Origin of the sequence: Rhodococcus sp. USK10, assembly GCF_019378875.1 — a bacterium.
GTDB classification, from domain to species: Bacteria; Actinomycetota; Actinomycetes; order Mycobacteriales; family Mycobacteriaceae; genus Rhodococcus_F; species Rhodococcus_F pseudokoreensis.
The window spans coordinates 2,317,156-2,547,841 of record NZ_CP076048.1 but is presented as its reverse complement, the minus strand read 5'-3'; the positions used below and the strand labels follow the sequence as shown (position 1 = coordinate 2,547,841).

Below are 230,686 nucleotides of genomic sequence, written 5' to 3'. Positions count from 1 at the left end.
CCAGGGGCCGCGCGCCAACGGCATGCCCGAATTGCACAAGCTCACACCGGTACTCGGTGTTCTGCAGGACCAGGGCCGCAAGGTCGCGCTCGTCACCGACGGCCGGATGTCCGGCGCGTCCGGGAAGGTGCCCGCGGCCATCCACCTCACCCCCGAGGCGGCCGCGGACGGACCGCTCGCGCGGGTGCGTGACGGCGACGTCCTCACCGTCGACGCGGTGACCGGATCCGTGAACGTGCACCTGAGCGACGAAGAACTGGCCGCCCGCCCGGCGACCGGTCGTGCGCCGGGCGCCGACGAATGGGTCGGCACGGGCCGCGAACTCTTCGCCGGCCTGCGTGCCGCCGTCGGACCGGCGACCCAGGGCGCCAGCGTTTTCCACCCCCAACCCGTCTAAGGAGTATTCAGTGACGAACAGCCCCTCCCTCCTCGACCGCGTCCCGGTCATCCCCGTCGTCGTCGTCGACGACCTCGGCGACGCGGTGCCGGTGGCCCGCGCGCTGGTGGCCGGCGGCATCCCGATGATCGAACTGACCCTGCGGACTCCGTGTGCCCTCGACGCCATCAAGGCGATCGCGACCGAGGTGCCGGAGATCTGCGTCGGCGCGGGCACGATCGTGGAACCGGTGCAGGCTGCGCAGGCGGCCGAAGCGGGAGCGCAGTTCCTGGTCTCGCCGGGTAGCACCGAAACCCTGCTGAAGGCGATGACGGACACCGAACTGCCGCACCTCCCGGGCGCGGCGACCGTCTCCGAGGTGCTGTTCCTGCTCGAGCACGGCTACCGCGAACTCAAGTTCTTCCCCGCCGAGGCGTCGGGCGGCGCGAAGTTCCTCGGCTCGATCCACTCACCCGTTCCGGCGGCCCGATTCTGTCCCACCGGCGGTATCTCCACGTCGAACGTCGGCGACTACCTGTCGCTGCCCAACGTCGGCTGCGTCGGCGGATCCTGGCTCACGCCCGCCGACGCCGTGAAGCAGCAGGACTGGGACCGGATCAGCGGACTCGCACGTGAGGCGGCGGCACTCGCCCGGTAGCGCGTGAAACGGCGCGGTACGGTGAATCGTGCGCGACAGTGACAACGGTGATTCCCAGCGGCCGGGTTCTCAGTCCTCGCTGAAATCCGCCAACCAGCACCGTGTGGTCCGCGCGCTCCAGACGTCGGGTGAGCTCACCCAGGCGGAGATCGCGCGTCGCACCGGATTGGCCCCCGCCACCGTGTCCAACATGGTCAAGGAATTGACCGCGGCCGGGATGGTCGCCGTGCCGGGCGGCGACCACCCCGGTCAGCGCGGCCGGGCGGTGCGGCTCACTCGCCGGATGGGCCTCGCGGTCGGGATCGACTTCGGGCACCGCCATCTCACCGTCGCCGTCGCCGACATGGCACACCAGGTGCTCGCCGAGGAACGCGTCGAACTCGGTGCGGGTCACCGCGCGGAGGACGGCGTGGTGCAGGCCGGCGCCCTTCTCGACGCGGCCCTCGACCGACTCGGCTGCGACCGCACGTCCGTCCTCGCGGTCGGCATGGGTCTGCCCGCACCGCTCGAGACCGACACCGGCGAGGTCGGCGGCCCGTCCATCCTCCCCGGCTGGGTCGGTGTCGACGCGGCCGCCATCGCGTCGGAGTATCTCGGCACCGCCGTGCACGTCGACAACGACGCGAACCTCGGTGTGCTCGCCGAACACATGTGGGGAGCGGGCCGCGGCACCACCGACCTCGCCTACATCAAACTGTCCGACGGTGTGGGTGCCGGCCTCGTCCTCGACGGCCGGCTGTACCGCGGAAGAGGCGGCACCGCAGGCGAAATCGGCCACCTGACCCTCGACGAGTTCGGGCAGGTGTGCCGCTGCGGCAACCGCGGCTGCCTCGAGACCCTCGTCGCCTCGCACGTCGTGATCGGGCTGCTCGCCCCGAGCCGCGGTCCAGATCTGAGCATCGCCGACATCGTCGCGATGGCCGAGCGCGGCGACGCCGCCTGCATCCGGGTGCTCGCGGACACGGGGCGCCACGTCGGCGTCGCGGCAGCGAGCCTGTGCAATCTCGTCAATCCCGAACGACTCGTCATCGGCGGCGAACTCGCACTGGCCGGCGAACTGCTCCTCGGGCCGATGCGTGAGGTCGTCGGCCGCTACGCGGTGCCCAGCGCGGTCCGCTCCCTGGACATCCGCGTCGCCGAACTCGGCCCCCGCGCTCAGGTGCTCGGCGCCGTCGCCCTGGGTCTGCGATCCGCGCTTCCCGCCTGACTGTTCGCCGCTGAATTCTCGCTCCGCGTCAGGGGGCGAGGTCTGAGTTCTTCGCGCACCACGTGTTCATTGGTGAATACAAATCGGACAAACGCGTCTTCGTATGTTCATGTCTTGACGATTCGTGGTTTCGTTGCCTACTGTGTTCCACACCACAACGACTGCGCACTCTGCGCAGGCCTCGGCCCGATCCGAGTCTCGATCACCCCTTGCTCACGAGGAGTCCCATGACTGAAAACGTCCTGTTGCCCGGCGCGGAATCGCCCGGCGACACCGCAGAGGGCACTTCGGTTCCCGTCCGGATCGCGGTCGTCGCCGCACTCGGCGGCCTACTGTTCGGCTACGACAGCGCAGTGATCAACGGCGCCGTGTCGGCGATCGAGGGCAAGTTCCAGGTCGAGTCCGCACTCCTCGGATTCGCGATCGCCTCGGCACTGCTCGGTGCCGCGGCGGGAGCGATGCTGGCCGGGCGGATCGCCGACCGGTACGGACGCCTCGTCACCATGCGGGCGGCTGCGGTGATGTTCCTGCTGAGCGCCATCGGCACCGGATTCGCGGCCAACGTCGAGATACTCGTGACGTTCCGGATCGTCGGCGGCATCGGTGTGGGTCTGGCCTCGGTCATCGCACCCGCCTACATCGCCGAGATCTCGCCCGCCCGGGTGCGTGGACGTCTCGGATCGCTGCAGCAACTCGCGATCGTCACCGGCATCTTCGTCTCGCTCCTGGTCGACTACGCCCTCGCCGCGCTCGCCGGCGGATCGCAGGAAGAACTGTGGTTCGGGCTCGAGGCCTGGCGGTGGATGTTCCTCGCGATGTGTGTGCCCGCGCTGGCCTACGGTCTGCTGTCGCTGACGATTCCCGAATCCCCCCGCTACCTGATCGCTCAGGGACGCATCGCCGAGGCCCGCGGCATCCTCGCGGTTCTGCTCGGCGAGAAGGGCCTCGACCTCAAGATCGAGAGCATCCGTTCGACGCTGGCCCGCGAGACGCAGCCGTCGATCCGCGATCTGAAGGGCTCCGCGTTCGGCCTGATGCCGATCGTGTGGATCGGTATCGGACTCTCGGTTTTCCAGCAGTTCGTCGGCATCAACGTGATCTTCTACTACTCGAGCGTCCTGTGGCAGGCCGTCGGCTTCGACGAGGGCAGCTCCCTGAAGATCACGGTCATCACGTCCGTGGTCAACATCGCCACCACCCTCATCGCCATCGCCTACATCGACCGGGTGGGCCGTCGGCCGTTGCTCATCATCGGCTCCGCCGGCATGGCCGTGACGCTCGCGACCATGGCGTTCATCTTCGGAACCGCCTCCACGACCGTCGTGAACGGTGTCACGACGCCGCAGCTGACCGGGCTGCAGGGCCCGATCGCGCTGGTCGCCGCCAACCTCTTCGTGGTCGCGTTCGGAATGTCGTGGGGCCCGGTCGTGTGGGTTCTGCTCGGCGAGGCGTTCCCCAACCGCATCCGCGCCGCCGCCCTGTCACTCGCCGCGGGCGCGCAGTGGGCGGCGAACTGGCTGATCACCGTGACGTTCCCGTCCATGAAGGACTTCTCGCTCGGAATCTCCTACGGCTTCTACGCCGTCTGCGCGGTGCTGTCGCTCGTCTTCGTGCTGCGCTGGGTCAAGGAGACGAAGGGCGTGGAACTCGAAGCCATGCACTCCGATTCGGTCGTGTAGACCTTTCCGCGCTACGACGTCGACACCTGCGAGGATCTCACTCGCGGGTGTCTTCGTCGTCCTTCATCTGCTCGACGGCGGTCGCGGATTCGCTGACGATCGCGCGCATGGCCGCCTCCGCCGCGTCGGCGTCGCCCATCTGGATGGACGACGCCACCACGCCGTGCAGCCGGATCGCTTCGGTCTCCGCGACGTGCGGCATCAGTGAGTGCCGGGTGCGGCCCTCCAGTACCTCCACGACGATCTGCGACATCGCACGCAGCAGGGGATTTCCCGACGCGGTCAGCAGGGTGCGGTGAAAGTCGGAATCGTGGGCCAGGTACGCGTCCGTGTCCGCCGCACGGGACGTCGACGACATTCCGATGACGGCCGCCGTCAGTGCCCCGCATTGTTCCGGCGTCGCCCGTGTCGCCGCGAGACGCGCGGCGAGCGGTTCGATACCCGACCGCAGTTCGCTCAGGCTCGACAGCTGTTCGAACCGCTGCGGTCCGGCGAGTTTCCAGCGAATCACGCTCGGGTCCAGTGAATTCCAGTGCTCCTCGCCGAGGACCGTGATCCCGACGCGGCGACGGACGGCCAGGAGTCCGAGGGATTCGAGAACCCGGACCACCTCGCGGACGACGGTGCGGGAGACGGAGTACTGGGTGACCACGTCGTCGGCGGAGATGCGGGTGCCGGGTGCCAGGACGCCGGCCACGATGTCGCCGCCGAGCCGGTCGAGCACCGTTTCGTGCAATTGCCGGTACTCGGCGCCCTCTGCGTTGGTCATCCGCCGATGGTCCCACGCTTGCACCCGCTGAACACACGTTGGCGCGCGACCGGACTTCTAAGTAGTACTTATTTGGACTACGCCTTGAAATCATATGGTTTATGAGGCAGAGTGACCTGAGTCACGAACAACGGTCATTCCAACACCGATCTCCCTGGAGCAACAGAATGAGTACCGCGTCACTACTCGCAGCGGCCGACAGCGCCGGCACCGACGCGCAGCTGATCACGGCTGCCGTCGTCGGCGTCGCCGTCATCATCGCGCTGATCACCTGGCTCAAACTCCATCCGTTCCTCGCGCTGTCGATCGGCGCCGTCGGCGTCGGCATCGGCGCAGGTCTCGGTGCCACGGACTCGGTGAAATCGTTCGTCGAGGGCTTCGGCGCCACGATGGGCAGCGTCGGAATCCTGATCGGATTCGGTGCCATGTTCGGCAAGCTGCTCGCCGATTCGGGTGGCGCCGACCGCGTCGTGGACACCCTCGTCGGGCGTGCGGGACCGCGGACGCTGCCCTGGATGATGGCACTGGTCGGCGCGGTGATCGGCCTGCCGATGTTCTTCGAGATCGGCCTCGTGCTGCTGATGCCGGTCATCATTCTCGTCGCGCGCCGTTCGGGGCTGTCGCTGATGCGCATCGCGATCCCCACCCTCGCCGGTCTGTCGGCGATGCACGGTCTCGTTCCGCCGCACCCCGGGCCGCTGGTCGCGGTCGCGGCGCTCAATGCGAACCTCGGACTCACGCTCGCGCTCGGCGTCGTCGTCGCGATTCCCACCGTCATCGTCGCCGGACCGCTGTTCAGCAAGCTGGCCGCCCGCTGGGTGGACGTGCCCGTCCCCGAGCTCTACGTGACCGTCGAAGACAGGGAAGGCGCGGAGGTCGCCGCCGAGCGTCGCCGCCCCAGCTTCGCGGCCACCCTGTCCGCCATCCTGCTCCCGGTCGTCCTGATGCTGGGCAAGGCGATTGCCGACGTCGCCGCCGCCGACTCGGACTCGCCCGCGAAGGCACTGCTCGACTTCCTCGGAACGCCGGTCGTGGCGCTCGGACTCGCGGTGCTCGCCGGAATGCTGCTCCTCGGCCGGGGCGGCGGCATGGACCGCAACGCCATCGCGGCCTCGCTGGAGAGCTCGCTGCCCCCGATCGCCGGAATCCTCCTGATCGTCGGTGCGGGCGGCGGATTCAAGCAGGTCTTGATCGACACCGGCATCGCCGACGTGATCGCCGAAGCAATCAAGGGCAGTGCCCTTCCGGTCCTGTTCCTCGCCTGGCTCGTGGCCGTCCTGATCCGGGTCGCCACCGGATCGGCCACCGTCGCGACCGTCACCGCGTCCGGCATCCTCGCGCCCGTCGCCGCCGAGCTGACGTCCACGCACGTCTCGCTGATGGTGCTCGCGATCGGCTCCGGCTCGCTGTTCCTGTCGCACGTCAACGACGCGGGATTCTGGCTGGTGAAGGAATACCTCGGCGTCACGGTGGTGCAGAACCTGAAGACGTGGACGGTGATGGAGTGCATCATCTCCGTCACCGGTCTGGCCGGTGTCCTCGCGCTCAGCGTGTTCATCTAAAGGGGGTCGAGAATGTCGAGTGAGGTTGGTGAGATGCACGTGAGTACGCGCGAACCGGTAGGACGCACGCCGCAGACCGCGGATCCCGTCCTGGTGTTGATGGGCGTGTCCGGGTCCGGGAAGTCGACGGTCGCGGGAATCATCGCCGGCGCGATGGGCTGGGACCTGCAGGAGGGCGACGCCCTGCATCCTCCCGCGAATGTCGCGAAGATGGCGTCGGGGCAGCCGCTGACCGACGAGGACCGCTGGCCGTGGCTCGATCTCGTCGCGGGATGGATCCGGGACCACACGGACAACGGTCTTCCCGGGGTCATCACCTGCTCCGCGCTCAAGCGCAGCTACCGCGACGTCCTGCGTGGCGACAACGTCGTGTTCGTGCATCTCGCCGGGTCGCGCGCGCAGATCGGGGAACGGCTGACCGCCCGGCTGGACCACTTCATGCCCCCGTCGTTGCTGGACACGCAGATCTCGACGCTCGAGCCGATCGAACCCGACGAGGACGCCATCGTGGTGGACGTGGGCGGATCGCCGACACAGGTGGCGACGGAGATCATCGCTCGGCTGGAGCAGCGGCTCGGCCGGTGAACTTCCGGTAATCGGACGGAAATTCAGTCGAAGTCGCTCGGTAACGTGCGGCTTCGACTTACCGTGGCGTGAGGTCTCGGGGGATGTGGGTGCGTTTCTCCCTGGATCGCCCTAGGGTGTCCAGTTGGCTGGACAAGCGTCCGATACAACGGAGGGCAGTATGCGAACGCGAGGATCGATCGTGTGGCACTGGGATGTCAGTCGACGGGCGCGCATGACGTTCTGGTTTGCCAGGGCTTTCGTCAAACCGCTGTTCACGATATGGCCGACGACGGACCGCGGCATCGAACTGCTGGCGGCCCTCGACGAACTCATCGACCGGCTACCCAAGCCGAAGGGGCTCGACATCGTGGCGATCTCGCTCGGCGGGGTGCCGTGCGAGAAGATCACCCATCCGCGACCCGCCGTCACCTCGATGGACGGCGCCACCATCCTCTACTTCCACGGCGGCGGATTCGTGTTCTGCGGGCTCGCCACCCACCGGGCGCTGTGCGGTCTGCTCGCCGCGCGGTCGGGTGCGCCCGTCGTCTCGGTCGAGTACCGGCAGCTTCCCAAGGGGGCGATCGGGGCGTCGCTGGTGGACGCCATGACCGCCTACACCGAGGTGCTGAAGGTGTGCGACGACCCCACCCGGGTGATCGTCGCGGGGGACTCGGCGGGCGGGTACCTCGCGATGAAGGTCGCCGAAGTCGCCGCGCTGCGGGGCATCACCCGGCCGGCGGCCGTCATCGGATACTCCCCGCTGCTCAACCTCGACCTCGAGGATCACGACCCCGATTTCATGAAGCGCGACGCGTACCTGCCGATGTCGCAGGTGGCCAAGCTGAAGGACCGTTGGCTGGCCGGGCCCGACCAGATTCCGGGTGCCCAGTCGCCGGTGAACGCGGATCCCGCACTGTTCCCGCCGGTCTTCCTCACCGCCGCCGAATACGAGATCATGCGGCCCGACGTCGAGATCCTCACCGACCGGTTCGACCGAGAGGGCCGGCAGATCGAGACCCACATCTGGAGTGGGCAGATCCACGCGTTCCCGGTGATCGGCAAGGTGCTGCGGGAAAGCCGCACGATCATCGGTCTCACGGTCGACTTCGCGTCCCGCGCACTCACGGAGTCGAAGCGGCACTCGGCCTGAGTTACGCGGGGTTGAGCACCCTGCGCAGCAGCGGTGACACCGTGATCAGCAGTCCCAGCAGCGCGACTCCCGTGACGAGCACGAGGCCGGAGTGGAACTGGTGGAACCCGGCGCCGCTGATGCCGGTGGCGGTGTGCGAGCCCGCGGTGACGAGCGCGGTGGTCAGCGCCAGCACGAGCGCGGCACCGACCTGTGCGGACGTCTGCACGAGCCCCGACGCCAACCCCTGCTCGGAGTCGTCGACACCCGACGTGGCCTGGGCCATGATCGACGTGAAGCCCAGTGCGAAACCGACGCCTAGCAGCACCACGCTCGGCAGGATCGCGATCGTGTAGTTCGGCTGATCGCTCCCTGCGAAAAGGAACCACAGGTAGCCGAGGCTCAGCGACGTGAGTGCCGCGATGATCATCCGGGCGGTGCCGAACGCGTCGATCAGACGGCCCACGAACGGCGACCCGAAGGCCACGATGATGCCCGCGGGGAGGAGACCCAGCGCCATCTCCAGCGGTGACCATCCGAGCACCGACTGCAGGAAGATCGTCATCATGAACTGGAAGCTCAGGTAGGAGCCGAACAGGGCGACGATGCTGAGATTCGCCCGCACGATCGAGCCGACCCGCAGAATGCTCAGCCGCACGAGCGGGTGCGCGACCCGGTTCTCCACGACGAAGAACGACGCCAGCAGGGCGGCGGCCAGTGCGAACGAGCCCAGCGTGAGCGGATCGGCCCAGCCGCGGGCCGGCGCCGACACGACGGTGTAGACGGCGAGCAGCATGCCCGACACCAGCGTCGTGGCTCCGACGATGTCGTGGCCACCGGTGTCGGCGGCACGGTCGCGGGGGATCAGGACGGTGCCTGCGACCAGGGCGAGCACCGCGAACGGTACCGGCATCAGGAACGTCCAGCGCCACCCGGCACTGGTCAGCAGTCCGCCCAGGATCAGGCCGGACGAATAGCCGCTGGCTCCGAAGACGGAGAAGATCGACAGCGCCCGGTTGCGGGCGGGCCCCTCCTTGAACGTGGTGGTGAGGATCGACATCGCGGTCGGTGCAGTGAACGCGGCCGCGAGTCCCTTCACGAAGCGGCTCGCGATGAGCAGCGTGCCGTTGTCGACGAGTCCGCCGACCAGGGACGCGATCGCGAACACGGTCAGCGCGATCAGGAAGACGCGGCGGCGTCCGAGGAGATCGGCGGTGCGTCCGCCCAGTAGCAGCAGACCGCCGAAGCCGAGGACGTATCCGTTGATGATCCATTGCAGCGAGGTGGTCGACAGCCCCAGTTCGGTTCCGATGGAGGGCAGCGCAACACCCACCATCGAGACGTCGAGACCGTCGAGGAACATCACGAGGCACAGCACGGCGAGGACGCCCCAGAGGCGGGGAGTCCAGGCTTGGTCGGTCGACGGGGCGGTGGTGGCGCCCGGCGAGGTGGCGAGGTCCGGGGTGGCGTCGCTGATAGTCACAGGGAGAATATAGATGCACGTGCAATCAATGCGCAAGCACTAATTTCGTTTGCATTTAATTCGCTTGCACGTTTTTCGTCTGCGCGCTAGGGTGCGGATCATGAGCTCAGAAGCGGACCTGCGCGACACGTGGCGGCTGCTCGCGAGCCGATACAACTCGATTGCGTGCGAGTTGGATCGTGAGATGCAACACGCGCACGGGCTGAGCATGAGTGACTTCGAGACACTCGACCGACTGATGGACGCCACCTGCGACCGACCACGGATGCAGGACCTGGCGGCCGAGATGTACCTCAGTCCCAGCGCGCTGTCCCGGAGCGTGGCCCGGCTGGAGAAGGCGGGCCTGGTCGCCAGAGCGCTGTGCGAGGCGGACCGGCGGGGCGTCTTCGTCGACGTCACCGACGCCGGCCGCAAGGTGCACGCCGACGCCAGTAAGATTCAGCTGGGTGTACTCACCGAAAAGCTTTCGGAAGCAACCTGATTCGTCACGTCAACGAGGTGGGTGTCGCGTAGTCGTCGGACGGGAACTCGCCGTCGACGACGGCGGTCACCACCGTGTTCTCGAGCGTGATCGCCCCGCCGTGATTGTCCAGGAACGCGGTGTCCGCGGCGTCGCGCCCCGTCGCGATCCGCAGCAGCGCCGAACGCGGGGCCAGCCGGGTGGCGTCGACCACCCGCCACTGGGAATCGACGAACGCCTCGACGACGGCGTGGAAGTCCATCGGATCGCAGCCCGGCGCATACACCGCCGCCAGTCGCGCCGGAATGGTGACGGCCCGCAGCAGCGCCACCGTGAGGTGGGCGAAGTCACGGCATACCCCGGCCCCGGACAGCATCGTGTCGACGGCACTGTCGGTGGATCTGCTCGACCTCGCCTGATACAGCAGCCGCGACCCCACCCATGTGGTGATGTCCTGCAGCAGTTCCGGGTGCGGCTTGGACAGGTTGAACTCCCCGCCCGTGAAGCCGAAGAACTTGTCCGCCTCGGCATACCGGCTCGGGCGCAGATACTTCGACAGGTCGTAGTCGGTGACCGGAGGCGAATCGGCCTTACCCACAACCGAAGCCGCGTACTCGACGTGCAGCGAGCCGCGTGGGCTGTCCAGCAGGTGGACGCGAGTACCGTGCTCCGCCACTATCTCTCGTGCCTCGACCGGGCTACCGTCGAGAGTGAACTTCAGCGACTCCGACAGCTCCGAACCGGGCGTCCGGGCCACCGCGATCTTGAATTCGAGACTGGTGGCGTCGGTGACCTCGATGTCCAGGGTGGCGGTGACGTGACGTTTCATCCGCCCATCCTGGCATCCCGCGTCCGGGGGTGCAGAATCCCCCGGCGGAGTCAGGCCTGAACGCGTGGCCGCAGCCACTCGACGAGATCGTCGAGTACCTCCTCGTTCTCCGGTTCGTTGAACACCTCGTGGAACAGGTTTTCGTAGATCTCCACCGTGAGATCCTCCGAACCCGCGTACTCCGCGATGAGTTCCGTGCCGTGCACGCTCGCGAGCCCGTCGTCCCGCCCGTGCTGCAGCAGCAGGGGAACCTTCAACGACGGCAGGCGCTCCGGCAAATGCTCGGCAGCGAGAATCATTCCGCGCGCAATCCCCGCAGGCACCTTCCCGTGGTGGACGAGGGGATCCTCCTCGTAGGCCGCCACGACCGCCGGATCGCGGGACACCAGCTTCGCGTCGAGCGACTCGACGGGCACGCCGGGGAGGAAGCGGCCCACCAGCTTGCCGATCTCGACCACCACGCGCGGTGTCCCGCTCGTCACGTCGACCGCGGGCCCGGACAACATGAGGGCCTTCAGATCCTGCTGGTGGTCGAGGGCGTACGTCAGTGCGATGGAACCGCCCATGCTGTGCCCGAGGAGGAACCGGTCGGTGCCCGGCCAGTCCGTCGACGCGATGCCGAACAGCTGGTGCAGGTCGTCGGTGAATTCGCGCCAGTCCTTCAGGTGAACCCGTTTGCCGCCCGACCGCCCGTGTCCGCGGTGGTCGGGTGCGTAGATCGCCAGGTCGAGTTCGCCGAGTCGCTCGATCACGTGGTCGTAGCGCCGGGCGTGCTCGCCGAAGCCGTGGCACAGCACCAGCACGCCGCGCGGGCGCCGCTCGGGAAGCCACACGTCGTAGACGATGGGAATTCCGCCGACGCCGGCGAAGGACGATTCTCGATGCTGCATGATGCCCCTTCGTGGTCCGAATTCGACGACTCAGATCATTGCACGGTGAGGTACCCTGACAAGCGGAAAATTAGGGGATCGGTCCCTTCGACAACAGGTCGATCACGGCTCGGGAGGTGCGTCGCCGCAGCCATCCACGCGGCCCGTCCTCGCCGAGCGCGGCGCGGGCGGCGTTCAGGCCCGACACCCCGTGCACACCGCCACCCGGGTGCGCCGAGGCGCTGCCCAGGTAGAGGCCCTGAACCGGGGTTTCCGAGCGGGAGATGCCCGGCCCCGGCCGGAAGACCAACTGCTGATGGAGTTGCGCCGTCCCTCCGTTGACGGCGCCGCCTACCAGATTCGCGTCGGCTGCCTCGAGATCCGACGGGCGCTGGACGACACGCCCGACGACCCGATCCGCGAACCCCGGTGCGTGTTCCTCGAGGACGTCGTCGACCCGCGCCGCCAGCAGGTCGGCAGACGCGTTGTCGGTGACGTCGCGCGGTAGATGCGTGTACGCCCAGGCGCTTTCGGTGCCCTCCGGTGACCTGCTGGGATCGGCGGTCGTCATCTGCCCGAACAACAGGAACGGGCGGGCCGGGACGGTGCGGGTGGTCAGGTCGGCCATCCAGCGGACGAGGCCGTTGTCGTCGGCGCCCAGGTGAACGGTCCCCGCACCGCTCAGGCTGGGCGAACGCCACGGAATCTTCTGCGACAAGGCGTAATTGACCTTCAGTACCGGCGTGTCCCACTCGAAATGCTCGAGGTCGGCGCGCACCCGGGCGGGAACGGCATGGCCCGGGAGCAGCGACCCGTACAGCGCGGGCGCCGAGACGTCGGCGATCACCGCCCGGCGTGCCGCGTAGCGGACACCCGACTCCGTCCGCACGCCGACGGCGCGACCGGACCGAACATCGATCCCCGTCACCGCGTCGCCGTAGTGGAAATGCGCGCCCGCGTGCTCGGCCCGGCGTACCATCGCGGCCGACAACTCGCCGGCGCCGCCCACCGGGACCGGGTACCCGCCGTCCTGGGCGAGCATCGTCAGGATGTACCCCATGACGCCGCTGCCCGGTGCGTCCGGAGGGGTGTCGGCGTGCATCGCGTTGCCCAGCAACAGCAGTCGTGCCGCCTCGCCGCGGAACAGTTCGTGCGCCATCCGCCGCGCAGGCAGGAGCAGGAATCGGGCCACCCGCAGCGACTCGGCGGTGCCCAGCCTGCGCAGCAGTGCGCTCGGACCACGCACCGGCGGGAACGGGCTGAACAGGGTGCTCAGCAGCGGTTCCTTGATGTGATGCCACTGCTCGACCAGCGCCGTCCACGCGACGCCGTCGCCGGGTTGCCTGCGTTCGAGGTCGGCGGCCGTGTCGGCCGGGTCGGGATGAATCACCGGCGCGTCCTCGTCGGCGGCCGAGCGGGCGTGCCCGACCGCGTGCGGCGCATGACTCCACCGCAGCCCGTGCGACTCGAGGTCCAGCCCGCGAATTGCGGGGGACACGGTCGACAGGGGATAGAACGCGCTGAACAGGTCCGACGTGAAACCGGGAACGAGTTCGGCCGACTTCACCGCGCCGCCGGGCGTCGGCTGCGCCTCCACGACCGCGACGTCCCAGCCTGCATCGGCGAGCGTCGCGGCCGCGACGAGCCCGTTGGGACCGGATCCGATGATCACTGCGTCGACGTTGCTCACCCGACCAGGCTGTCAGAAAAGCCAGCGCTCCGCTCGATGCTCAGAGGGACGACGGTGTGAATGTCACCGGCAGATGCTTCAGCCCGTTGATGAAGTTGGAGCGCAGCCGCTGGGCCGGCGCCGTCTGTTCCATGTCGGGCATCCGACGCAGAATCTCACTCAGCATCACCTTCATCTCGGCGCGAGCGAGGTTGGCGCCGAGACAGAAATGGTGACCGCCGCCGCCGAACGCGATGTGCTGCGAGTAGTGGCCGGTGGGCCGGTCGATGTCGAACGTGTACGGATCGTCGAACACCGCCTCGTCACGGTTCCCCGACATGTGCCAGATGACCACCCGGTCGCCCTCGGAGATCTCGACGTCGTGCAGCACCGTGTCCCTGGTCGCGGTCCGGCGGAACTGCATGACCGGTGTGGCCCACCGCAACCCCTCCTCGATCAGGGCGTCGAGCTTCGACGGATCCTCGAGGACCTTCCGGAGCTCCTCGGGATGTTCCATCAGCGCCAGCTGGGTGTGCGAGATGGCGTTGCGGGTGGTCTCGTTCCCGGCGACCGCGAGCAGCATGAAGAACATGTTGAAATCGAGTTCGCCGAGCTTCTCGCCGTGCACGTCGGCCTGGATGAGAGCGGTCGCGATGTCGTCGCGCGGGTGCCGCTTGCGGTCCTCGAACATCTCCAGGCTGTAGGCGAACATCTGGCCGGCCGCCGCGCGCTCCTGACCTTCCTCGAGGTGGAATTCGGGATCGGACGAGCCGATCATCTGATTCGTCAGGTCGAAGATGAGCTTGCGGTCCTCCTGGGGCACGCCGAGGAAATCGGCGATCGCCTGCAGCGGCAGTTCGGACGCGACGTCGACGACGAAGTCGCACTCGCCGCGCTCGATCACCGCGTCGACGATGCTCGTGGCGCGCTGCGCCAGAATGTCGTGCAGCTGTCCGATACGGCGGGGCGTGAAGCCCTTGCTGACGATCTTCCGCAGCGCCGTGTGGTCCGGTGGGTCCATGTTCAGCATCATCAACTGCTGGCCCGCCAGGTCGTCGGGGGCCAGATCGTCGATGTAGGTGGCGCCCCGCCACGACGAATACGTCTCGGCGTCCCGGTTCACCGTCACGATGTCCGCATGCCGGGTGACGCACCAGAAGGGGTCGCCGCGCTCGTCGAGGTGCCGGTAGACCGGGGCCTTGCGCCGCAACGTGGCGAACATCTCGTGGGGCACGCCCTGCACGAAGGTGTCCGGGTTGTAGAGATCGACGTCGGCGAGCTGCACGGTCCCTCCTGAGGCCTCACGTACGAGAATACGTTCTAGTCCTGGAGGATGTGGGGACAACGAAAACGGCCCCGGAGAATTGAATCTCCGGAGCCGTTTCCATTTGGTAGCGGGGACAGGATTTGAACCTGCGACCTCTGGGTTATGAGCCCAGCGAGCTACCGAGCTGCTCCACCCCGCGTTGCATTGACAACACTACACCCTTCCCGGAGTGCTCTTGACCAACCCCGGGGAGGGCTAGGTCACATCAGCCGGAACTGGACCATTTCGATGGCGTTCTCGATCGCCTCGGACACCTCCCGGAGGCGCTCGTCCGCGCCCGCCGCAGCGAGAATCTGCAGGCGGTCGGCGTCGCCCATCGGAATGTAGGTGGCGATCTCGTACAGCCTCGTGCCGAGCGACCCGCGGAACCCGCCGATGACCGGAACGTCGGGCGGGACGTTCCCCGTCTCCGTCGCGAGACGGCGGAGGAGGCCGTACAGGAATTCGAGTCTCTCGATCAGCGACGGGAATTCGTAATCCGCCGTCTGGGTGCCGGTGTTCTCATCCGGCCACACATCCACCTCGGCGATCGGATACGGATTGTCCGGCAACCACTTCGACACCTTGATGCGTTCCTCGGTGCGGCAGAACAACTCGTACCGGCCGTCGCCGATCGACGCGTGGGACTCGATCCGCGCGATCGTGCCCACATCGTGGCGCACGTCGCCGCCACCCACCTCGTTGCCGCGAGCAATGAGGACCACCCCGAATCGCGGACCGTCCGGTGCGTCCAGGCAGTCACGGACCAGTTCCTGGTAGCGAGGTTCGAAGACGTGGAGGGGGAGCTGCTGACCGGGCAGCATCGTCGAGCCCAGCGGGAACATGGGGAGCAGAGTCATCAGGGGATTCTCAATCGGGGTACGGGCGTCGCCGGCAACGGGTCGACGCGATCGATCTCGTCCGTCAGGTGTTCCGACCACGTCAGGAGGCCGGAGATGTCGAGGCCGTGTGGCGCCTCCACCTCGTAATGCCGGATCCGGTCGTGGCCCTGGCGCAGCAGTGACCGCGCACCGGTCTTGTTGCCCCGCATCAGGTGCGTGAGACCCACCGCGAGCTGCGCGAGCCCCTGCCACAGTTCCCGCTCGTCCTCGGGGGCAATCTTCCACGTTCCCTCCAGGATTTCGTGGGCGTGGAACGGCATGCCGTGGTCGAGTAGCCGCTGAGCCTCGGTGATCGCCTCGTCGGGCGGTAACCGCAGGTCGTCGGGGATACGCGGCACACCCTCGGCGTCGTGAGGCAGGGGCCGGCCGAGTTCGTCGCGGGGGCGTGCGTTGAGGGGCTTGCCCGTCCCGTCCCTGTCCCGATCGGTCATGGGACAAGGGTAACGCTCAGCCGCGGGTCGGCGAAGGGTTCGCAGAGGTGTTGGCAAGGGCCGCGGCCACGCGTTTCGACAGCTCGTCGCGAACTACCCGGACCGTCGCCGACCGCAGGTGGACGCGGTCGTCCTGGTGATAGAGGTAGCGGCCATCCGATTCCACATCGATCCACGTCAGTTCGCCCAGAACCGGCTCGTCGAGCCCGCTGCGCGCACCGCGGATGCAGATGTACCCGATCCCGGTCCGTGGTCGGCCGACGATCCCGCGCAGCCGAGTGCCGTCGGAGGCTCGGGCATTCTGCAGGACGGAAGTGCCGGTGCCTCGGTTCTGGACGTCGTCGGGGTGCGCGGTCAGCGACGGAGTTCGTCCGGGAGCGCAGTCGGGCAGGTCGTCCAGAAGTCGGTCGGTGAACCCGTCGACGCTCTCCGCGCCCGCGTCGATCCGGATGTCGCCGCGGCCCGGTTCGCTGCGGAGTTGTTCGGCGACGACGGCGACTCGGCCACGGATGCTGCCCCTCCGCCGGATCCCGGAGTGGAGTTCGGGGGAGGGGGCGAGCACCGTGACGGACACTTGCGGGTTCCGGAGCGCCTGGATCGCCGCGACCAGTTTCGGTTCGTCGAGCGCGGACCGCCACTGCTCCAGTTCGCGTTGCTGGATCGCATACTGGTCTTCCGTTGCCGCGGCGGACCGGTACTTCAACGGGTACGGCATCCGGTCGAGATCGGTTGCCTCCCAGAGGCACATGAATTGGGCTGACGTCAGCCGCCAGTTCATGCGCCGATCACCGGCGGTGCCACGGGGTCGAGTTTGCCGATCAGTTCGTTGCCGTTGTCGACGGTGATGAGATAGCTCGGGGTCTGATGCTCCGTGTCGCCCTCGCCGTGTCCGCCTGGCCGGCCGGGCGCACCCATCATGCCGGGTGCCATACCCATCCCGGGGCGACTCATGCTCGGCTTCACCGGTGTCGCCGCTGCGGCAGCGGCAGCCGCCCCGGCTCCCGCTGCGGCACCACCCGACGGGATCGGGCCACCCGGAACGACACCGCCCGAGTTGGACTCGGAGTCACGTTTGTCGTTCTTCCGGCGCGTGCTCGATGCCGAACCCCCGACGCCCGATCCGGAGGCACCGGACCTCCCACTACCGCCGATTCCGCCATAACCCGCGCCGCCCGCGCCGCTGCCCTGAGGGCCCGCACCAGCAGCGTTCTGCGCATTCGCAGCCGCAGTCTGTGCGGCCGAACCGGATCCGGCGTTGGCACCGGCTCCCTGATTTGCGGCCTGATTTGCAGCGGCCTCGGCATTCGCTGCAGACGTGGTCGCGGCATCATCCCCCGCGGACTCCGCGTCCCCAGGGGTCTCGCCATTCACAGACGCATCGCCATTCCCCGACGCGGTGGAGGTATTGCTGTCGGATGCGCTCCAAGAACCGGGGCCGCCCGAGGTGGGCGCAGCGAGATTCGGATCGACGTAACCGGGCACGCCGCTGAGCGAATGCGGTGCCGGGAGGACAGGAACGTTCGTACCCACGTCCTGATAGTTCGGGACATAGATGTTCTGCAGCTTACGAATGGCCTCTTCCCTCGCCGCATCCCGCGCTGCTTCCTGAGCTTCGGCGGCCGTGGGCGTCAGGGGGAGAAGGCTGAGGGGTTGTTCCGACGTCGGCGCGGGGATGCTGTTCTTCACATCCTGCGCAGCACTACTGAGAATGTCGAGCTTCACGCCAATCGCCTGCACGCCCGAGGTCAACTGGTCACTCGCGCCCGCAAGGGTATCTGTTGCCGCGAGCGCCGCGTCGGCGGCTGCGCCCTCCCACTTTTCGGCAATGGTGTTCTTCAGAAGTGCGAACCCGAAGCCAATGGGCAGAGATCCGACGATCGCGTGGCAAGCCTGAGCGAGATCCCCGATGACACTCGGGTCCATGTCCTGCGTCTTCGCATAGATCTCCGAATGCTGCCAGCCCTCGAAACTCTCCATCGTCGTGATGTACGGAGGATCGATGTCCTCTGACCCGAGTTGCTGCGCGGACCGCTGCAGCTTCGTGCGGTGCTGATCGCCGGCGCCGTTCGGCAGTACTGCATCGGAAAGGGGAGCGAGCGGGTCCTTCGGTGCCATCGGTCAGTCCCCCTTCGGAATGAACGGCTCGATGATTCGGGCGGTGTCCTCGAGTCCAGCGCACCACTCGGATTCGGGCGCATGCTGGCCATTTCCCTGAAACACGCTGCGCGTGAATCCGAGAATGCCGTAGGACGTTTCGATGGTCAGGTCACACGCGTCAGTCACACCAGGGTCAAAGATCAAGATCGCGCGACGACCGTTGATTTCGATGGATGTCGAGTGAAGCTTCTTTTTTTCTTGCTCCTCCGCGAAGCTGATGTTCCCGGATAGAACGTTCATTACGTACCGGCGCTGGGGCGTGTCATACCCGCAACCGAGGAAGGTGTAGGAATCGGGCGTGAAGTCCGCGTTTGCTTCACTCAACGGATCGTAGCCAGCTTCGACTAGCGCAGAATCAGGGATGTCAAGACATGGATCGAAGGCCACCTGCGGGCGGTCCGATTTGTCGACATGTCTTGGAACTCTGGAGGTGGGTGTGGCCACGGATTCAGGGTCCGGTTGATTGGCCTTCTCTGTGCTGCAACCGGCGAGTAGAGCCAGTGAAACGGCGGCCAAGACCATTTTGCTGAGCTTCACTGCTCAATCTCTCCTTGGATTCCGGCCAGTGCTCGCCCGATAGCGCTGTCGCTCTCTGCAAACGCGTCGCCCCCGGCCTGGAAAGTGTCCCGCATGGTCTCGATAACGAGGCGAAACTGATTCAGCCGCTCTCTGACGGAACCGGAGCCATCGCCGCCGTTGAACTTTTTGTCATACCGGCCTTGGAGTTCCTGCGCTGAATCGAATCCGCCGAAGCCGGAGACATATCGCAGGTGGTCGGCGTTCTTGATCGCCTGATCCATCTGCTCGATCATCGTGTTGCAGATGCCCACGCATCGTTCGATTGCGTCATCTTCCAGACGCAGTGTTTTGCTCATTCCCATTCCCCCAGTGCTCGACAGGACCCCCTCGGCCGCGTGCGGAGATGCTACCGCACGGGTGTGTTACTCGGTCTAGTGCGCAGCACTGCAATGTTCAGGCTGCGTTGAGGAATTCGATGAGGATGCGTTCGACTGGTGAGTCGGTCTCAACTTCGCGGAATGGCAATGGTTTCGGTAGTGGTGGTGCCGTCGATCGGTACCGGTGTCCGGTGGGGGTGTAGACCTCGATCTGGTGCAGTCCTCCGGGCCGCTGGCGAGGGGTGGCGTTCCATCCCGCACCCTGTTTGGCGTAGTTGCAGGCTGCACACAGACCGGCGCCGTTGTGCGCGGTGGTCGGACCCTCGGATGCGCGGGGTCGGATGTGGTCGTGGTGCCGGATCGGGGCATCGCACCAGGGTGTCCGGCAGGTTCGATCGCGTAGATCGATGAGCCTCGCCAACCCGGCGGGGAAGCAACGGGCCTGGGACTCGGTCGCGGTCAGCGCTCCCGACTGCGGGTTGGCATAGAGACGGCGCAGGTTCACCCGCGTCGCATTCCCGGTGTCCGGATCGATCGCGGCCTGGACTGCCTCGGAAATCCAGTGCCCCGCCAGTTCGGCGGGAACGGGACCGTATCCCTGCACGTAGGCGGGTTCGGATCCTCTGTCGAGGAGGGAACGGTCGGAGATCACCAGGTTCACGGTGATCGGAGGTGTCGTCGCCGTGTGGTGCGTCCCGGTGATTCGGGACACGAGAAGGTCGGCCATGATCTGCGACCGCGTGCGTTCGTCGCCGGCAGCGAGAATCGAATCGGCGTCACGTGCGAGGGTGGCGTGCACTGCTACGCCTTCCGCGACCGGCAGCAGGGCGCTGACGTAGGCCATGGTGTCCGGGGCGGGACGGGAGGTCACCCGCCGATCCGACACGGCTTTGCGTGCCCGTCGCACCACGGCCTCGGCGTCGACTTCCACGGCGGCCGCGCGAACTTTCGCGCACACCGCCTGGTCGCCGAGCCCGTCCAACGTTGCCGGGTCGCCGCACAGCAGGTAGTCGAGTGCTGTGCGATCTTCCCGGGTCAGGCATGCCGTTTCGCGGACGAGGATTGTCGCTCGCCACTCGCTGAGTAACCCTCGTTCGAGCAGGGTCAAGGTGCAGGGCATCTCGTGGGCGAGAGCGGTCGCCATGCCGAGGTGGCGACCGCCGCGAAATGGTGAGTCCCGTCGTGCCAGCGCAACCTGGTTGGCGATGCCGCGCCCGCGCTGCGGCAGCGGCACATTGCGGTTCGCTCGTTCGGCTCGGATGGAGGCGTCGAGGTCTGCGGTAACCCGGGCCTGCACGCCGGCGCATGCGGCCTTCACTTCTTCCAACGCGCGGAGTACATCGATGCGCGTCGCATCGTCGATATCCCGATCGAGTTTCGGCAACTCGGCCAGAAACGCGATTACCGCCCCTGCATCCACCCCGACCCCCACGACTGTCGAATCCCCCGAATCGAACGTATGTTCTATCTTAGCTCGATCCGAGGTCGCTGGCAATACCCAAGGCAACCCCTCGGGCACTGCCTACGCTGCCCCGACCAGCCGCATCGCGAGGCCGGCGTAGAGGTCCGCGACGGCTTCCGGTTCGGTGTAGGCGCCTGCGGGAAACCAGCGGCAGATGTCGACGCACAGTGACATGAGGGCGAGTGTGACGCCTTCGCCGTCGGGGACGGTGAATTCGCCGGATGCCGCGCCGGCGTCGACGACGGAGCGGACGATGTGGGTGATGTCGCGGCGGAGTTTGACCACGTCGCGGTAGTGCTCCGGCGTGAGGGCGTTGAGTTCGTACTGTACGACGCGGGCCTGCGCGTGGTGGGTGGCCTGCCAGCTGGCGAACGCGCCGATCAGTGCCTGCAGTCTCGTCGACGGCGTCTCGTCGGGTAGGTCGGCGTTCCGCACGATGTCGAGTGCGCCGGTGTGGCCTTCGTAACTGATCGCGAAGAGCAGTTCTTCCTTGGAGCGGTAGTGCGGGTACATCGCGGCCGGGCTCATGTCGAGGCGGGCGGCGATCTCGCGAGTGGTGGTGCCGCCGTATCCGCTGGTGGCGAAGGCGTCGACGGCTGCGGCGCGGATGCGGGCGGCAGCCTTGGACGGGCTGATCACCTGGCTGGGTGATTCGCTCATGTCTGTCTCCATCCTCGGCTGCGCGGCTGTTGACAATACCGCGTCACACATTCAGTATAAGCAAGCGCTTAGAAAATAAGCAGACGCTTACATGCTCGAAGCGTGAACCAGTCAAAGCTCGACATCCAGAAGGAGCGGTCATGCGACGCACCCTGTACGGCCCCGATCACGAGGCATTCCGCGAATCGGTCCGGGAGTTCGTGAACCGCAACCTGCTGCCGGTGGCAGACAAGCTCATCGCGCAGCGCTTCATCGACCGCGAGATCTGGCTCGAAGCGGGCCGCAACGGCTTCCTCGGCCTCGAGGTCCCCGAGGCGTACGGCGGAAGCGAGGCCGGCGACTACCGGTTCAATGCAGTCCTCGGAGAGGAACTCGCACGCGCAAGCGCCGCAGTGTCGTCGAGCTTCGGAATTCACGCCGACGTCGTCGCGCCCTACCTCGTGCAGCTCACGACCGAGGAGCAGAAGCAGCGCTGGCTGCCCAAGTTCTGCACCGGTGAGCTGCTCACCGCGATCGGCATGACCGAGCCCTCCGGTGGTTCCGACCTCGCCTCGCTCAAGACCACCGCGGTCAAGGACGGCGACGACTGGATCATCAACGGTTCCAAGACGTTCATCACCAACGGCTACAACGCCGACCTGGTGATCGTCGCCGCCCGCACCAGCCCCGAGAAGAAGTCCAAGGGCATCACCCTGTTCGCCGTCGAGACGGGCATGGAGGGCTTCGAGCGCGGCCGCAAGCTCGACAAGGTCGGCCAGCACGAGTCCGACACCGCCGAGCTGTTCTTCGAGAACGTGCGCGTACCGTCGACGAACATCATCGGCGAGATCGACCGCGGATTCATCCACATGATGGAGATGCTGCCGCAGGAGCGTGTCGGCGCCGCCGTCTCGAACATCGCGCACGCCGCGCCGATTCTCGAGGAGACGATCCAGTACGCCAAGGACCGCAAGGCATTCGGGCAGCCCATCGGCTCGCTGCAGTGGAACAAGTTCCTTCTCGCCGACCTCGTCACCCGCGTCGAGGTCACCCAGGCCTACGTCGACAACTGCGTCGCCGCACACGCCGACGGCGAGCTGACAGCAGTGGACGCCGCGAAGGCCAAGTGGTGGACTGCTCAGGTGCAGAACGAGGTCCTCGACCACTGCGTGCAGCTGCACGGTGGCTACGGGTTCATGACCGAATACCGTGCCGCGCGTGCGTGGATGGATGCCCGTGTCACCAAGATCTGGGCGGGTTCGAACGAGATCATGAAGGAACTGATCGGCCGCGACCTCGGCCTCTGAGTCCGCACCCCGACAGCCCGACGACAAAGGAGTCGCTTCGTATGTCCGTTCTCGACAAGTTCAGCTTGACCGATCGGGTGGTCGTCGTGACCGGTGCGTCGTCGGGCCTCGGGGTGGCGTTCGCGCAGGCGGCGGCGGAGGCCGGTGCCGACGTGGTGCTGGCTGCGCGCCGCACCGACCGTTTGGAGAAGACCGCCGAACTGGTACGGGCGGCCGGACGTGAGGCGATGTGCGTCGCGACGGACATCGCCGACCCGGCGCAGGCGCAGAACATGATCGACGCGGCGATGGAGAAGTTCGGCCGCGTGGACGTTCTCGTCAACAACGCGGGCGTCGGTACGGCTGTCCCCGCGACGAGGGAGACACCGGAGCAGTTCCGGCAGGTCGTCGACATCAACCTGAACGGCTCCTACTGGGCGGCGCAGGCGGCGGGCCGGGTCATGAAGCCGGGCAGCGCGATCGTGAACATCGCGAGCGTGCTGGGCCTCACGACCGCGGGACTTCCGCAGGCCGCGTATGCCGCGAGCAAGGCCGGGGTCATCGGTCTGACCCGCGACCTCGCGCAGCAGTGGGGCGCTCGCAAGGGCATCCGGGTGAACGCGATCGCCCCCGGGTTCTTCGAGTCGGAGATGACGGACCAGTATCAGGACGGGTACCTCGAATCGATGAAATCGCGTCTGGTTCTCGGTCGCCTCGGTGATCCGGAGGAGCTGGCCGCGACCGTGGTCTGGCTCGCGTCGGACGCCGCGGCGTACGTCACCGGTCAGACGATCGCGGTGGACGGTGGCATCACGATCACCTGAGCGCCGGGTTGGGCGGGGCTGCGGTGCTGGCGTATAAGTAGGAAATGACCACGCGCACCGTCCATGAAGAGTGGGACGATCAGCCCGCCCCGTCGATGGCGGCCACCGATCTGCTGCGGGAGCCTCCGGCGACCCCTCGCGGTGCACGCACGCGCGCGGCGTTGGTGGCGGCCGCGCGGACGGTGTTCGAGCGGTCCGGGTACCTCGACGCCAGGCTCACCGACATCACGAAGGAAGCGAACTGCTCGACGGGGTCGTTCTACACGTACTTCGACAACAAGGAGCAGGTCTTCGCCGCCGTCCTCGAGGTCGCGCAGGAAGACATGATGCACCCGGGCATGAAGCGGGTGCAGGACACCGACGACCCCTATGCGGTACTGGAGGCGAGCAACCGCGCCTACCTGGAGGCTTACCGTCGGAACGCCAAGCTGATGGGGTTGCTGGAGCAGGTGGCTCACATCGATCCGGCGTTCGCGGACCTGCGGCGTCAGCGGGCCGACGCGTTCATCGCGCGCAACGCGCGGGGCATCGCGGAGTTGCAGGCGCGGGGCATCGCCGACAAGGAACTGGACCCGATGCTGGCGTCGCGGGCGTTGTCGGGGATGGTCAGCCGGCTGGCGTACAACGTGTTCGTGGCCAGCGTGAACGGGACCGACGGCACTCCTGTCGACTTCGACGACGTCGTGTTCACGACGACGCGGATCTGGGCGAACGGACTGAGGTTCCCCGAGCGGAGCTGAGCTCTCGCCGGCGGCGTGAGCGTGTGGGACACTTCGGTCCAGAAAACTGAATCCGACACCGGGTTCAAGTGATTTCTGTGGAAGACTGGGGCCACGTCCGTGTCCCCCCGAGGGAGGAATCTCGTGCAGGTTGCGCAGAAGGTCGCCGTCGTCACCGGTGGCGGCGGTGGAATCGGCAGTGCACTCGCGGAGCGGCTCGCCGCCGAGGGTGCCAAGGTCGTCGTCACCGACCTCGATGGCACCGGGCTGGAAGCGATCGTCCGGAGAATCGACGCCGACCATCCCGGCGCCGCCCTGGCAGTGCAGGCCGACGCGTCCGACGACGCTCAGATCGCGTCGGTCATCGACGCCGCGGAGCAGGCCTTCGGTCCCGTCGACCTCTACTTCGCCAATGCGGGTGTCGCGGCAGGCGACCAACTCGAACCCGACGACGCCGTGTGGGACCTCGCCCTCGACGTGAATGTCCGGGCGCACATCCGAGCCGCCCGCCGCCTCGTTCCCGGCTGGATCGAGCGCGGGGAGGGGTACTTCGTCAGCACGGCATCGGCCGCCGGGCTGCTCACACAGATCGGTTCCGCCCCCTACTCGGTGACCAAGCACGCCGCCGTCGGATTCGCCGAGTGGCTGTCGGTCACCTACGGCGACAAAGGCGTCCGTGTCAGCTGCCTGTGCCCGATGGGCGTCAACACCAAACTGCTCACCGACGACGCCGCTCTGTCGGCCACCGCCGCACGCGCCGTCACCACCGCGGGTTCCGTGCTCGAGCCGTCCGAGGTGGCCGAATGCGTGCTCGCCGCAATGGAAGCCGAACAATTCCTGATCCTTCCGCACCCCGAGGTGCTGGAAATGTACCGGCACAAGGGCGCCGACTACGACCGATGGATCCGGGGCATGCGCCGCTATCAGGTGACGCTCCTGGCCCAGCCGTCCTGACCCTACCGAGAAGCGAACTGCGCGAATACCGTACGAAGACCGAGAACAACCAGCATGGAGGAAACAAGTGAGCCAGGAACGTAGAACCGCCATCGTCACCGGGTCGGCCAGGGGCATCGGCGCCGCCGTCGCGAAGCGGCTGGCGAGCGACGGGTACGCCGTCGCCGTGCTCGACCTCGACGAGGCCGCGTGTGCCGGCACCGTCGACGCGATCAAGGCCGCGGGCGGCGAAGCCCTGGCCGTGGGCGCGAACGTCGCCGACGAGGCGTCCGTCGCCGCGGCCGTCGAACGGGTGGCGACCGAACTCGGGGCCCCGACGATCCTGATCAACAACGCCGGAATCACCCGCGACAACCTGCTGTTCAAGATGACCGTCGACGACTGGGACGCCGTGATGAACGTGCACCTGCGTGGCGCGTTCCTGATGTCGCGGGCCGTGCAGAAGCACATGGTGGACGCCAAGTTCGGCCGCATCGTGAACCTGTCGAGCACGTCCGCGCTCGGCAACCGCGGCCAGGTCAACTACTCGGCAGCGAAGGCAGGCATGCAGGGCTTCACCAAGACCCTGGCGTTCGAACTCGGCAAGTTCGGGGTCACCGCCAACGCGATCGCCCCCGGATTCATCGAGACCGAGATGACCGCCGCGACGGCCGAGCGGGTGGGTGTCGGTTTCGAGGACTTCAAGAAGGCGGCGGCGTCGCAGATCCCCGTCAATCGCGTCGGGCAGCCCGACGACATCGCGCACACCGCGTCGTTCTTCGTCAGCGAGGGCGCCGGATTCGTGTCGGGTCAGGTCGTCTACGTCGCCGGTGGACCGAAGGACTGATCGATGAAGGCGTGGCGTGTACACGAACTGGGTCAGCCGCGGGACGTCCTGACGTTCGAGGACATCCCCGACCTCGAGCCGAAGGCCGGGGAGTTGCTGGTCAAGGTGCTCTCCGCGGCCGCCAACTTCCCGGATGTGCTGTTGTGCCGCGGTGAGTACCAGATCAAGCCGCCGCTTCCGTTCACTCCCGGCGTGGAGCTGTGCGGCGAGGTGGTCGAGCTGGGAGAAGGTGTCACCGGGTTCGCGGTCGGCGACCGGGTGATCGGCATGCCGAGCCTGCCGAACGGCGGATTCGCGGAGCTGGCCGTCATGTCGGCGGCCACCGCGTTCCCCGCCCCGGAGGCCCTCGACGACGCCGAAGCGTCGGCACTGTCGATCGGGTATCAGACGGGATGGTTTGCGCTGCACCGCAGGACGCAGATCCGGCCCGGCGAAACCCTGCTCGTGCAGGCCGCGGCAGGTGGCGTGGGCAGCGCGGCCGTGCAACTGGGCAAGGCGGCGGGTGCCAAGGTGATCGGTGTCGTCGGCGGGCCCGAGAAGGCGGCCTACACGCGGGAACTCGGTGCCGACCTCGTCATCGACCGGCACAGCGAGGACTTCGTCCAGGCCGTTAAGGACTTCACGGACGGCCGCGGTGCGGACGTCGTGTTCGATCCGGTGGGCGGCGACTCCTACACGAAGTCGACCAAGTGCATCGCGTTCGAGGGACGCATCATCGTGATCGGGTTCGCGAGTGGCACCATCCCGTCACCCGGGTTGAACCATGCGCTGATCAAGAATTACTCGATCATCGGGCTGCACTGGGGTCTGTACAACGCCTACGACCCCGCCGCCATCCGGGAGTGTCACGACGAGCTGACGAGGATGGCCGCGGCAGGCGAGATCAAACCGATGATCAGCGAGCGGCTCGGGCTCACCGATGTCGCGGACGGCATCGGACGCCTCGGCGACGGGACGACGGTCGGACGGCTGGCGTTCCTGCCCGGACGCTAGCGAGCGCGCTTCGCGTACAACTCCTCGAGGTTCTGCCGCAGGGTGGCCTCGGTGTTCTTCACGGCCGTTTCGACGAACGGTTCGACGATGAGACCGAGGGCCTTGCCGGTGAGACCGCCGGGGAGTTTGTACGCGAAGTCCACGCTGATTTCGGTCTTGTCCTTACCGTGCGCGGTGAACTCCCAGGTGGAGGAGTTGGCGGCGCCGTCGAGCGACGCCAGGGTGATGACCCGGTCCTGCACCCACTCGGTGACCTCGAGACGGGACCGCAGGGTGCTCGGGCCGATGTGGATCGCGGCGTCGAATGTCGACTCCAGCCCCTGGTCGAATTCGCCGATCGGACGGAACTCCGAGACTCCGAACATCCAGTCGGGGACCGTCCGGTAGTCGTCGATGTACGCGAAGGCCACGTGGAGGGGGACGGCTGCGATCGCGGAGTGACGGACATGGATCATCGGGTGGTCCCTGGCTCTCTGTCGGAGAAGGCTGTCGATCTGGGCGACCTCGTTCGACTCTAGCGGAAGTTTCCTAGATAGCTGTGGCTTCGGTGCGATTAGTGCTGGTGGGAGCTGGTTTTGGTGTGGTCGGGGTGTATTACCTAAGTCGGTGGTGGCCGGTCATCGGGTGGGTGCGTAGCGGTCGATGCCGAACAGCCGGGCCAGTTGTTCGGCGGTGTCGCTGTGGTCGGTGAGCATTCGTTGGGCGCGGGGGCGACCTTTGGTGCCGTCGTGGTAGAGCAGCACTGTTTCCTCGATGCCAGCCAGCTCGGCGAGCAACTCACGCACCGACAGATGCAGTCCGGCATCGGCGGCCTCGCGGCGCATCAGGTGGGCGACGGTCAGGGCCAGGACGCTGTAGAAGACATGAACGCGGATCTTCTGGTCGGTCCAGTGGTGCATCGGGGAGAACGAAATCACCTGGGGGTCTTTGAGTTGCCGGAACCCGGACTCGATGTCGGACTGGGATCGGTAGGCGGCGATCACGCGGGCGACCGGCCAGTCGGTGCGGTTGGTGAACAGGATCCGCTTGCCGAACATCCGGTCCTCGAGTTGTCGGCGGGCGTGGCGGTCGGTGCGGTACCGCAACCGCAGCTCCGCCGCGGTGGTGCCGGTGAGAGTGACGGTGAGCACCTCGGCGACCCACCGCGGCGCGCAGATCTGCTCGATCTCGCGCTCCACGGCCGCCCGGTCGCGGCGGGTGCGCCCGCGGGCCAGGCGCACCTGCAGGGCGCCGAGCCGGTCGCGGGCCTTGTCGAGGGTCTGGTCGAATCCGCGGGACTGGGCGGCGTGCAGCGACGCCGAGTGGGTCACAATCGCCCGCCGCCGGACCCCGAGGGCGTCGACCTCGGTGTCGTAGGCGCGCATCCCGGGCAGTCGGGGATCGTCGACCCGGTGGTAGGCGTCAGCGGGCACGGTCAGCAGGGCCGGGTGATCCGAGGGCGGCAGGGAGCCGACGAACCCGATCCGCGCCGCCTCGATGTGGGCGTGGTTCGCGGCCGAGTTCTGCCCGGCGTCGTAGACGATCGTGGCCCCCTCGATGCCGGCGGCGACGCTGCGGTAGCGGTCGACGAGATCGTCGATCACCCCGGGGAACTGGGTCACGTCGGGGCGATCGCCGGGGTAAGGGTGCGAGAGCAGCGGGATACCGCCGTCGGAGGTGATCACCAACGCCAACCCGACCAGGCGCAGGTCGACGCGTTTTTGTTTCGCCTTGCCCCGCTGCGCGATCGGGGCGGCCTCGTTACCGGAGTCGATGTAGGTGGCGAAATTCGTCATGTCCAGCACCAACGCGGTCAGGTCGAGACCGAACTCGGTGACCATCCGCGCCGACAACGCTCCCTCGATCCGCGCCAGATCGTCGCCGTCGAGACGGTCCATCGCCGACCAGAACTTGCGGTGATCGAGGGACCCGGCCGGCAGTGGGCACCACCGCGGTGCGGCGGTGGAATCCCACCAGGACGCGAACGCCGCCTTCGAGCACGGGGCGACGATCCGGTTCAGCGTGGCCAGCGCAATATAGGTGCCCACCGATACCGCCGCATCCGAGCGGCGCGGAGCCACCCCATCGATCGCCTCGGCCACGCCGAGACGTTCAAGCACCGACCACACCGCGGCGACATCCCCGAACTTCTTGTGTGCACTGCGCACCGGCGCACCCGCTTGCGCGCCGGCGAGTTTCGCCGTCACCTCCTCCGCGCTGCCCAGGTACTGTTGCGAGACGATGCGCGGTTTACCCTCGACCCGGGCGGACTCGACCAGGTAGTAGTACGTCTTCCCTCCCTGCCGTTTCCCCACGATCGAAGCCATATATAGGTAATACACTCTCCGGTCGCGTTTGCCCAGCTCAACACGCACGACGCGACACGAAAACTCGGCTACCTAGGAAACTCACGCTAGTCAACTCCCGCGACCACGGCAGGGGACCGGCGGGTACCTGTTCTACCGTAGGACCCATGACGGTAGAGGGCGCCCAGCGCAGCAGTTCCTGGCGTGAGTACACCGACCAGGGGTTGTCGAAGGTTCTGGCCGCGGCGCTGGCGGCGTTCGTCGAGAAGGGGTACGACGGCGCGTCGATCCGTGAGATCGCCTCACGTGCGGGGCTCTCGGTCCCCGGTCTCTATCACCATTACCCCTCCAAGCAGGCGTTGCTGGTGGGCCTGACGAACGTCGTGATGCGGGATCTCCTCGATCGCAGTCGCGCGGCGGTGTCCGAGGCGGGCCCGACACCGGGGGAGCGGTTCGACGCGGTCATCGAGTCGTTGCTGCGGTTCCACATGTACCGCCGCGAGCAAGCCTTCGTCGCGTCCCGTGAGACGCGGAGCATGGAACCGGAGAGCAGGCAGGCGTACATCGCGCTGCGCGACGAGCAGCAGGAGATGCTCGACGACATCGTCCGGGACGGGGTGGCGGCCGGGCATTTCCGGACACCGTTCCCGGAGGATGCGAGCCGCGCCGTGGTCACGATGTGCGTTGCGGTGTCCACCTGGTACCGCGAGGACGGGCCGTTGTCGCCCGACGAACTGGTCGAGCGGTACCTGGCGATCGCGAGGAGCGCCGTCGGCGCATCCGGCTGAGGCTTGACCCAGTTCCGAACCTGTGGGATTCTCGGGAACGACTTCGACCGAGCGAGTGATCGGTCGGTACCGGAGTCGCCGTACTGACTGGAGGTAGTTGTGGCGATCGATCTGTCCTATGCACCCGAGGTGACCGCACTCGTCGAGAAGACCGAGGCGTTCATCCGCGAAGTCGTGCTGCCCATCGAGGACGAGCACGGCGGCGACATCACCGCCGCCGGTGGCGACACCCTGCGCGTGCAGATGCAGAAGGCGGCCAAGGACGCCGGAGTCTTCGCCCCGCACGCACCCGTCGAGTACGGCGGTCAGGGCCTGAACATGACCGACCGCGCGCCCGTCTTCGAGGCCGCCGGCTACTCCCTGTTCGGCCCGACGGCACTGAACATCGCCGCACCCGACGAGGGCAACGTCCACATGCTCGCGCACATCGCGAGCGCCGAGCAGAAGGAGCGGTTCCTCGCTCCGTTGGCGCACGGCGACGTGCGGTCGGCGTTCGCCATGACGGAGCCGTCGCCCGGAGCCGGCTCCGACCCGTCGGCGCTGACCACGCGCGCCGAGAAGGTGCCGGGCGGGTGGAAGATCAACGGCCACAAGTACTTCATCACCGGAGCCGACGGCGCCGGATTCTTCATCATTTTCGCCCGGACGTCCGGTGTGCCCGGCGACCGCGGCGGCGCCACGATGTTCCTCACGCCGGCCGACGCCGAGGGGCTGACGGTGGGGCGTCACATCGATACCCTCGATCGGGCGATGATCGGTGGGCACTGCGAGGTGTTCTTCGAGGATCTGTTCGTTCCGGACAGCGGGGTCCTCGGCGAGGTGGACCAGGGATTCGCCTACGCCCAGGTCCGGCTCGGGCCCGCCCGGATGACGCACGTCATGCGCTGGCTGGGCGCCGCGCGCCGCGGCCACGACGTCGCCGTGGCGCACGTCGCGCAGCGTGACGGTTTCGGCGGCAAGCTGGGTGATCTCGGCATGGTCCAGAAGATGATCGCGGACAACGAGATCGACATCGCCGCCACCCGGGCGTTGCTGACGCGGGCCTGCTGGGAACTCGACCAGGGCGGCCACGCGAGCAACTCGACGTCCATCGCGAAGACCTACGCGGCGGAGGCGATCTTCCGGATCGTCGACAACTCCGTGCAGATGTGCGGCGGTCTCGGCGTGTCCGGCGACCTGCCGCTCGCCCGGCTGTCCCGTGAGGTGCGGCCGTTCCGGGTGTACGACGGCCCGTCCGAGGTGCACCGCTGGGCCATCGCCAAGCGCGTGGTGGGTGCCGCGAAGAAGGCCGCGCGGGAGGCCGGCGCATGACCGAACACCGCGGCCTCGATCTCGTTGCCCTGCAGAAGTTCCTGTCCGATTCGAATGTCCCTCTGAATGGCGAGTTGCGGGCCGACCTGATCTCGGGCGGCAAGTCCAACCTCACGTATGCCATTCACGACGACTCCTCGCGGTGGGTGCTGCGAAGGCCGCCCACCGCGGGGCTCACACCCTCGGCGCACGACGTGGCCCGCGAGTTCCGCATCACCTCGGCGCTGCAGGGCACCGACGTGCCGGTCGCCGCGACCGTCGCGCTGTGCGAGGACGACAGCGTCATGGGCGCGTCGTTCACCGTGGTCGAACACGTGACGGGCCAGGTGATCCGGACCAAATCGGACCTCGATGCGCTGTCCGACGCGGACATCGACTCGTGCACCGACGAACTGGTCCGCGTGCTCGGCGCGTTGCACAACGTCGACTACGACGCCGTCGGCCTGGGCGAACTCGGCCGCCCGGACGGCTACGTGGCCCGGCAGGTGAAGCTGTGGGCGAGTCAGTGGGCGAGGGTCAGGACATCGGATTCCGCCGACGTCGACCGCCTCCATGCCGCGCTGGCCGAGTCGATTCCGCAGCAGTCGGAGTCGTCGATCGTGCACGGCGACTACCGCATCGACAACACGATCCTCGCGCCCGGTGACGTGAGCACCGTGGCGGCCGTCGTGGACTGGGAACTCTCGACCCTCGGTGACCCGCTCACCGACGTCGCTCTGATGTGCGTCTACCGGCATCCGGCTCTCGACCTGGTGCTCGGCGAACCGGCGGCGTGGACGAGTCCGCGACTGCCGTCGGCCGACGATCTCGCGCAGCGCTACACCGTGGCGTCGGGGCGTGAACTGGTGCACTGGAACTTCTACCTGGCGCTCGCGAACTTCAAGCTCGCCGTCATCGCCGAGGGCATCAACCACCGCTACCGGGCAGGCGCCACCGTCGGTGACGGTTTCGACAAGGCAGGCGACGCGGTGCCCGAATTCATCGCAGCGGGCCTGCGCGCCCTGAAAGGACAGACCGTATGAGCCGCAGCGCACTGATTACCGGCGCCTCGCGTGGCATCGGACTCGGCATCGCCACCCGCCTCGCGGAGCAGGGGTACGGGCTGACGATCACGGCCCGCGACCGGGAGCGGCTCGAATCGGTGGCCGCCGACCTGCGGACCGCGGGCGCGAAGGACGTCGTCGTGGTCGCGGCGGACCTCGCCGACGAGGAGTCGGCGGGACGGGTCGTCGAGGCGCACGCCGACGCCTTCGGTTCGCTGAACGCACTGGTACTCAATGCCGGGGTGGGCACCGCCGGCGCCATCGGCGAATTCCCGATGCGCCGATTCGACAAGAGCCTGGGCGTCAACCTGCGGGCGCCGTTCAGCCTGTTGCAGCAGTCGCTGCCGCTGCTCCGGACGGGTGCGGCGGAGAACCCGGGACGCGGATCCAAGGTCGTCGCCCTGGCATCGATCACCGGTGTGTACGCCGAGGCAGGGCTCGCCGTCTACGGGGCGACCAAGGCCGCGCTGATCTCGCTCACCGAGACGCTGAACGTGGAGGAGTCGGGCAACGGGATCTCCGCGACCGCACTCGCCCCGGCGTACGTCGACACCGACATGGCCGCGTGGACGCACGACACGATTCCACCCGAGACGATGATCGAGGTGAACGACATCGTCGAACTCGTCGACGCCGTGCTGCGGCTGTCCTCACGCGCGGTGGTCCCGAAGATCGTCGTCGGACGGGCCGGAACGGACGGGTACCGCGCCTAGTCCTCGTCCTCCTGCGCCTCGCCGCGCTTGCGGAAGAACTTGAACCCGGGGACGCCCTGGATCGCCTGACGCACCCCCTGGACCTCCTCGAGGAGCTGGTGGATCTCCGGCGACACGGTGTCGAGGGTCGCCAGGATCGGCAGGAGCCCCTCCATGCGCATCGTCAGTTCGGGCAGGTGGTCCACCAACCCGATCGCGGCGTGAATCTCCTCCTCGGTGAGGTCGTCGACGAACCGCTGCGCGAGTGGGGCGGCCTTCGTCGCGAGCGGCTCGTACAGGTCGATCAGGGTCTGCGCCGACGCGGACGTGGTCCCCGCCGTGGCGACGACGGTGGCCGCCGCTTCCGCAACCGCGTTCGCCCGTGTCACCGCGATCTCGGCGCCGTCGCTGATCGCCTCGATGCGGGCGATCAGCACCTCGACCTGGTCCAGGAGGACGCCGATCCGGCCGGGAAGGGAGACGACGAGTTCAGCGGTGTCCGCCGACCACCGGGCGATTCCGGTGACGGTACGCACCAGGTCGCGGGTGCCGAGTTGTACGAGAGACATCGGCCCATCCTGCCTGATGCATTCCGCACCTCACGTTTCGGTCGTGGCAGACGTCTACCTTTCAGAGGCCCGTACACCTGGAAGGATTGGCACCGTGAATGCCGACCGAGCAGCACACACTGTCATCGATTCGCCGATCGGCCCCCTGACGCTGGTGAGCGTCGGCGGGGTGCTGAGCGGCATCTACATGGTCGAACACCGGCACCAGCCGAATCCCGCGACGTTCGGGGACCGCGACACCGCAGGGTTCGACGAGGCAACCACTCAGCTCGCCGAATACTTCGACGGACGGCGCACCGATTTCACCGTTCCGCTCGCCGCGCGGGGCACCCCGTTCCAGAAACGGGTGTGGGACGCACTGCGCACCATCCCGTACGGCGACACGTGGACGTATGGTCAGCTGGCCGATTCCCTCGGCACCCCGACTGCGGTGCGCGCGGTGGCGGCGGCGAACGGCAGGAATCCGATCAGCATCATCATTCCCTGTCACCGGGTGATCGGGAGCAACGGCAGCTTGACGGGGTATGCGGGCGGTCTCGACCGCAAACGGTTCCTGCTCGAACGCGAAGCGGAACGGGCGGGGCTCCGGCTGAGCCGATGACCCTGAAGCCGTTCGAAGACGTCGTGGCCGAGCACGGCCCGACGGTCCTGCGGGTCTGCCGGGCCGTCGTCGGTCCGGTGGACGCCGAGGACGCCTGGTCGGAGACGTTCATCGCCGCGATGCGTGCGTACCCCGACCTGAGTCCCGACAGCAACGTCGAGGCGTGGCTGGTGACGATCGCGCACCGGAAGGCGCTCGACCACATCCGTGCCCGCGACCGGCGGCCCGTCCCCACCGACGAACTGCCGGAGCAGACCACCGACCGCGGACTTCCCGGCGGCCACGACCCGGAGTTGTGGAAGGCGGTCGGCGCCCTGCCGATGAAGCAGCGGGCGGCGGTGGCGTACCACTACCTCGCCGGGCTGCCGTACACCGAGATCGCGGTGATCCTGGGCAACTCCCCGGCCGCGTCGCGGCGGGCGGCCGCGGACGGCGTTGCGGCGCTACGCAAGACCCTCTCGATCTCTGTGAGTGGAGACATCACATGAACATGCCCGACATCGTCTACTCCCTGTACCCGCTGGACTCCCCGGTGGAGCAGAAACTGCGTGAGCGTCTCGCCGTCGCCGCCGCCGAAGCCGGGCTCCTCGACGTCGCGTACCGGACACTCGACACCCCGGTCGGTTCGCTGCTGCTCGCCGCCACCGATCGCGGGCTGGTGCGGGTCGCCTTCCCCAGCCAGGATCACGATGCCGTGCTGCAGACCCTCGCCGAGCAGATCAGTCCCCGGATCCTGCGCGCACCGGCCCGGCTCGACCGGGTCGCCCACGAGATCGACGAGTACTTTCTCGGCAGGCGCACGAGCTTCGACGTTCCGCTGGACTTCCGGCTGTCCAAGGGATTCCGGCTCGAGGTGCTGCGCCACCTCCCCGACATCGACTACGGGCACACCGCCAGTTACGCCGCGGTCGCGGTCGCCGCGGGCAGTCCGAAAGCGGTGCGCGCGGTCGGCACCGCGTGCGCGCTCAATCCGCTGCCCGTCGTGGTGCCCTGCCACCGGGTGGTCCGCAGCGACGGCAGCATGGGCCAGTACGCCGGTGGCCCGGAGGCCAAATCGATTCTGCTGACCCTGGAGGCCGCGGCATGAGCACCGTGACGCAACGCGTGAACGCTCTGGATTGGCCGACACTGCACGCCGAGACCGACGCCGCGGGATGCGCGCAATCGGAGCAGATCCTGACCGCCGAGGAATGCGGGCAGATCGCGGACATGTACGAGGAGGTCGAGCGTTTCCGGTCCACCGTCGACATGGCCCGGCACCGCTTCGGCTCGGGACAGTACCGGTACTTCGACTATCCGCTACCGGAGGTCGTGGCCGAACTCCGCGCCGCGTTCTACCCGAAACTGCTTCCCGTGGCTCGGGACTGGGCGGTCAAGCTGAGGCAGCCGTCGCCCTGGCCGGACACCCTGGACGAATGGCTGGACCTGTGCCACGACGCCGGACAGAAGAGGGCCACGCCGATCCTGCTCAATTACCGCGCGAACGACTGGAACGCCCTGCACCGCGACCTCTACGGCGACCTGGTGTTCCCGTTGCAGGTGGTGATCGGACTCGACCGTCCGGGGGTGGATCACGAGGGCGGCGAGTTCATGCTGGTGGAGCAGCGGCCCCGCGCCCAGTCGCGAGGCACGGTGACGACGCTGCAGCAGGGTCACGCGCTGATCTTCACCACCCGGGACCGTCCCGTACGTTCGACCCACGGTTGGTCGACGGGACCGGTACGGCACGGCGTCAGCACCATCAGACGCGGCACCCGCCGGACCCTCGGCCTGGTCCTGCACGACGCGGAGTGACCGTGATGTCCGCCTTGATACCCCGACCCCGGACCGTGGTCGCGCCCGGCGCCGTCCACGTCCCCGACTGGCTCACGCCGGAGGAGCAGCGCCACCTGGTGGCCGAATGCCGGGGATGGGCCACCGCCCCGGTCCCGATGCGGGCCGCGCAACTGCCGACCGGACACCGCATGTCGGTGCAGACGGTGTGCCTCGGCTGGCACTGGAAGCCGTATTCCTACTCGCGGACCGCCGACGACGCGGGCGGTGGGCGTGTCGCGCCGGTGCCCGACTGGCTGGTCGAACTCGGCCGACGGGCGGTCGGCGACGCGTATGGGGAGCCCGCCGCCGGGTACACACCCGATGCCGCGCTGATCAACTTCTACGACGACGCCGCGAAGATGGGCATGCACCAGGACAAGGAGGAACGATCCGACGCGCCCGTGGTGTCGTTGAGCATCGGCGACACGTGCACGTTCCGGTTCGGGAACACCACCACCCGCACCAAGCCGTACACCGACGTCGAACTGCTTTCCGGCGACCTGTTCGTGTTCGGCGGCGAGTCCCGCTTCGCGTATCACGGAGTGCCGAAAGTATTTCCCGGCACGAGTGATCCGGACTGCGGGCTGACCACGGGCCGACTGAACATCACGCTGCGGATGACGGGTCTCGAGGACACATGAGAGTGCGATTGCCGTATCGGGGTCCGTTCACCCATGGACCGCTGTGGGGTGCGCTCCGCGCGCACACCGTGGCCGGGCTCGAGCGACACGATTCCGACGGAACCCACACCCGGGTGGTCGAGGGACCGCACGGGCCTGCGCTGGTGTCCGTTCTCGTGCGACCCGCCGACGGGTATGTCGAGGCGCACCTGACACCGGCGGACCCGGACGACGTCGAGGCGCTGACCGCCACGATCCGGCGCTGGCTCGACCTCGATGCGGATCCGCTGCCGATCGACGCCGCGTTGAGCCGCCACCCGCAGCTTGCTCCGCTGGTGGCGCAGCGGCCGGGACTGCGGCGCCTGGGCAGCGTGGACGGGTTCGAGACGGCGGTCCTGACCGTTCTCGGCCAACAGGTTTCGCTGGCCGCCGCCCGGACGTTCGGCAGCCGCCTCGTGGCCGCGTACGGCCGACCCGTCCACGACGGCTTCTTCGCGTTCCCCGCACCGCAGACGCTGGCGGCGCTCGCACCCGAACAGTTCCGCTCGACCCTCGGTCTCACCGGGGCCCGGGCCAGGACGGTGCTCGCACTCGCCGAGGCCGCGTCGAACGGACTGCGCCTCGGCGCGGACACCGACCCGGCCGAGTTCCGGGCCGGTCTGATCGCGCTGCCCGGCATCGGTCCGTGGACGGCGGACTATCTGACGGTGCGGGTACTGGGCGACCCGGACGCGTTTTCACCCGACGACCTCGTTCTCAAACGCGCGCTGGGGGTCAAGACCGGCAGGAAAGCAGCGGAACTCGCCGAGGCGTGGCGGCCGTGGCGGGCCTACGCATTGTTCCACCTGTGGACGGACGAAGCGTATTAGTCCTTGGCTTTCGCCAACGCCGACGGCCACCAGATCTTCTTGCCGATGTCGTGGGAGAGCGCCGGGACGAGGATGCTGCGCACGATGATCGTGTCGAGCAGCACGCCGAACGCGACCGCGAAGCCGACCTCGGCGAGGAACACCAGCGGCAGCACTCCCAGCACCGCGAACGTCGCGGCGAGCACCACACCGGCCGACGTGATGACCCCACCGGTCACCGCCAGTCCGCGCAGCACACCGGATTTGGTGCCGTGTTCCTCGGTTTCCTCGCGGACCCGCGTCATCAGGAAGATGTTGTAGTCGATGCCGAGGGCCACCAGGAACACGAACGCGAACAGCGGGAACGCGGGATCCGCGTTCGCGAAATGGAAGACGTGGGTGAAGAAGAGCCCGCACACCCCGAGCGTCGCCGCGAACGACAAGACCACGGTCGCGATGAGGATGATCGGGGTGAGCAGCGCGCGGAGCAGGAGGGACAGCACGACGAAGATGACGACGAGAACGATCGGAATGATCAGGTTCCGGTCGTGCACCGACGCCGTCTGCACGTCGAGAGTGGTTGCCGTGCTGCCGCCGACGAGTGCATCGGCGCCGGGCACGGCGTGTGCCGCGTCCCGCAGCCGTTTCACCGTCTCGAGAGCTTCCGGCGAATCGTACGAGTCGGCGAGGGTCACGTTGACGACCATCCGACCGTCGATCGGTGCGGCGGTGAGAAAGTCGGGTGCGCACCCCTGCCCGGCCGCCGAAGCCACCGCCGCCGGGTTCGACTTGACGAGGGCGGACAGCTTCTCGACATCGACCTGCGGGCACACCGCGCCGGGATCCGTCGACACACCCTCCAAGCCGCTCACGGCCGCGATGACGGCGTCCGTCTGATCGGCGTTGGTAACGATGACGGCGGGCGCGCCTGCGCCCGGATCGAACTTGGAGTCGTACAACTCCTGGCCGACGACGGCGTCGGGCCGGTTGGTGAAGTTCTCCGAAGACGACAGCCCGTCCGTCTTCAGACTGCCGATGCCCACCAGGAACAGCACGGCGAGCAGCACCGTCGTGCCGATCCAGAGGGAACGGTCCTTGCTTCCGACCTGGGCGGCGATCTTGCCCCACAGGCCGTGCGTGGTGAGGTCGGCGGCGTGATCCACCTTGGGTTTCCGCGGCCAGAACACCCACCGCCCCGCCGCGGACAGTGCCACCGGCAGGAACGTCATCATCACGAGATAGGTGCACGCGATGCCGATCGCGGCGACCGGGCCGAGGCTCTTGTTGGAGTTCAATTCGGAGAACGTCAGGCACAGCAGACCGAGGATGACGGTGACCGCCGACGCCGTGATGGCGGGAGCGGATTCCTTCCAGGCCTTGATCATGGCGTCGAACCGGCTGGGATAGAAGTGCAGTTCTTCCCGATAGCGGGAGATCAGGAGCAGCGCATAGTCGGTGCCCGCGCCGATCACGAGAACGAACAGGATGCCCTGACTCTGCCCGGTGAGCGTGAGCACGTCGGCCTTCGCGAGGAAGTAGATGACCATCGACGCCAGACCGAGCGCGAGCAGCGCCGAGAACAGCGGGAAGAACCACAGCACCGGCGAGCGGTACACCACCAGCAGGATCAGGACCACCACGAGCAGCGCGGCCCCCAGCAGGGCGCCGTCGAGACCGGCGAACGCGTCGATGAACGCCACCAGCAGGCCGCCGGGACCGGCGGGGAGCACCTCGAGTCCGGTGGCCGCGTCCTTCGCGGCGGTGAGGACGTTCTCCTCGGTGGCGGCGAGCACGTCGCCGGCGACCGCCGTGCCGTCTTCCTTCGCGACGAGGGGTACGAAGATCGACGCCGTGGTGCCGTCCTCCGAGAACTGCGGCTGGGACATGCCTTCGGCGTCGACGCCGTCGACAGCCGCGATGGCGTCATGGGCCTGCGCGACGGCGGCCTTGTCCTGGTCGGTGAGCGGTGCGTCGCCGTGGAACAGCACGAAACCGGGGATGGTTTCGACGGTGAGGAACTTGGACGCTTCGTTGGTGACGATCGTCGATTCGGCGGAACTCGACAGGTAGGCGGCGTTGTCGTTCTTCTGGACCTCGGTGAGCTTCCCCTGGAACGTCCCCCCGAATCCGCCCGCGAAGAACGCGACGATCGCGATGGCCACGATGGTGAACGCGGGCCAGCGAAATCTGCGCGACTTCTCGCCGCTCGTGCTCGAGTCCGTCGAATCCAACTTCGTCATGGGTTCTCCTTCGCCGCCCCCGCCAGCAGTGCGTCCCAGTACACCATGCCGGGCGCACCCGCGACACCGGAAACCTGCGTGGGTCAGGCCTCGTCGGAGGTTTCCGCGTAGCAGTCCCGCACCGCCACATCCATGGGAAATCGCACCCGCGTCTCGCCGAACAGCAACCGGGTGGCTACGTCGACCGCGCCCAGCACGTGCCGCGTCGCGGACTCCGGGTCCCGGGTGTGCACCATCACCTCGTCGTGCTGGAAGAAGACCAGTTCGCTGTCCGGTTCGTCGGCGAGGCGGCGTCGCAGATCGGCGAGTACGCACAGCGCCCACTCGGATGCCGTGGCCTGCACCACGAAGTTTCGGGTGAACCGGCCGCGGGAACGCGCGTCGCCGTGCGACCAGAAGTCGGGGGACGGCGGTGGGCAGGCCCGGCCGAGCCACGAGTGCACGACCTCGCCGCGTTCACCGGCGCGGGCCGCCCTCTCGACGTATTCGACGGCGACGGGAAAGCGGGTGCGCAGCAGGGTGAGCAGGGAACGCGCCTCGCCGGCGGTGGCGCCGTACAGCACACCGAGGATCGCGACCTTGGCCTTGCCGCGGTCGCCGTCGAACGTCTCCGCCGCGACCGGTGCGTACAGGTCGTCGGCGCCCGCAGCGGCGACCATGCGGGTGTCACCCGACATGGCGGCCAGGATGCGCGGTTCGAGTTGGCCGGCGTCGGCGATGACGAACGTATGGCCCGGGTCGGCGATCACGCTCGACCGCAGCGGTTTCGGAATCTGCAGTGCGCCGCCGCCGCGGCTCGCCCAGCGGCCGGACACCACGCCGCCGGGGACGTAGACCGGGCGGAACCGGTCGTCGCGGACCCAGCTCTCCAGCCACTGCCAGCCGTTCGTGCTGAACAGCTTGGACAGGTCCCGATGGTGCAGGAGCAGCGGGACGGCAGGGTGATCGACGTCGCGCAGCAGGTGTTTGCGGGTCGACGCCAGTTCTATGCCCTCCCGGCGAAAGGCGTCGACGACCTCGACGTGGGACGCCGGGTTGATGCGACGGCCGAACGCCGCCCCGATCTCCACGGTGACGTCCTGGATGCGCTGCGGCGGGTCGTACCCGGCGGGCCGGGGCCCGAGCGTCGTCTCGAGGAACGCGCGGTGGGCGGCGGTGGAGAACGGCAGACCGTCGAAACTCATCTCCGCGGCGGCCAGCGCTCCCGCGGATTCGGCGGCCACCAGCAGGTCGAGTTTCGCATCGTCGCCGATCGTCTTCCGCTGCTCCGCGAAGTCGGCGACCACCTGCGCCGGATCCGTGGCGGGTGCGGTGTCGAACAGGCCGGGGCGTTCGTCGACGGGTTCGTCGGCCGGCGGCGCCGGAACGCCGTCGCGCATGCTGAGGACGGCATGGGCGAGCGCGAGGTCGTGGCAGCGCCGCACCCGCACCCCGGCCCGCAGCAGCGCCGGATAGACGGTGGCGGTGCTCGTCCACACCCAGCGGGGGTGTTCGGCTGCTTCGATGTCGCGGACCGCGGCCACGGCGTCGGAGTGCCGACGCGGCGACTCGACCGGAACTCCCGCGGGATCGGTGCGAACGGTCGTCGCGCCACCCTCGGCGCCGGGAACCATGACCACTCTCACGGGCCCAGTCTGCTCTGCGCCACCGACAGGCGATAATCCGCCGGCGAACGGGGGTGAATCCGCAGGTCGGCACTACACTGAAACGCAGACGCTTCTGCCGGAAGGAGGGGCATCCGATGGCAACCATCGAAGAGTTCGAGCAGACGGTGACCGACAAGGTGATCGCCGGACTGCACGACCGATTCGCCGACTACGAGCGCCGCGGAGTCGGACTCACCGAACTCGGCGACCCCGATCGGTTCGTCGAGCGGATCCTGGCGGCGGTGCCCGCCCCGCATCCCTGGTACGAACAGTTCGGCACGGCCTGGTCGTCCGCGCCCGCGTGACTCACGCCCCGGCCCTGTCCACGTCGGGGTCGGGTTGGGTCTGTGCCCTGTGGCGGCGGTGCAGGCCCTTGCGGTCGTAGAACCGGGTGATGACGGCACCGAAGACGAGTCCGATGAGCAGGCCGGCCAGGGTCATCCACACGGCGTGGATGAGGCCGGCGTCGCCGGAGGCGCCGAAGAACATGATGGCGCGCACCCCGATGTAGATCTGGTGCATCGGTTCGAACTCGCCGAGCCAGCTGTACAGCCGCGGCGCCGCCTCCAGCGGGATCGTGCCCCCGGACGAGGGGAGCGCCAGGACGACGAAGACCATCAGGTTGATGAGCAGGCCCAGGTTCCCGAACGCGGCCATCACCGACATCGCCGTGATCCCGACGGCGGCGATCGCGAACGCGCCGTACTCCCACAGCGCGAGCGGATCGGTGATCGGAAGCCCGAGGGCGGAGCTGATCCACAGGTACAGCCCGGACACGATCATCGCCAGCAGTACCATCACCGCCCACTTGATCAGCAGGGTGTTGAAACGGGAGATCGGGACCGCCTCGTTGTGCAGGTACAGCGGCCCGACCTCGGTCGGGGTGAATCCGAGCATGCCGTCGATCAGCGTGCTCGCGATGGTCGCACCGGTGAATCCGGCCAGGACGATCAGCAGCGCGTAGTAGAACGCAGCCAGCCCGAAACCGGTGCCGTCCGGCAGCGGGTTGTGCGCCACGATCCGCACGTCGATGGGGTCGTCGAGCACCAGCCGGCTGGCCCCCGACAGCTGGAGGTCGGGGGCCGTCGCCTGGAGTTGCTGCGTCACCTGGGTGGTGAGCTGCTCGCCCATCGACTGGTTGGCCTTGTCCATCGCCATCTCGCCGATGTTCTGGACGAGGTTCGCACTGATCGTGCCGGCGCGGGGGTTCGTGTAGATGGTGATCACGGGTCGCTCGACGTCCCCGGGGATCACGCTCGCCTGGGCGAGGATGAAGGTGCGCTTCGTGAAGTCGCTCGGGATGACGATCGCACCGTAGATCTCGCCGTTGTCCAGTGCGGACTGGGCCTGCGCGATCCCGATCTGCCGCAGTTCGATCTTGTTCGGATCGACGCCCTCGAGAAGACCCGCGGCGATCTGGTTGCCGAAGTTCTGCTGCTGCGGCGGATCGGAGTTGGGCAGGGTGTCGCCCTCGTCCTGGTTGACGAGGGCGATGGGGAAGTGGTTGAGATGCTTGGGGGGATTGAGCATGCCGCCCATGTACAGCGCGGCGAGCAGGGACATGACGACGGAGACGAGAAGTACGGGGGCTATCCAGAACCGTGGTGTCCGCAGCACGCTCATCTTGCCGGTATCGCTGGTTTCGTGTGCCATGGCCCCTCGCGTCCTCCCGTGTCCGTGTCGCTCCCCGGATCGACCAGCCGGATCAAGAGTAGGCGGTGGGGCCGCTCAGTGCGCCGAAGTGACCTCGAACCAGGCGTCGAGCGTCGGCTCTCCGACGAGGTCGACGAGATCGACCTGGACGCCGTCCGCCCGCCAGCGTTCGACCAGCGCCATCACGCGCACGGAGTCCATCCCCTCGTCGAGGAGGTTCGCGTCGTCGTCGATGTCGGAGACCGGGACGTCGAGGACGTCGGCGACGTCGGCCCGGATTCGGTCGCGGGTCGGAACTGTGCTGGGGGCGGAACTCACTGTCATCCTCCGGTTCGTCGGCCGGACCACGGCGCGTTGAGCCGCTTCGGCCGCATGGGGTAGGTTGCTGGGTTAGTGAAGCCTAAGCATAGTTGCTCTCCGCGCGAACGGCGAAACGGAGAGCTGTTGCAACCGAATGTGAATGGATGACAATGGCTGGATTATCGCGATACGCAATCGACTTGACGCCTCTCCGGACGAGTCGCGAGTTCCGATACATCTTCATCGCCCGCACGATCTCCATCTTCGGTCTGGGTCTGCTGCTGGTGGCCGTGCCACTGCAGGTGTACGACATGACGAATTCCACACTGGCAGTGGGCGCGGCGAGCATCGTCGTGGGCTCGTCGGTGTTCGTCGGCACCCTGTTCGGCGGCGTGATCGCCGACCGGTACGACCGCAGGCCGGTCATCTCGCTCGCCCGGGCCGCCGCGGGTGTGGCGTTCGCGATCCTCGCGGTCAACGCGTTCCTCCCCACACCGCAGTTGTGGATCATCTACCTGTGCGGCGTGATCGAGGGCCTCGCGGGCGGCATCTCCGCGACCGCACTGATGGCGGTGATCCCGTCGCTGCTGCCCAAGGACAAGATGGCCGCCGCCGGCGCCCTGATGACCGTGATGGCCGATCTCGGGACTGTCGCGTCGCCCGCCATCGGCGGTGTGATCATCGCCGCGACGTCCGTGGGCACCAACTACGTTCTCGCCGCGGTGTCGTCGGGGATCACCGCGTACTGCATCGCCAGGCTGCCGTCGCTGCCGCCGCCGGTCAAGAACACCGAAAGTCCGCTGCGGTCGATCGCCAGCGGTTTCACTTACGCCGCCAAGGACTCCGTGGTCGGCGGAACGCTGCTGGTCGGCTTCTGCGCGATGATGCTGACCGGCTGGAACGTGCTGCTGCCCGCCTACGCGAGCCAGGTGTTGCACGCCGGACCGGCCGCCACCGGGCTTCTCTACAGCGCTCCCGCCGTCGGCGCCCTCACCGGGTCGCTCACGAGCGGCTGGACGGGAACCGCGCGGCGCGGTGGCCTGATGGTGTTCCTCGCGGCGATGATCGCGTCGGCGGGGCTGATCGGCGTCGGCGCGGTCCCGATGATCGCGGTCACGTTCCTCGGTCTCGCCGCACACGGTTTCGGGCGTGTGCTCGGCGATATCCTCCGGTACGCGGTCATCCAGACCGAGACCCCCGAGGAGTACCGCGGACGCGTCGCGGGTGTGTGGGGCGCCCAGATCTCCACCGGCTCGGCGGCCGGAGCGCTCGTCGCGGGCGCCGTCGGCGCCGCGGTGGGCCCGCGGGAGGCGTTCCTCCTCTACGGGGCCGGCGGCATCGTGGTGCTGGCGGTTCTCGCGGTGGCCTTGAAGGGACTGCGCACCTACAGCAGTGCCGCTGCCGAAGAGGACGACCTCTCGGCAGCGGCACAGTGACGCTGTCAGGCGGGAACTAGCTGGCCTGAGCGTTGTTCGCGGCCTGCGACAGCTGCGGGAGCAGCTTGTCGAGCAGCCACGGCACGCTGAGCACGTTCGGCGAGCTCGACGCGAACACCAGCGGCGGATCGGTCAGACCCACGTAGGCGTTGTCGCGCACGGCCTTCACCCCGGCGAACAGCGGGTTCGACTGGACCTCGTTCTGCAGTTCGGGCGAGAGGTACCAGGCGAGCAGCACATCCGGGTTGTACGTCGGCAGCAGTTCCATGCTGACCGGGGCGGCGAACTTGGTCTGGTCACTGCTCTCGCGCAACTTCTGGGCGAGCGGGTCGACCGTGAAACCGAGGCTTGCCAGCATCTTCAGGCGAGGGTCGGTGTCGAAGTAGAAGTTGTACGATCCCGGCTCGGTGCCGCTGCCGAAGGCCACCGTCTTGCCGGCGAACTCGGGGTGCTGCGACTTCGCCTGCGCCAGGGTGTCCTGCGTCTGCGTCACAAGCGCCTCGGCCTGTGCCGACCGGCCGAGGGCCTTGCCAACGGTGGTTATCTGGTCTTCCCAGCTGGTCGCCCAGCGACGCTCCGGGTACGCCACGGTGGGGGCGATCGCCGACAGCTTGTCGAACTGCTCCTGGTTCACACCGGAGTGCACGGCCAGGATCACGTCGGGGGCGAGTGCCGCGATCTGCTCGTACGGCATCTCCTTGCTCGACGCCGTCAGCAACGCGGGTTCCGCGTTCGGGTCGAGCTCTTCGAGCTTCGCGCGCGACCACGGCAGCAGGCCGTCGTCGGTTCCGGTGTCCGACTTCATGTTCTGCACGGCCACGGGCACGACGCCGAGCGACAGTGCCGCGTCCTCGCTGCCCCAGCCGATCGTGACGACGCGCTCCGGTGCCTCCGGGATCTCGGCGGTGCCGAGCGCCGACGGAATCGACACGGGGAAGGCCGACGCGTCGGCCTGTCCGGTGGCGGATCCCGCCGCGTCGGTGGAGTCGGTCGTCGACTCGCTGCAGGCACCCGCGAACAGCGCGGTTGCCGCCATCATCACGATTCCGGCTCTACGCCAGTATCTTCCGGACGTTTTCATCGATCTCCCTGTTCTTTGTTGATGGGGTTCGTGTGCGAGCCGAACGAGGCGAGTGCCTCGTTCACGGCGGAGCCGACTTCGCCGATCCAACGCGGCTGAGTCATGTCCTTGTGCTCGCAGTCGAGGTCGTGGTTGACGATGGTGCCGGTCAGGTAGGGCCGCCACAGGTCGTACGTCGCCGCGGTCGCTGGATTCCTGGCCGCGGTGAAGAAGAGCATGTCGGAGTCCACGACGATCTGTGAGGGTTCGGATTCGAGACGCACGGCGTTCGCGAAGTTGTCGATCATCGCGGCCGGGGTGTGCTCGTTGATCCCGGCGAGGGCACTGCCCTCGCCGCGCAGGATGTCGATCACCTGCTGCCGGTCGAGTCCGTCCGCGAGGAGCGGTTCGGGGTCGTAGCCGACCATGTACAGCAGCGCGGCGAGCGCGTCCTGCTCCGTCGGCATCGACGCCCACGCGTCCGACGGGAAGGAGTCGAGCATGATGAGCATGCCGAGTTCCTCGCCCTGGTTCTGCAGTGCGCCCGCGATGGCGTGCGCGACGACGCCGCCCAGCGACCATCCGAGGAGGTGGTACGGGCCCGTCGGCTGCACGGTTCGCATGTGCTCGATGTATTCGGCGGCCATGTCCTCGAGCGTTTCCGGCGGCCGCTTGGACGTCGACAGGTTGGACGCCTGCACGCCGTACAGCGGGTAGTCGTCGTCGATGTGCCGCAGCAGGCCCGAATAGCCCCAGCTGATCCCGCCGGCGGGGTGGAAGCAGAACACCGGCGGCTTCGACCCCTCGGTGCGGAACGGAAGCAGCACGGCGAGTGCGTCGGCGTCGTGATCGTCGTCGAGGCGCCCGGCCAATTGGGCCACGGTCGGCGCCGCGAACAGCGACGCCACCGTCGCGGTGACGGACAGGCGCTTCGAGATCGCGCTCATCAAACCGGCCGCCATCAGCGAGTGGCCACCGAGGTCGAAGAAGCTGTCGTCGATGCCGACCCGCTCGATGCCGAGGGCCTCCGCGAACAACTGGCACAGAACCTCTTCGCGCGCCGTGCGCGGCCCCCGCTCGGACACCTGCAGCGACAGGTGCGGAACGGGGAGCGACGACTGGTCGAGCTTGCCGTTGGGGAGGGTGGGGAACTCGTCGACCGCGATGAACGCGGCCGGGATCATGTAGTCCGGCAACCGGCTGGCGGCGCGGCGGTGCAAGTGGTCGGGGTCGATCCGGCCGCCCGGCACCGACGTGGCGTACGCGACCAGCCGCTGATCGCCCGGCCGGTCCTCGCGGACCACGACGACGATGTGCTCGACGTCCGGGTCACCGGACAGCACGGCCTCGATCTCGTTGAGTTCGATGCGGAATCCGCGCACCTTGACCTGCGAGTCGGCGCGGCCGGTGAAGTAGATCTGACCGTCCCGGCCCCACCACACCACGTCCGACGTCCGGTACATGCGACTGCCCGGATCCGCGAACGGGTCGGCGACGAACCGCTCCGCCGTCTTGGGGCTCTGGTTGCGGTATCCGCGGGTGACGCTGTCGCCCGCGAGATACAGCTCGCCGGACACGCCCGGCGGCACCGGCCGCAGCGCGTGGTCCAGGACGTACGCATGCTTGCCCGGGTCGACGACGCCGATGGGGACGGGACCTTCGTGTCCCGGTTCGACGAGGGCCAGGGTGGCGTTGACCGTGCACTCGGTGGGTCCGTACGCGTTGAACAGCCGGCGGCCGGGTGCGTACCGCTCGATCAGTTGCGGGGTGAGCTTCTCGGCCCCGAGCATCAGGTCGACGCCGTCCGGGATGGGATGCTCCGGCGGGAACGCGGCGGCGAAAGACGGTGGCACACCGACGAAGTTCACGTCGTGTTCGTTGATGACCCGGGCGAGCGGCTCGCCGGGGATGCGGTCGGCGTCCGTCGCGACCACCAGCGTCCCGCCCGAGAGCACCCCCCACATGATCTGCCAGAACGCGAGGTCGAAGCTGATGGACGAGAAGTGCAGCGCCCGCGTGCGGTGGTCCATGCCGATCACGTCCGACTGCAGCGACAGCAGGTCCGCGATACCGAGGTGCGGGACGACGACGCCCTTGGGAACCCCCGTCGACCCGGAGGTGTAGATGAGGTACGCGGCGTCGTCGAGTTGCAGTGGCCTGCTGCGGTCGGCGTCCGTGGGGGTGGTGACAGGTTGGGTGTCGAGCAGCGTCTGCAGGTACGGATCGTCCAGGTCGAGAACGGGCACGTCGGTGCCGAGCGGACTCCGGTCGGGCACACCGACGGATGAGGTGAGGATCGCGACCGGGGCGCCGTCGGCGAGCATGTGCGCGATCCGGTCGGCCGGGTACGTCGGGTCGACGGGAAGATATGCGGCACCGCTCTTCAGCACGGCGAGAACACTGATGATCAGCTCGGCGGATCGGTCGAGGGCGAGCGCGACCACGTCGCCGGGGCCTGCGCCCCGCGAGATCAGCAGGTGGGCAATCCGGTTAGCGCGTTCGTCCAGCTGCCGGTAGGTGAGCGAAACGGCGGGCCGCACGCTGGATCCGACGGCGAGGGCCTCGGCGTCGGGGGTGCGGGCCACCTGCTCCGAGAAGTACTCGTCGAACGTGCGGGCGGGAATGGAGTGCTCCGAGTGCGACCATTCGCCGAGCACCCGCTCCCGCTCCTGCGGGGTCAGGATGTCGAGCAAACCGATCCGCTGCTCGTGATTCGCGACGAGGCGCTCGATCACCACGGCGAGTCGGTCGGCGAGGGATTCGACCGTTGCGGCATCGAAGAGTTCGGTGGAGTACTCGAACGTCACGTCGACCCCGCCGCTGTCCGGACCTTCCTGGAAGCGCAGCGCCAGATCGAATTTCGCGGACGTCGCGTCGAGCATCCGCACGGCCGCGGTCGTTCCGTCGAATTGCTCCGCCGCGGCGTCCTGCTTCCAGTGCGAGAGCATCACCTGGAACAGGGGGTGGCGGGCCGACGACCGTGGGGGATTGACCAGTTCCACGATGCGGTTGAACGGCACGTCGGCGTGGTCGACGGCGTCGAGGTCGACGGCCCGGACCCGGTCCAGCAGTTCGTCGAACGTCGGGTCGCCCGAGACGTCGGTCCGCAGGACCACCGTGTTGATGAAGCAGCCCACCATCGCGTCGAGGTCGGGGTGACTGCGACCGGCGACGGGCACACCGAGAGCGATGTCCTCACCGGCCCCCAGCCTTTCGAGGAGTACGGCCACGGCGGCATGGACGATCATGAAGAAGCTCGCACGCCGCTCGGCGGCGAGCGCATCGACGGCCGCGTGCAGCGACGGCGACAGCGTGCGGTGCACGCTCGCGCCGCGATTGGTCGGCAGGGCAGGTCTCGGGCGGTCGGTGCGCCAGCCCAGTTCGAGCGGCAGCCCGGCGAGTTGCTCACGCCAGTAGTCGAGCTGGCCGGTCAGCAACGGGGTCGCGTCGTCCGGCCCCGCGCCGATGCGTTCGCGCTGCCACACGGCGACGTCCGGGTACTGCAACGGCAGCGGCGTGAACTCCGGTGCCCGCCCTGCGCGGCGGGCGTTGTACGCGAACGCGAGATCGTCCAGCAGCTTCGCCTGCGACCATTCGTCGCCGATGATGTGGTGCATCAACAGGACCAGCGTGTGCTGCGGCTCGTACAGCACCGCGCGCAGCGGCGGCTGGTCGGTGAGTCCGAGCCCCACCGTCGTCATCGCCGCGATGTGCCCCTCGATGTTGCCGACGTTGTCGACGCGCTCGAGCCGGACGTTCGCGTGTGCCGCAGGAAGCACGACCTGGTGGGGCATCGAATCGACGAGGGGGAACACCGTCCGCAACGACTGATGCCGGGTCGCGACGTCCGCGAGCGCCGCGGACAGCGCATCCGGTTCGAGGCCGTCCCCGAAATCGACCGCCAGTGCCAGCAGGTACGTTCCGCCGCCGGCCGCGCTGTCGAGGAACCACAGGCGTTCCTGCGCGGGGGACAACGGCACCGGGGTGCCCTCGGGGAGGTCCCGCGGGGACGGCCTGCCGGCCTGCACCCGCTCGCCGGCGTCCTCCAGTTGCGCGGCGACGGCGGCCACGGTCGGGTTCTCGAAGACCGTCGCGACCCGCAGCGGCACACCGAGTTCCGCGGTGATCGCCGACACGAGAGCGGCGGCGAGGAGAGAGTTCCCGCCCAGCGCGAAGAAGTCGTCGTGGACGCCGACCTGCTCGGCGCCGAGGATCGAGGTGAACAGCGGGAGGATCCGAGCCTCGGTGCCGGTGCGGGGTGTGTCGCCGGACTGTCCGAGCCACCGGGGGGCGGGCAGCGCGTCCTTGTCGACCTTGCCGTTGTGGGTCAACGGCAACCGGTCGAGCATCACCAGCGCGGACGGCGTCATGTACCCCGGCAGCGAGCGGACGAGGTGCGCCCGCACGTCCTCCTCGACCGTGTCGGGCGCGCTACCCGGACGGGGAACGACGTACCCGACGATCCGCTGGTCGCCGCCGGCCTGCTCGTGCACTGTCGCCACCGCCGCCTGCACGTCGGGAACCGCGGTCATCGCGGCGGTGATCTCGCCGAGTTCGACACGGTAACCACGCAATTGGATCTGGTCATCGATCCGGCCGTGGTAGTGGAGGGTGCCGGTCGCGTCGTACCGGGCGAGGTCGCCGGTCCGGTACATACGCGTCCCGCTCGGCGCGAACGGGTCGGCGACGAACCGCGCCGACGTCAGGTCGGGACGCCCGAGGTAGCCGGGGGACAGTCCGGGCCCGGAGACGTAGATTTCGCCGGTGATGCCGGGCGGCACCGGGCGCAGTCCCGGCCCGAGCACGTACGTGCACAGGTCGCCGAGCGGCGCCCCGATGTCCACGACGTCGGCGCCGGTGACCTTCGTGGCGGTGACGTGGACGGTGGTCTCGGTGATGCCGTACATGTTGATCAGGGTCGTTTCCGCACCCGGACCCGAGGCGGTGAACCAGGCGCGCAGGACGGCCGGATCGAGGGCCTCACCGCCGAACACGACGTACCGCAGCCGCAGCCGGTCGAACGAGTCCGCGCGGACGAGAGCGTCGACGAGATGCCCGAACGCGGACGGCGTCTGGTTCAGGACGGTGACACCCTCGTCGACGAGAAGGGCGGCGAGGTCGGCCGGTGACGTGAGGGTGGTCTCGTCGACCGTGACGAGGCGGCCGCCGTGCAGCAGTGCGCCCCAGATCTCCCACACGGAGAAATCGAACGCATACGAATGCAGCAGCGGCCAGCAGTCGTCCTCGGCGAACGTGAACCATTCCCGGGACACCTCGAACAGGCGCATCACGTTGCGGTGCGGAATCGGAACGCCCTTGGGTACACCGGTGGATCCGGACGTGTAGATGATGTACGCGATGTCGTCGGCGCGCACCGGGTTTTCGAGTTCCCCGACGCCGGATTGCGGCGCGCCCTCCTCGACGCGGGGGAGGTCGCCGAGCAGATCGGCGGATCCGATTCCCAGCGTCGGCTGCGCGTCCCGCAGGATGAACCGGGCCCGCTCGGCCGGGGAGGACGGATCGATCGGCAGGTAGGTCGCGCCGCTGCGGAGAATCGCGAGGACGGCGACGATCAGATCGGTGCCGCGGGGGAGGCTGACGGCCACGACCGTGCCGCGTCCGGCACCGGCCGACCTCAGCCGGCGCGCCAGGGCGGCGCTGCGCTCCGAGAGTTCCCGGTATGTCAGGTCGTTCACCGCGACCCGGTCCGGGTGGGTGCGCACCTGCGCGAGGAAGGCGGAGACGATGCTGTCGGGAAGTGCCGCTGCCGTGCCGGTCCGGTCGAGTCCGGCCGCCGACCGCCACAAGTGCAGTTCGTCCGGGGCGCAGACGTCCACGACCGCGACGGGTTCCGTTGCCACGGAGATGCTTCGGAGGTAGTGCGCGAAGCGGTGTGCGTGGTTCCGGATCTCGACGTCCGTGTAGACCTCGGGGTTTCCGGCCCATTCGAGCGTGAGTTCGTCGCCGGCGCCGGAGACGGAGATCACCACGTCCTCCACCGGACCGGTGGCCAGTTGGTGCACCGACCCGGAGGTGGGGCCGAAAGCGATTCTGGCGGCGAACGGTTTGACGTTCACCACCGCTCCGCCGGTGACGCGGCTCCCGGCGTCCCGGACGCGCTGGAACGGCCGGGTGTCGGACAGAGCTGCGGCCACCCGGCCGGTCACGTCGGCGAACGTCGACCTTGTGTCGAGGGGAATGCGGAGCAGCACGATGTTCGTGGCCGTCACGGGCGACGCCAGCTCGATTCCGTTGCGGGCCAGCACCGGAATGCGGAGCGTCACCTCCTCGGCTCCCGTGTGGGTGCCCAGGTACGCGGCGGCGGCCGCGTACACCGCCTCCGCCCACGTGGTCGCCTGCGCGGTGGCGGCGGCGCGCAGGCTCTGCGCGACGTCGGGGTCGATCGGGATCGTGCACCGATGGGGATCGGGGGCAGGCCGGCGCACCGTGTCGCTGAATCCGACCGGACGCGATGCGGCAGGCGGCGCGCTGTCGGGGGCCGCGGCGTCGAACTCCTGTGCCGCCCGGACGTGCTCGCGCAGCGGCGGGAACTTGGCCGGTCGGGGTTCGGTGCCCGCGAGCCGGGCCGCGTACAGCGCCGCCGCACGGCGGGTGAGCAGCGAATACCCGTAGGCGTCCAGCAAAGCGTGCGGGGCGCGGAGATACCAGATCGCACCGGATTCGGCCGTGATGAGTGCCGTGCGCACGAGGGGAGTGGTGTCGAAGTCGAGTGGCCGGCGCACGTCCTCGCGCATCCACTCCAGGGCCGCTGCCCGGTCGAGATCGAGGCGCTCGAGTTCGGGTGCGTGATGTCGATCGTGCACCTGGATCACGTCGGCAGAATCGGCGTCTGCTTCGCCCTCGAATCGGACCGAGAGGACCTCGGCCTCCTCGATCACCGTGCGTATCGCCGCGGCGAGAGCGTCGAGGTCGACGGGGGCCGCGACCTCCACGTATTCGGCTGTCGTGAACGCCGACCGGGTCGGGTCCAGATGGTGCCCGGCCCACAGTTCGCGCTGGGCGGCGGTCAAGCTGACGTCGGTGTCCGCCCCGGTCTGCAGGGTGGACGGCGACGATATCGAAAGGGACATCTAACAGGCGCTCCTGATGCTGTCGTCGTGCGGGCGTGCTCGGGCATGCAGCTACTCGACGTGTCAGGTTAGCCTAACCACATACCGAGTGGTGGGGTCAGCCGACTTCGAGCGGGGAGAGTGCGGTGACCAGCGCATCCGTGGTGGTCACCGAGCCGCAGCGTTTTGCCGCGTACGTGAGCGCCATGAGGTGCTCGTCACGGCTGAAATCCGCAGTCGCGTCGGAAACCAGGAACGGCTGGACGTCCGACATGAACGCCTCGGCGGCACTCAACATGCAGCCCATGTGCGTGTACACGCCCGTCACGATCAGCTGGTCGCGGCCGTGGTGGCCGAGCAACTGCCGGAGGTCGGTGCGCTGGAAGGCCGAATACCGCCATTTGGTCACCTGGATGTCGTCGTCGCGGGGAGCGAGCGGCTCGACCACCTCGGTGTCGCGACCCGAGGTCAGTCCCGGACCCCAGAAGTCGGCGAGGATGCCGCGACGTGACGGATGCTGGTCGCCCGGCTGCATCGTGTAGATCACGGGAATCCCGGCTTCCGAGCAGAGTTCGCGAATCCGGACCATGTTGGCCATCGCGGTCGACATCGGCTCCGCGCGCACGTCGTACGCGTCGATGAAGTAGTTCTGCATGTCGTGGACCAGCAGTGCGGAGCGCCGGGGGTCGAGGCGCCAGGACACCTTCGATTCGGGGACCTCCTGGATCTCCGGAATCGTGTAGGTCGAAATGGGCGGGATGGCCATATGGTTCCTCACTGTCGGTTCTGTCGACTTCTGGGCGTATGCCGCGCGAATCGCGGTGAACGACAGCGCTCCGCCCCGCCGCTCGCGCGTTCGGTTAGGCTAGCCTTTGCTACCTGGCTTCTGCAATCGCCACGTGTGCGGGTCTGAGGCGCACAGTAAGGTGACTGACCGGTGGGGGCCGGGCGTTGGCCTCCCGCGCCGGAGCCGCCGACCAGGAGAGACCGTTGACCAAGCTGCTGTTGCTGCTGCTGATCGTTGTCGTGATCGTGGGCATCGTGCTGATCCTGCGAAATCGGGCCGGGAAGAACAAAGCTCCTGCTGCCAGGGTCGATCCGCTCGCCGACTACCCGGAGGTCTACGACCCGTACAAGATCGGAGTCGGCGACATCATCACGTACGCCGGAATCGATCACGTCGTGCGCGGAACCATCACCCTCGACGAAGAGGGATACATCTGGCACGAACACCTCCTCGACGGGTCGACCGGTCAGCGGTGGCTCACCGTCGAGAACGACGAGGGCAGCCTCGACATGACGCTGTGGATGCGCCGCGAGGGCACCGGCCTCGAACCGGGCGGTGACGTGATCCTCGACGACAGGGTGCACCGGCAGATCGAGCGCGGCACCGCCTCGTTCACGGCGGAAGGCACCACCGGGACCGCACCCCAGGGCATCGTCGACTACGCCGACTACGCGACCGCCGACAAGACCGGCCTGCTGTCCTTCGAACGCTGGGCACGGACGCAGTCGTGGGAGGTCTCCACGGGCCGCGCCGTCACCCGGGGCGAACTCACCGTGATCCATTCCGGTCCGCCGCAGTGACGCTGCACGTCCTCGACATCGAATCCCGGGATGTGACGGCCGAGGCGCTCGGTCTCGTCGTGAACGCCGAAACCCCGCTTCCGCTGGCCGAACTCACCATCACCTACGGTGACGAGCGGGTGACCCTCGGCGTGCTCGGGGCGTCGCACGCGGTGACGGCGTCCGCGGCGGGCAGCATGATCACCGAGCAGGTGTCGTGCGACGCGATCCAGGCAGGCGGCAGACCGTTGCCGGTGTCCGACAGCGCGGGCGGGTACCGATTCGACTCCACCACCGACACCGTCGACCGCGCCCACCTCGAGCAGACCGCCGACTGGCTGCGGCGGCAGGCCACCGAGGTGGAGGGGTGGATCTGCGGGGCGTTCCCCGGAGACCACACCGCACTGACCGCGCTCACGGCGACGCGTGAGCATTCCGGCGGATGGGCCTGGCAGACCTGGCATCTGTATCCGCTAGATAAGGGTGGGGTGATCGTGAAGACACGAAGCAGGTGGCTGCCGTGAGCAGGTTAGGGACACGGGTGCGGCTCGCCCCGATGCTGCTCCTGGTGCTGGCCGCGACCGCGTGCGGCGGCGGGGTGCGTGACTACATCGCCGACACGTACGCGCTGCAGAACACCGCGGGCGACGCGAAGACGTACACGTCGAAAGACCCGGTGGGCACCACCGTCTCGTCGATCGTCGCCGAAGAGCCGCCTGCGGCCCGGAAGGCGGACGGCGGCAGCGAATACCTGCGCTACGACGACGACATCGTCACGGTCAGCGCCGCGCCGGGCGGCGGCAGCCTCGTGCGCGTCGAAGACATCGACGGACGCTACCGAAGCGGCGGGTACGCCTATCTGGGGTCCGGTTTCAACCCCGGCTCACCGGCGGGCGGTGCCAGCGGCAGCGGCGGATCCGGCAGCGCGAAATGACAGAGACCACTCGACTCGGGAGAAGCGCGTGAACACCACCTACACGGCGGCGGCAACGGAAATCGGCAGCGTCGACGTCGGACTGCTCGCCGTCGGCATGCTCGGCACCCTGGCGTACTTCGTCATCGGCATCGCCGTCCTCGGCGTCGGCTTCGCCGTCCTCGACCTCGCCACTCCCGGCAATCTCCGGCACCAGGTGTACGTCGACAAGAACCCTAACGCGGCAATCCTGCTGGCCTCGAACCACCTCGCCCTCGCCGTCGTCGTGGTCACCGCGATCCTCACCAGTTCCGACGGATTCGCACAGGGACTCGCCGACTCCGCGGTCTACGGCCTCTTCGGCGTGTTGCTGCAGGTCATCGCGCTGCGTCTCATGAACGTGCTGCTGCCGGGGCAACTCGTCGGACTGGTCGGGAACCCGCAGATGTGTGGTGCTGCCTGGGCGGTCGGTGCGAGCCTCTTCGCCATCGGCCTCGTGAACGCCGCCGCACTCACCTGATCGACGTGACCACCACAGCGGCAGAGCCGAATTCCTCCACCACCCGCGCTCTCGGCGGGCGGGCCAGGGCGTTCCTGCTCGCCGCCGTGGCCGCGTGCGCGGCCTGCGGGTTGATCTACGAACTGGCCCTGCTGACGCTGTCGGTCAGCCTGACCGGCGGCGGGATCACCCAGACGTCGCTGATCGTCGCGGGTTTCGTGGCCGCACTCGGGGTCGGCGCCCTCGCCGCCAAACCGCTGCTCTCCACGGCCGCCGCGTCGTTCGTGGTCGTCGAGATCGTCCTCGGACTCGTCGGCGGATTCAGCGCGGTGACCCTGTACGTGACATTCACGTTCTTCGGTTCCAGCGCAATCGTTCTGGTGCTCGCCACCGCGCTGATCGGTGTACTCGTCGGCGCCGAGGTGCCGCTGCTGATGACGCTGCTGCAGTCGGGCCGCAACGACACCGACGCCGAGAGCACCGGAAAGGTGCTGGCGAACCTCAACGCCGCCGACTACGCAGGCGCCCTGGTCGGTGGCCTGCTCTGGCCGTTCGTCCTGCTGCCCGTCGCCGGGATGATCCGCGGCGCTGCCATCACCGGCATCATCAACCTCGCCGCCGCCGCCATCGTGGCGCTGATCCTGCTGCGCTGGCAGTTGAGCTTGCGCACACGGCTCCTCGCCGTCGTGGCGTTGCTCGTCGCCGCCGCCTGCATCGCGGTGCTGCTGGTGCGCGCCGACGGCATCGAGACCACGTCCCGGCAACGCCTCTACACCGATCCCGTCGTCGCCGCGGAAAGGTCGCAGTACCAGGAGATCGTCGTCACCGAGCGTGGGGGAGACGTGCGGCTCTTCCTCGACGGCGACCTCCAGTTCTCCAGCGTCGACGAACACCGGTACACCGAATCGCTGGTGTACCCCGCGATGGCCGACGACCCCAAACGGGTACTGATCCTCGGCGGCGGCGACGGACTCGCCGCCCGAGAGGTCCTGCGACTGCCCGGCGTCGAGGACATCGTGCAGGTGGAACTCGACCCGGCGGTCATCGAACTCGCGAACACGCGACTGTCCGGGCTGAACCAGGGTGCGCTGCAGGACCCGCGCGTGCACGTGGTCCTCGACGACGCGTTCCGGTGGCTCCGCGACGCACCCGACTCGGGATTCGACGCCGTCATCGTCGACCTCCCCGACCCGGACACCCCGGCGCTCGGCCGCCTGTACTCCACCGAGTTCTACGGTCTCGCCGCCGCCGCCCTCAACCCCGGCGGCCTGATGGTCGTGCAGTCGGGCAGCCCCTATTCGACGCCCGACGCGTTCTGGCGCACCACGTCGACCGTCGCGTCGGCGGGTCTGGCCGTCACGCCGTACCACGTGCTGGTGCCCAGCTTCGGGGACTGGGGGTACGTCCTCGCCCGCCGCGGTCCCGAACCGCCGGCACTGCGCCTGCCCCGCGACGTCCCCGAACTCCGCTTCCTCGACGAATCGACCCTCGCCGCGTCCGCGATCTTCCCGCGCGACCGTCCCCGCCGCGAACTCGAGCCCTCGACCCTCGACCGGCCGCGCATCGTCGACGACATGCGGAAGGGCTATGAGCGCTGACGCGCCCGTGAGTACTTATTAACCGCCCGCGGTAGTTGTCAACCTGTCTGAGACAGGTTCTGGTTGATGTTGATGCCTGTCGGTTGTGGCGGGTGTGGTGCCAGGGGTCGGCCGCGGAACCGTTCGGGGTGTTCGGCCCAGATCTGGTCCAGCCGGTGCTGTCGGCGGCGGTGTTCCTCGGTGTCGAGGCCGAGGAACACCGATGCGGGGGTGTGCCGGCCCAGGGCACTGTGCCGGTGTTCGAGCGCGTAGCGGGTCATGAACGTCTCGGTCCATCGCCGCGCGTGGTCGATGTCGTCGAACCGAAGCGGGCACGACAAGTCGTACTTGATGGTCTTGAACAGCGACTCGGAGAACGGGTTGTCATCGCTGACCCTCGGTCGTGAGTAGGTCCGGCACGCGCCCGCCTCGTCGAGGGCGGCGATCAGGGCATGTGAGCGCATCGACGGACCATTGTCGGCATGCACCACCTCGGGCACCCCGAACGCCTCGAACGCCTCGGCGAACATCTGCACCGCCAACTCGGGAACCTCGGCGTACTCGATCCGCCAGGCCACCGGGAACCGCGAGAACACGTCCATCACCAGGTACAGCAGATACCTGTCCTGCTTGCGGGGACCGTGCAACATCGTGATGTCCCACGACCACAACTGCCCGGCCCGACCGGCCCGGGCGACCGGTGCCCGGCGGGCCGCGGCCGTGGCCCGCCGGGTGCGGCGACGGTCCCCGGTCAAGTTCTGCGCACGCGCCACCCGGTAGAACGTCGACTCCGAACACGCGACGAACCCGGCGTCGAAAGAACGCCAATACACCTGCACCACAGACAGATCCGTGTTCTCCTCGGCCAGGATCAACTCGACGATCCGGGCGCGCTCGTCGTCGGACAACGCGGCGGGCTGCCGCCGCTGAACGTGCGGGACCGGCTCGGTGACCGGAACGTAGTGCCGGTAACCGCGGGTGCGCCGGTAGTAACTCGACCGCGGCACACCGAGCAGGGCGCACGCCGCGGTGACCGGCATCGCCGCGTCCCGGACCAACACCCCGACGGTGTCGATCAGGACAGCTTCTCTCGCTCGAGCCACTGCGCGTACTCGTTCGCGCTCATCAACGCCGGTGGGATCGCAGATGGGTCCTCGTTCGAGCGCTTGGTGATCCCCTGCAAGAGCCTCGAACGCTTTTCCCAGGATCTCCTGGGCGGTCTCCGCCTGTTCCACCTGGGCCTTGAGCCGTGTGTTCTCCCGGCGCAGCCGCGCCAGCTCGGCCCGATCCCGACTGTCCATCCAATTCCTCGACTTCTCTGCCGCGGCGACCATCGCCTGCGTGTATTGTCCGCTCTCCCGCGCGCGAAGCCACGCAGTGACGTGGTTCTTGCTCAGGTTCAACTCACGCAGCAGGCGCGTCTTGGCGCCGTGCTCGGTGCACTCGTCCCACCGGCGCAGCACCTCGATCCGGAACGCGATCGGAAACGAACGCCTACCCGTCGGACCACGCCCGATCGGAAAGCTGTCGATGTCGGTCACAGGGAACTCCGCTCCCCACGCTGACTGCCAGGTGTCTCACGACCATGCTGACAGCCAGCGCCCGACGTTAACAAGTACTCACGGGTGCGTCAGCGCAACTAGTTCATGGATATACTAAATGCGGTGGTGGCGGGCGCCGGGCCCGCCGCCGGCTCGCGATAGGGTTCCCCCATGACCGATGACGTAGCGCCGGTGCCTGTCGAGGTGCCCGACAGCCTCGACTTCTGGTCGTTCATCGAACTGGCGAACAGGCGTCTGAGCACCGAATACGGTTCGACGCACGAACTCGCCACGCAGGTGCTCCTGACGTTGAACCGTGCGTCGAACGTGGTGACGTACGACCTGGAGTCGTCGATCCACCGACCGCGCGGGCTGTCGTGGTCGGCGTTCCGGTTGATGTTCGTGACGTGGCTGGCGGGTCCGGTCGAGTCGAAGACCGCCGCCAAGCTCACCGGCATGAGCCGGGCCGCCGTGTCGAATCTTACGAAAACGCTGGTCAGTGGCGGTCTGATGGAGCGGTCCCCGGACGAGCGGGACGGCCGGTCGGTCCAGTTGTCGCTCACGGAGAAGGGTCGCAGCGAGATCGGCGAGATCTACCGCGAGCAGAACGAGCGCGAACACGCGTGGGCGAGTGTCCTCACCGAGCCGGAGCAGCGCATTCTCGTCATGCTGCTCGACAAGCTGATCACCAATCGCAGCCAGTTCGACGTCCGCGGCCGCAACTGACCCCGGTGTGCCTCCCGGAAAAACCTGTGCTTGCCATCACGCCCCCAATTTAGTTAATGTGTTTACTACTACGGACACGCACTTCTAGGGAGGCCGGTCATGGCGTTCTATCGGCACGTGGGCAACATTCCGCCCAAGCGGCACACGCAGCACCGTGACGACAACGGTCGGCTCTACTTCGAGGAGTTGATGGGCGAAGAGGGCTTCTCCTCCGACTCCTCGCTGCTCTACCACCGCCACATCCCGTCGGCGATCGTCGACGCCACGGTGTGGGAGCTGCCCGACCAGAGCACCACCCCCAATCACCCGCTCAAGCCGCGTCACCTGAAGTTGCACGACCTCTTCCCGGAGACGGTCTGGGCCGACACGGATGTGGTCACCGGACGCCGGCTGATCCTCGGCAACGCCGACGTCCGCATCTCCTACGTGGTCGCGGCCAAGGAGTCGCCGCTGTACCGCAACGCGATCGGCGACGAGATGGTGTACGTCGAATCCGGTGCCGCCACTGTCGAAACCGTGTTCGGTGCGCTCGAGGCGAAGCAGGGCGACTACGTCCTGATTCCGATGTCGACCACGCACCGATGGATTCCACAGGGCCCGGAACCGTTGCGCGCCTATGCGATGGAGGCCAACAGTCACATCGTCCCGCCGAAGCGCTACCTGTCCCGGTTCGGCCAGCTGCTCGAGAACGCGCCCTACTGCGAGCGCGACCTGCACGGGCCCTCCGACACACTGCAGTCCGAGGGCACGGACGTCGAGGTGCTCGTCAAGCACCGGACGTCGCACGGCATCGTCGGCACGCGAATGGTGTACCCGCAGCACCCCTTCGATGTCGTGGGCTGGGACGGGTGCCTGTACCCGTACACGTTCAACATCTCCGACTACGAACCCATCACCGGGCGCGTGCATCAGCCGCCGCCGGCGCATCAGGCGTTCGAGGGCAACAACTTCGTCATCTGCAACTTCGTACCCCGCAAGGTCGACTACCACCCGCTGTCGATTCCGGTGCCGTACTACCACTCGAACGTCGATTCCGACGAGATCATGTTCTACTGCGGCGGAGACTACGAGGCGCGCAAGGGTTCCGGCATCGGTCAGGGTTCCATCTCGATCCACCCGGGCGGCCATGCGCACGGACCGCAGCCGGGCGCATACGAACGCAGCATCGGCGCCGAGTTCTTCGACGAACTGGCCGTCATGGTCGACACGTTCCGTCCGCTCGAACTCGGCGAGGGCGCACTGGCCTGCGAGGACTCGGGCTACGCCTGGACCTGGGCAGGTCGGGGGCCGAAGCAGTGATCCCCGCGCTCTTCTCCGGTCTCTGCGACGACGCCGCGCTGTTTCCGCCCGGAAACGCGCCGCTCCCCGACGCTCTGCCCGCGCACACCAGGCATCTGTCGGCACCGTACGGGGATCTCGTCGGCCCCTTCGTTTTCCCCGCCGCCCGGCTGGACGAACTGACCGCCGGCGCGATCGAGTTGAGCCTGACGCTGCCCGGTGGCCCGGCCACTCTCGAACCCGCACTGGACCGCCTCGCGCAGATCGACGGTGCCAAGGCTGTCGCACTCGAGATCGCGGCGCCCGCCGAGCAGACGGCCGCGGAGTTCTTCGCCGCACTGGACGCCGCGGCAGACCTGATGTCCGGCTGTGAGGTGTTCGTCGAGGTTCCGCGCGGCGAGCGCCGGGCCGACTTCCTCGCCGCACTCGTCGGCGGCCCGTTCGCGGCGAAGTTCCGCACGGGAGGCGTTGTCGCCGAGGCCTACCCGGACGAGAGCGAACTCGCATCCGCTGTGCGCGCCGCCGTGACGACGGGTGTCCCGTTCAAGGCCACGGCGGGACTGCACCACGCCGTGCGCAACACCGATCCGCACACCGGCTTCGAGCAGCACGGTTTCCTCAACGCGCTTCTCGCCACCCGGCACGCACTCGACGGCGCCGACGCCGACCGGGTGGCCGCGACCCTCGCGGAGCGTGACGGCACCCGGATCGCCCGCGAGCTGGGCGACCTCCCCGCCGACGTCGTCGGCGCCGTCCGCACCGCCTTCCGGTCCTTCGGCACGTGCAGCATCCTCGAGCCCCTCGAAGATCTCGTCGCACTGCACCTCGTGCCGTCGTCCGCCCTCGCCCCCGCCGATGAACACGCTTCCGCCGATGAAGGAGCCCACGCATGACCGTCCTCGACATTCCCGCCGATTCACTGTTCGGGCTGGAGAACCTGCCGTACGGCGTGTTCTCGACCGCGGACTCGGCCCCCCGGGTCGGTGTGCGGGTGGGAGATTCCGTGGTGGATCTCGCCGCCACCCTGGGTGACGACGTCTTCGCGCAGCCCACCCTCAACGCGTTCATGGCACAGGGGCCGGCCCGCTGGAGCGAGGTTCGCCGGCAGATCACCGAACTCGTCCAGGGCGACGTCGCCGACACGGCCGTGTTCGCGGTCGAGAACGTGACGATGCACCTGCCGGTGGCCGTCGCGGACTACGTCGACTTCTACGCGTCCGAGAATCACGCCACCAACCTCGGACGGTTGTTCCGCCCCGACTCCGAGCCGCTGATGCCCAACTGGAAGCACCTGCCGGTCGGGTACCACGGGCGGTCGAGCACCGTCATCGTGTCGGGCGTCGACGTGGTCCGGCCGTGCGGGCAGCGCAAGGCCCCGAATCAGGACGCCCCCGACTTCGGGCCGTCCCGCCGCCTCGACATCGAGGCCGAGATGGGCTTCCTCGTCGGCGTCCCGACGAAGCTGGGGGAGACCATCACCCCGGATCGGTTCGCGGACCATGTGTTCGGCGCGGTCGTGGTGAACGACTGGTCCGCCCGCGACATCCAGGCCTGGGAGTACGTGCCGCTCGGCCCGTTCCTCGGGAAGAGCTTCGCGACGTCAATCTCCCCGTGGGTGGTGCCGCTGGCGGCTCTCGAGGCGGCCCGCATCGACACCCCGATCCAGGATCCGCAGCCGCTGCCGTACCTGCGCGGCGAGGAGAAGTGGGGTCTGGACATCGACCTGGCCGTCGAATGGAACGGGCACGTCGTCTCGCGGCCGCCGTACGCGCAGATGTACTGGTCGCCGGCGCAGATGCTCGCGCACACCACGGTCAACGGTGCCACGGCCAGCACGGGTGATCTGTTCGCGTCGGGCACCATCTCGGGACCCGAGAAGGACCAGCGTGGTGCGTTCATCGAACTGACGTGGGGTGGGCAGGATCCGGTCGTCGTGGGGGACGAGAAGCGCACGTTCCTCGAGGACGGCGACGAGATCGCCATCTCCGCCACCGCGCCGGGCCCCAACGGCACCCGCATCGGCTTCGGTGAGGTGCGGGCCCGCATTGCTCCCCCTGTGAGTACTTCTTAACCGCGGGCGGTTAGGAAGTACTCACGGGTGGTAGGCAGTAGTCATGACCGAGAACTTCGTCGAGACCACTGCCCAGAACTTCGTCGAGACCACTGCCTTGCCGGACACCGGCGTCGCGTTCCTCACCCTGAACCGCCCCGACCAGCGCAATCCGCTGTCGTCCGAGGCCATGCGAGATGTCACCGCTGCGCTTCGGAAACTGGGCGACGACGACACCACCCGCGTCGTCGTCATCAGGGCTGCGGGACCGGTGTTCTCCGCGGGTCACGACCTGAAGGAGATGATCGGCCGCACCCTGGAGGACGAGCAGGCCATCTTCGACACATGCGTCGAGATGATGCAGGCCGTGCAGGACATTCCGCAGCCGGTCATCGCCTCCGTGCAGGGCGCGGCGGTTGCGGCGGGCTGTCAGCTCGCGGCGTCGTGTGACCTGGTGGTGGCGTCGTCGAACGCCGTGTTCGGGACGCCGGGAGTGAAGATCGGCCTGTTCTGCTCGACCCCGATGGTGGCGCTCAGCCGCGCGATCGGACGCAAGCGTGCACTGCAGATGCTGCTGACAGGCGAGACGATCGATGCCGAGACCGCGGCCGACTGGGGTCTGGTGAACCTGGTGGTCGCGCCGGAGGAACTCGACGCACAGACCCGGGCGCTCGCCGCGAAAATCACGAAGGCCAGCCCGCTCACCGTGAAGATCGGCAAGCAGGCGTTCTACCGCCAGATCGACCTGCCCCAGGACGAGGCGTACCGGGCGATGGCCGAGACGATGGCCACCAACGCCGTCACCTGCGACGCCCAGGAAGGCATGCAGGCGTTCGTCGAGAAGCGCACCCCGCAGTGGCAGGGAAAATAGCCCTCCACGACTGGCCCTGCGTGCATTGCGTGGTGTCGCGAACCGGCGAAAGATCAGGGGTGCAGTGGCTGCGGCCGCGGGCCGTCGGCGCCCGCCGACGGTGGACCGCGGCAGGCCGGCCACCGAGAATGTTCTCACTGCGGGGCGACTGTCCCGCGGGAGGTGACATCGATGTTCATTCAGATCATTCAAGGAAAGGTGTCGGACGAGGCCGGCCTCGTCCGGTGCATGGATCGCTGGACCGAGGACATCCGGCCGGGGGCGACGGGCTTCCTCGGATGCACCCAGGGATTGTGCGACGACGGAACGTTCATCGCACTGGCGCGATTCGAATCCGCCGAAGCGGCCCGGCTCAACAGTGAGCGTCCCGAGCAGGGCGCCTGGTGGGCGGAGACCGAGCGGTGCTTCGACGGCCCGGTGTCCTTCATGGACTGCCCCGAGGTGGCCGAGTGGATGGGCGGCGGTTCGGACGACGCGACGTTCGTGCAGGTCATGGAGGGCCACACGACGGACCCGCACCGGATGCGGGAGTTGCTGGACGAGTCCGCCGACCGGGTGCACGAACTGCGACCGGAGATCCTCGGTGGGACGTTGTGCACGTACGGCGACGGCGGGTACGTCGAGGCGGTGTACTTCACATCCGAAGCGGAGGCCCGTTCCCACGAGAAGTTGGAGATACCGGACGACCTGAGGTCGTTGTTCGAGGAGGAGGGCCGGCTGACTGACGACGTGACGTACTACGACATGCATTCGCCGATGCTGGTGTCGGCTGGGAGGTAGCGAACCTCTGGCGAGGTAGTTGGACGTCCTATAACCTTCGTGCATGAGTCTGGATGCGCGCACCGATACCGTCGACGGAGTGCTGCGGCGCTCGGCCGCCAAGTTCCCCGACCGCAGGGCGCTGACGTTCGAGGACCGCACGTGGACGTACCGGGAACTCGACGACGGGGTCAGCCGCGCTGCCGCCTACCTGCAGTCGCTGGGACTGTCGGCCGGTGAGCGCGTCGCCGCGTACGGCACCAACTCGGACGCGTACACGATCGGGTTCCTGGCTTGCGCGCGTGCGGGTCTCGTGCACGTCCCCGTCAACTATGCGCTGAAGGGCGAGGAGCTGACCTACCTGGTATCGCAGTCCGGGAGCGCCGCCGTGCTGGTCGATCCGGCGCTGCGGGGCACCCTCGACTCGATCCGGGACGGGCTGGACCTGCGGCACGTGGTGCCGCTGCGCGACGCCGAGGATTCCCTGCTCGCCCACTCCGGCTCCGGCGACGTGCCCGCCGTGGCCGCGCCGGTCGCGTCCACCGACCTGGCGCAGCTGCTGTACACGTCGGGGACGACGTCGAAGCCGAAGGGCGCCATGATGACTCACGGCGGGCTCGTGCACGAGTACGTCTCCTCCGTGATCGCCCTCGCGCTGAGCGAGGGGGACAATCCGCTGATCTGCATGCCGCTGTACCACTCGGCGGGCATGCACGTGTTCATGCTGCCGTACCTGTCGGTGGGCGCCTCGGTGAATCTGATGCAGACCCCCGATATTCCGGAGATCCTGCGGCGCATCGAAGCCGATCGCATCGGCTCGCTGTTCCTGGCCCCGACCGTGTGGGTGCCGCTCGCCGGACATCCCGACCTCGAGACCCGCGACCTGTCGTCGCTGAAGAAGGCGCAATACGGTGCGTCGATCATGCCGGTGACGGTGCTGAACCGGCTGCGCGAACGCTACCCCGACCTCGGCTTCTACAACTGCTTCGGGCAGTCCGAGATCGGGCCGCTCGCCACGGTGCTGCAGCCCGCGGAGCACGAGGCGCGGCCGTCGTCGTGCGGCAAGGCCGTGTTCTTCGTCGAGACGCGGGTGGTGGATCCGGACGGCAACGACGTTCCGGACGGCACGCCCGGCGAGGTGCTCTACCGTTCGCCCCAGCTGTGCCTGGGGTACTGGGACAACCCCGACGCCACCGCGGACGCGTTCCGCGACGGCTGGTTCCACTCGGGCGATCTGGTGACTCGGGACCCGGAGGGGTACATCACCGTCGTCGACCGCATCAAGGACGTCATCAACACCGGCGGCATCCTGGTGGCGTCGCGGGAGGTCGAGGACGCCGTCTACACGCACCCGGACGTCGCCGAGGTGGCCGTCATCGGGACGCCGGACGAGAAGTGGATCGAGGCGATCACCGCGGTTGTGGTGCTGCGGGAGGACGCGTCCGGCGTGACGCCCGACGGGTTGATCGCCCACGTCAAGGAGCGCATAGCGCCGTTCAAGGTGCCCAAGCAGGTGGTGTTCGTGGACGAGTTGCCCCGCAATCAGAGCGGAAAGCTGCTCAAACGCGAACTGCGCGCCAAGCTCTGACTACTTCAGTGTCGACGCCCGCTCGACCAGTTCGACCGGGAGCTTCACCGATTCGACGTCGTTGCCCGCGATGATCGACAGGAGATGACGTACACCCGTCGCGCCGATGAGGCGGGCGGGTGACCGGACGGTGGTCAGCGGCACCGGCAGCTGGGCGACCACCGGAATGTCGTTGTAGCCGACGAGCGCGAGGTCGTCGGGGATGCGCAGTCCGAGGTCGCGGGCGACGCCGAGGACGCCGATCGCGATGGTGTCGCTGACGGTGAAGATCGCCTCGGGGCGCGAATCCGACTCCAGAAGGACGGTGGCCGCGGCGACACCGCCGGACACGTCGAAGTCGGAGCGGACGACGCGGTCCGGCCCGAGTTCGATGCCGTTCTCGGCCAGCGCGTCCCGGAATCCGGCGAGCCGGTCGCGGGAGGTGCTCGCGTGGTCGGGGCCGGCGATGGCGGCGATCTCGGTGAACCCGCGGTCGAGGAGGTGGCGTCCGGCGAGGTAGCCGCCCCGGTGGTCGTCGCCGGACACGAACGGCAGACCGACGTCGGCGTGCCGGTTGAGTTGCAGCATCGGCAGCGATCCCACCGACAGCGAGTCGACGAATTCGCGGCCGGGGCTGTGCAGGCTGCTGAGCAGGAGGCCGTCGACCTGCCTGCTGACGAGGAATTCGATGGCGCGGCGCTGGGCGTCGAGGTCGTCGGGTGGGCTCGACAGCAGCACCGAGTAGCCGGCCTGCGTGGCCGTCTCCTCGATGCCCTGGAACATGGTCGCGACCACCCCGTCGGTGAGTCGCGGCATGACGACGCCGAGGGTGGTGGTCTTGCGGGTCCGCAGGCTCGCGGCCCACAGGTTGGGCTGGTAGCCGAGTTCGACCGCCACCTCGCGCACCCGCAGTGCGGCCTCGGACCAGCCGTCGGCGGGTTCGGGTTGCCGGAGCACCCGGGACGCCGTCGACACGTGGACGCCGGCGCGTTCGGCGATCTCGCGGAGGGTCGGCGGACGCCCGGAGGTGCGTGTCGGGCGGTCCGGCAGGTTCACGGGCAATCCTCGCGGTCGGGGTCGGGGACCCGGCAGGCCGCGTGGTTGACGTCCGCCGGAACGCGACTTAGTCTACGTGACGAAATCGTTCGTGCAATCGTTCTCGCGAACGTTTGCACAGCAGCCACACCGGCCCCGTGGAGGAACACATGTCCGACTCGCAGACCCTGTCCCAGCTGTTCGCCCTCGACTCGCTGCTCGACACCGAGGAGATCGCGATCCGCGACACCGTGCGCCGATTCGCGGACGAGAAGATCCGGCCCCACATCGGCGAATGGTTCGAGGCGGCCGCGCTGCCCGTGCGCGAGCTCGCGGAAGGGCTGGGCGAACTCGGTGTGCTCGGCATGCACCTCGACGGCTACGGCTGCGCCGGCATGAGCGCCACCGCCTACGGCCTGGCCTGCCTGGAACTCGAGGCCGTCGACTCCGGAATCCGCAGCCTCGTGTCCGTGCAGGGCTCGCTGGCCATGTTCGCGATCCATAACTACGGCAGCGAGGACCAGAAGCAGGAATGGCTGCCCCGCATGGCCGCGGGCAAGGCGATCGGCTGCTTCGGTCTGACCGAACCCGACTTCGGTTCCAACCCCGCGGGCATGCGCACCAACGCCAAGCGGGACGGTGACGACTGGATCCTCAACGGCACCAAGATGTGGATCACCAACGGATCCGTCGCCGACGTCGCGGTCGTGTGGGCGCGCACCGACGACGGCATCCGCGGATTCGTCGTGCCCACCGACACCCCCGGGTTCTCGGCGCCCGAGATCAAGCACAAGATGTCGCTGCGCGCGTCCGTCACCTCGGAACTCGTGCTCGAGGACGTCCGGCTGCCCGAATCCGCGATGCTGCCCGAGGCCAAGGGACTGTCGGGCCCGCTGGGCTGCCTCAACGAGGCCCGCTTCGGCATCATCTTCGGTGCGATGGGCGCGGCCCGCGACTGCCTCGAGTCCGCGATCTCCTACGCGCAGGACCGTCAGGTGTTCGACAAGTCGCTCGCCGCCTACCAGATCACGCAGGTGAAGATCGCCGACATGGCCCTCGAGGTCGGCAAGGGGCACCTCCTCGCCTACCACCTCGGACGTCTGAAGGATCGCGGCGAGGCACGCCCCGAGCAGGTCAGCACGGGCAAGCTGAACAACGTCCGCGAGGCCATCGCCATCGCCCGCGAGTGCCGGACCATCCTCGGCGCCAACGGAATCACCTTGGAATACCCCGTGATCCGGCACGCCAACAACCTCGAGTCGGTGCTGACCTACGAGGGAACGTCCGAGGTGCACCAGCTGGTGATCGGCCGCGCGCTGACGGGCGAGGCAGCGTTCCGGTGACTGCTTCGCTGGAGGGCCTGCTGATCGCCGACTTCGGGCGGGTGCTCGCCGGGCCGTACGCCACGATGCTGCTCGCCGATCTCGGCGCCGAGGTCGTGAAGATCGAGCGTGCCGGCGTCGGCGACGACACGCGGCAGTGGGGTCCGCCGTGGGTGGGCGACGAGTCCACCTACTTCCAATCCGTCAACCGCAACAAGCGGTCCTTCGCCTGGGACCTACGCGACCCCGTCGACCTGGAACAGGCACGGGAACTGGCCGCCCGGGCCGACGTGGTGGTGGAGAACTTCCTGCCCGGCACCATGGACCGGCTCGGGCTCGGCTACGACGCCGTACGGGAGATCAATCCCGACGTCGTCTACTGCTCCGTGACCGGGTTCGGCGGCCAGAACAACCTCCCCGGATACGACCTGCTCATCCAGGCCGTCGGCGGGTTGATGAGCATCACCGGTCCGGAACCCGGCGTTCCGACGAAGGTCGGGGTGGCGGTCGTCGACGTCATCACCGGGCTGCACGCCGCGGTCGGGATCCTGGCGGCGCTGCGGCACCGCGACCGGAGCGGGGAGGGGCAGCGCGTCGAGGTGAACCTGCTGTCGTCGCTGCTGTCCGCGCTCGCGAACCAGACGTCGGGGTATGTGGGCGCCGGTGTCGTCCCGCAGGCGATGGGCAACCGGCACCCCAGCATCGCGCCGTACGAGGTGTTCCGGACCGGCGACCGTCCGCTGGTGCTGGCGGTGGGGAACAACCGGCAGTTCGCCTCTCTCGTCGAGGTTCTCGGTGTGCCCGAACTCGCCGACGACGAGCGGTACGCGACCAACACGCAACGGGTGGCGCACCGCGAGCAACTGGTCCGGGACATCACCGACGCGCTGTCCGCGGACTCCGCGGACGTGTGGTTCGAGAAGCTGACCGAGCAGGGTGTCCCGTGCGGGCCGCTCAACGACATCGCCGACGCGGTGGCGCTCGCCGAGCGGCTCGGGCTGAACCCGGTGGTCGAGATCGACGATCCGCGCAGGGACCGGCCGGTGCGGCAGGTGGCGAACCCGATCCGGCTCAGCGCCACCCCGGCGAGCTATCGCAGCGCCCCGCCGCGGCTCGGCGAGGACACCCCAGCCGTGAGTACTTGTTAACCGCCCGCGGTTGATAAGTACTCACGGGGGCTCTTTCCTAAGGGAGTGTTAGGAAGGCTCCGCGGCCCTTCCGTATCGATGTGACGTGACCCACTGTGGTGTGAACGCAGAGATCCAGGGCATCGAGAGGAGTCCCGCGTGAGCACCACATCGACGGGTGAGCGCCGAGTCATCGGCAATGTTTTGAAGGGTTCGGTCGGCAACCTGATCGAATGGTACGACTGGTACGTCTACGCGGCGTTCAGCGTGTACTTCGCGAAGGAGTTCTTCCCCGAGGGCGACACCACCGCGCAGCTGCTGTCCACGGCAGCCGTTTTCGCGGTCGGGTTCCTCATGCGGCCGATCGGCGGCTGGATCATGGGCCGGTACGCGGACCGCCGCGGTCGCCGGTCGGCGCTCACCCTGTCGGTGACGGTGATGGCGGCGGGTTCGCTCGTCATCGCCGTCACGCCGTCGTACGCGAGCATCGGGATCGTGGCGCCGGTGCTGCTGGTGATCGCCCGGATGCTGCAGGGACTGTCGGTCGGCGGCGAGTACGCCACCAGCGCCACGTACCTGGCCGAGGTCGCCTCGCCGGGCAGACGCGGGTTCTACTCCAGCTTCCAGTACGTCACGCTCGTCGCCGGGCAGCTGATCGCACTGGGTGTGCAGATCGTCCTGCAGCTGACACTGCCGGCGGAGGCCATGCAGTCGTGGGGCTGGCGGATCCCGTTCCTGATCGGCGCCGCCGGTGCCGTCGCGGTGATGTGGCTCCGTCGCACGATGGACGAGTCGGAGGCGTTCACCGACGAGGTGGAGGCCAAGCGTGACGCAGACACCTCGGACGGTGGGCCGAAGGAAGGTTCGCTCCGGATGCTGCTGCAGTACCCCCGCGAGTGCCTGCTGGTCTGCGCCCTGACGCTGGGTGGGTGCGTGGCGTTCTACACGTACACCACGTACATGCAGAAGTACATGATCAACACGTCCGGCATCTCCAAGGACACGGTGGCGTGGATCAACTTCGCGGCCCTGCTGGTGTTCATCGTGTTGCAGCCGATCGGCGGCGCACTGTCCGACCGCATCGGCCGCCGGAAGCTGCTCATCTTCTTCGGCGTGGGCGGAACCGTCCTGACCGTGCCGCTGATGACCGTGCTCGGGACCACGACGAACCCGCTGGTCGCGTTCGCGCTGATGATGCTGGGACTGATCGTCGTCACCGGATACACGTCGGTGAACGCGATCGTGAAGACCGAGCTGTTCCCGACCAAGGTCCGTGCGCTCGGCGTCGGGTTGCCGTACGCCCTCACGTTGGCGATCTTCGGCGGAACCGTCGAGACCGTCGCCCTCGCCCTGAAGCGGGCAGGCCACGAATCGCTATTCTTCTACTACGTGACCGGGTGTATCGCCATCTCGCTCGTCGTCTACGTCTTCATGCGTGAGACTTCGAACGGTTCGCCCCTCGACCGGCCGGCCAGCCGGGAGGACACCCCGGACGACGACGTCGAGCTGGTCGACTCGCGGAGCTGATCGAAGGGAAGTGACGTGCAGATCGCGGTGGTCGAGGACGACGACGGAGTCGGCGACGCACTCGTGGAGGCGCTGGGAACCCACGGCCACGAGGCGGTGCGCATGCGCCGCGGCTCCGATCTCCTTCTCGGCCATCGCGGTATGGACGCGGTGATCCTCGACCTCGGTCTCCCCGACGCGGACGGCCTGCAGGTGCTCCGGCAGCTGCGGGCCGTCAGCGACGTTCCGGTGGTGATCCTCACGGCCCGCGACGACGAACGGTCGGTGGTGCGGGGACTGCGCGGCGGGGCGGACGACTACCTCGTCAAACCGGCGCGGCTCGCGGAACTGCTGGCGCGGCTCGACGTGGTGACCCAGCGCCGCCGCGCGACCGGACCTTCGGCCGGGCAGACGGTCACCGAGGGCGATGTGGTGGTCGATCTTTCGGCGCGTGAGGTGGAGGTCGGCGGGGCTCTGGTTGCGTTGACGGCCAAGGAGTTCGAGCTGCTCGAGGTGCTCGTCGCCCGCCCCGGCGCCGCGGTGAGCCGTCAGCAGTTGATGGACGCCGTGTGGGGCGACGCGTACGTGGCCATCTCCCGCACCCTCGACGTGCACATGACCGGGCTGCGCGCGAAACTGGGCCGCCCCGGCCTCATCTCGACCATCCGCGGGTACGGCTACCGCTGGGGCACCTGACGTGCGCCGCCGGGTGCTCGCCGTCCTGCTGGTGTTCGCGGCCGTCGCGGTGGTGGCCTTCGCCGTCCCCCTTGCGCTGGCCACCAGCGCCGGGCGGACTCAGGCCCTGCGGCTGAGCCGGGAGGCGGACGCGACGCATTTCGCGAGCCTCGCCGGGCAGACCCAGGCCCCCGGAAGCACCACGCTGCTGCGCGAGGAGGTGGCCCGCTACCACGAGTTGTACGGCGAGGGCGTCCTCATCGTCGACGCTCGGGCCAACGTCCGCGCCGGGGCGGGACTGTCCCCGGACGACTCCGACGTCGCCGCGGCGATCACGGCGGGACTGCGCAACCAGAAGCAGGGGATCAGCGGTTCGCTGACCCCGTGGTCGGCGAACCGGGTGCTGTCGGCCGTGCCCGTCGGCACCGGGGCACAGGTGGACGGCGCCGTCGTGCTGGACGTGTCCACCCGCGCCGCCCGGGAATCCATCCGGACGTCGTGGCTGGTGATCGTCGCGGGGGCGCTCGGCGCGCTGGCAGCGGTCACGGCCGTCGCGATCGCGCTGTCCCGGTGGACGGTTCGCCCGCTCGGGGCGCTCACCGCCAGGGTCGGCGCCCTGGCCGAGGCGGTCCCGTCGCCGCGCCCGCGGGCGGGTCGCACCGCCGAGAGGCCCTCCGGCCGGTACAGCGGACCGCCGGAGGTACAGGAACTCGCGAAGGCGTTCGACACCATGTCGGGCGCCGTCCAGGCGTCGGGTCAGGCGCAGCGTCAGCTGATCGCCGACACCGCCCATCAGCTCCGAAACCCGCTCGCGGCCCTGCACATCCGGCTCGATTCCCTCGGCCCGCACGTCGCCGAGGCCGGCGCCGAAACCTACCGCCGGACGGGGATGGAGGTCGATCGGCTCGGCGGAATTCTCGACGGGCTGCTGGCGCTCGCCGTCGCCGAATCACCCGCCGACGCCGGCGAGGACGAGTCCGCGCCCGGCGGCTGCGACATCGGTGCCGTCCTCGCGGACCGTGCCGACGCCTGGACGGAGGCCCTCGGGGAATCGGGAATGACCCTCGCGTTCCGGCCACCGGCCGAGCCGCTGGTCGCCGACTTCCGGGACAGTCACCTGTCCCAGGTCCTGGACGTCCTGCTCAGCAACGCGCACGCGTACGCCGGCCGCGGTTCGACAGTCCGGATCGACACGGGACGGTCCGCCGCCGGAATCGAGATCCGGGTCAGCGACGACGGGGTCGGGGTGAGCGAGGACGAGATCGGCAAACTGTCTGCGCGGTTCTTCCGCGGGTCCGGGGCGGCGCAGCAGGGCACCGGCCTCGGACTGTCCATCGCGACCGCACTGGTCGAGGGCGCCGGTGGGGCTCTGGCGGTCGTCGCGGAACGGCCACACGGGCTCCGGGTGACGCTGGCACTCCCGGCGGTGGCACCGTGATCACGCGACGAACACTGCTGCGCGGCGTCCTCGCCGCGGGCGCGACCGCGGCCACGGGTGCGGTTCTCGCCGCGTGCTCGGACAGCGGTACCGCTCCGCTGCGGCTCGCCGCGGGTGAGGAGGGCGGATTCTTCTGGGAGTTCGCCCAGTTGACGGCCGCGGCCGCGGAACGTGCCGCACTGCCGGTGCGGATCGTCCCGGTCCGGACCGCGGGGTCGATGGAGAATCTGGCGGCGCTGGCGTCCGGGGACGCGGAACTGGCATTGAGCCTCGCCGATGCCGCCGTGTCGGCGATGGAGGCCGGCGCCGCGTTCACCGCCCTCGGCAAGGTGTACGAGAACTACATGCAGCTCGCGGTGCGCGCCGATTCCGGGATCGCGGGCACCGCGCAGCTGCGGGGTGCCCGAATCAGTCTGGGCGCCACAGGCTCCGGAGCGGAACTGACGGGCGAGCGCATCCTCGACGTCCTGGGCCTGGCGGGCCCGGGAGACGTGACGCGACTGCACCTGTCGATGACCGACGCGGGGCAGGCCCTGCGGGACGGCACCGTCGACGCGGTGCTGTGGGCGGGCGGGGTGCCGACGCCGTCGTTCGCGGATCTCGGGATCCCGCTGCGACTGCTCGACCTGTCCGCCGAACTGGAGCTACTGCGGGTGCGGTTCGGCCCGCGCTACGAGCCGGTGCTGATTCCGCCCGGCACGTACGGACAGCAGACGTCGGTCGCGACGATCGGTCTCGCGAACCTGCTTCTCGCCGACCCGGCCGTGTCCGACGACGCCGCGGGCGCGATCGTCGAGGTGCTCATCGACCACGCGGCGGAACTGGTGCCGGATCAGGCGACCGGCAGCCAGTTCCTGGACCGGCAGTCGTTGATCGTCACCGCCGGCGTGCCGCTGCATCCCGGAGCGGCCGCGGCGTACCGCAGGCACCACGGCTGACCGGGGTCTACTGCACCCGGGCGACGACGAAGATGCGCCGGAACGGGAAGAACGTGCTCCCGTCCGGTCGCCGGGGATACGCCTCGTCGAGGAGCGGGACGAGTTCGTCGCGGAAGCGGTCCCAGTCCGGCGCCGAGAGGGCATCCTTGACCGGTCGGAGCGCCGTCCCGGTGATCCATTCCAGCACCGGGTTCTCCCCGGTCAGCTGCTGGACGTACGTGGTCTCCCAGGCGTCGACGACGCACCCGGCGTCCGCGAGCAGTCCCGCGTACCCGACGGGATCGTCGACGACGTTCTCCGCCCGGAACGGCACGTCCGTCAACCACCGGGACCACCGCTCGGCCCCGGCGAGGTCCCGGACGATCGCGTGCGAGGGCGCGTCGAAGTTGCCGGGAACCTGCACCGCGATCCACGCCCCCGACGGCAGCTGTGCCGGCCAGCGGCGCAGCAACTCCCGGTGCTCGGGCACCCATTGCAGGGCGGCGTTGGAGACGACGACGTCGGTGTCGGGCTGCGGCGTCCAGTCGCGCACGTCCAGCCGGGCGGCGTCGAGGCCGCGGTCACGCGCGGCCCGGACCATCTCGGGCGAGCTGTCGGACGCCTCCAGGACGGCGTCCGGCCACCGCTGGGCGAGGCTGACGGTCAGGTTTCCCGGGCCGCAGCCGAGGTCGACGACGCGGCGGGGTGACCGCGTGTCGACACGCGACAGCAACTCGTAGAACGGGCGCCCCCGATGGTCCGCGAAGGCGAGGTACTTGTCCGGATCCCAGATGTCGTCCACGCCTTCAAACAGTACGCCCATACTGTTGGTGTGTGGGGTCAGAGGCCGAGATCCTTCGCGATGATCGTCTTCATGACCTCGCTCGTCCCGCCGTAGATGCGCGACACCCGGGTGTCCGCGTACAGGCGCGCGATGGGGTATTCGAGGATGTAGCCGTACCCGCCGTGCAGTTGCAGGCACTTGTCGATGACCCGGCCCGCAGCCTCGGTGCAGAACAGTTTCGCCTTCGCGGCGTCGGCGACCGTCAGTTCGCCCGCGTCGTGCAGTTCGAGTGCGCGGTCGGCCATCAGCTGGATCGCCTCGACCTCGGTGGCGCACTCGGCGAGCACGAACTTGGTGTTCTGGAACGCCGCGACGGGCTTGCCGAACACCTTGCGTTCCTTGACGTACGCGATCGCGTGCTGCAACGCCGCCGCCGCGGTCGCCGACCCGCCGAGCGCGATGGACAGACGTTCCTGCGCGAGGTTGTGGGTGAGGTAGCTGAAACCGGCCCCCTCCTCGCCGAGGCGGTCCGCCACCGGCACCTGCACGTCGGTGAAGGACAGTTCGGCGGTGTCCGACGCCTTCAGGCCGATCTTCTCGATCTTGCGGCCCACCGCGAAACCCTCGGACGCGGTGTCGACGACGAGAATGGTGAGACCGGCCCGGCGGTCCTCGGGAGTGCTGGGCGCGGTGCGGCACACCACGAGGATCCGGTCGGCGAGCGCGCCACCGGTGATGAACGTCTTCGCGCCGTTGAGGACGTAGTGCGACCCGTCCGCCGACAGCTTCGCCGACGTCGCGATGTTCGCGAGGTCGGAACCGGTGCCCGGTTCGGTCATCGCGATCGCGAACATGATGTCGCCGGACGCGAATCCGGGGAGCCACCGCTGCTTCTGCTCGTCACTGGCGTACTCGAGCAGGTACGGCAGAATCAGGTTGGTGTGCACGGAATAGCTGCCGAACGTGACGCCGGCGGCCGCCGTCTCCTCGCCGACCACCGCGGCGAACTTGAAACTCTTCTCCCCGCCGCCGCCGAACTCCTCCGGCACCTGGATCCCGAGCACGCCGAGTTCGCCGAGCCGGCGGTAGAAGTCGCGAGGCGGATGCCCTTCGCCCTCCCAGTCGTGGTGGACGGGCGCGACTTCCTTGGCGATGAAGTCGCGGATCGTCTTCCGGAACGCGTCGTGATCTTCGTTGAACACCGTACGCTGCACGGGTTGTCTCCTTCGGATTACAGTGCGTAACTGCGCAGTACGCCCTTGCTGATGATCATCTTCTGAATCTCGCTTGTGCCCTCGCCGATGAGGAGGAACGGTGCCTCGCGCATCAGACGCTCGATCTCGTACTCCTTCGAGTAGCCGTAGCCGCCGTGGATGCGGAAACTGGCCTGGGTCACCTCCGAGCAGTACTCGCTGGTGAGGTACTTGGCCATGCCCGCGGCAACGTCGTTGCGTTCCCCGGAGTCCTTCAAGCGGGCCGCGTTCACCATCATCAGATGCGCGGCTTCCACTTTCGTCGCCATCTCGGCGAGGCTGAACGCGACCGCCTGGTGTTCGGCGATCGGTTTGCCGAACGTGCTGCGTTGCTGCGCGTACCGGGCGGCGAGCTCGAACGCCCGGATCGCGACCCCGCACGCGCGGGCGGAGACGTTGACCCGGCCGACCTCGACGCCGTCCATCATCTGCGAGAACCCGCGGCCCGGGGTTCCGCCGAGGACGTCGCCGGCACAAGCGCGGTAGTTGTCGAACAGCAACTCGGTGGTGTCGATGCCCTTGTAGCCCATCTTGTCGATCTTCCCCGGGATGGTGAGGCCTGGGCGGACCTCACCGAAACCGGCGGGCTTCTCGATCAGGAACGTGGTCAGGTTGTCGTGCGGCTTGGCGGCGCCCTCCTCGGTGCGCACCAGTGCGGCGACGAGCGTCGAGCTGCCGCCGTTGGTGAGCCACATTTTCTGGCCGTTGATCACGTAGTTGCCGTCGGCGTCGCGCTTGGCCTTGGTGCGGATCGCGGCGACGTCGGAACCCAGCTCGGGCTCGGACATCGAGAACGCGCCGCGCACCTCACCGGTCGCCATCCGCGGCAGGTAGTGGTTTTTCTGGGCGTCGGTGCCGTGCTGACGGATCATGTACGCGACGATGAAGTGGGTGTTGATCACACCCGACACGCTCATCCAGCCGCGGGCGAGTTCCTCGACGCACAGCGCGTACGTGAGCAGGGACTCGCCCAGGCCGCCGTACTCCTCGGGGATCATCAGCCCGAACAGGCCCATGTCGCGCATCTTGTCGACGATGGCCTGGGGGTAGGTGTCGGAGTGTTCGAGTTCCTGTGCGGCCGGGATGATGTCGCGATCGACGAAAGTGCGCACGGTGTCGACGATCTCGGTCTGGAATTCGGTCAGACCGAGGGTGTGGGCGAGGCGGCTCATGGTTTCAGAATGCCCGATCTGCGGGTGCCCTTCTAGAGGTGTTCGGGCTATCTGTCGGATAGCGCAGTCCAATGCACCCGCACGTCGGCGACCCATAGGCTGACGTAGCCGGTGCCTTCGCCGAGTACGTATTGATCGACGGCTTCCCGGTCCGTTCAATGAATCGAGACACTGTGACCCACGCCACGACATACTCCGAAGGGATCACCACGTGACCCGCTCCTCTGCCACCCTCGACCGGGCCGTCGCCATCGGTTCCGAGTCCCGCAGCCGCGCTTGGGGCCTGACCGCGCTCCTCGTGCTGCTCTACGTCGTCAACTACGCCGACAAGGCCGTCCTCGGCATCATCGCCCAGCCCCTCGCCCACGAACTGGGGCTGAGCGCCTCGCAGATCGGGCTGGTGGGCAGCCTCTTCTTTCTGACCTTCACCGTCGGCGGCTTCTTCGCCGGTGCGCTGAACCGCTGGATGTCGCTCCGGTGGGCGCTGCTGCTGCTCGCGATCGCCTGGTCCGTCGCGATTCTTCCGCTCGTGGTCGTCGCGAGTTTCGCGGTGCTCCTGGTCAGCCGCCTGCTGCTCGGGCTCGCGGAAGGTCCGAGTTCCGCTCTGCTCCACACGGGGGCGTACTCGTGGCACGCCCCCGCCAAGCGCGGACTGCCGAGCGCCCTGCTCGCCGGCGCCGCATCGATCGCGAAGATTGCCGTCGCGCCTGCTCTCGCATTCGTGACCGTCACGTTCGGATGGCGCTACGCGCTGGTCGCACTGGCCGCCATCGGAGTTCTGTGGTGCGTCGTCTGGCTCACCGTCTGGAGCGAGGGCCCGTACATCCGCAGCGGGAAGGGTGCCGATTCCGCGGTTGCCGGTGACGCCGGTGAACCGGCGGTGCCGTGGGGTCGCATCTTCCGGACCCGCACGTTCATCAGTGGCGCGCTTCTCGTCATGAGCGTGTACGCCCTGGTCGCCGTGGTTCTGACGTGGCTGCCGTCGTACTTCGAGGTGGGTCTCGGGTACAGCCGCCTGCAGGCCGGCTCCATGTTCGCGTTCCCGAGCATCGCCGGGCTGATCCTGATGCTGCTGTCGTCCGTCATCGGCGACCGCCTGCTCGCACGCGGCTCGACGTCCCGCGTGGTCCGCGTCGTCGTCCCCGCCGTCGGGGTGCTGATCTGCGGTGCGATCCTGCTGGCCCTCCCGTCCATCACCGCCCCCGCGGTGGCCGTCCTCGTCGTCTCCGTCGGCTACGGCTTCGCCGCGTCGGTGTTCCCGCTGCTCAACGCGGCGATCTCGGAGATCTGCCCGCCCCGCCAAACCGCGGGTACCCTGGGCGTCTTCCTCGCCGTCATGGCGATCGGCGGCCTCGTCGCCCCCTACGCGACGGGTCTGATCGTCGACGCGGCCGCCTCGCCCGCCGAGGGGTACGCCACCGCGTTCCAGGCCCTCGGACTCGTCGCCGCCGTGTGCGCCGTCGGGGCGCTGCTCTTCGCGAACCCCGAGCGCGACAAGAAGCTGGTCCGGGGCGACGCTGCGGACATAGGCACGAACTAACGCTGCGATCGGCCGAAAGTCGTTGTGCTGACGACTTCGCCCGTGATTGATTCGAGTCACCCCCTCAGATCGAAGGAACACACCATGCGCGATGCAGTGATCGTCGACGCCGTCCGCACGCCCATCGGGCGGCGTGGCGGTTCCCTGTCCGGAATCCACCCCGCAAATCTGTCGGCGCACGTCCTCGAGGCCCTCGCGGCGCGCACCGGACTCTCCCCGGATCAGGTCGGCGACGTCGTCTGGGGCTGCGTCAGCCAGGTGGGGGAGCAGGCGGGCAATGTCGCCCGCACCGCCGTGCTCGCCGCCGGCTGGCCCGAATCGGTGCCGGGCACCACCCTCACCCGGGCGTGCGGATCGAGCCAGCAGGCCGTGAGCTTCGCCGCCGCCACCGTCATCGCAGGCCACGAGGACATCGTCGTCGCCGGTGGTGTGGAGTCGATGAGCCGGGTTCCCATGGGCAGCGCCAGCACGAACGGCGAACACTTCCCGGCGGCCGTCCTCGACCGGTACGGCGTCGGCGGGTTCAGTCAGGGCACCGGCGCCGAGATGATGGCCGAGAAGTGGGGGCTGTCTCGTCAGGCGCTCGACGAGTACGCGCTGCGATCGCACGCACTCGCGGCCGACGCCGCGGACCGGGGCGCATTCGACGGGCAACTCGCACCGCTCTCCGACGTCCTCGCCGGCGACGAGGGGATCCGCCGCGGCGGCACCCTCGAATCGCTCGGCAAGCTGAAGACCGTCTTCAAGGAGGACGGCGTGATCCACGCCGGCAACTCCTCGCAGATCTCCGACGGCGCCGGTGCGCTGCTCGTCACGACGAGCGAGAAGGCCGCCCAACTGGGCCTGACCCCGATGGCCCGCATCCACACGTGCGCCGTCGCGGGCGACGACCCGGTGATCATGCTGACCGGACCCATCGCCGCGACGGAGAAGGCACTGTCCCGCTCGGGACTGAAGATCGACGACATCGGCGCCTTCGAGGTGAACGAGGCGTTCGCTCCCGTCCCGATGGCGTGGCAGGCGGAGACCGGCGCGGCGAAGGACCGGCTCAATCCGCTCGGCGGCGCCATCGCGGTCGGGCACCCGCTCGGCGGATCCGGGGCGATCCTCATGACCAGGCTCGTCCACCACATGCGGGACAACGGCATTCGGTACGGACTGCAGACGATGTGTGAGGCGGGTGGCCTCGCCAACGCCACCATTCTCGAACTTCTCTGATCCGGCAACATCTTTCGAAGGGAACACACGCACGATGGAACTCAAGGGAATCTCGACCGCGGTCACGGGCGGCGCGTCCGGTCTCGGGCTGGCGACGGGCCGCCGGCTCGTCGACGCGGGCGCCCAGGTCACCCTCATCGACCTGCCGAACTCCGACGGCGAGGCGGCGGCGAAGGAATTGGGCAGCGCCGCCCGGTTCGCCCCCGCCGACGTGACCGATTCCGAGCAGTTCGCGGCCGCACTCGACGTCGCCGACGAGCGCGGCGGACTGCGCGGCCTCGTGCACTGCGCCGGTGCCGGACGCCGCATGCGCATCCTCGACTCCGACGGCAAGGCAGGCTCCGTCGAGGACTTCGAATTCGTGATCCGGCTCAACCTCGTCGGCTCGTTCAACGCCCTGCGTCTCGGGGCGGAGCGGATGGCGCGGCAGGAGGAGATCGACGGCGAGCGCGGCGCGGTCGTGCTGACGGCGTCCGTCGCCGCATTCGAAGGCCAGATCGGCCAGATCAACTACACCGCGTCGAAGGCCGGCATCGTGGGCATGACGGTCACCGCGGCCCGCGACCTCGCCAGCCGTAACATCCGGGTGTGCACCATCGCCCCGGGGATCATGGACACCCCGCTCCTCGCACGGCTGCGCGACGACGTGCGGGCGTCGCTGGAGAAGTCGGTGCCGAACCCGTCGCGTCTGGGCAAGCCGAGCGAGTTCGGGCAGCTCGCCTGCCAGATCCTCGAGAACGGTTACCTCAACGGCGAGACCATCCGCCTGGACGGCGCCATCCGCATGGCACCTCGCTGACGAACTAAGGACCCAACGTGAATTCTGCTGCACCGGTATTGCATTACCCCGAACTGACGTTGGCGGCGTTCCCGTCGAGCATGGCATTCCTCTACGGCGACCGGCCCGCGGTGGTCGACGGCGACGCCGTGTGCACCTACCGCGAACTCGACGAGCGGTCGGGAGCGTTCGCCGCCGCGCTGCGGGATGCGGGGGTGACCGAGCGCGACGTGGTGCTCCTGCACCTCGGCAACTGCATCGAGTTCGTCGTGGCCTACTACGGTGCACTGCGGGCCGGCGCGACCGTCACCCTGGTCAACCCGCTGCAGCCCGGCCCCGGACTGCGCTCGCAGATCCTCGACACCGCTGCGGTCGCCGCCGTCACCCAGCCCGGGCAACTGGACACCCTCACCGAGGCGGCGAGCGGTACCACCGTCCGCACCATCGTGGTGGCCGGCCTTCCGGCGGGCGTCGGTCGCGGCCAGTTCGGGTTCGAGGAATTCGTCCGCGGGTACGCCACCGCACCGTTCACCCCGGCGGTGTCCGGGGACGACGTCGCCCACCTCGCCTACACCGGTGGCACCACCGGGTTGTCCAAGGGCGTGCGGGTACTGCACCGCAACGTTCTCGCCAACGTCACTCAGATGATCGCGTGGCGGGCGGGCCACGAGGTGCGGGCGACCGCCGACGGCGGAATCGAACTGCGTCCCATCGAGAGTCTCGGCGACCGCGGTGTGGTGCCTGGCGCCGGCGCGACCGTCGTCGTGTCGCCGCTATTCCACGCGCACGCGCTGATCAACATGTCGTTCCTGCTGCTGTGCGGGGCGACGCAGGTGTTCGCCGGACGCTTCGAGCCCGGGCGGATGCTGGAGTTGATCGAGACGCACCGCGCCACGTACATCACCGGGAGCCCGGCGATGTGGCACGCGGTCGCCACGGATCCCGACGCCGCGACCCGGGACACCGATTCGGTGCGGGTGGTCTCCTCGGGTGCCGCACCGATCGATCACGTGACCCTCGAGGCGCTGGGCCGCGCGTTCCCGTCGGCGAGCGTGGTCGAGGGGTACGGGCTGACGGAGGGAACCTGCCTGGTCGCCTCCGCACCGCTGACCGGCTCCGTCGCCTACAAACTCGGCAGCGTGGGGTTGCCGGTCTTCGACACCGAGGTGCAGATCCGAGCCCAGGACGATTCCGGTGCCGTACTGGACGCCGGCGGCCGCGGCAAGCTGTGGGTCCGGGGGCCGCAGGTCACGGACGGCTACCTGAACCATCCGGAGATCACGGCGCAGCAGTTCGTCGACGGCTGGCTCGACACCGGCGACATCGCCTACCTCGACGAGGACGGGTACCTGTTCATCTGCGACCGCACCAAGGACATGCTGATCTACAAGGGCTACAACGTGTATCCGCGCGAGCTCGAGGAGATCCTCGTCTCGCACCCGGACGTGTCCTCCGCCGCCGTCGTCGGCCGGGAGGCGGGCAGCGTCGGCCAGGAGCCGGTGGCGTTCGTGGTGCCGATGCCCGGCGCGACGATCGACGGGGATGCGGTGTCCGCGTTCGTCGCCGAGCGGGTGCTGCCGTACAAGAAGGTACGCGACGTGGTGGTGGTCGAGCAGCTGCCGACCTCGGCGGCCGGAAAGATCCTCAAGACGAAGCTGCGCGAGCAACTCGCGACCGCGGCGACGTAGCTCCCGCTGGGTGGACGCATCTCTGTGACGCGCTCCCTTCGTCCCCTACCGTCCTGGTAGCGGGAAGGAGGGAGCGCTGATGGTTTCGGCCGAGCCGATCGTGTACGTCGTCGACGAGATGGTGGTGACGCCCGGTCGGGCGCGCGCGTTTCTCGCCGCTTACCTGGAACGCTATGCACCCGGCGCGATTGCGCGTGGCCTGACATTGGACCGCGTGCTCGTCTCCCCGCCGGTGTGGCTCGAGGACCAGTCCAACACCGTCAGTGTCAGCTGGACCGTGCGCGGCGCTAGCGCCTGGTGGCACCAGAGTCTTCTGGCACGCCACGATGCGGACGTGCTGCGCTGGTGGGAGGACGCCGACGAGCTTCTCACCACCCGGCGTCGCACCATCTCCTGCTCGCCCGCGGACGTAGAGGTCGCGGCCGATGTTTAAGGTCACCAAGCTCATTCACTTCGTCGCCGAGTCCGACGACTCCGCCGCTGCGTCGCTGGCCGGCAGTCTGCGCGACGTCGCGACTCCCCGGGCCCGGCGTGTTCTCGTGGCACCGACCCTGCCCGGGGGCATCAACGGCGGCGACGTGATCGCGCACCTGCACTTCGACGGCGAATCCGACTGGCGCGCACTCGAACCCGACATCACCGCACTGCTGTCCGCGCCCGAGATCGGACACGTCGACAGCGTCGGCTACACGGGTGTGCCCACTCCCGGTCCGCGTGCCCTCGAACCGGCCGTGTACCGTACGCTCCTCGTCTCCGTCGGAAGTTCGGCCGACCCGGCAGTGGTGCAGCAGTTCGAATCCGAGACGCGGGCGATGCCGGACTACATCCGCACCATCGGGACGTCGCAGCTGAGCCGGGTGCACGAATCGGCCGGTTCCGCGCGGTGGACCCACGTCTGGGAGCAGGAGTACGCCGACCTCGACGGACTGTCCGGGCCGTACATGACGCACCCCTACCACTGGGCGCACATCGACCGGTGGTTCGATCCCGAACGCGGGCCGCGGATCGTCACCCGACTCTGCCACAGCTTCTGTGCGATCGACGGCGCGATCATCTGACTACGACGGTTGCGGCACCTGCCATTCGCCGCTGAACGCGGGGGGACGCTTTTCCACGAAGGCGCGCAATGCGGCCGGTGCGTCGGTCGCGAAGTTGACCGCCTGCGAACGGGCCTCGTTCTCGAGTGCGTCCCGCAGCGACGACGTCGTGCCGTCCTCGATCAGTCGCGCCGACTGCATGACGGCCACGGTCGGCGATTGCGTGAGCCCGGCGGCGAACCGGGCGACCGTGGCGTCCAGTTCTTCCGGTTCGACGAGTTCGCTGACCAGTCCCAGCGCGTCCGCCTGCTCGGCGTCGATCATCTCGGCGAGCATGACCAAGCGTTTTGCGCGGTGCAGTCCCACCATGCGCGGCAGGAGCCAGGAGCCGCCGAAGTCCACGGACAGGCCGCGTTTGGCGAAGATCTGGCTGAACTGCGCGTCGCGCGAGGCGATGAGCAGGTCGCACAGCAGCGCCAGGTTCCAGCCCGCTCCGACGGCGTAACCGCGCACCTTCGCGATCAGTGGCTTGGGGAACTCCGCGACCGCCAGCGCCGTCGCATTGATCTGCCTCATCCGGGTCAGTGGGTGCATCGGGGCGCGCTTGTCGAGGTCTGCGCCGGTGCAGAAGTCGCTGCCCGCACCGGTGAGGACCACGACGCGGGTGGCGTCGTCGAGGGCGAGTTCGGCGAGTGCGTCGCGCAAGGCGATCCACGAGTCGAGGGTCATCGCATTACGCCGCGTGGGCCGGTTCAGCGTGATCGTCGCGACCGCGCCGTCCCGGCTGATCAGGACGTCGGATTCTGCGGTTGCGGCCCCTGCGGTGGAGGGGAGGGATTCGATGCTCATGCGCGGCTCCAGACGTGGGCGCGGTTCTCGGCGACGCCCCGGGTGGCCGGCGCCGTGCCGCTCCCCGCCAGTCGATCACCGGAGACGTTCCGCCGCAAGGTCGTTCTGGGACACGCAGGATGAGGCGAAACCTATGAACCGTGTTCAGTGTTCGAGGTGTGCGCCCGCACCAGTTCGACGAACGCGTGCCCGACGGGGGAGAGCATGTCGGGGTCGAACGCGATCCCGAACGTGCGGGCGAACGTCGGCTCCGCCCGGCGGACCACGGCGCGGTCCTGGGCCGCCTCCGCGATCGACCGTTCCAGCAGGGTTCCGCCGATCCCGGCGAGTACCAGGGGAAGCCGCGCCTCGCGGTGATCGGACAGCGCCGCGAGGTGCGGTCGTGCCCCGGCGTGACGGATCGATTCCTCGATCTCGTCCGCGACGGAGTGGCCGCGGGGAACGAACACCATCGGGACGTCGGGGAGGTCGGCGAGCGGAACGGGGCCCTCCGGCAGGTCGGTGCCCGGCGGGTACACGAGCCAGTACTCCTGTTCGCCGAGTTCGAGGACGTCCAGCCGGGCGTCGTCGAGCGGGAGATGGGCCACCACGAATTCGCAGTGCCCGTCCTCGATCAGCGAGCCTGCCTGGGCCTCGTCTTTCAATTCACCCAAGCGCACCAGCACATTCGGGTGGGTCCGCCGGAATTCGGTGACGAGGTCGACGAGGGGACCGATCGCCAGCGCCGGAAACGCCATGACGTCGAGGCGGCCGGCGAGTGCCCCGTCGGAGGTGGCGAGGAGGTCTTCGACGGCGGTGACGTCGCGCAGGATCTGCCTGCTCGGCCCGACCAGGCTGCGGCCTGCGGCGCTGAGCACCATGCCGCGGCCGATGCGGTGGAACAGTTGCACACCCAGTTCCCGCTCGAGCCCGCGCAGTGCCTGCGAGATGGTGGGTTGTGCGACGCCGAGCGACGCGGCGGCCCCGTTGATGCCTTCGTGTTCCACAACGGCGAGAAAGTACTCGACCTGACGCAACTCCATGCGGTCAGTTCCCCTCTCGAGTGCCCGTGGCCTGGGTGGCCTGCGCGATCGAGACGAACGCCGAGGCCGCCGGCGATCCCGGGCCGGACCGTTGGACGAGGCCGACCGGGCGGGTCAGTTTCGGCGTCATCGACCGGATCGCGACCCCGCGCAACTGTTCCTCGGCGACCAGGCGGGGCAGGACCGTGGCCCCCGCGCCGCGCATCACCAGTTCCCACGTGGCGCCCGGGTGGGTGCAGTCGACGACCACGTTCGCGGGATCACCCACCAGTTCCGTGATCAGGGCCGCGTCGCTCTTGTCCCCGAGATCCTGGATCAGGGGAATGTCCCGCACTGCCGAGCGGGGCACCGGATCGGGGAGCGTGTCGGCGAGGGCGTCCGGCAGGGCCAGTACCAGTTCCTGATCGCCGATGGGGACGGAGTGCAGCGCACTGTGGTCGACGGACAAATCGATCACCCCGAGTTCGGCCTCGCCGCGGCGCAGGGCACCGAGAACGCCGGTGGGGCCGTCGGCGTCGATGACGCGGACCGTCACCCGGGGGTACTGCTCACGGAACCGGCGCACCAGGTCGACGATCGGATCGATCGAGAACGCCGCGTACGTGACGACGTCGACGCGGCCGGATACGAGTTCGCGCACCGCAGCGACCTTGGCCTTGGCCCGCTCGACGTCGGCGAGGATGCGCCGGGCGGCGACGTCGAGCGTGCGGCCGTCCTCGGTCAGCTCGAGACGTCGCCCGGTGCGGTCGAACAGGGTGACACCGAGGCGCCGTTCGAGTGTGCGGATCGCCTGCGAAAGGGACGGTTGCGAGATGTAGAGGGACTGCGCGGCCCTGGTGATCCCGCCGTGATCGACTACCGCGACGAAGTAGGTGACGAGATGCAGGTCCACGCCGTCATCGTACGGAAGCTGTGACGCGGGCCGTGCCGGTCATGCGGCTATCGGCCACGCCACACCGGCGGGCGCTTCTCCGCGAACGCACGCGCACCCTCCTGGGCGTCCTCGGAGGCGAACACCGGATCGAGGAAGCGGCGTTGCCCGGCGAACGCGTCGGGGTCGGTGTAGGCGGCCGACATCGCGACGACCTGTTTGGTGGCCCGGACGGCGAGGGGACCGTTGGCGGCGACCCGGGCCGCGAGTTCGCGGGCGGTGTCGAGCGCCTGACCGGGCTCGGTGAGCCGGTTGACGAGTCCGTGCGCGTGCGCGACCTCGGCGGTGAGGGGATCGCCGGTGATCGCCATCTCCATCGCGATCGGATACGGCAGCACCTTCGGCAGCCGCAGTAGACCGCCCGCTGCGGCGGCGAGGCCCCGCTTGACCTCGGGGATGCCGAACTTGGCGTCGCGGGCCGCGACGATCAGGTCGGCCGACAGCGCCAACTCGCAGCCGCCGGCGAGCGCCCACCCTTCGACGGCGGCGATCAGCGGCTTCGTCGGCGGGGCCTCGGTGAGTCCGCCGAATCCGCGGCCGGGCAGCGACGGCCGCTCGCCGCGGCTGAACGCCTTCAGGTCCATGCCCGCGCAGAACGTACCCCCGGCGCCGGTGAGGATCGCGATCGTCAGATCGGGCCGCGCCTCGAATTCGTCGATCGCGGCGGCGAGCGCCTTCGCGACCTCCAGGTCGACGGCGTTCTTCGCCTCCGGGCGGTTCAGGGTGATGACGGCGACGCCGTCGGCGAATTCGGTGAGAACCACACTCATGGGGTGACTTCCTTACGGGAGGTAGGGGTCCAGCGTTCGGGGTGGCCGCCGAGCGAGCGGATGCTTCCGCGGTCGGCGAGAACGAGCAGGTGGGCGTGAGTTTCGCGGACCGCGAGGCGGAGCAGGCGGTCGGACATGGTGTCGAACGGACGCGACCACGAAATGTGTTGCGAGATCTCCCACGCCGTCGATTCGGGGCGCACGCTCAGAGCAGCGACGATCTCGGCGAAGCGTTCCTCGTGATGACCCATCAGCTGCCGGGCGCGGTCGGCGATCCCCCGGAACCGGTACTCGTGCGCGGGCAGCACCTCGCCGTCGGGCATCGTGGTGGTGGCGTGCAGCGACAGCAGATACCGGTGCAGCGGATTTTCCAGTTCGCCGGGGACCGTGGAGATGTTGGGACTGATGCGGGGGAGCATATGGTCGCCGCTGAACATGAGGCCATGGGTGCCGTCGACGAACGTCAGATGACCGGGCGTGTGCCCCGGTGTCCAGACCGCCCGCAGATCCCAGCCGGGCAGGTCCAGGGGATTGCCGTCGCCGAGTACGACGTCCATGGATTCGCCCGGCCCGAGCCGGACGAGGTCGACGCGGGCCGCCGCGAGGATGCCGGTGGGTGCCCCCAATTGGGCGAGTTGGGTGTTCCACGTGTGTTCGTCGGCTGCGGTGTCCGCCGGCGAATGGTGGCCGAGCAGTGCGGCATCCGCGCCGTGCATCGCGAGCGCGGCCCCGCTGACCGCCCGCAGCCGGGGTGCGAGACCGAAATGGTCGGGATGCAGGTGGGTGACGGCGGCGTACCGGACGTCGGTGACGTGGTGGCCGGTCTGCGCGATCCCGTCGACGAGCGCCCGCCACGACTCCTCGGAATCCCAGCCGACGTCGATCAGCGCGAGACCGTCGGGGATCGCGAGTGCGTAGATCAGGACGTACCGCAACGGGTTTCGCGGCATAGGAACCGGGATCGACCACAATCCGGGGCGCACCTGCTCGACGGGTGGCAGCACGCCGCGGGCCCAGGCCTCACGCTGGACGGTACCGACGTCTTCGGTGACGATCACGACGACACCTCCGTGTCGCGGAGTTCCTCGCGCAGGGCGCGTTTGAGGACCTTGCCGCTCGCTCCGCGCGGAAGTTCGGCGACGTAGACGATCTCGCGCGGCTTCTTGTACGACGCGAGCCGGGCGGCGGTGAAGTCGATCAGGTCCTGCTCGTCCGGTGCGTCCGACGGATCGGCGAGCCGGACGACCGCCGTCACGGTTTCGCCCCAGGTCCGGTGCGGTACACCGACCACCGCGACTTCGCCCACCGCCGGGTGTTCGGCGAGCACCGTTTCGACCTCGATCGGGTACACGTTCTCGCCGCCGGTGATGATCATGTCCTTCACCCGGTCGGTGACGAACAGATAGCCCTCCGCGTCGAGGTGCCCGGCGTCGCCGGTGCGCAGGAAACCGTCCTGGGTGAGCAGGTTCGCCGTCTCGTCGGGTCGTTTCCAATAGCCCGCGACGTTGTTGCGTGAGCGGCACACGATTTCCCCGGATTCGCCCACCGGGAGCCGGGCGCCGGTCAGCACGTCCCGGATCTCGACCTCGACACCGGGCATGGGCATGCCCGCGGACCGCAGCAGATGCGCGCGGTCCCCGGACGGGTCGTGGTCCCGGGCGGCGAGGGCGGTGATCGAGCCCGTCGTCTCCGTCATGCCGTAGCGCTGCACGAATCCGCAGCCGAGGCGATCGATCGCCCGCCGGAGCAGTGTGGTGGTGATCGGCGCCGAACCGTACGCGACCAGCTCGAGGCTCGACACGTCGTAGCGTTCGAGGCCGGGCACGTCGAGGAGCATCTGAATGGTCGAGGGAACCAGGAACGCGTGGGTGATGCGGTGCCGTTCGATCAGTTCGGCGACCTGCCGGGCATCGAACGCGCCGAGCAACACCACGTGGACGCCCGCGGACAGGCACGTGCTCAGCCAGCCGGCGCCCGCGATGTGGAACAGCGGCAAGGCGTCGAGTGCCACCGAGTCGGGTTTCCAGTGGTAGATCAGCAGGCCGTCGGGTTCGTTGTGCAGGTTGCGATGTGTCGCGACCACACCCTTCGGACGCCCGGTCGTGCCCGAGGTGTAGAGCTGCAGCACCTCGGCGGCGGGGTCGTCCCCGAGCCCCGGGTCGGTGGCGGTGCCCGACGTGACCAGCCGTTCCCACGTCCAGACGCCCGGCGGAAGGGTGTCGCCGTCGGCCGCATCGACGACCACCACGACCACGTGCGGGAGTGCGTCGCGAACGGCGTCGGCGGTGGCTGCGAATTCGGATTCGACGATCAGTACCTCGAGCCCGGCGTCGACCGCGACCGCGGCGGCTTCGGCGGCGGGGAGCCGCCAGTTGAGCGGGACGAACACGAGCCCCGACTTGGCGGCGGCCACGAACGTCTCGACGCCCTCGGTGCGCATCCGGAGCAGTGCCCCGACCCGGCCGCCCCGGGATGTCAACGTGGACAGCGCTGTTGTGATCCGGTTGGTCCGCCAGTCGAGCTCCGCGTACGTCAGTGTGGTGTCACCGCACGTCACAGCGGGTGCTCCGGGCCGCTCCGCGGCATGGTGCCGCACGCGCTGGGGGAGATGCAGACCGCTCACATCAGGCTCCTCGATGAGTCGTCGACGCCGCCGGGGGACCGGGTGACGTGTGGTGCCAGTCGACCACCGGTGTGAGTGCGGAAACAAAGTCACAGAGCCGAACGGACAGTGAGGAATCGCCTATGGATGCGCGGCCGGGCGGTGTGGCGGCGTTTGTAGACTGGCGTGATGGCCGCCACCCCCGCCCTGAACCCCGAGGACGTTCGGCGTGCGGCGGCGGCACTGCACACCCCCGACATCGACGGCTGGGCAAACCGGTTCGAACTGCTCTCGGACGGCAACCGCCTCCGGCTGCTGCTGTGCCTGCACCACGCCCCCGACATCTGCGTCGGCGACCTGGCGGCGGCCCTCGACATGACCGGGACCGCCGTCTCGCACGCGCTGCGGCTGCTCCGCAACCAGGGGTGGGTGTCGGCGACGCGGGACGGCCGTTCGATGCGGTACCGGCTCACCGACGACACCGTGCACGACCTGCTGCACACCATCGGGGCCACGCATTATCACAATCACACGGGAGCCGAAGAAGAAAGGTGAATCCCGACATGGAGAACGACCCCGGACTGCTGCCGCTCGACGGCATCACCGTCGTGGCACTCGAGCAGGCCGTGGCCGCTCCGCTCGCCACCCGCCATCTCGCGGACATGGGCGCGCGGGTCATCAAGATCGAACGCGTGGGGGAGGGCGACTTCGCCCGCAACTACGACGACGCGGTGTTCGGGCAGGCCTCGCATTTCGTGTGGCTGAACCGGTCGAAGGAATCGATCGGCGTCGACCTGAAGTCCGAGGTCGGGCGGGACACCGTCGCCCAGCTGATCGCGAAGGCCGACGTCTTCATCCAGAATCTCGCACCCGACGCCGCCGACCGCCTCGGGTTCGGCGCCGACGCACTGCGCGCCGGGCATCCGGAACTGATCGTCGTGAACATGTCGGGCTACGGCTCGGCCGGGCCGCGGCGCGAACGCAAGGCGTACGACATGCTGGTCCAGGCGGAAACGGGGATGATATCGGTGACCGGCACCCCGGACACCGCGACCAAGACGGGTGTCCCGGTCTCCGACATCGCGGCGGGAATGTATGCGATGACGTCGGTCCTCGGTGCCCTGTTCCGGCGGCAGCGCACCGGTGTGGGAGCGCGGATCGACGTGTCGATGTTCGACGCGACCGCGGAGTGGCTGGGCCATCCGATGTACATGAAGATGTACGCCGACAAGCAGATCCCGCGCGTCGGGCTCGGGCACGCGGCGATCGTCCCGTACGACTCGTATCCCACCCTGGACGGGCAGATCCTCATCGGCGTCCAGAACGACCGCGGCTGGCGGCAACTGGTGACGGACGTGTTCAAACGACCCGACCTCGCCGACCATCCCCGGTTCGCGACCAACATGCTGCGGGTGCAGCACCGGGCGGAGGTGGACGCGCTGGTGGCCGAGGAGACGCAACGTTTCACCAGCGCCGCCCTCGACCAGGCGCTCGCGGACTCCGGGATCCCGGCGGCCGAACTCAACGACCTGGGCGGGCTGATCGAGCATCCGCAACTCGAGCGGCGCGACCGCTGGCGTGACGTCGGGACCGAGGCCGGCCCGATCCGGGCGATGCTGCCGCCGATGACGTTCTCCGACGTGGAGATGCGGATGGGGGACGTGCCCGCGCTCGGCGCGCACACCGATCTGATTCTCGGCGAGCTGGGCTGGTCGGCGGAGGACATCGCGAACCGGCGCGCAGAGGGTGTCGTCGGCTGACCCCAGCAGATCAGTTAGCGCACTAACTGGTCATGCATCAACCAGTCGTGGGCGGACACGCCGCAGCCCCGGCCCGAGTGAGGCCGGGGCTGCAGCCCGCTCTTCGCTCAGGGTGTGGCGAAGAACTTCTCTACGGCAGGCTGGGCATTGGGGTTGCCCACACCGATACCGATGACGGCGCCGGCGATGGTGCCGACCACGGTGCCGACGATGCAGCCTGCGATGAAGTTGGGGAAGATCGACACGCACCCGATGGCCATGCCCACGTTGGAACCGATCGCCATGCCCTGCAGGCCCGCGTTGTTCCAGCCGGTATTGATCTCGTTGGTCATTGTGTCGAAGGCGTCCTGCTTGGTCTCGTTCTCCGGGAAGAACTGCTCGGCCACCTGGCTGCTACCGCCGTCGGCGGCCGGAGTCATGAGCGGCTGCGACCAGTCGATTCCCTGCGGTGCCGGATCGGCGTACGCCGTTCCCGCCCCGACGGCCATCGCGGACACGACGAATATGGACAATGCCAGAGTTCTCAAGAGTTTCATGGAAATTCCCACCATGTCGTAGGACGAACACGATCCCCACCTGAGTGCACCGAACATCGTTGTGCGTGGACCATATTCGCTGGAAAACCGGAACGGCTACATGCATATGTGGGTGCGCGGTGATGCTCCCCGTGTGCGAACTAACCCATAGTCCTCCCGAAATCGTCGCTCGAGGTCGGAACGGAAGCCCTGCTACAGGGTTCCGAGGAATTCGTAAACCGCCGGTGTCGCAGCGGGGTTCGCGTTGCTGATCCCGGTGACGGCGCCGATCGCCGCGCCTACCGCGGCACCGGGGAGACACCCGCCGAGGATGAGGAAGATGCACCCGGCGACGAATCCGATGCCTGCGCCGATCGCGGTCGCGGTCCCGCCGCCGTTCACCCAGCCGATCTCGAGCTGCGTCATCATGTTGGCGTATGCGGAATCCCTGTCGACCGGGGTGAGCGCGAGTGTTCCCGCGACGGGGGTCGTCGTGGGTGTCAGGCTCAGGAACCGGCCGCCGTCGGTGACGAGCGGATCGATCGCGAACTGCACACCGGCGATCGAGTAGCGCAGTGGGATCGTGCCCACCGGAGTTCCCGAATCGTTGACGATGTCGACGGCGGCGGCCGTCCGCGACAGCGTGAAGTGTCCAGCGTCGAGTGCAGTGCCGACCGATCGGCCGTCGGCACTGAGACTGGTGTGCGAGATGACGGCCTGGTCGGCGGGAGTGGGGGCGGCGTACGCGGTACCCATTCCGACGCACAGGGTGGCGATCAGCAGCGCTGCGGGCGCTGTCACTCTATGCAGTTTCATGGTGTTTCCCATGCGTAGTAGCGGATGACAAACGACAAATCTGGTTCGACCTGGCGCTTCACAGTTGCCCCGACCGGCGAAAGCGTCCGTAACCTGCCTACTGCAGACATCTTCCCCCTTCGGACGCCCCAGTTTTCGGCCTTTCCGCAAAATACGTACGTATCGGGGTGCCGGTGCGAGGATTACACCGTCAGCCGGTAGAACCGGAAGAACCCGAAATCCTCGATGGGCAGGACGTCCATGGTGCCGAAACCGGCGGACTCGGCGTAACCGCGCAATGTGCTCGGGCGCATGACCGTTCCGGTGCCCACGCTCGGAGTGTGGTTCATGCCGTCGGGCAGGCACACGGTGAGACTGAAGCCGTACATCAGCCGCTCGACGTCGCTTCCCGGCGCGGAGAATTCGTCGTCGACGGCCTCGTCCATCACGATCACCGCACCGCCGGGGGCCAGCGCCCTGCGGACCGCGGCCAGCACCTCGACCGGAGCGGGCATGTCGTGGATGCACTCGAACGCGAAGGCCGCGGTGCAACTGCCCTCGGGGATTCCCGCGGCATCCGATTCGGTGATCGTGATCCGATCGCTGACATCCGGTCGTTCGCGCACGTTGGACCTCGCGAGTTCGACGGTCGCGGTGTCGATGTCGTAGCCGTGGAGCGTGGCGTCCGGGTAGGCGCGCGCGAGTGCGATCGTCGACCAGGCGCCGCCGCATCCGACGTCGGCGATGGTGGCGCCGGGCGCCCGCAGCAGCGCGTCCACCTCGGGGACCGATGCCAGCGCACCGGGAAGAACCTGCTCGTACCACGGCCGATTCATATCGGCCTGCGACTCACGGGCATCCGCGCCGTACTGGGACCACCCCACCCCGCCGCCGGTGCGATACGCCTCCAGCAGCGCGGGCATCTGCGTGGTCGCGGCGACGAAGATCCGCGCGAGCGGTGCCAGATAGTTGAGACTCTGCTCGTCGGTGAGCACTTCGGCGGCGCCGGCCGGGAGCGTGAACTTCGGCGGCGTCGCAGCGTCCACCGTGAGCAGTCCCGACACGGCCTGCTGCTCGAGCCACTCGCGCGCGTATCGCGGATGAGTGGACGTGCGTTCGGCCAGTTCGTCCGCGGTCGCCGGGCCCTCCGACGCGAGACTGCGGTACCAGCCGAGGCGGTCTCCCAGATGGACGGCCAGCAGGTCGATGGCCCCGAGCGACGCGTCGAAAATGCGCTGGGACACCGTCGCAGCGTCGGCTTCGGGTGTGGACATCGCTGACCTCCGGTCGGAGTGCGGGCGAAGCTTCGTCACCCCATCGTGGGCTACCCGGTCGGCGGTGTCACGGATCGTTCGCCGGGCGAATGAGGCCCGGTCGCGGGAAGCCGGAAACCCCACGGCAACTCGAGGCGATGGCGGGCGAGCAACGCGGGGTCGCCGAGCACGTCCAGGATCGGACCGTCGGCCACCAGGCGCCCCTCGTCGAGGATCACGGCGCGCGTGCACAACTGGGCGGCGTACGGGAGGTCGTGCGTGACGAGCAGGTGCGTGGTGTCGATACCCAGCAGAACCTCGGCCAATTCGCGCCGGGCGACGGGGTCGAGATTGCTCGACGGCTCGTCCAGCACGAGGACGTTCGGGGCGCACGCGAGGACGGTCGCCAGCGCGACCCGGCGGCGCTGGCCCACCGACAGGTGCGCGGGGTTGCGGCCGGAATGCGCCGTCATGTCCACGGCCGCCAGCGCGTCGCGCACCCGCTCGTCGAGCGTGGTCCCGGTGACCCCGAAATTGACCGGACCGAACGCGACGTCCTGCGCGACGGTGGGCATGAACAACTGGTCGTCGGGGTCCTGGAAGACGATCCCGACCCGCCGCCGGACCTCGCGCAACGTGTCCCGCGACGCCCCCCGCGACAGCGCCAGCCCGCCGACCGTGACGCTGCCTTCGGTGGCCGTCAGTATGCCGTTGAGGTGCAGCATCAGTGTGGTTTTGCCGGCCCCGTTCGGACCGAGGACGGCCACCCGCTCGCCGGCTTCCACCGTCAGGTCGATCCGGTGCAGCGCGGCCCGGCCGTCCGGATACGCGAACGAGACGCCCTCGAGGTGCACGGCCGGGGTCATCGGAGCACCCACGTCGTGAGACAGATCCCGACCGCGCACACCGCGGGCACGAGCCCAGCCCGCCACGCCGCAGCGGTCGCCGGGGGCGCCCCGATCGTGGGAACCGAACCCGTGAACCCGCGCGACAGCATCGCCAGGTGAACGCGCTCGCCGCGCTCGTACGAACGCACGAACAATCCGCCGACGCCACGGGCGGTGGCGCCGATCTGCCGGAACGTCCGGGGGTCGTCGCCGCGGGACAGCCGGGCGGTGCGCATCCGCTCGACCTCGGCGGTGAGCAGGTCGAGGTAGCGCAGCATCAGAACGACGATCGTGGTGAGCATCGCGGGCACGCGCAGTCGCGCCAGACCCGAGGGCAGGTCGCGGGCCGGCGTCGTCGCTGCGAGCGTCAACGAGACGAGGACACCGAGAGTGCCCTTCACGAGAATGCCCCACGCCGCGTAGAGGCCCGCGACGGACAGTGACAGTCCGGCGACGGTGACGCGGGCGCCGCCCTCGGCGAACGGCAGCAGCACCGCGAGCGTCACGAACGGCAACTCGATCAGCATCCTCGGCCCGATCCACGTGAGCGCGATGCCGGCGATCCGCCAGATCACGATCAGGACGGCGAGATACCCGGCGAACGCCCAGAACGCTTCGCGTGGCGTCGCGACCACCGCGAAGACGAAGACCACGGCGCAGACGATCTTGACCTCGGCCGGCAGTCGGTGCAGGGGGGAAGCGCCGTCGAGGTAGAGCGGATGGGCGTGACCGGCTCCCACGGTCAGGGGCTCGTTCGGTTGCGCCGCGCGCGGGACAGCAGCCAGAACAGGCCACCCGCGACGACGAACGTGGCGGTCGCGCCGATCACGCCCGCGACCCCGGTGAGATGCGCCCGGCCGCCCACCGTGTAGTCGGCCAGCGGCGAGTCCGACAAGTGATGCGCGGACGCGTTCCGGGCGATGCAGTCACCCACGAGCGCCTCCCCGGTATCGGTCTCCACGGTCTCGCACCCGCGCGTCGTCGCGGCATCGAGACCGTCCGGACTGGGGCTGGCGAGGTAGGAGACCGCACCGGCGACGAGCAGCGCCACCAGCGCGAAGCCGATGAGGAAGCGGCGGAGGGAGATCACGCGCGCACCTCCACACGCCGGGGCGCCGTCCGCAGCAGGTACACGAGATCGGGGCGCGCCTTCGCGACGGCCGTCACCGTGACCGCCGTGATGAGGCCCTCGCCGATGCCGATCAGCACGTGTGCCCCGAGCATGTAGGCGGCCACCGCGCCCAGCGAGGTCGAATCCCCGGACGTGGCGTGTCCGCCGATCGCGTACTCGAGCACGAAGCCCATCGACGCCGCCACCGTTCCGCACAAGGCCGCAGCGAACGAAATCCCGCCGAGGACGCGGAATCGCAGTCGTTCCTGCCGCACGACGAGCGGACGCAACGCCACCGCGACGCCGTATCCGACGACCACCCCGATGATCGCCATGTTGGTGATGTTCGCCCCCAGTGCTGTCAGCCCACCGTCGGCGAACAGCAGGGCCTGCACGATCAGCACGATCGAGATGCAGAGCATGCCGGTGTACGGGCCGACCAGGATGGCGGCGAGCGCGCCGCCGAGGAGGTGGCCGCTCACACCGGGAAGGATCGGGAAGTTGACCATCTGGACCGCGAAGATGAATGCCGCGACGAGACCGGCCATCGGCGCGGTGCGTTCGTCGAGTTCCGAGCGCGCGCGCCACGCGGCGATCGACAGTCCCAGCGCGGCGACGACGACGAACAGCAGGGAGGTCGGTGCGTTGATCAGGCCGTCGCTCATGTGCATTGCCACGGATTCCACGGCGTCTCCTCCGGCCGGCAGCTGATCCTTCGAAGTCTAGTTGTTCGTATGAACACTTGAACAGGTGTTCACAGGTAACGGAATGCCGGTAGGTGGAGTGTGCGAATGAGGTTCAGTGCCAGCTGTGGTCGACGAGCGTCGTGCGGGGCCCGAACTTGGGTTTGACGGCCTGCCCGCTCACCTCGAGCAGTCGCACGGCGCGCTGGCGGTGCGGCTGCAGCGGGGCCAGATACTCCACCATCCCGGCGTCGTCGAGGGGCTTCCCGAGCAGCGACCACCCGACCATCGCGGCCAGGTGATAGTCGCCGACCGACAGGGCATCGGGATCGCCGAGCGCGCGCTGCGACACCTCGGCCGCCGTCCAGATCCCGACGCCGGGAATGGACATCAGCCGGCGATTCGCCTCCTCGCGGGGGAGGTCGACGATCTTCTCGAGCCGGTCGGCGACCTGCGCGCAGCGGACGATCGTGCGGGATCGGCCTGGGTCGACGTTGGCCCGGTGGAATTCCCACGACGGCACCCGCCGCCACACGTCCGCGGTCGGCGGCAGCCGCATCCCGTCCGGGGCCGGACCGGGAGCAGGCGCGCCGAACTTCCACACGAGATGCCGCCACGACGCGAACGCGGCGATGCCGTGCACCCGCTGCTCGAGGATCGCGGGCACGAGCGCCTCCAGCACCCGGTCCGTCCGGCCGAGGCGCAGGTGCGGGAAACGCCGGTGCGCCTCGACGAGGATCGGATGGTCGGGGGCGAAGTCGGCGCACTCGTCGTGTTCGCCGACGAGGCGGCCCAGTCCCGCGGCCAGCTCGTGGGCGCCCGCGCCCCACGCCTGGCAGCGCACCGAGTGCCGGTCGATCTGGGTGAGGCGGTAAGTGACCGGACCCGACTTCTGCACCGACGTCCGCCAGATCGCGCCGTCGGCCGTCCGCCGGTGGCAGGGGTCGCCCTTCCCGCGCTGCAGCGGCTGCAACGACATGGCGACGTCCAGGGGACGCCGCGCGGTCACGGTGGTCTCGACCACCTCCAGCGAAGCCGTCATCAAATGAAGCGTATCCACTGTGAAGGCGACCGCTACCGGCGGCTGTCGGAGCGCGCACGTAAAGTCCCAGCCATGATCATCGTGAGTACCGACGGATCCTGCCTCCGCAACCCCGGTGGGGCGATCGGCTGGGCATGGGTCAATCACGAGGGTCCCAGCCAATCGGGTGGCGAACCCTCCGGGACCAACCAGATCGCCGAGCTGCGGGCGCTGCTCGAAGCGATCACCGCGCATCCCGGCGCCGATCCGCTGCTGATCGAATCCGACTCCCAGTACGCCATCAAGTGCGCGTCGGAATGGCTGCCCGGGTGGAAACGCAAGGGCTGGAAGACGGCGGGCGGCGCTCCCGTCAAGAACCTCGGGCTGGTGCAGTCCATCGACCGGGCCATCTCCGAACGCCCCGGGCCGGTCCGTTTCCGCTGGGTCCGCGGCCACGTCGGCAACCACTACAACGAGATGGCCGACGTCCTCGCCGGCGAGGCGGCCCGTGCCGTCGCATCCGGCGCGGTCGCACCGGCGCCGGTCGCTGCGCCGGCCCCGGCCCCTGCCGCTGCACCGGCGCCTGTCGCGCCGGCACCCGAGCCCGAGGACGCGTTCACGCTGTTCTGAGTCGGCCCCGTTCCGATCCGCCGGGGTCCGTGATCCGGCACTGCGTCGAGGAGAAGAGAGTTGTCCGAGGATCTGCGGGTGCAGGAGTTCTGGCGTGCGCTGGGGCTGCCCGGCATCATCGACGTCCACACCCACTTCATGCCCGCGAACGTGATGGAGAAGGTGTGGGGTTACTTCGACGCCGTCGGTCCTCTCACCGGACGTGAGTGGCCCATCCACTACCGGCACGAGGAAGACGTCCGCGTCGAGCACCTCCGCGGGTTCGGTGTCCGCCGGTTCACGTCGATGATCTACCCGCACAAGCCGGAGATGGCCGCGTGGCTGAACCAGTGGTCGGCCGAATTCGCCGAGCAGACCCCCGACTGTCTGCGGACGTCCACGTTCTACCCGGAGGAGTCCGCGGGCGCGTACGTCGCGGAGGCGATCGAGTCGGGCACGCGCGTGTTCAAGTCCCACATCCAGGTGGGCGACTACTCGCCGAACGATCCGCTCCTCGACCCAGTGTGGGGCGTGCTGCAGGAGGCGGGTGTCCCCGTGGTCATCCATTGCGGGTCGGGGCCGGCGCCCGGCACCCACACCGGCCCGGGCCCGATCGCCGAGTTGCTGTCGCGGTACCCGCGCCTGCACCTGATCATCGCTCACATGGGGCTGCCGGAGTACCGGGAATTCCTGGACCTGGCCGATCAGTACTCCACCGTGTATCTAGACACCACGATGACGTTCACGGACTACACCGAAGCAGCCACGCCGTTTCCGCGCGACCAGGTGCACCGGCTTGCGGAACTGCAGGAACGAATCGTGTTCGGCAGCGACTTCCCCAACATCCCGTACCCCTACCTCGACGCGCTCGAGGGTCTCACCCGCTTCGACCTCGGCGAGCCGTGGCTGCGGGCGGTGTGCCACGACAACGCGGCGCGCCTCTTCGCGATCGACTGACACCGTCGTGCGGTGCCGCGGCTATCGGGTTCCGCGTCACCGTCATTCGCCGTCCGACCAGTCACTGCGGCTCTCGCCGGGGCGCAGGGTGCCGAATGTCCACTCGAAACCTTCGAGGTCGAGGACCCGGCAGCGGTAGTTGCCCCATTCGGTGTTCGCGGGCGCCCAGACCGAGGTGGCGCCGGCCTCGAGGGCGGTGGCATACACCTCGTCGACTTCGCCGTCGGTGCCGACGCTGAGATAGGTACCATGACCGACGGTCTCGCCTCGCAGCGCCGGCCGGTCGTAGTCGCCGTCGTCGCTGAAGACCATGATGGCGGCGTCGCCCCTGCGCAATTCGGAGTGCATGATCCCGCCGTCGTCGCCGGGGAACTCGAGGGTGGTCTCGAAACCGAAGGCACGTTCCAGCCACCGCAGAGCGGCCGGGGCGTCGCGGTAGGCGAAGTAGGAGTGCAGGGCGGCCGGGCGGTTCTCAGTGTTGGTCATGCGGCGACGATACGAACAATCGAGGTCAGCCACGGTCCGCAAATATGCGCTACCGCGAAATGTCGGTCGGCGCCGGCTGATGGCCGTATCCACCAGAGCGGCCCAGCCATGACCGCTGACCTGGTCGTCGTCGCCGTCCCAGCTGAACTCCACGACGGTGCGGTCGCCGCGTTCGATGGTCCGGCAGTCCATCCAGCCGCGGACGGTGATGAAGCCGAACCGGCCGGTCCCGTCGCCCGCGATGGCCGTGAACCCTGCTTCGCGCACGGTCAACGTTGCGAAGAGTGCGCTGATCGCTCAGCGCGAATCGTGCGGACTCGCTGAACCAATAGGCCGATCAAGACGCGTGGTACGCGTGGTGCAACTTCGAGGAGCAACCACCGGTACTCGAGAATTCGCTGCTCGAGGGGGGTGCGATCGAGAATGCGTTGCAGAGCGGCTTCCAGTTCGGCGTCGTGGATTCCCCGGGCGCGCATCGCGTCGAGGTTCTCCTTCGCGAAGGGGAAAGCACCCGACGTGACGTGCATGCGGCTCATTCGTTCGGTCGGGATCGTGTGGGGAAGTGTCCTACATTTCTCCAGCCCGCCGGCGATGTAAAGGTTGATCATTGTGCGGATGCACTTTTCGCACTTCCCGCAGTTGTAGTCGCCGTCCCAGTTCAAATTGCACACGCGCAGGTGGCGCATCGCCAGATCGCTGTCCTTGATGGCCGCGGCCTTGTCGACCCGGTTCGCCTGCGTGCCGTCCTGAACGATCTGGAGATTCTCGCTCGACCACAGCGGATCGAGATCCGGATGACTCCCGTGCGGGGTCATGTTGCCCGAGTCGTACGATCCCGACGCGGCCACGATCACCTTGCGCAGGTGGGGTGAAAGAAGGAGCGCCACATGCGCGAGCGCAGCGCCATGTGCGGTGCTACCCCAGTTGTTTCCGTGTCTCGCGTGGAGAAGCTGGAGGTCGGTACGAATCTCGATCAGCTCTACGCCCATCTCGGCAGCAACTTCGCGCGCACCTGCCGATATTTGCTCGTACGGTTCCGGGCGACGAGGATCGATGTCGAATCCGTGCACCAGGATGAGGTGTGTGATCTCGGCTCGATTCTTCAGAACGGAGTAGAAGGCGTCGAGGCCGCCACTGAAGAAGCATCCGACGCCGCCGCCCTCATGGTCCCTCGTCGACATGACGGGCGCGTCGACGCTCGGGGTGTGGAGTTGCGGGTACCACGAGTGCAGTAGGTCACGTGCCTGTTCGGCACCGGACAGTGCGGCAGGATCGACCGGGGCGTCGAGTTCCAAGTCCTGCTCGGTCGTCATCGCCACCACGACTCCCGGGGGCAGCCATGGCGTTCCGCTCCGATCCAGGCAAACGTTGGCAGATGTCTGCACGGTGAATTTCTTGCCATCGATGGAGAACACCGATTTGACGACGTTCACCCCGACGGGGTCGATGGATGCCTGCACTGCCATGCCTTGATCCCTCTCTTCACGGTGATGATGCCAGGCACGCGCGTGCCCGGTCGTCACACCACCGAATCCCGATTCCACCATCTCCGTCGAAGTGTGCCGTACCGGCTGAACCTTCCCGAACGTGACCCACGCAGTAACGCCGCTCGGATGTATTCAGGTAGATCGAGCTCCGGCGCGGATCGGACAGTGGCCGCACACGGTACAGGCTATGTCGACCACTGGGTCCACGGGTTGGCAATTACAGCAATGGTTTTGAGTGGCGATGTCGCGTACCTCCAAACCAACCCCGCGCTCGCGCAGTTACGCGTTCGAGGGTGGTCAGGTGGGCGCAGTTCATCGACCTGACGGTCCGAGTCCAATTTCGAAGGGGTAGTCCGACAATCAAGTTCGCGAGATCGTCCGGTAACCGACCTCAGGTACTGGAGGTCCGTGAATTCCCGCACGCGTCCCCGTCCGGCTGAAATCGAGGACGATGGGGATGGCACGTCGATTTTCGATGCTCGGTATGGTGAATCAGTTCGAATCAGTAACTGTGCCAACTTCCGAGAGACCACCGAGTAGGAAATTAGGCGCGTAGCGGTGTATTTCGAGGCGTAACACGTCGCTGCCGCACGGCGCCAGACCGAAGGGCCGCTCCACCATGCCTGTTGAAAGTAAGTCCGGTTTTGTTCTGATCGCCGATCGTCGGTTGCATTACTGCACTGCCGGAGATGGATCGGTGTCGGTGTTCTTCGAGGCTGGGATGGGGAAGAGTCGATCGACCTGGTCGCTTGTTCAACCGCTGGTTGCCGAGTTTGCACACACCATCGTGTACGACCGCGCGGGGCACGGACTCAGCGACCCGGACGAGACCGGACGCGATTTCGATCGGATACTCGACGATCATCTGGCCGTCCTCGACGCCACCGTCGACCGCCCCTGCGTCGTTGTGGGACACAGCTACGGCGGCCCGGTGGTACGCGTGGCGGCGAACCGTCGACCGGGCACGATCAAGGCCGTCGCTCTCGTCGACGAAGTGTCGGAGATCTGCAAACCCGAGCGGATGATGGCAGCCATGCGGGGTGCTTCGGTGCTGTACGGTTCGCAGGTGATTCTGGCGCGGTTGAAACTTCTTCGCCCGCTGCTGGGGAAGTCCTACTACCGCTTCTTGCAGGGTGCGGCGCTGGAGGAGGCGATCGACGAAGGATCGACGATGAACTCCGTCCGCGCGGCGTGGGCCGAGTGGCGCGCCTTCCGTGAAAGTTTCACTTCGCTTCACGACAGTGGACCTCATATACCCGACGTCTCACTGACCACGATTTCGTCGAACAGGATCCCACCCGAGAAGGATCGCGATCGCGATTTCCTCAGCGCCGCGCACCGCCGAACCGCGGAACTCTCCCCGTCCGGACGGCACGTCTATTCAGAGAACCGTAATCACTACATACCTCTGGTCGAACCCAATCTCGTCGCGCAGGAGATTCGGGACTTGGTCAGGCAGGTGGGCGCCGCCGCGGGGCCCGGTGCCTAGTGACGCCGGCTTCCTGCGTCCCCGATCCCACTCCGATGGTTGCTCGGCCGACGACGACACGGTGCGGTAACTTGCGAGAGTCACACAGAGCTGAACGAGGAACGCGAATGCATACCGATATTGAGGTGCGGCAATGGAACTGAAGGCTTCGGTGTCGGTTGACGACACGTACCGCTCGACTGCGGAACTGGTGATCGACGGCGAATCGTTCACCGTGTGGACCGAATCCGACGTGGCCGTCGACGTCACCGGCACCCCGTGGCTGCCCACACTTCGTGTGACAGCGATGCGGAAAGGGTTGCAGCTCGCAATCACCCCGGCCGTCGACCACACCGCGTTGGAGGGCAGCCTGGCTGCCCAAGACGTGCTCCTCGACTGGTTCCCCGAGATGCTTCAGCGCACCTCCACGCAGGCCGAGACCGTGGCACCCAGCCCGGCGGAGCAGGACCGTAGAGGGGTCGGGTGCTTCTTCTCCGGCGGCGTGGATTCCTTCTACACCGCACTGAAGAATCTCGATGAGATCACGCACCTGATCATCATCCACGGACTGGATATCAGCCTCGACAACCAGGTGCTGTGGGAGGAGGCGGTCGATCGGGCTCGAACGATGGCGGCCGAACTCGGAAAAGAACTGATCGAGGTCCGATCCAACGTTCGCCTCCTCCACGCCAAGCACGGACCGCACTGGCAGAGTCAGGCACACGGCGCCTTCCTCGCCCACGTTTCGCTACTGTTGGCTCCTCACCTGCGCAAGGTCTACATTCCGGCATCCGACGACGAATCCCGGCTCGCCCCGCTCGGGACGCATCCCGACCTCGATCCGCTGTGGTCGAGCAGTGATGTCGAGATCGTGCACGACGGCATCGAAGCGGACCGTGTTGCCAAACTGGCCCGCATCAAGGAGTCCGCGGTCGCCATGAATCACCTACGGGTGTGCTGGTGGAATCTGGCGAGCAAATACAACTGTGGCAGATGCGAGAAGTGCCTACGGACGATGATCGGACTCCATATCGTGGGTGCATCCGAACAGTGCACGAGCCTGCCCCGGGAGATCCCGTCGAGGGCGGTCCGCCGCATGTACCTGAACGCCGCCGGGGAGGGCGGTGAGCTGTTCGCTCGCGAGAACCTCGAGCGGCTGGCGGAACTCGGCGAAACCGATACCGAACTCGTCCGTTCCCTGAACTATGCGATCAACCGCAACAAGTTTCAGGAATTCCTCGTGACCGCTCGTTTCTACGTCATCGACGTGGGATTCGGGCTGGTGCGATACCAGGCACGAAAACTCTTCGGCAGCAACCGGCCCGCCAAGACGACGGCTTCATGAGTCCGGCGATCGCGGGCTGAGCCGTCATCTGACGGTGCTGTGATGGCGGCATTTTCGTAGCCGGGAGCATCATCGCGGGACGGGCCCTGGGCGCCCCGGCGGACACACCCTTCGAACAGTTCTGTGTCGAGGTCTCCTCGACACACGTCGTAGACGGGAAGCTCGTCCTCGTCCTCGGCTCGGTCGGCGCGCATGCCCCCTCGCCGGGGGCCAGGGTGTGCCTGATGCCGAGGTCGCCGACCCCGCAGGCGGGAAGATCCTGACGATACTCGGGAGTGGGAGAAGCTCCCCGATGGCGACGACGATTGACAGCGGGCTGACGTCTGCATTCGCTCCGGACTAGGATCGGCAACTCTGCCGGACCTGAGCGAGCCTGGTGCCCTCGGCAGGATTCGAACCTGCGACCTACCCTTTAGGAGAGGGTTGCTCTATCCCCTGAGCTACGAAGGCGCGGTGCACGCGCGGGGCGCACACCGAGGTGAGTGTAGCGGGAATGGTGGTGCGCTCGCGATGGGGAGGGCATGGTTGTCGCAGATGTTCTGGAAGTGACGACGGAACGGGAGACGTACATGTCCGAGATCGACTTGACCGACCTCGCTGCGCGGCACGACGGTTCGCTGAACTTGCACGGCTATCTTGCGAGGCCGTCGGGTGAGGGTCCGTGGCCGGGGGTGGTGATGGTGCACGAGGCGTTCGGCTTGGACGACGTGATGAAGCGTCAGGCGGACAGGCTGGCGTCGGCGGGGTTTCTGACCCTGGCGCCGGATCTGTTCAGTGCGGGCGGTGCGCGACGCTGCCTGGTGTCGACGATGCGGGCGATGCTCTCGGGGAAGGGCCGGGCGTACGGGGACATCGAGGCGGCACGTCAGTGGCTGTCCGGGTCTTCGGACTGCACGGGGAAGATCGGGATCATCGGGTTCTGCATGGGCGGCGGGTTCGCGCTGATGACGCTGCGCACCGGGTTCGACGCGGCGGCCCCGAACTACGGGGTCCTACCGCGTGACCTGGACGCGGCGGTGGCGGGAGCGTGCCCGGTGGTCGCCAGTTACGGCGGGAAGGACTTCGCCCTGCCGAAGGCGGCAGCCAAGTTGGAGTCGGCGCTGACCCGGGCCGGTGTGGTCCACGATGTGAAGGAGTATCCGACGGCCGGCCATACGTTCCTGAACGACGCACTGGCCGGACCCAAGGTGATGCGTCCCCTGATGAAGGTCACGGGGATGGTGCCCGACCCGGAAGCCGCCGCCGACGCGTGGACGAGGATCGACGGTTTCTTCGGGGAGCACCTGGGTTGATCCGTGAGTCTTTCGGCGCAGACCCGGTCCTCGAGGTCCGGGATAGCTGATCCGGTTGTGTCGGACTGTGTGGCTAGTGTCTGGGTCATGGCGGGGAGATCGCCTCGGCGATGCCGCTGAACGTGCGGGTGTGGACGTGCCGATGCGGCGCGCCGTCCACGATCGGGATGTGAATGCGGCAAGGAATATTTTGGCCGTCGGACTGGCGGTGGCAGCCTGCGGAGACGGTGTGAGACCACCTCGCACCTAAGGTGCGGGGCGGCAACTGTCGGTGAAACAGGAACCTCGGGACGCGAGTCCCGCGGGGAATCTCGGTCGTTCACGGCCGAGAGGACGTCAACAGTGGATGTACTGGCGGGTGGCGTGCCGGTAGTCGAGTCCGCACGCCAGGACGACCTGGCCGAGGCTGAGGTACCCCTCGATGCTCGTGGCCTTCGCGAACTTGCCGTCGGCCCGTACCGAGACCGTGACGCTGGACGCGACCGAATCGACCCGAGCGAGTTCGTACTCGTCGACGCCGCCGGCGGCCTGAGTCACACAGGTGACAGCGCCCTGGGCGTACGCGATCTCGATCAGGTCCTCGATCATGTGCAGGCTCCTCGCCTCGAAGTAGTGAACTGAGGTTAGCCTTAGCTACTCGGTCTATGTCAAGTCCCCGGCGTAACGTGACCCACGCTTTCGGACGGTGACAGCAAGGACTGAGAAGGGTTGCAGGTGTTCCATGGCTGACCGCACTTCCTCGACGGACTCGATCGGATCGGGCGGCGACCCGGGGACGGGAGCGGGCGGCGAACCGCATCTCTCCCGGCAGCTCGCCAACCGGCACATCCAGCTGATCGCGATCGGCGGAGCAATCGGCACGGGCCTGTTCATGGGGTCCGGGAAGACGATCTCGCTGGCCGGACCGTCGGTGATCTTCGTCTACATGATCATCGGCTTCATGCTGTTCTTCGTGATGCGGGCGATGGGGGAGCTACTGCTGTCCAACCTGCACTACAAGTCGTTCTCCGACTTCACGGCAGACCTGCTCGGCCCCTGGGCCGGGTTCTTCACGGGGTGGACGTACTGGTTCTGCTGGATCGTCACGGGGATCGCCGACATCATCGCGATCTCCGGTTACGTGCGGTACTGGTGGCCCGACCTCCAGTTGTGGATCCCGGCGCTGGTCGCCATCGCGGCCCTCCTGCTGCTGAATCTGCCGACCGTGCGGGCGTTCGGCGAGACCGAGTTCTGGTTCGCGCTGATCAAGATCATCGCCATCCTCAGCCTCATCGTCGTCGGACTCGTGATGGTGTTCACGCACTTCACGTCGCCGAACGGCTCGGAGGCCGGATTCGACAACCTGTGGAACGACGGCGGCATGTTCCCGACCGGCGCGATGGGTTTCGTGGCCGGATTCCAGATCGCGGTGTTCGCGTTCGTCGGCATCGAACTCGTCGGCACCACGGCGGCCGAGGCGAAGGATCCGGAGAAGAACCTGCCGAAGGCCATCAACTCCATCCCGATCCGCATCCTGCTGTTCTATGTGGTGTCGCTGATCGTGATCATCTCGGTCACACCGTGGCGTGAGGTCGTCCCCGGGGTGAGCCCCTTCACGGCGATGTTCACGCTCGCCGGTCTGGGGATCGCGGCGGGAGTCATCCAGTTCGTGGTTCTGACGTCTGCGGCGTCCTCGGCCAACTCGGGGATCTATTCGACGTCCCGGATGGTCTACGGCCTCGCGCAGGAAGGTGACGCACCGGCCAGGCTCGGCAGGCTCAGTTCCCGCAAGGTTCCGGCCAACGCGCTGATGTTCTCGTGTGCCTTCCTGCTGTCGGCGATCGCGCTGCTGTTCTCCGGCGACTCGGTCATCGAGGCATTCACGACTGTGACGACAATCTCATCGGTGCTCTTCATCTTCGTGTGGACGATGATCCTGGCCAGTTACATCGTGTACCGGAAGCGCCGCCCCGAACTGCACGAGGCGTCGAAGTTCAAGATGCCCGGCGGGGTCGTGATGTGCTGGGTCGTGCTGGCGTTCTTCGTCTTTCTCATCTGGGCTCTGACCCAGGAGGACGACACCCTCGAGGCGCTACTCGTCACCCCGGTATGGTTCATCGTGCTCGGTGTCGCGTGGGCGGTGATTCGCCGGCGTGCCCCGCACCGCGCTCGGTACGCCGCCTTCAAGGCGGAACTCGAGGACCGCCGAACATAAACGTTCGGTAACGGTGGCGCGGACCTATACCGTTTTGTTACATTCGTCGCCAGACAGAGGAGCCCACCCCGGATGGGGAGAGCTGCAATCCGACGACTGACGAGGTATTAACTGTGGGTTCCCACCACCGGGCGAACGGGTCTTCCGTTCGCTTCGAGATCGATCCGGACGCGGCGCGCGGGCGCCATCGCAACCAGCAGGCCGGAGCGGGTGTGGGCATCAAGGCCGCGACTGTCGCGGCCGCCACCGGAGCCATCGTTGTCGGTGCAGCCCAGCTGGGTGCCGGAAACGCCGCCGCGGCTCCCGTCGACTCACACGAGACGAGCGGCACACAGACCCTGCCGGGCCTGCCGTTCGAGATCCCGGCCGGAGTCCTCCCCGCCGGATTCGAACTGCCCGCAGACCTCGGCACCGCCGCCCAGAATCTCGGCGGCCCGGACCTCGGCGCCCAGGCTCAGCAGTGGCTGTCGTCCGTCAACCCGGTCAAGCCCCACACGGTTCAGCCGGTGTCGGGCAAGCTGACCTCCGATTTCGGTTCCCGATGGGGAGCCCACCACGGCGGCATCGACATCGCCGCGCCCATCGGCACCTCGGTTCTCGCGGCCGCCGACGGCCAGGTCATCGACGCCGGTGCGGCGTCCGGCTTCGGACTGTGGGTGCGTCTGCTGCACGACGACGGCACCGTCACCGTCTACGGACACGTCAACGACTACACCGTGAGCGTGGGGCAGCGCGTCACCGCAGGGCAGGAAATCGCCCACGTCGGCAACCGCGGCCAGTCCACCGGACCGCACCTGCACTTCGAGGTGCACGACGCGAGCGGAAACAAGATCGATCCCGGGCGCTGGCTGCAGGAGCGCGGCGTGTCCGTCACCTGGGGCAACGCGGGCGCCAACGCGTAAGGGCCTACTCGGGCTCGAGATCGTCGTCGTTGCGGAACACGAGTGGTCCGCTGTCGAGGGCGATCGCCCAGCGGCGTGACACGGCCCAGTCCCGGCCGTACGAATCGTTGCTGATGTCCTGGACGCCGGCGAAATCGTCGACGATGACGCCGGCCTCCAGGGGCCACTTCTTCTCGGCCAGTTCGTGATCGGCCGAGTGCCGCGTTTTCACGCGCGTGCCCACGGAGAACTCTGGTTTCTTCTTGGAGTCGGTATCAGGCGTCATCTCCGGTCCTTCCGCTCACCAGCGTCTGGTTCGAGGTTAGCCCGCCATCCCTCATTCGCGCGGGCTGAACGGATATGCTCCCCCGTGAGCGCAGTTCGACGCGCAGTTGGGGAGTGGTATGGGTCGCGAAGTGACGTCTCGGACATTCACCCGAGAAGACCGGCGCCTGTTCCGGCAGAAGGTGCTCATGTGCGTCGACGCGCTCGAGCGGATGCTGCGGGAGGGAGCGTTCGCCGACGACGTCGACCCGCCGCGGCCCATGCTGGGCATGGAGATCGAGTTCAATCTCGTCCACGCCGACATGACACCCGCGATGTCGAATCTCGCGGTCCTCGAGTCGATCGACGACGACGCCGTGTTCCAGACCGAGCTCGGCCAGTTCAACGTCGAGATGAACGTCCGCCCGGGTCCGCTGAACGGTGAGGGGACGTTCGAGCTCGAACGGACCCTGCGGGCGTCGCTGCACGTCGCCGATGCCCGGATCCACGGGCACGACGCCCAGCTGGTGATGGTCGGCATGCTGCCGACGCTGGAACTCGAGCATCTCGGCCGCGAGTGGATCACGGCGAACCCCCGCTACGAGCAGCTCAACGACCAGATCTTCGCCGCGCGCGGAGAGGACATCGAACTCGACCTCGAGGGCGTGCCGCTCGAGGGGCGGGCCGCCGAAAAGCTGAAGGTCGACGCCAATTCGGTGCTCCCGGAGGCTGCGTGCACGTCGCTGCAGTTGCATCTGCGCGTCGCGCCGGACGAATTCGCCGCCCACTGGAACGCCGCGCAGTGCCTGGCCGGTGCCCAGGTGGCGCTGGCGGCGAACGCGCCGTTCATGGCGGGTAAGGCGTTGTGGCACGAGTCCCGTATCCCGATCTTCGCGCAGGCCACCGATACGCGTCCGCTGGAGTTGAAGAACCAGGGTGTGCGGCCCCGCGTGTGGTTCGGCGAGCGGTGGATCACGTCGGTGTTCGACCTGTTCGAGGAGAACTCCCGGTACTTCCCGGCGTTGCTGCCGGAGGTGTCGGACGTCGACCCGTCGGCCGAACTCGACGTGGGCCGGGTGCCGGACCTCAACGAATTGCAGATGCACAACGGCACCATCTACCGGTGGAACCGCCCGGTGTACGACAGCGACGACGGCAAGCCGCACCTGCGGATCGAGAACCGGGTGCTGCCCGCGGGCCCGACGGTGCTCGACACGATGGCGAACGCCGCGTTCTACTACGGTGCGCTGCGCGGGCTCGTCGAATCGGATCGGCCGGTCTGGTCGCGGATGTCGTTCAACGCGGCCGAGGAGAACCTGCACGCCGGCGCGAAGTTCGGTATGGACGCCGAGTTGTACTGGCCCGGTGTCGGGTTCGCGGGCGCCGACGAACTCGTCCTGCGGCGGCTGCTGCCGATCGCAGACGAGGGGCTCGCCGCGTTCGGGTTGTCGGCAAAGGCCCGTGACCGTTACCTCAGCGTCATCGAAGGCCGGTGCGTCACCCGGCAGACGGGGGCGTCGTGGCAGCGTGCGCAGGTGGTCCGGCACGAGAACGCCGGGCTGAGCCGCCGGGAAGCCCTGGCCGCGATGTTGCGTCAGTACGTGGAGAACATGCGTGAGGGCAGCCCCGTCCACACCTGGCCGGTGTGAACGGCGCCGCGCCCGCTCTCACACGGTGGCCGACCAGCTGTCGGGTCCGAACACCTCGTAGTGGATGTTCTCGGCGGGCACATCCTTGGCGAGTAGTGCTTCGCGAATTCCGAGCATGAACGGCAGCGGGCCGCACAGGTAGGCGCGGGTGCCGGGCGCGATCGTGACCTCGCCGAGGTCGGCCCGTCCCTCTCGCAGACCACCCTCGGGACGTCGGGTGCCCAGGTCCTCGTACCAGCGGTGCATCACCGCGAACGGCAGGCGTTCCACCAGTTCGGTGAGCTCCGCGCGGTGCGCGTGACTGCTGGCGGACCGGTCGGCGTGGAGCACCGAGATCGGGCGGCTGTCGTCGGTGTCGGCGAGGTGGCTGAGCATCCCGATCATCGGGGTGCACCCGATGCCCGCGGACACCAGGAGCAGCGGTGCGTCGTCGTCCTGCAGGACGAGATCGCCGAACGGCGTCGACACCGTCAGGGCGTCGTCTTCGAAGACGTTGTGGTACAGGAAGTTCGACACCTCACCGGCGCGTTTCACCGAGATCCTCCAGTCGCCGCGCGACGGGGCCGAGGACAAGCTGTACTGGCGGATCTGGCGTGCGCCGTCCGGCAGGCGAACTGCGACGGAGAGGTACTGCCCCGGAGCGAACGACGGAAGCGGTGAGCCGTCGACGGAGGTGAGCACGAATGACACCGTGTCCGCGGACTCGTGCCTGCGCTCGCGGACCCGCACGTCGCGCCACACGTCACCGGCGGCCACATCTGCCGAGGCGTACAGGCCGGCCTCCATCGCGATCAGGGTCTCCGCCATCAGCCAGTACACCTCGTCCCAGGCGGCCGCGACCTCGGGAGTGACGGCGTCGCCGAGGACCTCGACGATGGCCGCGAACAGGTGCGTGTGCACGATCGCGTACTGCGACGGTTCGATCCCCAGCGACGCGTGCTTGTTGGCGATCCGCGACAGGATGAGGTCGACGCGCGCCTGGTCGGGCTCGAGTTGGAGGGCGGCGAATGCGGCGATGGCCCCGGCGAGCGCCTTCTGCTGTTCGCCCTGCTTCTGGTTCCCACGGTTGAACAGGTCTCGTTCGAGTTCGGGATGGGCGTCGAACATCTTGCGGTAGAACAGCGTCGTGATGTCCGAGATCGCGGCGCCGACCACGGGCAGGGTGGCGCGGATGACGTCCGTCGAGGTGGGCGAGAGCATGTCATTCTCCGATCGTTCGAGAAAACTGAGAAGTAGTGGCGGCCACCCGCGGGAGAGCGAGCAGCACGGTTGCGGTGGGCGTCCGGGTGAGGTCTTCGACGGTGAGGCCGTCCAGCGACTCGAAGAACGCGTTCTGCGCGCGCCGGAGCGCCGACCGCAGCAGGCACCCCGATCGCAGCGGGCACGGCTGGGCGCCGTCGCAGTCGACGACCTCCCCGTCGCCTTCGAGTCGGCGGGCGAGCCAGCCGACGGACGCGGTACGCCCGAGTTCGGTGATGGCCAGACCGCCGGCACGTCCGCGGCGTGCGTCGACGATGCCGAGTTCACCGAGTCGGGTGATCACCTTGGCGGCGTGGGTGTACGACACCGACAGTTCCTCGGCGATCGCCCGGCTACCCGGCCGTTCGCCCTCCCCGGCCACGGCCAGTCGCATGACCACCCGCAGTCCGAGGTCGGTGAACTGTGTGAGTTGCATGACCCGAACGTACTTTAATTCTCATCTCAAATACCAAATTTGTGACGGACATCGCTCGGGATCGGATCGTCCGAAAGAGGCCGTGGCACAGTCGTATTCGAGCAAGACATACGACTCCACTTTTCATCATCGCCCAATCCGGCCGCTGCGGCTACGGCCGGAGAGCCCGAATCGGTGGGGACTTAAGTCCCATATCGAAAGGTGAAGGGCGGCAGACGCGAAAAGCAGGCCGGGGATAGTGTGAAGCCATGAGCACACGGGACCGCAACAGCGTCGTCGTCGGTGTCGACGGATCGGACAGCTCGAAGTCCGCTGTCCGGATGGCTGCCGAACTCGCCACCGAACGTGGCCTGAACCTGAAGATCATCCACGCGCTCGACTTCGCCCCGTACGGGTTCGGCGGCCCGTACATGGATTCGGGCGGCGTGTACGAGTGGGTGGAGGCGAGCGGTAAGGCGATTCTCGCCGAGGCGCAGGAGCAGGCGTTCGCGGTCAATCCCATCATCGAGGTCTGCACCGAACTGTCGATCGGAAGCAGCGCCCAGTGGCTCGTCGACCTGTCCGAGAACGCCCGGATCGTGGTGGTCGGCGCGTCCGGGTCCGGGGCGGCGGCCACCGCGCTGCTCGGGAACACGGCGATCAACGTCACCAGCCACGCACACTGCCCGGTCGTCGTGGTCCGCGGCGACGCCCACGCAGGCGGGCCCGTCGTGGTCGGTGTCGACGGCAGCGCCACCAGTGAGCGGGCGATCTCGGTGGCCTTCCAGGAGGCGTCGATGCGGAATGCACCGCTGGTGGCCGTCCACGTGTGGAGCGACCTCGGATCGAAGGCGTTCGAGGACCCGCGGGCCGCGGCCCTGGTTCCGCAGGGACTCGAGGAGGACGAACGCGCCGTCCTCGCCGAAAGCCTCGCCGGCTGGCAGGAGAAATACCCCGACGTGCGGGTCACCCGCGAGGTGTACATCGACAACCCGCGGGCACGGTTGCTCGACTGGTCGAAGAAGGCGCAACTGCTGGTCGTCGGCAGCCGGGGGCGCGGAGGATTCAAGGGGATGCTGCTCGGTTCGACCAGCAACAGCCTGGTCGGCGGGGCACAGTGCCCGGTAGTCGTCGTGAGGCCTGCACGCCCCTGAGGCGATTACGCGCAGTAGTGTTCTGGATCGAAGCAGGAACAGGTTGCAGGAACGCCAGGATTGGGGAACGACGTGCGCATAGGTATGGGCTTGAACTACAGCGGCGGTTTCGCCGAGACGGTCGACGAGGTCGCCGACCTGGAGAAAGCCGGGCTCGACATCGCGTTCGTGCCCGAGGCCTACTCGTTCGACGCGGTGAGCCAGATCGGCTACCTCGCCGCCAAGACCACCACCCTGGAACTCGCTTCGGGCATCTTCCAGATCTACACCCGCACGCCGAGCCTGACGGCGATGACGGCCGCCGGCCTCGACTTCGTGTCGGACGGACGCTTCGTGATGGGGCTCGGCGCGTCCGGCCCGCAGGTGATCGAGGGTTTCCACGGCGTCAAATACGACGCCCCGCTCGGCCGCACCCGCGAGGTCGTCGAGATCTGCCGCAAGGTGTGGCGCCGCGAGAAGATCGAGTTCCAGGGCAAGTACTACCAGATTCCGCTGCCCGCCGAGAAGGGCACCGGGCTGGGCAAGCCGCTGAAGATCATCAACCACCCTGTGCGTGATCGCATCCCGATCGTCATCGCCTCGCTCGGACCGAAGAACGTGGAGTTGACCGCCGAGATCGCCGAAGGCTGGGAACCCATCTTCTACCACCCGGAGAAGGCCGCGAGCGTGTGGGGCGAGCCGCTGGCCAAGGGCAAGGCGAAGCGCGACCCGAGCCTCGGCGACCTGCAGGTCTTCGCGTCGCCCGCCCTCGCCATCGGCGACGACGTCGACCACATGCTCGACTGGGTCCGCCCCGGTCTGGCCCTGTACATCGGCGGCATGGGCGCGAAGGGCAAGAACTTCTACAACGACCTCGCGGTCCGGTACGGCTACGAGAAGGAAGCCGAGACCATCCAGGACCTCTACCTGTCGGGCAAGAAGGACGAGGCCGCCGCCGCGGTGCCGGACGACCTGGTGCGGGCCGTGTCGCTGATCGGTCCGGAGAGCTATGTCGCGGAGCGGGTGGCCGCGTTCGCCGAGTCCGGGGTCACCACGCTCACCGTCACACCGCTCGCCGCGGATCGTGCGGGCCGTGTCGCGTTGGTCGAGAAGCTCCGCAAGATCTGCGGGTAGCACCGCACACCTCAGCAGTGCACAGCCGGAAGAATCAGGAAAGGTGACCATGACCGGAATCAAGCCGATCGTCGTGGGTGTGGACGGATCCGAGTCGGCGTCGGCCGCCGTGGCGTGGGCCGCTCGGGCCGCCGCCGCACTGTCGCTCCCGCTGCATATCGTGACAGTGGTCCACATTCCTGCCTTCTATTACACCGAGCCGTATCTGGCCGAGAGCTTCAAGGAAGAACTCGAGGACACGGCGAAGGCCCGGCTGGGCAGTGCGCGGGTGCACGCCAAGCAGACGGTGGACGAGCCGATCGACATCACCACCGAACAGTTCGAGGCCAAGGTGAGTCAGACCCTCATCGAACTGTCCGCGAACGCGCACATGGTGGTGCTCGGCTCGCGCGGGCACGGTGAGTTCACCGGCCTGCTGATCGGTTCCACGACGTCCGCGGTCGCCGCGCACGGCCACTGCCCGCTGGTGGTCGTGCGGGGGCGCACCATGGACGGGCAGCCGCCGACCGAGGGGCCGATCGTGGTCGGTGTCGACGGTTCGGAAAGCAGCAGAGCCGCGTTGGAAGTGGCGTTCGAGCAGGCTGCCGCGCGGGGTGCGAGCCTGGTCGCGGTCAACGTGTGGAGCGATGTGAGTGTGCAGCCGTCGCTCGGCGCGAGCCCGGACGACCCGCTGTGGAGCAGCATCCAGACGGGCGAGGAAGTGGTGCTCTCGGAGCGTCTCGCCGGGTACCAGGAGCGGTATCCGGACGTGACGGTCGAACGCGTCGTCGCGCGCGACCGCCCGGTGCGCGTGCTCAGCGAATTCGCCGAGAAGGCGCAACTGATCGTCGTGGGCAGCCGCGGCCGCGGTGGTTTCACGGGAATGCTGCTGGGCTCCACCAGCAACGCGTTGCTCCACACCGCGGACTGCCCGGTGATGATCGTCCGGCCGGAGAGCTAGCGCGCTCCGTCAGTAGCTTGGAGGTGCACACATGACCACGCGGGTGTTCCTCGTCGACGACCACGAGATCGTGCGACGAGGCTTGGTCGATCTACTGGGCAGCGCGCCCGACCTCGAGGTGGTCGGGGAGGCCGCGTCGGTCGGTGAGGCGATGGCGCGGATTCCGGGCAGCGGCGCCGACGTCGCCGTGCTCGACGTCCGGTTGCCGGACGGCAACGGTGTCGAACTGTGCCGGGACCTGCGTGCCGCGCTGCCCGAACTGCGGTGCCTGATGCTGACGTCGTACTCCGACGACGAGGCGCTGTTCGACGCCATCATGGCCGGGGCGTCCGGATTCGTCCTCAAACAGATCCTCGGCACCGACCTGGTGGCGGCCGTGCGGACGGTGGGGGAGGGCGGTTCGCTGCTCGACAGCAGGGCGACGTCGGCGCTGATGAACCGGATCAGGTCGGCCCGCCGGGACGACCCGCTGACGCAACTGTCCGAGCAGGAACGTGCCGTGTTCGACTTGATCGGCGAGGGGCTCACCAATCGGGAGATCGCCGAGCGGCTCTTCCTCGCCGAGAAGACGATCAAGAACTACGTGTCGAGGCTGTTGTCGAAACTGGGGATGCAACGGCGCACGCAGGCGGCGGTGCTGGCCGCCGAGTTACGCAAACAGCGCTGAAAGCTCCGTCACGTCAACGGGACCCGCCAGGTGACGACGGTTCCTCCACCCCCGGAATCGACGGTGCAGGTGCCGCCGCAGTGCTCGGCGCGCCGATCGAGGTTGTCCAGTCCGCTGCGCCGGGCGCCGTCCGCGATCCCGATGCCGTCGTCCGCGACGGTGACGACGAGGTCGTCCCCGGCGGCCACCGAGATGTCGATGGTGGTGGCCCGCGCGTGCCGCAGCGCATTGCTCAGGGCCTCGCGCAACACCGCCTCCGCGTGCGGGTGGATGCGGCTGGGTACGAGAGTGTCGATGGCGCCGGTGAACTGGACGTTCGGCGCGACCGGCGAATGGGAGGTCAGGTCGCCGATCACGTCGAGCAGGCGGCGGCGCAGACTGGTCGCCGACGCGATACCGGTGGCCTGCAGATCGAAGATGGTGGTGCGGATCTCGCGCACCGTCCGATCGAGTTGCTCGACCGCGGTCGCGACGATGGAGCGCACGCCGTCCGGAACGTCCCCGACCGCGTGAGTGCTCTGCAGGCTCATGCCGGTGGCGAACAATCGCTGAATCACGTTGTCGTGCAGGTCACGCGCGATCCGGTCGCGGTCGGCGAGCACCGACAGCAGGCGTTGCTTGCTCTGCTGGTCGGCGAACTCCACCGCGACGGCAGCGAGGTCGGCCACCGATTCGAGGCGGGCCACCTCGTCCGGATCCCACGGAGCGGTGCCCCGCGCCGTGACGACCAGAACCCCGCCGACCCCCGACGCCGTCGACAGTGGCAGCACCGCGGCGCGGCCCGCCTCGGTGGAGAACGGTGCGAGACCGTCGATGCCCGTCAGCAGTGCGGGGGTGCGGGAGCGCAGCACTTCGGCGAACGGCTCGGCCTGGGTGGCGGTTCGGAAGGTGGTGCGCAGCGGCCGCACCGCGGTGTCCGCCCCGACCACCGCGCCCTCGCCGAGCGTGACGACGATGAAGACCTCGTCACCGCTGGACAGTTCGCGTACCTCTGCGGCGAGGGTGTGCAGCGTTTCGTCGAGTGATCCGCCGACCATCAGCCGGGAGGTGATCGCCGCGACGGCCGTCAACCACCGCTCCCGCGTCCGCGATTCCTCGAACAGCCGGGCATTCTCCACGGCCACGCCGGCCGAAGTGGCGAGCGCGCGCAGAATGACCTCGTCCTCGTCGGTGAACTCGGGTCCGCTGAGTTTCTCGGTCAGGTAGATGCTCCCGAAAACATTGCCCCGCATCATGATCGGCATGCCCAGGAAGCTCTTCATCGGTGGATGGTTGGGCGGGAAGCCGAGCGACCCCGGATGATCGGCCAGGTTGGAGAGGCGCACCGGGCGGGGGTCGTGGACCAGCAGTCCCAGCAGCCCGCGGCCCTCGGGCAGGTGGCCCATGCGCGCACGCTCTTCCGGCGTGATGCCCTCGTAGACGAACTCCGAGAGCCCGCCGTCCGGGGCGTGAACACCGAGTGCGCCGTAGCGGGCGCCGAGCAGGGACGTGGCCGAATTGACGATGCGCTGCAGGGTGGAATCCAGCTCGAGCCCCGACCCCACGACCAGGACCGCCTCGAACAGGCGCTGCAGACTCCGACGAGTGGGGATCACGTCGGCGAGCCCCTCCCGGAACTCGCTGATCCTCGCCTCGTGCCCACCATCCGCTCCCATGTCAGCAGCATAGGTCTGGGGGAGACGTAACACCGCCAACCACGGCGTCGATAAGAGCTCGAGTGTTTACTCATCCGAACTAATGCTTACCCATTGACGCGACGAGGGAGAAGAAGAATGAATCGACGGCACTTCGCACGACGGGTCGCGGCAGGTCTGACCGCAGCAGGGGCAGCGACGATGATGTTCACCGGTGTCGTGTCGGCGCAGCCCGCAGATTCCGCTTCCGTCGTCGACCCGGCGACCGCGATCGCGAAGCTGCGCACCGTGGCCGCCGGAAACCCCGAGGCTGAGGCCGCCATCGAGCGACTTGCCGCATCCCCGACCGACACGGCGGCGACGAACATCGCCCTGCCGGGCCAGATCTTCCAGGTCCCCGCGTACTCCGACACCGGCCAGGGCGGTCCCGTCCTCGGACAGCTGTACGGCGCGGGTGTGGCGACCAACATGAGCAACCAGTTCCGCTTCGGCTTCTTCGGCGGACCGGGCGTCATCGCCAACGACCAGGCCGGCGCCGAACTCGACGTCGTGTACTACAGCTTCGCGACCGGTGCCAGCGGCATCGTCAAGCTGGACCAGAACAACGTCGCGGTTCCCACGGTCGTGTCCACGGCCCCGGTCGCCGGGCTCGGCAGCGGCCTGGTCGTCGCGGCCGTGTACGGCTCGCTGAACCACCAGGTGGGGCCGAACGTCGTCAAGAGCACGATCTGGTGGCCCACCCTGGGCACCGTGCTCGCCTGACCCATCGAGAACTCAGGTGGCAGGTTCGGCCCCCGGCCGGGCCTGCCACCACTCCGTCCAGCGCTGTTCGAGTTCGGCCCACTCCTCGTCGTCCAGGTCGTAGGCCGCGAGGAGGATCTGCGCACCGCCGTTCGGGCGGGCCGAATTGACGGGCTGCTCGCCGAACTGCAGCAGTCCCGGGCCGAGGTCGTCGACGCTCACCGCGGTCTGGTGCTCGCCGACGAAACACACCACGCCGTGCAGCAGATCGCCCGTCTCCGCGACCGCGGTGAAATGATCGCCCACCTTCATATCTGCGAGCTTGTCGAGGCCGAGCAGGTGTCGCGCCGAATCTCCGTCCGCGACCGGGCCTTCGAGGAACAGTGTGCGACGCTCGTCGAGTCCGTGCCGTTCGATGCCGAACTTGAGGAACTGCAGGAACGTCGTCCAGCCCTCGGTGACGTCGTCGTACCAGTCGTCCGCGGCGGGATCGGCGTCCCGGGGCGGCCGGGTGATCCGCACCAGGGTGGTGCCGTCGTGCTCGTGGAGGCTGAACCGGTCGGCGCCGCCCAGGGCGAGGGTGAAGGCCTCGGAGTCCTCCGTCACGTCGTCGCCGAAGTAGATTTCCCTGATCTCGTCGTCCAGGCCCTCGATATCCCAGCCGTGCCAGCGCCGCAGCAACTCCGGGTCGCGTAGGGCAGGCCACACGACCGACGGCGCCGCAGCCACCGATACCTCGATCACGGGCGGGGTTTCCGTCATGCGCTCTCCTGCGTCTCCGCTGTTGCCGGTCCGACCTGCACCGCCGACCGGAAGAGATGCACCACCATGACGACGAACGTCACGCACCACACGGTGAATGCACACCACAGTTCGGCACTACCGACCATACCCACGAGCGGAACGTGGTCCGCCCGGCCCAGGTAGATGCCGGCGACCGCGTACATGCCGAGGGGGAAGACGATGCTCCATACGGCGGCGTCGTAGCGCAGCGGCACCTTGTTGGTGATGTGGCGCCACCATCCGGCGGCCGCCAGGACCGGGATCAGCCAGGTCGCGAACGCCCAGAACACCACCGCGAATCCGCCGATGAGCCCACGCGTGGCGTTCACCATCGGCGCGTCCTCCATCTCGACGATGCGGGCGCCGGCGAGGACGGTGATCGCACATGCACCCATCGACACCCAGAACGGCGCGGTGAGGTCCTGCGGCCGCAGCGGATACAGCAACATCCGTGCGGCGACGAAGATCCCCGCCGCGCCGTACAGGCACACCCCGATCGACCAGGAGAAGACGGCGACCACGGCCAGGAACCGGCGGGCGCTGTCGGAGACCGGTTCGAGGGTCGCGGCGGCCACAGCCACCGACTGGGCGGCGACCACCCAGATGAACCAGGTTCCGTTGGCGCGCGCCACCACCGGACGTTCCGACGTGCCCAGGACGGCGGTCCACGGGACGACGTAACCGAGCACGATCCAGGTCAGCCCGGCGACGGTGAGCAGCACCGCGGTGGCGGCGTGGTGGCCGTCCATCGCAAGGCGCACGCCGAACACGTCGGTCCCGGCGATGAACGTGAAGAAACCGAATCCGCGGCTCGCGTCGGTCAGGTCGCCGACGACCTCACCGCGGTACGCCACGATCCGCCAGACCGTGAGCGCCACCAGCGTCACGTACGCCGTGCCGCAGACGATCAGCAGCAGAACCGAGAGCAGGTCGAAACCGCTCAGTTTCATACCCACCGAGATGATGCCGCTGGCCATGACGATCGCGAAATAGGCCGGGTTCAGACTCCGAACGGAATCGGCGAACCGATCGCGCACGACCGTCACATGGCGACGGTGAGCAGGAACGCGACGTCCTCGATGGCCTCGACGCTGTGCCGGTCCGTCGGGAGGACCAGCAGGTCGCCGGTGGAACCCTTCCACGAGTCCTCGCCGGCCACGAGGTTCAGTTTGCCGCTGAGAATGAACAGGGTGGCCTCGCCCGGGCTCTCGTGTTCGGCCATCTTCTGACCCGCGGCCAGGGCGATGACGGTCTGCCTGAGGCTGCGCCGATGGCCGCCGTACACGGTCTGCGAACTGCGGCCGCTGGACGTCCCGCCCGCCAACTTCAGTTGCTGACGGGCAAGGGCGGTCAGTGACTTCTTGTCCATGAGGTGAGTATGAACCACTGCGCGCACCGTCACCCGTCGAATGGGGTAACGGTGCGGTGGCAAACAGGTGGCCGGTCAGCGCTTGGTGTAGGTGATCCAGCGGTACCGGGTGCCGTTCTTCGCCGACGTGAGCCACTCACCGGTGTCCTGCGGGTGCCAGGACTCGTCGATCGCGGGTGCCCAGGCGTCGCCGTCGATCGTCACGTCGATCTCGGAGACCAGCAGCTGTGTAGCGAACGGCATTGCCGCCGTGTAGATCTGACCGCCGCCGATGACGCAGACGTCCTCGTCGGTGAGCGCGAGCGCCGAGGCGATGCCGTCGGCGGCCTCCGCTCCTTCCGCAGCCCAGTCGGGCTGACGGCTGATCACGATGTTGCGCCGGCCCGGTAGGGGCCGGAATCGTGGGGGCAGCGAGTCCCACGTCCTGCGGCCCATGATCACGGGGTGGCCCTGCGTCACCTTCTTGAAGTACGCCATGTCCTCGGGGACGTGCCACGGGATCGTGTTGTCGCGGCCGATGACGCCGCCGGCACCCTGCGCCCAGACCAGCTTGACCTGCCGGGCCGCCACTAGACGGCCACCGGCGCCTTGATGGCCGGATGGTGCCGGTAGTCGACGATCTCCACGTCCTCGAACGTGTAGTCGAAGATCGAATCCCGCCGGTTCAGTTTCAGCGTCGGATACGGCAACGGCTCCCGGCTCAACTGCTCGGTGACCTGGTCGACGTGGTTGTCGTAGATGTGGCAGTCGCCACCGGTCCAGATGAAGTCGCCCGGTTCGAGCCCGGCCTGCTGCGCCACCATGTGGGTGAGCAGCGCGTAGCTCGCGATGTTGAACGGCACGCCGAGGAACATGTCGGCGCTGCGCTGGTACAGCTGGCACGACAGCTTGCCGTCCGCGACGTAGAACTGGAAGAACGCGTGGCACGGCGCCAGCGCCATCTGCGGGATGTCGCCGACGTTCCACGCCGACACGATGATGCGACGCGAATCCGGGTTCGACTTCAGCGTCTCGATGGTCTGGCTGATCTGGTCGATGTGCTCGCCCGACGGGGTCGGCCAGCTGCGCCACTGCACGCCGTACACCGGGCCCAGTTCGCCGTCCGCGTCCGCCCACTCGTCCCAGATCGTGACGCCGTTGTCCTGGAGCCACTTCACGTTGGAATCGCCGCGCAGGAACCACAGCAGTTCGTAGACGATCGACTTGAGGTGCACCTTCTTCGTGGTGATCAGCGGGAACCCGTCCGCGAGGTTCCAGCGCATCTGATGACCGAAGACGCTCTTCGTGCCGGTCCCGGTGCGGTCGGCCTTCGGGGTGCCCGTGTCCATGACGAGTCGGAGCAGGTCTTCGTACGGGGTCGGCACAGATGTCACGGTACGAGCATAGGCGGCTCCGCCACCCGTGCGCCTTTCCGGTAGCTGGAGCAACCAGAAAGGCGCACGAGCGTTAGCCTGCCCGCATGCGTGAACTCTTCGTGATCGGCATCGGCGCCGGCGACCCCGACCAGGTGACCGTCCAGGCGATCAAGGCGATGAACAAGGCGGACGTGTTCTTCGTCATCGGCAAGGGCGACGAGAAGCAGGACCTCGTCGATCTCCGCACCGGCATCCTCGAGGAACACGTCACCGGTCCGTACCGCGTCGTGGACATCGTCGATCCGCCGCGCAACCGCACGCCGTCCGACTACGAGGGTGTCGTCGACGACTGGCACGAGCGCCGGGCGGCGCTGTTCGAGGCCGAGTTCGCGTCGGAGCCGGGCGTCGGGGCGATCCTCGTGTGGGGCGACCCGTCGCTCTACGACAGCACGCTGCGGATCGTCGAGCGGGTGCTCGCCCGCGGCAACGTGTCGTTCGACTACTCGGTGATCCCGGGCGTGACCAGCGTGCAGTCGCTGGCCGCCCAGCATCGGATCGTGCTCAACCGGATCGGCGAACCCGTCCATGTCACCACCGGGCGCCGTCTCGCCGAGGGTCTGCCCGACGGCGTCGACAACGCGGTGGTCATGCTCGACGCCCACTGCACGTTCACGCAGGTCCCCGGCGACGACGTCCAGATCTGGTGGGGCGCCTACCTGGGCACCCCCGACGAGGTGCTGATCTCCGGTCGTCTGCGGGACGTCGAGGACGAGATCCAGCGGGTGCGCGCCGAACTGCGCGAACGCAAGGGCTGGATCATGGACACCTACCTCCTCCGCAGGTGAGTGGGAAAGTGCGGAGGAGCACACTTTCTCGCTCACATGCCGTTAGCCTGGGGACATGCCCGAGCTGCCCGAGGTGGAGGCGTTAGCCGAGTTCCTGCGTGAACACGCCGTGGGAGCGGTCGTCGGCCGGGTGGACGTGGCGGCCCTGAGCGTGCTGAAGACGTTCGACCCCCCGATCACCGCCCTGCAGGGCCGCGACGTCACGGGTGCCGCCCGGTTCGGCAAGCACCTCGCACTCGACTGCTCCGGGTTGTGGCTCGTCACCCACCTGTCGCGTGGGGGCTGGTTGCGCTGGACCGACAATCCGTCGGCGGCGCCGCCGAAACCGGGGAAGGGGCCGCTGGCGCTGCGGGTGCACTTCTTCACCCCGGAGGGGGCGACGCCGGCGTTCGACCTGACCGAGGCGGGCACGAAGAAGCGGCTCGCGGTGTGGCTCGTGCACGACCCTCGGGAGGTGGAGGGGATAGCCCGGCTCGGGCCCGACGCCCTCGCCGTCACCGAACCCGAGTTCGCGGCACTGCTGTCCACCACGTCGGCGCGGATCAAGAACGCGCTCGTCGACCAGTCGCTGCTCGCCGGCGTCGGCAACGCCTACTCCGACGAAATCCTGCACACCGCAAAGATTTCCCCCTTCGCGACGTCGCGCACCCTGCCGGAAGACCAGGTGCACGTGCTGTACGACGCGATGCGGTCCGTGCTCACCGACGCCGTCGACAGGTCGCTCGGCCAGGACGCGGCGCGGCTGAAGGGGGAGAAGCGATCCGGGATGCGCGTCCACGCCCGGACCGGACTGCCCTGCCCCGTCTGCGGTGACACCGTCCGGGAAGTGTCGTTCGCGGAGAAGTCTTTTCAGTACTGCGCGACGTGTCAGACCGGAGGTAAGGTGCTCGCCGACCGCCGGATGTCGCGGCTGCTGAAGTAGGCGCGGGCGTACACGCGTGCCCGCATATAGTTGTGACCATGCGTGAACAGGCACCCGGACGGTTCGGTACCCCTCTGACGGCAGGCGCGACCCGCGTCATGCTGCTCGGGTCGGGTGAGCTGGGCAAGGAAGTGATCATCGCCCTCCAGCGGCTGGGGGTCGAGGTGATCGCCGTCGACCGCTACGACAACGCGCCGGGCCACCAGGTGGCGCACCGTGCGCACACCATCGACATGAGCGACCCGGACGCGCTGTTGCGGCTCGTCGACGCCGAAAAGCCGCACTTCGTGGTGCCCGAGATCGAGGCCATCGCCACCGATGCGCTGGCCACGGTCGAGGAGCGCGGCGCCGCGGTCGTGGTGCCCACCGCGCGGGCGACGCAGCTGACCATGAACCGTGAGGGAATCCGGCGCCTCGCCGCGGAGGAACTGGGCCTGCCCACGTCGCCGTACGAGTTCGCCGAATCGCTCGACGAGGTCCGGGCGGCCACCGGACGCATCGGCTTTCCCTGCGTGATCAAGCCGGTGATGTCGTCGTCCGGGAAGGGGCAGTCCACGGTGCGCGCCGCCGACGACGTCGAGAAGGCCTGGGACTACGCGCTCGCGGGCGGCCGCGTCAATTACGGCCGCGTCATCGTGGAGGGGTTCGTCGACTTCGACTACGAGATCACCCAACTCACCGTCCGGGCGATCGGCGCTGACGGCGAGGTGGGCACGTTCTTCTGCGAGCCGATCGGGCACCTGCAGGATTCGGGTGACTACGTGGAGTCGTGGCAGCCGCAACCGATGAGCGAGGCGGCGCTGGCCCGGTCGCGTGAGGTGGCGGAGAAGGTGACGTCGGCGCTGGGCGGCCGCGGGATCTTCGGGGTGGAACTGTTCGTGAAGGGCGACGACGTGTACTTCTCGGAGGTCAGCCCCCGCCCGCACGACACGGGACTGGTCACCCTTCGGACGCAACGACTCTCGGAGTTCGAACTACATGCCCGTGCGATCCTCGGACTGCCCGTCGACACCACCCTCACGACACCCGGTGCGTCCGCGGTGATCTACGGAAAACTCGATGCCGCCGGGATCGGCTTCGCGGGTGTCGCCGACGCGATGGCCGTCCCCGAGACCGACCTGCGGCTGTTCGGCAAGCCGGAGAGCTTCGCGCGGAGGCGGATGGGCGTCGCCGTGTCCACGGGGCCGGACGTCGAGACCGCGCGCAGCCGCGCGCGGGAGGCGGCGTCCCGCGTCGAGCCCGTCGCGTGAGTCCGGGCGCAGAAGTTCTTGTCGGCCTGGCCATCGTGGTCGGGCTCGTCGGGATCGTCATCCCGATCCTGCCCGGAACGATCCTCATCTTCGCGGCAATCCTGTTGTGGGCCATCATGACCGGCGGTGCGACGGCGTGGACGGTGTTCGCAGTCGCCACGGTGTTCCTGGTGATCAGCGGCGTCGTCAAATACACCTGGCCCGGCAAGCGGATGCGCACCGCCGGCGTCCCCAACGTGTCGCTGATCGTCGGTGGACTGCTCGGGATCGTCGGGTTCTTCGTCGTTCCCGTGGTGGGATTGTTCCTCGGGTTCATCGCGGGAACGTATGTCGCCGAGCTGTACCGGTTGCGTGCCCACAACCGGGCGTGGGCGTCGACGTGGCACGCCTGCAAGGCCGTCGGACTGTCGATGCTGATCGAGCTGCTCGGCGCCCTGCTCGCCTCGGGGGTGTGGCTGACCGCGGTGGTCGCGACGTAGGTCGCCCGAAATCGTCGCCGGGGGTATCCAGGAGCGACCTCCACCTGCGATGATGAAACGCGGATGTTGATCTTCCCGGCTAGCGGAGGAATGCGCCGTGAACAAGAAGACGACCTGGATCCTGGCCCCGCTCGCTGCCGCGACCCTCGCACTGAGTGGCTGCGGCAACGACTCGTCCGACTCGTCCGCGCCGAGCGCCACCAGCGCCGCGGAGGCCACGAGCAGCGGCGAAGCGGCGCCCGCGTCGAACATGATGGAGAAGATTCCGTCACCCTTCGTGATGACCCCGCAGATGGACCCGACGTATGTCGGGTCGGTCGACGGGACCGACGCGTACATCGCGCTGGCCAGGTCGGGCGACGAGATGGTCGCCTTCCTGTGCGACGGCGACGAGATGTGGACGTGGATGACCGGCACGATGGACGGCGACAAGGCGTCGATGTCGTCGCCGGACGGAGCAACGCTCACCGCGTCGATGAGCGACGGCACCGTGACGGGGCAGGTCAGCGCGCCGGGCATGCCCGACAAGGCGTTCACGGCCAAACCGGTCGGCGCGGAGGACGGGCTGTTCCGGGCTACCACCAACCACGACGGCACCGACTACACCCTCGGCTGGATCATGACCCCCGACGGCGTCCGCGGGCTCGAACGTCAGGCCAACGGCTCGACCACCGGTGGCATCGCCGTCGACCGGAACGAAGACCAGATGGACGATCGGCAGCGGGAGCGGCGCGCTGAACGACGCGAACAGCTGGACTGCGATCAGATGCAGAACTACAACACGTGGCTGGTGGCGCAACCGCAGACGCCGCCGGTGGCCGAGATGGTGTCGATGAACAGCGTGCAGATGGAAGGCTGTTGACACGGGGCGTGCGTGTTAGCAGCGTCCGTCCGGAGTGTCGCAGCGGTACCACGCACGCGCGTTGCCGCCCATGACCTTGTCGAAGTCGTCGCCGACCGCGTCCGCGACGATGTCGATGTCGCTGTCCTGGAACACTCTTCGGGAGCGGCTGCCCGGTAGGTCGGTGCCGAACATCAGCGCCTCGGGGTTGACGGCGTGAATCTTGCGCAACACGTCGCCGACGTTCTCGATGGTGGTCCGCCCGAACCCGGTGGCCTTCACCCGGACTCCCCGGTCGACGAGATCGAGGAGGTACGGCAGGCCCCGCGTCGACATCCCCAGGTGGTCGATGCACACGGCGGGCAGCTTCGCGAACACCGGCTCGAGCGACAGCAGCAGCGTGGCGTCCACATAGAATTCGGCGTGCCAGCCGGCCAGCTCGTACGCCCGCAGGGCCTGCTTGGTGAGGAGCTTCACGTCGGTCGCGCTGCGCCGAAGATTGAACCGGACGGCCCGGACCCCGGCGCGGTCGAGTTCGAGGATGCTCTCGTCGGTGGCGTCGAGTTCCATCTGGGTGACGCCCACCCAGCTGGGGCCGAGTTCGGTGAGCGCGGCTTTCAGGTAATTCTGATCGGTGCCCTGGTACGAGGCCGTGACGACGGCGCCGCCGTCCACGCCGAAGCCTTCCGTGCGGGCCCGGTAGTCGGCGACGGTGAACGGCTCCGGAAGGTAGCCGTGGTTCTCGACCACCGGGAACCGGGGATCGATGATGTGAACGTGGGCGTCAAACACGACTCATATCCTGCCTTGTGCGGGCGACGGGCCGGGAGGTCGCGTCGGCATCCGGACACGCGTGGTCCGAGACGACGGAAGGGAACCTCCCGCGGGAGGTTCCCTTCGCACCGAATCGGAAGATCAGGCCTTGTCGGGCTCGCTGGCCTTGAGCATGTCCTCACGCTCGACGACCTTGATCCGCTCGCGGCCCTCGGGCTCGCCCAGGCTGCGCTCGTGCGCGTCGAGGCGGTACCAGCCCTGCCAGGTGGTGTAGGGGACCTGCTTGCCCTCGAGGAACTCGATGATTGCGTCCTCGCCCGGGTTCGCGGGCTCGGGGAAGCCGGTCCGGTCCTCGAGCAGGTTCGCGACGGTCTCGTTCGCGTCGCCCTTGGTGTGGCCGATCAGACCGACCGGGCCGCGCTTGATCCAGCCGGTGACGTAGGTGGCCGGCATGAACCGGGCGTTGCCCTCGGCGGTGTCGTCGGAGATGACGCGTCCGGCCTCGTTCGGGACCGTGCCCGCCTGCTCGTCGAACGGCAGCTTCGCGATGTTCTGCGACAGGTAACCCACGGCGCGGTACACGGCCTGGACGTCCCAGTCGTTGAACTTGCCGGTGCCCTTGACGTTGCCGGTGCCGTCGAGCTGGGTGCGCTCGGTGCGCAGACCGACGACCTTGCCGTCCTCGCCGAGCACCTCGGTGGGCGATTCGAAGAAGTGCAGGAACAGCTTGTGCGGGCGGTTGCCCACGTCGCGGATGGCCCAGTCCTGCAGGGTGTTGGCGACCATGTCGACCTGCTTGGAGTTGCGGCGCGCCTGCTCGGAGCCCTCGTCGTAGTCGATGTCCTCGGGATCGACGATGACCTCGATCGTCGGCGAGTGATCGAGTTCACGCAGCTCGAGGGGGGTGAACTTGGCCTGTGCAGGTCCGCGGCGGCCGAACACGTGGACCTCGACGGCCTTGTTGCCCTTGAGTCCCTCGTAGACGTTGGCGGGGATCTCCGTCGGCAGCAGTTCGTCGCCGGTCTTGGCGAGGACGCGCGCGATGTCGAGGGCGACGTTGCCGACACCGAGGACGGCGACCTTCTCGGCCTCGAGGGGCCAGGTGCGCGGGACGTCGGGGTGACCGTCGTACCAGGAGACGAAGTCGGCGGCACCGTAGCTGCCGTCGAGTTCGATGCCCGGGATGTTGAGGGCGCGGTCGGCGTTGGCGCCGGTGGAGAAGATCACCGCGTCGTAGAAGCTGTGCAGGTCTTCGAGGGTGATGTCGCTGCCGTAGTCGATGTTGCCCAGCAGGCGGACCGACGGCTTGTCGAGCACCTTGTGCAGGGCGGTGATGATGCCCTTGATGCGCGGGTGGTCGGGGGCGACGCCGTACCGGATCAGACCGAAGGGGGCAGGCATCCGCTCGAAGAGGTCGATGCTGATCCCGCCGTCAGACGCGGCATCGGATTTCATGAGTGCGTCGGCTGCGTAGATACCGGCGGGGCCGGCACCCACGATTGCAACGCGCAACGGACGTGTCTGATCAGTCATCTGGAGCGAACTACCTTCTGAAGGGCGGACAACGAAACCTCAGCTTAAATTAAGCCCAGCCTAATCGGGTGGCCGAGGTGCAGCAGACAGGGCAAAGCCCATTCTCGGGACTCACGCCTGTAGAGGGTAGTCGCCTCCGCGTTGGGGGGTCACAAACACGATTTGTAGGGGCAGCTCTATACACTCGTGGCCAGCCGAGATCGAAGGGAAGTCATGTCCGGTTCGAGCGAATCGCCTCAGCACGACGCGGGAGGCGCGGAAGATCCGGTGGATCCCCGGCGCATCACGGCGGTGCCGTTCATCGCCGCCGTCACCGTCATCGTCGTCATCCTCGTCGCCATCGTGGTGTCCAGCATGCTGTCGCCCGCCGACGAGAACGTCACGGAAGCGGATCGCATCAACCGTTCGGTCGCGGACTTCATCCAGGCCCACAACCACGACGACGCCGATCTGCAGAAGACGCTGGTCTGCCCGACGTGGTCCGACGACCGGTCGGTGCTGCGGGGCCGGGAAGGCGAGGTCACGCTGCAGGGCGTCGAGTCGTCCGAGGTCAACGGCGACCGCGCCCGGGCGGAGGTCCGGGTCAGCGCCGACGACGGCAAGGGCGAGACGACCGATACATGGCAATTGACGCGGGACGGCGACACATGGGTCGTCTGCAACTGACCGTTGCCCGGAAGGGCGCACAGAACAGGGTTGTGAAAAGCTGACATGGTGAGTTACGCAGGCGACATAACGCCGGAGCATGCCTGGGAGCTGCTCCGCGACAATCCCGACGCTGTGCTGGTGGACGTGCGGACGGACGCCGAGTGGAAATACGTCGGAGTCCCCGACACGACCTCCCTCGGGCGGAAGACCGTGCTGATCGAATGGGTCAGCTACCCGACGGGCAGTCGTAACGACAACTTCGTGGACCAGCTGAAGGAGGCCGGGATCGCGGGCGGCGAGAGTGCCCCGGTGATCTTCCTGTGTCGTTCCGGCCAGCGGTCCATCGGTGCGGCGGAAGCCGCGACAGCGGCGGGCATCGGCCCGTCGTACAACGTGCTCGACGGTTTCGAAGGCGGCCTGGACGCCGACGGTCATCGTGGGGCGGTCGGCTGGCGGGCTCTGGGCCTGCCGTGGAGGCAGTGGTGAGTGCAATTCCTCGAGGCGGCGCGTTTCAGAAGGCGCTGCCGGACGACATCGGCCAGGGCACGATCAGCGTGCGCGGAGGAACCCTCCGTTCCGGCTTCGAAGAGACGTCCGAAGCGATCTTCCTGAACTCCGGGTTCGTGTTCGAGAGCGCGGGAGCGGCCGAGGCGTCGTTCACCGGCGACATCGACCACTTCGTCTACTCCCGGTACGGCAACCCCACCGTGAAGATGTTCGAGGAGCGGCTGCGCCTGATCGAGGGCGCGGAGGCCTGCTTCGCCACCGCCAGCGGAATGTCCGCGGTGTTCACCGCCCTCGGTGCGCTGCTGAAGGCGGGCGACCGCCTCGTCGCGGCGCGCAGCCTGTTCGGCTCCTGCTTCGTGGTGTGCAACGAGATCCTGCCCCGCTGGGGCGTGGAGACGGTGTTCGTCGACGGTGAAGACCTCGACCAGTGGGAGAAGGCTCTGTCCGAGCCGACCACCGCGGTGTTCTTCGAGACGCCGTCGAACCCCATGCAGACACTCGTGGACGTGCCCCGGGTGGCGGAACTCGCGCACGCCGCCGGCGCCAAGGTCGTGCTCGACAACGTGTTCGCGACCCCGCTGCTGCAGCGCAGCCTGGAACTGGGCGCCGACATCGTCGTCTACTCCGGCACCAAGCACATCGACGGTCAGGGCCGCGTGCTCGGCGGGGCGATCCTCGGGCCGAAGGACTACATCGAGGGTCCCGTCCAGAACCTCATGCGCCACACCGGGCCGGCACTGAGCCCGTTCAACGCGTGGACGCTCCTCAAGGGGCTCGAGACGATGCCGATCCGCGTGCGGCACTCCGTCGGCTCGGCACTGGAGATCGCCCAGTTCCTCGAGGGCCACTCCGCCGTCGACTGGGTCAAGTACCCGTATCTCGAGTCGCACCCCCAGTACGACCTCGCCAAGCGGCAGATGAGCGGCGGCGGCACCGTCGTCACCTTCGCACTGAACGCGTCCGAGAGCGACGCGAAGAAGCGGGCATTCGAACTCCTCGACGGCCTACGACTGGTCAACATCTCCAACAACCTCGGCGACTCCAAGTCCCTCATCACGCATCCCGCCACCACCACCCACCGGGCCATGGGTCCGGAAGGCCGTGCGGCAGTGGGCATCACCGACGGCGTCGTCCGGCTGTCCGTCGGACTCGAAGACACCGCCGACCTCCTGACCGACCTGGAGCAGGCACTGGGATAGGCCCGGAGGGCCTAGAGGTCGAGGCTCGTGGCCTGCGCGACCGCGTGGAGGCGCTCGGCGGTCGCGGCGTCCTGGGTGTCGTACCGGCGGGCGCACTCGACGAGTGTCGCGGACATTTCGGCGAGGGTGCGCTGCAACGACTCCCGCCTGCCGTCCAGGTAGGACGTGAACCGGGCGAACCCGGCGCCGGCCGCCTCCGGCCACGCCGCCCCCGAGTCGGCGACGGCAACGTCGATGGGGTTCAGCCGCGAGAGTGCTTCGTCGAACAGGGCGTCGAGCTGACCGGCCGCTGCGCGCAGGGTACCGGTGTCGACGTGGGTGGAACCGCTCATTTTCGATCCTTCGTGTCGGTCGAGACGAGATCGGACTCCCGCGGACGCGATCGATCCGCTAGGGTACGGGCATTATGCATCCTGGGGGGGATCGTGAATCTGAGGGACATAGCCCAGTGGGACGTCCGCGCGCTGCAGACCGTGCAACGGTCGCTGTCCGAGCGGGCGGCGACCATCGCGTTCGTGCAGGACGGTCTCGCCGACATCGGCCGGTTACCGACATGGCAGGACGACGCCGCGGACGCCGCACGTCGGCGGTTCCGGACCGCCGCCGATGATCTGAGCAGGGAGTCGGCTGCGGTCGCCGTCGTCGAATCGTTGGCCCGCGAGTTGTTCGACGCGGTCACGCACCTGCAGACCGAACTCGACGGCGTCCGGGACACTGCTGTCGCCCACGGTATGGCCCTGTCGGACAACGGTGACGTTGCGGACGCGGTCGACATCCCGGACGCGGCGGGGCGCGAGGAACTCCGCGCCGAACTGGGTGCCGCGGCCCGGGCGTTGATCCTGCAGGCGGAGGACCTCGTCGCCGACGCGGCGGCCGTCCTGACGCGGGCCGCGGACGGCGCTGTCGAACCCGGTGAGGTGGGTCGAGGACTGTCCGCCCCGGCGCCTCCGCCGGACGGCTCCCCGCTGGCCAACCGCGAGTACTGGGACGCCCTGCCCGCAGCCCAGCGGCGGGAGGTGATCGAATTGCATCCCGACTGGGTGGGCAATCGCGACGGCATTCCGTCCGCGGTGCGGCACGAGGCGAACGTGAGCCGATTCGCCGACGAGCGGTCGCGGTGGGAGCTGGAACGGGACCGTCTCCGGGAGAGGCTGGACCACAACGTGTTCGGTGGCGCATTCACCGACGACGATGCGCGGCTGTGGTACGCCGAGCAGAAGCTGCGCGACCTCGACGACCTCGAGTCGCTCGTCCGCGACCACCCGGACGGCAGGCTGATGTTGCTGGACCTGCAGTCGGGTGAACGGACGATGGCCGCCTTCGCGCTCGGCGACCCGGACACCGCCGATCACATCTCCGTCACCACCCCGGGTATCGACACCACTGTCGGCTCCCTCGCCGGAATGACCGACGAGGCGTCGGCGCTGAAGGCGGAAATCGAACGGCAGCTGGACCTTTCCGGCCGAACCGACGACACGGTGTCGACGATCGCGTGGCTCGGGTATCAGCCGCCGACCACCACCGGTCCGGGCAATTACGACGTCCCGTTCCTCGACCAGAACGTCGGGCGCGGATGGCTCCTCGACGCGTGGCAGTCCGACCGCGCGACCGCGGGAGCCCCGAAGCTTGCCTCGTTCTACGAGGGCCTCGACGTCGCCTCGCAGACGCCGGATCCGCACATCACCGCCCTCGGACATTCGTATGGTTCGTACACCCAGGGCCTGGCCCTGCAGGACGCGGGACCGCGGCTGCCTGTGGACGACGCCGTGTTCTACGGTTCGCCCGGCTTCGATGCGAACGACGAATCGGACCTCGGGCTGGCACCCGGCCACGGGTTCGTGATGCGCGCGCACGACGACCCGATCACCCTGGCGGACGGGTTCGGCCGGCTCGGACCCGATCCGGTGCAGACCGACCTCGAGCAACTGTCGGTGCGTGAGGCGACGACCCCCGACGGTGTCCGGCGGGAAGATGCGAACGGGCACAGCGAATATCCACGGCCGAGCGACAACGGCGAACTTCGGGCGTCCGGCTACAACATGGCCGTGATCGCGGCGGGTCTGCCGGAACTGGCGCTCCGGTGACGATCCGGTGGGTGACGAGAACGTTCGCCGTGATCGGCGCGGCGATCCTGACGAGCGGATGTGGTGGCGTGACGGACAACCCGTACAACTTCGGCGACGAGGAGATCGCGGCGGCGGCGGAGAGCCTGAGCGGAAGGCCGACGCTAGCCGTCACCGAGCGACACGTCACCGATGCGCTGGTGCGGATCAGTGAAGCCGTCGGCGCGATCGCTCCGGATGTCCGGTGGCGGTGGCATCGTGAACGCAGGCAGGGCGGCGGATGCCCCGGACCGTATGCCTACACGGAGGGGCAGTCCGTCACCACGCGAGCGCTACTGTCCGACAACCCGATCCGCGACGCCGACTGGCCCGCGGTGCTGGCGGCCGCCCACGCGGTCGCCGCCGACGCCGGGATGGATCGGCTCGACGTCCACGTCGACGAGCCCGGACGTCACGATGTGACGTTCGCCGGCGAAGACGGGAACCGGATCACGTTTGGGACGTACAAGGCAGCCTCCCTCCGGGGCATCACTGGCTGCCGCCACCCGTGAGTACTTGTTAACGTCGGGCGCTGGCTGTCAGCATGGTCGTGAGACACCTGGCAGTCAGCGTGGGGAGCGGAGTTCCCTGTGACCGACATCGACAGCTTTCCGATCGGGCGTGGTCCGACGGGTAGGCGTTCGTTTCCGATCGCGTTCCGGATCGAGGTGCTGCGCCGGTGGGACGAGTGCACCGAGCACGGCGCCAAGACGCGCCTGCTGCGTGAGTTGAACCTGAGCAAGAACCACGTCACTGCGTGGCTTCGCGCGCGGGAGAGCGGACAATACACGCAGGCGATGGTCGCCGCGGCAGAGAAGTCGAGGAATTGGATGGACAGTCGGGATCGGGCCGAGCTGGCGCGGCTGCGCCGGGAGAACACACGGCTCAAGGCCCAGGTGGAACAGGCGGAGACCGCCCAGGAGATCCTGGGAAAAGCGTTCGAGTTCTTGCAGGGGATCACCAAGCGCTCGAACGAGGACCCATCTGCGATCCCACCGGCGTTGATGAGCGCGAACGAGTACGCGCAGTGGCTCGAGCGAGAGAAGCTGTCCTGATCGACACCGTCGGGGTGTTGGTCCGGGACGCGGCGATGCCGGTCACCGCGGCGTGCGCCCTGCTCGGTGTGCCGCGGTCGAGTTACTACCGGCGCACCCGCGGTTACCGGCACTACGTTCCGGTCACCGAGCCGGTCCCGCACGTTCAGCGGCGGCAGCCCGCCGCGTTGTCCGACGACGAGCGCGCCCGGATCGTCGAGTTGATCCTGGCCGAGGAGAACACGGATCTGTCTGTGGTGCAGGTGTATTGGCGTTCTTTCGACGCCGGGTTCGTCGCGTGTTCGGAGTCGACGTTCTACCGGGTGGCGCGTGCGCAGAACTTGACCGGGGACCGTCGCCGCACCCGGCGGGCCACGGCCGCGGCCCGCCGGGCACCGGTCGCCCGGGCCGGTCGGGCCGGGCAGTTGTGGTCGTGGGACATCACGATGTTGCACGGTCCCCGCAAGCAGGACAGGTATCTGCTGTACCTGGTGATGGACGTGTTCTCGCGGTTCCCGGTGGCCTGGCGGATCGAGTACGCCGAGGTTCCCGAGTTGGCGGTGCAGATGTTCGCCGAGGCGTTCGAGGCGTTCGGGGTGCCCGAGGTGGTGCATGCCGACAATGGTCCGTCGATGCGCTCACATGCCCTGATCGCCGCCCTCGACGAGGCGGGCGCGTGCCGGACCTACTCACGACCGAGGGTCAGCGATGACAACCCGTTCTCCGAGTCGCTGTTCAAGACCATCAAGTACGACTTGTCGTGCCCGCTTCGGTTCGACGACATCGACCACGCGCGGCGATGGACCGAGACGTTCATGACCCGCTACGCGCTCGAACACCGGCACAGTGCCCTGGGCCGGCACACCCCCGCATCGGTGTTCCTCGGCCTCGACACCGAGGAACACCGCCGCCGACAGCACCGGCTGGACCAGATCTGGGCCGAACACCCCGAACGGTTCCGCGGCCGACCCCTGGCACCACACCCGCCACAACCGACAGGCATCAACATCAACCAGAACCTGTCTCAGACAGGTTGACAACTACCGCGGGCGGTTAAGAAGTACTCACGGGCGGCGGAGCCGCATCGCCGAACGGATCCGACGTGCGGCCGACCAGGTCGGCGACCGATTTGAGCACCGCGGTGGGGCGGTAGGGGAACAGTTCCACCGAATCCCGCGTCGAGATTCCGGTGAGGACGAGGATGGTCTGCAGCCCGGCCTCGAGTCCGCAGACGATGTCGGTGTCCATGCGGTCACCGATCATCAGCGTGTTCGCGGAATGTGCGCCGATGGCCCGCAGCGCCGAGCGCATCATCAGGGCGTTCGGCTTGCCCACGTAGTACGGGTCGCGGCCGGTGGCCCGGCTGATCAGTGCCGCAACGGATCCTGTGGCCGGCAGGGAACCCTCGCGCGACGGCCCGGTGGGGTCCGGGTTGGTGGCGATGAAACGAGCGCCTCTCTCCACCAGTCGAATTGCGGTGGTGATGGCCTCGAAGGAGTACGTGCGGGTCTCGCCGAGGACCACGTAGTCGGGATCGTTCTCGGTGAGGACGTATCCGATGTCGTGCAGTGCGGTGGTGAGCCCGGATTCGCCGACGACGTATGCGCTGCCGCCGGGGCGCTGGTTCGCCAGGAACGTCGCGGTGGCCAGGGCGGACGTCCAGATCGATTCCTCGGGAATGTCCAGGCCGGTGCGGAGCAGCCGGGCGCGGAGATCGCGCGGAGTCCTGATGGAATTGTTGGTCAGGACGATGAACGGGGTACCGGACTCCCGGAGTTCGGCCAGGAACAGGTCGGCGCCGGGGACCAGATGTTCTTCGTGGACGAGAACGCCGTCCATGTCCATGAGATAGGTCCAGCCCGGGTGCTCTACTTCGTTGCTCACCGACTCAGTATGGGGGAGCGGGAGGGTGCATGCGTGACTATGCGAGCAGCCGGAACAGGCCGATGAGACCGACGACGACGATGGTTCCCCGCAGTGCGGTGGGGGACAGGCGGCGGCCGTAGCGGGCGCCGAGGACGCCGCCGATCAGCGAGCCCACCGCGATGAGGCCGGCGGCTGCCCAGCTGATCCGGTCGAAGGCCACGAGGGTGTACGCGGTCGCGGCGACGACGTTGACGATGAGCGACAGCAGATTCTTCGCGCCGTTCATCCGTTGCAGGCTCTCCGGCAGGATCGCGCCCATCACACCCATCAGCAGAATGCCCTGCGCAGCGGTGAAGTATCCGCCGTACACGCCGACGGCGAACGTGCCGACGGTCAGCAGGGTGAGTCGCGCCGTGCTCAGGCCCGCCTCGTGGCTGCCACGCTGCTTCGCCCAGGCCTGGATCTTCGGCTGCAGCACCACCAGGATCAGGGCGAGGATCAGCAGCACCGGGACGACGAGTTCGAACACCGTTTCGGGGAGGTGCAGCAGCAGCCACGAGCCGAGAATCGCACCGCACAGGGACGCCGGGATCTGCCACCGCAGCCGCGGCCCCTGCCCGGCCAGCTCCCGCCGGTACCCCCACGTGCCGGATACGCCACCGGCGACCAAGCCGATCGCGTTCGACATCGTGGCGGTCACCGGAGGGAACCCGAAAGCCACCAGGGTGGGGAAGGTGATGAGCGTGCCGCTGCCGACGATGGCGTTGATCGCGCCCGCGCCGACGCCGGCTACCAGGATCGCGATGACTTCGAGTGGTGTCACCGAGGCGACGTTACAAGGGCCTCGGACGGCCCGGCAGCCGGGTCACACGACCGCGAAGAAACAGGGCTGCGCGTCCATTGAACCGCATGGATCGCCGCCTGTCAGCACTTCTGCGCACGGTGATTCTTGCATCCGCGCGACGCCATTTCCCCTGTGTTGCAGGGAAATACCCCGTGTTGACGACGTCCGGGAATGCGGCTAGTGTTCGCTTCAACCATCCAGAGCGACCGAGAGACCTGGCTCGTTGACGTCGCAGCAACCCTTCCGAATTTTTCGGGTGCGGGTGCTACCGCCGGGATCGATGGAAGGCAGCACATGAACTACCCCGCGCGCCCTGCGTGGCGCAGACGGCACATCGACCTGTGCCGTACCACCTCCTGCCACTGTTGACGAGGTCTCACCGCACGCTCACCGGGTAAAAACGCCAGGTGAGCGCCTGACGCGCGCCCGCATCCCGCGGAAGACGCGCCCTCTTCCCCGTCCTGTCTCCAGGTGAAAGGCCGCCTCAGTGATGTCTGTTCTCAGTGGTGAGCGAGCGTGAGCGCCCCCGTCCGGGCGCGTTCGGCCGCGCCCCTCGATTCCGAACCGTCCGGCAATGGTGACCGGCCCGCGGACGCCGCGCTGGAGGTCGCACGGCGGTGGCACCCGTGGCGGTGGGTGGTCAGCGCCGCCGTGCTGGTGCTGCTCGCCCAGTTCGTCCACGGCCTCGCCACCAACCCGGGGTGGGACTGGGCGACGTTCGCCAAGTACTTCACCGCCGGGTCCGTGCTGCAGGCGCTGTGGATGACGGTGAAGCTGACACTTTGGGGGACGGTCCTCGGATTCGCGCTCGGTGTGGTGCTGGCGGTCAGCCGACTGTCGCACAACCCGGTGCTGCAGGTGATCGCCTGGGTATACATCTGGGCGTTCCGGTCGATCCCGCTGATCGTGCAACTCCTGTTCTGGTTCAACATCACGTACCTGTATCAGACTCTGTCGCTGGGTATTCCGTTCGGACCGGGCTTCTTCACGTTCGAGGTCAACGGCGTCATCAGCGGCTTCACCGCCGCCGTCATCGGTCTGGCGCTGCACCAGGCCGCGTACTCCGCGGAGATCATCCGCTCCGGCATCATCTCGGTGGACCACGGGCAGATCGAGGCGGCGCAGTCGCTGGGCATTCCGCGTCGTCGCCAGTTCTTCAAGATCGTTCTGCCCCAGGCGATGCGCGGCATCCTGCCGAACGCCGCGAACGAGGTGATCAGCCTGTTCAAGGGCACGTCGATCGTGTCGACCATGGCGATCGCGGAACTGTTCTACCAGGTTCAGGTGATCTTCGGCCGCAATGGTCGCGTCGTGCCCCTGCTGATGGTCGCGACCATCTGGTACATCATCCTGACCACGCTGTTGTCGATCGGTCAGTACTACGTCGAGCGGCACTACGCGCGCGGATCGGCTCGGGCGCTGCCCCCGACTCCGTGGCAGAAGGTCACCCGGAAATTCGCCGAGATCCGCGACGCCGGCGTCTCCGTACCGAGAGGGGCCACGAAATGACCACCGACACCCAGCAGGCGGAGTTCGCGGTGGAGGTCCGCGGAGTCCACAAGTCCTTCGGCGCACTCGAAGTCCTCCAGGGTGTGGACCTGCTGGTCCGCAAGGGTGAGGTGACGGTGATCCTGGGCCCGTCGGGTTCCGGCAAGTCCACGCTGCTCCGCACGCTCAACCACCTGGAGAAGGTCGACCGGGGCACTGTCCGGATCGACGGCGACCTCATCGGCTACCGGCGCAAGGGCAACAAACTCCACGAACTGCGGGAACGCGACATCCTGAGGCAGCGGTCCCGGATCGGATTCGTGTTCCAGAACTTCAACCTGTTCCCCCACCTCACGGTGCTGGAGAACGTGGTCGAGGCACCGGTGTCGGCGCAGGGCCGCGACCGGGCCGAGGTCGAGGCCGAGGCGATCGCTCTGCTGGAACGGGTCGGCGTGGGTGACAAGGCCCACGAGTACCCGCGGCAACTGTCCGGCGGCCAGCAGCAGCGGGTCGCGATCGCCCGGGCTCTCGCGTTGCGCCCGGCCGTGATCCTGTTCGACGAGCCCACGTCGGCGCTCGACCCCGAACTGGTCGGTGAGGTCCTCGCCGTCATCAAACAACTGGCACGCGACGGCGCCACCCTCGTCATCGTCACCCACGAGGTGGGTTTCGCGCGGGAGGTCGCCGACACGGCCGTCTTCATGGACGGCGGCGTCGTCGTGGAGCAGGGCCCGCCCTCGCAGGTCATCGACGACCCGCAGCACGACCGCACCAAAGCTTTCCTCTCCCGAGTTCTCTGACCTCCACACTCCGGTGTGGATCCCCGAAAGGCGCACATGTCCACCGCACGGTTCCGTAAGACGATTCTGGCCTCGGCCCTCACCACCGTCGCGCTCCTCGCCGCCGCGTGCGGTGGCGGCGACGTCGAGGACGAGGGGGCGGGGCCGACCTCCGCCGCCGGCTACAACCTCACCGCGGATCAGAATCGCGTCACCACCGACGAGGTCGAATCGATCGCGGCGAAGGTTCCCCAGCAGATCCGCGACCGCGGCACGCTCATCGTGACGGGCAGCGCCGGTTCTGCCCCGCCGCTGCGGTTCTACGCCGACGACGACAAGACGCTCATCGGCACGGAGACGGACTTCGCGTACCTGATCGGCGACGTTCTCGGTCTGAAGGTCGACCTCCAGGCGGCGGACTGGGCGCAGAACTTCGTCCGGATCGACTCGGGGGAGGCTGACGCCTTCATCTCCAACGTCACCGTCACCGAGGAGCGGAAGGAGAAGTACGACTTCTCGACCTACCGCCTCGACACGGTCGCGTTCGAGACGAAGAAGGACAGCGGAATCCAGATCAAGGAACCCAAGGATGTCGCGGGCCTGAAGGTTGCCGTCTCCTCTGGCACCAATCAGGAAGCGCTGCTGGTGAAGTGGAGCGAGCAGAACGTCGCGGCCGGACTCGAGCCCACCGACATCACGTACTACCAGAACACCACCGACTACTACCTGCCGCTCGCGTCGGGGCGGATCGACGCCTACTTCGGGCCCAACCCATCCTCGTCGTTCCACGTGGCACAGGCCGGGGAGACCGAGATCGCCGGAACGTTCTCCGGGGCGGGCGACGCACTCCAGGGTGAGATCGCCGTGCTCACCAAGAAGGACAACGGTCTGATCACCGCAGTCAACGAAGCCATCAACCATGTCATCGAGAACGGCACGTACGCACAGGTCCTCGACCGTTGGAACATCGCGAACGAGGCCGTGAACACGTCGGTCGTCAACCCGCCCGGGCTCCCGAAGACCAGCTGACAAGGAGGAACCGTGAGCGAGAGGACCGACCCCGTGCAGACCGTGTTCGTCGATCAGACCGATCCACTGGCCGCGCCGCTGCTCGAAGAACTGGCGACCGAATACAGCACTCGGTACGGGCGCTCCCGGGACCAGATGTACGAGGACCTCAGCACCTATCCGGCAGAGGAGTTCGCCGCACCGGGGGGCGCGCTGCTCGTCGTGGTCGAGGACGGGACGTCGGTGGCGGGCGGGGCCTTCCGCCGCTACGACGACTCGACCGCGGAACTCAAGCGGATCTGGACCTCGTCCTCGCACCGCAGACGCGGACTCGGCCGCATCGTGCTGCGGGAACTCGAGGCCGAGATCGTCCGGGCCGGTTACTCGCGCATCTTCCTCACCACCGGGCCGCGGCAGCCCGAGGCGGTGGCCCTGTACCTGGCCGCGGGGTACACGGCGCTGTTCGATCGCTCACTCCCACCGCAGGACGTCGGAATCCACGGGTTCGAGAAGCTCCTGCACACCGCCCTGCCTTCCGACTGCGCCGCAAAGGAGTACGAGTCCGTATGAAGTTTCTGCTGATGAGCCTGATCACTCACCAACCGGATCCGGTGACCGGGGAGGAGATCGGCACCGCGGCCAGGCTGCGGGAGGTCGTGGACTCCGCCGTCCTCGCCGAGCAACTGGGGTACGACGGTTTCGCGGTGGGCGAGCGCCACGAACATCCCTTCCTCTCCTCCTCGCCGCCCGTGGTGCTCAGCGCCATCGCGGCGCGGACCAGCACCCTGCAATTGTGGACCGCGGTGACCACGCTGAGCCTGCTCGACCCGGTCCGTGCATTCGAGGACTACTCGACGCTCGACAACCTGTCGGGTGGCCGGCTGCAGCTCATCATCGGCAAGGGAAACGGCACCGCGCAGGCACAGCTGTTCCACGTCACACGAGACGACCAGTGGGACCGCAACCGCGAAGGGTACGAGCTGTTCCGGCAGTTGTGGGAGAGCGAGGACGTCACCTGGGAAGGCGCGTTCCGGCCGTCGCTCGAGCACGCCGTCGCCCTGCCCCGACCGCTGCAGCCGCGGATCCGGATCTGGCACGGCAGTGCGACGAGCAAGGAGTCGGTGGATCTCGCGGCCCGCTACGGTGATCCGATCTTCTCCGCGAACGTGACGTACCCCATCGACTCCTACGCCGAACTCGTCCGGCACTACCGGGAACGGTGGACCCATTACGGCCACGATCCCGCCGACGCCCTCGTCGGCGCCGGGACCGCCGGGTTCTACGTCACACCGAACTCGCAGGACGCACTCGACGTGTGGCGCCCGATTCACGCCGCCCGGCTCGACTTCGCCCGCCGGGCAGGACTTCCGGTGGTGTTCGAGACCCTCGAGGACTTCGTCGACCGCAGTTCCGCGCTGATCGGCAGCCCGCAGCAGGTGATCGACAAGGTGCAGCGTTACCACGAGCAGTTCGGCCACGAGGTGATCCACCTGAGCGCCGACCGCGTCGGCAGCGACAAGCAGCACCGCGAGAGCCTCGAGCTGTTCCAGGCCGAGGTGGCGCCCGCGCTGCGCGAGACCATTCCGAGCCGCCCTCTCGCGGCCGACACAGAGGAGCGACAGGCATGAGCCTGCATCTGGGCATCGAACTCGACGGCGAGGGAACGCATCCCGAGGCGTGGCGGCGCGCCGCACACTCACCCGACCGGTTGCTGACCGGGCGAACGGTGGCGGACCGGGTCGCGGCAGCAGAGAACGCCGGTTTCACATTCGCGTCCTTCGACGATTCGCTGCTGCCACCCGGCGCCGACGGTGCACCCGTCGGCCGTATCGACGCCGTGAACCGCGCCGCGTTCGTGGCCGCGACCACCAGCACGATCGGCCTCGTACCGGTGGTCGGCACCACCTACGCCGAGCCGTTTCACACGTCGTCCCAACTCGCGACGCTCGACTACGCGTCGCGGGGCCGCGGCGGCTGGATCGCCGCACGCGACGCCGACCCGCGGGTCGCGGGGGCACTGGGCCGGACCGAGGTCACCGCACCCGCCGACCTCGCGCGGGAGGAGCGGGACGCGATCGCCGTGGTCCGGGACCTGTGGGATTCCTGGGAGGACGACGCGGTGATCCGCGACTATGCCACCGGCCGTTTCGTCGACCGCGACCGGCTGCACTACATCGACTTCCAGGGTGATGCCTACTCGGTGAAGGGTCCGGCGATCGTCCCGCGACCGCCGCAGGGGCAACTGGTGGTGTTCGGATTCGACGGGCAGACCGATCCGTCCGAGGTCGACGTGGTGCTGGTGTCCGGGGCGACAGCCGGTGACATAGCCGACGCGGCCGCACGGGCGAAGGACTCCGGGGCGACGTTGGTGTTCGCCGAACTCGACGTGGCGCTCGGCGCAGGCACTCCCGCCCCGTCGAGCGGACGGCTCTCGTTCGCCGGCGAGGCCACCGGACTGGTGGAACTGCTGCGCACACTGGATTCGCACGTCGACGGTGTGCGCCTGCATCCCGCCGTGGTCGACGAGGACCTTCCGGTGTTGGCGCGGTACGTGATCCCGGCGCTCCTGCGCGCCGGTGTCGCGCACCGTCCCGTTCCCGGTTCGACTCTGCGCAGCACGCTCGGCCTCGACCGCCCCGTCAACCGATTCCGGGCCGAGCGCCTCGAAGAATCCTCTCGCTGAAAGGTTGTGGAGATCATGACCGACAACTCGTACGCCCGACCCGGTGCCCAGGTGCATTTCGGTGTCTTCTTCCACGGCGTCAACCACACGACGATCTGGTCCGATCCGACCAGCGGATCGCAGATCGACTTCGAAACGTTCCGGCGGGTGGCACACACCGCCGAGCGGGGCCTGTTCGATGCCTTCTTCCTGGGTGAGGGTCTGCGCCTGCGGGAACAGGAAGGCAAGATCCTCGATCTCGACATCGTGGGCAGGCCGGACGCGATCACCCAGCTGTCGGCGCTGGCCGGCATCACCCGGCGCATCGGGCTGGTGGCCACCCAGAACACCACCTACAACGAACCGGCCGACCTCGCCCGGCGACTGTCCGGGCTGGACCTGCTGTCCGGCGGACGCGCCGGCTGGAACGCCGTCACCACGGACAACGCGTGGACCGGGGAGAACTTCCGGCGCGGCGGCTTCCTCGATCACGCCGACCGGTACGAACGGGCCGGGCAGTTCCTGGGCGTCGCCCGGGCGATCTGGGACGCGTGGGCCGACGGCGCCGTCGCGACGAGCACCGAGGCGCCGTCCTGGGCCACCGCGGGCAGTGTGGAGGACGTGTCGCGGCGCACGTCGCAGTTCGACGTCACGATCACCCCCACCCTGCCGCGCAGCGCCCAGGGCCATCCCGTCATCTTCCAGGCCGGCGACTCACCGGCAGGCAGGGACTTCGCGGCCACGCACGCCGACGTCATCTTCTCCCGGCACGGAACCCATTTCGACGAAGCGCTCGCTTTCGCCGACGACATCCGGGCGAGACTGCGCCGCGCGGGGCGCCCCGAGGACGACGTCAAGATTCTGCCGGGCACCCAGATCGTGCTCGCGGAGAACGCGTCCGAGGTGGAGGACAAGGTCCGCTGGGTCCGCGAAGGCCAGTACACCGGGCAGACGGCGCTGTCGCTGGTCGGGCAGGTGTGGGGCCGCGATCTTTCCGATCGCGACCCGGACGGTCCACTGCCCGACTTCGATCCGGTGCCCGCACCGATCTCCGTCACCCGCGGGGCCGCCCGCGACGGCAAGGACCCGCTCGCCATCGCCCGCGAGTGGCGGGCCCTGGCGGAGGCGCAGAACCTGTCGCTGCGGCAGGTCGCGATCGCGACGACTCAGCGGTCCGGTTTCGCGGGTACCCCCGGGCAGGTCGCCGACGAACTCACCCGGTGGGTGCGCAGTGGCGCGACCGACGGATTCAATGTTTCGCCCTATCTGGTGCCCACCGGGCTCGACGAGATCGTCGACCTGCTCGTGCCCGAACTGCAGGAGCGCGGTTCGTACCGAACGGAATACGAAGGCTCCACCCTGCGTGAGCATCTCGGTCTGCGCCCGCCGCTGTCGCGACGGGAACTCCCGCCCCGGCAGGCAGTCGGGTAGCGGGGGGCCGTGTGGCGCGACGACCGGCGATCTCTTACACTCGGTAACGACCATCCAGAGCGACCGAGAGACCTGGCTCGTTGACGTCGCAGCAACCCCCCGCCCTGCGGGTGCGGGTGCTACCGCCGGGATCGATGGAGGAACGATGTTGACCGAAGGCTTCGTGAGCGCCTGGGGGCGTCTGCACGTCGATCTCTGCCGGCTGTCCACCTCGATCTGTCACAGCTGACCTGACACCCCGGGACCTTTCCGGGGTTCCTGCTCTACACACCGCATCCGCGTCGGATCCGGTGTCCCTCGCCTTTCTGTGCGCGTGAGCGCTGCCCACTCGACGGGTAGCGCGCACGGCACTTCTTCGAGATCACGGAGTTCTCGGTGCCATCAGTGCCTTTGTCCTCGTCCCACCGCGGCCGCATCGCGGCAGGTATCGGCGCCGCCGCCGTGCTGGCCACGGCGCTCACCGCCTGCGGTGGCGGCTCCAGCAGTTCCTCCGCGGACGCGGGCCCGCCCCAGCCCGGCGGCACCCTCCGCTACGGCCTGTCCCAGGCACCCACGTGCGCCGACCCCGCGCAGTCGGGCACCAACCAGACGATCTACGTGGCCCGGCAGGTGGTGGACTCGCTCACCGACCAGGACCCGGAGACGGGCGAACTGAAGCCGTGGCTGGCCGAGAGCTGGGACACCGACGCCGACGCGTCCTCCTTCACGTTCCACCTGAAGGAGGGGGTGACGTTCAGTGACGGAACACCTTTCACCGCGGAGTCGGTGAAGAAGAACCTCGACGCCATCGTGAACACCCTCACCGGGGCCAAGGCCGCACTGGGCGCCAGCTACCTCACCGGGTACACGGGCACCACCGTCATCGACCCGCAGACCGCACAGGTCGACTTCGCCGCACCCAACGCGCAGTTCCTCCAGGCGTCGTCCACCCCGCAGCTCGGCATCCTGTCCGACGCGTCCGTCGCGAAGTCCGCCGAAGAGCGGTGCACCGGCAACATCTCGGGTACCGGGCCGTTCACGTACGCCGACTACCAGCAGGACAAGTCGGTCACCCTCGCCAAGCGCGCCGGATACAACTGGGGTTCCGACGTGTTCGGCCACGACGGCGAGGCCTACCTCGACACCATCGAGTTCACCGTCGTCCCCGAATCCGGTGTCCGCACCGGCAGCCTGTCCTCGGGACAGCTGGACGCGATCAGCGACGCGCTGCCGCAGGACGCCCCGCAGATCGAAGGAGCGGGCGGACAGGTGCTCACCACGTCGAATCCCGGAACTCCGTTCGGCTTCCAGCCCAACGTGACCCGCGGACCGCTGGTGGACCCCGCCGTGCGCAGCGCTCTGGTCCCGGCGATCAACCGGCAGGAACTGGTCGACACCGTGCTCGGCCCCAACTTCAAGCCGGCCACCAGCACCCTGGCCAGCCGCACCCCGGGCTACGTGGCACTGCCGGACGTGACGTACGACCCGGAGAAGGCGAAGTCGATCCTGGATCAGGCGGGCTGGGTGCCCGGCGCCGACGGCATCCGCGAGAAGGGTGGTCAGAAGCTCGCCTTCCCCGTGCTGTTCAGCTCCGTGTTCGCCGGCAACCAGGCCATCCTCGAACTGGTGCAGCAGCAGCTCAGAGCGGTGGGAGTGGACCTGCAACTCGACCTCGTGTCGACCCCGGAAGCCACCGCCCGCCAGAATTCCAAGGATTTCGACGCCACCTACTACAACAGCACTCGCGCCGACGGTGACATCCTGCGCACCCAGTTCGGACTCGAAGGCCGCAACCTGAACAGCCGCGGCCCGATTCCCGCGCTCGACGACGTGCTGGCGAAGCAGCTCGCCACCACCGATCCCGCCGCGCGGAGCGCGCTCGTCGCCGACGCCCAGCAGCAGGTCCTCGACAACGGCCTGTGGATCCCCACGGTGGAGTTGTCGCAGGCGATCGGCGCGGGCCCGAACGTGCAGGACCTGAAGTTCGAGGCCTCGGCCCGGCTCCAGTTCTTCGACACCTGGATCAGCGGACGCTGAGCCATGATTCGCTACCTCGGACTCCGCGTGCTGCAGGCGATCGCCGTCCTGTGGGCGACGTTCACCGTGTCGTTCGCCGTGCTGTTCCTCCTGCCGTCCGACCCGGTGAGCATCGCCGTCGACTCGGCGTCCACCGGAACGACGGTCGACGCGGCCGCCGTCGCGGAACTGCAGGCGCGGTACGGGCTCGACCAGCCGGTGTGGGTGCAGTACTGGAACTCCCTGAGCCACGCCGTCCGCGGTGACTTCGGGTACTCGATCGCCACCGGGCAATCGGTCACCGAGGCCATCGGCAACGCGGTGCCCAGCACACTCGCGCTGGCGTCCACGGCGCTGATTTTCGCCGTCGTGTTCGGGGCGGGGGTCGCATTCCTCGCCACCTACACGCGGGTCCACTGGGTGCGGAACCTGCTGTTCTCCCTGCCCCCGCTCGGTGTCGCGGTGCCGACGTTCTGGGTGGGTCTGATCCTGCTGCAACTGTTCTCGTTCCGGCTGAAGGCGTTCCCGGCGTTCGGCGACCAGGGGGTCGCGACGCTGGTGCTGCCCGCGGTCACACTCGCGCTCCCGACCGGGGCCGTGATCGCCCAGGTGCTCGCGGCGAGTCTGCAGACCACGTGGCGGCAGCCGTTCATCGAGGCCGCGCGGGCGAAGGGGGCGTCCCGCTGGCAGATCCAGACCCGGCACGCGCTGCGCCTGTCGAGCATTCCCGCGTTCACCATCGCCGGTGTGCTCGTCGGCAATCTGCTCGCCGGATCGGTCGTCGTCGAGACGGTGTTCTCCCGCGCCGGGGTGGGGCGGCTCACCCAGACTTCCGTGATGGCCCAGGACATTCCGGTGGTCCAGGGCATCGTGGTGCTGAGCTCCCTCGTCTACGTCCTCGTCAATCTCGCCGTCGATCTGCTTTACCCGCTGATCGACCCCAGGATCGTCGAGGGCAGGCGGAGTTCCGAGCGCAGCGACACCGTCGAGCGGGAAGAGGAGAAGGTTCATGTCTGACATCCTCACCAGAGAACTGATCGAGGAGGCCGAGGGTTTCGGCCCTCCGCCGGTCGAAACGCCTCCGACAGTCGCGCCCCGTCCGCACGGTCGCGGACGCCGCGTCGCGGCGTGGTGGCGTCGCAACCTCGTGCTCGTCGCCTCGGCGGCGGTGCTCCTCGGAGCGGTCGGATTCGCGGTGGAACCGTCGGTGTTCGCGAGCGGTGACCCGCTGGTCGGGGTGCCCGCGCAGAAACTGCAGGCGCCGAGTGCCGCGCACTGGTTCGGTACCGACAACATCGGCCGCGACGTCTACACCCGGGTGGTGCACGGAGCCGGATTGTCGCTGACCGCAACGCTGCTGGCAGTAGGCATCGCACTGGTGGCCGGCTCGCTGATCGGACTGCTGTCCGGCGCCCTCGGCGGCACACTGGACGCCGTCCTGATGCGGATCGTCGACGTCCTCCTGTCGATCCCCGCGCTGCTGCTGTCGCTGGCGCTGGTGACCGCACTGGGATTCGGCACGGTCAACGTCGCGATCGCGGTGGGAGTGTCGCTGATCGCGAACTTCGCGCGCGTGATGCGGTCGGAGGTGCTGCGGGTGCGGCGGTCGCTGTACGTCGAGGCCGCGTTCGCGTCGGGTGTCCGCTGGCACACGGTTCTGCGCCGCCACGTGCTGCGGAACTCCTACGCGCCCGTCTTCGCCCTGGCTGCGGTCGAGTTCGGCATGGCGGTCCTCGCGGTGTCTTCGCTGAGCTTCCTCGGATTCGGCGCGGTGCCGCCCACCCCGGAATGGGGCTCGCTGATCTCCGAGGGACGGAACTACCTCGCCACCGCGTGGTGGATGACAACCCTGCCCGGACTGGTGATCGTGGCCGTCGTGCTGTCGGCGCACCGGCTCGGGCATGCACTCGAACAGAGAGAAGTGCGATGAGCGCGAACGACACTCCGCTGCTGCAGGTCTCCGGACTGCGGGTGGCGTACGGAAGCGCCGGCGAACCCGTCGTGGCTGTCAAGGGCGTCGACCTCACGGTCTCGCGCGGTGAGGTGGTGGCCGTGGTCGGCGAGTCCGGCTCCGGGAAATCCACCACGGCGCACGCCATTCTCGGACTGCTCAGCGGATCCGGGCGGGCCGTCGCCGGCACCGTCACGTTCGACGGTGAGCGACTCGACACCAAGTCGGAACGCGCACTCGAACGGGTCCGCGGCGCCCGGATCGGGCTGGTTCCGCAGGATCCGACGACGTCGCTCAACCCCGTCCTGCGCGTCGGCGCCCAGGTGGCGGAGGTGCTCCGGATCCACGGTCTCGCCGACCGGCGGACGGCAGGCATCGAGGCGGTACGCATTCTCGCCGAGGCCGGGATCGACGAACCCGAGGTGCGGGCGCGGCAGTACCCGCAGGACCTGTCCGGCGGGCAACGGCAACGTGTCCTGATCGGGATCGCGCTGGCGTGCAGTCCCGAACTCGTGATCGCCGACGAACCGACCAGCGCCCTCGACGTCACCGTGCAGCGCCGGATCCTCGATCATCTCGACGCGCGGATCGCCGAATCCGGCACCGCGGTCCTGCTGATCACGCACGACCTGGGTGTCGCGGCCGACCGGGCCGACCGGATCGTGGTGATGAGCCAGGGCGAGGTGGTGGAAGCCGGCCCCACCCGTCAGATCCTCGAGAACCCACAGCACGAATACACCCGCACCCTGCTGGCCGCGGCGCCGAGCCTGTCGGTGGGACAGGAACGCGCCCGCGGTGAGGAGTCGGGCAGCGCCGGCCCCGACGTCCTGCTGCGCGTGTCCGGGGCGTCCAGGACGTTCCGGATCGACCGGCGCACGTCCATCGACGCCGTCCGGGACGTGTCGTTCGAGGTTCCCCGCGGGCGCACCCTGTCGCTGGTGGGGGAGTCCGGGTCGGGCAAGTCCACGGTGGCCCGGATCGCGATCCGGTTGGAGTCGCCCACCGCGGGCCGCGTCGAGTTCGACGGCCGGGACATCACCGCCCTGCGCGGCGGCGCGCTGCGGGCCCTGCGCCGGCGGGTGCAGATCGTGTACCAGAACCCGTACGCCTCCCTCGATCCCAAACTGGCGATCGCGGACATCGTCGCGGAACCGCTCGGTGCGTTCGGTGTCGGAACCCGGGCGGAGCGGGCCGCGCGGGTGGCCGAACTGCTCGAACAGGTGGCGTTGCCGCGTACCTACCTCGAACGCCGGCCGGCCGAACTGTCCGGCGGGCAACGACAGCGGGTCGCGATCGCCCGCGCGCTCGCTCTGCGCCCCGAACTCGTGGTGCTGGACGAACCGGTGTCGGCCCTGGACGTCTCGGTGCAGGCGCAGATCCTCGGACTGCTCGAGAGTCTGCAGCAGGACCTCGGGCTGAGTTACCTCTTCATCTCGCACGACCTCGCCGTGGTCCGGCAGATCAGCGACACGGTCGCGGTGATGCGGTCCGGCCGCATCGTCGAATCGGGCACCGCGGCCGACATATTCGACAACCCGCGCCACGACTACACCCGGCAGCTGCTCGACGCCATCCCGGGACGGTCCGTCGGGCGCCCCCGTTCTGCACAGCTGGAGGAATCGATTCATGCCTGAGGCACACCGTCCCCTCGTCGCCGTCGATCTGTACGGCACCGGAATTCATCCGCAGTCCTGGCGTCGCCAGGACTCGCGCGCCGAGGACCTCTTCACCGCCGCCTACTGGACCGGACTGATCGGACAGGCCGACTCGGCCGGAGTGGACCTCGCGTTCGTCGGCGATTCCTTCGCGATCGCCACCACCGGACATGCCGATCAGCGTGGGCAACTGGACGCCGTGGCGATCACCGCCCGGGCCGTCGCGTCCACCGAGCGCATCGGCCTCGTCCCCACGGTGACCGTCACGCACACCGAACCGTTCCACGTGTCCAAGGCGATCGCCAGCCTCGACCACGCGTCCGGCGGTCGCGCCGGGTGGCAGGTGGACGTGTCCCCCGGTCAAATCCAGGCGGATCTGTTCGGGCGCAAGGACGCGCAGGACGCCGAGAATCTGTGGGCGGAGGCGGCCGACGCGATCGAGGTGGTCGGCCTGCTGTGGGACAGCTGGGAGGACGATGCCGAGATCCGCGACGTGGCCACCGGCCGTTTCATCGACCGGGACAAGCTGCACTACGTCGATTTCGAGGGCGACCACTTCTCCGTGAAGGGTCCGTCGATCACGCCGCGGTCGCCGCAGGGACAGTCGCTGATCGTGATCGCTGCGCGGGACGAGTACTCCACCCGGGTCGCCGCCGCCCGCGCCGACGTGATCCGCATCGCCGCGCCCACCGTGGACGCGGCGCGCGACGTCGCGGCCCGGGTGCGGCGTGCTGCGGCCGAGGCCGGTCGCGACCCCGCGACGCTGCGGATCCTGCTCGACGTCGAGGTGGTGATCGCCGAGACCGCCGACGCCGCCGAGCGTGATCTCGCGCAACTCGATAACTGGTCCGGAGCCCGGTACGAGCCGGCGTCGGTTCTCTACCGCGGCGACGCGCCGGGAGTGGCCCGGCTGATCACGGATGTGGCGGCCACCGGGGACGTCGACGGCGTCACCCTGCGGCCGCTGGCGCTGCCGTCGGGCCTGGACGCGATCACCGGGGACGTCCTGCCCCTGCTGGGCTCGGGCGACCCGGCCCCGGGCGGCGGACTGCTCCGGGAACGACTCGGCTTCACCCGTCCCGCCAACCGCTTCGCCGGACAGGACTGACATCATGAGCAACCAGCGCAAGCAGATTCACCTCGCCGCACACTTCCCCGGCGTCAACAACACCACCGTGTGGAGCGACCTCGAATCGAAGAGCCAGATCGACTTCGCGTCGTTCGTGCACCTCGCGGAAACGGCCGAACGCGGCCTGTTCGACTTCTTCTTCCTCGCGGAGGGCCTGCGCCTGCGTGAGCACCGCGGCCGGATCCACGACCTCGACGTGGTGGGCCGCCCCGACACGTTGACGGTGCTCGGCGCACTCGCCGGCGCGACCACCCATCTGGGCCTGGCCGGGACGATCAATACCACGTTCAACGAACCGTACGAGCTGGCACGGCAATTCGCCTCACTCGACCACCTGTCCGACGGCCGGGCCGCCTGGAACATGGTGACGTCCTCGGACGCGTTCACGGGGGAGAACTTCCGGCGCGGAGGATATCTCGACAAGGCCGACCGCTACGTCCGCGCCGGCGAAGTGATCCAGGGCGCCCGAAAGTTCTGGGACAGCTGGGATCGGGACGCACTGCAGATCGACCGCACCCGGGGAGTGTTCGCCCCGGACCAGTCGATCCGCGAGGTCACGCACTCCGGCGCACAGTTCGACATCCGGGGACGCTTCACCGTTCCCCGGAGCCCACAGGGGCACCCGGTGCTGCTGCAGGCCGGCGATTCCGACGAGGGCCGTGAATTCGGCGCCGCCCAGGCCGACGCGATCTTCACCATCCACGGATCGCTCGAGGACGGCCGGAAGTTCTACTCGGACGTCAAGGGCAGGCTCGCGAAGTACGGGCGCAGCCACGACGACCTCAAGGTGCTGCCCGCCGCGACGTTCGTGCTGGGCGACTCCGCGGCGGACGCGGCCGAACGCGCCGACCACATCCGGCATCAGCAGGTGGGACCGCAGACCGCGATCGCGTTCCTCGAACAGGTCTGGGGGCGTGATCTTTCCGGGTACGACCCGGACGGACCGCTACCGGACGTCGAACCAGCGGAAGACTCGACCATCACCCGCGGCCGGGTCCGCCACGCGAAGGACCCGCGCGAGATCGCGGGCCAGTGGCGGGCGATGGCGGAAGCCGAGAAACTGAGCATCCGGGAACTGATCATCGCCGTCACCACCCGCCAGCAGTTCGTCGGAACCCCCACCCAGGTGGCCGAGGAGATCGACCGCTACGTCCAGGCCGACGCGTGCGACGGCTTCATCCTGGTACCGCACCTCACCCCGGCCGGGCTGGACGAGTTCGTCGAGAAGGTGGTCCCGGAGTTGCAGAACCGCGGCAGTTTCCGCTCCGAGTACTCGGGAACGACCCTGCGCAGCCATCTCGGACTGCGCCATCCGCATCATCAGACAGAAGGAGTTCGGGCATCATGACCGCAGTCACCGAAGACGCGACATTCGAGCAGGGCTGGCAGGACTGGCATTCGGCGCGCGAGGACTACTTCCGCGAACCGCTGGGCTGGCTGAGCCTCACGGCGCTGCACTGGCTCGTCGAGACCGACACCACGTTCCCCGACCTGCCCGGCAAGTGGCGGGCCGACGCGGACGGCCTGATCGTCACGGCCCCGGCCGACGCCGGTCTCGAGATCGACGGCGAGACGGTCGACGGCACGGCGACGCTCGCACCGCAGGAGGGCGCCCCCGGCCTGCTCGTACGCCACGGCAATCGCACCGTCGAGGTGATCCGCCGGACCGGCGACGTCGCCCTGCGGATCCACGACCCCGAGGCCGCCACCCTCGCCGCGTTCACCGGCATCCCGGCGTTCCTCCCGGCACGGCAGTGGGCGGTGCCCGCAACGTTCACGCCGTTCCCGCAGTCCCGCGTCGTGACGACGGGTGCCGTCGTCGAAGGGCTCGAGCACCACCACACGGCACTGGGGTCGCTCGCCTTCGAGTACGACGGCGCCGCACACGAACTCGTCGCGTTCGCAGGCAAGGACGGTGGGCTGCAGGTGCTGTTCACCGATGCCACCAGCGGGGTCACCACGTACCCCGCGGCACGGTCACTGGCCGTCGACGTCCCCGCCGCGGACGGCAGGGTGACCCTCGACTTCAACCGGGCATCCAACCTGCCGTGCGCGTTCACCGACTACGCCACCTGCCCGGTCGCGCCCGCCGAGAACCGGCTGACGCTCGCGGTCGAGGCCGGCGAGAAGAACCCGCGGTAGGCATGACCGACAAGCAGGTCGTGCTCGGGGCGGCGGCGCCCGCGGGCCGGATGGATTTCGCCGTCCTCGCGGACGCCGCCCGCACCGCGGAACGGGGACGGTTCGACTTCTTCCTCGCCGACGGCGTCATCGCGGCGAACGCGCTGGCCGGATGCACGGACGCGGTGGGGCTCGCGGCGACGCTGGACACGACCTCCGCCGAACCGTTCGACGTGGCCCGCCGGTTCGCCTCGCTCGATCACCTGTCCGGCGGCAGGGCGGCGTGGAACACCGTGGCCCCTGCCGGCGGGCGGGCCGGCGAGTTCGTCGGCACCGCCCGCACCCTGTGGGATTCCTGGGCCGAGGGCGTCGTGACCCTCGACCGCGGCGCGGGGCGGTTCGTGTCGGATCCCACCGCGGGCGCGTTCTATCACCGGGGCAGGCACTTCGACATCGGGGGACGCTTCACCGTCCCCCGCAGCCCGCAGGCGCAACCGGTGGTGATCGTGTCCGGCGACGGCCCGGAAGCCCGGGATCTCGCCGCCCGGCACGGCGACGTGATCATCGCTCCGCTGGGCACGTTCGAGTCCGCTCGCGCCGCCTACACCGACGTCGCGCGCCGGACGGTCGACGCAGGCAGGCCCGCCGGTGCGGTGAAGGTCCTGTTCAGTGCGACGTTCGCGGGCACCCCCGCATCCGTCGCGGACCGGATCGTCCGGTGGGTCCGCGAGGACGCCGCGGACGGGTTCGTCCTGCCCTCCCTTCCCACCCCGGTCGGACTCGACCCGTTCGTCGACACGGTGGTGCCGTTGCTGCAGGACCGTGGTGTTCTGCGCACCGACTACACCACCGCCACGCTGCGGCAGCACCTCGGACTCGGTGCCCCGCCCAGCCATCGTGCCGTCAATCCCCGCTCTCTCCAGAAAGTGCCCTCATGACCACTCCGTTGTCCGTTCTCGATCTGTCGCCCGTCAGCGAGGGCGCCACCGCCCGCACGGCGCTGCGGAACACCGTCGACCTCGCCCAGCACGCCGAGGCGTGGGGATACAAGCGGTACTGGGTGGCCGAGCACCACTTCGTCGGTGTCGCCAGTTCCTCGCCGGCCGTGCTCGTCGGGATCCTCGCCGCGGCGACCAGCACGCTCCGGATCGGTGCCGCCGCCGTGCAGCTGGGGCACACCACCGCGGCCGCCGTCGTCGAGGCGTTCGGCACAGTCGACGCGCTGTACCCGGGTCGCCTGGACCTCGGGCTCGGGCGGTCGGGCCAGCGGCGGGCCGAGGCGTTGAAAGCGGTTGCCGAACGCAACAACCAGCCGGCCCCGTCTCGCCGGGAGACCGAGATCCGCGACGGCGTGGTGATCCCGGCGCCGTTCGACCCGTCCGGGCTCCTGCTGTCCCCCCGGCTCGCGGCGGCGCAGTCGGTGCTGCAGCAGCCCGGCGCGCTGTCGCCCGCATTCGACCAGCAGGTCGACGACATCCTGGCACTGCTCGGCGGCACGTACCGCACCCCGGACGGGATCGAGCTACACGCGAGCCCCGGTGAGGGCGCGGACGTCGAGGTGTGGGTGTTCGGCAGCAGCGCCGGTCCGAGCGCCGAACTGGCAGGCCGGCTGGGGCTGCCGTTCGGCGCGAACTATCACGTGAGCCCGTCGACGACCATCGAAGCGGTCGAGGCCTACCGCGCCGCATTCCGCCCGTCGCCGAGTCTGCCGAAGCCGTACGTCGTCGTCTCCGCCGACACGGTCGTGGCGGAGGACGATGCGACCGCGCAGGAACTGGCGTCGACGTTCGGGCACTGGACGCACAGCATCCGTAGTGGGCACGGCGCGATCCCGTACCCCGATCCCGCACACACCGCACCGCTTGGCGAACCGGAACGCGCGCTCGTCGAGGACCGGCTGATCACCCAGTTCGTGGGCGCGCCGGCCACCGTCGCGGACAAGCTCGACAGTTTGCGAAGGCTCACCGACGCCGACGAACTGGTGATCACCAGCGTCACCCACGATCACACCGACCGGTTGCGCTCCTACGAACTGCTCGCGGCCGAGTGGGGGCTGCCGGGGCTGCTCGCCGCCTGAGAGCACGATGATTGAACGCTGGTCCAATTGGGAATCCCTGGCCCATGGACACAGCAAATGCACCTGTGCCCGAGTCCCATGACGAGCTGGTCGAGCAGCTACGGCAGTATCTGAGCTCGATCACGTCGACGGAACTCGGTCCCGACGACGACTACTTCACCCTGGGACTGGTGAGTTCGTTGCGGGCACTGGAGATCGTCACGTACATCGAAGGCTCCCACGACGTCGTGGTCGAGGTGGAGGATCTCGACCTCGACAACTTCCGCACCGCGGCCCGGGTTGCGGGGTTCATACGGAGGAAGCGGGGCGAGCAGCTTCGTGCGACGGACGGGGCGTCGCCGTGATCGGAATCGACACACTGGTCGCCTCCGCCGAGACCGACGCCGGCAGCTGGGACGAGACCGGGCTGCCGGTCGAGGTCATCGAGGCCGCCGCGAAGGCGGGTGTCCTCGGGCTGGACCGGACGACGGACTGCCGGGGGCTGGGCCTGAACGCCGCCGAACTCGGCTCGGTCGCAGAAAGACTGGGGGCGGTCTGCACGTCGCTGCGGTCGCTGCTGACCGTGCAGGGGATGGTGAACGCCGCCGTCGATCGGTGGGGCACCGCCGAACAGCGGGCACGGTGGCTGCCCGCGCTGACGACCGGTGAGCTCCTCGCCGGATTCGCCGCCACCGAAACCGGGGCCGGCAGCGACCTCTCCTCTGTGGCTACCAGTTTCGAGGAGCACGGCACGGACCACCGGATCACCGGACGGAAACTGTGGGTCACGTTCGGCGAGGTGGCGGACGTACTGCTCGTCCTCGGCCGGTCACCGGCCGGACTGACCACCGCGCTGGTCGAGACGGACGCGCCGGGGGTGACCGTCGAACCCGTCCACGGTCAGCTGGGCATGCGCGGCGCCCGGATCGCGCACATCGCGCTGGACGGCGTCGTCGTCCCCGCCGACCACCTGATCGCACCGCCGGGATTCGGACTGTCCCACGTCGTCGGAACGGCCCTCGACCACGGCCGGTACACGGTGGCGTGGGGATGCGCCGGGATGGCGCGCGGGTGCCTCGCCGACGCCGTCGCGCACGCGTCCACCCGGGTGCAGGGCAGTGCCGTGTTGTCCGAGCACGACTCGGTCCGCGCGATCCTCGGGCGCAGCTGGGTGGACGCGGCCGGCGCCCGCGCGCTGTGCGAGCGGGCCGCCGAACAACGCGATGCGCACGAGCCGAGCGCGCTGTTCACGACGATCGCCGCGAAGTACGCCGCGGCCCGCGTCGCCGCATCGGTGAGCCAGCAGGCGGTCCAGGTGCTCGGTGCCGCCGGGTGTGCCCCCGGTAGCAGGGTGGGTCGCCTCTTCCGCGACGCGAAGGTCATGCAGATCATCGAGGGCTCGACGGAGGTCGCCGAACTCCAGATCGGTGACTACGTGCTCGGGGGAGGTGTGCGATGACGGCAGACCCGCCGGTCACGATCGAGTCCGTCGCGCTGTGGTTCCCCGACGACGAGGTGACCGTGGCGGGACTGCCGGAACTCGACGAACTGCCGATCGCGCAGCGCGAGCACGCGCTGGGACTGGGCATCGACACGGTGCGGATCGGAATCGGGCTGTCCGAGGTGGATCTGGCGCAGGCCGCGGCGGAGGAGGCGCTCCGCACGTCCGGCCTCGACGCCACCCAGCTCGACGCGCTGCTGCTCGTGCAGGGCCGGGTTCCGCAGTATCTGCTCGCGTCCGAGACGACGCGGCTGCAGCACCGCCTCGGCGCGACCCAGGCGTTCACGACCGGGGTGGGGGACCTCGGGTGCGTGTCCGTGTCGGCGGCGTTCACGCTCGCGTCGGCGTTGCTCCGCGGCGACCCCCGCTGCCAGAACGTGCTCGTCGTCGCGGCGGCGAAGACACCCACCCGGTCGCGGTACCGGCCGCCGATGACGCTGCTCGGCGACGGCGCCGCCGCGGTCCTGCTGACGACGTCGGGGACGGGGCGGTACGAAATCGTCGACCAGATGATCCGCAGCGACGGAAAATACGCGGACCTCTTCCACATCGACTACCGCGACGTCCGCGAAGCCGAGTGGGTGGAGGAATGCGCCGACGAACCCACGTACTCGTTTCGGCTGGCGGTCGAGAGCCGGAAGCGGTTCACGGAGATCAACGCGGAGCTGCTGGCCCGGAACGGACTGCAGCAGGACGGGATCGGCGTGTTCCTCATGCAGAACCTGTCGCTCGGTGCGTTCGCGTTCTGGCAGGAGGCGCTCGACGTCGCGATCGATCCCGTCTGCCGCGACAACCTGGCCCGGTACGGCCACCTCGGTTCCGTCGACGTCGTGGCGAACCTCGACCGCGTGGCGTCCGCGCAGGTGCCCGGCGACTACTGCGTGATCATGAACAGCAGCCCGGTCGCGGCGTGGAGCAGTGCGCTGCTCCGGCGCCTGCCGGACCGGCCCGGGCGCGGGGCGTGATCGCGATGGCGCCGACGGTCAAGTGCATGGTCTGGGATCTCGACGACACCATCTGGGACGGCGTCGTCCTCGAACAGGACGCTCCCGTGCCGACCGCGGACGCCCTCCGCGCCCTCGACGTGCTCGATCGTCGCGGAATCCTGCACGCCGTGGCGAGCCGCGGCGAATTCGAACCCGCCGCCGCGCACCTGCGGATGCACGGCATCGAGGAACTGTTCTGCGCTATCGACGTCGGGTGGGGCCCGAAGTCGGAGGCCGTGCGCCGCATCGCGCAGACCCTGAACCTGGGGCTCGACACCATCGCCTTCGTCGACAACGATCCCGTCGAGCGCGCCGAGGTGTCCGAGGCACTGCCCCCGGTGCGGTGCTATCCGGCCGAGCAGATCGCGTCGTTCCCCGACCTTCCCGAGTTGACGCCGCCCGCCGTCACCGCGGAGGCGAGGCAGCGGCGGGCGCTGTACCGCGCCGAACGGATCCGGAAGGTGAGCGAACAGGAGTTCCACGGGTCGAACACCGAGTTCCTGGCCTCGCTCGACCTGGTCATGACGGTCCGCCGAGCGAACGAGGACGACCTCGAACGGGCGCACGAACTGACCGTGCGGTCCCATCAACTCAACACGACGGGACGCACTTTCGGCATCGACGAACTGCGTCGGCTCTGCGCCTCCGACGATCACGAGGTGCTCGTCGCATCGCTCGCAGACCGGTTCGGCGGGTACGGCACGATCGGTCTCGCGGTCTCGGAGATCCGCGGCGAAAATTCCGTCCTGCAACTGCTGCTGATGTCGTGCCGGGTGATGTCGCGGGGCGTCGGGACGGCGCTGATCCGGCACGTCGTGGAGCGGGCCCGCGCACGCGGCAGGCGGGCGCTCGCCGAGTTCGTGCCGACCGACGTCAACAGGGTCATGCTGGTGACGTTGCGGTTCGCCGGATTCGACGTCGTCGACTCGGCTCCGGAGCGGATGCTGCTGCTGTGCAACGACGTCCGCAGTGCGGCAGCACCGAACGTCGATCACGTCACGGTCGTCTCGGGAGACGTGACGCCATGACGGACGTGGTCTCGAGCGGCGGCGTGACGTCCGGGATCCTCCGCCAGTGCAGGCGGGTTCCCGGCCGGATCGCGATCGTGGTGGGCGACCGTGCGCTGACGTACCGCGAACTCGACTCGGCGAGCGAGGCATTGGCGCGCCGGCTCGCGGCCCTCGGTGTGCGACCGGGCCAGGTGGTGCTGATCCACCAGCGGCAAAGCGTAGAGACGGTCGTGGGGATGATCGCGGCGCTGCGGCTGGGCGCGGCGTGGTGCGTGATCGAGCCCGGACATCCGGTGGGGCAACTGCGCGCACTCCTCGGCGACATCGACTGCGGTGCCATCGTCTTCGGGTCCGCGGATCCGAAGACGTCACCGGAGACGGTCCGGGCACTGGCCCGCAGTGCGGGCGGGCGTGTTCCGGCACTTCATGACCGGGACGCAGGCCCCCCGCCCGAAGCCGAACCGGCGGCCGAACTTCCTGGGGACGTGCCCGCGGCCACCCCCGCCTACGTGATCACGACGTCCGGGTCCACCGGCACCCCCAAGGCCGTCGTCGCGAGCCGCGCCAACCTCGCGAGCATGGTCGACGGCCGCAACTACGACTACGACGAGGACGACCTGGTCACGTTCTCCGCGTTCCGCCTCACGTGGGACGGCTCCCTGCTGAAGACCCTCTGGGCGCTGTGCACCGGCGGCACCAGCGTGCTTCCGGCCGCCCACGAACTGATGGACGCCGAGGCGGTCGCCGCGCTCGCCCGGACGTGGCGGGCCACCCACCTGGTGGCGACCCCGTCGTTCTACCGGCTGCTGTTGCCGCACCTCGCCCCGCTGCGCGAACGCCTGCGGTTGGTGACGCTTGCGGGAGAGGCGCTTCCGGGTGTGCTCGTCGCCCAGCACCGGGCGGTGCTGCCCGGGGTTCCCCTGAGCAACGAGTACGGTCCGACCGAGACCACCGTCAGCTGTCTCGCCCATCCGGTGCGCGACGTCCCGGCCTCGATCGCGCCGATCGGCAGACCGCTGGGCGCGAGCACGGCGTACGTCCTCGACGCGAAACTGGTCGACGTGCCATACGGGGCGGTCGGGGACCTGTACGTCGGCGGTCCCCAGATCTCCGAGGGCTACGCGTCCCGCCCGGGCGCCACCGCGGCCCGGTTCGTCGCCGACCCCTTCGCGGAGCGGCCGGGCGCGCGGATGTATCACACGGGCGACCTCGCGCGCGTCGACCCGCACGGCGACATCGAATTCTGCGGCCGGTTCGACGGGCAGGTGAAGGTGCGGGGCGCCCGCGTCGAGAGGCACGCGGTGGAGGCCGTGCTGGAAAGTCATCCCGCGATCCATCAGGCCGTGGTCCTCGCGACCGCCGACGAACACGGGGAGACCACACTGACCGCGTTCTGGGTGCCCGCGGCCACGCTGACCGTGCTGCCCACACCCCGCGACCTGATCGCGCACTGCGCCGAACGACTCGTCGCGCAGGCCGTGCCCGACCGTTTCCTCGCGCTCGGCGCGCTTCCGCTCGCCCCGAGCAGCAAGGTGGACGAGGCGGCGTTGCGCCGGCTGCTCCCCGGCGGAGGTGGTGGCGTTGCCTGAGCACACACCGTTCCCGCTGTCCTCCGCGCAGTACGAGGCGTGGCTGGCGCAGCAACTGGCCCCCGACGTGCCGCTGTGCATCGCCCAGTACGTCGAGGTCCACGGCGACCTGGACGTCGACGTCCTGCGCGCGGCCACCGTCACGACCGCGGACGAATTCGGATCGCCGTTCCTCCGGTTGATCGACAGGGACGGGCAGCCGTTCCAGATGGTCGACCCCGCCGCGGACCGGTCGATCGGGTTCCTCGACTTCCGGGGCGACGCCGAACCGGTGGATGCCGCCCGCCGGTGGATGCGCGCCGACTGCGAGACCCCGCTCGATCCGACCCGCGACCGGCTCGTCGCATCGTCGATCCTCCGGGTCGGTGACGAGCACTACTTGTGGTACAGCAAGATTCACCACGTCGCGCTGGACGGCTACGGTGCGATGACGATGCTCAACCGCATCGCGGCCAGGTACTCCGCGGACGTGCTCGGCCGGCAGCCGGAACCCGGCGAGGCCGCGGACCCCCGGCATCTGTACGACGCCGACCAGCAGTACCGGTCGTCGAGTCGCTTCGCGGTGGACCGGCAGTACTGGGCCGATCGGATCAGCGGTCTCGGACCCGGATCGACCCTGGCGCGGCGGACCGGGCCCGCGGTTGCCACGAGCACCGACGCCGCCGGGCCCCTCCCGGACGCCGCGGAGCGAGCGCTGGGTGGCGCAGGCACCCACGGAACCGCCGCGATCATCGCCGCGTTCGCCTGCTACCTGTCGAGGATGACGGGCCGCCGGGACGTGCTCGTGAAGATCCCGGTGTCGGCGCGCACCACCGCGATCCTGCGGCGGTCCGGCGGGATGGTCGCGGGCGTCGTGCCGTTTCCCGTGCGGATCCGCCCCGAGGACACCGTCGGACAACTGGTCGAGCGGGTGCAACTGGACCTGATGGGTGCGCTGCGGCACCAGTGTTTCGGGCTCGGCGACATCCGGCGCGACGCGGGCGCCGCTGCCGCGGAGTCGCTGTCGGGACCGATGGTCAACGTGATGCTCTTCCACCAGGAACTCGCCCTCGGGCCGCTCGTCGGCGAGTACCACATCGTCACGTCCGGACCGGTCGAGGACCTGCTCGTCAACGTGTACCAGAGCGGCTCCCCGGTCCGGACCGTCGTCCACCTCCTGGCCAACCCCCACCGGTACGACGCCGGCGAGGTCGGCGCCCATCACCGGCGGTTCGTGGAACTGCTCGGCGACTTCCTGGCGGCAGGCCCCGACGCCCCAATCGGCACCGTCCACGAGGAGACGGCACGGCTCGACTTCTGGACGCACACCCTCGCCGGTGCGCCGCCGCTGCTGGATCTGCCCACCGACCGTCCGCGCCCCGCACGGCCGTCCCGGCGCAGCGCCGCCGTCGACGTCGAATTGGACCCGGGACTGCGGCGCGCACTGACAGCGTTCGCCGAGGCGCACCGCACAGACGCCGCCACCGTCGCGCACGCCGCGCTGGCACTGGTGCTGGCACGATCGGCCCGTACCGGCGACGTCGTCCTCGGCACGCGGACGGATGCCGACGTGGTGGTGTCGCGGACCCGGGTGCGCGGCGCCGACCGGTTCGGCGACTTCGTCGACACGGTCCGGGACGCCGCCGCGCAGGCGTTCGCCCATCGCGGCGTGCCAGTGGAGGCCGTCGCCGAGGCACTCGACCCGCCGCGGTCCGCGTCCCACGCACCGCTCTTCCAGGTGCTGCTCGAATTCTCGGACTCCGGAGGCGAACTCGGCGACCTCGATCTGCGGGTCACGGTGTCGGACACGACAGCCCGCTTCACGTACGCGATGGACCTGTTCGACGCCGCCACCGTGGACGGGCTCGCCCAGCGGTTTCTGCGGACCGCCGCCGCGGGCGTCGCGGATCCGACCGTCGTGGTCGGCGACATCGACCTGGTCGATCCGGCCGAACACGCCCTGCTGCGGGAATGGTCGACCCGTCCGGCGGATTCCGCCGGCGAGACGACGCTCGGCGCGCTGTTCGCCGACCGGGCCGCGCGGAACCCCGGCGCCACCGCCGTCGTGTCGGACGGTGAGCGATTGACGTACGGCGATCTCGACGCCCGGTCGAACCGTCTTGCCCGGCACCTCCTCTCGCTGGGGGTGGGCCAGGAGTGGGCGGTCGCCGTCGCGATGCCGCGAACGGCAGCGCTCGTCGTCGCGCTCGTGGCGGTCGTCAAGACCGGGGCCGCCTACGTGCCTGTCGACGCTGATCACCCCGGTGAGCGTTCGGCACTCGTCGTCGCCGACGCCCGGCCGGTGTGCGTGCTCGCGACCCGCGACACCGCGGCCGCACTGCCCGTGTCCGATGTTCCGGTCCTGCTTCTCGATTCGGCGGACCCCGAATTCGACGGGCGATCCGCGGACCCGCTGACCGACACCGAACGGGCACCGGCCGACCCGGACTCACTGGCCTACGTCGTCTACACGTCGGGATCGACAGGACGGCCGAAAGGCGTTGCGGTGTCGCACCGCAACGTGGTCTCCCTCTTCACCGGCACCCGCGACCTGTTCCGGTTCGGCGGCAGCGACGTGTGGACGATGTTCCACTCCCCGGCGTTCGACTTCTCGGTGTGGGAGTTGTGGGGCGCGCTGCTGCACGGCGGCACCCTCGTCGTCGTCGACCTCGACACCGCCCGGACACCCGCCGCGTTCCTCGCGCTGCTGCGCCGCGAGCGGGTGACGGTGCTGAGCCAGACGCCGACGGCGTTCTCCCAGCTGATCGAGGCCACCGAAGCCGACGGCGACGCAGGCCCGACGTCGCTGCGCTACGTCGTGCTCGGCGGCGAGGCACTCGACTTCGGGCAGCTGGAACGCTGGTACTCGCGCCGTGGCGACGACGCGCCCGTGCTCGTGAACATGTACGGCATCACCGAGACGACGGTGCACGTCACCCACCTCCCGCTCGGCCGCGGGCTCGCCGCCGCCGCATGGACGAGCGGGATCGGGCGGACGATTCCCGGGCTCCGGGTGTCGGTGCTGGACGCGCGGCTGCATCCGGTGCCGGTCGGTGTGGCCGGCGAACTGTACGTGGCGGGACCACAGGTGGCGCGCGGCTACCTCGGCCGCGCCGGGCTCACCGCGTCCCGCTTCGTCGCGGATGCGTCGGGGGACCGGATGTACCGAACCGGGGACGTGGTGCGGTGGCGGCGGGACGGCAGCCTCGACTACCTCGGGCGCGACGACCTCCAGGTCGAGATCCGCGGATTCCGGGTGGAACTCGGCGAAATCGAGTGGGTGCTCGGCCGGTGCGAGGGTGTCGCGCAAGCCGTGGTGACGCTGCACGAGGATCCGGTGACCGGCCCGGCGCCGGCCGCGTACGTGGTGCCCGAGGCGGGTGCGGTCGTCGACCCGGCGGCGGTGCTGGAATACGCGGCAACCGCGCTGCCGTCGTACATGGTCCCGGCGTCGGTGACGGTCCTCGAGCGCCTGCCGCTCACCGTCAACGGGAAACTGGACCGGGCGGCACTTCCGGCGCCCGCCACCGACTCCGGCGCCGACTTCGTGGCACCGGGCACCCCCGCCGAGGAGGCGATCGCGGTCGTGTTCGCCGCGCTGCTCGGCGTGCCCGCAGTCGGCGTCGACGACGACTTCTTCGCGCTCGGCGGCAACTCGCTGGTCGCGGCGAAGGTCGTGGCGCGGATTCAGGCTGTGCTCGGTGCGGCAGTGGGAGTGCGCGACGTCTTCGAGGCGCGGACGGTGCGCTCGCTCGCCGCCCGTGTGGCCCGGGCGGACTCGGCGAGCAGGCCGCCGCTGGTGGCCACCGACCGGTCCGCGGCGGCGCCGGTGTCGCTGGCGCAGACGCGGATGTGGTTCCTCGACCAGTTCGACACGACGTCACCCGCCTACAACATCGCGGCGGCCTTCCGGTTGCGCGGCCCCCTCGACGTCGACGCACTGCATGCGGCGCTCGAGGACGTCGTGGAACGGCACGAGGCGCTGCGGACGATCTTCCCGATGCGCGGCGACACGCCCGTGCAGTCCGTGATTCCCGCGGCGGACGCGGTGCGCCGCCTCCGCGCGGTCCCGGTGTCGGGGGAGACCGAACTCCGGGACCGGCTCGCCGCGGCACTGTCCGCGGGTTTCGAGGTGACCGCGCAGGTTCCGTTGCGGGCGCACCTGTTCGAGCTCGGTCCGCGCGATCACGCCCTGGCCCTGGTGGTCCATCACATCGCGGCGGACGCGCTGTCGCTGGGGCCGCTCGCCCGGGACGTCACGTCCGCGTACACCGCAAGGGTGCGGGGGCACACGCCGGACTGGGTGCCGCTCCCGGTGCAATACTCCGACTACAGCGTCTGGCAGCGGACGCTGCTCGGAGCGGAGGACGATCCGGGCTCGCTGATGTCCCGCCAACTCGGGTACTGGCGTTCCGCGCTCGCCGACGCGCCGATCGTGACGGACCTGCCGATGGATCGCCCCCGTCCCGAACACCGGACGCTCGCCGGCGCGCGGGCGTCGTTCGACATCGGGGACCGTCTGCACCGGAAGGTGGTCGCCCTGGCGCGGGAACACGATGCGACGGTGTTCATGGTGACCCACGCGGCGTTCGCGGTCCTGGTGTCCCGCCTGGGGAGCACCGCCGACGTGATGATCGGATCCGCGGTAGCGGGGCGCGGAGAGGCGGTCCTCGACGACGTGGTCGGGATGTTCGTCAACACGCTGGCGCTGCGCACCCCGGTCCACGGTGCCGACTCGTTCGCCGCGGTGCTCGCCGCCGTGCGGGACGGTGACCTGGAGGCGTTCGCGCACGCGGAGGTGCCGTTCGAGCGGGTCGTGGAGGCGCTCGCGCTGCCGCGCACCACCGCCCACGCGCCGCTGTTCCAGGTGCTGTTCGAATTTCAGGACGTCGAGCGGCCCACCCCGAGCCTGCCGGAATTGGACGTGGACGAGATCGACCTCGGTGTCTCCGTCTCCACGTTCGACCTGCAGCTGACCCTGGCCGAGCGGTTCGGGGAGGACGGGGCGCCCGCCGGGATCAGTGCCGGATTCACCTATGCCACCGACATCTTCGACGCCGCGACCGTCCGGAAGTTCGCCGAACGCTACGTGCGGCTCCTCGACACGGTGGTCGCCGACCCGGACGTTCCGCTGGCCCGGTTCGATCTGCTGTCCGCCGGCGAACGCGAGGCGCTCGTGCCGGTCCGCGGGCGGCCCACCGGCACCACCCGGCTGCTGCCGGAGATCCTCTCCGCCGCGGCCGCCCGCGACCCGCACGCCGTCGCGCTGTCGTACGGCAACGCGGTGATGTCGTACCGCGAACTCGACGACTGGTCGAACCGCCTGGCGTGGGTACTGATCCGCCGCGGAATCGGGCCCGAGGACCACGTGGCGATCGGGCTCGTCCGATCCGTGGAACTGGTGGTGGCGGTATGGGCGGTGGCGAAATCGGGTGCGTCGTTCGTGCCGGTGGATCCGAGCCTGCCGTCCGCGAGGATCACCGACATCCTCGCCGACTGCGGGGCCGTGGTGGGACTCACCGTCGCCGAGCAGCGCGACCGTATGCCGGACGGCGTGGAATGGCTGCTACTCGACTACCCGGGTCCGACGCGGAGATGGGAGTCCCGGTCGATCACCGACGACGACCGGGTCGTGCCGCTGCGACCGGACCACCCGGCGTATCTGATGTACACGTCCGGGTCGACGGGCGCGCCGAAAGGTGTCGTGGTCCCGCACGCGGGGTTGCAGAACTTCACCATCGATCAACGCACGCGGTATGCGACGACGAACGCGTCGCGTGTGCTGAATCTCGCGTCGCCCGGCTTCGACGCGACGATGCTCGAATACCTGATGGCGTTCGGTGCGGGCGCGCGGCTGGTGATCGCGGCGCCGCACGTGTACGGCGGCGCCGCACTGACGGAACTGCTGGCGGCAGAGCGGATCACGCACGCCTTCGCCACCCCGGCCGTCCTGGCCACGATCGACCCACGCGGTCTGCGGCTGCTGCGCGCCCTCGTCGTCGGCGGCGAACGCTGTCCGCCCGAGTTGCTGGCCCGCTGGGCGTCCGGGCGCACCCTGCTCGTCGGCTACGGCCCGACGGAGACGACGGTGATGTCGAACATCGGCGACCCGATGGCCCCCGGCGACCCCGTGCGGATCGGCCACCCGATGCGCGGCGTCCGTGAACTCGTCCTCGACGAGTGGTTGCGGCCGGTGCCCGTCGGCGTGGTGGGTGAGCTGTACGTGCTGGGGGACGGTCTGGCACGCGGCTACCACCGGCGGGCAGGCGCGACAGCCGCCGCGTTCGTGGCGAACCCGTTCGACCACCCGGGCTCGCGGATGTACCGCACCGGGGACCTGATGCGATGGACGAAGGACGGCCGGCTGGAATATGTGGGCCGCAACGACTTCCAGGTCAAGCTGCGCGGCCAGCGGGTCGAGCCCGGGGAAGTGGAGGCGGCGCTCACTCGCTGTCCCGGTGTCGCGCAGGCGGTGGTCGTGGTGCGCCGCACACCCGCCGCCGAGGCGGTCCTCGCCGGATACGTCACGGCCGAGGACGGTGTGGATCTCGACACCACGGAGGTGCTGCAGTTCGCCGGATCGGTGCTCGCCCCGTTCATGGTGCCCGCCTCGGTGACCGTCCTCGACCGGCTTCCGCTCGGCGCCAACGGCAAGGTCGACCGGCACGCCCTGCCCGAGCCCGAATTCGCCCCCCGCATCTTCCGTGCGCCCGGCACCCCGTTCGAGTCCGCGGTGGCCGACGTATTCGCCGAGGTCCTCGGGACCGGTGTCGTCGGAGCCGACGACGACTTCTTCGCATCCGGAGGCAACTCGCTGACCGCGACGCAGGTGGTCGCGCGCATCAACTCCGCGCTCGGTGCCGACGTCGGCGTGCGGGACGTGTTCGAGGCCCCGACCGTGCGGGCGCTCGCGGCACGGATCGCCCGCGAGACCGCGGGCGGCGAGGCCCGGCCCACGGTGGCGGTGCCCCGGCGCCCGGACCCGGTGCCGCTGTCGTGGGCGCAGCACCGGATGTGGCTCCTCAATCAGTTCGACCCGTCCTCGCCTGCGTACAACGTCGCGATGATCGTCCGGCTGTCGGGCGACCTCGACGTCGACGCGCTCACCGCCGCGCTCGCCGACGTCGTGGAGCGGCACGAATCGCTGCGCACCCGGTACCCGTACGGCGACACCGGACCCACCCAGGTGATCGTCGGCGCGGGGCACGTTGCGCAACTCACCGTGTCGACGTCCGACGATCCCGTACCCGGCCAGATCTCGGAACTCGTGTCCGCGGGATTCGACGTCGCCGCCGAAGTGCCGATGCGGGCCCGGCTGTTCGCTCTCGGCGACCGGGAGCACGTCCTCGTCGTCGTCGTGCACCACATCGCGGCCGACGGGTTCTCGATGGTCCCGCTCGCCCGCGACGTGCTGACGGCCTACACCGCGCGGTCCGAGGGTTGCGCGCCGGGATGGGAGCCGTTGCCGGTGCAGTACCCCGACTACACCGTGTGGCAGCGGGAACTCCTCGGCTCGCAGGACGACCCGCACTCCCTGCTCTCCCGCCAACTCGACTACTGGCGGTCCACCCTCGCCGATGCGCCTGCCGTGACCGAGTTGCCCACGGACCATGACCGCCCGCCACGCCGATCGGCCGCCGGCGACCGGGTGACGTTCACGATCGGCGCCGATCTGCACCGCGAGGCGGTGGCGTTGGCGCGGACCCGGCGGTGCACCGTGTTCATGATCGTGCACACCGCCCTCGCCGTGTTGCTGTCCCGCTCGGGTGGTTCCGGCGACGTGGTGATCGGGTCGCCGGTCGCCGGTCGCGGCGAGGCCGTCCTCGACGACGTGGTGGGCATGTTCGTCAACACCCTCGTGCTGCGGACCCACGTGTCGGGTACGTTCGACGATCTGCTCGCACGGGTCCGCGAGACCGACCTCGCGGCCTACGCCCACGCGGACGTCCCGTTCGAGCGGGTGGTGGAGGCGCTGAACCCGCCCCGCTCCCAGTCTCATTCACCCCTGTTCCAGGTGTTGCTCGAATTCCGGAACACCGAGCACCCCGATCTCGCCCTCCCGCACCTCGAAGCGGAAGTGCTCGAACCCGACGTCGAGGTCTCCCTCTTCGACCTGCACCTGACCGTGCGGGAGCGGTACGACGAGTGCGGAACACCGGAAGGGTTGACGGCCGGATTCACCTACACCACCGACCTCTTCGACGAGGAGACCGTTCAGGCCCTCGCCGAGCGGTTCACCAGGATCCTCGCCGCGTTCGTCGCCGATCCGGGTTTTCCCGTCGGCGACGTCGACCTGCTGACCCCGGACGAGCACACCCGGATTCGCGAATGGAGCGCGGCGGCTGGGACGTTCGTGCTCGACCCCCGGCTGCAGCTCACCCCCGAGGGCGTGACCGGCGCGGTGTATGCCGGCGACACGCGGGAGCACCACACGTCGGCGAGCGCGGCGGCCACCACGTTCGTGGCGAACCCGTTCGGTACTCCGGGCTCCCGGATGGTCCGGACGGGCGCGCACGCCCGGTGGAACCGGTCCGGACAACTGCTGACGGTCGACGCCGCCGGATCGCCGGCACGGTCGGTCGCGGACGTCGTGGAGAGTCATCCGGCGGTCCGTGAGGCCGTGGTCCTCACGACCGCGGCCGGCGTCACCGCCTTCTGGGTGCCTGCCGCCGCGGCGGCGGTGCTGCCGATGGCGGACGACCTGCGGGAGTTCAGCGCCGGACGACTCGACGCCCGCTCGGTGCCCACCCGGTTCGTCGCACTCGGGGCCGTCCCGCGAACGACGGGCGGCGAGGTGGACGAGAACGCGCTGCGCGCACTTGTGTCCGAGGCGGAGCCGGCGGTGCGGCCACGCTGGACGACACTGCAACGTTCGGTGGCCGAACACTGGGCGGCCGTGCTCGGGCACGACGACTTCGGCCCCGAAGACGGATTCTTCGACGTCGGTGGCAATTCCCACCGCGTCGTGGAACTGCAGCGGCGTCTCGACGGGCAATGGCCCGGCGCCCTGAGGGTGGGCCAGTTGTTCGATCTCGTCACCGTGGCGGCGCAGGCCGAGGCGCTCTCGCAGTCCACCGACAGCGAGGCGTCCGCGCCCGCCACCTACGAGTTCTGACCAGCAGGGAGGAGGCAACCGTGACCGTGCGACATCCCACACCGGACGACGACGACATTGCCGTGGTCGGTATCGCCGCGCGCTACCCCGAGGCCGCGAACCTGGCGGAATTCCGCGCCAACCTCGCGGCGGGCCGGGATTCGGTGCGTCCGCTGTCGCGGTCCCGGGCCGAGGCGACCGGGCTGGGGCCGCCGTCCCACTATCACCCGATGGGTTTCGTCGAGGACATCTCCACGTTCGACTACTCCTACTTCACCCTGTCGAAACGGGAAGCGTCGCTGATCGATCCGCAGCAGCGGCTCGCGCTGGTCCTCGCGTATCAGGCGGTCGAGGACGCCGGCTACTCGGTGGCCGATTTCCGGGACAGCGCGACGGCGGTGGTGTTCAGCGCCGCCGCGTCGACGTATCCGGCGATGTGGGCGGAACCGGGGGTACTGAGCACGCTGGGCAACGTTCCGTTCGCCGTTCCCGCCCGGATCGCGTATCACCTCGGACTCACCGGACCGTGCTACGCCGTCGATTCGGGATGCAACGGATCGCTCATCGCGGTGCACCACGGCTGCCGGGAGCTGCGGTCGGGTGACGCCGACTTCGCCATCGCCGGCGGAGTGAGCTTGCGCGTGAACGGTATTCGCGAGGACATGGCGGAGGGGTCCGCGGAACTGATGTCACCCGGCGCGCGCTGCCGGGCATTCGACGCGAACGCGGACGGCACCGCGGTCGGCGAGGGGGGAGCGGCGCTTCTCCTCACGACGATGGCACGTGCCCGCGCCGACCGCCTCCCGATCCACGCCGTGATCCGCGGCACCGCAACAGTGTCCAGCGGTCATTCGTCCGCGACCATCAGCTCCCCGAGCGCCCGGGCGCAGGTGGCCGTCATCTCCCGGGCCTGGCAGAACGCGGGCCTCACCCCGGACGACGCCGGCTACCTGGAGGCGCACGGGTCGGGAACCCCGCTCGGTGACGCCGTCGAACTCGAAGGGATCGCGGCCGCGTTCCGGGACCGGCCGGGCGTCCTGGCGATCGGTTCGGTGAAGACCAACATCGGGCACCTCGACCACGCGGCCGGGGTGTCCGGCCTCGTGAAGGCGATCATGGCCGTCGAGCACGGCGAGCTGTACCCGTCGCTGCACTTCGAACACCCCACCGGTGGAGTCGACCTGGCGGGCATCGGCATCGAGGTGGTCACCGGGGCCAGGACCTGGAGCGACGAGACCGGGCCGCGGCGGGCGGGGGTGAGTTCGTTCAGCCTCGGCGGCATCAACGCGCACTGCGTGGTGGAACAGCCACCGGAGCGTGCGGTCGCCGTCCGACCCGGCACCGGTACCACCCGGCTGGTCGGGGTGTCGGCGAAGAGTGTGGGCGCGCTGGCCACGCTGTGCGCCGAACTGGCGACGGCCGTGCGCGCGTACGACCTCGACGACGTCGTCTTCACCCTCAACCGCGGCCGGCCGCACCACGACCACCGGGTGGCGGTGCAGGCACGCAGCATTGCCGAACTCTCGCGGTCGCTCGCCGTCCGTGCCGCGGAACTGGGCGCCCGCGGCGAAAACTCCACACCGGCGACCGCGCTGCGTCCTGCGGTGGCGTTGCTGCTGTCACCCGACCGGATGCCTGCCGCGCTGCGCGGCCGGGACCTGCCGCCGGAGCTTCCCGCCACCGGCGACGAGGCGGACTTCCTTGCCGGGCAGATCGCCGTCCACCGGGAACTCCGCGCCGCCGGCGTCACCGTCGACGCCGTCCTCAGCGGCGGAGTGTCGCGTTACGCCGCCCGGTATCTGCGGGATCCACTGTCGGCGGTGGACGCCGCCGACGTCGCCGCCGCGGCCGCGAACCCCGCGTTCGACACGGACAGGCTCGTCGCCGTCGCGACGGGAATGCTTGCGGACGGACCCGTCGTCTTCGTCGAGCCGAGCCCGGCGGGGCGCCTCGGCGCACTACTCGCCGACGCACTCCGGGACGCCGACATCCTGCGAGTGGCGGACACATCCGAGGCGGTCACCGACCTCCTCGCCGGGCTGTACGAACGCGGCGTCGACCTCGACTGGGCCGCCGTCGACGTCGGCGACGACTCCGCCTGGCGGGTGCGACTGCCCGGTCACCCACTACGCGGTTCGCGGTGCTGGTTCGACCTCCCGGGCCGGCCGGACTGGACCGGAACACCGGACGTCCCTTCGGCGGAACCGGACCCGCGGCCGGTGACGGCCGCACCGGAAGACAGCCTCGACTGGCTGCAGACGGCACTGCGCGAACTGCTCCACACCGAGCGGGACGTCGACGCAGAAGACGACTACTTCGACCTCGGCGGGAACTCGCTCATCGGCATGCAACTCGTCGACCGGGTGTCGGACCGGTACGGAGTCCGGCCCAAACTCATCGACCTCTACGAGCGGCCGAAGGTGGCGGACTTCGCCGCCCTCCTCGCGGACGGCACGTCCGCGGCCGGCGGGCTGCCGCCGATCACATCGCGGGGGCGGCATGTGATGTCGTTCGGCCAGGTACGCATGTGGTTCCACCATCAGCTCGACGCCGCCACCACCATCTACAACCTCCCGATGGTCAGCGACCTGCACGGTCCGATCGACGAATCCGCCGTCCGCGGAATGTGGGACGATCTCGCCGCGCGGCACCGGGTGCTGCTGTCCAACTACGTCGAGATCGACGGGGAGCCGGAACTGCGGATCCGCGACTCCCTCGGCGACTTCTTCCGCACCGCCGACGTGTCGGGGGAACCGGATCCGGTGGCCGCGGCCCGCGCACTGGTTCACGAGGCCGCGGCGGCGCCGTTCGATCTGGCCACCGACCCGCTCGTGCGGGCACTGCTGATCAGGCTCGGCCCGGACGAGCACGTCCTGCAGGTCACCACCCACCACTCCGTCAACGATGGGGGTTCGCCGAGGATCTTCGAGCAGGAACTGCCCGCCCTGTACGCGGCCCGCCGCGCCGGTCGCCCCGCCGGCCTCGCGCCGCTTCCCGTCCAGTACTGGGACTACGCCCTGTGGCAGCGGGAGTTGATCGCGAGCACCGCGCTCGACGGCGAACTCGACTACTGGAAAGCAGTTCTCGACGACGTCCCGCTGCTGCGGCTGCCCACCGATTTCCCGCGCCCGGAGCGGAAGAACTTCACCGGGGCGTTCCACACATTCACCGTGTCCGAAGAATTGACACGGAGCCTGCGGGACGTGGCGCGGCGGGAGTCCGTGTCGCTGTTCGTGGTGCTGCTCTCCGCGTTCTACCTCCTCATGGCGAGCCGGAGCAGGCAGCGCGACCTCGTTGTCGGGACACCGACGACCGGACGCAACCGGCCGGAACTGTCCGGCATGATCGGGTACTTCAACAGCACGGTGGCCCTGCGCGCCGACCTGTCCGGGGACCCGAGCATCTCGGAACTGTGCGCACGGGTGCGGGACGTCGTGCTCGGTGCCCTCGAACACCAGGAGATCCCGTTCGACCGTGTCGTCACCGCGCTCACCGGCGACCGGGACCTCAGCCGGACACCACTGTTCGACGTCTGTCACGTCCACCAGGAACTGCCGGCGCTGCAGTCGCAGCACGGACTCACCGAGACTCTGTTCGACCAGGACGACCCCGCCGCCATCGCGTTCGGCGGGGTGCCGTCCGGCACGGCCAAGTTCGATCTCACCCTCGTCACCACGGAACGGGGCGGCGAGGACGACATGGCCGCGGGACTCGAATTCAGCACGGAGCTGTTCACCGAGCAGACCGCCGCCGCGCTGTGCGACGAATACGTCCGCATCCTGGAGGGCATCGTGGGATCGACTCGCACGCAGACGATCTCCGTGTTCCTCACTGACTCGTCACCCGCCCCGGTGCCTGCACCGCCTCCGGTCGCGGCGCCGCTGGTTCCGGCCGACCGGCCCCGGCCGCCCTCCGACGGCACCGGACCGCCGAGCTATTCCGTGACACGGGTGACGGCGACGCTCGACGGACACCCGGACCTCCCGGAACTGCTCGCCGCCTGGCTCACGCTGCTCGCCTGGTACACCGCGCAGGACGAGGTGGCGGTGGCCGCGCCTCAGATCGTGGCCGTGGACTTGTCCGCCGAACCCACCTACCCGGAACTGGTGGAGACCGTGCGCCGGGAGTTGTTCGCGGATCGCGGCGCGGCCGACGCGGCGGCGCAGCACTTCCCGGTGCGCTGCGACGGTGAACGCGGAGACGGCGACGAGCCGGCGGACCGGTCACCCATCGAACTCGGGCTGTCGTGGATCCGCGGCCCCTCGGCGCTCACCCTCCAACTCGACTACGCCACCGACCTGTTCGACGCGAGCACCGCCGGTGCGATGCTCGCCGACCTCCGCGGGCTACACGCCGGACTGGTGGCTCACCCCGACCTGCCCACTCAGGAGGTGGCGATGGAATACGTGCATCAGGACGACACCGGTTTCACCACCGGCTTCACCTCGGGGGCAGCGCGATGAGGATCGGTGTGGTGGGGGCGGGGACCATGGGCGCCGGCGTGGCCGAAAGCCTGGCGCGGGCCGGCCACGACGTCACCGTCGTCGACCCCGACCAGCAGGCCGTCGAACAGGCCCGGTCCCGGATGCGCGACTCACTGCGGCTGGCGATACTCCTTGGCCGGACCGGCGGTCCGAAACCCGCCGAGGTCACCGCGCGGGTGCACTGGACCGGGCAGATCACCGATCTGCGTGACGCTTCCGTCGTCATCGAATGCGTCCCCGAGCGAATCGACCTCAAGGAGAAGGTCTTCGCCGAGCTCGACCGGGTCTGCGCACCCGGCACCCTCCTCGCGTCGTGCACGTCGGGCATCCCCGTCGACCGGCTCGCGGCGAGCACCACCAGGCCGGAACAGGTGGTCGGGCTGCACTTCATGAACCCCGCGCCGCTCAAGGACACCGTCGAGGTTGTGCGGGGCCCGCGGACGTCGCCGCAGTCGCTGGACCGCGCGCTGGCGCTCCTCACCTCGTTGGACAAGACCGGCATCGTCGTCGGCGATGGACCCGGATTCCTGCTGAACCGGGTCCTCATGCTCTGCATCGCCGAGGCCGCGGCCGCCGTCGGCGACGGGATCGCCGACGCGGAGACCACCGACGCGTTGTTCGAGGGCTGTCTCGGCCACCCGATGGGGCCGCTGCGCACCGCCGACCTGATCGGCCTGGACAACGTCCACGACACGATGACCGCGCTGTGCGAGTTGACCGGCGACGACCACTACCGCCCGCCGGCGACGCTCGTCGCCCTGGTCGAGGCCGGCCACCTGGGCCGCAAGGCCGGACGGGGATTCCATGAGTACCGGTGAGGTGCTGCCCCTCACCTACGACCAGATCGCGGTACTCCGCGCCCACCCTCCCGACAACACGTTCGGTCAGTACCTCGAACTCGAGGGCCCGCTCGACGAAGACCGGTTCTGTCACGCATTGCACCGGACGCTGTCCGAATGCCAAGGCCTGCACAGCACTTTCGTACTCGACGGCCCCGAGCCCGGGCAGATCGCCGGAACCGCGGTCACCGGTCCCGACGTCCTCGACGTCACCGGCCCTGGACAGCTCGCGACGACGTGGATCGACCGGGAACTGGCACGTCCGATGGACCCCGCCACTGGACCGCTGTACGTGCACGTCCTGTTCCGGCTGCCGCACGGCCGATACGGCTGGTTCCAGCGCTACCACCGCCTGGTCAACGACGACCCGGGCATGGCGGCGATCGGCCGGCGCACCGCCGAGGCCTACGAGTCGGGGGAGGCTGCCCCGGCCGCGCCGCCGGAGACCCGGCCGTTCGCGCCGCTCACTGTGCCACTGACATCCGACGCCCGCTACCGCGAGAGCGGCGCCTGGGCGGACGACCGGCGTTACTGGGAGCAATTGCTGGCCGGAGTGCCGCGACAGCCGATCCCACCCGGTCCGGTCTCCGAAGACGAGGACCAGCGCCACGCCACCATTCCCGCCGACGGCGCCCTCGCGCGGCTCGCGCGCGGCAGTGGCGGCGGCCCGGCAGCCGTCCTGCTCGCCGCGCTGGCGATGTACGCGCACAGCCACACCGGCATCGACGACGTGGTGATCGGACACCGGGAGCACGGCTTCACCACACCCGTGCGACTCACCCTCACACCGCATCTCACATTCGAGGCCTTGACCCGGAACGTGGGACTGCAGCTCCGCAGATCCCGCAGACACCGGTTCCTCGTCACCGAAGACGTTGCGGCGGAACCGTGGTCGGTGACCGGCGGAATGCGCGAACCCCTCGGCGTCGAGCGCATCGGGGAGAGTGTCGTCGCCGTCGTGCAGCGGTGGCACTGCGACGGCGTGAGCGTGGACGTGGAGGACCGGGACGGCACCTGGGTGGTCGACGTGCAGGGTCCGGGCGACGTACGGCAGTTCGCCCGAATCCTCACTGCCGCAGCCGCGGATCCGGGTGTGGGTGTGGGTGGGGTGGGTGTGTGGGGGTCGGGTGTGGGGTTGGTGCGGGGTGTGTCGGGTGTGGGTGTGCGGTTGTTGCCGGAGATTTTGGCGGGGGTGTGGTTGCGGGTGGGGGTGGGGTGGCGGTGTCGTGTGGGGGTGTGGAGTTGTCGTATGGGGAGTTGGATGGGTGGTCGAATCGGTTGGCGCGGGTGTTGATTGGTTGTGGGGTGGGTCCGGAGGTGGTGGTGGGGGTGGTGGTGCCGCGGTCGGTGGAGTTGGTGGTGGCGGTGTGGGCGGTGGTGAAGGCGGGGGTGTGTTCGTTCCGGTGGATGTGGGGTTGCCGGAGGTGCGGGTGCGGGAGGTGTTGGTGGATTCGGGTGCGGTGGTGGGGTTGTCGGTGTCGGGGGTGGTGGTGCCGGGGGTGGTGGAGTGGTTGCGGGTTGATGATGTGTCGGTGGTGGAGGGGTGTCGGGTGGGGCGGTGTCGGAGGGGGAGCGGTTGGGTGTGTTGGGGGTGGGGAATGCGGCGTATGTGATGTATACGTCGGGGTCGACGGGGCGGCCGAAGGGGGTGGTGGTGTCGCATGGGGGTTGGCGAATTTGGTGGAGGAGGTGCGGGTTCGGTTCGGGTTGTGGTCGGGGTGTCGGGTGTCGCATGTGGCGTCGCCGGGTTTTGATGCGGCGGTGTATGAGTGGTTGATGGCGTTTTCGGTGGGGGCGTGTTTGGTGGTGGCGCCGCCGGGGTGTTCGGGGTGCGGTGTTGGGGGAGTGGTTGGAGGTGGAGGGGTGTCGCATTGTTTTGTGACGCCGTCGGTGTTGGGTTCGGTGGAGGGGTCGTTGGGGTCGGTGCGGGTGTTGGTGGTGGCGGGGAGGTGTGTGGTGCGGAGTTGGTGGAGCGGTGGGGTGTGGGTCGGGAGTTGTTCGATGCGTATGGGCCGACCGAGGTGACGGTGCAGGCGACGGTGAGTGGTGCGTTGGTGCCGGGGGTGTGGTGACGGTGGGTGGTCCGGGGGTGGGTGTTGAGGTGGTGGTGTTGGATTCGTGGTTGCGGCCGGTGCCGGTGGGGGTGGTGGGGGAGTTGTATGTGGGGGTGTGGGGTTGGCGCGGGGGTATCACGGGTTGGTGGGGTTGACGGCGGCGTCGTTTGTGGCGAGTCCGTTCGGGGTGGGGTCGCGGTTGTATCGGACGGGGATTTGGTGCGGTGGGATGGGTTGGGGTCGTTGGTGTTTGTGGGGCGGGCTGATTTTCAGGTGAAGGTGCGGGGGCAGCGGGTGGAGTTGGGGAGGTGGAGTCGGTGTTGGTGTCGTGTCCGGGGGTGGGTGCGGCTGTGGTGGTGGGTTCGGGTGGTGGGTTGGTGGGGTATGTGGTGCCGGAGGTGGGGGCCCAGGTGGATTCGGGTGCGGTGGTGGAGTTTGCGGGGTCGGTGTTGCCGGGTTTCATGGTGCCGTCGGTGGTGGTGGTGTTGGGGGAGTTGCCGGTGACGGTGTCGGGGAAGGTGGACCGTGCCGCGTTACCCGCACCGGACACGGCCTCGCGCGGGCCGGACCGCGCACCGCGCAGTGCGGCGGAGGAAACACTGGCGTCCGTGTTCGCCGAAGTACTCGGAGTCGACAAGGTCGGATTCGACGAATCGTTCTTCGCGCTCGGCGGCGACAGCATCCTGTCCATCCGCCTCGTGTCACGCGCCAAGGCAAAAGGATTGGTGTTCACCCCGCAGCAGGTGTTCGAGCACCGGACGGTGGCCGCGCTCGCAGCGGAATCGGAGATCGCCGACCATGAAACCACGGTCGCCCTAGCCGAATTCGCGGGCGGCGGAATCGGCACCTTCCCGCCCACGCCGGTGGTCCGGTACCTGATCGAGCGCGGCGGACACTACGAGAGGTTCAGCCAGAGCGTGCTGCTCGACCTCTCGCACACCGTCGACGCCGACCGGATCCTCGCGACCGTCACCGCGGTGCTGGCCCGCCACGACATGCTGCGGTCGAGACTGTACCGGGACGCGAACGGACAGTGGCAGATGGAGACTCGCGCTCCGTCCGACGTCGATGCCGCGTCGCTGCTCCGACGGGTCGCTTTCGACCCTTCGGCCGATCCCGGTGCATCGGCAGACCTGATCGCGACCGAGCACCAGGCTGCCGTGGAGAGACTACGCCCGTCCGACGGGGTCGTCGTCCAGTTCGTGTGGCTCGACCCCGGGGCGGCAAGCGCGTCGGGGCGATTGCTCGTGGTCGCACACCACCTCGCGGTCGACGGGGTGTCGTGGCGGATTCTGCTGCCGGACTTCGCGGCCGCCTGGCATCAGGTGAGCGCCGGGAACGTGCCGGCACTCCCGGAACCGGCGACGTCGATGCGCCGGTGGGCGCACGCGCTGGCGGAGGAAGCCGTCCGGAGCGAGCGAACCGCCGAACTGGGGTGGTGGCAGAACGTCGTCGGGGGACCCGACCCGCTGATCACCGACCGCCCCCTCGACCCGGGCCTGGACGTCGCGACCGCCCTGCAGGACGTGAGTGTCGAGACATCCCTCGACGACACGTCCGTGCTACTCAGCCGGCTACCGGACCTGTATCACGGGGGCGCCCTCGACGTTCTGCTGACGGCGCTGGTGGTGGCGTCGTCGAGGTGGCGAGCCGAGCGGGGGATCCCGGGAACGTCGATGCTGATCCGATTGGAAGGGCATGGCCGTGAGCAGCAGGTGGTTCCGGGCGCCGACCTGTCCCGCACCGTCGGCTGGTTCACCACGGTCTTCCCGGTCCGCGTCGAACTCCGCGGCATCGACCTCGACGACGCGCTCGCCGGCGGCCACGACCTGGGCAGCGCGCTGAAGCGGGTGAAGGAACACCTCCGGGCGGTGCCGGACATGGGCATCGGCTACGGACTGCTCCGGTACCTCAACCCGGACACCGCGGGCAGCCTGCCGGACGCCGAACCGGGGCAGATCAGTTTCAACTACCTCGGCCAGGTCCCGGGTTCGGCGGCCGGCGACACCGCGGCCGGCTGGACCCCCGCCGACGGGTTCGGCGACCTCCGCTACGTCCCGGACCCGGACATGCCGGCGTCGGCCGCCGTCGAGATCAACGCGATCGTGATCGGCGGACGGCTCCGGGTCGGTTTCGGTTTCCCGGACACCCTGCTCGCGCGCGCCGAGGTGGAGCGGCTGGCGGCACGATGGCGGGAGGCGCTGTCCGCCTTGGTGTCCCACGCGCGCAGCGGGGTCGCAGGCGGGCTCACGCCCTCGGACGTTCCCCTCGTCGACGTCACCCAGGACGACCTCGACACGTGGGAGGACCGCTTCGGCGCGCTGACCGACGTGTGGCCGCCCACCCCGCTGCAGGCCGGGTTGCTGTTCCACGCACTGCTCGCGAAACCGTCGATCGACGCCTACACGGTGCAGGTGGAACTGCACCTGAAGGGCGCCGTCGACCCGGACCGGATGCGCCGGGCCGCGGCGGCACTCCTGGAGCGGCACCCGAATCTGCGGGTGGCGTTCGTGCCCGCGCGGGACGGCACGTTCGTGCAGGTGGTGCCCGAGACCGTCGACGTACCGTTCCGCGAACTCGACCTCACCGGCATGCCGGAGGCCGCGCGGACCACCGAACTGGAGCGCGTCCTCATCGCCGACCGGGCCGCGCCGTTCGACACGTCCCGGGCCCCCCTGGTGCGGTTCCTGCTCGTGTCGACCGGCAGCCGGGAATCGCGGCTCGTGTGGACCAACCACCACACCCTCCTCGACGGATGGTCGATGCCGCTCGCGATCCGCGAACTGCTCGCGCTCTATGTGGCCGGGGACGCCGACGTGTCGGCGCTGCCGCGGCCCCGGCCCTACCGGGACTTCCTGTCCTTGTTGCACCGCCGGGACCCGGCCGAATCCGAGGAAGCCTGGGCGACCGCACTCGCCGGCATCGACGGTCCGACACTGCTCCTGCCCGACGCACGGGGGCGGCAACTGTCGGCTCCTCCCGAGAGCGCCCAGTTCGCCGTGTCCGAGGAACTGACCGCCGAACTCACGACCCTCGCGCGGACTCGCAACACGACCCTGAACACGGTCACGCAGGTGGCGTGGGCCATCGTGCTGGGCGCCGCGACGTCCCGCGACGACGTGACGTTCGGGAGCACCGTGTCCGGGCGGTCACCGCACCTGCCCGGTGTGGAGTCGATGATCGGGCTGTTCGTCAACACCGTGCCCACTCGCATCACCCTCGACCCCCGGGAAACGCTGGGCGGCCTGCTGGACCGGACGCAAGCGGAACAGGCAGCCCTCCTCGACCACCATCACCTCGGCCTCGCCGACATCCAGCGCGCGGTCGGCACCGACATAGGGTTCGACACCGCGACCGTCTTCGAGTCGTACCCGATCGACCGGGGAGGACTGACCGAGGACACCGACCTCGCCGGAATCCGGGTGGTCGACGTGCGCGGCGTCGACGCCACGCACTACCCGCTGAGCGTCGCCTTCTCGGTGGACACACAGTTGCGCATGACATTCCACTACCGGCCCGACCTGATCGACCGGGCCACCGTCGACTCGACCGCGGAACAGGTCACCCGGGTGCTCGAGGCGATGGTGTCGGATCCGGGTGTTGGGTTGGGTGGGGTGGGTGTGTGGGGGTCGGGTGTGGGGTTGGTGCGGGGTGTGTCGGGTGTGGGTGTGCGGTTGTTGCCGGAGATTTTGGCGGGGGTGTGGTTGCGGGTGGGGGTGGGGTGGCGGTGTCGTGTGGGGGTGTGGAGTTGTCGTATGGGGAGTTGGATGGGTGGTCGAATCGGTTGGCGCGGGTGTTGATTGGTTGTGGGGTGGGTCCGGAGGTGGTGGTGGGGGTGGTGGTGCCGCGGTCGGTGGAGTTGGTGGTGGCGGTGTGGGCGGTGGTGAAGGCGGGGGTGTGTTCGTTCCGGTGGATGTGGGGTTGCCGGAGGTGCGGGTGCGGGAGGTGTTGGTGGATTCGGGTGCGGTGGTGGGGTTGTCGGTGTCGGGGGTGGTGGTGCCGGGGGTGGTGGAGTGGTTGCGGGTTGATGATGTGTCGGTGGTGGAGGGGTGTCGGGTGGGGCGGTGTCGGAGGGGGAGCGGTTGGGTGTGTTGGGGGTGGGGAATGCGGCGTATGTGATGTATACGTCGGGGTCGACGGGGCGGCCGAAGGGGGTGGTGGTGTCGCATGGGGGTTGGCGAATTTGGTGGAGGAGGTGCGGGTTCGGTTCGGGTTGTGGTCGGGGTGTCGGGTGTCGCATGTGGCGTCGCCGGGTTTTGATGCGGCGGTGTATGAGTGGTTGATGGCGTTTTCGGTGGGGGCGTGTTTGGTGGTGGCGCCGCCGGGGTGTTCGGGGGTGCGGTGTTGGGGGAGTGGTTGGAGGTGGAGGGGTGTCGCATTGTTTTGTGACGCCGTCGGTGTTGGGTTCGGTGGAGGGGTCGTTGGGGTCGGTGCGGGTGTTGGTGGTGGCGGGGAGGTGTGTGGTGCGGAGTTGGTGGAGCGGTGGGGTGTGGGTCGGGAGTTGTTCGATGCGTATGGGCCGACCGAGGTGACGGTGCAGGCGACGGTGAGTGGTGCGTTGGTGCCGGGGGTGTGGTGACGGTGGGTGGTCCGGGGGTGGGTGTTGAGGTGGTGGTGTTGGATTCGTGGTTGCGGCCGGTGCCGGTGGGGGTGGTGGGGGAGTTGTATGTGGGGGTGTGGGGTTGGCGCGGGGGTATCACGGGTTGGTGGGGTTGACGGCGGCGTCGTTTGTGGCGAGTCCGTTCGGGGTGGGGTCGCGGTTGTATCGGACGGGGATTTGGTGCGGTGGGATGGGTTGGGGTCGTTGGTGTTTGTGGGGCGGGCTGATTTTCAGGTGAAGGTGCGGGGGCAGCGGGTGGAGTTGGGGGAGGTGGAGTCGGTGTTGGTGTCGTGTCCGGGGGTGGGTGCGGCTGTGGTGGTGGGTTCGGGTGGTGGGTTGGTGGGGTATGTGGTGCCGGAGGTGGGGGCCCAGGTGGATTCGGGTGCGGTGGTGGAGTTTGCGGGGTCGGTGTTGCCGGGTTTCATGGTGCCGTCGGTGGTGGTGGTGTTGGGGGAGTTGCCGGTGACGGTGTCGGGGAAGGTGGACCGTACCGCACTACCCGCACCCGAGGCCCCCGTACGTGTATTCCGGGCGCCGGCCACGCCGTTCGAGGCCGTCGTCGCCGACGTGTTCGGCGAGGTCCTCGGCGTCGACCGCGTCGGGGCCGACGACCACTTCTTCCGTCTGGGTGGAGATTCGCTGTCCGCCACCCGCGTGGTCGCCCGCGTCGACGCGGCTCTCGGCATCGACGTCGGCGTGCACGCCCTGTTCGAGGCGCCGACCGTGGCGGAGTTCGCGGAGCGCGCGGCGAAGGCCGGTGCGCCCACACACCGGCCGGAACTGCGGGCGGCGCCGCGACCCGAGCGAATTCCCCTGTCCCTGGCCCAGACTCGCATGTGGTTCCTCAACCAGTTCGACACCTCCTCGCCCGCCTACAACATCGCCATGGCATTCCGGCTCACCGGCGCACTCGACCTCGACGCCCTCCGGGCCGCGGTGTCCGACGTCGTGCGACGCCACGAGACGCTCCGCACCCGGTTCCCGATGGCCGGCGAAGAACCGGTGCAGGTGATCCTGCCCGCCGCCGACACGGTCCCGGACCTGCCCGTCACCACGGTGTCGAGCGAGGCCGAGTTGCGGGACCTGCTGTCGGCATCCGTCGCGCAGGGATTCGACGTCACCGAACAGGTTCCGTTGCGGGCAGCGGTGTTCGAGACCTCCGGCACCGACCGGACGCTGCTGGTGGTGGTCCACCACATCGTCGCGGACGGAGTGTCGATGGTCCCGCTCGCGCGCGACATGACGACGGCCTACACCGCCCGGGCGGCCGGGCACGTCCCGGACTGGCCACCGATCACTGTCCAGTACGCCGATTTCACGCTCTGGCAGCGCCGACTCCTCGGCTCGGAAGACGATCCGCAGTCGCTGGTGTGGCAACAACTGGACTACTGGCGCAGCACACTCGCCGGGCTCCCCGCCGCTCTGGACCTGCCCGCCGACCGTCCGCGGTCGCTGCAACGCACACCGGACGGGAGCAGGGTCGGATTCGAGATCGACGCCGATCTGCATCGCCGGCTGCTGGCGACGGCGTCCACTCACCAGTCGACGGTGTTCATGGTCGCGCACGCCGCCCTGGCCGCGTTCCTCGCGAGAATGTCCGGCACCGGGGACATCGCCGTCGGCACCCCCGTCGCCGGGCGCGGCGAGGCCGCACTCGACGACGTCGTGGGCATGTTCGTCAACACCGTCGTTCTGCGCACCGTGGTCTCCGACGCGGACCGCTTCTCCGACCTGCTCGACCAGGTACGCGACGTCGACCTCGCTGCATACGCACACGCGGAGGTGCCGTTCGAGAAGGTCGTGGAAGCACTCGACCCGCCCCGCTCCACCGCGCACTCACCGCTGTTCCAGGTGCTGCTCGAGTTCCAGAACGTCGAGCGTCCCGACCTCTCGCTGCCGGGCGTCGAGGTGCACGGTATCGACCTCGGTGCCACGATCGCCCGGTTCGACCTGCAGTTGACGCTGGCCGAGGAATACACGGACGACGGAACACCGGCCGGCATCACCGCCGGTTTCGCCTACGCCACCGACCTTTTCGACGCCGAAACCGTCGCAGGCCTGGCCGACCGGTTCGTCCGGATGCTCGACACCGCCGTCACCGACCCGTCGATCCGGGTCGGCGACCTCGAGATCCTCGACGCCCTCGAACGGGACGAACTCGTACCGATGCGCGGCTTCCCCGCGGTCGCGGAACGCCTGCTCCCGGACGTCCTCACCGCGGGCGCCGCGCTCGCACCGGGCGCGACCGCGGTGTCGTGCGAAGGCGTCACGCTGTCGTACCGGGAACTCGACGAGCAGTCGAACCGGCTGGCCAGGGCGCTGATCGACCGCGGCGCCGGTCCGGACGCCTTCGTCGCGATCGGCGTGCCCCGGTCGATCGACTGGGTGCTGTCGGTGTGGGCGGTCGCGAAATCGGGGGCCGCCTACGTGCCGGTCGACCCCGCCCTGCCGCCCGCGCGCACCCGCGGCATGCTCGAGGATTCGGGTGCGATGCTCGGGCTGACGGTGACCGCGCACCGCGACCGGTTGCCCGGGGTGGTGCCGTGGCTGCTGCTCGACGATCCCGACGTCGTGAACGGATATTCCGGCGCCCCGGTGACCGACGCCGACCGTCTGCGTCCGCTGAGAGTCGACCACGCCGCGTTCCTGCTCTACACGTCGGGATCGACGGGAACACCGAAGGGCGTCGTGCTCACCCACGGCGGCATCGCGAATCTCGCCGTCGAGGAACGGGAACGCTTCGCGTCGATGCACGGGGCGCGGGTGTCGCACCTGGCGTCACCGAGCTTCGACGCGTCCCTGTTCGAACTGCTGATGGCGTTCGCCGTCGGCGCGACACTGGTGGTCGTGCCGCCGACGGTCCTCGGGGGCCGCGAACTGGCCGAACTCCTCGCGAGCGAGCGCGTGTCGCACGCATTCTTCACCCCCACCATTCTCGACACCCTCCGCCCCGAGGACCTGCCGTCCCTGCGGATCCTCGCCGTCGCGGGCGAACGGTTCTCACCCGAGATCGCCGACCGCTGGACCCCGGGACGGTTCGTCTTCAACGGATACGGACCCACCGAGGCGACGGTGCAGACCACGATCAGCGAGGTGTTGTCACCCGACGAATCGGTGAACGTCGGCGGCCCGGGGCGGGGCGTCGACGTCATCGTGGTCAACACCTGGTTGCAGCCCGTCCCGGTAGGCGTGATCGGGGAACTGTACGTCGCGGGACCGGGGCTGGCACGCGGCTACCACCGGCGTCCGGCGCTCACGGGCGCGTCCTTCGTGGCAAACCCGTTCGGCGAACCCGGCTCCCGCATGTACCGCACCGGCGACCTCGTGCGGTGGACCGAGATCGGACGGCTGGAATATGTGGGACGCAACGACTTCCAGGTGAAGATCCGGGGTCAGCGGGTGGAGCTCGGCGAGATCGAATCGGTGCTGTCCCGCTGCGCCGGCGTCGGACGGGCGGCGGTCGCCGTGCACAGCGGCACCGGCGACCGGCTCGTCGGATACGTGACGGCGGAGGCCGGTGCGAGCATCGACACCGCCGAGGTACTCCGGTACGCCGGGTCGCACCTCGCGCCGTACATGGTGCCCGCCCAACTGGTGGTCCTGGACCGGTTGCCCGTCGGCCGTACCGGCAAACTGGACCGCCGGGCGCTGCCCGCCCCCGTGCTCGCGCCCCGGGAGTTCCGGGCACCCGCCACCCCGGTGGAGGAGGCCGTCGCGGAGGTCTTCGCCGACGTGCTCGGCATCGACCGCGTCGGGGCCGACGACGACTTCTTCGAACTCGGCGGCAACTCGCTCGTCGCGACCCGGGTGGCGTCCGCGCTCCGGGACCGGCTCGGCACCGACGTCGTCCTGCAGTGGATCTTCCGCAACCCGACCCCGGAGGGCCTCGCCCGCCGGATCGTCGACCCGTCGGTACTCGGAAGCATGCCGGCGGACGACGTGCTGAACGTCGTCGTCCCGCTCCGGGCGACCGGTGCTCAACCCGCCCTGTTCTGCGTGCACCCCGCGGGCGGACTCGCGCTGGGCTACGCCGGACTGGTCGGGCACCTCTCGCCCGACCGTCCGGTGTACGGGCTGCAACTGCCGATCCTCAGCGGCGGAACGACGTTCGAGTCGATGGAACAACTCGCCCACCGGTACGTGGTCGAGATGCGTGCCGTCCAGCCCCGGGGGCCGTACCACCTGCTCGGCTGGTCACTCGGCGGTGTCATCGCCCAGGCGATTGCCGTGGAACTCCGTGAGTCGGGCGCCGAGGTCGGCACCCTCGCGATGATGGACAGCTACGTCGCGGAGGGCGACGACTTCGGCGACCTCGAAGTGAACGCCGAGGAGTGGCTGCACGGCCTGGGCGTCGAATTCGAGGGCAGCGACGACGCAGGCACGTCGTACCGCGAGCAACTGCTCGAGATGCTCGGACGCTCGTTCGGCCGGGACCCCGCGTTCGCGTCGACCCTCCTCGGCCGCATCAGCACCGGGCTGGAGAACTCGAAGCAGATCTCCACCGGACACCGCCCACGCGTGTTCGACGGCGACCTGCTGTTCTTCAGCGCCGCGCAATCCGCCGAAGGGGAGGAAGGCGAACGGCCGTCGCCGGGCGTCTGGCAGCCCGCGATCACCGGCGTCATCGTCGAGAACAAGGTGGACTGCGATCATCTGCGGATGACGACACCGGAAGCCCTCGCGGTGATCGGGCCGATCCTGGAGAACTCCCTCGGGTCACGCCCCGATCGCGCTGCCGATGACGGGCCAGGACTCCCGTAACTCCGTCTCGAACAGCCCCCACGAATGCGTGCCCTGCGAGAGATACGCGAACGTGGCCGGAATTTGCAGCGAGTGCAACCGCGACTGGAACGCGGCCGCGCACACGTTGGTCACCATCTCGACCACACTGCCGCCGATCGTCTGCGGCACCACCAGCACCGGGTTGTGGTTGTCGATGCCGCCGGGAAGTCCGTTGCCGCTGGAGACGAACAGCTCTGTGCCGCGCAGGCGTTCGGCGTTCACCATCGGATCGTGCACCTGCCACTGCGGGTCCACGGCAGGGCCCCACATGTTGGTCGCATTGCCGCCGCCCCGCAATTCCACCATCGACCGCACCATCGCCTGGCCGAGCAGTCCACTGGTCGCGGCGCACCCGCTGTACGAGCCGACGGCCCGGTAGAACCCCGGAGCCTGGATCGCGAGGTCGAGCACCGCGCCGCCCGCCATCGACACCCCGCCGATGGCGTTCGCCCCGGTGGTCGCGAACCTGCCGTCGATGGCGGCGGGAAGCTCGCTCGTCAGGTACGTCTGCCACTTGTTCCTGCCGAGGACCGGGTCGTCGGAATCCCAGTCGGTGTACATGCTGTACTGCCCGCCGATCGGCATTACCACGTTGACGTGCTTGTCGGCGAAGAAGTCCCGCACACCGGTGTTGTTGAACCACGAGATCCCGTCCGAGCCGCCGCCGATGCCGGTGAGGAGGTAGAACGTGGGCGCCGGACCTCCCGATGCCGGAGAGATCACGTCGTTGGCCACCCACCGGCCCATCGACTCCGAATAGACGTCGACCCTGGTGATGCGCGGCTCCGCCGAAGCGGGCGACGGTCCGAGCGCCGCCCACGCCGAGAAGACCAGCAGCATCACCGCCGGCACACGCAGAGAGATCGCGGATCGCAGAGCTTCGAACGGTCGCATGGACGCCCCCTGGCTGTGGCCTGCCCTTCCAATCTAGGACTGCGGGGTACCTGCTTGGTGCGGTTCCCGTGAACCGGTGTAAAGATGATTCGGTGACCGACAACGACCGGCCCGACGAACGTTTCACGCTCGCAAGCGAGCGGACGTTCCTCGCCTGGATGCGGAGTTCACTCGCGCTCCTGGCCGGTGGCATCGCGATGATCCACCTGGTCCCCGAATTCAGCACCGGGTGGGTGCGGACGACCCTCGGACTGATCCTGATCGGCCTCGCCGCCGCCGCGGCCCTCGTCGGCATGCGGCGGTGGTCGCAGGTCGAGAAGGCACTACGCGACGGCGCGCCGATGCCGCCGCCCCACGAGTTGTGGTTGTTCGCGGTGACCCTGACGGTGGTGGCACTGGGAGCGGCGGTCGCCAGCCTGGTGGCCGCGCTCTAACCTGCAGAAGAGGTTTGCATCTCGCGAACCGGACGTGAAGACGAAGGAGTACACGGTGGCCCACGAACTCAAGCTCGGTTACAAGGCGTCCGCGGAACAGTTCGGTCCGCGGGAGTTGGTGGAGCTGGGTGTCCTGGCGGAGCAGCACGGCATGGATTCGGCCACGGTGTCGGATCACTTCCAGCCGTGGCGGCACGAGGGCGGGCACGCGCCGTTCTCGTTGGCGTGGATGACCGCGGTCGGGGAGCGGACGGAGCGGTTGCAGTTGGGGACGTCGGTGATGACGCCGACGTTCCGGTACAACCCGGCGGTGGTGGCGCAGGCGTTCGCGACGATGGGGTGTCTGTATCCGGGGCGGATCATGCTCGGTGTCGGTACCGGTGAGGCACTCAACGAGATCGCGACGGGTTTTGCGGGGGAATGGCCGGAGTTCAAGGAGCGGTTCGCGCGGCTGCGGGAATCGGTCCGGTTGATGCGGGAACTCTGGCTGGGTGACCGCGTCGATTTCGAGGGCGACTATTTCTCCACGAAGGGGGCGTCGATCTACGACGTGCCCGAGGGCGGGATCCCGGTGTACATCGCGGCGGGTGGTCCGGTGGTGGCCCGGTACGCCGGTCGCAGCGGTGACGGGTTCATCTGCACGTCCGGCAAGGGCATGGAGTTGTACACGGAGAAGTTGATGCCGGCGGTCGCGGAGGGCGCTGCCAAGGCCGAGCGCGATGTCGCGGAGATCGACAAGATGATCGAGATCAAGATTTCCTACGACACGGATCCGGAGTTGGCGCTCGAGAACACGCGGTTCTGGGCGCCGTTGTCGTTGACGCCGGAGCAGAAGCATTCGATCGAGGATCCGATCGAGATGGAGAAGGCGGCGGATGCGTTGCCGATCGAGCAGGTGGCGAAGCGGTGGATCGTGGCGTCGGATCCGGACGAGGCGGTGGCGCAGATCCGCCCGTACCTCGACGCCGGGTTGAACCACCTCGTCTTCCACGCACCCGGGCACGATCAGAAGCGGTTCCTCGAACTCTTCGAGCGCGACCTCGCGCCCCGGCTGCGGGGGTAGGCGGCTCCGCCGCCCGTGCGTGGTTGACGAGTGCAGGGACTCGTCAACCACGCACGAGCGCGAAGCGCCCGTCAGAGCATGTTCACGCGCTTGTAGAGCTGCCGGGAAGGACCGCCCAGCAAATCGGCCTCGTCCAGGAACCGCATGAGCGGCTGCGAACTCTCCCGGATCTTCTCGGCCCGGAACCGGTTGTTCTTCGCCTCACGCACCGCGCGTTCGGTGTCGAGGCCGGCGGCCGCGTAGACGGCCGGATTGATCATGCTGGAAACGATCAGGTTCGACGCGATCGCGATGCAGGCGCGGCTCGCGGCGCGGTGCCCCCTGCTCATGCCCTCGGCCCGGCGCAGTGTCTCCTCCCGGGCGAAGCGCATGTGCCGGGCCTCCTCGACCACATGAATCTTGCTGGTGACGCGGACGATCGGCTGGACGCGTGTGTCCTTCATCCAGTCGCGCTGCATGACGTCGAGGATCTCCTCGGCGACGAGAATGCCGGCGTACGCGACCTCCCCCGACGCGAGCGCCTTGAATCCGCGACCCAGCGTGACCACCGACTTCCGCGGAACGTACGAGGGGCACCCGAACTTCTCGGCGGTGCGGGCGAACATCACGGAGTGCCTGCACTCGTCGGCCACCTCCGTCAGTGCGAACTGGAAATGTGCCTGCGACGCGTCCTTGGCGTACATGTCCCGGATGACCATCTGCTGGAGAATCATCTCGAACCAGATGCCGGTGCCCATGATCGACGACACTTCGTGCTTCGTCAGCGTGATCTGCTGTTCGAACGTCATCTCGTCCCACATCGGCGTGCCGTACAGCGAGGACCACTCGGGAGTGAGGCCGTACAGGTCGTCGGGGATCGGCGCGTCCCAGTCCACCTCGACGGTCGGGTCGTACGACATGCGTGCGGAGGAATGGAGAAGCCGGGCGCCGGTGTCCTGGCGATCCGTGATCTTCGGATTGCCGAGAGCGAGCGTCGAGCGTGCCATGAATGTCCTCCATGTCAGTGTTACCAACAGTTACATCTAATCGTGGACTGAAATGCTCTTTACGTCAATAGTCATGATGTACAAATCATGTACAGAACCAGCTCGGTTTCCCGGGCGTCAAGCCCTCGGTGATGATCCCCACAACTCCGACTCGAGGCTTGCTCAAAATTTGCCTATCGTCTGTAGTGAGTTCTCGGCAGCGGGCCCGGATGATCCCTTGCCCTGGCATCACCCGGCAGAAAGCGGAATGAACCCATGTCTGATCAGAAGAGTGCCGCGCAGCCCCAAAGCCCCGATGTCGCCGTCGGTGCTCGCGTTCGGGTCCGCCGCGACGCCGATGCTCCCGCGCCGGGCGTCGTGATCGAGGATTTCGCGGACCTGTCCCAGTCGGAGGGTCTCCTCGGACGCGATTGGGCGCCCGTGCACCGCTGGGCCGTCGCCCTCGACGACGGACGCCTCGTCTTCGCCGACGACGGCGAACTCGACCTCGACACCGAGTCGCCCAAAGCGGCGTGCGGCTGATTCAGCCGAGTCCGTCGGCGATCTCCTGAAGTTGCTCGACAGTGCCTGCGGCGATCGTTCGCACATGGTCGGTGACGACGGAGATCGGCCAGTCCCACCACGCGATCCGCACCAGCGCGGCGATGTCGGATTCCGAATAGCGGTCCTTGATGTGGACCGCCGGGTTTCCACCCATCACGGCGTAGTCCGGCACCGACCGCGTCACTACCGAACCGGTCGACACGATCGCGCCGTGCCCGATGTGCACGCCGGGCATGATCGTCGCGTTGCCCCCGATCCACACGTCGTTGCCGACGACGGTGTCGCCGCGCGACGGTAGATCCGCAATCAGATCGGCATGCTCGGCCCACGCGCCTCCCATGATCGGGAAGGGGAAGGTCGAGACGCCGCTCATTCGATGGTTCGCGCCGTTCATGATGAACGTCGTCCCCGTCGCGAACGCGCAGAACTTCCCGATGATCAACCGATCCGGGCCGTAGTGGTGCAGGACATTTCGCGTCTCGAACTCGTCCGCGAACTCGGGATCGTCGTAATAGCTGTACTCCCCGACCTCGATCAGCGGGTTGTCGATCAGAGGTTTGAGCAGGACTACCCGGGGCTGACCCGAAATGGGGTGCAACGTCATCGGATCCGGTGCGGCACTCGTAGGCAACTAGTTCTCCATTCCTCGGCGCAGGCGTGCGCGACCTCCTGTATAGCGCCGTACAGCGCTGCGCTGCACGTGCTTTACGGCGGATTCGGCTATTGCCATGGTGTAGCGGCGATTGCTAGAGTCGAACAAAGTTTCGAACAACCTCGGGGGAGGCTGGTCGTGGGGGAAGTGATGGCACCGGATCTGGACGAGTTGCGGGCGTTCACGGCGCGGTTGCGGTGCGTCGAGGCGTGCGGTGATGCCGGGTTGGGGATCGAGTGGCTCGACGCGGTCGAATCCCTGAAGTCGGTCGGGTGCGCGGTGCAGGCGGTGGTGACCGATGATGTCGCCACCTGCATGCGGGAGGACCGCAAGGCCCGTCGGTTGCCGCGGGCGGAGTGGGACCGCGGTATCGCCTCGCAGATCGCGTTGGCGCGCAGGGAGTCCCCGAACCGTGGTGGTAGGCATCTGGGGTTCGCGCAGGCGGTGGTGCACGAGATGCCGCACGAGATGCCGCACACGTTGGCGTTGCTGCGGTCGGGTCGGTTGAACGAATGGCGCGCCACCCTGCTTGTGCGGGAAACAGCGTGTCTGTCGGCGGCGGATCGTGCGGTGGTGGATCGGCGGTTGTGTTCGGACCCGGACGTTCTCGACGGCGTCGGTGACCGCGGGTTGGTCGCGAAGGCGAAGGCCCTCGCGGTGGAACTCGACGCCGCCGCGGTGGTGGCCCGGTACCGCAAGGCGGTGTCGGAGCGTCGGGTGACGACGCGGCCGGCGCCGGATTCGATGGCGTACCTCAGTATGCTGCTGCCGATGGAACAGGCGGTCTGCCTCCAAGCCACACTCGGCCGGGACGCGGACAGTCTCATCGCCACCGGGGACAGCGGTGGCCGCACCCGCAACCAGCTGATGGCGGATTTGGTGTTCGACCGCGGCACCGGGGCCTCGGTGGCCGATGGGGTTCCGGTGGCGGTGAACTTGGTGATCTCCGACGAGGCGTTGCTGGCGGGTGAGAACGAGGCGGCGGATGTGGCGGGGCTCGGTCCGGTGCCGGCGGGGATCGCCCGGCAGCTGGTGGCGGCTGCCCTCGATGGTGATACCGCGGTGACCTTACGAAACGTGTACTCGTGTCCGTTGTCGGGGGCGTTGACGGCGATGGAGTCGCAGTCGCGGACGTTCCCGAAGGCTTGCGGAAGTTGATCGACCTGCGGGACCGGACGTGCCGGACGCCGTGGTGTGATGCGCCGATCCGGCATCACGATCACATCCTGTCCCGCCGCAACAAGGGTGCCACGACGGCCCAGAACGGGGCGGGTTTGTGCGCGGCCTGCAATTACGCGAAGGAAGGCGACGGGTGGACCGCCCGCCCGGTGCGCAGGCACGGCCGTACGCATCTTTTCGACCTCGGTACCCCGACGGGGCATCACTACCGGTCGGCGGCCCCGCGGCTCCCGTCCGCGGCGCGACGGTCGGAAATCGAGGCCATCCTCATCGCACATCTGCGAGCGTCATGAACTCGAACCGGGTCGCGGCCGCGCGGCATTTCTCACGAGGCGGTGAGAGCGAACACTCGCATCGTGCGGTTCGTTCGGTGCTCGTAGACGCCGTAGACGCGCACCATCTCGTCGAATTCGCGATAGATCCGCGTCCGCTCCGGTTCCACGAGCAGGGTTGCGGTGACGGAGATATCCTTCCCGCCGATGGTGACCTTCGCGGTAGTACAGGAGCGGGCTCGTCCGCGGCGCGCCCGACTTCCGACCCGTGGTGGTCAGCAGGACCAGGGCGATTCGGCCATACGCCATCTGACCGCGGGCGGGAGCGGTGTCAATCACCCGGAGTCGGAGTCCGGATACGCTATGGCCATGGCTGCGCCCGCGACACCCTCGCCCGTGAATCCACCTGCACGTCCTCAGCCGTCGAGTATCTTCATCGCCTCACCGGAGGGGGACACCGGAAAGTCCACCATCGCGCTGGGTGTCCTGCAGATGCTGTGCGCGTCGGCGGCGAGGGTGGGTGTGTTCCGTCCCATCGCCCGGTCGACGGAGGAGACCGATTACATCCTCGAACTGCTCCTCGAGCACACGACGGCGGACCTCGGGTACGAGGAGTCGCTGGGGGTCACGTATGAGCATGTCCACGCCGACCCGGAGGGTGCGCTCAGCGAGATCGTCGCCCGGTATCACCAGGTGGCGGCGCAGTGCGATGCCGTGGTGGTGATCGGCAGCGACTACACCGACGTGGCCAGCCCGAGCGAACTCGGCTACAACGCCAGGATCGCCGTGAACCTGGGCGCACCGGTGCTGCTCGCCGTGAAGGGAGTCCGGCGTACTCCCGAGGAGGTCGCGCAGCTCGCCCAACTCGCAATCGGCGAACTGACCGCCCACCATGCGCACCTGCTGGCCGTGGTCGCCAACCGATGCAACCCCGACGAACTCGACGCCGTCACCGACGCGTTGGCGTCCACCGGTGTGCCCGCGTGGAGCCTGCCCGAGATCCCGCTGCTGGTCGCACCGACCATGGCCGAACTTCTCGAGTCGATCGACGGAAGTCTGTTCAGTGGCGACCCCGAGTTGCTGCACCGCGAGGCGCTGCGGGTGCTGGTCGGCGGGATGACGGCCGAGCACATTCTCGAACGGCTGACGGAGGGCACGGTGGTGATCGCCCCGGCCGACCGCTCCGACGTGCTGCTGGCGATGGTGAATGCGCATGAGGCCGAAGGGTTCCCGTCGCTGGCGGGCATCATCATGAACGGTGGGCTGGTGCCGCACCCGGCGATCGCGAAGCTGATGGCCGGCCTGAGGCCGCGGTTGCCGATCCTCACCACCGACCTGGGCACGTTCGACACGGCCAGTGCGGCCGCGCAGACCCGTGGCCGGGTGGCGGTCGGCTCACAGCGCAAGATCGACACCGCCCTGAGTGTCATGGAACTCCGGGTGGACGCGCCGACACTGCTGGAGCGGTTGAAGCTGCCCATCCCGTCGGTGGTGACTCCGCAGATGTTCGAATACCAGCTGATCGACCGCGCGCGCCGGGACCGCAAGCACGTCGTGCTCCCGGAGGGCGCCGACGACCGCATTCTGCGGGCGGCGGGGAGGCTGCTGCAACGGCAGGTGGCGCAGCTGACCATTCTCGGCGACGAGGTGCAGGTGCGTCGCCGCGCGGCGGAACTCGGTGTCGACCTCGCGGAAGCTCAGGTCCTCGACCCGCGGACGTCCGAACATGCCGGTCCGTTCGCGGAGGAGTACGCGCGGCTCCGCGCCCACAAGGGTATGAGTGTGGACCGCGCCCGCGAGGTGATGACCGACATCTCGTATTTCGGAACCATGATGGTGCACTTGGGAATTGCGGACGGCATGGTCTCCGGTGCCGCGCACACCACGGCGCACACCATCCGGCCGTCATTCGAGATCATCAAGACGCAACCGGGTGTGTCGACCGTGTCGAGTGTGTTCCTGATGTGCCTGTCCGACCGGGTGCTCGCGTACGGCGACTGCGCGGTGGTGCCCGACCCCACGGCCGAACAGCTGGCCGACATCGCGATCTCCTCGGCGCAGACGTCGTCCCAGTTCGGCATCGATCCGCGCATCGCGATGCTGTCGTATTCGACCGGTGACTCCGGCAGCGGCGCGGACGTCGACAAGGTGCGCTCCGCGACCGAACTGGTCCGCGAGCGTAGGCCGGACCTGTTGGTGGAAGGCCCCATTCAGTACGACGCCGCCATCGAGCAGAGCGTGGCGGACAAGAAGATGCCCGGTTCGGAGGTGGCGGGCAAGGCGACGGTCTTCATCTTCCCCGACCTCAACACCGGCAACAACACGTACAAGGCGGTGCAGCGCAGTGCCGGTGCGATCGCGGTCGGGCCGGTGTTGCAGGGGCTCGCCAAACCCGTCAACGACCTGTCGCGAGGCGCGTTGGTCGAGGACATCGTGAACACCGTGGCCATCACGGCGATCCAGGCACAGGGAGCAGAGCAGTGAGCGAAGGCAGCGAAGGTTCCGTCCTGGTGGTCAATTCCGGTTCGTCGTCGATCAAGTTCCAGCTGATCCACCCGGACACCGGGAAGTCGTCGGCGTCCGGGCTCATCGAGCGGATCGGGGAACCCGAGGGGCGCATCGTGTACCACCACCGCACCGGGCTGGCGGAGCGTCACGTCCACATCGCCGACCACCGCGCGGGGTTGAAGATGGTGTCGGACATCGTCGCCGAGGTGGGTCGCCCGCTGCGGGAGGCGGGGATCGTCGCGGTCGGACACCGCATCGTCCACGGCGGCGACGTCTTCTACGAACCCACGATCGTCGACGACGCCGTGGTGCAAGCCATCTCGGATCTCTCGACCCTTGCGCCGCTGCACAATCCGGCGAACGTCATCGGTATCGAATTGGCCCGGGAGGAGTTGCCGGACATCCCGCACGTCGCAGTGTTCGACACCGCGTTCTTCCACACCCTGCCTGCGGAGGCGTCGACGTATGCGATCGACCGGAACGTCGCGCAGGACCACGCCATCCGGCGGTACGGCTTCCACGGCACCTCGCATCAGTACGTGTCGGGGCGGGCGGCCGAGTTCCTCGGCCGGGACCTGTCGGAGCTGAATCAGATTGTGCTGCACCTCGGGAACGGCGCGTCGGCGTCCGCGATCCGCGGGGGACTGGCCGTCGACACGAGCATGGGCCTGACTCCGCTCGAGGGACTTGTCATGGGCACGCGGTCCGGCGACGTCGATCCCGGGGTGATCCTGCACCTGCATCGCAGCGGCATGGGTGTCGATCAGATCGACGACCTGCTGAACCGGCATTCCGGACTCGAGGGGCTGTCCGGGGTCAACGACTTCCGGGCGCTGCTGACACTCGTCGGCGAGGGCGACGAGGACGCGGCGCTGGCCTACGACGTGTACGTGCACCGGCTCCGCAAGTACATCGGCGCTTACCTGGTGGAACTGGGCGGCGTGGACGTCATCACGTTCACCGGGGGAGTCGGCGAGAACAACGTCGACGTCCGCCGCGACAGCCTGGCGGGGCTGGGCCGCCTCGGCATCGTCGTCGACGACGACCGCAACCGCGCGGGTTCCCGGGACGCCCGCCGCATCTCGGCGGACGAGTCCGACGTCCAGGTGCTGGTCGTGCCGACCAACGAGGAGTTGGCGATCGCCCGTGCGGCGGTGGAACTGATCGGGGCCTGAGCGTTACAGCAGGCTCCTGGGCCTGATGGCGTTGGCGAGGTCCACCAGCGTGTACCGGTGGGTGCGTTCGGGGGCGTTGCGGGCCAGCGCCCGCAGACCGGCCTCGGCGCCCGTGCGCAGTCCCCGTTCGGTGAACGGCACACCCAGGATCTGCTCGAGTTCCGTCTCCGACGTGTGACCGGCACGCATCCAGTCCAGCGCCGTGCCCAGTACGAGCGTGCGCATCTGCAGCGCCCGGCTCTCCTCGGGTGCGAGCGCGGTGACGCGGAGCGCCGCCTCGCGCAGCGCCACCTCGTCGATCTCCTCGATCGGCCTGCCGGACAGCAGCATCAGCACACTCGTCATCCGGGCCATGGTGAAGTGCCGGGACGTCGGGGGAACCTGATCGAGGGCGGCGATGGCGCCGGGCAGATCCCCGCGTTCGGTGAGTTGCCGGGCCAGCCCGAATGCGGCACTCACCAGGCTGTGGTCGGTGCGCCACACCGTCCGGTAGTACGTCTCGGCGAACGTCCGCCACCGGTGGGAATCGGAGCTTTCGCAGTGCTGCAGAATCAGTTCGGCGGTGGCCGCCAGCGCGAGCTTGGGAGCCGTCTCACCGGGCATCGCCTGCAGCACGGACTCGAACCGGGAGAACGCCGTCTCGTGCTCGCCGTCGATCAGCGTCGCGAGTCCGGCGTACCAGTCGACGCGCCAGTTCCCGCCCATCTCTGCCTCCACGTCGCCGAGAAGTGTGGTGGCGGTGGCGGCGTCCCCGAGGTCGAGGTGCGCCTTGATCTCGGCGAGGGTCAGTTCCCGGGAGAACGACACGCCCAGGTCGTCGACGACCCGCTCGATCCCGTTCTCACGGGCGTGCCGAATGGAATCCAGGGTCTGCTGCGGTTCGCTGTGCACCGCGGCCGCCAGGAGTTGGGCGTTGGGATCGGCCGGGTCGATCAGCGGCACCGCCAGCGCCTGCGCCACCGACAGCGGGTCGAGATTCCTGTCCCGTTCGATGCCGTCGACGTACACGTCCGTCTGCTCGACCGCATCGTCCGTGCCGAAAGTCGTTCGCTGCTTGCTGAACACGGTCGACAGCCCGGGATGCTCCTCGCCGGTCTGCTGCGCGAGCACCTCGCGGAGTACGGCGGTGAGCTGACCGGACATCTCCTCGGCGGACGCGAAACGCCTGCTCGGATCGGGGTCGGTGGCGCGCAACAGGAGTCGGTGGAAGAACTCGTATTCCGCGAGCACAGGCGCCTGCTCGGGGGACGGGATCCCGTCGAGGTACCGGCCCTTCTCGGACGGCATGTCGAGCGTCAGCACCGCTAGTGTGCGCCCCACCGTGTAGATGTCGGAGGCCACGGTCGGGCCGGTCCTGACGATCTCCGGCGCCTGATACCCGGGCGTGCCGTACAGGTACCCGTAGTCCTCGATGCCGGCGACGGCGCCGAGGTCGATCAGCTTCAGGGCGTCCTCGGTGACCATCACGTTGTCCGGTTTGAGGTCGTTGTACACCAGGCCGGTGGAGTGCAGATATGCCAGTGCGGGAAGGATTTCGAGCACGTACGCGATGGCCTGCTCGACCGGCATGCGCTCGGGCCGGGTGTGCGTCGACAGGACGTCGCGCAGTGAATGACCGCCCACGTACTCCATGACGATGTAGCCCATCGGGGTGCCGTCCGCCCGGGGATGCTCCACGAAGTTGAAGATCTTCACGATGCTCGGGTGCGCCACCTCCGCGAGGAACTGACGTTCGGCCACCGCCACGGCCTGAGCCTCGGCGTCGCCGAAGTGCAACAGCCCCTTGAGGACCACCCACCGGTCACTGACGTTGCGGTCGATGGCCAGGTAGATCCAGCCGAGGCCGCCGTGCGCGATGCAGCCCTGCACCTCGTACTGGCCGCCGATCAGGTCGTTCGGATCGAGGAGCGGCCGGAAGTCGAAAGTCGCTCCGCACGAGGGGCACAGACCGAACTCGGAGGCCTCGGACGTGGGGCCGCTGCGGCCGACCGGCTTGTTGCACTTCCAGCAGAAGCGCTTGGCCTCGGGGACCTTCGGGTCGGTCATCACCGCCGACGCCGGGTCGAGTGTCTTGACGACCGGAACCTCGACGAGTCCGCCGCCGAGACGCAGGCGCTGCCCGGACCGGGTGCGCGGTGAGCGCGTCGAGCGACCGGTACCGGACGCACCGGACGGCCGGGACGTCGGCGAAGCAGCCTGGGTGGCCGGCCCCTCGTCCAGTTCTTCCCGAACCGCTGCCTGCGTGGCCTCGTCCAGTTCGTCCCGGACCGCGGCTTGCGTGGCCTGGTCCAGTTCTTCCCGGACGGCGGCCTGGGTGGCGAGGTCCGGGTCGGTGGACTCGGGGTTCTTCGAATGTTGCGGCATGCGTCCCCTCAGTCCTGGTACACGGCGGACGGCGGGGCGGGGGACGGGCCCAGCACCGACAGCCACCGGTCGTACATTCTGGTCCAGGTTCCGTCGCCGCGGATCCGTTCGAGTGTGCGGTTGACGAACCGCACGAGGTCCTCGTTCGTCTTGGTGATGCCGATGCCGTACGGTTCGGCGCCCATGCTGTCCCCGACGATCTCGAGGTACGGGTCCTGGGACGCCAGGCCGGCGAGGATCGTGTCGTCGGTGGTCACCGCGTCGACCTGCCGCTGCTGCAGGACCACCAGGCAATCGGACCACATGGGGACGGTGAGGATCTCGGCGGTCGGCGCGACCTTCTGCAACCGGGTGAGCGACGTCGTGCCGCGGACGACGCAGACCCGCTTTCCGTCCAAGTCGGCGGCGCTGCGGATCGGGGAGCCCTTCACGACCAGAACTCGCTGCTGCGCCGCGAAGTACTCGGAGGAGAACGCCACCCGTTCCTTGCGGTCGCAGGTGATGGTCATCGTCTTCGCGACGATGTCGACCATCGACTCCTGCAGCGCCTTCTCACGGTTCGCCGAGGTGAGGATGCGGTAGTCGAGCCGGTTCGGGTCGCCGAACAGGTCCCGCGAGATTTCCCGGGCGACGTCGACGTCGAAGCCCTCGATGGCGCCGGTCGCGGGATCGCGGAAACTCATCAGGTTGCTGCCCGTGTCGAGTCCGACGACGAGACGTCCGCGCGCGCGGATGGCGTCGACCGTCGGCATCGGCGTGTCGGTGTCGGGGAACGGGCGCAGGCTCGCGGTGGGATCGCCGCAGTCCTTCTCTGGAGTAGGCGGGGCGGCGCTGGTCTCGGGGGCCGGTGCCGCGGCCGCGGGAAGCGGGGGTTCGGTGTAGGACATGCTCGGCGATCCGACGTGCTCCGGAGCGGCCTCGGCGCACCCGCCGATCAGCAACGTGGCCGCGATCAGCACCAGCGCGATCCGGCGCCGCCTCACTGGTATTCCCTCAACCGAGGCCACAACCCGATGATAATTCCGCAGAGCGCGACGAGTGTGAGGACGACGGCGCCGGAGCCGAGCGCGGTGAGAACCCGGGCAGCGGATTCGACGTTCGACCGCAGATGATCGCGGGCGCTCCCGATGCCGTCGGTGAGCGCGTCGTCGACGGCATCGAACTGGGCCGCGGAATCCGCGGGTCCCGGCCCGATCGCGACCGTTGCCGCCGAGACGAAGTCGCCCTTCGCGAGAATCTCGTTCATGCGATCGTGCGCCGACGACCAGTTTTTCCAGGCCTCCTCGGCCCGCGCTACCTCGTCGTGGCCGACCGCGCGGTCGCCGTCGTGCGGGTAGCCCGACAGCAGGGTGTCGAGTTGACCGGACTTGTCCTCGAAGACGGCGTCGTAGTCGCCGTTCGAATCCCGGCGGACCAGTTTGAGTGTCTCCTCGGTGCGCGCCTGCTGCGCCAGGATGCGCGCCGCGGTCAACTCGTGCATCGGGCGGGCACCCTGGGTCAGCGCGCGCTTCGTGTCGAGGGAGGAGACCACCCCGGCGACCAGCATCCACACCAGGAGGATCGCGGTGCACGACGACGCCAGGATCAACCCGAGATTGAACGTGCGCCTGCTGAGCCGCGCGAGGACGACCTGCGCGACGAGCAGCGCGACGAGCGCGACGAGGACCAGGATCAGCGCCGTCCACGGCGGACGGGAGTAGTCCCGCTGGATGTCCGCCACGTCTGCTTCCTGCCGGGCGTGCAACTCCTGGGCCTTCGGCAGCATGCTCGTCTGCATCAGCGCCGACGCCTCGCTGAGGTAGGCCGCGCCCACGGGATGACCGGTGCGGTTGTTGGCCCGCGCCGTCTCGACGAGACCGGAATAGACGCTGAGGTCGGTGGAGATGGAGGCGAGCAGGCGCCTGCTGTCCACGTCGCCGGCGGCGAGCCCGCCGGACGCGTACACGAGGTCGGAGGAGGCCGTGCCGAGCGCCTGCGCGTACGTGTCCCGGAGTTCGGGGGGTTCGAGACCGCCGGAGATGAACGCCGTCGTCGCCGCGGCGTCCGCCACCGACAGGGCGCTGTAGAGGTTCTGCGCCGAGAACGACAGCGGTTCGGTCTCGGCGAGGACGCTGTCGAGGGTGGCCTCCCTGCTGTTCACCGACGACGCGGCCACGAGACCGGCGGTCAGGGTGAACAGCACCAGGAGCGCGCCGAGGGCGGTGAGCTTGGCTGGGGTCGACGCCAGGAATGCGCGAAGTTCCTTACGACGTGCGACGGCGGGGTCGACGTCGTCGTCCGCGGCGGCAGACAGGGCGCGGCTGCCGTGGGGTTCGATCGACGGCGCCTCACGCAGAACCACCTCGCACCCCTCCCGTGTCACGGCCGCACCTTGTGGGGAGCATATAAGCAGGAGTCGGTGACTGGGGATATCGGGCACTTCCGGCAGAAACCGTTAGTGTGAGGGAACTGCAGGGAGACCCATCAGGTCGGACAGGGGTAGTCGATGCGTGGTGACGGTGACGGCTGGGCGACCGGGCCGGACGGCAGTCGTCATTGGGGCAAGCACGGTGCGGCCGGGTTGTTGCTGCGTGCGCCGCTCCCGGACGAGACGCCGGCCGTGCTGCTACAGCACCGTGCGGCCTGGAGCCACCAGGGCGGGACGTGGGCGCTGCCCGGCGGTGCCCGGGACAGCCACGAGACGACGACCCACGCCGCGGTGCGCGAGGCGCACGAGGAAGCCGGCATCGAGAGCGCGGCGATCCGCGTCCGCACGGAGGTCGTCACCATGAAGGCCGCGAGCGGCTGGAGCTACACCACGGTGATCGCCGACGCCGAGCGCCCGCTGCCCACCGTCGCGAACGGTGAGAGCACCGAACTGCGCTGGGTGCGGGAAACCGACGTCGCCGGGCTGCCACTGCACCCCGGATTCGAAGCGGGGTGGCCGCAACTGCGCACTACCGAGGTGCGACTGCTGCTCGACCGGCACGACGTCCTGGGGGAGCGCGGCGCGCCGGCGCAGCTGTCGAGGGCACTGCCCCGCACCGTGCACCTGCCGGACGGCACCTACGGGTGGCTGCCGCGCATCGAGGTGCTCGAGGCACTGGACACGGTCGGTCGCCTCGCCGAACCGGCAGGTCACGGCACCACGCTGGGAACGGTGACCGCGGTCGTCACCACCGACCCGCACCTGATCGAACGGTTGCCTGCCACCGTCGTGATCCTGCCGCCCGCCACGGTGCGCGACTGGCTCGCGCAGGCGTAACTACGCGTTCTGCTGCAGCAGGGCGGACAGTGAGCGCGCGGCGGCCTGCGGGTCGCGGGCCTCGGTGATGGCCCGCACGACGACGATGCGGTCGGCGCCCGCAGCGAGGATCTCCGGAACCCGGGACTCGTCGATGCCGCCGATCGCGAACCACGGGCGGTTCGGCGCGGAATCGGCGGTCGAGCGCACCAGGTCGATGCCCGACGCGGTCCGTCCCGGCTTGGTGGGCGTCGCCCACACCGGTCCGGTGCAGAAGTAGTCGACGCCGTCCTCGATCGCCGCGAGACTGGCCTGTGCGCGGCTGTGCGTGGACCGGCCGATCAGGACGTCGGAACCCACCACGGTCCGCGCGTAGGGGACGGGCAGGTCGCCCTGACCGAGGTGCAGGACGTCGGCGCCGGCGGCCAGCGCCATGTCGGCCCGGTCGTTGACGGCGAGCAGCGCCCCGTGCCGCCTGGCCGCGGCCGCGAGCACCGACAGTGCCGCCAGTTCGTCCCTGGCGTCCATCGTGCCGAACTTCTTCTCACCGGCCGAGCCCTTGTCGCGGAGCTGGATGATGTCGACGCCGCCGGACAGCGCGGCCTCGGCGAACTGCGCCAGGTCGCCCTTCTCGCGCCGAGCATCGGTGCACAGGTACAAACGTGCTGTTCCGAGGCGGCGCCGACGGTCCGTGAGGTTGCTGTGATGCGAGGTGGTCACGGCATGACGGTAGCCTCTACGGTGAAAGTGCAACACGGGAGTCCCGGGGAACGTGGGGCTGAGAGGGGCTCACGCCGAGCCCGACCGTCATACCTGACCCGGATCATGCCGGCGCAGGAAGTGAGGTGGAGTTCAATGGCGAGATCGGTATCCGTCGTCGGAGGCGGAGTGATCGGCCTGTCGATTGCGTGGCGAGCAGCCCGCAACGGCTGGTCGGTGAAGCTGTACGACCCGTCGATCGGTTCGGGAGCGTCCTGGGTGGCGGGCGGCATGCTCGCCCCGTTGTCCGAGGGCTGGCCCGGTGAGGAGAGCGTCCTCGAACTGGGGAGCGCGTCGCTCGACCGGTGGCCCGAGTTCGGGAAGGAACTGGAGGCCGGGGCCGGCGTCGACCTGTTCACGTCGGAGAGTTCGCTCACCGTCGCGCTGGACGGTGCCGACGCCGAAGACCTCCGGACCATCGCCGAGTGGGTGGGGGCGCAGGGGCGGGATCTGCAGATCCTGAATCGCGCCGAAGTCCGCGCGCTCGAGCCGATGCTGGGTCGCGGAGTCCGGTTGGGACTCTTGGCCGTCGACGAACTGGCCGTCGACAACAGGCTGCTCCTGCAGGCGTTGCAGCGGTGCGCCGTCGACGCCGGGGTGGAGCTGATCGGTGAGGCCGTGCGCAGTCTCGACGGCCTGGACACGGACCAGATCGTCGTCACCGCGGGCATCGCGTCACCGGCACTGTGGCCGGGACTTCCGGTGCGCCCGGTAAAGGGCGAGATCCTGCGGTTGCGGGCCCGTCCCGGGGTGACACCCGCGCCGGGCCGGACCATCCGCGGCAGCGTCCACGGCAGGCCCGCGTACCTGGTGCCGCGTGCCGACGGCATCGTCGTCGGCGCCACCCAGTACGAATCGGGCAACGACACGCAGGTCACGGTGGCCGGTGTGCGGGATCTGATCGCGGATGCGGAGGCTTTGATGCCCGCCATCGGCGAATACGAACTGCGTGAGACCTCGGCGGGTCTGCGTCCGATGACCCCGGACAACCTGCCGCTGATCGGCCGGGTGTCCGATCGGGTCGTGGTGGCGACGGGACACGGCCGCAACGGCATTCTGCTCACCCCGGTGACCGCCGACGCGACGGTGGCATTGTTGGAGGGCTCGGCATTGGTCGAGGCGAAGGCCGCCGACCCCGAACGTTTCGAGAAAGTAGCGAGGTAGAGATGAGTGAGCAGCAAGTAGTGGTGCCGATCGGCATCAGCGTCAACGGCGAGGATCACGAGTTCACGGAACCGTTGACCGTCACCGGGCTGCTGGAGGCGCTGAACCTGCCGACCAAGGGCATCGCGGTGGCCGTGAACGGCGCCGTGTTTCCCCGCGCCCGGTGGGACGAGCTCGTGGTCCGGGGCTGGGAGATCGAGATCCTCACGGCGGTGCAGGGTGGCTGACACGACGCCCGGCGTGCAGAAGGGCCTCACGATCGCGGGCCGCACGTTCGGTTCACGGTTGATCATGGGCACCGGCGGCGCCGCCAACCTGACGGTGCTCGAAGAGGCGCTCGTCGCGTCCGGCACCGAGCTGACCACGGTCGCGATGCGCCGCGTCGACGCCGTCGGCGGCACCGGGGTGCTGGACCTGCTGCGCCGGCTCGACATCGCGCCGCTGCCCAACACCGCGGGCTGTCGCGGGGCGGCGGAGGCGGTGCTGACGGCGCAACTCGCCCGGGAAGCGCTCGAAACCGACTGGGTGAAGCTCGAGGTCATCGCCGACGAACGCACCCTCATGCCCGACGCGATCGAGTTGGTCAGCGCCGCCGAGCAACTGGTCGACGACGGGTTCGTCGTCCTGCCGTACACCACCGACGACCCGGTCCTGGCCCGCAGGCTCGAGGACGTCGGCTGCGTGGCCGTGATGCCGCTGGGTTCGCCGATCGGCACCGGGCTCGGTATCGCGAACCCGCACAACATCGAGATGATCGTGGACGGTGCCGGGGTGCCGGTCATCCTCGACGCCGGCATCGGGACCGCCAGCGACGCGACCCTCGCGATGGAACTCGGCTGCGACGCCGTCCTGCTGGCCACCGCGGTGACCAGGGCGAAGGATCCGGCGCTCATGGCGTCGGCGATGCGTGGGGCCGTGGTGGCGGGGTACGAGGCCCGGCACGCGGGCCGCATCCCCAAGCGGTTCTGGGCGCAGGCGTCGTCGTAGATCTCGGGGTCGCGTCGGGGTCCGGTTCAGGGTCCGACCGGTACCAGGGGACGAGTCGGGAGTAGACCTGCGGCCGATGCGCGCCGGCCGCAGGTTCCGGCATCCTTCTCATCATGATTGAAGTGAGGGGACTGACAAAGACCTTCGGTGCGACGAAGGCGGTGGACAACCTGACGTTCAACGTGAAGCCGGGTATGGTCACCGGCTTCCTCGGCCCGAACGGTGCAGGCAAATCGACGACGATGCGCATGATCCTCGGGCTGGACCGCCCCACGGCGGGCAGCGCGCTGATCGACGGCAAACCGTACAGCGACCTGGCGCAGCCGCTGCGGACGGTGGGGGCCCTGCTCGACGCGAAGTGGGTGCACCCCAACCGTTCGGCCCGCGCTCACCTGCAGTGGATGGCGGCGTCCAACTCGCTGCCGAAGAGCCGCGTCGACGAGGTGCTGCACCTCGTCGGGCTCACCGAGGTGGCGGGGAAGAAGGCAGGCGGATTCTCGCTCGGCATGTCCCAGCGACTGGGCCTGGCCGCCACCCTGCTCGGCGACCCGAAGGTGCTGCTGTTCGACGAGCCGGTGAACGGGCTCGACCCGGAGGGCATCGTCTGGATCCGGAAGTTCATGCAGCGCCTCGCCGCCGAGGGCCGCACCGTGCTGGTGTCGAGCCACCTGCTGTCCGAGATGGCGCTCACCGCAGAACATCTGGTGGTCATCGGCCGCGGGCGGCTGATCGCCGACACCACCGTGTCGGAGTTCGTCAGCAAGTCCTCGGAATCGACGGTGCGCGTGCGGAGCCCACAGCTGGACGCGCTGCGCAGCGCGCTCACGTCCAACGGACTCACGGTGCGCGAGGACGGATCCGACGGGCAGCAGGCGCTCGTCGTGGTGGATTCGTCGACGGACGTCGTCGGCGGGATCGCCGGTTCGCAGGGCATCGTCCTGCACGAGTTGGCATCTCAGCGCGGATCGCTGGAGGACGCCTTCATGAAGTTGACCGGAGACGACGTGCAATACCACGCAGAGGGCGTCGAAGATGTGATGAGGGGTGCACTGTAATGGCTGTTCTCAATGCCGAACGGATCAAGATCACGTCGACGAGGTCGCCGTGGTGGTGCACGGTCATCATCATCGTGCTGGGACTCGGCCTCGCCGCAGTCATCGGGCTCAGCGCGAAGGCCAGCATCAACTCCTTCAACAACCAGATCGCGGACGGTAGGCAACCCGATTTCGATCCGTTCCTGCCGCAGATGGCGGACGCCGTGGGCGGTGTGTCCGGATTCGGCGTGCTGGTCCTGATGATCCTCGCCGCGCTCGCCGTGACCAGCGAATACCGGTTCGGCGTCATCCGCACCACGTTTCAGGCCATCCCGAACCGGGCGTCCGTCCTGATCGCGAAGGCAGGCCTGATCGGCGCGTTCGGCGCCGTGCTGACGTTCGTCCTCACGTTCGGCGCGTACGCCATCGCGAAGGCGACGGCGGGCGACGAGGCGGGAGCGGCACTCACCCTGACCGGTGCGGACGCCTGGCGGTCGATCTACGGTGTGCCGATCTACGCGTTCCTGTGCGTGGTTCTCGCCGTCGGAGTCGGCACCCTGCTGCGTCAGTCCGCGGGCGCGATCGCCCTGCTGCTGCTGTGGCCGCTGCTGATCGAGAGCCTGTTCAACCTGTTCGGCTCGTTCGGCCAGAAGATCATGCCGTTCCTGCCGTTCCTCAACGCCAACAACTTCCTGGGGGCGCCGCAGGGAGTCGATTTCCATTGGGGCCCGTGGGGCAGCCTCGTGTACTTCGCGGTGTTCGTGTTCGTGATCTTCGGGGCCGGACTGGTGGTCGTCAACAAGCGCGACGCCTGACACCCGATACAGTGTTCTCGCCCTGCTTCTCCGCCAGGTGATCGTCGGGAGACCTGGCTGAGGGTGACGGTGGGGCGGGAGCCTGTGGGCCGGTGCGAAATCCATTCGCGCCGGCCCACAGGTGCTTCTGCGTTAGGCTCCCGACATGCGACTACGGGGAGTTTTCACAGTCGGAGTGACCGGTGCGATCGTCCTGGCCGGGTGTTCGTCGACGAGTGAACCCGATTCGCCGCCGGTCGACGCGAGCGCTCTCGCGGCCTCGGTCACCGAGAGCGGTGTGGTGGGGCACCTCGAGCAACTGCAGTCGATCGCCGAGAGCAACGACGGCAACCGCGCGGCCGGAACGTCCGGCTACGACGCGAGCGTCGACTACGTCGCACAGACATTGGAAGACAAGGGCTTCGACGTCCAGACCCCGGAATTCGAGTTCCACAAGTTCGACGTGAACACGGAGGCCCTTCGGTCCGGCGACCGTGACTTCGACGTCCGGGCGCTGTCGTATTCGCCGTCCACCGGTCCACAGGGGCTCACCGCCCGCCTGGTGCCCGCTCGCAAGGACGACAGTCCGGGATGCGAGGCCACCGATTACGACGGCCTCGACGTGACGGGGGCGATCGTCCTCGTGAACCGGGGGGTGTGTCCGTTCGCGGCCAAGCAGCAGGTGGCGTCCGAGCGCGGCGCCGCAGGCGTGATCGTCGTCAACAACGAGGACGGACCGATGAGCGGCGGCACCCTCGGCGACCCGGACGTGGGCAAGGTCCCGACGGGCGGGGTGAGCAAGGCGGACGGCGCCGCGCTCGAACAGGCGGGGGGCGACGTCACGCTCACGCTCGACACCACCACCGAGTCGAGCACCGCGCGCAACGTCATCGCCCAGACGAAGACCGGCTCGACGGACGACGTCGTGATGGTCGGCGCCCACCTGGACAGCGTCCCCGACGGCCCCGGCATCAACGACAACGGCACCGGCGTCGCCGCGACCCTCGAAACGGCCGTGCAGCTCGGCGGTTCGCCCGATGTCGACAACGCCGTGCGCTTCGCGTTCTGGGGCGCCGAGGAATTGGGCCTGCTCGGATCGGAGGCCTATGTCGACAGCCTCAGCGAGGAGCAGCGGAACGACATCGCGCTGTACCTGAACTTCGACATGCTCGGTTCCGAGAACGCCGGCTACCTGGCCTACGACGGCGACAACTCCGACAACGTCGGCGAGGGCCCCGGACCCGAGGGTTCCGCGGGCATCGAGCGCACGTTCACCGAGTTCCTCCAGGGCAACGGCGTCGCCGCGGACGGCACGGACTTCGACGGCCGCTCCGACTACGGTCCGTTCATCGAGCACGGCATCCCGTCGGGCGGGGTATTCAGCGGCGCCGACGAGACGAAGACCCCCGAGCAGGCGCAGAAGTGGGGTGGCACCCCGGGTGTCGTGTACGACAAGAACTACCACAGCGCGACCGATACCCTCGAGAACGTGGACCGGGCCGCGCTCGCCAAGAATGCCGCCGCGGTCGCGTATGCCGTCGGGGTGTACGCGGAGTCGCTCGGTGGCCCGAACGGAGTCCCCATCGGCGCGGACCGGGAGAAGGCGCGGGCCACCGAGTGATGTCCGTTTCGTCACGCGTTTGTGCATGTGACGCTGAGTTACTCTTACTCCCGTGAGCGACGACCCCGCCGAAGAGAACAGTGCCGAGCCGGGCGCTGCGCAGACACCGAAACGGGGCGACAAGGTGCTGGGCTGGGTGGGGTCGGTGAACCGGCAACCGCAGCTGATCGAAGGGCTGCGGAGGGTGCGTCGCGCGCTCCCCGGCGATCCCGCGTTCGGCGACCCACTGTCGACGGCGGGCCCCGGAAGCGCCCGGGCCATCGCCCGCGTCGCCGACCGCTTCCTCGACCACCAGCCGGGCGCGTCCCGCGAGATGAGCCTCGGCGCGCTGCAGGTGTGGCAGGCACTGCTCGAGCGCACCGGACGCGGCCGGGGAACGCAGGAGGTGACCATCGTGTTCACCGACCTCGTGGGGTTCTCAAGCTGGTCGCTGCCCGCCGGCGACAGCGCCACCCTCGCCCTGCTGCGCGACGTCGCCCGAGCCGTCGAGACCCCCATCGTCGACCGGGGCGGGCACGTGGTGAAACGACTGGGCGACGGCGTGATGGCCGTGTTCTCCAGCCCGGACCGCGCGATCGATGCCGTCTTCGCCGCGCAGGAAGCCCTCTCGGACGTCGAGGTGGACGGCTACCGCCCCCGCATGCGCGTCGGCATCCACACCGGTTCGCCCCGGCAGATCGGCAGCGACTGGCTCGGCGTCGACGTGACCGTCGCGGCCCGCATGATGGAACTGGGCGGCGACGGCAACGTGATGGCGTCGTCCGCCACGCTGTCGAGCCTGCAGCCGGGCACCCTCGACGAACTGGGGGTCGGGGTCAAGCCGTGGCGGCGCGCCTTCTTCGCCCCCGCCCCCAGCGGAGTGCCCTCGGACCTCGGTATCTGGCGGTTGCGGCTCCGCCGCCCGTGAGTACTTGTTAACGTCCGGCGGTTAACAAGTACTCACGGGTGCCGCAGGCGCCACAGGGGGGAGACTGGGCCGTGACCGGCACCCAGGTCGTACGACGCCTCCAGGCACTTGGTGACCCACTCCTTGCCGAACGCCACCGCGTCGGGCACGGACCACCCGTGGGCGAGCGCGCTCGCGATGGCGGCCGCGAGGGTGTCGCCGCCGCCGTGGTCGTTGCCGGTGTCGATCCGGGGACTGCTGAACTCGAGGAACCGGTCGCCGTCGAACAACAGATCGGTGCTCGACGCCGACGTCCGGAGATGCCCGCCCTTCACGATCGACCACTGCGCGCCGAGCGCGTGGAGCGCCTCCGCGGCCCGGCGCGCGGTCGCGTCGTCGATCACCTCGATGCCGGTGATCAACCGGATCTCGTCGAGGTTCGGGGTGACCACCGTGGCGATCGGGATCAGCGTGTTCCGCACGGCGTCCAGCGCCTCGGCGTGCAGGAGCGGATCGCCGTGCATGGACGCGCACACCGGGTCGACGACCAGCGGGACCGGCTGGTCCCGGCCGATCCCGACCTCGGTGCACACGGCGGCGACGGCCTCGATGATGGCCGTCGACGCGAGCATCCCCGTCTTCGCTGCCCCGACCCCGATGTCGTCGACGACGCACCGCACCTGCGCGGCCACCGTCTCCGGCGGAATCTCGTGGAAACCGCTGACCCCCACCGAGTTCTGCACCGTGACCGCGGCGACCGCGACGCATGCGTGGACGCCGCACAGCGCCATCGTCCGCGAGTCCGCCTGGATTCCGGCGCCACCGCCGGAATCGGTGCCGGCGATGGTGAGGACGCGGACGGGGGTCTGGCCGTCGGGGGTCAGGGGCAGCAGCTTCACGAAAGGGACCTTACCGATTCTCTGAGGTGACGGATTCGACGGGCAGATACACGCGGCCACCTGCGTCGACGAACTCGCTCGACTTCTCGGCCATGCCCGCCTCGATGGCTTCGATCGAATCGAGTCCGTGCTGCTGTGCGTACTCCCGCACGTCGGCGGAGATCCGCATGGAGCAGAACTTCGGGCCGCACATCGAGCAGAAGTGGGCTGTCTTCGCCGGCTCGGCGGGCAGCGTCTCGTCGTGGAACTCCCGCGCCGTGTCCGGGTCGAGGGACAGCGCGAACTGGTCGTGCCAGCGGAACTCGAACCGGGCCTTCGACAGCGCGTCGTCCCGTTCCTGAGCCCGCGGATGCTGCTTCGCGAGGTCGGCGGCGTGCGCCGCGATCTTGTACGTGATGACCCCGATCTTGACGTCGTCCCGATTCGGCAGCCCCAGGTGCTCCTTGGGGGTGACGTAACAGAGCATCGCGGTACCGGCCTGCGCGATCATCGCCGCCCCGATCGCGGACGTGATGTGGTCGTACGCCGGTGCGATGTCGGTGGCCAGCGGTCCGAGCGTGTAGAACGGCGCCTCCTCGCACAACTCCTCCTCGAGCCGCACGTTCTCGACGATCTTGTGCATCGGCACGTGCCCGGGACCTTCGATCATCACTTGCACGCCATGCGATTTCGCGATCTTCGTGAGCTCGCCGAGGGTGCGGAGCTCCGCGAACTGCGCCTCGTCGTTGGCGTCCGCGATGGACCCGGGGCGCAGGCCGTCACCGAGCGAGAACGTGACGTCGTAGCGGTGGAGGATCTCGCAGAGTTCGTCGAAGTGTGTGTACAGAAACGATTCCCGGTGATGGGCCAGGCACCACGCCGCCATGATCGAACCGCCGCGGGAGACGATGCCGGTGACCCGGCGCGCAGTCAGTGGGATGTAGCGGAGCAGCACCCCGGCATGGACCGTCATGTAGTCGACGCCCTGCTCGCACTGCTCGATCACGGTGTCGCGGTAGATCTCCCACGTCAGTGCCGTCGGATCGCCGCCGACCTTCTCCAGCGCCTGGTAGATCGGCACGGTTCCCACGGGCACCGGCGAATTGCGCAGGATCCATTCCCGGGTCTCGTGAATGTTCTTGCCGGTGGACAGGTCCATGATGGTGTCCGCGCCCCACCGCGTCGCCCACACCATCTTCTCGACCTCTTCCGCGATCGACGACGTCACCGCGCTGTTGCCGATGTTCGCGTTGATCTTGACCGCGAACGCCTTGCCGATGATCATCGGCTCGAGTTCGGGGTGGCAGCGGTTGGCCGGGATCACGGCGCGACCCGCCGCGACCTCGACCCGCACCGTCTCGGGTGAAACACCCTCTCGTGCTGCGCAATACCGCATCTCGGGAGTGACGGTTCCGGCGCGGGCGGCGTCGAGCTGGGTGCCTGCCCGGTCGGCGATCCACGGCGCCCGCAGGTGCGGAAGCCCCGCGTCCAGGTCGATCGTGGCGTCCGCGTCGGTGTACGGGCCCGACGTGTCGTACACGTCGAGGTGCTCACCGTTGGTGAGGTGTACGCGCCGGACCGGCACCCGGACGTCGTCGCCCGACAGCAGGTACTGCTTGGTGCTGCCCTGGATCGGTCCCGTGGTGACGGACGTGGCTGTAGATATGGTTGTGCTCATCGATGATGCTCCCTACGCCGGCATTACCCGGACAGGTTCGACGGTCGACGGCCCCTAGCCGTCCTCTCAGCCCGCTGGTGCGAGCCCCCGTGGATGTGTAGTTGTCCCGGAGACTGTAACCGAGATCTCTGTGAGTGAAACATTCGGGGGAAACTTGGACAGCGGTTCCGTGCATCGGTATAAAGGGTGATGAACATCACATTTCGATTACGACACATACCCCCAGGAGATAGCCATGCTGACGGACGCGCAGGTTGTGGACGTGATCGACAACGCCGATCAGAACCGATTCGAACTCCGACTGAGTGGTGACCTGGTCGGCATCCTCGGGTATTTCGCCCTCGCGGACACCCCGCCGGGTGCGGGCGCGGGAGTGGGCGTGGTGGCCCGGCCGCCGGGCCAGAGGGGCCGGGGGCGTCAGGCTCCGGTGGTCTCGTTCATGCACACGGTGATCGTGGAGGACTTCGGTCACCGCGGACTCGCCGCACTCATGGTGGGGCGCTCCCTCGACCTCGCCCGCGGGTACGGCTGGAAGGTCCGGCCCGTGTGCACCTATGTGCAGCGCTTCGTCGCCGGGCATCCCGAGTACCGCGACCTCGTGGTCCCGCTGGAGGCCTGACGGTCGGACACGAATCGACCACTCGTCGGCAACGAAACGGTTCCGGGGCCGGTGATTCCACTCGCGAGGCCGCCCGGGAACTGTTTCCATCAGTGGCATGGATCACATGTCGAACGGTTCCGACCCATCGGGGAGCATCGCGGCGACTGTTACGCGCGTGCTCGACAACCCCGCCCACGAACGATTCGACCTGTGGCTGGGGGACGAGCTGGTCGGCATCCTCGGCTACCGCGACGAGGACGACATTCCCGGGTTCACCGCCAGGCCCGGCGAGGTCGTCGCGTTCATGCACACGGTGATCGTGGAAGACCTCGGTGGCCGCGGTCTCGCCGCGGTCCTGGTTCGTGAGGCGCTGGGTTCAGCGCGCCGGCGGGGCTGGAAGGTGCGGCCCATCTGCACGTACGTCCGGCGCTACGTGGCGCTGAACCCGGAGCATCTCGACATTCTGGTCGCCGACTAGACCCCGGAGGCGCCGTTCGTCTCGGGTTGCTGCGCCTCAGTCGCCGAGGTCGACGATGACGGGCGCGTGATCGCTGGCGCCCTTGCCCTTGCGTTCGTTGCGGTCGATCTCGGCCTTGTCGACACGGCCGGCGAGGGCGGGCGACCCGAGCACGAAGTCGATGCGCATGCCCTGCTTCTTCGGGAACCGCAGCTGGGTGTAGTCCCAGTAGGTGTAGACGCCCGGACCGGGGGTGTGTGGCCGGACGACGTCGGCGAATCCCGATTCGACGAACGCCTGGAAGGCCTCCCGCTCGGGGGCGGACGTGTGGGTCTTGCCCTCGAACGGCGCCGGATCCCAGACGTCCTCGTCGGTGGGCGCAACGTTCCAGTCGCCGACCAGCGCGATCTGCGCGTCCGGATTCCGGTCCAGCCATCCGACCGCATCCGTGTGCAGCTTCGCCAGCCACTCCAGCTTGTACGTGTAGTGCGGATCGGCGAGCTCACGGCCGTTGGGGACGTACAGGCTCCAGATGCGGACGCCGTTGCAGGTTGCGCCGATCGCGCGGGCTTCCTGCGCGGGCGCGACCTCCGGGTCCTTGTGGAAACCGGGCTGACCCTCGAAGCCGATCTGCACGTCGTCGAGGCCGACGCGGGACGCGATCGCGACGCCGTTCCACTGGCTGAGGCCCACGTGCGCGATCTCGTACCCCAGTTCGCGGAACCGCTCGTACGGGAACTGCTCGTCCTTGCACTTGGTTTCCTGCATCGCCAGCACGTCGACGTCGGACCGCTGGAGCCAGTCCAGGATCCGGTCGGTACGGGCACGAACAGAGTTCACGTTCCAGGTTGCGATGCGCACGGCAGCCACCCTAGCGGCACTGGCCGACAGATTTTCAGCCGCCGGGTTCGGTGGCGTAGCGGTACCGGTGGTGCGCGACGAAGCCGACGTTTCGGTACATCGCCTGCGCGCCCTCGTTCTCGACGGCGACCTGCAGGCACGCGTGGGTCGCGCCGTGCTCACGTCCCCAATTGATCATGTCGCCGCAGATCAGGCTGCCGATTCCGCGGCGGCGGTGGTCCTGCGCCACCTCGACCGCGGTGAGTCCGACCCATCGGCGGTCGTCGGGCGCGGTGGTGACGGATCCGCGGGCGACGGCGAGGAGTGCCGAGTCGGCGGCGCCGATCCGGCCGAAGCCGAGCATCCCGCCTTGGACCGCGTTCAGCACGTCGACCGCGAAGTCGGGCAGCGCGGACCCGCGGTAGCGGTACAGGGCGAGCCAATCCGGATCGGGGTGATCGGTGACGGTCGTGGTCCGCGGACCCTCGGGCAGCGCCAGGTTGTCGACGTCGGCGGCCATCACGACCACTTCGTCGCTGACGTTCCAGCCCAGCGGCACCTCGCCCAGGCGATCGGGGATCAGCAACCGCAGCGGGCGGTCCCGTTCGGCGTACCACTCGCGCAGGCGGTCGAGCGTGCGGCCGGGGGAGGGGTCGTCCAGACTCCCGACCGACCCGCGGTCGCCGAGCGGCGCCGCCGAGTTGGCGCGTCCGGTGAAGCCGTGGCCGTACCGGGCGAGCCAGCCGTCGATCCATGCGTGCTCGATCCCCGGCCAGCCGTCGGCGGAGGCCAGTTCGAGGGACCGGATCTCGCTCGCCCGCACGGGGCGTGCGGGGACCGCCTTCAGTGCGACCACCCGCTCCGGCTCCACTTCGATCGCGGAGCCGGCCGCGTCGCGGACGACCACGACCGGCTCGACGCTCTCCAGCACCCCGATGACGTCGGTCATCGGATGGCTGGAACCGGGCGGCAGCTGGTAACGCAGCACCACCCGGCTTCCGAGCGGAAGGTCAGTCGTCATGCCCGAACGGGTCTTCGACCGTTCCCGGCACCCAGCTGAGCCCGGGAACTCCCCAGCCGGCGCGCTTGATGGTCTTCTTGGCGGCGCGTGCGTTGCGGCCGACCAGCATGTCGACGTAGAGGAAACCGTCGAGGTGACCGACCTCGTGCTGCAGCATGCGCGCGAAGAAGTCGCGTCCCTCGATCTCGACGGCGTTGCCGTCGGCGTCGGTGCCGGTGACCTTCGCCCACTCGGCCCGGCCGGTGGGGAACTGTTCGCCAGGGACCGACAGGCAGCCCTCGACGTCGTCGTCCGGGTCCGGCATGGTCTCGGGTCGTTCCGACGTCTCGAGGACCGGGTTGACGACGCAGCCCCGGCGGCGGAACGGCTTTCCGGTCTCGTCGACGTCCGGGCAGTCGTAGACGAACAACCGCAGCGGCAGGCCGACCTGGTTGGCGGCGAGCCCGACGCCGTTGGCGGCGTCCATCGTGTCGTACATGTCAGCGATGATGTCTGCGAGTTCCGCAGGTGACTGGGACACCGTCTCGGTCGGTTCGTGCAATACCGGGTCGCCCACGATCCGGATGGGGAGGATGGCCATGGTCGTCAAGGATAGTGCGGCGCGCCCGAGCCGTTCGCACTGCCCGCGGCGTTCGTCGTGGTTGAATAGTCGCTGAAGTACAGCTGTGTAATTCGTTGCTCGGTCGGCCACGCGATCGAGGAGCCGGGGGAACGTGGTTTCGCTGAGGCCGGGCGAGAGCTAGTAGTCGAGGAGTGAGATGGACGGCGCAACAGCGCGTAGTCGGAACCAGTCCGAGCGCATCGACGGCGACACTTCCGTAGGGGTCGACGACGTCGGCAACGACGACGGTCTCTCGCGTCGGGAGCACGACATCCTGTCCTTCGAGCGCCAATGGTGGAAGTACGCCGGCGCGAAGGAAGAAGCGATCAAAGAGCTGTTCGACATGTCCGCCACCAGGTACTACCAGGTGCTCAACGCGCTGGTGGACCGGCCGGAGGCACTCGCGGCCGACCCGATGCTCGTGAAGCGCCTGCGACGGCTGCGCGCGAGCAGGCAGAAGGCCCGCGCGGCCCGTCGCCTCGGGTTCGACGTCACGTAGCAACCGGTCGCTAAGGTCGACATCGTGAGTACTCCGAAACCCGAATCGTCCGGCCCGCCGTTACGTGCCCTCGCGATGGTGCTGATCGCCCTCGCGATTCTCTTCGCGGGTCTCGGGTTCGCCTCGCTCGGAGGTTCGGACTCGGAGGAGACCGCAGCCACCGTCACGACCTCGGCGGCTGCCACGACCACCGCCGCCCGTCCGACCACGGCCGCCGGAGCGGGAGGTGCCTCCGCTTCCGCGGCGAGCACGACGTCCGGTGCGTCCAGCACCACGAAGGCCGCCGACGCGGCGTCGGTGCCGGTGCGGGTGCTCAACAACAGCAACGTCACGGGTCTCGCGAGCCAGACCGCCACCGAACTGATGTCTTCGGGGTGGACGGTGTCGGAGACCGGCAACTACAGCGACGGCACCATCTCCGAAACCACCGTGTACTACGGCACTTCCGCCGCGGAGAAGGAAGCGGCCACCGAGATCGCGGCGCAACTGGGGGTGTCGGCCGAGCCGAAGTTCCCGGGAATCGCGAATTCGTCTGCCGGTGTGGTCGTCATCGTCACTTCCGCGCAGTAGACCGGACGGTCGGTGCACCGGCGCCGCGGTTATGATCAGGTGCACTTCTTCGCCACCTCAAAGGAGCGGTTTGATGGCCTCGAGTTCTACCCGTCGGATGTCCTGGCGCATTGTCACCCCGGTGGTGGCCATTGCAGCACTCGGACTGACCGCCTGCAGTAACAACGAGGAGCCGACCGACGTTCCCGGCACCACTCCTCCCGTCTGGACCGGCGCCGCCGATCCCAGTGCCGCAGGCGTTCCCGGCGATGCCGAGAGCGGTTCGGGCGAACACGCGGAGAGCGGCGCGCTCACCGCGACGCTGAAGAACGCGGAGGGCGAGAACGTGGGTACCGCCACGTTCAAGCAGTCGGGAAGTCACGTCGAGGTCACCGTGTCCGTGAAGGACCAGACGCCCGGATTCCACGGGTTCCACGTGCACTCCGTCGGAAAGTGCGAGACGAACTCCGTGGCACCGACCGGCGGTGCGCCCGGAAACTTCCTGTCCGCGGGCGGGCACTTCCAGGCCGCGGGCCACTCGGGGCACCCCGCGAGCGGCGACCTCACGTCGCTGCAGGTGCTGGAGGACGGCACCGCCGAGTTGGTCACCTCCACCGACGCCTTCACGGTCGAGGACCTGAAGAACGGCGACAGCGGCACCGCGGTCATGATCCACTCGGGTCCCGACAATTTCGCGAACATCCCCACCCGTTACGCGCCCGCTCCCGATCAGGAAACCCTGAACACCGGTGACGCAGGCTCTCGTGTGGCCTGCGGTGTTATCGGCGCCAGCTGAGTCGCGTGACACCCCGGCTGCGGCCGGGGTGTCGGCGCGCTGCCGCGAGCTGCGGCCTGTGGTTGGATCGAAACCGTGGTAGTTCCCTTTCCCGGTTCGCCGCGGCCGACACTGGGTGTCGAGTGGGAGATCGCGCTGGTCGACAGGGTCACGCGGGATCTCTCGAACACGGCCGCGGAGGTGTTCGACGCAGTCGCGAATCTCGCGGGTCCGGAGGATCCGCGGATCACCAAGGAGTTGCTGCGCAACACCGTCGAACTCGTCACCGGCATCCACTCCACCGTCGGTGAGGCGATGGACGACCTCGACGAGTCGCTCGACCTGCTGCGGCGGGCGGCGAACCCGCTCGGGGTCGATCTCATCTGCGCCGGCACGCACCCGTTCGCGCAGTGGTCGACCCAATTGGTCACGCGGACACCGGATTACGACGAGCTGATCGAGCGCACCCAGTGGTGGGGCCGTCAGATGCTGATCTGGGGTGTGCACGTCCACGTGGGGGTGTCTTCGCCGCAGAAGGTGTTCCCGATCCTCAACGCGCTGTTGCAGCGGTACCCGCATCTGCTCGCGCTGTCCGCGTCGTCACCGATGTGGGCGGGAGTGAACACGGGGTACGCGAGCAATCGCGCCCTGATGTTCCAGCAACTCCCCACCGCGGGGTTGCCGTACCAGTTCGCGAACTGGGCGCAGTACGAGGATTTCATCAGCGACCAGATGAAGACCGGGGTGATCACCAAGATCGGCGGGATGCACTGGGACATCCGGCCCGCGCCGCGGTGGGGCACCATCGAGGTCCGCGTCTTCGACGGGATCTCCACCCGCGCCGAACTCAGTTCTCTCGTCGCGCTCGTGCACTGCCTGATCGTCGATCTCGACCGGCGTTTCGAGGCGGGCGAGAACCTGCCGAACCTGCAGCCGTGGCACGTGAAGGAAAACAAGTGGCGGGCCGCGCGGTACGGACTCGATGCCGAGATCATTCTCGACGAGGACAGCAACGAGCGACTCGTCACCGACGACCTGAACGACCTGCTGGAGAAGCTGGCGCCGACCGCCGTCCGTCTCGGCTGCGCGGACGAATTGGCCGCCGTGGCCGAGATTCCCCGACGCGGCGCCTCCTACCAGCGGCAACGTCAGGTCGCGGAGGCCACCGGCGGTGACCTGGTGGCCGTCGTCGATGCGCTGGTGAAGGAGCTCGGGGCCTGAAAGTCGGTCTCGGGCAGGACACTCGTCCACTTGCCGTTCACGTGTTGTTTACACTTGGCGGGTGTCGATCGACGATGTTGCCGTTGTACGGCCGGGTGGGCCCGTCGATCGTTCCCGCATGTTCGTTGCGGGCGGGGCGCTCGGGGTGGCGATCCTGCTGGTCGTGGTCCAGGGGGTCGCATCCGTCCAGGGTTTCCAGGGTCCTCTGGAGAGCCTGTTCCGCGATTACGTCCTGACCCCCAAGTCGGCGTCCGTTCCGTGGGCCGGCCTCGCGCTCGCGATGGTCGGGCTCACCAACCGGCAACGCGTCGTCGCACTGTCCGCGGCTGCGGGCATCGACGTGGTGGTCGCCGCTGTGCGCTACCTGTCGGGTGGCCCGCTGACCGTCGGGAACGGCGCGACGTGGGTACTCACCGCGGTGGGTGTCTACGCCGCGGTCCGGTGGACCGGCGAACAGCGGCGCAGCGCCCTGAAAGGTGTCGGGCTGGGTGCGCTGCTGATTCTCGCGACCAAGTTCGGCGACGCCTGGCTGCAGGTCACGATCATGGCCGGGCCGATGGTTCTCGACGAGTTCGCCCAGCTCGCGGATCACGCGCTGGGAAGCCCGTCGTGGCACATGGGGCAGTTCGTCGACGCGCTCGGTCCCGTCGGTTACGGCATCCTGCACTGGGTCTACATCGAACTGCCCGTCGCGGCCATCGCGGTGGCCGTCTACCAGTTGCGGAACGGTTGGCCCTCGCACTACCTGGTGCGCACGTTCCTGCTGATCGGTCTGGTCGGTCCCGTGTTCTACGTGCTGTTCCCCGTGGTCGGTCCGATCTTCGCGTTCGGCACCGAAGGTCAGGGGTTCCAGGTCAGCGACTACTGGCCGAACCTCGTCCCGGCACCCGACTTCGCGCCCGAACCCCTGTCGTTCGATTCGACGACTCCGCGCAACTGCATGCCGAGCCTGCACACGGCGTGGGCCCTCGCGCTGTTCGTCCATTCCCGGCAGGGCGCCTGGTGGCTGCGGCTCGGCGGCACGTTCTGGCTGGTATGCACCCTGACCGCGACCCTCGGGTTCGGCTACCACTACGGCGTCGACCTGGTCGCCGGAGCGGTCCTGTGCCTGACCATCGAATCCGCGCTCCGCGACCCCGAACGGGGGTGGGGCTGGTTCCGGGTCCGCCTCGTCGGCGGCGGCGCGCTGGTGCTGGCGGGACTGCTGCTCAGCTACCGCTACCTCGCGGTGCCGATGGGCCGATTCCCCGAGGTGTCCGGGCCGCTCGTTCTCGGTGCCCTCGCCGCGATGAGTCTCGGCTTCTACGCGACGTTCTTCGCCCGGCCCGACACCGCGCTCGCCCGGTGGGGCAGCGGCGCGAAGGCGGAGGTCACGGACGTTCTGGTGGCTCCAACTCGTTGATCATCAGCAGCCCGTCCTGATCGCGCTGCTCCCGGTACGCCACCCGGCCGACGCTGTGCGCGATGACCGGCGCGGTGAACAGGGTGAAGATGCCGACGAGGATCAGCATCCAGATGTCGACGTTGCCGCGCAGTTCGAGGACGGCGCCCGCGAGAACCATGATGAGACCGACTACCTGCGGTTTGGTGGCGGCGTGCATCCGGCGCAGGGTGTCCGGGAACCGGACGATGGCGATGGCGGCCGTCAGCGCGAGCAGCGACCCGCACAGCATGAGGGTGGCCCCGATGACGTTCAGCACGGTGGTCACGACTTGTCACTCACCCGGAACCTGGCGACCGAAACCGAGCCGATGAACCCCACCAGCGACAACGCGACGATTGCGGGCACGATCGTCGTGTCGCCGGTGTACGCGGCCCACACGGCGAGTCCGCACATCGCGAGCGCGATCAGGGTGTCGAGGGCGACGAGGCGATCCAGTGAGTTCGGACCGTCGAGCAGCCGGAACGTCGTCAGCACCCCGGCGACGACCAGGACGATTCCGGATATGACCGATACGACTGTCATGAGCTGCCCTCCTGAGCGGGGTCGTCGTACTGCTGGTCGCGGTTGTGCCAGGGACTCGGTTTCCAGTCGGAGTCCCGTTCGAACGCCTCGATGAACAACCGTTCCAACTGCGCGACCGTGCGGTAGAACTGGCTGACCGCCTTCTGCGAGCCCATGTCCAGGACGTGGACGTAGACGATCCGCCGGACCTGATCGATCTCGAGGACCATGGTCCCGGGGATGAGGTTCAGCACGTCGATGCACAGCGTCAGCACCAGGTCCGACTTGATCCCCAGCTGGTATCGCAGGACGCCCGTGACGGGTGGGGGGCCGGGCCGGAGTGCGAGCCATGCGATCTGGAGGCTGGACTGGATCGAGTAGAACACGAACATCACGGCCAGCCGCAGCAGTGGCAGGAAATGCACCCGGCCCTCCACCGGCACCCTCGGCAGCGGCATGAGCACCATGATGATCGCGCCGACGGCGAGTCCTCCGAGGATGTTGCCCCAGCTGACGTTGCCCCACAACAGGATCCACACCGACATCAGCCACAGCAACGCGCCGAACTGGAGAATTCTCTCGCGTTTCATCGCGGTGCCTCCTGCGCTTCGCCGCCGGGGTGACCGCCGAGAACGGCGTCGATGTAGATGGACCGGTTCTGCAGATCGCTCGCCGCACGATCGCTGATCTGGATGATCTGGCCGGCGAACACCGTCATCGCCAGTCCTACGGCGACGAGGGCGACGGTGGGGATCAGCATCATCGCGGGGATCCGGCCCACGTCGGCGCGGTCGTCGAACGCGATGTCGGCTTCGGACTCGTCGAGCAGCGCCGACGGGCTGACATCCGCGAGGTCGCCCTCGGGGGCGTCGGCGCGGGCCCGCCAGAACGCCTTGGTCCACACGCGTGCGACGACGTACAGGGTGAGGAGGCTGGTGACGGTTCCGCCTGCGACGAGGATCCACGCCAGTGCGCTCGCGTCCGCCGAGCCGGCCTGCAACAACGCGACCTTGCCGATGAACCCGGAGAACGGGGGAATACCACCGAGGTTGAGGGCCGGGATGAGGAACACGATGGCCAGGACGGGGCTGGCCGCGGCGAGCCCGCCGAGACGCCGGAGCGACGAGGACCCGGCCTGGCGTTCGATCAGACCGACCACCAGGAACAGCGTGGTCTGCACGAGGATGTGGTGAGCCACGTAGTAGATGGCACCCGAGAGCCCCGACTGCGTGGACAGCGCGACACCGAACACCATGTACCCGATGTGGCTGACCAGGGTGAAGGACAGCAGACGTTTGATGTCGCTCTGCGCGATCGCACCGAAGATGCCGACGAGCATCGTCAGCAGGCCGCACACCATCAGAACGTTGTCGAGTTCGCCCTCCGGGAAGAGCAGCGTGTGCGCGCGGATGATCGCGTACACACCCACCTTGGTGAGCAGGCCCGCGAACACGGCGGTGACCGGGGCCGGCGCGGTGGGGTAGGAGTCGGGCAGCCACGTCGACAGCGGGAACACCGCGGCCTTGATGCCGAACGCCACGAGCAGCACGCCGAAGATGGCGGTGCGGGTGCCGGACGGGATGCCGTCGAGGCGGGTGGCCATGTCGGCGAGGTTGAGGGTGCCGGTGGCCGCGTAGGCGAACGCGATGCCCGCCAGGAAGATCAGCGATGACACCATCGACACCATCACATACGAGACACCCGCGCGGACGCGGTCGGCGCTCGCGCCCAGCGTCAGCAGCACGAAACTGGCGGCGAGGAGCACCTCGAAACCGACGTACAGATTGAACAGGTCGCCCGCGAGGAACGCGTTGGAGATGCCCGCCGTCAGCGCCAGATACGTCGGCAGGAAGATCGAGACGGGCTGATCCTCGCTGCCGTCGCGGATACCCTGACCCACGGCGTACGCCATGACGGCGAGCAGCACGATGGACGAGACCACCAGCATCATCGCGGACAGCCGGTCGACCACCAGCGTGATGCCGATCGGCGAATCCCAGCCGCCCACCTGAACGGCCGTCGTCCCGTCGCGGTCGGCGAGGAACAGCAGCAGACCGGACACGACGAGGACGCCGATCAACGCGACGAGCGTGATGATCCGCTGGGCCCGCGGACGCCGACCGAGCACCAGCGTGGCCGCGGCGGCGAGCATCGGGACAAGGACGGGCAGCGGCGCGAGCGCCGTGATGACGTGCGGGGAAATGGTCACGACTTCTCCCCGATCCCGGCCTTGTCGATGTCCTCGTCGTCGTCGAAGTCACCGTCGTGCAGGTCTTCGTAGCATTCGAGGTCTTCGAGGTTCTTCAGTTCGTCCAGGGGAATGGGGTTTCCGTCCTTGTCGAAGGCGTCGCCGCTGAAACTCGGCTCGCCGGTGACCGGGTCGTCGGAGCGGTCGCGGTCCGGGGCCTCGGCGGGAGACCGGCGCCGCAGGACCTTGGTGTCCTCGGGGTCGTTCTCGACGGCGTCCTGCGTGGTGATCTTGAACGACCGGTACGCGAGCGCGAGCACGAAGCCCGCGATGCCCATCGTGATGACGATCGCGGTCAGGATCATCGCCTGAGCCAGCGGGTCGGCCATCGACTCGTGAATGGACTCGCGGCCCACGATGGGCGGATTGCCGTCCGGCCCACCGGACGTGAGGATGAGAAGGTTGATGCCGTTGCCGAACAGCAGCAACCCCAGCAGCATGCGGGTGATGCTGCGCTCGATGAGCAGGTAGACGCCTGCGGACACGAGGACGCCGATGATAACGAGAAATCCGAGGTTCGCGCTCATTACTGGTTCACCTCGACCTGTGCGTCGAGACGTGCCCCGAGACTGCGGAGAACGTCGAGTACGAGTCCGACCACGATGAGGTACACACCCAGGTCGAAGAACAGGGCGGTGACCATCTTGACGTGACCGATCACCGGAAGCGTCACCTCGAAGACCGCGGACGAGAGCGCGGGGGCGCCGAGGAACAGCGACGCCAGCGCGGTGCCCGCGGCGAGCGTGAGCCCGAGCCCCAGGATCTTGCCCGCGTCGATCGGGACGGTCTCGCCGAGTTCGTACCGCCCGCCCGCGAGGTACCGCAGGACCAGCGCCAGACCGGCGGTGAGGCCGCCGGCGAAACCGCCGCCGGGTGCGTTGTGGCCGGAGAAGAAGAAGTACACCGACAGCACCATGATGGTCGGGAAGATCAGCCGGGTCGTCACCTCGAGGACGAGCGAGCGGTGTTTCGGATCGATGAGGTCGCCGCCGAGCAGCCACGTGGTCTCGGAATGCGAGGCCGAAGACTCGGCCGCCACCGCGGGGGCGTCGGCCACCCGGGGGGCGCTGCCGAAGCGGCGGTTGCGGAACACCAGGCTCGCGACACCGGTGGCCGCGACGAGCAGCACCGAGATCTCGCCGAGCGTGTCCCAGGCGCGGATGTCGACGAGCAGGACGTTGACGACGTTCTTGCCGTTGCCGAGGTAGTACGCCGCGTCGGGGAGCCGCTCGTAGATCGGCACCGAGTTCCGCGCGTTGATGGCGTACGCGCCGATCGTGGTGATGGTGGCACCGACCGCGACCGCCAGAAGCGCCCGCGGAATCTTGAATCCGATCGCCCGGCGCTCGTCCACCTCGGCGGGCAGTTTCCGGAACACGAGGACGAAGATGACGAGGGTCAGCGTCTCCACCAGGAACTGGGTGAGCGCAAGGTCGGGGGCGCCGTGCAGAGCGAACAGCACACCGCAGCCGTAGCCGCTGAGACCGACGAGGATCACGCTGGCCAGACGGTTGCGCATCACGGTCGCGGCGAGTGCGGCCGCCACCATCATCAGTCCGATCACGAACTGCACCGGCGAATCCCACAGGCGCACGTCGGCGCCCGTGTCGGTGCCGACGACGAGCAGCACCAGCGGCACCACCACCAGGGTCCCGAGGATGGTCGCCTGGGTCAGCGGCAGCGAACCGCGCTGGGTGGCGCCGGTCAGCCGCATCGACAGGGCGTCCATGCCACGCAGCGTCGCGTCGTAGATGCGGTCGGCGTTGCCGAGCGGGGGATGCTCGAATCGCAATCGGTTGACCCAGCGCTGCGCCACGAAGAGCGCGGTGCCGACGGCGAATACGAGCAGCGTGAGCAGCAGCGCGGTGTTGACGCCGTGCCACAGCGCCAGGTGGTAGTCGGTGGCGGCCTCCGCGGGCAGCGTGCGCGAGTACGGCGTCAGCAGCTTCTCGAGCTGCGGCGCCGCCAGTCCCGCTGCCAGGCTCAGCACCGCGAGAACGGCAGGCGCGGCGAGGAACAACGGTCCGGGCGCGTGCATGCCCTGCACGGCCGGGCTCGGCCGCGCGAGCCGCTTGCGGCCGAACGCGCCCCACATGAAGCGCACGCTGTAGGCGAGCGTCAGGATCGAACCCAGCACGACGACGCCGACGGTGGCGATCCGCGCCGGGTCGGCGAGGACGGTCGTGTTCAGCAGGGAGTCGAACGCGGCCTCCTTGCCGACGAACCCGAGGAACGGCGGCAGCCCGGCCATGCTGGCCGCGGCCAGCGCGGCGAACACCATCAGCGCCGGCGCACGATTGCCGAGGTGCGCGAGTTTGCGGATGTCGCGGGTCCCCGTCGTGTGGTCGATGATGCCGACCACCATGAACAGCGCGGCCTTGAACATCGCGTGCGCGACGACCATGGTCATGCCCGCGAGCGCGGCGTCGCGGGTGCCGAGACCGACCAGCACCATCATGAAGCCGAGCTGGCTGACGGTGCCGAACGCGAGCACCAGTTTGAGGTCGAAGGCGCGCATCGCCCGCCACCCGGCGAGGACCATCGTCAGCAGGCCGAGCGTGATGATCGTGAACCGCCAGGGCGCCGCGTCGGCGAAACCCGGCGACAACCTGGCCACGAGATAGATACCGGCCTTCACCATCGCCGCGGCGTGCAGATAGCCGCTGACCGGGGTCGGGGCAGCCATCGCGCCGGGCAACCAGAAGTGCAGCGGGACGATCGCCGACTTCGACAGCGCACCGATGAGGACCAGCACGACGGCGACACCGGCGAGCCAGCCGCGAGGTGCGACCTCGATCAGTTCGGACAGGTTGTACGTGCCGCTCACCTGACCGAGGATGATGATGCCGACGAGCATCGCCAGACCACCCGCGGTCGTGACGAGCAGGGCCTGCGTCGCAGCCCTGCGACTGGAGGCGCGTTCGGCGTAATGCCCGACCAGCAGGAACGACAGGACCGTCGTCAGTTCCCAGAAGATGTACAGCAGCAGCATGTTGTCGCTGGCGACGAGCCCGAACATGGCCCCGGCGAACGCCACCATCTCGGCGGCGAAGATGCCGAGACGGGGTTCGTCGTCGGTGAAGTAGCGGGCGCAGTAGACCAGGATCAGCGTGCCGATGCCGAGCACCAGCACCGACATGATCGCGGCGAGCGGATCGAACCAGAAGTCGAGGTCCATCGACAGGCCCGGGGCCCACTCGACGGACACGGTCTGTACCGTGCCCCAGTTCGCGATCACCCATCCCAGTGACACCAGCGGGACCAGAGAGAGGGGGTAGAAACCGTTGCGGCCGAACTTGCGCACCACAAGCGGAGCCAGAACGGCGGCAACGGCATGGGCGAGCAGAACAGCAAGCAAAAGGCACTCCGTCGGGGGTCAGCGGGCGGCGGGGTGTCGGAACGAAACGAACCGAGTCGTGTAGACCGTTCGCTTCGCTAGCGAACTGGGCTACGGGTACATCCTACTGGGTCGGTTATTCGGACCCACAATCGCGGCAAATCGGACTAATGGGGCGCACTGTGTTATGGGCGCGTGTCATGGGTGCGAGGTTATGGGTGCGTGCCCGCCTGATCTATCTTGGGTCGGTGCCCGCCGAGATCCGAACCGCCGCGCTCGCCCACATCCGTGACCGCAAACTCCTGCAGACGCGTTCGGTGGGGAAGACCGCGTTCTACATGGCAGGCGGCAAAATCGACCCGGGGGAGAACGCCGAACAGGCTCTGCACCGCGAGATCCGGGAAGAACTCGATGCCGGAATCGTCGACGGGACCCTCGAACGCCTGGGAGTCTTCGAGGCGCCCGCGTACGGACATCCCGAGGGCACGGACCTGCACATGACCTGTTTCCTCGCCGAACTGAGCACCGAGCCGCGGCCGACGAGTGAGATCGCCGAACTGCGGTACTTCACCGTCGACGAATACGCGGCGATGCCGGACGTCGCGCCCGGATCGATGCTCGTGTTCCGCCGGCTGCAGTCGCTGGGCCTCCTCGACTAGGTGAGTGGCGCGGTGCCCTCCGGTGCGCTGTGGCGCTCACGGAGCGAGTAGACACAGAACGCGACGACGAGCAGCATCGCGACACCGGCGAGATGGTCGGACGCGGCGGTCGAGGCCGGCGACGACGGCAGACGGTGTTCGCTGGGCGCACCCGAGTAGACCACCCGGCTGCGGGGGACCGTGGTCGCCGCGACGAACACCAGCGACGCGAACGGCAGCGCCAGACCGAGCACCGCGACGGGGGCCGAACCCGGCAGCGCGGAGGCGAGCGCGAAACCCGTCCCGCCGCCCATGACCGCCAGCCGGAGCAGGAGCGCGACGCCGTCGTTGCCGAAGTCGGGGGAGATGGTGGCGACCAGCGGAACGACGGCGGCGAGACACAGACCCCACCCGGGCCGTCGCCACTTCGGCGGAACCCTGACCGCCACCGCCATTCCCGCGACGAGGGCGACGACGCCGACGGCCAGCAACGCCGGCGCGGGCGTCGTCACCCGCGGGGTCCGGAGGTCGTCGAGGACGAGCACGGCCGCCGCGGTGACCCCCGTCGCCGCGAGGAGGAAATGTCCGTCGATCCCGGGGAACCGCCGCCCGATCAGCACGGTGACCCCCAGGATCACGGCGAGCGAGAACGCCACGATCAGCCAGACCGTCAGAGGTTCGCCGAATTCCTGATCGTCGATCCACGCCCCGAGCAGCCGGTTGAGCAGCGCGAGTCCCAGGGCCCCGACCAGCGCGGTCAGCAGGGTCTTCCGTTCGGGGCGTTGCACCCGGAACTGTGACCGCGCCAGCACCGCCGACGCGAGCGTGAGGACGAGAACGCCGATCAGCAGCCACTGCGGAGGTTCGCCGATCGCCGAGGTGCTCATGCTCGTGGGCTCGACATACGCGGCGTCGCCGCGCGGCAGTTTCTGCACACTCGCGAGGAGGAACGCGCCCGCGACCCCGAGAATCAGCGCCAGCTGCGAAGCCCAGCGACCCCACACCGCGGCGACCGCCGCGCCCAGCAGGAACCCGGCAGTCGCGGTCTTGGCGAAGTGCAGGGCGATCAGCGTGTCGACGCCGCCGGCGCCGGGCACCGCCCAGCGCGCGCCGATCAGGATGACCGCGCACACCGCGGCCAGAAGCCACGACACCCGTCGGGAACCCGACCGTTGCAGACCGCCCACCGCGATGACGGCGAGAACCAGGGCCACCACCACACCCGTCGGCTGGCTGCTGATCCACCGGTCGATCTCGCGATCCGAGGCGTTGATCGTCCACGCCCGGTTGCGGGGATTGGTGAGGACGAACCCGGCCAGTGCGCCGGACGCGAGAGCAGCCGCGGCCGACAGGGGTTCCCGGAAGTCCATCTGCTCACGGTACTCGAGCGGGTAGGAATGGAAATGGCGAACCCGATGTTGGCATCGAAGGCGTGCCCGAGAACGATCCGATCGAATACCCCGAGGCGAGGAGCCCCCTATGACGTCGATCAACGAGAAGGCCACCACCCTGCTGGAGCTGCACCGGCCCGGCAACCCCGTCATCCTGCCCACCGTGTGGGATGCGTGGTCCGCGAATCTGGCTGTGTCCGCCGGGTTTCAGGCGCTGACGGCCGGAAGCCACCCGGTGTCCGACTCGATCGGCAAGCCCGACAACGAGGGAATCACGTTCGACGAGCTGCTGCACCGCATCTCGCAGATCACCGCTGCGGTGGAGCTGCCGCTGTCGGTCGACATCGAATCGGGATACGGGCTCGAGCCCGCCCGCCTCATCGAGGGTCTGATCGGTGCGGGAGCGGTGGGTCTGAACATCGAGGACACGGTCCACAGCGAGGGCGGACGTCTCCGCGAGCCGCAGGAGCACGCCGACTTCGTCGGAGGGTTGCGGCAGGCCGCCGACGCCGCGGGCGTCCACGTGGTCGTGAACGCGCGGACCGACCTGTTCGTGAAGCAGGTGGGCGACGAGTCCGACCGTGTCGACCGGGCGATCGCGCGACTGAAGCTCGCCGCCGAGGCCGGAGCCGACGTGCTCTACCCCGTCGGCCGTCACGACGACGCCACCCAGAAGCGGCTCACGTCGGAGCTTCCGCTGCCCGTCAACGCGATCGGGCTGCCCGATCAGGACGATCCGGCGAGCTTCGGACCGCTCGGTGTCGCGCGGGTGAGTTTCGGCCCGTTCTTCCAGGCCGCCCTCGCCGCACACGCGGCCACGCTGCTCGGCCGCTGGTCCTGACCCGTGAGTACTTGTCAACCGCCGGCGGTTGACAAGTACTCACGGGCGCGACAGCGCATACGCCTTCAGGTGCGCCACTTGCTCGGGATCGAGTGAGGGGTGCACCTTTTCGCGTGCCTCGGCCACGTCGGCCGAGGTGACGTCGGCGGCGTCGATGTTCCGGCGCATCGCGGCCAGCGCGGCTTCGCGCAGCAGCGCCGAGCAGTCGGCGGCCGAGTAACCGTCGAGATCGTCCGCCAGCGCGTTCAGGTCGACGTCGTCGGCGAGGGGGACCGCCTTCCCGGACGTCCGGAGGATCGCGCGGCGGGCGTCGCCGTCCGGCGGCGGCACGAACACCAGCCGCTCCAGGCGGCCGGGGCGCAGCAACGCCGGGTCGATGAGATCGGGCCGGTTGGTGGCGCCGACGACCACCACGTCGCGCAGCGGTTCGACGCCGTCGAGTTCGGTGAGCAGGGCGGCGACCACCCGGTCGGCCACCCCGGAGTCGGAACTCTGGCCGCGGCGCGGCGCGAGGGCGTCCACCTCGTCGAGGAAGATCAGCGACGGCGCCGAATCCCGTGCCCGCTGGAACAGTTCGCGGACCGCCTTCTCGGACGCGCCCACCCACTTGTCCATCAGCTCGGCACCCTTGACGGCGTGCACACTCAGATGTCCCGAACTGGCCAGCGCCCGAACGAGATACGTCTTACCGCAGCCGGGCGGGCCGTAGAGCAGCACTCCGCGCGGGGGATCGACACCCAGCCGGGCGAACGAATCCGGGTGCTGCAACGGCCACAGCACCGCCTCGGTCAGCGCCTGCTTGGTCTCCACCATGTCCCCGACGTCGTCGAGGGTGACGCTGCCGATCGCGAGTTCCTCGCTACCCGAACGCGACAGCGGACGGATGACGTCGAGCGCGCCGAGGAGGTCGTCCTGGGTGAGCGCCGGCTCGACGGGTTTCCTGGCCGCGCGGGACGCGGCGCGCAGGGCGGCTTCCCGGCACAGCGCGGCGAGGTCGGCGACGACGAACCCCGGTGTGCGGGCCGCGATCGCGTCGAGGGCGATGCCGTCGCTGGGGACCTTCCGCAGGAGCAGTTCCAGCAGGGCCCGGCGGGTGGAGCCGTCGGGCAGGGTGAGGGCGAGTTCGCGGTCGCACAGGTCCTGCCCGCGCAGCCGGGTGTCGACCGACTCCGGGTGCGCCGACGTCGCGACGAACGCGACCCCGACGGTCTCGACCGCGCCGCGAAGTTGCTCGATGATCAGCGCCGACACCGGTTCCGGGGTGGACGGCAGCAGGGCGTCGATGTCGGTGATCAACAGGACCCCGCCGCTGCGGACCGCCTCGACCGCCGCGGTGACCCGCTGCAACCGGGAGCCCGCCTCGAGCGCGCCGGCACTCGGACCGTCGAGTTCGACCACCCGCCGTGACGCGAGAACCGAACGGGCGAGCGTCGCCTTCCCGACTCCGGCGGGCCCGGTCACCAGGACACCTAGATGGGGCGAGGCCCCGAGAGTGCGGAGCAGTTCGGGTTCGTCGAGGGCCAACCCGAGCCACTCGGTGAGTTTGGCCGCCTGGGTGCGGGCGCCGACGAGGTCCTCGGCCGGGACCGGGGGCACCTCCTCGGCGGTCCGGACCGGCGGCGCCGGCAGCCGCGACGGCGACGCGGTCACCGTCGCGCGCACACCCTCACCCCACCCGACCGCGGTGTTGGGCTGCACACTCACCGGACCACCGGCCGGGTCGACCCCGGTCACGGTGAGCAGTTCGGACGTCCAGGCGACCCCGAACGTCCGGGACAGGGCCTGGGTAGCGGGGGCGGTGCTGGTTCCGGGGCCGAGGTCGCGGGGCAGCAGCGACACCGTGTCGCCGACGGTGAGGACCTTCCCGAGCAGGGCGTGACGCAGGGTGACGTCGGAGACGGAATTGACGGCCAGATTGGAGCCGCTGACCGTCACCGTCTTCCCGCCGTACACCGTCACCGGTGTCACGACGACCGTGCTGTTCTCGGACAGCCCGGCGTTGGACAGCGTCACGTCGTCGAGGAGTGCGGTGCCGGTGGGGGTTCCGGCAGGCGCGCGACCGGCCACGGCGGCGGTGCGGCGCGCACCGATCAGGGCGATCGCGTCCCATTCGCGCAGACCGAGCGCGGCCAGGGCTTCCGGATGCAGCCGGACCACGCCGCGCCGGGTGTCGGCGGCCGAGGTGTTCAGTCGGACTGTGAGCGCGAGTTCCGGTGAGGTCACGCCGTCGAGCCTACGTGCGGGAGCGACCTACCGGGCCCGGGGACGGCGCAGTCCGAGCCGTGCCGCGGACCGCCTGCCGCGGGCGTCGGGCTGACGCCGGATGGCCCGCCGCTCGGACGGCTTGATGTCCCACGTCTCGGGCCGCGCGGCCACCCACCGCTTCGAGTGGACGGCAAACGGAATGTGCCCGAGGTACACCGCGACGAGGACGATCAGCAGGATGTACGGGTAGGTGACCAGGGCCGCCGCCGCCAGCGCCACGAGGACGAGCAGACCGGCCGCCATGTGCGGGGGCACGGACACCGTCTTCAATGCGAGCGTGGGGATCCGGCTGACGATCAGCGCCGCGGAGAACACGGTCCATGCCACGACGACGGGATACGACGACCACCAGCCGTCGCCCCACTGCGCGGCGGCGGCCAGCGGGGCCAGCGCGACCAGCGCGCCCGCCGGCGCCGGGACACCCGTGAAGTACTCGTTGGCGTAACCCGGCATGTCGTCCTCGTCGAGGAGCGTGTTGAACCGGGCCAGCCGCAGCACGATGCTCACCGCGTAGATCAGGGCGATGATCCAGCCGAAACTCTGGCCGTCCAGCAGCGTGACATAGAGGACGAGAGCCGGGGCGACGCCGAACGAGATGGAATCGGCGAGCGAATCCAGT

General features: G+C 68.6%; 211 protein-coding genes, 2 tRNA genes, 5 pseudogenes and 4 riboswitches (2 of these 222 running past the window's edge). Of the genes and pseudogenes, 134 read left to right on the top strand and 84 right to left on the bottom strand.

Translation table 11 applies throughout. The features are described from left to right. The 4 genes from edd to I1A62_RS18830 form a co-directional block, all read left to right on the top strand. Positions 1–397, top strand: the 3' portion of a protein-coding gene (gene edd / locus I1A62_RS18845) for a phosphogluconate dehydratase (protein ID WP_219459403.1). 1,457 nt of this gene lie to the left of the window's left edge; 397 of the gene's 1,854 nt are visible here — the last part of the coding sequence; its start codon lies off the left edge, out of view; its stop codon occupies positions 395–397. 10 nt (positions 398–407) lie between these two features. Continuing rightward, complete coding sequence (gene eda / locus I1A62_RS18840) at positions 408–1,034, top strand: bifunctional 4-hydroxy-2-oxoglutarate aldolase/2-dehydro-3-deoxy-phosphogluconate aldolase (RefSeq protein ID WP_219459402.1); 627 nt, start codon at positions 408–410, stop codon at positions 1,032–1,034. Between the two features lie 28 nt (positions 1,035–1,062). Further along, entirely contained in the window at positions 1,063–2,241 is a 1,179-nt protein-coding gene (locus I1A62_RS18835; protein ID WP_074933891.1) for an ROK family transcriptional regulator, read from the top strand. Positions 2,242–2,468: 227 nt separating this feature from the next. Next, positions 2,469–3,920: a sugar porter family MFS transporter gene (locus I1A62_RS18830; protein WP_219459401.1), complete on the top strand. Its 1,452-nt coding sequence runs from the start codon at positions 2,469–2,471 to the stop codon at positions 3,918–3,920. Between the two features lie 37 nt (positions 3,921–3,957). On the opposite strand, the gene I1A62_RS18825 is transcribed toward I1A62_RS18830, so the two are convergent. Further along, entirely contained in the window at positions 3,958–4,689 is a 732-nt protein-coding gene (locus tag I1A62_RS18825) for a FadR/GntR family transcriptional regulator (RefSeq protein WP_124391106.1), read from the bottom strand. 167 nt (positions 4,690–4,856) lie between these two features. Between I1A62_RS18825 and I1A62_RS18820 the strand changes: the two genes are divergently transcribed. The 3 genes from I1A62_RS18820 (at position 4,857) to I1A62_RS18810 (ending at position 7,968) form a co-directional block, all read left to right on the top strand. Further along, positions 4,857–6,251 carry a GntP family permease gene (locus I1A62_RS18820; RefSeq protein ID WP_206009766.1) on the top strand — a complete coding sequence of 465 codons (1,395 nt, stop codon included), beginning with the start codon at positions 4,857–4,859 and terminating at the stop codon, positions 6,249–6,251. A gap of 33 nt (positions 6,252–6,284) precedes the next feature. Further along, positions 6,285–6,836, top strand: a complete 552-nt coding sequence (locus I1A62_RS18815) for a gluconokinase (protein ID WP_072947669.1) — start codon at positions 6,285–6,287, stop codon at positions 6,834–6,836. 160 nt (positions 6,837–6,996) lie between these two features. Then, positions 6,997–7,968 (top strand): alpha/beta hydrolase, encoded by a 972-nt coding sequence (locus I1A62_RS18810; protein ID WP_219459400.1) that lies wholly within the window; start codon positions 6,997–6,999, stop codon positions 7,966–7,968. A 1-nt stretch (position 7,969) separates the two neighbouring features. Here I1A62_RS18810 and I1A62_RS18805 read toward each other — a convergent pair whose 3' ends face one another. After that, positions 7,970–9,466, bottom strand: coding sequence for an MFS transporter (locus tag I1A62_RS18805; protein ID WP_219459399.1), 1,497 nt, complete (start codon positions 9,464–9,466; stop codon positions 7,970–7,972). A 64-nt stretch (positions 9,467–9,530) separates the two neighbouring features. On the opposite strand from I1A62_RS18805, the gene I1A62_RS18800 reads away from it, so the two are divergent. Continuing rightward, positions 9,531–9,911, top strand: coding sequence for a MarR family winged helix-turn-helix transcriptional regulator (locus I1A62_RS18800; RefSeq protein ID WP_219459398.1), 381 nt, complete (start codon positions 9,531–9,533; stop codon positions 9,909–9,911). 4 nt (positions 9,912–9,915) lie between these two features. Here I1A62_RS18800 and I1A62_RS18795 read toward each other — a convergent pair whose 3' ends face one another. The 13 genes from I1A62_RS18795 to I1A62_RS18735 form a co-directional block, all read right to left on the bottom strand. After that, positions 9,916–10,719, bottom strand: a complete 804-nt coding sequence (locus tag I1A62_RS18795) for a transglutaminase family protein (RefSeq protein WP_219459397.1) — start codon at positions 10,717–10,719, stop codon at positions 9,916–9,918. A gap of 50 nt (positions 10,720–10,769) precedes the next feature. Then, complete coding sequence (locus I1A62_RS18790; RefSeq protein ID WP_124391112.1) at positions 10,770–11,609, bottom strand: alpha/beta hydrolase; 840 nt, start codon at positions 11,607–11,609, stop codon at positions 10,770–10,772. A gap of 70 nt (positions 11,610–11,679) precedes the next feature. After that, the gene (locus I1A62_RS18785; protein ID WP_219459396.1) at positions 11,680–13,278 is read right to left on the bottom strand and encodes an NAD(P)/FAD-dependent oxidoreductase; all 1,599 of its coding nucleotides are present in this window, start codon (positions 13,276–13,278) and stop codon (positions 11,680–11,682) included. Positions 13,279–13,318: 40 nt separating this feature from the next. Then, entirely contained in the window at positions 13,319–14,542 is a 1,224-nt protein-coding gene (locus tag I1A62_RS18780) for a cytochrome P450 (protein ID WP_219459395.1), read from the bottom strand. Between the two features lie 104 nt (positions 14,543–14,646). Further along, a tRNA-Met gene (locus I1A62_RS18775) sits at positions 14,647–14,723 on the bottom strand. 61 nt (positions 14,724–14,784) lie between these two features. After that, positions 14,785–15,423 (bottom strand): LON peptidase substrate-binding domain-containing protein, encoded by a 639-nt coding sequence (locus I1A62_RS18770; RefSeq protein WP_037230959.1) that lies wholly within the window; start codon positions 15,421–15,423, stop codon positions 14,785–14,787. Beyond that, on the bottom strand, positions 15,423–15,896 hold the full coding sequence (locus I1A62_RS18765) for a DUF309 domain-containing protein (RefSeq protein ID WP_124391115.1): 474 nt from the start codon (positions 15,894–15,896) through the stop codon (positions 15,423–15,425). The genes I1A62_RS18770 and I1A62_RS18765 overlap by 1 nt, the downstream gene beginning before the upstream one ends. A gap of 16 nt (positions 15,897–15,912) precedes the next feature. Next, complete coding sequence (locus I1A62_RS18760) at positions 15,913–16,674, bottom strand: ESX secretion-associated protein EspG (protein WP_219459394.1); 762 nt, start codon at positions 16,672–16,674, stop codon at positions 15,913–15,915. Further along, on the bottom strand, positions 16,671–18,011 hold the full coding sequence (locus I1A62_RS18755; protein ID WP_219459393.1) for a hypothetical protein: 1,341 nt from the start codon (positions 18,009–18,011) through the stop codon (positions 16,671–16,673). The genes I1A62_RS18760 and I1A62_RS18755 overlap by 4 nt, the downstream gene beginning before the upstream one ends. Before the next feature lie 3 nt (positions 18,012–18,014). Continuing rightward, positions 18,015–18,590, bottom strand: coding sequence for a DUF3558 domain-containing protein (locus I1A62_RS18750; RefSeq protein WP_257890838.1), 576 nt, complete (start codon positions 18,588–18,590; stop codon positions 18,015–18,017). Further along, positions 18,587–18,928 (bottom strand): hypothetical protein, encoded by a 342-nt coding sequence (locus tag I1A62_RS18745; RefSeq protein WP_308340769.1) that lies wholly within the window; start codon positions 18,926–18,928, stop codon positions 18,587–18,589. The genes I1A62_RS18750 and I1A62_RS18745 overlap by 4 nt, the downstream gene beginning before the upstream one ends. Before the next feature lie 97 nt (positions 18,929–19,025). Beyond that, positions 19,026–20,369 carry an HNH endonuclease signature motif containing protein gene (locus I1A62_RS18740; protein WP_219459391.1) on the bottom strand — a complete coding sequence of 448 codons (1,344 nt, stop codon included), beginning with the start codon at positions 20,367–20,369 and terminating at the stop codon, positions 19,026–19,028. A gap of 102 nt (positions 20,370–20,471) precedes the next feature. Then, complete coding sequence (locus I1A62_RS18735; protein ID WP_219459390.1) at positions 20,472–21,071, bottom strand: TetR/AcrR family transcriptional regulator; 600 nt, start codon at positions 21,069–21,071, stop codon at positions 20,472–20,474. Between the two features lie 140 nt (positions 21,072–21,211). Between I1A62_RS18735 and I1A62_RS18730 the strand changes: the two genes are divergently transcribed. The 6 genes from I1A62_RS18730 (at position 21,212) to I1A62_RS18705 (ending at position 26,652) form a co-directional block, all read left to right on the top strand. Beyond that, entirely contained in the window at positions 21,212–22,357 is a 1,146-nt protein-coding gene (locus I1A62_RS18730) for an acyl-CoA dehydrogenase family protein (protein ID WP_072947707.1), read from the top strand. 41 nt (positions 22,358–22,398) lie between these two features. After that, positions 22,399–23,160, top strand: coding sequence for an SDR family NAD(P)-dependent oxidoreductase (locus I1A62_RS18725; protein WP_219459389.1), 762 nt, complete (start codon positions 22,399–22,401; stop codon positions 23,158–23,160). A gap of 44 nt (positions 23,161–23,204) precedes the next feature. Then, positions 23,205–23,900: a TetR/AcrR family transcriptional regulator gene (locus tag I1A62_RS18720; protein ID WP_005569496.1), complete on the top strand. Its 696-nt coding sequence runs from the start codon at positions 23,205–23,207 to the stop codon at positions 23,898–23,900. Between the two features lie 123 nt (positions 23,901–24,023). Continuing rightward, a complete protein-coding gene (locus tag I1A62_RS18715) occupies positions 24,024–24,833 on the top strand; it encodes an SDR family oxidoreductase (protein WP_219459388.1) in 810 nt (269 codons plus the stop codon). Positions 24,834–24,900: 67 nt separating this feature from the next. Beyond that, positions 24,901–25,659 (top strand): 3-oxoacyl-ACP reductase FabG, encoded by a 759-nt coding sequence (gene fabG / locus I1A62_RS18710; protein ID WP_124391124.1) that lies wholly within the window; start codon positions 24,901–24,903, stop codon positions 25,657–25,659. A 3-nt stretch (positions 25,660–25,662) separates the two neighbouring features. Then, positions 25,663–26,652 (top strand): NADPH:quinone oxidoreductase family protein, encoded by a 990-nt coding sequence (locus I1A62_RS18705; protein WP_219459387.1) that lies wholly within the window; start codon positions 25,663–25,665, stop codon positions 26,650–26,652. Here I1A62_RS18705 and I1A62_RS18700 read toward each other — a convergent pair. Further along, complete coding sequence (locus tag I1A62_RS18700; RefSeq protein WP_124391126.1) at positions 26,649–27,107, bottom strand: SRPBCC family protein; 459 nt, start codon at positions 27,105–27,107, stop codon at positions 26,649–26,651. The two genes, I1A62_RS18705 and I1A62_RS18700, sit on opposite strands and share 4 nt — an antisense overlap. Positions 27,108–27,269: 162 nt before the next feature. Continuing rightward, entirely contained in the window at positions 27,270–28,958 is a 1,689-nt protein-coding gene (locus tag I1A62_RS18695) for an IS1634 family transposase (RefSeq protein WP_219459386.1), read from the bottom strand. Positions 28,959–29,104: 146 nt separating this feature from the next. On the opposite strand from I1A62_RS18695, the gene I1A62_RS18690 reads away from it, so the two are divergent. From I1A62_RS18690 to I1A62_RS18675, 4 genes are all read left to right on the top strand, one after another. Beyond that, positions 29,105–29,725, top strand: a complete 621-nt coding sequence (locus I1A62_RS18690; protein ID WP_218270342.1) for a TetR/AcrR family transcriptional regulator — start codon at positions 29,105–29,107, stop codon at positions 29,723–29,725. 99 nt (positions 29,726–29,824) lie between these two features. Continuing rightward, the gene (locus tag I1A62_RS18685; RefSeq protein WP_124391128.1) at positions 29,825–31,036 is read left to right on the top strand and encodes an acyl-CoA dehydrogenase family protein; all 1,212 of its coding nucleotides are present in this window, start codon (positions 29,825–29,827) and stop codon (positions 31,034–31,036) included. Further along, entirely contained in the window at positions 31,033–32,058 is a 1,026-nt protein-coding gene (locus I1A62_RS18680; protein ID WP_219459385.1) for a phosphotransferase family protein, read from the top strand. Before I1A62_RS18685 ends, I1A62_RS18680 begins: the two co-directional genes overlap by 4 nt. Further along, entirely contained in the window at positions 32,055–32,792 is a 738-nt protein-coding gene (locus tag I1A62_RS18675) for an SDR family oxidoreductase (protein WP_124391130.1), read from the top strand. The genes I1A62_RS18680 and I1A62_RS18675 overlap by 4 nt, the downstream gene beginning before the upstream one ends. Here the strand turns inward: I1A62_RS18675 and I1A62_RS18670 are convergent. Next, a complete protein-coding gene (locus I1A62_RS18670) occupies positions 32,789–33,340 on the bottom strand; it encodes a ribulose 1,5-bisphosphate carboxylase large subunit (RefSeq protein WP_219459384.1) in 552 nt (183 codons plus the stop codon). The genes I1A62_RS18675 and I1A62_RS18670 overlap by 4 nt on opposite strands. 94 nt (positions 33,341–33,434) lie before the next feature. On the opposite strand from I1A62_RS18670, the gene I1A62_RS18665 reads away from it, so the two are divergent. From I1A62_RS18665 to I1A62_RS18640, 6 genes are read left to right on the top strand one after another with little or no spacing between them, the layout of a single operon-like run. Continuing rightward, complete coding sequence (locus I1A62_RS18665; RefSeq protein ID WP_219459383.1) at positions 33,435–33,941, top strand: methylated-DNA--[protein]-cysteine S-methyltransferase; 507 nt, start codon at positions 33,435–33,437, stop codon at positions 33,939–33,941. Further along, positions 33,938–34,429: an RNA polymerase sigma factor gene (locus tag I1A62_RS18660; protein WP_124391133.1), complete on the top strand. Its 492-nt coding sequence runs from the start codon at positions 33,938–33,940 to the stop codon at positions 34,427–34,429. Before I1A62_RS18665 ends, I1A62_RS18660 begins: the two co-directional genes overlap by 4 nt. Next, a complete protein-coding gene (locus I1A62_RS18655) occupies positions 34,426–35,028 on the top strand; it encodes a methylated-DNA--[protein]-cysteine S-methyltransferase (RefSeq protein ID WP_087559124.1) in 603 nt (200 codons plus the stop codon). Before I1A62_RS18660 ends, I1A62_RS18655 begins: the two co-directional genes overlap by 4 nt. Continuing rightward, complete coding sequence (locus I1A62_RS18650) at positions 35,025–35,735, top strand: 2OG-Fe(II) oxygenase (protein WP_219459382.1); 711 nt, start codon at positions 35,025–35,027, stop codon at positions 35,733–35,735. The genes I1A62_RS18655 and I1A62_RS18650 overlap by 4 nt, the downstream gene beginning before the upstream one ends. Positions 35,736–35,740: 5 nt before the next feature. Next, positions 35,741–36,397, top strand: a complete 657-nt coding sequence (locus I1A62_RS18645; RefSeq protein ID WP_219459381.1) for an alpha-ketoglutarate-dependent dioxygenase AlkB — start codon at positions 35,741–35,743, stop codon at positions 36,395–36,397. Beyond that, a complete protein-coding gene (locus tag I1A62_RS18640; RefSeq protein WP_219459380.1) occupies positions 36,394–37,245 on the top strand; it encodes a DNA-3-methyladenine glycosylase in 852 nt (283 codons plus the stop codon). Before I1A62_RS18645 ends, I1A62_RS18640 begins: the two co-directional genes overlap by 4 nt. Here I1A62_RS18640 and I1A62_RS18635 read toward each other — a convergent pair. Both I1A62_RS18635 and I1A62_RS18630 read right to left on the bottom strand, forming a co-directional pair. Next, complete coding sequence (locus tag I1A62_RS18635) at positions 37,242–39,464, bottom strand: MMPL family transporter (RefSeq protein ID WP_219459379.1); 2,223 nt, start codon at positions 39,462–39,464, stop codon at positions 37,242–37,244. The genes I1A62_RS18640 and I1A62_RS18635 overlap by 4 nt on opposite strands. 83 nt (positions 39,465–39,547) lie before the next feature. Next, the gene (locus I1A62_RS18630; RefSeq protein WP_219459378.1) at positions 39,548–41,089 is read right to left on the bottom strand and encodes a bifunctional 3'-5' exonuclease/DNA polymerase; all 1,542 of its coding nucleotides are present in this window, start codon (positions 41,087–41,089) and stop codon (positions 39,548–39,550) included. 116 nt (positions 41,090–41,205) lie between these two features. Between I1A62_RS18630 and I1A62_RS18625 the strand changes: the two genes are divergently transcribed. Next, positions 41,206–41,415, top strand: coding sequence for a hypothetical protein (locus I1A62_RS18625; RefSeq protein WP_072947758.1), 210 nt, complete (start codon positions 41,206–41,208; stop codon positions 41,413–41,415). A gap of 1 nt (position 41,416) precedes the next feature. Here I1A62_RS18625 and I1A62_RS18620 read toward each other — a convergent pair whose 3' ends face one another. Together I1A62_RS18620 and I1A62_RS18615 are read right to left on the bottom strand one after the other, a co-directional pair. Next, positions 41,417–42,763, bottom strand: coding sequence for a YhgE/Pip domain-containing protein (locus tag I1A62_RS18620; RefSeq protein WP_124391139.1), 1,347 nt, complete (start codon positions 42,761–42,763; stop codon positions 41,417–41,419). Positions 42,764–42,838: 75 nt separating this feature from the next. After that, positions 42,839–43,087: a phosphopantetheine-binding protein gene (locus tag I1A62_RS18615; protein WP_124391140.1), complete on the bottom strand. Its 249-nt coding sequence runs from the start codon at positions 43,085–43,087 to the stop codon at positions 42,839–42,841. Between the two features lie 146 nt (positions 43,088–43,233). Here I1A62_RS18615 and entS point away from each other — a divergent pair, with 146 nt between their 5' ends. Beyond that, the gene (gene entS / locus I1A62_RS18610) at positions 43,234–44,499 is read left to right on the top strand and encodes an enterobactin transporter EntS (RefSeq protein ID WP_219459377.1); all 1,266 of its coding nucleotides are present in this window, start codon (positions 43,234–43,236) and stop codon (positions 44,497–44,499) included. 16 nt (positions 44,500–44,515) lie between these two features. On the opposite strand, the gene I1A62_RS18605 is transcribed toward entS, so the two are convergent. The 3 genes from I1A62_RS18605 to I1A62_RS18595 all read right to left on the bottom strand — a co-directional run bounded on the left by I1A62_RS18605 (position 44,516) and on the right by I1A62_RS18595 (position 53,395). After that, the gene (locus I1A62_RS18605; RefSeq protein ID WP_219459376.1) at positions 44,516–45,580 is read right to left on the bottom strand and encodes an iron-siderophore ABC transporter substrate-binding protein; all 1,065 of its coding nucleotides are present in this window, start codon (positions 45,578–45,580) and stop codon (positions 44,516–44,518) included. Further along, complete coding sequence (locus I1A62_RS18600) at positions 45,577–52,650, bottom strand: non-ribosomal peptide synthetase (protein WP_219459375.1); 7,074 nt, start codon at positions 52,648–52,650, stop codon at positions 45,577–45,579. Before I1A62_RS18600 ends, I1A62_RS18605 begins: the two co-directional genes overlap by 4 nt. Positions 52,651–52,747: 97 nt before the next feature. Next, complete coding sequence (locus I1A62_RS18595; RefSeq protein WP_219459374.1) at positions 52,748–53,395, bottom strand: isochorismatase family protein; 648 nt, start codon at positions 53,393–53,395, stop codon at positions 52,748–52,750. A 224-nt stretch (positions 53,396–53,619) separates the two neighbouring features. Between I1A62_RS18595 and I1A62_RS18590 the strand changes: the two genes are divergently transcribed. Genes I1A62_RS18590 through I1A62_RS18570 form a run of 5 tightly spaced genes read left to right on the top strand, consistent with a single transcriptional unit; the run spans position 53,620 to position 57,205 of the window. Next, complete coding sequence (locus I1A62_RS18590) at positions 53,620–54,216, top strand: DUF4178 domain-containing protein (protein WP_219459373.1); 597 nt, start codon at positions 53,620–53,622, stop codon at positions 54,214–54,216. Further along, positions 54,213–54,719, top strand: a complete 507-nt coding sequence (locus I1A62_RS18585; RefSeq protein ID WP_124391146.1) for a DUF2617 family protein — start codon at positions 54,213–54,215, stop codon at positions 54,717–54,719. Before I1A62_RS18590 ends, I1A62_RS18585 begins: the two co-directional genes overlap by 4 nt. Then, positions 54,707–55,129 (top strand): DUF4247 domain-containing protein, encoded by a 423-nt coding sequence (locus tag I1A62_RS18580; protein ID WP_218270358.1) that lies wholly within the window; start codon positions 54,707–54,709, stop codon positions 55,127–55,129. Before I1A62_RS18585 ends, I1A62_RS18580 begins: the two co-directional genes overlap by 13 nt. A gap of 28 nt (positions 55,130–55,157) precedes the next feature. Next, a complete protein-coding gene (locus I1A62_RS18575) occupies positions 55,158–55,628 on the top strand; it encodes a DUF350 domain-containing protein (protein WP_072947786.1) in 471 nt (156 codons plus the stop codon). 5 nt (positions 55,629–55,633) lie between these two features. Then, a complete protein-coding gene (locus I1A62_RS18570; RefSeq protein ID WP_219459372.1) occupies positions 55,634–57,205 on the top strand; it encodes a polyamine aminopropyltransferase in 1,572 nt (523 codons plus the stop codon). A 38-nt stretch (positions 57,206–57,243) separates the two neighbouring features. Here I1A62_RS18570 and I1A62_RS18565 read toward each other — a convergent pair whose 3' ends face one another. Continuing rightward, positions 57,244–58,725, bottom strand: a complete 1,482-nt coding sequence (locus I1A62_RS18565; protein WP_257890837.1) for an IS3 family transposase — start codon at positions 58,723–58,725, stop codon at positions 57,244–57,246. Between the two features lie 171 nt (positions 58,726–58,896). Here I1A62_RS18565 and I1A62_RS18555 point away from each other — a divergent pair, with 171 nt between their 5' ends. The 7 genes from I1A62_RS18555 (at position 58,897) to I1A62_RS18525 (ending at position 65,997) form a co-directional block, all read left to right on the top strand. Further along, a complete protein-coding gene (locus I1A62_RS18555) occupies positions 58,897–59,451 on the top strand; it encodes a MarR family winged helix-turn-helix transcriptional regulator (RefSeq protein ID WP_124391150.1) in 555 nt (184 codons plus the stop codon). A 99-nt stretch (positions 59,452–59,550) separates the two neighbouring features. Next, a complete protein-coding gene (locus I1A62_RS18550) occupies positions 59,551–60,750 on the top strand; it encodes a homogentisate 1,2-dioxygenase (RefSeq protein WP_219459371.1) in 1,200 nt (399 codons plus the stop codon). Next, complete coding sequence (locus tag I1A62_RS18545) at positions 60,747–61,622, top strand: hypothetical protein (protein WP_219459370.1); 876 nt, start codon at positions 60,747–60,749, stop codon at positions 61,620–61,622. Before I1A62_RS18550 ends, I1A62_RS18545 begins: the two co-directional genes overlap by 4 nt. Beyond that, positions 61,619–62,800 (top strand): fumarylacetoacetase, encoded by a 1,182-nt coding sequence (gene fahA / locus I1A62_RS18540; protein ID WP_124391153.1) that lies wholly within the window; start codon positions 61,619–61,621, stop codon positions 62,798–62,800. The genes I1A62_RS18545 and fahA overlap by 4 nt, the downstream gene beginning before the upstream one ends. A gap of 43 nt (positions 62,801–62,843) precedes the next feature. Continuing rightward, a complete protein-coding gene (locus tag I1A62_RS18535; protein WP_124391154.1) occupies positions 62,844–63,650 on the top strand; it encodes an enoyl-CoA hydratase in 807 nt (268 codons plus the stop codon). A 171-nt stretch (positions 63,651–63,821) separates the two neighbouring features. After that, positions 63,822–64,430, top strand: coding sequence for a hypothetical protein (locus I1A62_RS18530; protein WP_124391155.1), 609 nt, complete (start codon positions 63,822–63,824; stop codon positions 64,428–64,430). 43 nt (positions 64,431–64,473) lie between these two features. After that, complete coding sequence (locus I1A62_RS18525; protein WP_219459369.1) at positions 64,474–65,997, top strand: acyl-CoA synthetase; 1,524 nt, start codon at positions 64,474–64,476, stop codon at positions 65,995–65,997. On the opposite strand, the gene I1A62_RS18520 is transcribed toward I1A62_RS18525, so the two are convergent. Further along, a complete protein-coding gene (locus tag I1A62_RS18520; RefSeq protein ID WP_219459368.1) occupies positions 65,998–67,032 on the bottom strand; it encodes a LacI family DNA-binding transcriptional regulator in 1,035 nt (344 codons plus the stop codon). A 149-nt stretch (positions 67,033–67,181) separates the two neighbouring features. Between I1A62_RS18520 and I1A62_RS18515 the strand changes: the two genes are divergently transcribed. The 6 genes from I1A62_RS18515 to I1A62_RS18490 all read left to right on the top strand — a co-directional run bounded on the left by I1A62_RS18515 (position 67,182) and on the right by I1A62_RS18490 (position 74,017). Then, positions 67,182–68,354, top strand: coding sequence for an acyl-CoA dehydrogenase family protein (locus tag I1A62_RS18515; RefSeq protein WP_219459367.1), 1,173 nt, complete (start codon positions 67,182–67,184; stop codon positions 68,352–68,354). Next, positions 68,351–69,481 (top strand): CaiB/BaiF CoA-transferase family protein, encoded by a 1,131-nt coding sequence (locus I1A62_RS18510; RefSeq protein ID WP_124391159.1) that lies wholly within the window; start codon positions 68,351–68,353, stop codon positions 69,479–69,481. The genes I1A62_RS18515 and I1A62_RS18510 overlap by 4 nt, the downstream gene beginning before the upstream one ends. 138 nt (positions 69,482–69,619) lie before the next feature. Beyond that, positions 69,620–70,987 carry an MFS transporter gene (locus I1A62_RS18505; protein ID WP_219459366.1) on the top strand — a complete coding sequence of 456 codons (1,368 nt, stop codon included), beginning with the start codon at positions 69,620–69,622 and terminating at the stop codon, positions 70,985–70,987. Positions 70,988–71,002: 15 nt separating this feature from the next. Next, entirely contained in the window at positions 71,003–71,662 is a 660-nt protein-coding gene (locus I1A62_RS18500; RefSeq protein WP_219459365.1) for a response regulator transcription factor, read from the top strand. Position 71,663: 1 nt separating this feature from the next. Beyond that, positions 71,664–73,079: a HAMP domain-containing sensor histidine kinase gene (locus I1A62_RS18495; RefSeq protein ID WP_219459364.1), complete on the top strand. Its 1,416-nt coding sequence runs from the start codon at positions 71,664–71,666 to the stop codon at positions 73,077–73,079. Then, positions 73,076–74,017 (top strand): TAXI family TRAP transporter solute-binding subunit, encoded by a 942-nt coding sequence (locus tag I1A62_RS18490; protein ID WP_219459363.1) that lies wholly within the window; start codon positions 73,076–73,078, stop codon positions 74,015–74,017. Before I1A62_RS18495 ends, I1A62_RS18490 begins: the two co-directional genes overlap by 4 nt. A 7-nt stretch (positions 74,018–74,024) precedes the next feature. Here the strand turns inward: I1A62_RS18490 and I1A62_RS18485 are convergent, their stop codons facing one another. Genes I1A62_RS18485 through I1A62_RS18475 form a run of 3 tightly spaced genes read right to left on the bottom strand, consistent with a single transcriptional unit; the run spans position 74,025 to position 77,205 of the window. Beyond that, positions 74,025–74,789 carry a trans-aconitate 2-methyltransferase gene (locus I1A62_RS18485; protein ID WP_219461265.1) on the bottom strand — a complete coding sequence of 255 codons (765 nt, stop codon included), beginning with the start codon at positions 74,787–74,789 and terminating at the stop codon, positions 74,025–74,027. A 47-nt stretch (positions 74,790–74,836) separates the two neighbouring features. Next, positions 74,837–75,994, bottom strand: a complete 1,158-nt coding sequence (locus I1A62_RS18480; protein WP_219459362.1) for an acyl-CoA dehydrogenase family protein — start codon at positions 75,992–75,994, stop codon at positions 74,837–74,839. 17 nt (positions 75,995–76,011) lie between these two features. Continuing rightward, a complete protein-coding gene (locus tag I1A62_RS18475; protein WP_219461264.1) occupies positions 76,012–77,205 on the bottom strand; it encodes an acyl-CoA dehydrogenase family protein in 1,194 nt (397 codons plus the stop codon). A gap of 211 nt (positions 77,206–77,416) precedes the next feature. On the opposite strand from I1A62_RS18475, the gene I1A62_RS18465 reads away from it, so the two are divergent. The 6 genes from I1A62_RS18465 to I1A62_RS18440 all read left to right on the top strand — a co-directional run bounded on the left by I1A62_RS18465 (position 77,417) and on the right by I1A62_RS18440 (position 83,487). Beyond that, positions 77,417–78,745: an MFS transporter gene (locus I1A62_RS18465; protein WP_219459361.1), complete on the top strand. Its 1,329-nt coding sequence runs from the start codon at positions 77,417–77,419 to the stop codon at positions 78,743–78,745. Between the two features lie 84 nt (positions 78,746–78,829). Beyond that, positions 78,830–79,963, top strand: a complete 1,134-nt coding sequence (locus I1A62_RS18460) for a thiolase family protein (protein WP_219459360.1) — start codon at positions 78,830–78,832, stop codon at positions 79,961–79,963. Positions 79,964–79,997: 34 nt separating this feature from the next. Continuing rightward, complete coding sequence (locus I1A62_RS18455; RefSeq protein WP_219459359.1) at positions 79,998–80,762, top strand: SDR family NAD(P)-dependent oxidoreductase; 765 nt, start codon at positions 79,998–80,000, stop codon at positions 80,760–80,762. Between the two features lie 17 nt (positions 80,763–80,779). Beyond that, entirely contained in the window at positions 80,780–82,429 is a 1,650-nt protein-coding gene (locus tag I1A62_RS18450) for a class I adenylate-forming enzyme family protein (RefSeq protein WP_219459358.1), read from the top strand. Between the two features lie 79 nt (positions 82,430–82,508). Next, complete coding sequence (locus tag I1A62_RS18445; RefSeq protein WP_219459357.1) at positions 82,509–82,862, top strand: hypothetical protein; 354 nt, start codon at positions 82,509–82,511, stop codon at positions 82,860–82,862. Continuing rightward, complete coding sequence (locus tag I1A62_RS18440) at positions 82,855–83,487, top strand: Dabb family protein (protein WP_219459356.1); 633 nt, start codon at positions 82,855–82,857, stop codon at positions 83,485–83,487. The genes I1A62_RS18445 and I1A62_RS18440 overlap by 8 nt, the downstream gene beginning before the upstream one ends. Here I1A62_RS18440 and I1A62_RS18435 read toward each other — a convergent pair whose 3' ends face one another. The 6 genes from I1A62_RS18435 to I1A62_RS18410 all read right to left on the bottom strand — a co-directional run bounded on the left by I1A62_RS18435 (position 83,488) and on the right by I1A62_RS18410 (position 89,661). Further along, positions 83,488–84,315, bottom strand: a complete 828-nt coding sequence (locus tag I1A62_RS18435; RefSeq protein WP_124394895.1) for an enoyl-CoA hydratase/isomerase family protein — start codon at positions 84,313–84,315, stop codon at positions 83,488–83,490. 131 nt (positions 84,316–84,446) lie between these two features. Beyond that, positions 84,447–85,337, bottom strand: a complete 891-nt coding sequence (locus tag I1A62_RS18430; RefSeq protein ID WP_219459355.1) for a LysR family transcriptional regulator — start codon at positions 85,335–85,337, stop codon at positions 84,447–84,449. Between the two features lie 4 nt (positions 85,338–85,341). After that, positions 85,342–86,229 carry a LysR family transcriptional regulator gene (locus I1A62_RS18425; protein ID WP_124394897.1) on the bottom strand — a complete coding sequence of 296 codons (888 nt, stop codon included), beginning with the start codon at positions 86,227–86,229 and terminating at the stop codon, positions 85,342–85,344. 47 nt (positions 86,230–86,276) lie between these two features. Continuing rightward, the gene (locus I1A62_RS18420; protein WP_219459354.1) at positions 86,277–87,038 is read right to left on the bottom strand and encodes a crotonase/enoyl-CoA hydratase family protein; all 762 of its coding nucleotides are present in this window, start codon (positions 87,036–87,038) and stop codon (positions 86,277–86,279) included. Then, positions 87,035–88,096, bottom strand: coding sequence for an MBL fold metallo-hydrolase (locus tag I1A62_RS18415; protein ID WP_219459353.1), 1,062 nt, complete (start codon positions 88,094–88,096; stop codon positions 87,035–87,037). The genes I1A62_RS18420 and I1A62_RS18415 overlap by 4 nt, the downstream gene beginning before the upstream one ends. Beyond that, positions 88,093–89,661, bottom strand: a complete 1,569-nt coding sequence (locus I1A62_RS18410) for a long-chain-fatty-acid--CoA ligase (protein WP_219459352.1) — start codon at positions 89,659–89,661, stop codon at positions 88,093–88,095. Before I1A62_RS18410 ends, I1A62_RS18415 begins: the two co-directional genes overlap by 4 nt. A 168-nt stretch (positions 89,662–89,829) precedes the next feature. Between I1A62_RS18410 and I1A62_RS18405 the strand changes: the two genes are divergently transcribed. Together I1A62_RS18405 and I1A62_RS18400 are read left to right on the top strand one after the other, a co-directional pair. Further along, positions 89,830–90,195, top strand: coding sequence for a helix-turn-helix transcriptional regulator (locus tag I1A62_RS18405; protein WP_124394900.1), 366 nt, complete (start codon positions 89,830–89,832; stop codon positions 90,193–90,195). 8 nt (positions 90,196–90,203) lie between these two features. Beyond that, a complete protein-coding gene (locus I1A62_RS18400; RefSeq protein WP_225858388.1) occupies positions 90,204–91,400 on the top strand; it encodes a CaiB/BaiF CoA-transferase family protein in 1,197 nt (398 codons plus the stop codon). A gap of 107 nt (positions 91,401–91,507) precedes the next feature. Here the strand turns inward: I1A62_RS18400 and I1A62_RS18395 are convergent, their stop codons facing one another. The 8 genes from I1A62_RS18395 to I1A62_RS18360 form a co-directional block, all read right to left on the bottom strand. Then, the gene (locus I1A62_RS18395) at positions 91,508–91,936 is read right to left on the bottom strand and encodes a hypothetical protein (protein WP_087559208.1); all 429 of its coding nucleotides are present in this window, start codon (positions 91,934–91,936) and stop codon (positions 91,508–91,510) included. Positions 91,937–92,128: 192 nt separating this feature from the next. Further along, a complete protein-coding gene (locus I1A62_RS18390; RefSeq protein WP_124394902.1) occupies positions 92,129–92,731 on the bottom strand; it encodes a hypothetical protein in 603 nt (200 codons plus the stop codon). 182 nt (positions 92,732–92,913) lie between these two features. Then, on the bottom strand, positions 92,914–93,984 hold the full coding sequence (locus I1A62_RS18385; RefSeq protein WP_219459351.1) for a class I SAM-dependent methyltransferase: 1,071 nt from the start codon (positions 93,982–93,984) through the stop codon (positions 92,914–92,916). 50 nt (positions 93,985–94,034) lie between these two features. Further along, positions 94,035–94,829, bottom strand: coding sequence for an energy-coupling factor ABC transporter ATP-binding protein (locus I1A62_RS18380; protein WP_124394904.1), 795 nt, complete (start codon positions 94,827–94,829; stop codon positions 94,035–94,037). Further along, positions 94,826–95,590: a cobalt ECF transporter T component CbiQ gene (gene cbiQ / locus I1A62_RS18375; protein ID WP_219459350.1), complete on the bottom strand. Its 765-nt coding sequence runs from the start codon at positions 95,588–95,590 to the stop codon at positions 94,826–94,828. The genes I1A62_RS18380 and cbiQ overlap by 4 nt, the downstream gene beginning before the upstream one ends. A gap of 2 nt (positions 95,591–95,592) precedes the next feature. Then, a complete protein-coding gene (locus I1A62_RS18370) occupies positions 95,593–95,940 on the bottom strand; it encodes a PDGLE domain-containing protein (protein ID WP_219459349.1) in 348 nt (115 codons plus the stop codon). Further along, entirely contained in the window at positions 95,937–96,632 is a 696-nt protein-coding gene (locus I1A62_RS18365) for an energy-coupling factor ABC transporter permease (RefSeq protein ID WP_219461263.1), read from the bottom strand. Before I1A62_RS18365 ends, I1A62_RS18370 begins: the two co-directional genes overlap by 4 nt. A 127-nt stretch (positions 96,633–96,759) precedes the next feature. Next, the gene (locus tag I1A62_RS18360) at positions 96,760–97,686 is read right to left on the bottom strand and encodes a DNA-3-methyladenine glycosylase (RefSeq protein WP_219459348.1); all 927 of its coding nucleotides are present in this window, start codon (positions 97,684–97,686) and stop codon (positions 96,760–96,762) included. Positions 97,687–97,758: 72 nt separating this feature from the next. Between I1A62_RS18360 and I1A62_RS18355 the strand changes: the two genes are divergently transcribed. After that, entirely contained in the window at positions 97,759–98,295 is a 537-nt protein-coding gene (locus I1A62_RS18355; RefSeq protein ID WP_219459347.1) for a ribonuclease H, read from the top strand. A 60-nt stretch (positions 98,296–98,355) separates the two neighbouring features. Beyond that, on the top strand, positions 98,356–99,231 hold the full coding sequence (locus tag I1A62_RS18350) for an amidohydrolase family protein (RefSeq protein WP_219459346.1): 876 nt from the start codon (positions 98,356–98,358) through the stop codon (positions 99,229–99,231). 42 nt (positions 99,232–99,273) lie between these two features. Here I1A62_RS18350 and I1A62_RS46395 read toward each other — a convergent pair whose 3' ends face one another. Continuing rightward, on the bottom strand, positions 99,274–99,984 hold the full coding sequence (locus tag I1A62_RS46395; RefSeq protein WP_257890953.1) for a VOC family protein: 711 nt from the start codon (positions 99,982–99,984) through the stop codon (positions 99,274–99,276). Between the two features lie 2 nt (positions 99,985–99,986). Further along, positions 99,987–101,183, bottom strand: a complete 1,197-nt coding sequence (locus I1A62_RS18340) for a hypothetical protein (RefSeq protein WP_219459345.1) — start codon at positions 101,181–101,183, stop codon at positions 99,987–99,989. 640 nt (positions 101,184–101,823) lie between these two features. Here I1A62_RS18340 and I1A62_RS18335 point away from each other — a divergent pair. Together I1A62_RS18335 and I1A62_RS18330 are read left to right on the top strand one after the other, a co-directional pair. Beyond that, the gene (locus I1A62_RS18335; RefSeq protein WP_257890836.1) at positions 101,824–102,693 is read left to right on the top strand and encodes an alpha/beta fold hydrolase; all 870 of its coding nucleotides are present in this window, start codon (positions 101,824–101,826) and stop codon (positions 102,691–102,693) included. 133 nt (positions 102,694–102,826) lie between these two features. Then, complete coding sequence (locus I1A62_RS18330; RefSeq protein WP_219459344.1) at positions 102,827–104,017, top strand: hypothetical protein; 1,191 nt, start codon at positions 102,827–102,829, stop codon at positions 104,015–104,017. 374 nt (positions 104,018–104,391) lie between these two features. On the opposite strand, the gene I1A62_RS18325 is transcribed toward I1A62_RS18330, so the two are convergent. Next, positions 104,392–104,467: transfer RNA gene (locus I1A62_RS18325), tRNA-Arg, on the bottom strand. A 71-nt stretch (positions 104,468–104,538) separates the two neighbouring features. Here I1A62_RS18325 and I1A62_RS18320 point away from each other — a divergent pair. Together I1A62_RS18320 and I1A62_RS46390 are read left to right on the top strand one after the other, a co-directional pair. After that, positions 104,539–105,309 carry a dienelactone hydrolase family protein gene (locus I1A62_RS18320; RefSeq protein WP_219459343.1) on the top strand — a complete coding sequence of 257 codons (771 nt, stop codon included), beginning with the start codon at positions 104,539–104,541 and terminating at the stop codon, positions 105,307–105,309. Between the two features lie 92 nt (positions 105,310–105,401). Then, a pseudogene (locus I1A62_RS46390) lies at positions 105,402–105,559 on the top strand (zinc ribbon domain-containing protein); the annotation flags it as partial. A gap of 86 nt (positions 105,560–105,645) precedes the next feature. On the opposite strand, the gene I1A62_RS18315 reads toward I1A62_RS46390, so the two are convergent. Then, positions 105,646–105,897 carry a hypothetical protein gene (locus I1A62_RS18315; protein WP_219459342.1) on the bottom strand — a complete coding sequence of 84 codons (252 nt, stop codon included), beginning with the start codon at positions 105,895–105,897 and terminating at the stop codon, positions 105,646–105,648. Positions 105,898–106,030: 133 nt separating this feature from the next. Here I1A62_RS18315 and cycA point away from each other — a divergent pair, with 133 nt between their 5' ends. Next, on the top strand, positions 106,031–107,503 hold the full coding sequence (cycA, locus tag I1A62_RS18310; RefSeq protein WP_219459341.1) for a D-serine/D-alanine/glycine transporter: 1,473 nt from the start codon (positions 106,031–106,033) through the stop codon (positions 107,501–107,503). A gap of 113 nt (positions 107,504–107,616) precedes the next feature. Then, a complete protein-coding gene (locus I1A62_RS18305) occupies positions 107,617–108,405 on the top strand; it encodes a M23 family metallopeptidase (RefSeq protein WP_124394912.1) in 789 nt (262 codons plus the stop codon). 4 nt (positions 108,406–108,409) lie between these two features. Here I1A62_RS18305 and I1A62_RS18300 read toward each other — a convergent pair whose 3' ends face one another. Further along, on the bottom strand, positions 108,410–108,670 hold the full coding sequence (locus I1A62_RS18300; protein ID WP_005251602.1) for a hypothetical protein: 261 nt from the start codon (positions 108,668–108,670) through the stop codon (positions 108,410–108,412). 118 nt (positions 108,671–108,788) lie between these two features. Between I1A62_RS18300 and I1A62_RS18295 the strand changes: the two genes are divergently transcribed. Then, positions 108,789–110,297, top strand: a complete 1,509-nt coding sequence (locus I1A62_RS18295; RefSeq protein WP_219459340.1) for a glutamate--cysteine ligase — start codon at positions 108,789–108,791, stop codon at positions 110,295–110,297. Positions 110,298–110,315: 18 nt separating this feature from the next. Here the strand turns inward: I1A62_RS18295 and I1A62_RS18290 are convergent, their stop codons facing one another. Together I1A62_RS18290 and I1A62_RS18285 are read right to left on the bottom strand one after the other, a co-directional pair. Further along, entirely contained in the window at positions 110,316–111,497 is a 1,182-nt protein-coding gene (locus I1A62_RS18290; protein ID WP_219459339.1) for a globin domain-containing protein, read from the bottom strand. A 1-nt stretch (position 111,498) separates the two neighbouring features. Next, positions 111,499–111,972 carry an Rrf2 family transcriptional regulator gene (locus tag I1A62_RS18285; protein WP_219459338.1) on the bottom strand — a complete coding sequence of 158 codons (474 nt, stop codon included), beginning with the start codon at positions 111,970–111,972 and terminating at the stop codon, positions 111,499–111,501. 248 nt (positions 111,973–112,220) lie between these two features. Here I1A62_RS18285 and I1A62_RS18280 point away from each other — a divergent pair, with 248 nt between their 5' ends. The 4 genes from I1A62_RS18280 to I1A62_RS18265 all read left to right on the top strand — a co-directional run bounded on the left by I1A62_RS18280 (position 112,221) and on the right by I1A62_RS18265 (position 115,825). Continuing rightward, positions 112,221–113,105 carry a universal stress protein gene (locus I1A62_RS18280; protein WP_124394916.1) on the top strand — a complete coding sequence of 295 codons (885 nt, stop codon included), beginning with the start codon at positions 112,221–112,223 and terminating at the stop codon, positions 113,103–113,105. Positions 113,106–113,177: 72 nt separating this feature from the next. Further along, complete coding sequence (locus tag I1A62_RS18275; protein ID WP_219459337.1) at positions 113,178–114,218, top strand: LLM class F420-dependent oxidoreductase; 1,041 nt, start codon at positions 113,178–113,180, stop codon at positions 114,216–114,218. A gap of 49 nt (positions 114,219–114,267) precedes the next feature. Further along, entirely contained in the window at positions 114,268–115,158 is an 891-nt protein-coding gene (locus I1A62_RS18270; RefSeq protein ID WP_124394917.1) for a universal stress protein, read from the top strand. A 31-nt stretch (positions 115,159–115,189) separates the two neighbouring features. Further along, positions 115,190–115,825 (top strand): response regulator transcription factor, encoded by a 636-nt coding sequence (locus tag I1A62_RS18265; protein ID WP_124394918.1) that lies wholly within the window; start codon positions 115,190–115,192, stop codon positions 115,823–115,825. A gap of 8 nt (positions 115,826–115,833) precedes the next feature. Here the strand turns inward: I1A62_RS18265 and I1A62_RS18260 are convergent, their stop codons facing one another. Continuing rightward, positions 115,834–117,480 carry a GAF domain-containing sensor histidine kinase gene (locus I1A62_RS18260; RefSeq protein WP_124394919.1) on the bottom strand — a complete coding sequence of 549 codons (1,647 nt, stop codon included), beginning with the start codon at positions 117,478–117,480 and terminating at the stop codon, positions 115,834–115,836. Between the two features lie 117 nt (positions 117,481–117,597). Here I1A62_RS18260 and I1A62_RS18255 point away from each other — a divergent pair, with 117 nt between their 5' ends. Next, positions 117,598–118,221 (top strand): Tat pathway signal protein, encoded by a 624-nt coding sequence (locus I1A62_RS18255; protein WP_219459336.1) that lies wholly within the window; start codon positions 117,598–117,600, stop codon positions 118,219–118,221. Between the two features lie 12 nt (positions 118,222–118,233). Here I1A62_RS18255 and I1A62_RS18250 read toward each other — a convergent pair whose 3' ends face one another. The 5 genes from I1A62_RS18250 to I1A62_RS18230 all read right to left on the bottom strand — a co-directional run bounded on the left by I1A62_RS18250 (position 118,234) and on the right by I1A62_RS18230 (position 121,725). Beyond that, the gene (locus tag I1A62_RS18250; RefSeq protein ID WP_124394921.1) at positions 118,234–118,962 is read right to left on the bottom strand and encodes an SRPBCC domain-containing protein; all 729 of its coding nucleotides are present in this window, start codon (positions 118,960–118,962) and stop codon (positions 118,234–118,236) included. Next, on the bottom strand, positions 118,959–120,029 hold the full coding sequence (locus I1A62_RS18245; RefSeq protein WP_219459335.1) for a tellurite resistance/C4-dicarboxylate transporter family protein: 1,071 nt from the start codon (positions 120,027–120,029) through the stop codon (positions 118,959–118,961). Before I1A62_RS18245 ends, I1A62_RS18250 begins: the two co-directional genes overlap by 4 nt. Beyond that, positions 120,026–120,352, bottom strand: a complete 327-nt coding sequence (locus I1A62_RS18240) for a cupin domain-containing protein (RefSeq protein WP_087559051.1) — start codon at positions 120,350–120,352, stop codon at positions 120,026–120,028. Before I1A62_RS18240 ends, I1A62_RS18245 begins: the two co-directional genes overlap by 4 nt. Positions 120,353–120,427: 75 nt before the next feature. Continuing rightward, positions 120,428–120,922: a dihydrofolate reductase gene (locus I1A62_RS18235; protein WP_124394923.1), complete on the bottom strand. Its 495-nt coding sequence runs from the start codon at positions 120,920–120,922 to the stop codon at positions 120,428–120,430. After that, positions 120,922–121,725, bottom strand: a complete 804-nt coding sequence (locus I1A62_RS18230; RefSeq protein ID WP_087559049.1) for a thymidylate synthase — start codon at positions 121,723–121,725, stop codon at positions 120,922–120,924. The genes I1A62_RS18235 and I1A62_RS18230 overlap by 1 nt, the downstream gene beginning before the upstream one ends. Positions 121,726–121,811: 86 nt before the next feature. Here I1A62_RS18230 and cobF point away from each other — a divergent pair, with 86 nt between their 5' ends. From cobF to I1A62_RS18205, 5 genes are all read left to right on the top strand, one after another. After that, complete coding sequence (cobF, locus tag I1A62_RS18225) at positions 121,812–122,552, top strand: precorrin-6A synthase (deacetylating) (RefSeq protein ID WP_124394924.1); 741 nt, start codon at positions 121,812–121,814, stop codon at positions 122,550–122,552. Between the two features lie 55 nt (positions 122,553–122,607). Beyond that, positions 122,608–123,474, top strand: coding sequence for an Fpg/Nei family DNA glycosylase (locus I1A62_RS18220; RefSeq protein WP_124394925.1), 867 nt, complete (start codon positions 122,608–122,610; stop codon positions 123,472–123,474). Between the two features lie 38 nt (positions 123,475–123,512). Beyond that, a complete protein-coding gene (purT, locus tag I1A62_RS18215; RefSeq protein WP_124394926.1) occupies positions 123,513–124,724 on the top strand; it encodes a formate-dependent phosphoribosylglycinamide formyltransferase in 1,212 nt (403 codons plus the stop codon). Beyond that, a complete protein-coding gene (locus I1A62_RS18210; RefSeq protein WP_124394927.1) occupies positions 124,721–125,203 on the top strand; it encodes a DUF456 domain-containing protein in 483 nt (160 codons plus the stop codon). The genes purT and I1A62_RS18210 overlap by 4 nt, the downstream gene beginning before the upstream one ends. 97 nt (positions 125,204–125,300) lie before the next feature. After that, complete coding sequence (locus I1A62_RS18205; protein WP_124394928.1) at positions 125,301–126,065, top strand: hypothetical protein; 765 nt, start codon at positions 125,301–125,303, stop codon at positions 126,063–126,065. Positions 126,066–126,080: 15 nt separating this feature from the next. Here I1A62_RS18205 and I1A62_RS18200 read toward each other — a convergent pair whose 3' ends face one another. Both I1A62_RS18200 and I1A62_RS18195 read right to left on the bottom strand, forming a co-directional pair. After that, entirely contained in the window at positions 126,081–126,836 is a 756-nt protein-coding gene (locus I1A62_RS18200) for an amidohydrolase (protein WP_124394929.1), read from the bottom strand. A 123-nt stretch (positions 126,837–126,959) separates the two neighbouring features. Beyond that, positions 126,960–128,351 carry an FAD-dependent oxidoreductase gene (locus tag I1A62_RS18195; protein ID WP_124394930.1) on the bottom strand — a complete coding sequence of 464 codons (1,392 nt, stop codon included), beginning with the start codon at positions 128,349–128,351 and terminating at the stop codon, positions 126,960–126,962. A 213-nt stretch (positions 128,352–128,564) separates the two neighbouring features. Here I1A62_RS18195 and I1A62_RS18190 point away from each other — a divergent pair, with 213 nt between their 5' ends. From I1A62_RS18190 to I1A62_RS18180, 3 genes are read left to right on the top strand one after another with little or no spacing between them, the layout of a single operon-like run. Next, the gene (locus I1A62_RS18190; RefSeq protein WP_219459334.1) at positions 128,565–129,017 is read left to right on the top strand and encodes a hypothetical protein; all 453 of its coding nucleotides are present in this window, start codon (positions 128,565–128,567) and stop codon (positions 129,015–129,017) included. A 48-nt stretch (positions 129,018–129,065) separates the two neighbouring features. Further along, positions 129,066–129,485: a rhodanese-like domain-containing protein gene (locus I1A62_RS18185; RefSeq protein WP_124394963.1), complete on the top strand. Its 420-nt coding sequence runs from the start codon at positions 129,066–129,068 to the stop codon at positions 129,483–129,485. Continuing rightward, complete coding sequence (locus tag I1A62_RS18180; RefSeq protein ID WP_124394932.1) at positions 129,482–130,705, top strand: O-succinylhomoserine sulfhydrylase; 1,224 nt, start codon at positions 129,482–129,484, stop codon at positions 130,703–130,705. Before I1A62_RS18185 ends, I1A62_RS18180 begins: the two co-directional genes overlap by 4 nt. A gap of 11 nt (positions 130,706–130,716) precedes the next feature. On the opposite strand, the gene I1A62_RS18175 is transcribed toward I1A62_RS18180, so the two are convergent. After that, a complete protein-coding gene (locus I1A62_RS18175; RefSeq protein WP_219459333.1) occupies positions 130,717–131,037 on the bottom strand; it encodes a type VII secretion target in 321 nt (106 codons plus the stop codon). 93 nt (positions 131,038–131,130) lie between these two features. Here I1A62_RS18175 and I1A62_RS18170 point away from each other — a divergent pair, with 93 nt between their 5' ends. The 4 genes from I1A62_RS18170 to I1A62_RS18155 all read left to right on the top strand — a co-directional run bounded on the left by I1A62_RS18170 (position 131,131) and on the right by I1A62_RS18155 (position 134,878). Continuing rightward, positions 131,131–132,789: an alpha/beta hydrolase gene (locus I1A62_RS18170; protein ID WP_219459332.1), complete on the top strand. Its 1,659-nt coding sequence runs from the start codon at positions 131,131–131,133 to the stop codon at positions 132,787–132,789. Positions 132,790–132,800: 11 nt separating this feature from the next. Then, entirely contained in the window at positions 132,801–133,319 is a 519-nt protein-coding gene (locus I1A62_RS18165) for an LppA family lipoprotein (RefSeq protein ID WP_257890835.1), read from the top strand. Between the two features lie 78 nt (positions 133,320–133,397). Beyond that, positions 133,398–133,862, top strand: a complete 465-nt coding sequence (locus I1A62_RS18160) for a hypothetical protein (protein WP_308340768.1) — start codon at positions 133,398–133,400, stop codon at positions 133,860–133,862. Further along, the gene (locus tag I1A62_RS18155; RefSeq protein WP_257890617.1) at positions 133,835–134,878 is read left to right on the top strand and encodes an IS3 family transposase; all 1,044 of its coding nucleotides are present in this window, start codon (positions 133,835–133,837) and stop codon (positions 134,876–134,878) included. Before I1A62_RS18160 ends, I1A62_RS18155 begins: the two co-directional genes overlap by 28 nt. Before the next feature lie 16 nt (positions 134,879–134,894). Here I1A62_RS18155 and I1A62_RS18150 read toward each other — a convergent pair whose 3' ends face one another. Then, positions 134,895–135,686, bottom strand: a complete 792-nt coding sequence (locus I1A62_RS18150) for an HAD-IIA family hydrolase (RefSeq protein WP_005562415.1) — start codon at positions 135,684–135,686, stop codon at positions 134,895–134,897. A 76-nt stretch (positions 135,687–135,762) separates the two neighbouring features. Then, entirely contained in the window at positions 135,763–136,530 is a 768-nt protein-coding gene (locus tag I1A62_RS18145; RefSeq protein WP_219459330.1) for a sulfite exporter TauE/SafE family protein, read from the bottom strand. A 211-nt stretch (positions 136,531–136,741) separates the two neighbouring features. After that, positions 136,742–136,838, top strand: a riboswitch (SAM riboswitch). Positions 136,839–136,845: 7 nt separating this feature from the next. Here I1A62_RS18145 and I1A62_RS47240 point away from each other — a divergent pair. From I1A62_RS47240 to I1A62_RS18000, 33 genes and pseudogenes are all read left to right on the top strand, one after another. Then, positions 136,846–136,920: a putative leader peptide gene (locus I1A62_RS47240; protein ID WP_369426197.1), complete on the top strand. Its 75-nt coding sequence runs from the start codon at positions 136,846–136,848 to the stop codon at positions 136,918–136,920. Positions 136,921–137,067: 147 nt separating this feature from the next. After that, a complete protein-coding gene (locus tag I1A62_RS18140; RefSeq protein ID WP_219459329.1) occupies positions 137,068–138,060 on the top strand; it encodes an amino acid ABC transporter permease in 993 nt (330 codons plus the stop codon). After that, complete coding sequence (locus I1A62_RS18135) at positions 138,057–138,839, top strand: amino acid ABC transporter ATP-binding protein (protein ID WP_124394938.1); 783 nt, start codon at positions 138,057–138,059, stop codon at positions 138,837–138,839. Before I1A62_RS18140 ends, I1A62_RS18135 begins: the two co-directional genes overlap by 4 nt. Before the next feature lie 36 nt (positions 138,840–138,875). Continuing rightward, complete coding sequence (locus I1A62_RS18130; RefSeq protein WP_124394939.1) at positions 138,876–139,847, top strand: ABC transporter substrate-binding protein; 972 nt, start codon at positions 138,876–138,878, stop codon at positions 139,845–139,847. Positions 139,848–139,859: 12 nt separating this feature from the next. Next, positions 139,860–140,396 carry a GNAT family N-acetyltransferase gene (locus I1A62_RS18125; protein ID WP_124394940.1) on the top strand — a complete coding sequence of 179 codons (537 nt, stop codon included), beginning with the start codon at positions 139,860–139,862 and terminating at the stop codon, positions 140,394–140,396. Then, entirely contained in the window at positions 140,393–141,454 is a 1,062-nt protein-coding gene (locus I1A62_RS18120) for an LLM class flavin-dependent oxidoreductase (RefSeq protein WP_124394941.1), read from the top strand. Before I1A62_RS18125 ends, I1A62_RS18120 begins: the two co-directional genes overlap by 4 nt. Beyond that, on the top strand, positions 141,451–142,509 hold the full coding sequence (locus tag I1A62_RS18115) for an LLM class flavin-dependent oxidoreductase (RefSeq protein ID WP_219459328.1): 1,059 nt from the start codon (positions 141,451–141,453) through the stop codon (positions 142,507–142,509). The genes I1A62_RS18120 and I1A62_RS18115 overlap by 4 nt, the downstream gene beginning before the upstream one ends. Positions 142,510–142,524: 15 nt before the next feature. Further along, entirely contained in the window at positions 142,525–143,919 is a 1,395-nt protein-coding gene (locus I1A62_RS18110; RefSeq protein WP_124394943.1) for an NtaA/DmoA family FMN-dependent monooxygenase, read from the top strand. 47 nt (positions 143,920–143,966) lie between these two features. Then, positions 143,967–144,060, top strand: a riboswitch (SAM riboswitch). 4 nt (positions 144,061–144,064) lie between these two features. Continuing rightward, positions 144,065–144,148: a putative leader peptide gene (locus tag I1A62_RS47235; protein WP_310794466.1), complete on the top strand. Its 84-nt coding sequence runs from the start codon at positions 144,065–144,067 to the stop codon at positions 144,146–144,148. Positions 144,149–144,303: 155 nt separating this feature from the next. After that, positions 144,304–145,935 (top strand): ABC transporter substrate-binding protein, encoded by a 1,632-nt coding sequence (locus I1A62_RS18105; protein WP_219461254.1) that lies wholly within the window; start codon positions 144,304–144,306, stop codon positions 145,933–145,935. Between the two features lie 3 nt (positions 145,936–145,938). Continuing rightward, positions 145,939–146,931 (top strand): ABC transporter permease, encoded by a 993-nt coding sequence (locus I1A62_RS18100; RefSeq protein WP_219459327.1) that lies wholly within the window; start codon positions 145,939–145,941, stop codon positions 146,929–146,931. Then, entirely contained in the window at positions 146,924–147,844 is a 921-nt protein-coding gene (locus I1A62_RS18095) for an ABC transporter permease (RefSeq protein WP_219459326.1), read from the top strand. The genes I1A62_RS18100 and I1A62_RS18095 overlap by 8 nt, the downstream gene beginning before the upstream one ends. Continuing rightward, a complete protein-coding gene (locus tag I1A62_RS18090; RefSeq protein WP_219459325.1) occupies positions 147,841–149,499 on the top strand; it encodes an ABC transporter ATP-binding protein in 1,659 nt (552 codons plus the stop codon). Before I1A62_RS18095 ends, I1A62_RS18090 begins: the two co-directional genes overlap by 4 nt. Continuing rightward, on the top strand, positions 149,492–150,628 hold the full coding sequence (locus I1A62_RS18085) for an LLM class flavin-dependent oxidoreductase (protein ID WP_219459324.1): 1,137 nt from the start codon (positions 149,492–149,494) through the stop codon (positions 150,626–150,628). Before I1A62_RS18090 ends, I1A62_RS18085 begins: the two co-directional genes overlap by 8 nt. Positions 150,629–150,632: 4 nt before the next feature. Next, positions 150,633–151,997 carry an NtaA/DmoA family FMN-dependent monooxygenase gene (locus tag I1A62_RS18080; protein WP_219459323.1) on the top strand — a complete coding sequence of 455 codons (1,365 nt, stop codon included), beginning with the start codon at positions 150,633–150,635 and terminating at the stop codon, positions 151,995–151,997. Next, positions 151,994–152,791, top strand: a complete 798-nt coding sequence (locus tag I1A62_RS18075) for a DUF1684 domain-containing protein (protein WP_219459322.1) — start codon at positions 151,994–151,996, stop codon at positions 152,789–152,791. The genes I1A62_RS18080 and I1A62_RS18075 overlap by 4 nt, the downstream gene beginning before the upstream one ends. A gap of 2 nt (positions 152,792–152,793) precedes the next feature. Further along, on the top strand, positions 152,794–153,708 hold the full coding sequence (locus tag I1A62_RS18070) for an LLM class flavin-dependent oxidoreductase (protein ID WP_219459321.1): 915 nt from the start codon (positions 152,794–152,796) through the stop codon (positions 153,706–153,708). Further along, positions 153,705–154,847: an LLM class flavin-dependent oxidoreductase gene (locus I1A62_RS18065; RefSeq protein ID WP_124394951.1), complete on the top strand. Its 1,143-nt coding sequence runs from the start codon at positions 153,705–153,707 to the stop codon at positions 154,845–154,847. Before I1A62_RS18070 ends, I1A62_RS18065 begins: the two co-directional genes overlap by 4 nt. 44 nt (positions 154,848–154,891) lie before the next feature. Continuing rightward, a complete protein-coding gene (locus I1A62_RS18060) occupies positions 154,892–155,191 on the top strand; it encodes an acyl carrier protein (protein ID WP_072947118.1) in 300 nt (99 codons plus the stop codon). Next, positions 155,188–156,285, top strand: coding sequence for an acyl-CoA dehydrogenase family protein (locus tag I1A62_RS18055; RefSeq protein WP_219459320.1), 1,098 nt, complete (start codon positions 155,188–155,190; stop codon positions 156,283–156,285). Before I1A62_RS18060 ends, I1A62_RS18055 begins: the two co-directional genes overlap by 4 nt. Further along, entirely contained in the window at positions 156,282–157,292 is a 1,011-nt protein-coding gene (locus I1A62_RS18050; RefSeq protein WP_219459319.1) for a 3-oxoacyl-ACP synthase, read from the top strand. The genes I1A62_RS18055 and I1A62_RS18050 overlap by 4 nt, the downstream gene beginning before the upstream one ends. Then, on the top strand, positions 157,289–158,341 hold the full coding sequence (locus I1A62_RS18045; RefSeq protein ID WP_219461251.1) for an HAD family hydrolase: 1,053 nt from the start codon (positions 157,289–157,291) through the stop codon (positions 158,339–158,341). The genes I1A62_RS18050 and I1A62_RS18045 overlap by 4 nt, the downstream gene beginning before the upstream one ends. After that, positions 158,338–159,912, top strand: a complete 1,575-nt coding sequence (locus tag I1A62_RS18040) for an amino acid adenylation domain-containing protein (protein ID WP_219459318.1) — start codon at positions 158,338–158,340, stop codon at positions 159,910–159,912. Before I1A62_RS18045 ends, I1A62_RS18040 begins: the two co-directional genes overlap by 4 nt. Continuing rightward, entirely contained in the window at positions 159,905–169,006 is a 9,102-nt protein-coding gene (locus I1A62_RS18035; RefSeq protein WP_257890834.1) for a non-ribosomal peptide synthetase, read from the top strand. The genes I1A62_RS18040 and I1A62_RS18035 overlap by 8 nt, the downstream gene beginning before the upstream one ends. 20 nt (positions 169,007–169,026) lie before the next feature. Further along, on the top strand, positions 169,027–173,448 hold the full coding sequence (locus I1A62_RS18030; RefSeq protein WP_219459316.1) for a condensation domain-containing protein: 4,422 nt from the start codon (positions 169,027–169,029) through the stop codon (positions 173,446–173,448). Continuing rightward, on the top strand, positions 173,445–174,287 hold the full coding sequence (locus I1A62_RS18025) for a 3-hydroxyacyl-CoA dehydrogenase family protein (RefSeq protein ID WP_219459315.1): 843 nt from the start codon (positions 173,445–173,447) through the stop codon (positions 174,285–174,287). Before I1A62_RS18030 ends, I1A62_RS18025 begins: the two co-directional genes overlap by 4 nt. Then, the gene (locus I1A62_RS18020; protein ID WP_257890832.1) at positions 174,274–175,602 is read left to right on the top strand and encodes a condensation domain-containing protein; all 1,329 of its coding nucleotides are present in this window, start codon (positions 174,274–174,276) and stop codon (positions 175,600–175,602) included. Before I1A62_RS18025 ends, I1A62_RS18020 begins: the two co-directional genes overlap by 14 nt. Further along, positions 175,584–175,640: pseudogene (locus I1A62_RS47230) on the top strand (hypothetical protein); the annotation flags it as partial. The gene I1A62_RS18020 and the pseudogene I1A62_RS47230, both read left to right, overlap by 19 nt. Before the next feature lie 280 nt (positions 175,641–175,920). Then, complete coding sequence (locus I1A62_RS47225) at positions 175,921–176,085, top strand: AMP-binding protein (protein ID WP_374710840.1); 165 nt, start codon at positions 175,921–175,923, stop codon at positions 176,083–176,085. Between the two features lie 585 nt (positions 176,086–176,670). Beyond that, positions 176,671–180,162: a condensation domain-containing protein gene (locus I1A62_RS18010; protein WP_374710781.1), complete on the top strand. Its 3,492-nt coding sequence runs from the start codon at positions 176,671–176,673 to the stop codon at positions 180,160–180,162. Then, positions 180,144–180,200, top strand: a pseudogene (locus I1A62_RS47220) (hypothetical protein); the annotation flags it as partial. The gene I1A62_RS18010 and the pseudogene I1A62_RS47220, both read left to right, overlap by 19 nt. Before the next feature lie 280 nt (positions 180,201–180,480). Then, positions 180,481–180,645, top strand: a complete 165-nt coding sequence (locus tag I1A62_RS47215) for an AMP-binding protein (protein WP_374710840.1) — start codon at positions 180,481–180,483, stop codon at positions 180,643–180,645. 551 nt (positions 180,646–181,196) lie between these two features. Beyond that, positions 181,197–185,723 carry a non-ribosomal peptide synthetase gene (locus I1A62_RS18000; protein WP_257890829.1) on the top strand — a complete coding sequence of 1,509 codons (4,527 nt, stop codon included), beginning with the start codon at positions 181,197–181,199 and terminating at the stop codon, positions 185,721–185,723. On the opposite strand, the gene I1A62_RS17995 is transcribed toward I1A62_RS18000, so the two are convergent. Then, on the bottom strand, positions 185,679–186,638 hold the full coding sequence (locus tag I1A62_RS17995) for an alpha/beta hydrolase family protein (protein WP_206009897.1): 960 nt from the start codon (positions 186,636–186,638) through the stop codon (positions 185,679–185,681). The two genes, I1A62_RS18000 and I1A62_RS17995, sit on opposite strands and share 45 nt — an antisense overlap. Before the next feature lie 92 nt (positions 186,639–186,730). Here I1A62_RS17995 and I1A62_RS17990 point away from each other — a divergent pair, with 92 nt between their 5' ends. Both I1A62_RS17990 and fgd read left to right on the top strand, forming a co-directional pair. Continuing rightward, positions 186,731–187,072 carry a YidH family protein gene (locus tag I1A62_RS17990; protein WP_073370691.1) on the top strand — a complete coding sequence of 114 codons (342 nt, stop codon included), beginning with the start codon at positions 186,731–186,733 and terminating at the stop codon, positions 187,070–187,072. A gap of 55 nt (positions 187,073–187,127) precedes the next feature. Continuing rightward, positions 187,128–188,135, top strand: coding sequence for a glucose-6-phosphate dehydrogenase (coenzyme-F420) (gene fgd / locus I1A62_RS17985; RefSeq protein ID WP_124392295.1), 1,008 nt, complete (start codon positions 187,128–187,130; stop codon positions 188,133–188,135). A gap of 71 nt (positions 188,136–188,206) precedes the next feature. On the opposite strand, the gene I1A62_RS17980 is transcribed toward fgd, so the two are convergent. Continuing rightward, complete coding sequence (locus tag I1A62_RS17980; protein ID WP_219459312.1) at positions 188,207–189,121, bottom strand: diiron oxygenase; 915 nt, start codon at positions 189,119–189,121, stop codon at positions 188,207–188,209. A gap of 255 nt (positions 189,122–189,376) precedes the next feature. Between I1A62_RS17980 and I1A62_RS17975 the strand changes: the two genes are divergently transcribed. Continuing rightward, positions 189,377–189,643, top strand: coding sequence for a hypothetical protein (locus I1A62_RS17975; protein WP_206009900.1), 267 nt, complete (start codon positions 189,377–189,379; stop codon positions 189,641–189,643). A 1-nt stretch (position 189,644) separates the two neighbouring features. On the opposite strand, the gene I1A62_RS17970 is transcribed toward I1A62_RS17975, so the two are convergent. Beyond that, on the bottom strand, positions 189,645–190,268 hold the full coding sequence (locus I1A62_RS17970) for a CatB-related O-acetyltransferase (protein ID WP_219461247.1): 624 nt from the start codon (positions 190,266–190,268) through the stop codon (positions 189,645–189,647). Positions 190,269–190,454: 186 nt separating this feature from the next. Between I1A62_RS17970 and I1A62_RS17965 the strand changes: the two are divergent. Then, a pseudogene (locus I1A62_RS17965) lies at positions 190,455–191,788 on the top strand (HNH endonuclease signature motif containing protein). Positions 191,789–191,820: 32 nt separating this feature from the next. On the opposite strand, the pseudogene I1A62_RS17960 reads toward I1A62_RS17965, so the two are convergent. Continuing rightward, positions 191,821–192,076: pseudogene (locus I1A62_RS17960) on the bottom strand (nitroreductase/quinone reductase family protein). A 54-nt stretch (positions 192,077–192,130) separates the two neighbouring features. Between I1A62_RS17960 and pta the strand changes: the two are divergent. Beyond that, the gene (gene pta, locus I1A62_RS17955; protein ID WP_124396010.1) at positions 192,131–194,251 is read left to right on the top strand and encodes a phosphate acetyltransferase; all 2,121 of its coding nucleotides are present in this window, start codon (positions 192,131–192,133) and stop codon (positions 194,249–194,251) included. Next, positions 194,248–195,450 carry an acetate kinase gene (locus tag I1A62_RS17950; RefSeq protein ID WP_124396011.1) on the top strand — a complete coding sequence of 401 codons (1,203 nt, stop codon included), beginning with the start codon at positions 194,248–194,250 and terminating at the stop codon, positions 195,448–195,450. The genes pta and I1A62_RS17950 overlap by 4 nt, the downstream gene beginning before the upstream one ends. A gap of 3 nt (positions 195,451–195,453) precedes the next feature. On the opposite strand, the gene I1A62_RS17945 is transcribed toward I1A62_RS17950, so the two are convergent. The 3 genes from I1A62_RS17945 to I1A62_RS17935 are packed head-to-tail and all read right to left on the bottom strand — an operon-like array spanning position 195,454 to position 200,176. Continuing rightward, entirely contained in the window at positions 195,454–197,814 is a 2,361-nt protein-coding gene (locus I1A62_RS17945; protein ID WP_219459311.1) for a serine/threonine-protein kinase, read from the bottom strand. An 8-nt stretch (positions 197,815–197,822) separates the two neighbouring features. After that, positions 197,823–198,797 carry a glutamate ABC transporter substrate-binding protein gene (locus tag I1A62_RS17940; RefSeq protein WP_219459310.1) on the bottom strand — a complete coding sequence of 325 codons (975 nt, stop codon included), beginning with the start codon at positions 198,795–198,797 and terminating at the stop codon, positions 197,823–197,825. After that, the gene (locus I1A62_RS17935; protein ID WP_124396013.1) at positions 198,794–200,176 is read right to left on the bottom strand and encodes a hypothetical protein; all 1,383 of its coding nucleotides are present in this window, start codon (positions 200,174–200,176) and stop codon (positions 198,794–198,796) included. The genes I1A62_RS17940 and I1A62_RS17935 overlap by 4 nt, the downstream gene beginning before the upstream one ends. 123 nt (positions 200,177–200,299) lie before the next feature. Between I1A62_RS17935 and I1A62_RS17930 the strand changes: the two genes are divergently transcribed. Further along, a complete protein-coding gene (locus I1A62_RS17930) occupies positions 200,300–201,058 on the top strand; it encodes an NUDIX hydrolase (RefSeq protein ID WP_219459309.1) in 759 nt (252 codons plus the stop codon). Here I1A62_RS17930 and thiE read toward each other — a convergent pair whose 3' ends face one another. Further along, positions 201,059–201,757: a thiamine phosphate synthase gene (gene thiE / locus I1A62_RS17925; protein ID WP_072948505.1), complete on the bottom strand. Its 699-nt coding sequence runs from the start codon at positions 201,755–201,757 to the stop codon at positions 201,059–201,061. It abuts the gene before it with no gap. Positions 201,758–201,781: 24 nt separating this feature from the next. Beyond that, a riboswitch (TPP riboswitch) is annotated at positions 201,782–201,896 on the top strand. On the opposite strand from thiE, the gene thiO reads away from it, so the two are divergent. The 7 genes from thiO (at position 201,893) to I1A62_RS17890 (ending at position 208,303) form a co-directional block, all read left to right on the top strand. After that, entirely contained in the window at positions 201,893–202,960 is a 1,068-nt protein-coding gene (thiO, locus tag I1A62_RS17920; RefSeq protein WP_218271014.1) for a glycine oxidase ThiO, read from the top strand. (Overlaps the previous riboswitch by 4 nt.) 2 nt (positions 202,961–202,962) lie before the next feature. Continuing rightward, on the top strand, positions 202,963–203,187 hold the full coding sequence (gene thiS / locus I1A62_RS17915) for a sulfur carrier protein ThiS (protein ID WP_012689107.1): 225 nt from the start codon (positions 202,963–202,965) through the stop codon (positions 203,185–203,187). Next, complete coding sequence (locus tag I1A62_RS17910; RefSeq protein WP_179220279.1) at positions 203,180–203,947, top strand: thiazole synthase; 768 nt, start codon at positions 203,180–203,182, stop codon at positions 203,945–203,947. The genes thiS and I1A62_RS17910 overlap by 8 nt, the downstream gene beginning before the upstream one ends. Before the next feature lie 113 nt (positions 203,948–204,060). Continuing rightward, positions 204,061–205,002, top strand: coding sequence for an ABC transporter ATP-binding protein (locus I1A62_RS17905; RefSeq protein ID WP_219459308.1), 942 nt, complete (start codon positions 204,061–204,063; stop codon positions 205,000–205,002). Then, positions 205,002–205,796, top strand: a complete 795-nt coding sequence (locus I1A62_RS17900) for an ABC transporter permease (RefSeq protein WP_124396016.1) — start codon at positions 205,002–205,004, stop codon at positions 205,794–205,796. The genes I1A62_RS17905 and I1A62_RS17900 overlap by 1 nt, the downstream gene beginning before the upstream one ends. Positions 205,797–205,941: 145 nt before the next feature. Beyond that, positions 205,942–207,396 (top strand): M20/M25/M40 family metallo-hydrolase, encoded by a 1,455-nt coding sequence (locus tag I1A62_RS17895; protein WP_219459307.1) that lies wholly within the window; start codon positions 205,942–205,944, stop codon positions 207,394–207,396. 52 nt (positions 207,397–207,448) lie between these two features. Beyond that, positions 207,449–208,303: an adenylate/guanylate cyclase domain-containing protein gene (locus I1A62_RS17890; RefSeq protein WP_219459306.1), complete on the top strand. Its 855-nt coding sequence runs from the start codon at positions 207,449–207,451 to the stop codon at positions 208,301–208,303. 32 nt (positions 208,304–208,335) lie between these two features. Here I1A62_RS17890 and thiD read toward each other — a convergent pair whose 3' ends face one another. Continuing rightward, positions 208,336–209,181 (bottom strand): bifunctional hydroxymethylpyrimidine kinase/phosphomethylpyrimidine kinase, encoded by an 846-nt coding sequence (gene thiD, locus I1A62_RS17885; protein WP_124396018.1) that lies wholly within the window; start codon positions 209,179–209,181, stop codon positions 208,336–208,338. A gap of 10 nt (positions 209,182–209,191) precedes the next feature. Further along, positions 209,192–210,838: a phosphomethylpyrimidine synthase ThiC gene (gene thiC / locus I1A62_RS17880; RefSeq protein WP_219459305.1), complete on the bottom strand. Its 1,647-nt coding sequence runs from the start codon at positions 210,836–210,838 to the stop codon at positions 209,192–209,194. After that, positions 210,831–210,939, bottom strand: a riboswitch (TPP riboswitch). Its footprint overlaps the gene before it by 8 nt. A 134-nt stretch (positions 210,940–211,073) precedes the next feature. Here thiC and I1A62_RS17875 point away from each other — a divergent pair. Next, positions 211,074–211,457: a GNAT family N-acetyltransferase gene (locus I1A62_RS17875; protein WP_124396020.1), complete on the top strand. Its 384-nt coding sequence runs from the start codon at positions 211,074–211,076 to the stop codon at positions 211,455–211,457. 97 nt (positions 211,458–211,554) lie between these two features. Then, positions 211,555–211,917 carry a GNAT family N-acetyltransferase gene (locus I1A62_RS17870; RefSeq protein WP_124396021.1) on the top strand — a complete coding sequence of 121 codons (363 nt, stop codon included), beginning with the start codon at positions 211,555–211,557 and terminating at the stop codon, positions 211,915–211,917. 36 nt (positions 211,918–211,953) lie between these two features. Here I1A62_RS17870 and I1A62_RS17865 read toward each other — a convergent pair whose 3' ends face one another. The 3 genes from I1A62_RS17865 to I1A62_RS17855 are packed head-to-tail and all read right to left on the bottom strand — an operon-like array spanning position 211,954 to position 214,337. Next, a complete protein-coding gene (locus I1A62_RS17865) occupies positions 211,954–212,757 on the bottom strand; it encodes an exodeoxyribonuclease III (protein WP_219459304.1) in 804 nt (267 codons plus the stop codon). Between the two features lie 34 nt (positions 212,758–212,791). Continuing rightward, on the bottom strand, positions 212,792–213,757 hold the full coding sequence (locus tag I1A62_RS17860; protein WP_219459303.1) for an N-acetyltransferase: 966 nt from the start codon (positions 213,755–213,757) through the stop codon (positions 212,792–212,794). After that, positions 213,747–214,337: a peptide deformylase gene (locus I1A62_RS17855; protein ID WP_087558902.1), complete on the bottom strand. Its 591-nt coding sequence runs from the start codon at positions 214,335–214,337 to the stop codon at positions 213,747–213,749. The genes I1A62_RS17860 and I1A62_RS17855 overlap by 11 nt, the downstream gene beginning before the upstream one ends. A gap of 178 nt (positions 214,338–214,515) precedes the next feature. Here I1A62_RS17855 and I1A62_RS17850 point away from each other — a divergent pair, with 178 nt between their 5' ends. The 5 genes from I1A62_RS17850 to I1A62_RS17830 all read left to right on the top strand — a co-directional run bounded on the left by I1A62_RS17850 (position 214,516) and on the right by I1A62_RS17830 (position 218,804). Continuing rightward, positions 214,516–214,857 carry a DUF3263 domain-containing protein gene (locus I1A62_RS17850; RefSeq protein ID WP_087558901.1) on the top strand — a complete coding sequence of 114 codons (342 nt, stop codon included), beginning with the start codon at positions 214,516–214,518 and terminating at the stop codon, positions 214,855–214,857. 24 nt (positions 214,858–214,881) lie between these two features. After that, positions 214,882–215,427 carry a LytR C-terminal domain-containing protein gene (locus I1A62_RS17845; protein WP_124396024.1) on the top strand — a complete coding sequence of 182 codons (546 nt, stop codon included), beginning with the start codon at positions 214,882–214,884 and terminating at the stop codon, positions 215,425–215,427. Between the two features lie 73 nt (positions 215,428–215,500). Next, entirely contained in the window at positions 215,501–216,202 is a 702-nt protein-coding gene (locus tag I1A62_RS17840) for a superoxide dismutase family protein (RefSeq protein ID WP_124396025.1), read from the top strand. Positions 216,203–216,277: 75 nt separating this feature from the next. Next, entirely contained in the window at positions 216,278–217,402 is a 1,125-nt protein-coding gene (locus I1A62_RS17835) for a glutamate--cysteine ligase (RefSeq protein WP_206009918.1), read from the top strand. A 118-nt stretch (positions 217,403–217,520) separates the two neighbouring features. Further along, a complete protein-coding gene (locus tag I1A62_RS17830; RefSeq protein WP_219459302.1) occupies positions 217,521–218,804 on the top strand; it encodes a phosphatase PAP2 family protein in 1,284 nt (427 codons plus the stop codon). On the opposite strand, the gene mnhG is transcribed toward I1A62_RS17830, so the two are convergent. From mnhG to I1A62_RS17800, 6 genes are read right to left on the bottom strand one after another with little or no spacing between them, the layout of a single operon-like run. Further along, the gene (gene mnhG, locus I1A62_RS17825; protein ID WP_005264391.1) at positions 218,773–219,111 is read right to left on the bottom strand and encodes a monovalent cation/H(+) antiporter subunit G; all 339 of its coding nucleotides are present in this window, start codon (positions 219,109–219,111) and stop codon (positions 218,773–218,775) included. The two genes, I1A62_RS17830 and mnhG, sit on opposite strands and share 32 nt — an antisense overlap. Beyond that, the gene (locus tag I1A62_RS17820) at positions 219,108–219,368 is read right to left on the bottom strand and encodes a monovalent cation/H+ antiporter complex subunit F (protein WP_005264390.1); all 261 of its coding nucleotides are present in this window, start codon (positions 219,366–219,368) and stop codon (positions 219,108–219,110) included. The genes mnhG and I1A62_RS17820 overlap by 4 nt, the downstream gene beginning before the upstream one ends. Continuing rightward, the gene (locus I1A62_RS17815; RefSeq protein ID WP_124396028.1) at positions 219,365–219,937 is read right to left on the bottom strand and encodes a Na+/H+ antiporter subunit E; all 573 of its coding nucleotides are present in this window, start codon (positions 219,935–219,937) and stop codon (positions 219,365–219,367) included. Before I1A62_RS17815 ends, I1A62_RS17820 begins: the two co-directional genes overlap by 4 nt. After that, positions 219,934–221,556 (bottom strand): Na+/H+ antiporter subunit D, encoded by a 1,623-nt coding sequence (locus I1A62_RS17810; protein WP_124396029.1) that lies wholly within the window; start codon positions 221,554–221,556, stop codon positions 219,934–219,936. The genes I1A62_RS17815 and I1A62_RS17810 overlap by 4 nt, the downstream gene beginning before the upstream one ends. Further along, complete coding sequence (locus I1A62_RS17805) at positions 221,553–222,122, bottom strand: Na(+)/H(+) antiporter subunit C (protein WP_124396030.1); 570 nt, start codon at positions 222,120–222,122, stop codon at positions 221,553–221,555. Before I1A62_RS17805 ends, I1A62_RS17810 begins: the two co-directional genes overlap by 4 nt. After that, positions 222,122–224,953 carry a Na+/H+ antiporter subunit A gene (locus I1A62_RS17800; RefSeq protein WP_219459301.1) on the bottom strand — a complete coding sequence of 944 codons (2,832 nt, stop codon included), beginning with the start codon at positions 224,951–224,953 and terminating at the stop codon, positions 222,122–222,124. The genes I1A62_RS17805 and I1A62_RS17800 overlap by 1 nt, the downstream gene beginning before the upstream one ends. Positions 224,954–225,132: 179 nt before the next feature. Here I1A62_RS17800 and I1A62_RS17795 point away from each other — a divergent pair, with 179 nt between their 5' ends. After that, complete coding sequence (locus I1A62_RS17795) at positions 225,133–225,591, top strand: NUDIX domain-containing protein (protein ID WP_124396032.1); 459 nt, start codon at positions 225,133–225,135, stop codon at positions 225,589–225,591. On the opposite strand, the gene I1A62_RS17790 is transcribed toward I1A62_RS17795, so the two are convergent. Beyond that, positions 225,588–226,940 (bottom strand): hypothetical protein, encoded by a 1,353-nt coding sequence (locus I1A62_RS17790; protein WP_219459300.1) that lies wholly within the window; start codon positions 226,938–226,940, stop codon positions 225,588–225,590. The genes I1A62_RS17795 and I1A62_RS17790 overlap by 4 nt on opposite strands. Before the next feature lie 109 nt (positions 226,941–227,049). On the opposite strand from I1A62_RS17790, the gene I1A62_RS17785 reads away from it, so the two are divergent. Further along, positions 227,050–227,802: an isocitrate lyase/phosphoenolpyruvate mutase family protein gene (locus I1A62_RS17785; RefSeq protein ID WP_124396034.1), complete on the top strand. Its 753-nt coding sequence runs from the start codon at positions 227,050–227,052 to the stop codon at positions 227,800–227,802. A gap of 39 nt (positions 227,803–227,841) precedes the next feature. Here the strand turns inward: I1A62_RS17785 and I1A62_RS17780 are convergent, their stop codons facing one another. Both I1A62_RS17780 and pssA read right to left on the bottom strand, forming a co-directional pair. Next, complete coding sequence (locus I1A62_RS17780) at positions 227,842–230,025, bottom strand: AAA family ATPase (protein ID WP_219459299.1); 2,184 nt, start codon at positions 230,023–230,025, stop codon at positions 227,842–227,844. Between the two features lie 27 nt (positions 230,026–230,052). Beyond that, positions 230,053–230,686, bottom strand: the 3' portion of a protein-coding gene (gene pssA / locus I1A62_RS17775) for a CDP-diacylglycerol--serine O-phosphatidyltransferase (protein ID WP_124396036.1). Its footprint extends 230 nt past the window's final position; the window shows 634 of its 864 coding nt (coding positions 231–864); the start codon falls outside the window, past its right edge — the gene reads right to left on this strand; the stop codon is at positions 230,053–230,055.

Coding starts and splice junctions, on each gene's coding strand:
- I1A62_RS18830 (WP_219459401.1), top strand. CDS start 2,469: ATGACTGAAAACGTCCTGTTGCCCGGCGCGGAATCGCCCGGCGACACC.
- I1A62_RS18825 (WP_124391106.1), bottom strand. CDS start 4,689: ATGACCAACGCAGAGGGCGCCGAGTACCGGCAATTGCACGAAACGGTG.
- I1A62_RS18820 (WP_206009766.1), top strand. CDS start 4,857: ATGAGTACCGCGTCACTACTCGCAGCGGCCGACAGCGCCGGCACCGAC.
- I1A62_RS18815 (WP_072947669.1), top strand. CDS start 6,285: ATGCACGTGAGTACGCGCGAACCGGTAGGACGCACGCCGCAGACCGCG.
- I1A62_RS18810 (WP_219459400.1), top strand. CDS start 6,997: ATGCGAACGCGAGGATCGATCGTGTGGCACTGGGATGTCAGTCGACGG.
- I1A62_RS18800 (WP_219459398.1), top strand. CDS start 9,531: ATGAGCTCAGAAGCGGACCTGCGCGACACGTGGCGGCTGCTCGCGAGC.
- I1A62_RS18795 (WP_219459397.1), bottom strand. CDS start 10,719: ATGAAACGTCACGTCACCGCCACCCTGGACATCGAGGTCACCGACGCC.
- I1A62_RS18790 (WP_124391112.1), bottom strand. CDS start 11,609: ATGCAGCATCGAGAATCGTCCTTCGCCGGCGTCGGCGGAATTCCCATC.
- I1A62_RS18770 (WP_037230959.1), bottom strand. CDS start 15,423: ATGACTCTGCTCCCCATGTTCCCGCTGGGCTCGACGATGCTGCCCGGT.
- I1A62_RS18765 (WP_124391115.1), bottom strand. CDS start 15,896: ATGACCGATCGGGACAGGGACGGGACGGGCAAGCCCCTCAACGCACGC.
- I1A62_RS18760 (WP_219459394.1), bottom strand. CDS start 16,674: ATGAACTGGCGGCTGACGTCAGCCCAATTCATGTGCCTCTGGGAGGCA.
- I1A62_RS18755 (WP_219459393.1), bottom strand. CDS start 18,011: ATGGCACCGAAGGACCCGCTCGCTCCCCTTTCCGATGCAGTACTGCCG.
- I1A62_RS18745 (WP_308340769.1), bottom strand. CDS start 18,928: ATGAGCAAAACACTGCGTCTGGAAGATGACGCAATCGAACGATGCGTG.
- I1A62_RS18735 (WP_219459390.1), bottom strand. CDS start 21,071: ATGAGCGAATCACCCAGCCAGGTGATCAGCCCGTCCAAGGCTGCCGCC.
- I1A62_RS18730 (WP_072947707.1), top strand. CDS start 21,212: ATGCGACGCACCCTGTACGGCCCCGATCACGAGGCATTCCGCGAATCG.
- I1A62_RS18725 (WP_219459389.1), top strand. CDS start 22,399: ATGTCCGTTCTCGACAAGTTCAGCTTGACCGATCGGGTGGTCGTCGTG.
- I1A62_RS18720 (WP_005569496.1), top strand. CDS start 23,205: ATGACCACGCGCACCGTCCATGAAGAGTGGGACGATCAGCCCGCCCCG.
- I1A62_RS18705 (WP_219459387.1), top strand. CDS start 25,663: ATGAAGGCGTGGCGTGTACACGAACTGGGTCAGCCGCGGGACGTCCTG.
- I1A62_RS18700 (WP_124391126.1), bottom strand. CDS start 27,107: ATGATCCATGTCCGTCACTCCGCGATCGCAGCCGTCCCCCTCCACGTG.
- I1A62_RS18695 (WP_219459386.1), bottom strand. CDS start 28,958: ATGGCTTCGATCGTGGGGAAACGGCAGGGAGGGAAGACGTACTACTAC.
- I1A62_RS18690 (WP_218270342.1), top strand. CDS start 29,105: ATGACGGTAGAGGGCGCCCAGCGCAGCAGTTCCTGGCGTGAGTACACC.
- I1A62_RS18680 (WP_219459385.1), top strand. CDS start 31,033: ATGACCGAACACCGCGGCCTCGATCTCGTTGCCCTGCAGAAGTTCCTG.
- I1A62_RS18675 (WP_124391130.1), top strand. CDS start 32,055: ATGAGCCGCAGCGCACTGATTACCGGCGCCTCGCGTGGCATCGGACTC.
- I1A62_RS18670 (WP_219459384.1), bottom strand. CDS start 33,340: ATGTCTCTCGTACAACTCGGCACCCGCGACCTGGTGCGTACCGTCACC.
- I1A62_RS18660 (WP_124391133.1), top strand. CDS start 33,938: ATGACCCTGAAGCCGTTCGAAGACGTCGTGGCCGAGCACGGCCCGACG.
- I1A62_RS18655 (WP_087559124.1), top strand. CDS start 34,426: ATGAACATGCCCGACATCGTCTACTCCCTGTACCCGCTGGACTCCCCG.
- I1A62_RS18650 (WP_219459382.1), top strand. CDS start 35,025: ATGAGCACCGTGACGCAACGCGTGAACGCTCTGGATTGGCCGACACTG.
- I1A62_RS18645 (WP_219459381.1), top strand. CDS start 35,741: ATGTCCGCCTTGATACCCCGACCCCGGACCGTGGTCGCGCCCGGCGCC.
- I1A62_RS18640 (WP_219459380.1), top strand. CDS start 36,394: ATGAGAGTGCGATTGCCGTATCGGGGTCCGTTCACCCATGGACCGCTG.
- I1A62_RS18635 (WP_219459379.1), bottom strand. CDS start 39,464: ATGACGAAGTTGGATTCGACGGACTCGAGCACGAGCGGCGAGAAGTCG.
- I1A62_RS18625 (WP_072947758.1), top strand. CDS start 41,206: ATGGCAACCATCGAAGAGTTCGAGCAGACGGTGACCGACAAGGTGATC.
- I1A62_RS18620 (WP_124391139.1), bottom strand. CDS start 42,763: ATGGCACACGAAACCAGCGATACCGGCAAGATGAGCGTGCTGCGGACA.
- I1A62_RS18615 (WP_124391140.1), bottom strand. CDS start 43,087: ATGACAGTGAGTTCCGCCCCCAGCACAGTTCCGACCCGCGACCGAATC.
- entS (WP_219459377.1), top strand. CDS start 43,234: ATGGCTGGATTATCGCGATACGCAATCGACTTGACGCCTCTCCGGACG.
- I1A62_RS18605 (WP_219459376.1), bottom strand. CDS start 45,580: ATGAAAACGTCCGGAAGATACTGGCGTAGAGCCGGAATCGTGATGATG.
- I1A62_RS18600 (WP_219459375.1), bottom strand. CDS start 52,650: ATGTCCCTTTCGATATCGTCGCCGTCCACCCTGCAGACCGGGGCGGAC.
- I1A62_RS18595 (WP_219459374.1), bottom strand. CDS start 53,395: ATGGCCATCCCGCCCATTTCGACCTACACGATTCCGGAGATCCAGGAG.
- I1A62_RS18555 (WP_124391150.1), top strand. CDS start 58,897: ATGACCGATGACGTAGCGCCGGTGCCTGTCGAGGTGCCCGACAGCCTC.
- I1A62_RS18550 (WP_219459371.1), top strand. CDS start 59,551: ATGGCGTTCTATCGGCACGTGGGCAACATTCCGCCCAAGCGGCACACG.
- fahA (WP_124391153.1), top strand. CDS start 61,619: ATGACCGTCCTCGACATTCCCGCCGATTCACTGTTCGGGCTGGAGAAC.
- I1A62_RS18535 (WP_124391154.1), top strand. CDS start 62,844: ATGACCGAGAACTTCGTCGAGACCACTGCCCAGAACTTCGTCGAGACC.
- I1A62_RS18530 (WP_124391155.1), top strand. CDS start 63,822: ATGTTCATTCAGATCATTCAAGGAAAGGTGTCGGACGAGGCCGGCCTC.
- I1A62_RS18525 (WP_219459369.1), top strand. CDS start 64,474: ATGAGTCTGGATGCGCGCACCGATACCGTCGACGGAGTGCTGCGGCGC.
- I1A62_RS18515 (WP_219459367.1), top strand. CDS start 67,182: ATGTCCGACTCGCAGACCCTGTCCCAGCTGTTCGCCCTCGACTCGCTG.
- I1A62_RS18475 (WP_219461264.1), bottom strand. CDS start 77,205: ATGAGCCGCCTCGCCCACACCCTCGGTCTGACCGAATTCCAGACCGAG.
- I1A62_RS18460 (WP_219459360.1), top strand. CDS start 78,830: ATGCGCGATGCAGTGATCGTCGACGCCGTCCGCACGCCCATCGGGCGG.
- I1A62_RS18455 (WP_219459359.1), top strand. CDS start 79,998: ATGGAACTCAAGGGAATCTCGACCGCGGTCACGGGCGGCGCGTCCGGT.
- I1A62_RS18445 (WP_219459357.1), top strand. CDS start 82,509: ATGGTTTCGGCCGAGCCGATCGTGTACGTCGTCGACGAGATGGTGGTG.
- I1A62_RS18440 (WP_219459356.1), top strand. CDS start 82,855: ATGTTTAAGGTCACCAAGCTCATTCACTTCGTCGCCGAGTCCGACGAC.
- I1A62_RS18435 (WP_124394895.1), bottom strand. CDS start 84,315: ATGAGCATCGAATCCCTCCCCTCCACCGCAGGGGCCGCAACCGCAGAA.
- I1A62_RS18430 (WP_219459355.1), bottom strand. CDS start 85,337: ATGGAGTTGCGTCAGGTCGAGTACTTTCTCGCCGTTGTGGAACACGAA.
- I1A62_RS18420 (WP_219459354.1), bottom strand. CDS start 87,038: ATGAGTGTGGTTCTCACCGAATTCGCCGACGGCGTCGCCGTCATCACC.
- I1A62_RS18405 (WP_124394900.1), top strand. CDS start 89,830: ATGGCCGCCACCCCCGCCCTGAACCCCGAGGACGTTCGGCGTGCGGCG.
- I1A62_RS18400 (WP_225858388.1), top strand. CDS start 90,204: ATGGAGAACGACCCCGGACTGCTGCCGCTCGACGGCATCACCGTCGTG.
- I1A62_RS18395 (WP_087559208.1), bottom strand. CDS start 91,936: ATGAAACTCTTGAGAACTCTGGCATTGTCCATATTCGTCGTGTCCGCG.
- I1A62_RS18390 (WP_124394902.1), bottom strand. CDS start 92,731: ATGAAACTGCATAGAGTGACAGCGCCCGCAGCGCTGCTGATCGCCACC.
- I1A62_RS18385 (WP_219459351.1), bottom strand. CDS start 93,984: ATGTCCACACCCGAAGCCGACGCTGCGACGGTGTCCCAGCGCATTTTC.
- I1A62_RS18380 (WP_124394904.1), bottom strand. CDS start 94,829: ATGACCCCGGCCGTGCACCTCGAGGGCGTCTCGTTCGCGTATCCGGAC.
- I1A62_RS18365 (WP_219461263.1), bottom strand. CDS start 96,632: ATGCACATGAGCGACGGCCTGATCAACGCACCGACCTCCCTGCTGTTC.
- I1A62_RS18360 (WP_219459348.1), bottom strand. CDS start 97,686: ATGACGGCTTCGCTGGAGGTGGTCGAGACCACCGTGACCGCGCGGCGT.
- I1A62_RS18355 (WP_219459347.1), top strand. CDS start 97,759: ATGATCATCGTGAGTACCGACGGATCCTGCCTCCGCAACCCCGGTGGG.
- I1A62_RS18340 (WP_219459345.1), bottom strand. CDS start 101,183: ATGGCAGTGCAGGCATCCATCGACCCCGTCGGGGTGAACGTCGTCAAA.
- I1A62_RS18335 (WP_257890836.1), top strand. CDS start 101,824: ATGCCTGTTGAAAGTAAGTCCGGTTTTGTTCTGATCGCCGATCGTCGG.
- I1A62_RS18330 (WP_219459344.1), top strand. CDS start 102,827: ATGGAACTGAAGGCTTCGGTGTCGGTTGACGACACGTACCGCTCGACT.
- I1A62_RS18320 (WP_219459343.1), top strand. CDS start 104,539: ATGGTTGTCGCAGATGTTCTGGAAGTGACGACGGAACGGGAGACGTAC.
- I1A62_RS18315 (WP_219459342.1), bottom strand. CDS start 105,897: ATGATCGAGGACCTGATCGAGATCGCGTACGCCCAGGGCGCTGTCACC.
- cycA (WP_219459341.1), top strand. CDS start 106,031: ATGGCTGACCGCACTTCCTCGACGGACTCGATCGGATCGGGCGGCGAC.
- I1A62_RS18300 (WP_005251602.1), bottom strand. CDS start 108,670: ATGACGCCTGATACCGACTCCAAGAAGAAACCAGAGTTCTCCGTGGGC.
- I1A62_RS18295 (WP_219459340.1), top strand. CDS start 108,789: ATGGGTCGCGAAGTGACGTCTCGGACATTCACCCGAGAAGACCGGCGC.
- I1A62_RS18290 (WP_219459339.1), bottom strand. CDS start 111,497: ATGCTCTCGCCCACCTCGACGGACGTCATCCGCGCCACCCTGCCCGTG.
- I1A62_RS18285 (WP_219459338.1), bottom strand. CDS start 111,972: ATGCAACTCACACAGTTCACCGACCTCGGACTGCGGGTGGTCATGCGA.
- I1A62_RS18280 (WP_124394916.1), top strand. CDS start 112,221: ATGAGCACACGGGACCGCAACAGCGTCGTCGTCGGTGTCGACGGATCG.
- I1A62_RS18270 (WP_124394917.1), top strand. CDS start 114,268: ATGACCGGAATCAAGCCGATCGTCGTGGGTGTGGACGGATCCGAGTCG.
- I1A62_RS18265 (WP_124394918.1), top strand. CDS start 115,190: ATGACCACGCGGGTGTTCCTCGTCGACGACCACGAGATCGTGCGACGA.
- I1A62_RS18260 (WP_124394919.1), bottom strand. CDS start 117,480: ATGGGAGCGGATGGTGGGCACGAGGCGAGGATCAGCGAGTTCCGGGAG.
- I1A62_RS18255 (WP_219459336.1), top strand. CDS start 117,598: ATGAATCGACGGCACTTCGCACGACGGGTCGCGGCAGGTCTGACCGCA.
- I1A62_RS18250 (WP_124394921.1), bottom strand. CDS start 118,962: ATGACGGAAACCCCGCCCGTGATCGAGGTATCGGTGGCTGCGGCGCCG.
- I1A62_RS18240 (WP_087559051.1), bottom strand. CDS start 120,352: ATGGACAAGAAGTCACTGACCGCCCTTGCCCGTCAGCAACTGAAGTTG.
- cobF (WP_124394924.1), top strand. CDS start 121,812: ATGCGTGAACTCTTCGTGATCGGCATCGGCGCCGGCGACCCCGACCAG.
- I1A62_RS18220 (WP_124394925.1), top strand. CDS start 122,608: ATGCCCGAGCTGCCCGAGGTGGAGGCGTTAGCCGAGTTCCTGCGTGAA.
- purT (WP_124394926.1), top strand. CDS start 123,513: ATGCGTGAACAGGCACCCGGACGGTTCGGTACCCCTCTGACGGCAGGC.
- I1A62_RS18195 (WP_124394930.1), bottom strand. CDS start 128,351: ATGACTGATCAGACACGTCCGTTGCGCGTTGCAATCGTGGGTGCCGGC.
- I1A62_RS18190 (WP_219459334.1), top strand. CDS start 128,565: ATGTCCGGTTCGAGCGAATCGCCTCAGCACGACGCGGGAGGCGCGGAA.
- I1A62_RS18175 (WP_219459333.1), bottom strand. CDS start 131,037: ATGAGCGGTTCCACCCACGTCGACACCGGTACCCTGCGCGCAGCGGCC.
- I1A62_RS18150 (WP_005562415.1), bottom strand. CDS start 135,686: ATGGACATGGACGGCGTTCTCGTCCACGAAGAACATCTGGTCCCCGGC.
- I1A62_RS18135 (WP_124394938.1), top strand. CDS start 138,057: ATGACCACCGACACCCAGCAGGCGGAGTTCGCGGTGGAGGTCCGCGGA.
- I1A62_RS18130 (WP_124394939.1), top strand. CDS start 138,876: ATGTCCACCGCACGGTTCCGTAAGACGATTCTGGCCTCGGCCCTCACC.
- I1A62_RS18120 (WP_124394941.1), top strand. CDS start 140,393: ATGAAGTTTCTGCTGATGAGCCTGATCACTCACCAACCGGATCCGGTG.
- I1A62_RS18115 (WP_219459328.1), top strand. CDS start 141,451: ATGAGCCTGCATCTGGGCATCGAACTCGACGGCGAGGGAACGCATCCC.
- I1A62_RS18110 (WP_124394943.1), top strand. CDS start 142,525: ATGACCGACAACTCGTACGCCCGACCCGGTGCCCAGGTGCATTTCGGT.
- I1A62_RS47235 (WP_310794466.1), top strand. CDS start 144,065: ATGTTGACCGAAGGCTTCGTGAGCGCCTGGGGGCGTCTGCACGTCGAT.
- I1A62_RS18100 (WP_219459327.1), top strand. CDS start 145,939: ATGATTCGCTACCTCGGACTCCGCGTGCTGCAGGCGATCGCCGTCCTG.
- I1A62_RS18095 (WP_219459326.1), top strand. CDS start 146,924: ATGTCTGACATCCTCACCAGAGAACTGATCGAGGAGGCCGAGGGTTTC.
- I1A62_RS18090 (WP_219459325.1), top strand. CDS start 147,841: ATGAGCGCGAACGACACTCCGCTGCTGCAGGTCTCCGGACTGCGGGTG.
- I1A62_RS18085 (WP_219459324.1), top strand. CDS start 149,492: ATGCCTGAGGCACACCGTCCCCTCGTCGCCGTCGATCTGTACGGCACC.
- I1A62_RS18080 (WP_219459323.1), top strand. CDS start 150,633: ATGAGCAACCAGCGCAAGCAGATTCACCTCGCCGCACACTTCCCCGGC.
- I1A62_RS18075 (WP_219459322.1), top strand. CDS start 151,994: ATGACCGCAGTCACCGAAGACGCGACATTCGAGCAGGGCTGGCAGGAC.
- I1A62_RS18070 (WP_219459321.1), top strand. CDS start 152,794: ATGACCGACAAGCAGGTCGTGCTCGGGGCGGCGGCGCCCGCGGGCCGG.
- I1A62_RS18065 (WP_124394951.1), top strand. CDS start 153,705: ATGACCACTCCGTTGTCCGTTCTCGATCTGTCGCCCGTCAGCGAGGGC.
- I1A62_RS18060 (WP_072947118.1), top strand. CDS start 154,892: ATGGACACAGCAAATGCACCTGTGCCCGAGTCCCATGACGAGCTGGTC.
- I1A62_RS18050 (WP_219459319.1), top strand. CDS start 156,282: ATGACGGCAGACCCGCCGGTCACGATCGAGTCCGTCGCGCTGTGGTTC.
- I1A62_RS18040 (WP_219459318.1), top strand. CDS start 158,338: ATGACGGACGTGGTCTCGAGCGGCGGCGTGACGTCCGGGATCCTCCGC.
- I1A62_RS18025 (WP_219459315.1), top strand. CDS start 173,445: ATGAGGATCGGTGTGGTGGGGGCGGGGACCATGGGCGCCGGCGTGGCC.
- I1A62_RS18020 (WP_257890832.1), top strand. CDS start 174,274: ATGAGTACCGGTGAGGTGCTGCCCCTCACCTACGACCAGATCGCGGTA.
- I1A62_RS47225 (WP_374710840.1), top strand. CDS start 175,921: ATGTATACGTCGGGGTCGACGGGGCGGCCGAAGGGGGTGGTGGTGTCG.
- I1A62_RS47215 (WP_374710840.1), top strand. CDS start 180,481: ATGTATACGTCGGGGTCGACGGGGCGGCCGAAGGGGGTGGTGGTGTCG.
- I1A62_RS17995 (WP_206009897.1), bottom strand. CDS start 186,638: ATGCGACCGTTCGAAGCTCTGCGATCCGCGATCTCTCTGCGTGTGCCG.
- I1A62_RS17980 (WP_219459312.1), bottom strand. CDS start 189,121: ATGGCACGCTCGACGCTCGCTCTCGGCAATCCGAAGATCACGGATCGC.
- I1A62_RS17975 (WP_206009900.1), top strand. CDS start 189,377: ATGTCTGATCAGAAGAGTGCCGCGCAGCCCCAAAGCCCCGATGTCGCC.
- I1A62_RS17970 (WP_219461247.1), bottom strand. CDS start 190,268: ATGACGTTGCACCCCATTTCGGGTCAGCCCCGGGTAGTCCTGCTCAAA.
- pta (WP_124396010.1), top strand. CDS start 192,131: ATGGCCATGGCTGCGCCCGCGACACCCTCGCCCGTGAATCCACCTGCA.
- I1A62_RS17945 (WP_219459311.1), bottom strand. CDS start 197,814: ATGCCGCAACATTCGAAGAACCCCGAGTCCACCGACCCGGACCTCGCC.
- I1A62_RS17930 (WP_219459309.1), top strand. CDS start 200,300: ATGCGTGGTGACGGTGACGGCTGGGCGACCGGGCCGGACGGCAGTCGT.
- thiO (WP_218271014.1), top strand. CDS start 201,893: ATGGCGAGATCGGTATCCGTCGTCGGAGGCGGAGTGATCGGCCTGTCG.
- thiS (WP_012689107.1), top strand. CDS start 202,963: ATGAGTGAGCAGCAAGTAGTGGTGCCGATCGGCATCAGCGTCAACGGC.
- I1A62_RS17905 (WP_219459308.1), top strand. CDS start 204,061: ATGATTGAAGTGAGGGGACTGACAAAGACCTTCGGTGCGACGAAGGCG.
- I1A62_RS17900 (WP_124396016.1), top strand. CDS start 205,002: ATGGCTGTTCTCAATGCCGAACGGATCAAGATCACGTCGACGAGGTCG.
- I1A62_RS17895 (WP_219459307.1), top strand. CDS start 205,942: ATGCGACTACGGGGAGTTTTCACAGTCGGAGTGACCGGTGCGATCGTC.
- thiC (WP_219459305.1), bottom strand. CDS start 210,838: ATGAGCACAACCATATCTACAGCCACGTCCGTCACCACGGGACCGATC.
- I1A62_RS17875 (WP_124396020.1), top strand. CDS start 211,074: ATGCTGACGGACGCGCAGGTTGTGGACGTGATCGACAACGCCGATCAG.
- I1A62_RS17870 (WP_124396021.1), top strand. CDS start 211,555: ATGGATCACATGTCGAACGGTTCCGACCCATCGGGGAGCATCGCGGCG.
- I1A62_RS17860 (WP_219459303.1), bottom strand. CDS start 213,757: ATGACGACTGACCTTCCGCTCGGAAGCCGGGTGGTGCTGCGTTACCAG.
- I1A62_RS17855 (WP_087558902.1), bottom strand. CDS start 214,337: ATGGCCATCCTCCCCATCCGGATCGTGGGCGACCCGGTATTGCACGAA.
- I1A62_RS17850 (WP_087558901.1), top strand. CDS start 214,516: ATGGACGGCGCAACAGCGCGTAGTCGGAACCAGTCCGAGCGCATCGAC.
- I1A62_RS17840 (WP_124396025.1), top strand. CDS start 215,501: ATGGCCTCGAGTTCTACCCGTCGGATGTCCTGGCGCATTGTCACCCCG.
- I1A62_RS17830 (WP_219459302.1), top strand. CDS start 217,521: ATGTTCGTTGCGGGCGGGGCGCTCGGGGTGGCGATCCTGCTGGTCGTG.
- I1A62_RS17820 (WP_005264390.1), bottom strand. CDS start 219,368: ATGACAGTCGTATCGGTCATATCCGGAATCGTCCTGGTCGTCGCCGGG.
- I1A62_RS17815 (WP_124396028.1), bottom strand. CDS start 219,937: ATGAAACGCGAGAGAATTCTCCAGTTCGGCGCGTTGCTGTGGCTGATG.
- I1A62_RS17805 (WP_124396030.1), bottom strand. CDS start 222,122: ATGAGCGCGAACCTCGGATTTCTCGTTATCATCGGCGTCCTCGTGTCC.
- I1A62_RS17795 (WP_124396032.1), top strand. CDS start 225,133: ATGGGTGCGAGGTTATGGGTGCGTGCCCGCCTGATCTATCTTGGGTCG.
- I1A62_RS17790 (WP_219459300.1), bottom strand. CDS start 226,940: ATGGACTTCCGGGAACCCCTGTCGGCCGCGGCTGCTCTCGCGTCCGGC.
- I1A62_RS17785 (WP_124396034.1), top strand. CDS start 227,050: ATGACGTCGATCAACGAGAAGGCCACCACCCTGCTGGAGCTGCACCGG.